Origin of the sequence: Halobacillus sp. A1-3, assembly GCF_050971765.1 — a bacterium.
GTDB lineage: Bacteria > Bacillota > Bacilli > Bacillales > Halobacillaceae > Halobacillus > Halobacillus mangrovi_B.
The window spans coordinates 115,344-295,934 of record NZ_JBPCEO010000005.1 but is presented as its reverse complement, the minus strand read 5'-3'; the positions used below and the strand labels follow the sequence as shown (position 1 = coordinate 295,934).

At 40.9% G+C, this 180,591-nt stretch carries 193 protein-coding genes, 1 tRNA gene, 1 other RNA gene, 1 pseudogene, 5 riboswitches and 1 other annotated feature (1 of these 202 cut by a window edge); of the genes and pseudogenes, 54 read left to right on the top strand and 142 right to left on the bottom strand.

All coding sequences use genetic code 11. The features are described from left to right. Nucleotides 1–322: 322 nt before the first annotated feature. The 3 genes from ACRYKC_RS11520 to leuS form a co-directional block, all read right to left on the bottom strand. A complete protein-coding gene (locus tag ACRYKC_RS11520) occupies nt 323–652 on the bottom strand; it encodes a rhodanese-like domain-containing protein (RefSeq protein ID WP_433806865.1) in 330 nt (109 codons plus the stop codon). A 19-nt stretch (nt 653–671) separates the two neighbouring features. Then, nucleotides 672–983 (bottom strand): rhodanese-like domain-containing protein, encoded by a 312-nt coding sequence (locus ACRYKC_RS11515; RefSeq protein ID WP_433806864.1) that lies wholly within the window; start codon nt 981–983, stop codon nt 672–674. A gap of 124 nt (nt 984–1,107) precedes the next feature. Then, complete coding sequence (leuS, locus tag ACRYKC_RS11510; protein WP_433806863.1) at nt 1,108–3,522, bottom strand: leucine--tRNA ligase; 2,415 nt, start codon at nt 3,520–3,522, stop codon at nt 1,108–1,110. 53 nt (nt 3,523–3,575) lie between these two features. After that, nucleotides 3,576–3,795, bottom strand: a binding site (T-box leader). Nucleotides 3,796–3,912: 117 nt separating this feature from the next. Here leuS and ACRYKC_RS11505 point away from each other — a divergent pair. Then, nucleotides 3,913–4,050, top strand: a complete 138-nt coding sequence (locus tag ACRYKC_RS11505; RefSeq protein WP_433806862.1) for a hypothetical protein — start codon at nt 3,913–3,915, stop codon at nt 4,048–4,050. 26 nt (nt 4,051–4,076) lie between these two features. Here the strand turns inward: ACRYKC_RS11505 and ACRYKC_RS11500 are convergent, their stop codons facing one another. After that, the gene (locus ACRYKC_RS11500; RefSeq protein ID WP_433806861.1) at nt 4,077–4,946 is read right to left on the bottom strand and encodes a WD40 repeat domain-containing protein; all 870 of its coding nucleotides are present in this window, start codon (nt 4,944–4,946) and stop codon (nt 4,077–4,079) included. A gap of 105 nt (nt 4,947–5,051) precedes the next feature. Between ACRYKC_RS11500 and mnmM the strand changes: the two genes are divergently transcribed. Continuing rightward, entirely contained in the window at nt 5,052–5,624 is a 573-nt protein-coding gene (gene mnmM / locus ACRYKC_RS11495; protein WP_433806860.1) for a tRNA 5-(aminomethyl)-2-thiouridylate-methyltransferase MnmM, read from the top strand. A gap of 8 nt (nt 5,625–5,632) precedes the next feature. On the opposite strand, the gene ACRYKC_RS11490 is transcribed toward mnmM, so the two are convergent. Continuing rightward, the gene (locus tag ACRYKC_RS11490) at nt 5,633–6,670 is read right to left on the bottom strand and encodes a tetraprenyl-beta-curcumene synthase family protein (RefSeq protein ID WP_433806876.1); all 1,038 of its coding nucleotides are present in this window, start codon (nt 6,668–6,670) and stop codon (nt 5,633–5,635) included. Between the two features lie 52 nt (nt 6,671–6,722). Further along, a complete protein-coding gene (locus tag ACRYKC_RS11485; protein ID WP_433806859.1) occupies nt 6,723–7,505 on the bottom strand; it encodes an alpha/beta hydrolase in 783 nt (260 codons plus the stop codon). 61 nt (nt 7,506–7,566) lie between these two features. On the opposite strand from ACRYKC_RS11485, the gene ACRYKC_RS11480 reads away from it, so the two are divergent. Then, a complete protein-coding gene (locus ACRYKC_RS11480; protein ID WP_433806858.1) occupies nt 7,567–8,079 on the top strand; it encodes a gamma carbonic anhydrase in 513 nt (170 codons plus the stop codon). 41 nt (nt 8,080–8,120) lie between these two features. On the opposite strand, the gene metK is transcribed toward ACRYKC_RS11480, so the two are convergent. Both metK and ACRYKC_RS11470 read right to left on the bottom strand, forming a co-directional pair. Beyond that, the gene (gene metK, locus ACRYKC_RS11475) at nt 8,121–9,317 is read right to left on the bottom strand and encodes a methionine adenosyltransferase (RefSeq protein ID WP_433806857.1); all 1,197 of its coding nucleotides are present in this window, start codon (nt 9,315–9,317) and stop codon (nt 8,121–8,123) included. Between the two features lie 213 nt (nt 9,318–9,530). Beyond that, nucleotides 9,531–9,644, bottom strand: a riboswitch (SAM riboswitch). Between the two features lie 54 nt (nt 9,645–9,698). Further along, nucleotides 9,699–10,085 (bottom strand): thiol-disulfide oxidoreductase DCC family protein, encoded by a 387-nt coding sequence (locus tag ACRYKC_RS11470; protein ID WP_433806856.1) that lies wholly within the window; start codon nt 10,083–10,085, stop codon nt 9,699–9,701. Nucleotides 10,086–10,249: 164 nt separating this feature from the next. Here ACRYKC_RS11470 and pckA point away from each other — a divergent pair, with 164 nt between their 5' ends. Then, entirely contained in the window at nt 10,250–11,842 is a 1,593-nt protein-coding gene (gene pckA, locus ACRYKC_RS11465) for a phosphoenolpyruvate carboxykinase (ATP) (protein ID WP_433806855.1), read from the top strand. Between the two features lie 83 nt (nt 11,843–11,925). Here the strand turns inward: pckA and ytkD are convergent, their stop codons facing one another. The 8 genes from ytkD to ACRYKC_RS11425 all read right to left on the bottom strand — a co-directional run bounded on the left by ytkD (nt 11,926) and on the right by ACRYKC_RS11425 (nt 20,736). Beyond that, nucleotides 11,926–12,396 (bottom strand): RNA deprotection pyrophosphohydrolase, encoded by a 471-nt coding sequence (ytkD, locus tag ACRYKC_RS11460; RefSeq protein WP_433806854.1) that lies wholly within the window; start codon nt 12,394–12,396, stop codon nt 11,926–11,928. 326 nt (nt 12,397–12,722) lie between these two features. Next, a complete protein-coding gene (locus tag ACRYKC_RS11455) occupies nt 12,723–13,034 on the bottom strand; it encodes a hydrolase (RefSeq protein ID WP_433806853.1) in 312 nt (103 codons plus the stop codon). 64 nt (nt 13,035–13,098) lie between these two features. Next, nucleotides 13,099–14,205, bottom strand: coding sequence for an o-succinylbenzoate synthase (menC, locus tag ACRYKC_RS11450; RefSeq protein WP_433806852.1), 1,107 nt, complete (start codon nt 14,203–14,205; stop codon nt 13,099–13,101). A 4-nt stretch (nt 14,206–14,209) separates the two neighbouring features. Further along, the gene (locus tag ACRYKC_RS11445; protein ID WP_433806851.1) at nt 14,210–15,679 is read right to left on the bottom strand and encodes an o-succinylbenzoate--CoA ligase; all 1,470 of its coding nucleotides are present in this window, start codon (nt 15,677–15,679) and stop codon (nt 14,210–14,212) included. Nucleotides 15,680–15,937: 258 nt separating this feature from the next. Then, a complete protein-coding gene (gene menB, locus ACRYKC_RS11440; protein ID WP_085029205.1) occupies nt 15,938–16,756 on the bottom strand; it encodes a 1,4-dihydroxy-2-naphthoyl-CoA synthase in 819 nt (272 codons plus the stop codon). A 58-nt stretch (nt 16,757–16,814) separates the two neighbouring features. Beyond that, the gene (gene menH / locus ACRYKC_RS11435; RefSeq protein ID WP_433806850.1) at nt 16,815–17,612 is read right to left on the bottom strand and encodes a 2-succinyl-6-hydroxy-2,4-cyclohexadiene-1-carboxylate synthase; all 798 of its coding nucleotides are present in this window, start codon (nt 17,610–17,612) and stop codon (nt 16,815–16,817) included. Next, complete coding sequence (gene menD / locus ACRYKC_RS11430) at nt 17,612–19,345, bottom strand: 2-succinyl-5-enolpyruvyl-6-hydroxy-3-cyclohexene-1-carboxylic-acid synthase (RefSeq protein ID WP_433806849.1); 1,734 nt, start codon at nt 19,343–19,345, stop codon at nt 17,612–17,614. Before menD ends, menH begins: the two co-directional genes overlap by 1 nt. Then, complete coding sequence (locus ACRYKC_RS11425) at nt 19,345–20,736, bottom strand: isochorismate synthase (RefSeq protein ID WP_433806848.1); 1,392 nt, start codon at nt 20,734–20,736, stop codon at nt 19,345–19,347. Before ACRYKC_RS11425 ends, menD begins: the two co-directional genes overlap by 1 nt. Nucleotides 20,737–20,968: 232 nt before the next feature. Between ACRYKC_RS11425 and ACRYKC_RS11420 the strand changes: the two genes are divergently transcribed. From ACRYKC_RS11420 to ACRYKC_RS11410, 3 genes are all read left to right on the top strand, one after another. Further along, complete coding sequence (locus ACRYKC_RS11420; protein ID WP_433806847.1) at nt 20,969–21,913, top strand: 1,4-dihydroxy-2-naphthoate polyprenyltransferase; 945 nt, start codon at nt 20,969–20,971, stop codon at nt 21,911–21,913. Between the two features lie 92 nt (nt 21,914–22,005). Beyond that, complete coding sequence (locus ACRYKC_RS11415; protein WP_433806846.1) at nt 22,006–22,401, top strand: hotdog fold thioesterase; 396 nt, start codon at nt 22,006–22,008, stop codon at nt 22,399–22,401. A 40-nt stretch (nt 22,402–22,441) separates the two neighbouring features. Beyond that, entirely contained in the window at nt 22,442–22,813 is a 372-nt protein-coding gene (locus ACRYKC_RS11410; RefSeq protein WP_433806845.1) for a TraR/DksA C4-type zinc finger protein, read from the top strand. A 69-nt stretch (nt 22,814–22,882) separates the two neighbouring features. On the opposite strand, the gene ACRYKC_RS11405 is transcribed toward ACRYKC_RS11410, so the two are convergent. From ACRYKC_RS11405 to ACRYKC_RS11395, 3 genes are all read right to left on the bottom strand, one after another. Further along, on the bottom strand, nt 22,883–23,479 hold the full coding sequence (locus ACRYKC_RS11405) for an ECF transporter S component (protein ID WP_433806875.1): 597 nt from the start codon (nt 23,477–23,479) through the stop codon (nt 22,883–22,885). Nucleotides 23,480–23,646: 167 nt separating this feature from the next. Then, nucleotides 23,647–23,794: riboswitch (FMN riboswitch) on the bottom strand. A 265-nt stretch (nt 23,795–24,059) separates the two neighbouring features. Continuing rightward, the gene (locus tag ACRYKC_RS11400; RefSeq protein WP_433806844.1) at nt 24,060–24,257 is read right to left on the bottom strand and encodes a hypothetical protein; all 198 of its coding nucleotides are present in this window, start codon (nt 24,255–24,257) and stop codon (nt 24,060–24,062) included. A 108-nt stretch (nt 24,258–24,365) separates the two neighbouring features. After that, a complete protein-coding gene (locus ACRYKC_RS11395) occupies nt 24,366–25,424 on the bottom strand; it encodes a M20/M25/M40 family metallo-hydrolase (RefSeq protein ID WP_433806843.1) in 1,059 nt (352 codons plus the stop codon). 131 nt (nt 25,425–25,555) lie between these two features. On the opposite strand from ACRYKC_RS11395, the gene ACRYKC_RS11390 reads away from it, so the two are divergent. Both ACRYKC_RS11390 and ACRYKC_RS11385 read left to right on the top strand, forming a co-directional pair. Further along, nucleotides 25,556–26,107 carry a thioredoxin family protein gene (locus ACRYKC_RS11390; protein ID WP_433806842.1) on the top strand — a complete coding sequence of 184 codons (552 nt, stop codon included), beginning with the start codon at nt 25,556–25,558 and terminating at the stop codon, nt 26,105–26,107. A gap of 83 nt (nt 26,108–26,190) precedes the next feature. Beyond that, entirely contained in the window at nt 26,191–27,189 is a 999-nt protein-coding gene (locus ACRYKC_RS11385; RefSeq protein WP_433806841.1) for a potassium channel family protein, read from the top strand. On the opposite strand, the gene ACRYKC_RS11380 is transcribed toward ACRYKC_RS11385, so the two are convergent. From ACRYKC_RS11380 to ACRYKC_RS11370, 3 genes are all read right to left on the bottom strand, one after another. Continuing rightward, complete coding sequence (locus tag ACRYKC_RS11380; RefSeq protein ID WP_085029194.1) at nt 27,172–27,588, bottom strand: YugN-like family protein; 417 nt, start codon at nt 27,586–27,588, stop codon at nt 27,172–27,174. The two genes, ACRYKC_RS11385 and ACRYKC_RS11380, sit on opposite strands and share 18 nt — an antisense overlap. A gap of 102 nt (nt 27,589–27,690) precedes the next feature. Continuing rightward, nucleotides 27,691–29,037: a glucose-6-phosphate isomerase gene (locus ACRYKC_RS11375; RefSeq protein ID WP_433806840.1), complete on the bottom strand. Its 1,347-nt coding sequence runs from the start codon at nt 29,035–29,037 to the stop codon at nt 27,691–27,693. Nucleotides 29,038–29,185: 148 nt separating this feature from the next. Then, the gene (locus tag ACRYKC_RS11370; protein WP_433806839.1) at nt 29,186–30,352 is read right to left on the bottom strand and encodes an iron-containing alcohol dehydrogenase; all 1,167 of its coding nucleotides are present in this window, start codon (nt 30,350–30,352) and stop codon (nt 29,186–29,188) included. 150 nt (nt 30,353–30,502) lie between these two features. Here ACRYKC_RS11370 and ACRYKC_RS11365 point away from each other — a divergent pair, with 150 nt between their 5' ends. Continuing rightward, nucleotides 30,503–30,739: a DUF378 domain-containing protein gene (locus ACRYKC_RS11365; protein WP_085029191.1), complete on the top strand. Its 237-nt coding sequence runs from the start codon at nt 30,503–30,505 to the stop codon at nt 30,737–30,739. A 49-nt stretch (nt 30,740–30,788) separates the two neighbouring features. Here the strand turns inward: ACRYKC_RS11365 and yugI are convergent, their stop codons facing one another. Continuing rightward, nucleotides 30,789–31,169 carry a S1 domain-containing post-transcriptional regulator GSP13 gene (gene yugI / locus ACRYKC_RS11360; RefSeq protein WP_433806838.1) on the bottom strand — a complete coding sequence of 127 codons (381 nt, stop codon included), beginning with the start codon at nt 31,167–31,169 and terminating at the stop codon, nt 30,789–30,791. A gap of 406 nt (nt 31,170–31,575) precedes the next feature. On the opposite strand from yugI, the gene ACRYKC_RS11355 reads away from it, so the two are divergent. Together ACRYKC_RS11355 and ACRYKC_RS11350 are read left to right on the top strand one after the other, a co-directional pair. Next, nucleotides 31,576–31,932, top strand: coding sequence for a helix-turn-helix domain-containing protein (locus ACRYKC_RS11355; protein WP_433806837.1), 357 nt, complete (start codon nt 31,576–31,578; stop codon nt 31,930–31,932). A gap of 195 nt (nt 31,933–32,127) precedes the next feature. After that, nucleotides 32,128–33,303 (top strand): MalY/PatB family protein, encoded by a 1,176-nt coding sequence (locus ACRYKC_RS11350; RefSeq protein ID WP_433806836.1) that lies wholly within the window; start codon nt 32,128–32,130, stop codon nt 33,301–33,303. 317 nt (nt 33,304–33,620) lie between these two features. Here the strand turns inward: ACRYKC_RS11350 and ACRYKC_RS11345 are convergent, their stop codons facing one another. Together ACRYKC_RS11345 and ACRYKC_RS11340 are read right to left on the bottom strand one after the other, a co-directional pair. Further along, nucleotides 33,621–34,193, bottom strand: a complete 573-nt coding sequence (locus ACRYKC_RS11345) for a superoxide dismutase family protein (protein WP_433806835.1) — start codon at nt 34,191–34,193, stop codon at nt 33,621–33,623. Between the two features lie 99 nt (nt 34,194–34,292). Next, a complete protein-coding gene (locus ACRYKC_RS11340; RefSeq protein WP_085029186.1) occupies nt 34,293–34,472 on the bottom strand; it encodes a hypothetical protein in 180 nt (59 codons plus the stop codon). Nucleotides 34,473–34,595: 123 nt separating this feature from the next. Here ACRYKC_RS11340 and kapB point away from each other — a divergent pair, with 123 nt between their 5' ends. Continuing rightward, nucleotides 34,596–34,982: a kinase-associated lipoprotein KapB gene (gene kapB / locus ACRYKC_RS11335; RefSeq protein ID WP_433806834.1), complete on the top strand. Its 387-nt coding sequence runs from the start codon at nt 34,596–34,598 to the stop codon at nt 34,980–34,982. A 38-nt stretch (nt 34,983–35,020) separates the two neighbouring features. On the opposite strand, the gene ACRYKC_RS11330 is transcribed toward kapB, so the two are convergent. Further along, complete coding sequence (locus tag ACRYKC_RS11330; protein WP_433806874.1) at nt 35,021–36,157, bottom strand: cation:proton antiporter; 1,137 nt, start codon at nt 36,155–36,157, stop codon at nt 35,021–35,023. Nucleotides 36,158–36,205: 48 nt separating this feature from the next. Next, a complete protein-coding gene (locus tag ACRYKC_RS11325; protein WP_433806833.1) occupies nt 36,206–36,694 on the bottom strand; it encodes a cation:proton antiporter regulatory subunit in 489 nt (162 codons plus the stop codon). 188 nt (nt 36,695–36,882) lie between these two features. Here ACRYKC_RS11325 and deoD point away from each other — a divergent pair, with 188 nt between their 5' ends. Beyond that, nucleotides 36,883–37,593, top strand: coding sequence for a purine-nucleoside phosphorylase (deoD, locus tag ACRYKC_RS11320; protein WP_433806832.1), 711 nt, complete (start codon nt 36,883–36,885; stop codon nt 37,591–37,593). Between the two features lie 36 nt (nt 37,594–37,629). On the opposite strand, the gene ACRYKC_RS11315 is transcribed toward deoD, so the two are convergent. Beyond that, complete coding sequence (locus ACRYKC_RS11315; protein ID WP_433806831.1) at nt 37,630–37,818, bottom strand: hypothetical protein; 189 nt, start codon at nt 37,816–37,818, stop codon at nt 37,630–37,632. Between the two features lie 117 nt (nt 37,819–37,935). Then, the gene (locus tag ACRYKC_RS11310) at nt 37,936–39,402 is read right to left on the bottom strand and encodes a leucyl aminopeptidase (RefSeq protein ID WP_433806830.1); all 1,467 of its coding nucleotides are present in this window, start codon (nt 39,400–39,402) and stop codon (nt 37,936–37,938) included. Between the two features lie 140 nt (nt 39,403–39,542). On the opposite strand from ACRYKC_RS11310, the gene ACRYKC_RS11305 reads away from it, so the two are divergent. Then, on the top strand, nt 39,543–40,025 hold the full coding sequence (locus tag ACRYKC_RS11305; protein WP_433806829.1) for a divergent PAP2 family protein: 483 nt from the start codon (nt 39,543–39,545) through the stop codon (nt 40,023–40,025). Between the two features lie 54 nt (nt 40,026–40,079). Here ACRYKC_RS11305 and ACRYKC_RS11300 read toward each other — a convergent pair whose 3' ends face one another. From ACRYKC_RS11300 to ACRYKC_RS11290, 3 genes are all read right to left on the bottom strand, one after another. Continuing rightward, nucleotides 40,080–40,766: a 3D domain-containing protein gene (locus tag ACRYKC_RS11300; RefSeq protein ID WP_433806873.1), complete on the bottom strand. Its 687-nt coding sequence runs from the start codon at nt 40,764–40,766 to the stop codon at nt 40,080–40,082. A gap of 87 nt (nt 40,767–40,853) precedes the next feature. After that, on the bottom strand, nt 40,854–41,171 hold the full coding sequence (locus ACRYKC_RS11295) for a YuiB family protein (protein WP_433806828.1): 318 nt from the start codon (nt 41,169–41,171) through the stop codon (nt 40,854–40,856). Between the two features lie 165 nt (nt 41,172–41,336). After that, on the bottom strand, nt 41,337–42,557 hold the full coding sequence (locus tag ACRYKC_RS11290; protein ID WP_433806827.1) for an NAD(P)/FAD-dependent oxidoreductase: 1,221 nt from the start codon (nt 42,555–42,557) through the stop codon (nt 41,337–41,339). A gap of 299 nt (nt 42,558–42,856) precedes the next feature. Between ACRYKC_RS11290 and ACRYKC_RS11285 the strand changes: the two genes are divergently transcribed. Then, complete coding sequence (locus ACRYKC_RS11285) at nt 42,857–43,843, top strand: NAD(P)/FAD-dependent oxidoreductase (RefSeq protein WP_433806826.1); 987 nt, start codon at nt 42,857–42,859, stop codon at nt 43,841–43,843. A gap of 46 nt (nt 43,844–43,889) precedes the next feature. Here ACRYKC_RS11285 and ACRYKC_RS11280 read toward each other — a convergent pair whose 3' ends face one another. The 4 genes from ACRYKC_RS11280 to ACRYKC_RS11265 all read right to left on the bottom strand — a co-directional run bounded on the left by ACRYKC_RS11280 (nt 43,890) and on the right by ACRYKC_RS11265 (nt 45,400). Next, nucleotides 43,890–44,153, bottom strand: coding sequence for a hypothetical protein (locus tag ACRYKC_RS11280; RefSeq protein WP_433806825.1), 264 nt, complete (start codon nt 44,151–44,153; stop codon nt 43,890–43,892). A 106-nt stretch (nt 44,154–44,259) separates the two neighbouring features. Next, entirely contained in the window at nt 44,260–44,622 is a 363-nt protein-coding gene (locus tag ACRYKC_RS11275) for a HesB/IscA family protein (RefSeq protein ID WP_433806824.1), read from the bottom strand. Nucleotides 44,623–44,755: 133 nt separating this feature from the next. Next, nucleotides 44,756–44,986, bottom strand: coding sequence for a YuzB family protein (locus ACRYKC_RS11270; protein WP_433806823.1), 231 nt, complete (start codon nt 44,984–44,986; stop codon nt 44,756–44,758). A 78-nt stretch (nt 44,987–45,064) separates the two neighbouring features. Continuing rightward, nucleotides 45,065–45,400, bottom strand: a complete 336-nt coding sequence (locus ACRYKC_RS11265) for a YuzD family protein (protein ID WP_433806822.1) — start codon at nt 45,398–45,400, stop codon at nt 45,065–45,067. Between the two features lie 161 nt (nt 45,401–45,561). Here ACRYKC_RS11265 and ACRYKC_RS11260 point away from each other — a divergent pair, with 161 nt between their 5' ends. Then, on the top strand, nt 45,562–45,783 hold the full coding sequence (locus ACRYKC_RS11260) for a NifU family protein (RefSeq protein WP_035511544.1): 222 nt from the start codon (nt 45,562–45,564) through the stop codon (nt 45,781–45,783). A 74-nt stretch (nt 45,784–45,857) separates the two neighbouring features. Here the strand turns inward: ACRYKC_RS11260 and ACRYKC_RS11255 are convergent, their stop codons facing one another. Further along, nucleotides 45,858–46,823 carry a 2-hydroxyacid dehydrogenase gene (locus tag ACRYKC_RS11255; protein ID WP_433806821.1) on the bottom strand — a complete coding sequence of 322 codons (966 nt, stop codon included), beginning with the start codon at nt 46,821–46,823 and terminating at the stop codon, nt 45,858–45,860. Between the two features lie 199 nt (nt 46,824–47,022). Between ACRYKC_RS11255 and ACRYKC_RS11250 the strand changes: the two genes are divergently transcribed. Together ACRYKC_RS11250 and ACRYKC_RS11245 are read left to right on the top strand one after the other, a co-directional pair. Beyond that, nucleotides 47,023–47,535 (top strand): phosphatidylglycerophosphatase A family protein, encoded by a 513-nt coding sequence (locus ACRYKC_RS11250; RefSeq protein ID WP_085029169.1) that lies wholly within the window; start codon nt 47,023–47,025, stop codon nt 47,533–47,535. Nucleotides 47,536–47,663: 128 nt separating this feature from the next. Beyond that, nucleotides 47,664–49,229, top strand: coding sequence for a hypothetical protein (locus tag ACRYKC_RS11245; protein ID WP_433806820.1), 1,566 nt, complete (start codon nt 47,664–47,666; stop codon nt 49,227–49,229). 41 nt (nt 49,230–49,270) lie between these two features. Here the strand turns inward: ACRYKC_RS11245 and ACRYKC_RS11240 are convergent, their stop codons facing one another. Both ACRYKC_RS11240 and ACRYKC_RS11235 read right to left on the bottom strand, forming a co-directional pair. Further along, a complete protein-coding gene (locus tag ACRYKC_RS11240) occupies nt 49,271–50,053 on the bottom strand; it encodes a TIGR01457 family HAD-type hydrolase (protein WP_433806819.1) in 783 nt (260 codons plus the stop codon). A gap of 64 nt (nt 50,054–50,117) precedes the next feature. After that, nucleotides 50,118–50,555 carry a DUF86 domain-containing protein gene (locus ACRYKC_RS11235; protein WP_433806818.1) on the bottom strand — a complete coding sequence of 146 codons (438 nt, stop codon included), beginning with the start codon at nt 50,553–50,555 and terminating at the stop codon, nt 50,118–50,120. Nucleotides 50,556–50,859: 304 nt separating this feature from the next. On the opposite strand from ACRYKC_RS11235, the gene ACRYKC_RS11230 reads away from it, so the two are divergent. Both ACRYKC_RS11230 and ACRYKC_RS11225 read left to right on the top strand, forming a co-directional pair. Next, entirely contained in the window at nt 50,860–51,126 is a 267-nt protein-coding gene (locus ACRYKC_RS11230) for a DUF3055 domain-containing protein (protein WP_085029165.1), read from the top strand. A 48-nt stretch (nt 51,127–51,174) separates the two neighbouring features. Then, complete coding sequence (locus ACRYKC_RS11225; protein ID WP_433806817.1) at nt 51,175–51,468, top strand: cytosolic protein; 294 nt, start codon at nt 51,175–51,177, stop codon at nt 51,466–51,468. A gap of 33 nt (nt 51,469–51,501) precedes the next feature. Here the strand turns inward: ACRYKC_RS11225 and ACRYKC_RS11220 are convergent, their stop codons facing one another. Then, nucleotides 51,502–51,777, bottom strand: coding sequence for a YutD family protein (locus ACRYKC_RS11220; protein ID WP_433806816.1), 276 nt, complete (start codon nt 51,775–51,777; stop codon nt 51,502–51,504). A 136-nt stretch (nt 51,778–51,913) separates the two neighbouring features. On the opposite strand from ACRYKC_RS11220, the gene ACRYKC_RS11215 reads away from it, so the two are divergent. Further along, a complete protein-coding gene (locus tag ACRYKC_RS11215) occupies nt 51,914–52,534 on the top strand; it encodes a YhcN/YlaJ family sporulation lipoprotein (RefSeq protein ID WP_433806815.1) in 621 nt (206 codons plus the stop codon). An 82-nt stretch (nt 52,535–52,616) separates the two neighbouring features. Then, nucleotides 52,617–53,552 carry a M23 family metallopeptidase gene (locus ACRYKC_RS11210; protein ID WP_433806814.1) on the top strand — a complete coding sequence of 312 codons (936 nt, stop codon included), beginning with the start codon at nt 52,617–52,619 and terminating at the stop codon, nt 53,550–53,552. Between the two features lie 38 nt (nt 53,553–53,590). Here the strand turns inward: ACRYKC_RS11210 and ACRYKC_RS11205 are convergent, their stop codons facing one another. The 7 genes from ACRYKC_RS11205 to ACRYKC_RS11175 form a co-directional block, all read right to left on the bottom strand. Then, nucleotides 53,591–53,695, bottom strand: coding sequence for a methionine/alanine import family NSS transporter small subunit (locus tag ACRYKC_RS11205; protein ID WP_433806813.1), 105 nt, complete (start codon nt 53,693–53,695; stop codon nt 53,591–53,593). Between the two features lies 1 nt (nt 53,696). Next, the gene (locus tag ACRYKC_RS11200) at nt 53,697–55,223 is read right to left on the bottom strand and encodes a sodium-dependent transporter (RefSeq protein WP_433806812.1); all 1,527 of its coding nucleotides are present in this window, start codon (nt 55,221–55,223) and stop codon (nt 53,697–53,699) included. A 225-nt stretch (nt 55,224–55,448) separates the two neighbouring features. Next, nucleotides 55,449–57,002, bottom strand: a complete 1,554-nt coding sequence (locus tag ACRYKC_RS11195) for a Na+/H+ antiporter NhaC family protein (protein ID WP_433806811.1) — start codon at nt 57,000–57,002, stop codon at nt 55,449–55,451. A 49-nt stretch (nt 57,003–57,051) separates the two neighbouring features. Further along, nucleotides 57,052–57,177, bottom strand: coding sequence for a hypothetical protein (locus tag ACRYKC_RS11190; RefSeq protein WP_433806810.1), 126 nt, complete (start codon nt 57,175–57,177; stop codon nt 57,052–57,054). Next, a riboswitch (Lysine riboswitch) is annotated at nt 57,140–57,325 on the bottom strand. It overlaps the preceding gene by 38 nt. A 54-nt stretch (nt 57,326–57,379) precedes the next feature. Next, nucleotides 57,380–58,150: a sporulation protein YunB gene (yunB, locus tag ACRYKC_RS11185; RefSeq protein ID WP_433806809.1), complete on the bottom strand. Its 771-nt coding sequence runs from the start codon at nt 58,148–58,150 to the stop codon at nt 57,380–57,382. Nucleotides 58,151–58,348: 198 nt separating this feature from the next. Beyond that, on the bottom strand, nt 58,349–59,740 hold the full coding sequence (locus ACRYKC_RS11180) for a bifunctional metallophosphatase/5'-nucleotidase (protein WP_433806808.1): 1,392 nt from the start codon (nt 59,738–59,740) through the stop codon (nt 58,349–58,351). 12 nt (nt 59,741–59,752) lie between these two features. Beyond that, entirely contained in the window at nt 59,753–60,568 is an 816-nt protein-coding gene (locus ACRYKC_RS11175) for a sulfite exporter TauE/SafE family protein (RefSeq protein WP_433806807.1), read from the bottom strand. A 186-nt stretch (nt 60,569–60,754) separates the two neighbouring features. Between ACRYKC_RS11175 and ACRYKC_RS11170 the strand changes: the two genes are divergently transcribed. Continuing rightward, nucleotides 60,755–61,978, top strand: coding sequence for a CHAD domain-containing protein (locus tag ACRYKC_RS11170; protein ID WP_433806806.1), 1,224 nt, complete (start codon nt 60,755–60,757; stop codon nt 61,976–61,978). Nucleotides 61,979–62,665: 687 nt separating this feature from the next. On the opposite strand, the gene sufB is transcribed toward ACRYKC_RS11170, so the two are convergent. The 10 genes from sufB to ACRYKC_RS11120 form a co-directional block, all read right to left on the bottom strand. Continuing rightward, nucleotides 62,666–64,063 carry a Fe-S cluster assembly protein SufB gene (gene sufB / locus ACRYKC_RS11165; protein ID WP_433806805.1) on the bottom strand — a complete coding sequence of 466 codons (1,398 nt, stop codon included), beginning with the start codon at nt 64,061–64,063 and terminating at the stop codon, nt 62,666–62,668. A 33-nt stretch (nt 64,064–64,096) separates the two neighbouring features. Beyond that, nucleotides 64,097–64,540, bottom strand: a complete 444-nt coding sequence (sufU, locus tag ACRYKC_RS11160) for a Fe-S cluster assembly sulfur transfer protein SufU (protein WP_433806804.1) — start codon at nt 64,538–64,540, stop codon at nt 64,097–64,099. Further along, on the bottom strand, nt 64,530–65,750 hold the full coding sequence (locus ACRYKC_RS11155) for a cysteine desulfurase (RefSeq protein WP_433806803.1): 1,221 nt from the start codon (nt 65,748–65,750) through the stop codon (nt 64,530–64,532). Before ACRYKC_RS11155 ends, sufU begins: the two co-directional genes overlap by 11 nt. Beyond that, nucleotides 65,750–67,057, bottom strand: a complete 1,308-nt coding sequence (gene sufD / locus ACRYKC_RS11150; protein WP_433806802.1) for a Fe-S cluster assembly protein SufD — start codon at nt 67,055–67,057, stop codon at nt 65,750–65,752. Before sufD ends, ACRYKC_RS11155 begins: the two co-directional genes overlap by 1 nt. Before the next feature lie 19 nt (nt 67,058–67,076). After that, the gene (gene sufC / locus ACRYKC_RS11145; protein WP_433806801.1) at nt 67,077–67,862 is read right to left on the bottom strand and encodes a Fe-S cluster assembly ATPase SufC; all 786 of its coding nucleotides are present in this window, start codon (nt 67,860–67,862) and stop codon (nt 67,077–67,079) included. 242 nt (nt 67,863–68,104) lie between these two features. Next, nucleotides 68,105–68,275 carry a YuzK family famiily protein gene (locus ACRYKC_RS11140; protein ID WP_157130779.1) on the bottom strand — a complete coding sequence of 57 codons (171 nt, stop codon included), beginning with the start codon at nt 68,273–68,275 and terminating at the stop codon, nt 68,105–68,107. 197 nt (nt 68,276–68,472) lie between these two features. After that, nucleotides 68,473–68,838 carry a carboxymuconolactone decarboxylase family protein gene (locus ACRYKC_RS11135; RefSeq protein ID WP_433806800.1) on the bottom strand — a complete coding sequence of 122 codons (366 nt, stop codon included), beginning with the start codon at nt 68,836–68,838 and terminating at the stop codon, nt 68,473–68,475. Between the two features lie 67 nt (nt 68,839–68,905). Beyond that, complete coding sequence (locus tag ACRYKC_RS11130; RefSeq protein WP_433806799.1) at nt 68,906–69,760, bottom strand: MetQ/NlpA family ABC transporter substrate-binding protein; 855 nt, start codon at nt 69,758–69,760, stop codon at nt 68,906–68,908. Nucleotides 69,761–69,787: 27 nt separating this feature from the next. Then, complete coding sequence (locus ACRYKC_RS11125; RefSeq protein WP_433806798.1) at nt 69,788–70,456, bottom strand: methionine ABC transporter permease; 669 nt, start codon at nt 70,454–70,456, stop codon at nt 69,788–69,790. After that, nucleotides 70,449–71,474 (bottom strand): methionine ABC transporter ATP-binding protein, encoded by a 1,026-nt coding sequence (locus ACRYKC_RS11120; protein ID WP_433806797.1) that lies wholly within the window; start codon nt 71,472–71,474, stop codon nt 70,449–70,451. The genes ACRYKC_RS11125 and ACRYKC_RS11120 overlap by 8 nt, the downstream gene beginning before the upstream one ends. Nucleotides 71,475–71,548: 74 nt before the next feature. After that, a riboswitch (SAM riboswitch) is annotated at nt 71,549–71,658 on the bottom strand. Nucleotides 71,659–71,832: 174 nt separating this feature from the next. Further along, nucleotides 71,833–71,940, bottom strand: a riboswitch (SAM riboswitch). 78 nt (nt 71,941–72,018) lie between these two features. Between ACRYKC_RS11120 and ACRYKC_RS11115 the strand changes: the two genes are divergently transcribed. After that, nucleotides 72,019–72,435 (top strand): TlpA family protein disulfide reductase, encoded by a 417-nt coding sequence (locus ACRYKC_RS11115; protein ID WP_433806796.1) that lies wholly within the window; start codon nt 72,019–72,021, stop codon nt 72,433–72,435. Here ACRYKC_RS11115 and ACRYKC_RS11110 read toward each other — a convergent pair. The 9 genes from ACRYKC_RS11110 to ACRYKC_RS11070 all read right to left on the bottom strand — a co-directional run bounded on the left by ACRYKC_RS11110 (nt 72,428) and on the right by ACRYKC_RS11070 (nt 81,224). Then, entirely contained in the window at nt 72,428–72,748 is a 321-nt protein-coding gene (locus ACRYKC_RS11110) for a hypothetical protein (RefSeq protein ID WP_433806795.1), read from the bottom strand. The genes ACRYKC_RS11115 and ACRYKC_RS11110 overlap by 8 nt on opposite strands. A 97-nt stretch (nt 72,749–72,845) precedes the next feature. Then, nucleotides 72,846–73,160: a thioredoxin family protein gene (locus ACRYKC_RS11105; protein ID WP_433806794.1), complete on the bottom strand. Its 315-nt coding sequence runs from the start codon at nt 73,158–73,160 to the stop codon at nt 72,846–72,848. Between the two features lie 10 nt (nt 73,161–73,170). Continuing rightward, complete coding sequence (locus tag ACRYKC_RS11100; protein ID WP_433806793.1) at nt 73,171–73,518, bottom strand: toprim domain-containing protein; 348 nt, start codon at nt 73,516–73,518, stop codon at nt 73,171–73,173. A gap of 134 nt (nt 73,519–73,652) precedes the next feature. Then, nucleotides 73,653–74,036, bottom strand: a complete 384-nt coding sequence (gcvH, locus tag ACRYKC_RS11095; RefSeq protein ID WP_433806792.1) for a glycine cleavage system protein GcvH — start codon at nt 74,034–74,036, stop codon at nt 73,653–73,655. 82 nt (nt 74,037–74,118) lie between these two features. Next, the gene (locus ACRYKC_RS11090) at nt 74,119–74,478 is read right to left on the bottom strand and encodes an arsenate reductase family protein (protein ID WP_433806791.1); all 360 of its coding nucleotides are present in this window, start codon (nt 74,476–74,478) and stop codon (nt 74,119–74,121) included. A 207-nt stretch (nt 74,479–74,685) separates the two neighbouring features. After that, a complete protein-coding gene (locus tag ACRYKC_RS11085; protein WP_433806790.1) occupies nt 74,686–76,467 on the bottom strand; it encodes an acyl-CoA dehydrogenase family protein in 1,782 nt (593 codons plus the stop codon). Nucleotides 76,468–76,482: 15 nt separating this feature from the next. Further along, a complete protein-coding gene (locus ACRYKC_RS11080; protein ID WP_433806789.1) occupies nt 76,483–77,658 on the bottom strand; it encodes an acetyl-CoA C-acetyltransferase in 1,176 nt (391 codons plus the stop codon). Nucleotides 77,659–77,679: 21 nt separating this feature from the next. Continuing rightward, nucleotides 77,680–80,079: a 3-hydroxyacyl-CoA dehydrogenase/enoyl-CoA hydratase family protein gene (locus ACRYKC_RS11075; protein WP_433806788.1), complete on the bottom strand. Its 2,400-nt coding sequence runs from the start codon at nt 80,077–80,079 to the stop codon at nt 77,680–77,682. 227 nt (nt 80,080–80,306) lie between these two features. Then, on the bottom strand, nt 80,307–81,224 hold the full coding sequence (locus tag ACRYKC_RS11070) for a proline dehydrogenase family protein (RefSeq protein WP_433806787.1): 918 nt from the start codon (nt 81,222–81,224) through the stop codon (nt 80,307–80,309). Nucleotides 81,225–81,463: 239 nt separating this feature from the next. Here ACRYKC_RS11070 and ACRYKC_RS11065 point away from each other — a divergent pair, with 239 nt between their 5' ends. Then, a complete protein-coding gene (locus tag ACRYKC_RS11065) occupies nt 81,464–81,727 on the top strand; it encodes a hypothetical protein (RefSeq protein ID WP_433806786.1) in 264 nt (87 codons plus the stop codon). A 13-nt stretch (nt 81,728–81,740) separates the two neighbouring features. Next, entirely contained in the window at nt 81,741–82,073 is a 333-nt protein-coding gene (locus ACRYKC_RS11060) for a spore coat protein (protein WP_433806785.1), read from the top strand. 181 nt (nt 82,074–82,254) lie between these two features. Here ACRYKC_RS11060 and copZ (ACRYKC_RS11055) read toward each other — a convergent pair whose 3' ends face one another. Then, entirely contained in the window at nt 82,255–82,461 is a 207-nt protein-coding gene (gene copZ / locus ACRYKC_RS11055; protein WP_433806784.1) for a copper chaperone CopZ, read from the bottom strand. Nucleotides 82,462–82,706: 245 nt separating this feature from the next. Between copZ (ACRYKC_RS11055) and ACRYKC_RS11050 the strand changes: the two genes are divergently transcribed. After that, nucleotides 82,707–83,084 carry a fluoride efflux transporter FluC gene (locus ACRYKC_RS11050; protein WP_433806783.1) on the top strand — a complete coding sequence of 126 codons (378 nt, stop codon included), beginning with the start codon at nt 82,707–82,709 and terminating at the stop codon, nt 83,082–83,084. Beyond that, entirely contained in the window at nt 83,081–83,431 is a 351-nt protein-coding gene (gene crcB, locus ACRYKC_RS11045) for a fluoride efflux transporter CrcB (protein ID WP_433806782.1), read from the top strand. Before ACRYKC_RS11050 ends, crcB begins: the two co-directional genes overlap by 4 nt. Nucleotides 83,432–83,457: 26 nt before the next feature. Here crcB and ACRYKC_RS11040 read toward each other — a convergent pair whose 3' ends face one another. From ACRYKC_RS11040 to ACRYKC_RS11005, 8 genes are all read right to left on the bottom strand, one after another. Further along, nucleotides 83,458–84,222, bottom strand: a complete 765-nt coding sequence (locus ACRYKC_RS11040; protein WP_433806781.1) for an STAS domain-containing protein — start codon at nt 84,220–84,222, stop codon at nt 83,458–83,460. Beyond that, on the bottom strand, nt 84,209–84,868 hold the full coding sequence (locus tag ACRYKC_RS11035) for a cobalamin B12-binding domain-containing protein (RefSeq protein ID WP_433806780.1): 660 nt from the start codon (nt 84,866–84,868) through the stop codon (nt 84,209–84,211). The genes ACRYKC_RS11040 and ACRYKC_RS11035 overlap by 14 nt, the downstream gene beginning before the upstream one ends. Before the next feature lie 13 nt (nt 84,869–84,881). Next, complete coding sequence (locus ACRYKC_RS11030; RefSeq protein WP_433806779.1) at nt 84,882–85,247, bottom strand: hypothetical protein; 366 nt, start codon at nt 85,245–85,247, stop codon at nt 84,882–84,884. Then, nucleotides 85,244–85,549, bottom strand: a complete 306-nt coding sequence (locus ACRYKC_RS11025) for an antibiotic biosynthesis monooxygenase family protein (protein ID WP_085029127.1) — start codon at nt 85,547–85,549, stop codon at nt 85,244–85,246. The genes ACRYKC_RS11030 and ACRYKC_RS11025 overlap by 4 nt, the downstream gene beginning before the upstream one ends. A gap of 296 nt (nt 85,550–85,845) precedes the next feature. Further along, nucleotides 85,846–86,652, bottom strand: coding sequence for a VLRF1 family aeRF1-type release factor (locus ACRYKC_RS11020; RefSeq protein WP_433806778.1), 807 nt, complete (start codon nt 86,650–86,652; stop codon nt 85,846–85,848). Nucleotides 86,653–87,185: 533 nt separating this feature from the next. Beyond that, the gene (locus ACRYKC_RS11015) at nt 87,186–88,094 is read right to left on the bottom strand and encodes a glycine betaine ABC transporter substrate-binding protein (RefSeq protein ID WP_433806777.1); all 909 of its coding nucleotides are present in this window, start codon (nt 88,092–88,094) and stop codon (nt 87,186–87,188) included. Nucleotides 88,095–88,289: 195 nt separating this feature from the next. After that, a complete protein-coding gene (locus ACRYKC_RS11010; protein ID WP_085029124.1) occupies nt 88,290–88,475 on the bottom strand; it encodes a YfhD family protein in 186 nt (61 codons plus the stop codon). 264 nt (nt 88,476–88,739) lie between these two features. Then, complete coding sequence (locus tag ACRYKC_RS11005) at nt 88,740–89,915, bottom strand: MFS transporter (protein WP_433806776.1); 1,176 nt, start codon at nt 89,913–89,915, stop codon at nt 88,740–88,742. A 142-nt stretch (nt 89,916–90,057) separates the two neighbouring features. Between ACRYKC_RS11005 and ACRYKC_RS11000 the strand changes: the two genes are divergently transcribed. Continuing rightward, nucleotides 90,058–90,816, top strand: coding sequence for a TrmB family transcriptional regulator (locus ACRYKC_RS11000; RefSeq protein ID WP_433806775.1), 759 nt, complete (start codon nt 90,058–90,060; stop codon nt 90,814–90,816). Between the two features lie 47 nt (nt 90,817–90,863). Here ACRYKC_RS11000 and ACRYKC_RS10995 read toward each other — a convergent pair whose 3' ends face one another. Next, entirely contained in the window at nt 90,864–91,103 is a 240-nt protein-coding gene (locus ACRYKC_RS10995) for a hypothetical protein (RefSeq protein ID WP_433806774.1), read from the bottom strand. A 109-nt stretch (nt 91,104–91,212) separates the two neighbouring features. Next, nucleotides 91,213–91,809 carry a serine/threonine protein kinase gene (locus ACRYKC_RS10990; RefSeq protein WP_433806773.1) on the bottom strand — a complete coding sequence of 199 codons (597 nt, stop codon included), beginning with the start codon at nt 91,807–91,809 and terminating at the stop codon, nt 91,213–91,215. 159 nt (nt 91,810–91,968) lie between these two features. Here ACRYKC_RS10990 and ACRYKC_RS10985 point away from each other — a divergent pair, with 159 nt between their 5' ends. Beyond that, nucleotides 91,969–92,358 carry a hypothetical protein gene (locus ACRYKC_RS10985; RefSeq protein ID WP_433806772.1) on the top strand — a complete coding sequence of 130 codons (390 nt, stop codon included), beginning with the start codon at nt 91,969–91,971 and terminating at the stop codon, nt 92,356–92,358. Nucleotides 92,359–92,435: 77 nt separating this feature from the next. Beyond that, nucleotides 92,436–92,819: a flavodoxin domain-containing protein gene (locus ACRYKC_RS10980; RefSeq protein ID WP_433806771.1), complete on the top strand. Its 384-nt coding sequence runs from the start codon at nt 92,436–92,438 to the stop codon at nt 92,817–92,819. Between the two features lie 43 nt (nt 92,820–92,862). Here the strand turns inward: ACRYKC_RS10980 and ACRYKC_RS10975 are convergent, their stop codons facing one another. Together ACRYKC_RS10975 and ACRYKC_RS10970 are read right to left on the bottom strand one after the other, a co-directional pair. Then, on the bottom strand, nt 92,863–93,120 hold the full coding sequence (locus ACRYKC_RS10975; protein WP_433806770.1) for an alpha/beta-type small acid-soluble spore protein: 258 nt from the start codon (nt 93,118–93,120) through the stop codon (nt 92,863–92,865). Then, nucleotides 93,104–93,355, bottom strand: a complete 252-nt coding sequence (locus ACRYKC_RS10970; RefSeq protein ID WP_433806769.1) for a YozQ family protein — start codon at nt 93,353–93,355, stop codon at nt 93,104–93,106. The genes ACRYKC_RS10975 and ACRYKC_RS10970 overlap by 17 nt, the downstream gene beginning before the upstream one ends. Before the next feature lie 121 nt (nt 93,356–93,476). Between ACRYKC_RS10970 and ACRYKC_RS10965 the strand changes: the two genes are divergently transcribed. Both ACRYKC_RS10965 and sspL read left to right on the top strand, forming a co-directional pair. Further along, a complete protein-coding gene (locus tag ACRYKC_RS10965; protein ID WP_433806768.1) occupies nt 93,477–93,674 on the top strand; it encodes a DUF3949 domain-containing protein in 198 nt (65 codons plus the stop codon). Between the two features lie 56 nt (nt 93,675–93,730). After that, nucleotides 93,731–93,868 carry a small, acid-soluble spore protein L gene (sspL, locus tag ACRYKC_RS10960; RefSeq protein WP_085029115.1) on the top strand — a complete coding sequence of 46 codons (138 nt, stop codon included), beginning with the start codon at nt 93,731–93,733 and terminating at the stop codon, nt 93,866–93,868. 19 nt (nt 93,869–93,887) lie between these two features. Here sspL and hpaB read toward each other — a convergent pair whose 3' ends face one another. The 6 genes from hpaB to ACRYKC_RS10930 form a co-directional block, all read right to left on the bottom strand. After that, nucleotides 93,888–95,309: a 4-hydroxyphenylacetate 3-monooxygenase, oxygenase component gene (gene hpaB, locus ACRYKC_RS10955; RefSeq protein WP_433806767.1), complete on the bottom strand. Its 1,422-nt coding sequence runs from the start codon at nt 95,307–95,309 to the stop codon at nt 93,888–93,890. A gap of 152 nt (nt 95,310–95,461) precedes the next feature. Continuing rightward, nucleotides 95,462–96,262: a TIGR00266 family protein gene (locus ACRYKC_RS10950; protein WP_085029113.1), complete on the bottom strand. Its 801-nt coding sequence runs from the start codon at nt 96,260–96,262 to the stop codon at nt 95,462–95,464. A gap of 219 nt (nt 96,263–96,481) precedes the next feature. Then, nucleotides 96,482–97,774, bottom strand: coding sequence for an isocitrate lyase (gene aceA, locus ACRYKC_RS10945; protein ID WP_433806766.1), 1,293 nt, complete (start codon nt 97,772–97,774; stop codon nt 96,482–96,484). 186 nt (nt 97,775–97,960) lie between these two features. Beyond that, nucleotides 97,961–98,080, bottom strand: a complete 120-nt coding sequence (locus ACRYKC_RS10940; protein ID WP_157130776.1) for a YhfH family protein — start codon at nt 98,078–98,080, stop codon at nt 97,961–97,963. Nucleotides 98,081–98,454: 374 nt separating this feature from the next. Further along, complete coding sequence (locus tag ACRYKC_RS10935) at nt 98,455–99,384, bottom strand: aldo/keto reductase (RefSeq protein WP_433806765.1); 930 nt, start codon at nt 99,382–99,384, stop codon at nt 98,455–98,457. A gap of 89 nt (nt 99,385–99,473) precedes the next feature. Then, complete coding sequence (locus ACRYKC_RS10930; protein ID WP_433806764.1) at nt 99,474–100,352, bottom strand: LysR family transcriptional regulator; 879 nt, start codon at nt 100,350–100,352, stop codon at nt 99,474–99,476. A gap of 119 nt (nt 100,353–100,471) precedes the next feature. On the opposite strand from ACRYKC_RS10930, the gene ACRYKC_RS10925 reads away from it, so the two are divergent. Beyond that, on the top strand, nt 100,472–101,008 hold the full coding sequence (locus tag ACRYKC_RS10925; protein ID WP_433806872.1) for a flavodoxin family protein: 537 nt from the start codon (nt 100,472–100,474) through the stop codon (nt 101,006–101,008). Nucleotides 101,009–101,100: 92 nt separating this feature from the next. Further along, nucleotides 101,101–101,514, top strand: a complete 414-nt coding sequence (locus ACRYKC_RS10920) for a VOC family protein (protein WP_433806763.1) — start codon at nt 101,101–101,103, stop codon at nt 101,512–101,514. Between the two features lie 40 nt (nt 101,515–101,554). On the opposite strand, the gene ACRYKC_RS10915 is transcribed toward ACRYKC_RS10920, so the two are convergent. From ACRYKC_RS10915 to ACRYKC_RS10905, 3 genes are all read right to left on the bottom strand, one after another. Beyond that, nucleotides 101,555–102,130, bottom strand: coding sequence for a histidine phosphatase family protein (locus ACRYKC_RS10915; RefSeq protein ID WP_433806762.1), 576 nt, complete (start codon nt 102,128–102,130; stop codon nt 101,555–101,557). 124 nt (nt 102,131–102,254) lie between these two features. After that, nucleotides 102,255–103,952 (bottom strand): dihydroxy-acid dehydratase, encoded by a 1,698-nt coding sequence (gene ilvD / locus ACRYKC_RS10910; RefSeq protein ID WP_433806761.1) that lies wholly within the window; start codon nt 103,950–103,952, stop codon nt 102,255–102,257. A gap of 194 nt (nt 103,953–104,146) precedes the next feature. Next, nucleotides 104,147–104,305 (bottom strand): DUF1540 domain-containing protein, encoded by a 159-nt coding sequence (locus ACRYKC_RS10905; RefSeq protein WP_085029103.1) that lies wholly within the window; start codon nt 104,303–104,305, stop codon nt 104,147–104,149. 256 nt (nt 104,306–104,561) lie between these two features. Between ACRYKC_RS10905 and murB the strand changes: the two genes are divergently transcribed. Beyond that, nucleotides 104,562–105,482: a UDP-N-acetylmuramate dehydrogenase gene (gene murB / locus ACRYKC_RS10900; RefSeq protein ID WP_433806760.1), complete on the top strand. Its 921-nt coding sequence runs from the start codon at nt 104,562–104,564 to the stop codon at nt 105,480–105,482. Between the two features lie 176 nt (nt 105,483–105,658). Here the strand turns inward: murB and ACRYKC_RS10895 are convergent, their stop codons facing one another. After that, nucleotides 105,659–106,276: a YpjP family protein gene (locus tag ACRYKC_RS10895; protein ID WP_433806759.1), complete on the bottom strand. Its 618-nt coding sequence runs from the start codon at nt 106,274–106,276 to the stop codon at nt 105,659–105,661. A gap of 91 nt (nt 106,277–106,367) precedes the next feature. Further along, nucleotides 106,368–106,715, bottom strand: a complete 348-nt coding sequence (locus ACRYKC_RS10890) for a VOC family protein (RefSeq protein ID WP_433806758.1) — start codon at nt 106,713–106,715, stop codon at nt 106,368–106,370. Between the two features lie 239 nt (nt 106,716–106,954). On the opposite strand from ACRYKC_RS10890, the gene ACRYKC_RS10885 reads away from it, so the two are divergent. The 3 genes from ACRYKC_RS10885 (at nt 106,955) to ACRYKC_RS10875 (ending at nt 109,147) form a co-directional block, all read left to right on the top strand. Beyond that, a complete protein-coding gene (locus ACRYKC_RS10885; RefSeq protein WP_433806757.1) occupies nt 106,955–107,590 on the top strand; it encodes a spore coat protein in 636 nt (211 codons plus the stop codon). 107 nt (nt 107,591–107,697) lie between these two features. Then, a complete protein-coding gene (locus ACRYKC_RS10880) occupies nt 107,698–108,327 on the top strand; it encodes a LysE family transporter (RefSeq protein WP_433806756.1) in 630 nt (209 codons plus the stop codon). Between the two features lie 64 nt (nt 108,328–108,391). Continuing rightward, nucleotides 108,392–109,147, top strand: a complete 756-nt coding sequence (locus tag ACRYKC_RS10875; protein ID WP_433806755.1) for a YqcI/YcgG family protein — start codon at nt 108,392–108,394, stop codon at nt 109,145–109,147. Between the two features lie 344 nt (nt 109,148–109,491). On the opposite strand, the gene ACRYKC_RS10870 is transcribed toward ACRYKC_RS10875, so the two are convergent. Next, entirely contained in the window at nt 109,492–110,811 is a 1,320-nt protein-coding gene (locus ACRYKC_RS10870) for an amino acid permease (RefSeq protein ID WP_433806871.1), read from the bottom strand. Between the two features lie 120 nt (nt 110,812–110,931). Here ACRYKC_RS10870 and ACRYKC_RS10865 point away from each other — a divergent pair, with 120 nt between their 5' ends. Beyond that, on the top strand, nt 110,932–111,888 hold the full coding sequence (locus ACRYKC_RS10865) for an arginine deiminase family protein (RefSeq protein ID WP_433806754.1): 957 nt from the start codon (nt 110,932–110,934) through the stop codon (nt 111,886–111,888). Between the two features lie 72 nt (nt 111,889–111,960). Here the strand turns inward: ACRYKC_RS10865 and ACRYKC_RS10860 are convergent, their stop codons facing one another. The 10 genes and pseudogenes from ACRYKC_RS10860 to ACRYKC_RS10815 form a co-directional block, all read right to left on the bottom strand. After that, complete coding sequence (locus ACRYKC_RS10860) at nt 111,961–113,172, bottom strand: aspartate kinase (RefSeq protein ID WP_433806753.1); 1,212 nt, start codon at nt 113,170–113,172, stop codon at nt 111,961–111,963. Nucleotides 113,173–113,204: 32 nt separating this feature from the next. After that, nucleotides 113,205–115,013, bottom strand: coding sequence for an IucA/IucC family protein (locus tag ACRYKC_RS10855; RefSeq protein WP_433806752.1), 1,809 nt, complete (start codon nt 115,011–115,013; stop codon nt 113,205–113,207). Nucleotides 115,014–115,054: 41 nt separating this feature from the next. Further along, the gene (locus ACRYKC_RS10850; RefSeq protein ID WP_433806751.1) at nt 115,055–116,398 is read right to left on the bottom strand and encodes a lysine N(6)-hydroxylase/L-ornithine N(5)-oxygenase family protein; all 1,344 of its coding nucleotides are present in this window, start codon (nt 116,396–116,398) and stop codon (nt 115,055–115,057) included. Further along, nucleotides 116,361–116,954 (bottom strand): GNAT family N-acetyltransferase, encoded by a 594-nt coding sequence (locus ACRYKC_RS10845; RefSeq protein ID WP_433806750.1) that lies wholly within the window; start codon nt 116,952–116,954, stop codon nt 116,361–116,363. The genes ACRYKC_RS10850 and ACRYKC_RS10845 overlap by 38 nt, the downstream gene beginning before the upstream one ends. Continuing rightward, nucleotides 116,947–118,716 carry an IucA/IucC family protein gene (locus ACRYKC_RS10840; RefSeq protein ID WP_433806749.1) on the bottom strand — a complete coding sequence of 590 codons (1,770 nt, stop codon included), beginning with the start codon at nt 118,714–118,716 and terminating at the stop codon, nt 116,947–116,949. The genes ACRYKC_RS10845 and ACRYKC_RS10840 overlap by 8 nt, the downstream gene beginning before the upstream one ends. 1 nt (nt 118,717) lies before the next feature. Continuing rightward, on the bottom strand, nt 118,718–120,238 hold the full coding sequence (locus ACRYKC_RS10835; protein ID WP_433806748.1) for a pyridoxal phosphate-dependent decarboxylase family protein: 1,521 nt from the start codon (nt 120,236–120,238) through the stop codon (nt 118,718–118,720). Further along, nucleotides 120,235–121,599 (bottom strand): annotated as a pseudogene (locus ACRYKC_RS10830) (diaminobutyrate--2-oxoglutarate transaminase); the annotation flags it as partial. The pseudogene ACRYKC_RS10830 and the gene ACRYKC_RS10835, both read right to left, overlap by 4 nt. Before the next feature lie 327 nt (nt 121,600–121,926). Further along, nucleotides 121,927–122,124: a copper chaperone CopZ gene (gene copZ, locus ACRYKC_RS10825; protein ID WP_433806747.1), complete on the bottom strand. Its 198-nt coding sequence runs from the start codon at nt 122,122–122,124 to the stop codon at nt 121,927–121,929. Between the two features lie 24 nt (nt 122,125–122,148). Continuing rightward, nucleotides 122,149–124,554 (bottom strand): heavy metal translocating P-type ATPase, encoded by a 2,406-nt coding sequence (locus tag ACRYKC_RS10820; RefSeq protein ID WP_433806746.1) that lies wholly within the window; start codon nt 124,552–124,554, stop codon nt 122,149–122,151. Between the two features lie 12 nt (nt 124,555–124,566). Continuing rightward, nucleotides 124,567–124,884 (bottom strand): metal-sensing transcriptional repressor, encoded by a 318-nt coding sequence (locus ACRYKC_RS10815; RefSeq protein WP_433806745.1) that lies wholly within the window; start codon nt 124,882–124,884, stop codon nt 124,567–124,569. 150 nt (nt 124,885–125,034) lie between these two features. Between ACRYKC_RS10815 and ACRYKC_RS10810 the strand changes: the two genes are divergently transcribed. Beyond that, on the top strand, nt 125,035–125,691 hold the full coding sequence (locus tag ACRYKC_RS10810) for a DUF4396 domain-containing protein (RefSeq protein ID WP_433806744.1): 657 nt from the start codon (nt 125,035–125,037) through the stop codon (nt 125,689–125,691). A gap of 1,000 nt (nt 125,692–126,691) precedes the next feature. Here ACRYKC_RS10810 and ACRYKC_RS10805 read toward each other — a convergent pair. The 6 genes from ACRYKC_RS10805 to nirB (ACRYKC_RS10780) all read right to left on the bottom strand — a co-directional run bounded on the left by ACRYKC_RS10805 (nt 126,692) and on the right by nirB (ACRYKC_RS10780) (nt 135,717). Beyond that, entirely contained in the window at nt 126,692–127,435 is a 744-nt protein-coding gene (locus tag ACRYKC_RS10805; protein ID WP_433806743.1) for a sirohydrochlorin chelatase, read from the bottom strand. 15 nt (nt 127,436–127,450) lie between these two features. Continuing rightward, entirely contained in the window at nt 127,451–128,233 is a 783-nt protein-coding gene (gene cobA / locus ACRYKC_RS10800; protein ID WP_433806742.1) for a uroporphyrinogen-III C-methyltransferase, read from the bottom strand. Nucleotides 128,234–128,287: 54 nt separating this feature from the next. After that, nucleotides 128,288–128,611, bottom strand: coding sequence for a nitrite reductase small subunit NirD (gene nirD / locus ACRYKC_RS10795; RefSeq protein WP_433806741.1), 324 nt, complete (start codon nt 128,609–128,611; stop codon nt 128,288–128,290). Between the two features lie 18 nt (nt 128,612–128,629). Continuing rightward, nucleotides 128,630–131,041: a nitrite reductase large subunit NirB gene (gene nirB, locus ACRYKC_RS10790; RefSeq protein ID WP_433806740.1), complete on the bottom strand. Its 2,412-nt coding sequence runs from the start codon at nt 131,039–131,041 to the stop codon at nt 128,630–128,632. A 132-nt stretch (nt 131,042–131,173) separates the two neighbouring features. Further along, nucleotides 131,174–133,309 (bottom strand): assimilatory nitrate reductase catalytic subunit NasC, encoded by a 2,136-nt coding sequence (gene nasC / locus ACRYKC_RS10785; protein WP_433806739.1) that lies wholly within the window; start codon nt 133,307–133,309, stop codon nt 131,174–131,176. 53 nt (nt 133,310–133,362) lie between these two features. Further along, the gene (nirB, locus tag ACRYKC_RS10780) at nt 133,363–135,717 is read right to left on the bottom strand and encodes a nitrite reductase large subunit NirB (protein ID WP_433806738.1); all 2,355 of its coding nucleotides are present in this window, start codon (nt 135,715–135,717) and stop codon (nt 133,363–133,365) included. A gap of 369 nt (nt 135,718–136,086) precedes the next feature. Here nirB (ACRYKC_RS10780) and ACRYKC_RS10775 point away from each other — a divergent pair, with 369 nt between their 5' ends. After that, nucleotides 136,087–137,553 carry a NarK family nitrate/nitrite MFS transporter gene (locus ACRYKC_RS10775; RefSeq protein ID WP_433806737.1) on the top strand — a complete coding sequence of 489 codons (1,467 nt, stop codon included), beginning with the start codon at nt 136,087–136,089 and terminating at the stop codon, nt 137,551–137,553. A gap of 263 nt (nt 137,554–137,816) precedes the next feature. On the opposite strand, the gene ssrA is transcribed toward ACRYKC_RS10775, so the two are convergent. Together ssrA and smpB are read right to left on the bottom strand one after the other, a co-directional pair. Then, nucleotides 137,817–138,179: a transfer-messenger RNA gene (gene ssrA, locus ACRYKC_RS10770) on the bottom strand. Between the two features lie 102 nt (nt 138,180–138,281). Further along, nucleotides 138,282–138,746, bottom strand: coding sequence for an SsrA-binding protein SmpB (gene smpB / locus ACRYKC_RS10765; RefSeq protein WP_433806736.1), 465 nt, complete (start codon nt 138,744–138,746; stop codon nt 138,282–138,284). Between the two features lie 156 nt (nt 138,747–138,902). On the opposite strand from smpB, the gene ACRYKC_RS10760 reads away from it, so the two are divergent. After that, nucleotides 138,903–139,772, top strand: a complete 870-nt coding sequence (locus ACRYKC_RS10760; protein WP_433806735.1) for a GNAT family N-acetyltransferase — start codon at nt 138,903–138,905, stop codon at nt 139,770–139,772. Nucleotides 139,773–139,885: 113 nt separating this feature from the next. Further along, a complete protein-coding gene (locus ACRYKC_RS10755; protein WP_433806734.1) occupies nt 139,886–140,305 on the top strand; it encodes a Thoeris anti-defense Tad2 family protein in 420 nt (139 codons plus the stop codon). A 32-nt stretch (nt 140,306–140,337) separates the two neighbouring features. Here the strand turns inward: ACRYKC_RS10755 and rnr are convergent, their stop codons facing one another. The 3 genes from rnr to secG form a co-directional block, all read right to left on the bottom strand. Beyond that, nucleotides 140,338–142,626, bottom strand: coding sequence for a ribonuclease R (rnr, locus tag ACRYKC_RS10750; protein WP_433806733.1), 2,289 nt, complete (start codon nt 142,624–142,626; stop codon nt 140,338–140,340). A gap of 40 nt (nt 142,627–142,666) precedes the next feature. Further along, on the bottom strand, nt 142,667–143,410 hold the full coding sequence (locus tag ACRYKC_RS10745; RefSeq protein WP_433806732.1) for an alpha/beta hydrolase: 744 nt from the start codon (nt 143,408–143,410) through the stop codon (nt 142,667–142,669). Between the two features lie 496 nt (nt 143,411–143,906). Further along, nucleotides 143,907–144,140, bottom strand: coding sequence for a preprotein translocase subunit SecG (secG, locus tag ACRYKC_RS10740; RefSeq protein ID WP_433806731.1), 234 nt, complete (start codon nt 144,138–144,140; stop codon nt 143,907–143,909). 170 nt (nt 144,141–144,310) lie between these two features. Between secG and ACRYKC_RS10735 the strand changes: the two genes are divergently transcribed. The 7 genes from ACRYKC_RS10735 (at nt 144,311) to ytzI (ending at nt 150,857) form a co-directional block, all read left to right on the top strand. Beyond that, nucleotides 144,311–144,802 carry a hypothetical protein gene (locus ACRYKC_RS10735; RefSeq protein ID WP_433806730.1) on the top strand — a complete coding sequence of 164 codons (492 nt, stop codon included), beginning with the start codon at nt 144,311–144,313 and terminating at the stop codon, nt 144,800–144,802. A gap of 175 nt (nt 144,803–144,977) precedes the next feature. After that, a complete protein-coding gene (locus tag ACRYKC_RS10730; RefSeq protein WP_433806729.1) occupies nt 144,978–145,727 on the top strand; it encodes a DeoR/GlpR family DNA-binding transcription regulator in 750 nt (249 codons plus the stop codon). Further along, nucleotides 145,724–146,659 (top strand): 1-phosphofructokinase, encoded by a 936-nt coding sequence (gene pfkB / locus ACRYKC_RS10725; RefSeq protein ID WP_433806728.1) that lies wholly within the window; start codon nt 145,724–145,726, stop codon nt 146,657–146,659. Before ACRYKC_RS10730 ends, pfkB begins: the two co-directional genes overlap by 4 nt. After that, nucleotides 146,656–148,560, top strand: a complete 1,905-nt coding sequence (locus ACRYKC_RS10720; protein WP_433806727.1) for a PTS fructose transporter subunit IIABC — start codon at nt 146,656–146,658, stop codon at nt 148,558–148,560. Before pfkB ends, ACRYKC_RS10720 begins: the two co-directional genes overlap by 4 nt. 54 nt (nt 148,561–148,614) lie before the next feature. After that, nucleotides 148,615–148,881 (top strand): phosphocarrier protein HPr, encoded by a 267-nt coding sequence (locus ACRYKC_RS10715; RefSeq protein ID WP_433806726.1) that lies wholly within the window; start codon nt 148,615–148,617, stop codon nt 148,879–148,881. Between the two features lie 4 nt (nt 148,882–148,885). Next, a complete protein-coding gene (gene ptsP / locus ACRYKC_RS10710; protein ID WP_433806725.1) occupies nt 148,886–150,598 on the top strand; it encodes a phosphoenolpyruvate--protein phosphotransferase in 1,713 nt (570 codons plus the stop codon). Between the two features lie 94 nt (nt 150,599–150,692). Beyond that, nucleotides 150,693–150,857, top strand: a complete 165-nt coding sequence (gene ytzI / locus ACRYKC_RS10705) for a YtzI protein (RefSeq protein WP_433806724.1) — start codon at nt 150,693–150,695, stop codon at nt 150,855–150,857. Nucleotides 150,858–151,113: 256 nt separating this feature from the next. Here the strand turns inward: ytzI and ACRYKC_RS10700 are convergent, their stop codons facing one another. The 13 genes from ACRYKC_RS10700 to ACRYKC_RS10640 form a co-directional block, all read right to left on the bottom strand. Next, on the bottom strand, nt 151,114–151,695 hold the full coding sequence (locus tag ACRYKC_RS10700) for a nitroreductase family protein (RefSeq protein WP_433806723.1): 582 nt from the start codon (nt 151,693–151,695) through the stop codon (nt 151,114–151,116). Between the two features lie 13 nt (nt 151,696–151,708). Continuing rightward, nucleotides 151,709–152,287 carry a YdcF family protein gene (locus tag ACRYKC_RS10695; RefSeq protein ID WP_433806722.1) on the bottom strand — a complete coding sequence of 193 codons (579 nt, stop codon included), beginning with the start codon at nt 152,285–152,287 and terminating at the stop codon, nt 151,709–151,711. Between the two features lie 92 nt (nt 152,288–152,379). After that, complete coding sequence (gene eno / locus ACRYKC_RS10690) at nt 152,380–153,666, bottom strand: phosphopyruvate hydratase (RefSeq protein WP_433806721.1); 1,287 nt, start codon at nt 153,664–153,666, stop codon at nt 152,380–152,382. Between the two features lie 14 nt (nt 153,667–153,680). After that, entirely contained in the window at nt 153,681–155,219 is a 1,539-nt protein-coding gene (gene gpmI, locus ACRYKC_RS10685; RefSeq protein WP_433806720.1) for a 2,3-bisphosphoglycerate-independent phosphoglycerate mutase, read from the bottom strand. Continuing rightward, a complete protein-coding gene (gene tpiA / locus ACRYKC_RS10680; RefSeq protein WP_433806719.1) occupies nt 155,212–155,973 on the bottom strand; it encodes a triose-phosphate isomerase in 762 nt (253 codons plus the stop codon). Before tpiA ends, gpmI begins: the two co-directional genes overlap by 8 nt. A 21-nt stretch (nt 155,974–155,994) precedes the next feature. After that, on the bottom strand, nt 155,995–157,176 hold the full coding sequence (locus tag ACRYKC_RS10675; RefSeq protein ID WP_433806718.1) for a phosphoglycerate kinase: 1,182 nt from the start codon (nt 157,174–157,176) through the stop codon (nt 155,995–155,997). A gap of 177 nt (nt 157,177–157,353) precedes the next feature. Then, nucleotides 157,354–158,361 (bottom strand): type I glyceraldehyde-3-phosphate dehydrogenase, encoded by a 1,008-nt coding sequence (gene gap / locus ACRYKC_RS10670; RefSeq protein WP_085029059.1) that lies wholly within the window; start codon nt 158,359–158,361, stop codon nt 157,354–157,356. A 36-nt stretch (nt 158,362–158,397) separates the two neighbouring features. Further along, a complete protein-coding gene (locus ACRYKC_RS10665; RefSeq protein WP_433806717.1) occupies nt 158,398–159,426 on the bottom strand; it encodes a sugar-binding transcriptional regulator in 1,029 nt (342 codons plus the stop codon). Nucleotides 159,427–159,576: 150 nt separating this feature from the next. After that, nucleotides 159,577–159,810 carry a glutaredoxin family protein gene (locus ACRYKC_RS10660; protein WP_433806716.1) on the bottom strand — a complete coding sequence of 78 codons (234 nt, stop codon included), beginning with the start codon at nt 159,808–159,810 and terminating at the stop codon, nt 159,577–159,579. Between the two features lie 83 nt (nt 159,811–159,893). Further along, nucleotides 159,894–160,118: a hypothetical protein gene (locus ACRYKC_RS10655; RefSeq protein WP_433806715.1), complete on the bottom strand. Its 225-nt coding sequence runs from the start codon at nt 160,116–160,118 to the stop codon at nt 159,894–159,896. Nucleotides 160,119–160,430: 312 nt separating this feature from the next. Then, nucleotides 160,431–161,093 carry a 3-oxoacid CoA-transferase subunit B gene (locus tag ACRYKC_RS10650; protein ID WP_433806714.1) on the bottom strand — a complete coding sequence of 221 codons (663 nt, stop codon included), beginning with the start codon at nt 161,091–161,093 and terminating at the stop codon, nt 160,431–160,433. Further along, on the bottom strand, nt 161,078–161,779 hold the full coding sequence (locus tag ACRYKC_RS10645; RefSeq protein WP_433806713.1) for a CoA transferase subunit A: 702 nt from the start codon (nt 161,777–161,779) through the stop codon (nt 161,078–161,080). The genes ACRYKC_RS10650 and ACRYKC_RS10645 overlap by 16 nt, the downstream gene beginning before the upstream one ends. A gap of 14 nt (nt 161,780–161,793) precedes the next feature. After that, nucleotides 161,794–163,161 (bottom strand): aspartate aminotransferase family protein, encoded by a 1,368-nt coding sequence (locus tag ACRYKC_RS10640; protein WP_433806712.1) that lies wholly within the window; start codon nt 163,159–163,161, stop codon nt 161,794–161,796. A 324-nt stretch (nt 163,162–163,485) separates the two neighbouring features. Here ACRYKC_RS10640 and ACRYKC_RS10635 point away from each other — a divergent pair, with 324 nt between their 5' ends. Beyond that, nucleotides 163,486–165,090 carry a PucR family transcriptional regulator gene (locus ACRYKC_RS10635; protein ID WP_433806711.1) on the top strand — a complete coding sequence of 535 codons (1,605 nt, stop codon included), beginning with the start codon at nt 163,486–163,488 and terminating at the stop codon, nt 165,088–165,090. 304 nt (nt 165,091–165,394) lie between these two features. Here ACRYKC_RS10635 and ACRYKC_RS10630 read toward each other — a convergent pair. Continuing rightward, a tRNA-Arg gene (locus ACRYKC_RS10630) sits at nt 165,395–165,470 on the bottom strand. 218 nt (nt 165,471–165,688) lie between these two features. Between ACRYKC_RS10630 and clpP the strand changes: the two genes are divergently transcribed. Next, nucleotides 165,689–166,303: an ATP-dependent Clp endopeptidase proteolytic subunit ClpP gene (gene clpP, locus ACRYKC_RS10625; RefSeq protein WP_433806870.1), complete on the top strand. Its 615-nt coding sequence runs from the start codon at nt 165,689–165,691 to the stop codon at nt 166,301–166,303. 103 nt (nt 166,304–166,406) lie between these two features. Here the strand turns inward: clpP and ACRYKC_RS10620 are convergent, their stop codons facing one another. From ACRYKC_RS10620 to ACRYKC_RS10545, 16 genes are all read right to left on the bottom strand, one after another. Beyond that, entirely contained in the window at nt 166,407–166,661 is a 255-nt protein-coding gene (locus ACRYKC_RS10620; RefSeq protein WP_433806710.1) for an HPr family phosphocarrier protein, read from the bottom strand. A gap of 136 nt (nt 166,662–166,797) precedes the next feature. Then, nucleotides 166,798–167,754 (bottom strand): DNA-binding protein WhiA, encoded by a 957-nt coding sequence (whiA, locus tag ACRYKC_RS10615; protein WP_433806709.1) that lies wholly within the window; start codon nt 167,752–167,754, stop codon nt 166,798–166,800. Nucleotides 167,755–167,786: 32 nt separating this feature from the next. Further along, nucleotides 167,787–168,746: a gluconeogenesis factor YvcK family protein gene (locus ACRYKC_RS10610; RefSeq protein WP_433806708.1), complete on the bottom strand. Its 960-nt coding sequence runs from the start codon at nt 168,744–168,746 to the stop codon at nt 167,787–167,789. 3 nt (nt 168,747–168,749) lie between these two features. Beyond that, complete coding sequence (gene rapZ, locus ACRYKC_RS10605; protein WP_433806707.1) at nt 168,750–169,634, bottom strand: RNase adapter RapZ; 885 nt, start codon at nt 169,632–169,634, stop codon at nt 168,750–168,752. A gap of 16 nt (nt 169,635–169,650) precedes the next feature. After that, nucleotides 169,651–170,118, bottom strand: coding sequence for an 8-oxo-dGTP diphosphatase (locus ACRYKC_RS10600; protein WP_433806706.1), 468 nt, complete (start codon nt 170,116–170,118; stop codon nt 169,651–169,653). A gap of 230 nt (nt 170,119–170,348) precedes the next feature. Then, nucleotides 170,349–171,302, bottom strand: coding sequence for a thioredoxin-disulfide reductase (gene trxB, locus ACRYKC_RS10595; RefSeq protein ID WP_433806705.1), 954 nt, complete (start codon nt 171,300–171,302; stop codon nt 170,349–170,351). A 491-nt stretch (nt 171,303–171,793) separates the two neighbouring features. Further along, nucleotides 171,794–172,816 (bottom strand): tetratricopeptide repeat protein, encoded by a 1,023-nt coding sequence (locus ACRYKC_RS10590; protein ID WP_433806704.1) that lies wholly within the window; start codon nt 172,814–172,816, stop codon nt 171,794–171,796. Nucleotides 172,817–172,905: 89 nt separating this feature from the next. After that, entirely contained in the window at nt 172,906–173,529 is a 624-nt protein-coding gene (hisIE, locus tag ACRYKC_RS10585; protein WP_433806703.1) for a bifunctional phosphoribosyl-AMP cyclohydrolase/phosphoribosyl-ATP diphosphatase HisIE, read from the bottom strand. Further along, nucleotides 173,526–174,284, bottom strand: coding sequence for an imidazole glycerol phosphate synthase subunit HisF (hisF, locus tag ACRYKC_RS10580; protein WP_433806702.1), 759 nt, complete (start codon nt 174,282–174,284; stop codon nt 173,526–173,528). The genes hisIE and hisF overlap by 4 nt, the downstream gene beginning before the upstream one ends. Continuing rightward, complete coding sequence (gene hisA, locus ACRYKC_RS10575; RefSeq protein WP_433806701.1) at nt 174,284–175,015, bottom strand: 1-(5-phosphoribosyl)-5-[(5-phosphoribosylamino)methylideneamino]imidazole-4-carboxamide isomerase; 732 nt, start codon at nt 175,013–175,015, stop codon at nt 174,284–174,286. Before hisA ends, hisF begins: the two co-directional genes overlap by 1 nt. Before the next feature lie 11 nt (nt 175,016–175,026). Then, nucleotides 175,027–175,656: an imidazole glycerol phosphate synthase subunit HisH gene (gene hisH / locus ACRYKC_RS10570; protein ID WP_433806700.1), complete on the bottom strand. Its 630-nt coding sequence runs from the start codon at nt 175,654–175,656 to the stop codon at nt 175,027–175,029. Further along, nucleotides 175,656–176,249, bottom strand: coding sequence for an imidazoleglycerol-phosphate dehydratase HisB (hisB, locus tag ACRYKC_RS10565; protein ID WP_433806699.1), 594 nt, complete (start codon nt 176,247–176,249; stop codon nt 175,656–175,658). Before hisB ends, hisH begins: the two co-directional genes overlap by 1 nt. Continuing rightward, on the bottom strand, nt 176,246–177,520 hold the full coding sequence (gene hisD / locus ACRYKC_RS10560) for a histidinol dehydrogenase (RefSeq protein WP_433806698.1): 1,275 nt from the start codon (nt 177,518–177,520) through the stop codon (nt 176,246–176,248). Before hisD ends, hisB begins: the two co-directional genes overlap by 4 nt. Continuing rightward, nucleotides 177,517–178,155, bottom strand: a complete 639-nt coding sequence (gene hisG, locus ACRYKC_RS10555) for an ATP phosphoribosyltransferase (protein WP_433806697.1) — start codon at nt 178,153–178,155, stop codon at nt 177,517–177,519. The genes hisD and hisG overlap by 4 nt, the downstream gene beginning before the upstream one ends. Further along, the gene (locus tag ACRYKC_RS10550; RefSeq protein ID WP_433806696.1) at nt 178,148–179,332 is read right to left on the bottom strand and encodes an ATP phosphoribosyltransferase regulatory subunit; all 1,185 of its coding nucleotides are present in this window, start codon (nt 179,330–179,332) and stop codon (nt 178,148–178,150) included. The genes hisG and ACRYKC_RS10550 overlap by 8 nt, the downstream gene beginning before the upstream one ends. 190 nt (nt 179,333–179,522) lie before the next feature. Then, nucleotides 179,523–180,591, bottom strand: partial view of an acyl-CoA dehydrogenase family protein gene (locus ACRYKC_RS10545; protein ID WP_433806695.1) — the 3' portion only. It continues 593 nt past the right edge of the window; only the last 1,069 of its 1,662 coding nucleotides appear in the window; its start codon lies beyond the right edge, outside the window; its stop codon occupies nt 179,523–179,525.

The following is a 180,591-nucleotide window of genomic DNA, read 5'->3' as shown; positions in this document are numbered from 1 at the left end:
TTAATTGACGTACTGGTTGGTTCGTTCAGTTTTCAAAGATCAATAACTGTCTGTTGCGACAGTAATCAAATTTTAGCATAAAGTGTAATAAGCTGTCAATACTGTTTGATAGATTTTGTTTAATAAAAGCTTATAGTGCTTTATGCATTTGTGCTCTCAAATGAGCAACGTTAACTATATTACACGGCTGAGAAGAGAATGTCAATAGATTAATAGAAAAAATCATAAACTAGATTACGTGCTTTATTTACCATCAACATTGTTACTTAATTAGATTAAAATAATAAGGAAAACTCTCTTCTTACCTACATTAAGAAGAGAGTCAGGATTGAACATAATAGATAGACCTTCGTCGGTGTTTGCGAATGATTTTCGCAGCTAGTTTTGCGCCTCTTTTGTCATCAGTCACTAATAAAACTTGTTTTGTACAGTCGAATCGATTTTTGAGAGCTCGAGGTAAATAGCTCAATGGAATATTTTCTGCTCCAGGGTAAGGACATTTATCGGCAGAAATGTAATCGCGTATATCAATTACACAAAATTCATCTAATGAACCAGAAGACTTGCGGAATGGCTTTAAGTTGGCTTTCCTATAAGCGTCATAAGCAAAGAACGGAAGAAAAATGGCAGTTATTATATAAAATAGAAGCATTCCTATTCAACTTCACTTGTTAAAAAACAAGTTCTCCATTCCATTTTAGCATGCCGCCTTCCATGTTCTTTACATCTTGAAACCCTTTTTCCTTCATGAACTCAGCTGCATTCATACTGCGACGACCCGAACGACAGATCATCACGTAGGATTGGTCTTTAGGTAGCTGATCAACTTCACTTGGAATCTGGCCTAAAGGAATATGTTTAGCTGTAGGAACCATCCCCTGGGCCACTTCTTCATCTTCACGTACATCAATGACAGTAAGTTTTTCATTCTTTTCAATCATATTCTCAACTTCTTGAGGTGAAATCTCTTGAATCTGACTCATAGGAAAATCCTCCTTTTATATCTTTTTGCAAACCAAATGTAATGAATAAGTATGGTAAAGTCAAGAATTTACTTCCTTTACTATAATATAGAAGGAGCCGCTCTAAAGCGACCCCTCATTTTCATTAATTGGCAACAATATTGACTAGCTTACCAGGCACTGCAATGACTTTACGCACTGTTTTTCCTTCAAGCCATTCTTGAACCTGTTCGTTCTCTAATGCTTCTTTCTCTAAGTCTTCTTTAGAAGCTTCTCTGTTGACCATGATCTTGGCACGCACTTTCCCCATCACTTGAACGACGATCTCAATTTCATCTTCTACCAATTTCGACTCATCGTAAGTTGGCCATGCCTGATAGCTGATGGTTCCGGAATGTCCAAGCTTCTCCCATATTTCTTCAGCCAGGTGTGGAGCTACAGGGGAAAGCAATTTAACAAAACCTTCTACATATTCTTTAGGAAGTTCATTAGCTTTATACCCTTCATTTATGAAGACCATCATTTGAGAAATCCCTGTATTGAAACGAAGCTCTTCAAAGTTCTCAGTGACTTTCTTTACTGTTTCATGATAAACCTTATCAAGGGTATCACCTTTACTGTTTTCCTTAATTGCATCAGAAAGATTTCCGTCTGCGACAAACAATCTCCACACACGGTCAAGGAATCGCCGAGCGCCGTCCAGTCCATTGGTCGACCATGCAACCGATGCATCTAGAGGTCCCATAAACATTTCATAAAGCCTCAATGTATCTGCTCCATGAGAGTACACGATGTCATCGGGATTTACAACATTTCCTTTTGATTTACTCATTTTCTCATTGTTTTCCCCAAGGATCATACCCTGGTTGAATAGCTTTTGGAAAGGTTCTTTCGTTGGTACTACACCAGCATCATAAAGAACTTTGTGCCAAAAACGGGCATATAGCAAGTGCAGAACTGCATGTTCGGCTCCACCAATGTAGACATCAACAGGCAGCCATTTCTTTAGTTTTTCATAATCAGCAAAAATTTCATCGTTATTTGCATCGATATAACGAAGGTAGTACCAGCAGCTTCCTGCCCATTGAGGCATCGTGTTCGTTTCTCTTCTTCCTTTCATGCCTGTTTCTGGATCAACAACATTTACCCATTCGCCGATATTCGCAAGCGGAGATTCTCCTGTGCCGGATGGTTTGATCTCTGTCGTTTTTGGAAGTTCAATTGGAAGATTCTCTTCAGCTACCGGGGTAACGGAACCATCTTCCCAGTGAATGACAGGGATTGGCTCTCCCCAATAGCGCTGACGGCTGAACAGCCAGTCACGCAGACGGTAGGTCGTTTTCTTTTCGCCTTTGTTTTTTTCTTCAAGCCAGTTGATCGCTTTTTCAATTGCTTCTTCTTTATCAAGGCCATTCAGAAAGTCTGAGTTAATGTGCTTTCCGTCTCCAGTGTAAGCTTCTTCCTGTACATTTCCGCCTTCCACAACAGGTATGATCGGAAGTTCGAATTTCTGCGCAAACTCGTAGTCTCTTTCATCGTGCGCTGGAACAGCCATAATCGCTCCACTTCCGTAACTCATCAATACATAGTCTGCCACCCAAATCGGAAGCTTCTCACCGTTGATTGGATTTACAGCATAGGCCCCTGTAAAAACCCCAGACTTATCTTTAGCAAGATCAGTACGCTCAAGGTCGCTCTTATTTTTTGCCTTATCTACGTATGCTTTAACATTCTCTTTTTGAGCGTCAGCAGTAATTTGATTTACAAGGGGATGTTCAGGAGCAAGCACTGCGTAAGTAGCGCCAAACAAAGTGTCTGGTCTTGTAGTAAATACATCAAAATTCTGGTTTGTTCCAGCAATCGTGAACGTTACTTCCGCTCCTTCTGATTTTCCGATCCAGTTGCGCTGCATATCCTTAATGCTTTCTGGCCAATCCAGTTCTTCCAAATCATCAAGCAGGCGATCCGCATAGGCGGTAATTTTCAGCATCCACTGTTTCATCGGACGGCGTTCAACCGGATGGCCCCCTCGTTCACTTTTTCCATCAATGACTTCTTCATTGGCTAGTACAGTACCTAGTGCAGGACACCAGTTCACAGCTACTTCATCGATGTAGGCAAGTCCCTTTTCATAAAGTTTCAGGAATATCCATTGCGTCCATTTATAGTAATTCGGATCTGTCGTATTCACTTCCCGGTCCCAATCGTAAGAGAAGCCCAGCTCTTGAATTTGGCGTCGGAACGTATTAATATTCTGTTCTGTGAATTCTTCCGGGTCATTTCCTGTATCAAGGGCATATTGCTCAGCAGGCAACCCGAAGGCATCCCATCCAATCGGGTGAAGCACTTCATACCCTTGCATTCTTTTCATTCGGGATAGGATATCTGTTGCCGTATATCCTTCTGGATGCCCCACGTGTAACCCTGCACCAGATGGATATGGGAACATATCAAGTGCATAGAATTTTTGTTTGTCAGAGTGGCTGTCTGTTTTAAATGTTTTATTGTCCAGCCAATAGTTCTGCCATTTCTTTTCGATCGACTTATGATCAAAAGCCATTTGTTTTCCTCCTCATTCATCTCTATAAAAAATATAAAAAGCCCCTCATCCCTATATGGGACGAGAGGCTTGATTCCCGCGGTACCACCCAAATTAACGTTTCATAAAACGTTCACTCGAGGTCAATAACGGCGACTGCACCGGCAAAAGCTACCATTTACGTTCACTTTTGCGACATCCAAGGCGAGTTCACAAAGATCAAGAGCAGCTTTCACCAACCGCTGCCTCTCTCATACATGAAACTTTGCTACTACTCCTTTTCCACGTCATTTCGTTTATATTCGTATCTTAATGAAACAGAAGTCCTTTGTCAAGCGGCTCATGCCCATGTTTACCTGAAGATAAAAAAAGGTAAACAGATAATGTAGGACGCATTTTTAAGGAGGCAGCATGAGAAAAATTATTCGTAAAGCCACCGAGTATGCAAAGAGAAACCCACAGCAGACAAAACGGTTCGCTAAGAAAGCTTTAGATACCGCAAAAGGCTATCGAAAGAAAAGTAAATCCAACACTAAACCTGGACCTTAACCTGCATGTCTTTTCATGCAGGTTTACTATTCGTTTAAGTCAAAGAGACGGACGGTTTTATCTGCAGATCCTATGACTAGCTGATTCCCATTCGGAGCGTAATCTACACTATAATTCCCTTTAGCAGGTAATTCATTATCAACGACAGATAAATCAGACAAGGACACGCGCTTCACTTGATAAGCCATAGTGATCGCCACTTCCAGTCCATTCGGAGCCACAGCTATTCCGTAATATCCCTGATCCCCAACGTTGAATTTTTCCAAAGCCTGATGAGTGACCATGTCCCATAAAATTAATACGCCATCATATCCAACTGAAACGGCATGACGATCTTCATCGAAGAACCGGAACCCCATCGTAGCTCCTTCATGAGCGTCCAACTGTTCCAGAATCTCACAGCTAGGAAGATCGAACCGTCGAATGGTAGGTCCTAATCCTCCAATGATGGCATGATTATGATCCCTCCCTGTTTCAAGGACGCCTGTATTTTTTTCATCACTTTTCACTTTTTTCACTTGCTCTCCATCCGGCAATTCCCATAGTGTGATCATGTTCGACTTCGTACTTGTAATCAAATACTCCTCGTCTTTTGTTACTCTCAAATGATGGACTCCTGACTTTAAGTCCTGTCTTTCTTGCACTGGACTGCTGCTTGAAACCTCATGAGTCAAAATCTTCCCATCTCCTGAAGCAGAAATCAGCTTCTTGCCTTTTTCAATCCAACTGACTCCATTTACAGTTTGTTTGTGTCCTTCAAAGACTTGAACTCTCTGTCCACTCTCCACTTCCCATAAAAACAGCTCACCACTGAATCCTGCTGAGGCGATGTATTGGCTATCGGGACTAAACAATACTTTATTAACGTGCGAAGTATGAGCGGTTAATGATCGCATAACTTTTCCCCCCCTAGGAACAAAATTTTAATAGCTTAGATTATAACCTACTCTTCGTGCTACAATAACGCTGGGTTTAAAAACAAATTGGAGGTCGTACATACTATGACTTTACAACGTACCTTAGCTTATTCTCACACACTAATGGAACAAACATTAAAGAAGGGCGATATTGCTGTAGATGGAACGTGTGGAAATGGTCATGACACCCTCTTCCTTGCTAAGCTTGTAGGAGAGGAAGGGCATGTTCACGGGTTCGATATTCAGCTGAAAGCCATTCAAAACACAAAAAATCGCTTGAAAGCAAACGCTATGGAAAATCGAGTCTCCCTCTATCATGAAACGCACAGTTATATTAACGAGAGCATTCCAAGCGATCACCAATCGAACATTAAGGCAGCCATTTTTAACTTAGGCTATCTTCCAGGCAGTGATAAGCAAGTTGTCACAACACCAACAGAAACCATTTCTTCTGTTAAAAAACTACTAACTTTGATGAAAAAAGGCGGCCTGGTGGTCCTTGTCGTCTACCATGGTCACCCGGGCGGTGACGAGGAAAGAGACGCTGTCATGAAGTTCGTGACTTCACTCGATCAGAATGCTTTCAATGTTCTCCAATATGGATTTATCAATCAAAAAAATAACCCGCCATTTTTACTAGCTATCGAAAAACAGTAGCCTGGGACCTACAATGGTCTTCCAGGCTTTAATTTATGGTACATTTTAGTATTGTAATAAAAAAATGTAGCTTTCTTCCCACTGACTTTTAGCAAATCTTTTACAAAACTTCGTGCATTTTTCAACTTCCCAACCTTCCTGTCGGCTAGATACATCCCTACGAGCCCTTCATGAATCATCTGATGAAAAGGTGCATTAGGAAGCTTTTGAATTTCCTCATGAGTCTGTTTCACAAAATATTTAAAGCGGTCTTTCATTTCACCATCATGATTGTAATAGGTACAGAAGTTAAGATCTCCTTCTTCTTCGTCTTCTTGTTGATCGATATAATAATCCAAAAGAATGTGAAGACCTTGCATAAACGGAAAGTAACTTCGCTCCACTTGTTCAGCAAGTCGTTCATCCATCGTGCCTCCCAACGTATAAGAGACTAGACAGAAAATCCCTAATGTTGAGCCTGTACAGGCAGAAAATTCATACCATTCTAAATGTGGCCATTCTGATTGGTAGTTTTCAAACCAGTTTTTCAATCTCGGAATTCTTTCTTCTTCAATGACGTGCTTATGTACCTGTAGATCATTATAAAGCGACCCCAATTTGACTGTATGATGCTGTACTAGACTGTAATAAGGTGTTTTTAAGACTTTTTGACAAGTTTGGACGAGCTCTCTTAAATAGCCTCCGTCATCTTTATCCTCTCTGTGATAATAGTAATCTTTGACTTCGTTGCCAGGTGAGAGAGCATCTGTCATGGATTGGTGCAGCATTCGGAAATCTTCAGGATCCATAGAAGTGCTTCGATCACAAAGGTTATCGAGATAATCACTGATGGTCTGGTAAGCAACAATAAAGCGAATCGCTGCTTCCCAGTTGTCTTTTGCCAGCACAGAGTATATGGATCCCCCTTCACAATGAAAAGTCTTCCCTTCGATACTCGCTAAAGCCTGGGTTCGAAGCTCCTCATTGGGGATAGCCTGAGCCTTTTCAATCCAATAATTTAATTCTTTATGTACAGCAGGGAAAATCCTCCGATACACTTTATACATTAGATGCACGGCGTTATGTGGCACATGAGCTGTCAAGTTGATCCCTCCTATATCAGGATTTATCCAGGTGAAGTGTTATGAAACTTTTTGTATAGTTATAGACTGTATTCCATTCGGGCTCATTAAAAATCTCATGATAAAGACCAGGCCATTGTTTATAGCATTTCTCTTTACATGACACTTTATTAAACCACTCTTTTGTCTTTTCAATATCAACCATCAAGTCTTTATCTGCCTGCATGACAAGAAGAGGGACATCTGGAAATCGGTCAATATTTTGAAACGATTGTTTAATCGCTTTTCTGAACTCTCTATACCAGCGAATTGATACTTTGGATAAGATCATGGAATCCTGTTTATCTCTGATGATAAGCTCCTGATTCCTCGTAACCATTTCCGGTTTCATAGGGGCTTTTACACTGAGAGTAGGCCATACCCGATTAATGATATGAGAAAAAGCTTCCAGCGTCTTTCCTGCTCCATTCTGAATACCGGCTGCAGGGGACGAAAGGATGACACCATCAACCATAGGATGAAAGGTTTGCATGGCACGTATGACTGCTATGGCTCCCATGCTGTGGCCTAATACGAAGATCGGTCTGGACTCATCTGCTTTAGTAATCCAATACCCAATCGTTTTTATATACTCATCAAATTTATAGATATGACCTTTTTTCCCTGTCGACTTTCCTTGCCCCGGGAGATCGCCATAAATGACACTGAATCCGTCTTTTTGAAAGTGAGCCGCAAGCTCATCGTAGCGCCCTGCATGTTCAAATGCCCCATGGACAATCACTATTGTAGCCAGGTTCTGTTCTGAAACCAATTTTATCATCCGTACACGACTCCTTACGATTTGCTATACTGTTTATACACATATTATAAGGGGGTTCTACATGATTTGCGAATATAAAGGAAAGCTGCCTCAAATTGATCCGAGTGCTTATATTGCAGAAGATGCCGTCATCACGGGGGATGTAAAAATCGGTGAACTTTCCAGCGTGTGGTTCAAAACCGTGATCAGAGGAGACGTTTCACCTGTACATATAGGAAAAAATGTAAATATCCAAGATTTAAGCATGCTTCATCAAAGCCCTAATCAGCCGCTAATTATTGAAGACGGAGTAACTGTCGGTCATCAAGTGACCTTACACTCTGCCCACATTAAAAAGAACGCATTGATCGGAATGGGCTCACTTATCCTTGACGGAGCAGAAATTGGTGAGCAAACTTTCATAGGAGCGGGAAGCTTAGTTCCACCCGGAAAAGTAATACCGCCAAATACGCTGGCATTTGGAAGGCCTGCAAAAGTTGTGCGTGAATTGAACGAAACGGATATTCAGGAACTTGACCGCATTCGTAAAACTTATGTTGAAAAAGGACAATATTATAAAAGCCTGCAAACCTAACTATTAAAAAAGCCTCTGAAAATGAATTCAGAGGCTTTGTTTTACTTCAAGCGGTTTATAAGTTCTTCTGCTTTATCAGTTTTTTCCCATGGAAATTCCACATCAGTCCGTCCGAAGTGACCGTAAGCAGCTGTTTGACGATAAATCGGACGACGAAGGTCCAACATTTTAATAATTCCAGCTGGACGTAGGTCAAACAAGTCTCTAACTGCTTCAACCAGCTTTTCTTCGCTTACCTTCCCTGTACCGAACGTATTTATAGAAATGGATACAGGCTGGGCAACACCGATAGCGTACGCCAGCTGAACCTCCACAGTATCTGCAAGACCTGCTGCTACGATGTTCTTAGCTACGTAACGCGCCGCATAAGCAGCGGAGCGGTCCACTTTTGTCGCATCTTTCCCACTGAAAGCGCCGCCCCCGTGTCGAGCATATCCACCATAAGTATCAACAATAATTTTTCTTCCTGTCAGACCTGCATCCCCTTGCGGCCCGCCGATTACGAAACGACCTGTAGGGTTAATGAAATATTTTGTATGATTATCAATTAAGTAAGAAGGCACAACAGGATCAATGACTTCAGCTTTAATGTCTTTTTTAATTTGATCAAGCGTAATTTCCTCAGCATGCTGAGTAGAAATAACAATAGTATCAACGCGAACCGGTTGATCATTTTCATCGTATTCAATCGTAACTTGAGTTTTCCCGTCTGGACGTAAGTACTCGAGTGTACCGTCGTTACGAACATCAGATAAGCGCTTGGAAAGTTTATGCGCAAGAGAGATCGGCAAAGGCATCAATTCTTTTGTTTCATTGTTTGCGAATCCGAACATAAGCCCCTGGTCACCTGCACCAATTGCCTCAATTTCATCCTCGCTCATTTGTCCCTCACGTGATTCATAGGCAACATCTACTCCACCGGCGATATCTGGGGACTGTTCGTCTATGGCAGTAAGAACTGCACACGTATCAGCATCAAAACCATACTTGGCTCTTGTATAGCCAATATCCTTGATCGTCTGGCGTACAATAGATGGAATATCTACATAGGTATTGGTACTGATTTCTCCAGACACTAGTACAAGTCCTGTAGTGACTGTCGTTTCACATGCGACCCTTGCATTTGGGTCGTTTTTTAAAATTTCGTCTAAGATCGCATCAGAAATCTGGTCACAAATTTTATCAGGGTGGCCCTCGGTAACAGATTCTGATGTGAATAACCGGCGATTGGCAGGCATTCTCTAAAACTCCTCCTTCTGAAAGTTCAATGAATTAGACGGAACTCTTTACCAGTATGTGTAGAAACCGTATGACAGTTTCTTTATTCGTTCATTTCATATCTTGTCCTCCGGAACTACGTACAAAGGAGGATCAAGTTCACTTATGGATCATTTCCTTATATAAAAGAAAAAACCCTTCCTGACTTAGAGGAAAGGGGCTGCTTCCTTTCGCTCTTATCGTCCAAGGAGTCATTGATCTCCTTGCTTCAGGTTAGCACCATGTCATTTGAATGACGGGTTGCCGGGCTTCAAAGGGCCTGTCCCTCCACCGACTCTGGATAAGAGAGTTTCCGTTCTTGGATATCGTATCGAAAACCATGTTTAATGTCAATTAAATACCTATGACTTAGGCAAAGAGCAAGAGCCATTCTTACACTTACCTTTGAAAAGTTTATAACGGCTTCTAGCCACGAATGCGTATAGTGGTTTTCCAATTATGCTGCTTCCAGGAATGGAAAAAAGGACTCCTGGAATAAACGTGAGCGGACATTTTCTCATAAGATAAGTAATAGCAAAGTACCCTCTCTTCTCATCTCCAGAGGGAAGCAGTACGTGTAACTCCTGTTTTATTGCTTTTTCCCTACTTTTGGGTAGAGAATTTACCTTCCCATATTGTTGAAGAGAGATCCACTCCATCGTATTAAACCAATCAAACCTTTTAAACAGACGCTTTGATTGATTACACAAGTAACAACCCCCATCGTAAAGCACAAGTGATTTGCTCATTAAATCACAACCTTTCTTCTTTTATTTTACCTGATAAAAGGGTAAAAAATAAATTGAAAGCATTTTCACAAAGAGTATGGATTATTAATATGAATGTGTTATACTAATGTTCAAATTAAGTACTTAGCTTATTGAAATCTTTTAAAAAAGGCGGGTAGACACATATGAGTGCCATTAATCAAATGTCAGAATTAAACCTCTTATTAGCCCAGGAGCATGTCCACCACCAATTATCGGTACCTCAATTAGTGGAGCACATCTTAGAGCGTCATGAAGGGGCGCTTACGGACAAAGGAGCCATCCAGGCGACCACTGGAGCTTATACAGGACGATCTCCTAAGGATAAATTTATAGTAAAAGATGATGTCTCCGCTAATAAAGTTGATTGGGGCAAGGTAAATCAGCCCATCGATGAAGACACCTTCACCACACTTTACCATAAAGTGCTCGATTACTTGAAAGATCGTGACGCCTTGTTTTCCTTTAAAGGGTTTGCTGGGGCTGATGAAAAGTTCAGGCTTCCGATCAGAGTTATTAACGAATTCGCTTGGCATAATCTGTTTGCCCGACAAATGTTCATCCGACCTTCCGAAGATGAAGTGGAAGAATTAGAGCCAGAATTCACCGTGGTATCCGCACCGACATTTAAAGCAGAACCTGATGTTGACGGAACAAATTCAGAAGCCTTTATCATGGTTTCGTTTAAACACCGTATCGTTTTAATCGGTGGAACAGAATACGCTGGCGAAATTAAGAAATCAATCTTCTCTGTTATGAACTTCATGCTTCCTCAAAAAAATGTATTGCCTATGCATTGTTCTGCTAATGTAGGAAAAGAGGGCGATGTCGCTTTATTCTTCGGTCTTTCAGGCACAGGTAAAACAACTTTGTCGGCTGATCCCAACCGGAGATTAATCGGTGATGATGAACATGCCTGGTCCAATTACGGTATCTTCAACATTGAGGGTGGCTGTTATGCGAAGTGCATAAGTTTGTCTGAGAAAAACGAACCACAGATATTTAATGCCATTCACTTTGGTTCAGTATTAGAAAACGTCGTTCTAAAACCAAATAGTCATGTTCCTGATTTTGAGGATACGAGTTTGACTGAAAATACAAGAGCAGCTTATCCGATCGATCATATAGATAATATCATCCGCCCAAGCATTGCAGGGCATCCAAACGCAATCATTTTCCTTACAGCCGATGCAACTGGTGTGCTTCCACCAATCAGTAAATTGACCAAAGAGCAGGCCATGTATCACTTCCTCAGTGGATATACCAGTAAGCTTGCCGGAACTGAAAGAGGGATTACAGAACCTCAAGCTACATTCTCAGCTTGTTTCGGTTCACCATTCCTGCCCCTTGCTCCTTCTACGTATGCAGAAATGCTTGGTGAAAAGATCGATCAGTTTGACGCAGATGTCTATTTAGTCAACACTGGGTGGACCGGAGGCCCTTATGGAGAAGGCTCCCGTATGAAGCTTTCTTATACCCGCTCTATGATTCAGGCAGCTTTAGAAGGAGAACTTGCCTCAGTAGAGACTTATAAAGACCCATTCTTTGGTTTGAGTATTCCAACTCACTGTCCAGGTGTTCCTGATGATGTACTTATTCCTAAGAGAACTTGGGATGACCCTGAACGTTACGATGAACAGGCCAAAGATTTAGCAAACAAGTTCCATGAGAACTTTAAAACATTTGTCTATGCAAGTGATAAAATCAAACAGGCTGGACCTGCCTATAATAGGCATTGATTATGTTTCCTCATCTCCTCATATAAAAAAAGCGCGCGTACGAAATAGTATCGTACGCGCGCTTTTTTGTTTTTTGTTACCAATTAGGACTCCATTTGTTCTATTCGTTTCATACATTGAGGAAGAACCTCATCCTTCATCATAAAACTGAACCGATCATTTTTCGCTAACTCCTTAGGAAGGTGCTGAAACAAAACAGGACCGTAGGTCTCAAAGTAATGTTCTTGCTCAGCCAATTCTGAAATAGTTGCAAAATAAACATTTTTGATCACATTACCGCCCTTACCCTCTACATAATACTGACCAATATAATGCAAGTCATCAACTTCAGCACCTGTCTCTTCCTTCACTTCGCGTATCGCTGCTTTTTCAGCTGTTTCCCCGTCTTCCACCTTGCCACCAGGAAATTCTATACCACGATCTTTATGTCTAGTGAGCAACCATTGGTGGTTATAGCGGCAAATGACCCATACATGTTTTGGAGCTTTCGAAAAAGGATGATCCTCAAAAGATAATTTTACCGGATTATGATAAAAATCATAAAATGTTTTCATGCTAGATCAACTGCCTTTAGTGCTTATATTGGAACTACTTCCCTGACAGGCTTACTTACCTGATCTTATGCCTGTTTAAATCGTACCATAAGCTAAGATAAATACAAACTGGTCTAAGAAGAATTCGAGTATATTTAGCATTATTATTCCTTTTGCTTACCTCTGGTAAACAATAGATTAATTACATAAATTTGAAACCATTTGAAGCAGGGGAAATCACTATCCCTCAAGAGGTGAAAGATGAAGCAAAAAGATTGAAGGGACTGAACGTCTGATTGAATCTTAAATTAAAAAGCCGCTTTCTACATTAGAAAACGGCTCTTTGTTTAATCTTCCAATATTCCCATTTCTGTAATATGTTTTTTCGTCATTTCATCACCAAGATCATAAATCTTCCTGAAGGCTATTCTCATTCCATTATCGTAGTCATCGTTATCTTCATCTTGATGATAAGGTTTAGCAGGAATATGTGCTCTATAAAAGGACCTATTGTCTGCAATTTCAATTTCATCAAAAACTTCTCTTAATGCCAGGATCTCATCTTCAGTTGCTTCGACGATAAAATCGTCATTATTCGCATCATGGTTGACGGATATTTCTCTTGTCCCGATATTGATGTAATACTTATTCTTTTCCACACTTGTCCCTCCTTGCTCTTATTTTGAGCAAATGAGGAAGGCTTATTACATTTTAGCTCAATCCTTATTCATTAACATGGGCTTGGTGCACATCTAAAGTTACTTCTTTTAAATAATTTTTGTCTACTTCAACACCAATTCCAGGTTGTTCAGGAACTTTAATCATCCCGTTCACCACTTCTATTTCTGGTTTGATGATATCTTTCTCAAAATACCTTGAAGAACCTGAAAGATCGCCAGGTATAGTGAAATTTGGAAGTGATGCTAAAGCCAAGTTATGAGCTTTTGAGATCCCTGATTCCACCATTCCCCCACACCAGACAGGGATATCTTTTTGAAGGCAAAAATCATGGATCTTTATTGCTTCTGAAAGGCCACCGACACGACTGATTTTAATATTAATTACTTTACAGCTCTCAAGTTCCACGGCTTGCTTCGCATCATGAAAACTCATAACAGACTCATCAAGGCAAATAGGTGTCTTCAACTGCTTTTGCAGCTTTTTATGCAAGAAAAAATCTCCGGCTTGAAAAGGCTGTTCAATCATCATTAATCCATACTGGTCAAGCTCTAAAAGGTGAGGGATGTTATTCTCTGAATACATGCCATTGGCATCAATCATTATAGGAAGGTCAGGATCAACCTTTTGAACTTTCTTGATCAGTTCTTCCTCTTGTCCCAAATTCACCTTAAGCTTGTACCGTTGATAACCGTTATCCTTCAAACCTCTCACATCTTCTTCAAGCGAATCGGATAAGCTGAGCACAGCTCCTGCTCTTACAGTTTCGCTTGTGCCTCCAATCAACTCCCGTAGACTTACGTTCTGTTTTTTGCTGAACAGGTCCCATATCGCCCCTTCCAGTCCGGCCTTCGCCATAGGATGACCCATTACGGACTGAAAACTTTTTGAGAGGTCACATGGATGTTCAAGTTCTCCAAACTGAATTTGAGGAATAATGAAATTAATGAGGATATCCCATGCTGTACTCGTCGTTTCATACGTGTAAAATGGTGCATTAAAAGCAGTAACCTCCCCGTACCCGCACCACCCCTCAGAATCATGAGCTTCTACGATAATGAGTGAACGATTGGTTATCGTGCCTTGATGGGTTCGAAAAGGAGCAGTGAGAGGCAGCTTAATATGTCTTAGCACTATTTTAGTTATGTCCATGCTTCTAACTCTCCCTTTCTAAGGCAGAAAATAGTTCTCTTCTTAGCAGTTTGTTCGAAGCGTTCCTGGGTAGTTGGGACAGGGTGAAAAAAGCTTTCGGAATTTTGTATTTTGCTAACCTTGCCTCACAAAATTCCGTTACGTCTTCTGAATAGATAGTTACATCTTCTTCAGGGACTAAAAATGCCGCCGGGACTTCACCCCAGGTTTCATCGCTCATTCCCGTGACCCCAGCTTCTTTTACTCCTGGAAAATCGCTTAAAACACTTTCTAACTCTGCGGGGTAAATATTTTCACCTCCTGAAATGATTACATCCTTCACTCGATCTACAACATAGAGAAATCCTTCATTGTCTTTGTATCCCAAATCTCCCGTCCTCAAAAATTCTTTATTCGACGGCGTATGGTTATAGTAGCCTTTAGATACCATAGGACCTTTAACTAGAATTTCTCCCACTTCAGTTGGTCCGTCGGCATCCACAATTACCTCAGCAGGCGTTAAAGCTTTCCCTGCTGACCCTAATTTTTGCATAGCCGCACTCGGGCTTAGGGTCGAAATTTGCGAAGAAGTTTCTGTCATCCCATACGTTTGAAACACAGGTAGCCTTTTAGATTGGGCTTTGCGTAGCAAAGGCTCAGGGACAGGCCCTCCTCCTAACAACACGCAGCGAAAGGTACTTGGGTAGTAATCTTCGTTAAAACCTTCCAGCAGTCGTTGAAGCATCAAAGTAACTACTGAGATGTGTGTAATACGATTGTTCCTGATTTCTCGATTAATGACTGACACATCGAATTTTTCGACCAGGCTCACTGTCATTCCGTAGATGACACTTTTCATCAGTACCGAGAACCCGCCAACGTGAAACATCGGCAAACACAGCAGCCATTTATCCTCTGATTGAACACCAAGGTTTAGCGCAGATGCAACAGCGCTAAACCAGTGATTGCCATACGTGTGCATCACAGCTTTCGGGTTGCCCGTGGTCCCTGAGGTGTACATCATTGTAAAAACCTGATCAAGATTGATTTCCTTTTTCAAATCGAATGTTTCAGCTTCTCTTTTTGGGATATCATTGACTTGAAACAAACGATCCTGGGGTATATACTGCGATTCTTTTCTCGCTTGTTCTGACTTTTCTATAAGTCCTTCACCTGCAAAAAACCATGATACATCCGCATCTGATAATTGAAAGGCGATTTCTGTGGCAGTTAATCGTGTATTCAAAAGGACAGCTGTGGCTCCGATATAACTGACGGCATGGATAAACACAGGGAAATCAATCTGATTGTGCATAAGAAGAGCCACATGGTCTCCCTCTTCAACTCCTAATGCAATCAGATTCTCTGCTAATTTTCTGCTCTCATCACGCAATTTTGAAAAACTCATAGAAAAACCATCAGGTTGTTCAATGGCAACACGTTCAGGGTTCAGTTCATTTTGTTTTTCTAACCAGTGAGGAATTGTTTCATTCAAAGGTGACCCTTCTTTCTTTAAATAGAGCTTAAATTAATAAATGAGTAGTAGTACAAACTTTATTCTTGCAGATAAACCCCCTTTTCTAGGAGGCACAATTTCGATATTGCATAGATGTTTTCCGTTACTTAGTACTGGTGTCCGCGGAAAGCGAATCCATACCCAACGCCCCTTATTCCATACATGAATTTCATATAATGTAGAGAGAATCAAATAAAGGGACACTCCTTCTTAAGGAATGCCCCTTTGCCGTTCTCATTAAGGAAAACGAGGAAACTTATCAAAGTCTGGTTTTCTCTTCTCCTTAAACGCGTCACGACCTTCTTTTGCTTCCTCAGTCGTGTAGTAAAGCAACGTAGCGTCGCCGCCCATTTGCTGCAACCCAGCCAGTCCATCTGTATCGGCATTGAAGGAAGCCTTCAAGAAGCGCAGGGCAGTTGGAGATTTTTCAAGCATCTCTTTACTCCACTGAACCGTTTCCGCTTCTAACTGATCAAGCGGAACAACCGTGTTTACTAATCCCATCTCTTCAGCTTCTTTTGCGCTGTATTGACGGCATAGGTACCAAATCTCGCGAGCTTTCTTATGACCAACGATACGGGCCAGCAATCCAGCTCCGTAACCTGCGTCGAAACTTCCGACTTTTGGACCTGTTTGTCCAAAAATAGCGTTGTCTGCAGCGATAGTCAAATCACATACAATATGTAAAACATGACCTCCGCCAATCGCATATCCAGAAACCATTGCAACCACTGGTTTTGGAATAACACGGATCAAACGTTGCAGATCAAGGACATTCAGACGTGGGATGTGGTCATCTCCAACGTAACCGCCATGACCTCTTACTTTCTGATCTCCTCCAGCGCAGAAGGCATCATCGCCTACACCAGCTAGAACAATAACACCGATCTTGGAGTCATCTCGTGCGTATGCAAAAGCATCAATCAGCTCATGAACCGTTTGAGGACGGAAAGCATTGCGGACTTCCGGCCTGTTAATGGAAATCTTAGCGATTCCTTCGTATGTTTCGTATAGAATATCTTCGTATTCGCGTTCGCGAACCCAATTAAAAGACATAGTAAATCCTCCTTGAACTTAAACTTATTTTTCATGTATGAACGCTTACATACAATTATTATTGTATCATGAAGTCTTCAACAATTTTAGCGAAAATTCTCGGCTCTTCGAGATGAACCGTATGTCCTGCGTTATCGATAGTAACCCATTTAGCATCAGGCAGTTCTTTTGTCATATGTTTATTAATTCGGTGGAATTTGTGATCTTCTGCCCCTGTAATCAGCAGGACGTCCGCTGATACTGTACCTAAACGGTCCCACCATGAAGGTTGTTTTCCTGTTCCCATACCTACCAAAGATTCTGAGAGGCCCTGGGGGTTTTGCTTCGTACGTTCTTCCCGAAGCTTAAGTTTGGCTTCAGCAGATAAATCGACCTGAGTTCTGAAAAGTGGGATGTTCTCCCACATTGTTATAAACGATTCGATCCCTTCTTCGACAACTTTTCTAGCAAGGCCTTCATCTTTAGCCTGCCTAGCCAGCTGGTCTTCGGATGATTGAAGTCCGGCAGATGCACTTTCCAGAATAAGTTTGTCCACGAGCTCAGGATACAAGATAGAGAAAGATAAAGCCGTTCTGCCTCCCATAGAGTACCCTAATAGATTCACTTTATCAACGTTCATCTGCTTTAATAAATCTTTAAGGTCACGACAAAATTGTTCCATTGTAAGAACCCCAATCGCTCCAGTCCTCGCATGTCCAGGAAGATCGATTCTCACGACGCGAAAAGATGTATGAAATTGCTCGATAATTTCTTCGAACGTAAGGGTACTCCCTGTAAATCCATGAAGCATTAATAGGACTGGACCTTCCCCTTCTTCTTCAATCCAGTACTTTCGGCCCCTGATTGTTTTATACATTATTCGTCACTCCCATGTAAGACGGCTTCCTCTACGCTTTCCCATTTCGCTTTATGAAATTCGACATGGTCCGTTCGACTAATGATGAGTTCAATGACATAAATTCCATGATGTTGCTGACTTTTCTCTAAAGCCATTTGATAATCCGACCAGGTCTCCACTCTTTTATGGATACCCCCGAACATATGGACAGAGTGTGAAAAGTCTATATCGACAGGAGTTCCGAATAATTCTTCAAAGTTGCTCGCTTCATTTGCTTGAGGAAGATAGGAGAATATCCCACCTCCATTATTGTTAATAACGACAACTGTTAAAGGAATATTATAACGGTTTGCCATCCACATCCCATTCAGATCATGGAAGAAGGAAACATCACCAAGCAACAATGTTGTTGGCCGTCCTGAGACCGCTGACCCTATAGCTGAAGAAACAACCCCATCGATGCCGTTCGCTCCTCTGTTTGTCAAAATGTTAATATCCTTTGGCGTTGACATGAAGAAGCTATCTACGTCCCGAATCGGCATACTGTTTCCAACAAATAGATTCGATCCGTTCTGAAGATTTTGGGAAAGATAGACGACCGCATGCCCTTCATTCAGCGTTGCTTCAGGCTCTTTCAGCATGAGTTCTTTAGCTGTGTGGTTCATTTTCTCCCATCTTCCCAGCCAGTCTGTTTCTGTACTTCCTTCTGACAATTCGGTCGTCAACTGTTCGCAAAACAGCTTAGGATCAGCCCAAATAAACCGGGGTTGAATTCCTGCTGGCTCTCGATAGCTTTTATAGGAATCTACAATTAGATGGTCAATAGCGTCCCATTTTTTCACCCATTTTGAATAAGCCTTTGACACAGGCATAGCTCCAAACCTCAGGATATAATCAGGTTCTAACTGGTCTCTTAAAGTAGGTGATTTCAACAAAGCATCATAATTTTCTATAATGTTTCTTTTGTCATGTTCTCCTGCTCTTAGGCCAGACAGTGGATCAGCTAGTATAGGAACACCTAACCGTGATGCGAGCATTGTTACCGGTTCAATAAGTTCACCTTCTGTATGTGGACCGACAACGATAACACCTTTTTCTTTTGAAGTTAATCTATCCTGCAACTCTGAGATCAACTTTTCGTTCAAAAGAGTTTTGCCCGCCGCAGCTTTAGGGATTGGCTGCAAATCCCCTCTCCATAGACCTTCTAAAGTGAAATCAGGGACGAGCGGTTCTCTAAAAGGCATGTTCAAATGGACAGGACCTTTATTCCCACCAATGCTTTCTTCTACCGCACGAGCAGCCTGCCTTCTTGCATACGTGTGAAGACCAGGTTCTGGCAGTGCCATATCTTGATACCAACATACATAATGACCAAACATATGAGTTTGGTCAATCGCTTGGGGTGCTCCTACGTCCCTCAATTCATGAGGACGGTCAGCGGTTAGAACGATTAAAGGAATGCGGCTGTAATAAGCTTCTACAATGGCTGGATAATAATTGGCTGCAGCAGTTCCTGATGTACATACAATAGCAACAGGTTTTTGCTGTTCTTTTGCCATCCCTAATGCAAAAAAAGCAGCAGACCTTTCATCTAAATGGATCCAATGTTTAATGCCGTGATGTTCAGCAAACGCCATCGCCAGAGGGGTCGATCTTGATCCTGGAGATACTACGACGTGGTCAACTCCTGAATAAGCGAGTTGATCCACGAAGTGAGTAACATATTTCGTTAGAGATTCAACATGTTCCATTAATATCCCCCTAAAACAGACAACATTGGCTTCAACTTGACGGCTGTCTCCTCATATTCTGCTTGTGGATCTGAATTTTCCACAACTCCGCATCCTGCAAATAACGAGGCACTGTCATTCTTGATTAACGCTGAACGGATGGCTACGGCAAATTCTCCATTATTGTGGTCATCAAACCAGCCGATCGGTCCTGCATACCATCCTCGATTTAAAGTTTCATGATGACGGATGTACTCGACTGATCTTTCCTGCGGCATTCCCCCAAGCGCAGGTGTTGGATGAAGCTTTTCAATTACATCCAAAATCGTGTATCCTTCGTCTAAAGTGGCCCGTACTGGAGTGTACAGATGCTGCAAATTTTTGAGGGGGTACAAGACTGGTTCCTCAGGGATATCAACGTTTGTGGAGCAGGCTTCTACCGCTTCTCTTATCATTTCGACGACAAATTGATGCTCCTGACGGTTCTTTGGATCATGTAAAAGGTCGCTACCCAGATGTTGATCTTCCGCTTCAGTTTCTCCCCTGGGGACGGTGCCAGCGAGACACGTAGATATTAGTTCACGCTTATCAACTTTTGCGAGTCGCTCTGGAGTAGCACCTACAAAATATTCCCCTTCACTTTCGAAGGCAAAAATATAACTATTGTCTTGTGATTCTGCCAAAGCCTTTAATACAGAAGCGATTTGTACAGGCTCGCTGAAGGCTATGCGCAGTTCACGGGCAAGGACCACTTTTTCCAGAAGCCCTTTTTTTATATCGTCCGTCGCCTCTTTTACGGATGCCTTCCAAAGTTCAGGTGCCACTTCTGAAATATTTATCCTCTCAGGTAAACGGAAATCATGCTCCGTGAAACTTAAAAGCTTTTCATGGTCAGCGGCAATCTGATTGACGACCTGCTGCTGATGATCCTCAGGAAAAATCATTACATTTGTGGTCAAAAATGACTTCCCATTTTTATTGGTAAGAAGATAGGCAGGGATTGTCATTTGACTATCCGGAAAAGCCTCCCAGGGTGAAGCATTTTTCTGTTTAGAATCAAAACTGAAGCCTCCTAAGGCAACAACCCCTGTCCCTTTTTCACCATACCGATTATAAATTACCGCGTGTTCACGGATTTCATTCCAAAGTGATTGCACTTCCTTGAAGCGACGCTCATTTGTCGCGAATAACTTACTCGCGGTTCCAACGCCCACCATGGTGAAATCCTCTTCTGCGCTTCGCCAAAACAAACGATGATGATCGACTACTTGTCCATGATTCATGAACTGATAAGCATCAATATAATCAATTTGATCGACTACGCTGATTAATTGCGGTTCTGTATAATGACGTGCTTTTGCAATAGCTTCGCCGATAATCTCCTCTATTTGAGATGTCTTTGTATGAAGCATACTTTTTCCTCCCATTCATTTAGGGACGTTCTAAATTTATTTGAATGATATTTGAATCATTATGAAGTCTCTAAACGTGCATCTCCCTCTATTTTATTCTCTTTTTTCTCTTGACTCAAGGAATCTCCATTACCTCTTGCATATTCTTACAATGATTGACACTATGGTCCTGTTTCCCTAAACTTAAATTGATATCATATAGAATAGTATAAATGCAAGGGAGAGAACATCTATGAGCTCTGTTCAAAATCAAAACATGAAAGCTTCCTTGAATGAACGTGAAGGATTTCAAGTGTGGTGGAGGCTTCTGCGTCCTCATACACTTACAGCTGCATTCGTACCTGTTTTCATTGGAACAATGTTGGCCGCAATTGAACAATCCATTAACTTCTGGTTATTTTTAGCTATGTTATTGGCTTCCATCCTCATTCAAGCTGCAACAAATATGTTTAACGAATACTACGATTATGTTCGTGGACTGGACACAGAAAACTCCGTAGGGATCGGTGGCACAATTGTACGTGATGGAATAAATCCACGTGTCGTCCTATCCCTCGCCATAAGCTTTTTTGCTATAGCAGGTTTATTAGGAGTCTATATTTGCTTATCCTCCAGCTGGTGGGTTGCTTTAGTCGGACTTATTTCGATGCTGTTCGGCTACCTTTATACAGGCGGGCCATATCCGATCGCTTATACTCCACTTGGGGAAGTAACAGCAGGATTTTTTATGGGGACAATCATCATTGGAATAAGTTATTTCATCCAGACCTTGAGTCTCACAGTTGAAGTCGTTCTTATTTCTATACCCGTCGCTATCTTTATAGGGGCCATTCTTTTGGCAAATAATATCCGTGATCGGGTTGGAGATGCAGAAAACGGAAGGAAAACACTGGCTATTCTATTTGGCCATAAAGGTGCTGTACGTTTTCTAATTATCTTATTCGCAGGTGCTTATGCTCTGACAATCGCATTTATTTTATTCGGCTTTTTACCATACTGGGCATTGATCAGCTTATTCAGTGTACGGAAAGCGGTGGATGCAATAAAAGGGTTTAAAGGAAAATCGGAACCTCTTGAAATGCTGCCTGCGATGAAGGCGACCGCTCAAACGAATACCGTGTATGGGCTGCTTTTAGGAATTTCATTATTACTACAACTTTATATTCCACTAGGATAAACAGACAGAAGGATGGTTTTAGACCATCCTTCTTTTAACTAGGTTTGATACTAGCTATTGTGGGAAATATTACTTTAAAGGACGGGGAAGACATGAAACAAATGATGAAAAATACTTTGATGGAAACACTAGGAATGGAAATCGAGACGGCCAAGCCTGACCGTGTACAAATTCGTATGCCAGTAGATCATCGAACACACCAGCCAATGGGCTTTTTACACGGTGGAGCAAGTGTAGCTCTAGCGGAAAGCGCTGCGAGTATCGGAGCGTTTTTAAATGTTGACAGTAATCAATACCAAATCTTCGGCATCGAAATCAATGCAAACCACATTAAAAGTATCCGCAACGGCGTTGTAACAGGGGTTGCCACACCTGTCCATATTGGCAAAAACACAATGGTTTGGGAAATCAGAATCGAAAACTCTTCCAATGAGTTAATCTCTACTTCCCGTTGTACCATCGGGGTCGTTCCATTGAAAAGAACATGACTTTTCTATACACACTGTTTCAAGAAAGGAGAATGAATCGATGTTAACAAAAGACCAAAAGGATACATTCAAAAAACGATTATTGGAAATGAAAGAAGAAGCTGAAAAGGATTTAGAAGAATATCGAAATGATCGAGCCAAAGAAGACTACCAAAATGATGAGACTGGTGAGATCAGCAGTGTGGCAGACCACCCTGGGAATTTGGGAACAGATCAATTTGAGAGAGAAAAAGAAATGACTTTTTACGAACAAGCTCGCGAAAAGCTTATGGATGTTAATGACGCTCTAAAACGCATGGAGGAAGGAAGATATGGGTTGAGTGAAAAGTCCGGCGAACCAATTCCTGTAGAGCGATTAGAAGCGATGCCTACTGCGCGCTATCGTGTCGATGAAATAGAAGACCAACAGTAAACTAAAGCAGTGAATTAGAAAAAAGGAGCTTTCCCAATGAAGGGAAGCTCCTTTTTGCTTTTCATATGATTATGCCGCTGAAGATGAGCGAATTTTCTTCTGTTCTAACCACGGCTTCATTTTTACAAATAAAGGTACAAATAAAGCCCCAATTACAATTCCTTTGATTACATTGAATGGAAGAATTCCAGCCAAAATGGTAGCCCATTTAACATTCGTACTCATCGTCTCCCACCCCATAAACCAGCTATAGGCAGGAAGAATCAAGAAGAAATTCAGAACGCTCATTCCAATAGCCATAATGACAGAACTTGTAACTAACCCTGATACTAAGGATTTGGTAGATTTATATTTATGGTAGATCATAGCTACCGGGACGACAAAGAGTGTCCCTGCTGCAAAGTTAGCGACTACTCCGACTGGGTCTGCGGCCCCTGTGTAAATAAGGTACAAGGTATTTTTCAATCCCTCTACAACCACTCCTGCCATAGGGGTGAATAGAATCGCAGCAATTAACGCAGGCACTTCACTGAAGTCCACTTTCAGGTATTGTGGAAGCATCGGCAATGGAAAATTCAAAAACATTAACACCATTGAAATACTCCCTAATAAAGCTAAGATAATTAATTTCAACAATTTTGATGACTGACCTGTTTGGGGGTTCATCATCAATCTCCTCCTTCACCTTTTTCATCGATTCACATCCCAGATGAAGGTGAGCATATTTCCTTTTTGCAACATAAATAACCTTAAAGCATACGATGGGGCTTTAAGGCTGAGATTAAATCGCGCACAGGAAACAGAAGGTAGCAAAAATATCTACCTGCTTCGCTCGACATCTTCTCCCATCCAGACTGTAACTGTCGGTCCCGGATTTTCACCAGGTCCACCGCTCGGTCGAAACCTCACGGGTCACGGACTAAGAGTGCGCAAACACTCATCACCGTCGGTCGGGAATTTCACCCTGCCCCGAAGATGGAATCGATATTGTATTGTATTTCTATTTTATATAGAGTGTGATGCTGCCGCAAGTTAAAAGTTTTCTACTAAATTTTATAGAGACCCTACAAGGAGCGAAGCGGCTGAAGAGGCTTGCCGGTTCCCCCGCAGGAAAGCGAGTCATTTCCCGCCAAAGTTATTCCGATATCGAATGTTTCATAATACTGCTCTCTCATTAAATTAATGATTACCCAGTATAACCAGCACCACCAATTAATAAGGCAAAATAAAAAGCACCCGTAGGCGCTTATATATCGTTTACCTTATTCAGAAGAATCTTCAACGTAGGTGAAATCGTACTTTCATCAACAAGACCATCCTCACTCATCTGGACAGCGTCTAAATGAGAAGTGAAATGGTCTTCATAAGGATGATAAGGAATTTGTCCGGTATTCAGCTTTCCTTTCAAGGATAGAATGCTTTGATGCATAAGTTCTCTGTCCATGATGCACCTCTTTCGAAAAAAGTATTTTCTACTATCCTATCCATCAAGGTGCAATTTTAGACCTCCTTCTTAATAGAAAACCTGAGGGTCATCCCCTCAAGTTTCCAGTTAATCATCCAACGGATTTAAGCTTTCTGTTCCTTTCATATTCGCAATCATTTCAACGAGAAGATCAATTTCTTGCTCGATGTCTTTTATACTCACCGTCTCTACAGGAGAGTGCATGTATCTTAGAGGTAAGGAAACCAAACTGACCGGTACACCTTTACCGGTTAGACGCATTTTATCTGCATCGGTACCTGTCATCCGGGGCGTCAATTCATACTGTACATCCATCGTCAGTGATTTCGCAGTATTTTCAAGCAGCTGATTAATTTTTCGGTTAATTGGTGCACCTTTTGCTAACACAGGACCACCTTCTAATCTTACGTCGCCATGCTTACGCTTATTAACTCCAGGGTAATCAGTTGCAAAAGTCACATCACAAGCTATCGCCATAGTCGGTTCAACTCCAGCTGCCGCGAAAAATGCGCCTCCCATATTCGTTTCTTCATTGACAGTGCTTGCGGCGTAAACGCCTACATTCAAATCTTTCTCAGCTAGTTTACGAAGTACTTCACCTACGATAAACTGACCTGTACGGTTATCGAGCCCTCTACCTGATATGTAGCGATCCATCATGACTTCTGGCTCACGTTTATAAACAGCAAGATCTCCAATTTGAACGAATTCTTCTATTTCTTGCTTAGACTTTGCCCCACAATCAATGAATAGCTCTTCTAAACCAAAATCTCCTTTTAAGCCTCCATGGTGCTGAGCATTGACGCCAATTACACCTGTCAAAGTTCTTCCATATCCGAGTACTGTCACTTTCATCCCAACAGCTGCTTTTGGATTGATCCCGCCCATCTTATCAAAGTGGAGAAATCCTTCGTCGTCGATTCGATTGACCACAAGGGCTATTTCGTCACAGTGACCTGCAAGCAATATTTTAAAGTCTGCTTCAGGATTGAGAACAGCAATAGCATTTCCGGCATGGTCCGTTCTGATTTCATCTGCAAAAGAATCCATTTCTTTAATCCATCGCTTCTGAATTTCCATTTCCATACTTGATGGTGAAGGTGTGTGTAACAATTCAAGTAAAAAGTTCAATCGTTCCTGGTTCATATGTGCCACTCCTCTTCTATCCTTCTTCTCTTTATCATAACAAAAAAGATTTAACTGTTTCTTAAAATCATGCATATTCTTTAAACGAATAGGGTACAAGGACATGTATGCCATGTGGAGGAGGATTTTTGATGAACTTAGACGAATGGTTCCAAAAAGGTTGGACAGCTCAGGAGTATGTTGATTCTATGAAGCAACATCAAGAAAACCTGGTTTATATATATGAACATTTCAAAGTTAACCCGGAAGACTACCCCTTGTTTGAACAACTGCAAAAGAAAAACATGCGTGCTATCATCCTCAGCGAGGACTGGTGCGGAGATGCTATGCTGAATATCCCCATCTTTTTGCGACTAGCTGAAGCTGGACATATACAGACAAGATTTTTGCTCAGAGATAAAAACTTAGAACTGATGGACCAATATTTAACCAACGGTACTTCTAGATCGATCCCTAAAATCATCTTTCTTCATCCCAACGGCGAAGAAATTGGAACTTGGGGGCCAAGAGCAGAAAAAGTCCAGCAATTCATAGACCATGCGATAATAAACCTGCCGGACCAAAACTCAGATGACTTTGAGGAAAAAAGAAATGATATGCTAAAGTTTGTAACAAAAGCGTATCGTGATAATCGAGACTTCTGGTCTTATGTCTACGAAGACATGAAAAGTACTTTACAATAACTTGCCCTTTAAAGGCAGGTTATTTTTTATGTTTGAATCTTGACCTATTAACCGATACTGATGTAAAAAAGGGGGCATTGAACATGCAGTATTGGATCCGCCTGTATTTCCAAATCCCGCTTTTCCTCAGGCTTTTCGGCACGGTCATGATAATGATGACCCTGTTTGGAGGCATTATCCATATATTAGAGCCCAAGAGCTTTCCATCGTTTTTCGATGGCATCTGGTGGGCTTTCGTAACCGGAGCTACCGTAGGATACGGAGATTATGTTCCTCTTAGTCCTGCTGGAAAGATTACCGCTATTCTGTTAATCCTTACCGGAGGAGGGCTGGTCACTTTTTATATGGCCACTCTGTCTGCATCTACAGTCAAACACGAGCAAGCCTTATCCAAAGGACAAGTGGATTTTCGAGGAACCGATCATCTTGTCATCATAGGCTGGAACGAACGGACACGTCAGTTGATTGATATGATCGGCAGCCAGGACTCTCCTGAGCGCATCGTTTTGATCGACAGGTCTATGAATCAATTTTATCAGCGATTATCCAACTTGCATTTTGTGAAAGGTGATGCAACGGAGGAATCGATTCTTGAAAAGGCAAATGTACGCCAGGCAAGAATGGCGGTCGTCACCGCTGATCCTTCTAAAAAAGAGGAACAGTCGGACCAATCCGTCATCCACCAAGTGGTCGCTCTTAAAGGCCATCACCCTGACTTATTCATCATTGCTGAAGTTCTGACGGACAGACAAAGAATTAACGCAGGCAGAGCTGGAGCCGATACAGTTATCAGGTCCAACGATTTTATGAGCAGCCTTTTTTACCATGAACTTTATCGTAATGATCCTATCCAGCCTTTTGAAATGCTTCTTGATTTATTGACAGCAAGGCAATTTCATGAAGAGAAAGTACCTGAGCAATTCGAAGGGGAACCTTTGATGAAAGCATTAGAATATTTTCTTAAAGAAAGCTGTCAAATTATCGGCATTAAGAAAGGAGAAGATGTCTCATTTGACTTGCATGCAGAAACCAAGTTAGAGAAGGGTGATTACCTGATTGTCTTTTCACCGCTTCGTCATTAAGGCTTGTTCCACTTGTGCAAGAACTTCTCTTCCTGTGCTGACGTGCTCCTCTGGAAAAGAGGCGTCTTTATCTACAGGCTCCTGGAACTGATCAAATATGGCACGGAAATTTCCTTCCTTTACGTTATCATCAAGGCCAGGGTTGTATTTATGAGACAACAAAAAAGGTTCTTTCATTTGAATAGTTGCATAATCACTCGGAGCATCCAAGGATCCTGAAGTAACTTGAAACGGAAGCCTTAAGAATTGATAACCCACTCGATCGTCAATCTTATAATCAAAATATCCATGTTCGTAATCCCAGTTATCAGAAAGTTTAAATCCTAAAGGTTTTAGTTCGCTTTCTACATCATTGAACGTATACACTTCATTTGTAATGGAAGAAGATAAAGGTATCACGGCCAAACACTCCTTTTTAGTCCTATCTTGCCCAATTAAAAACACCTCAGGTCATCCATTTTCTGGATGGCCTGAGGTGGATATTTTTGGTATTCTTTGTTATTATAGACGTTTTTCTAACTTTTCTTTTTCTTCTTCGAATCCTGGTTTTCCAAGAAGAGCGAACATGTTTTTCTTGTAAGCTTCTACACCAGGCTGGTCAAATGGGTTTACTCCAAGCAAATACCCACTGATTGCGCAAGCCTTCTCAAAGAAGTACACAAGATAACCGAAAGTGTAGGCATCACGCTTAGGCAAGTGAACAATCAAGTTCGGAACGTCTCCATCTGTATGAGCAAGCATCGTACCTTGGTAGGCTTTTTCGTTGACCTGGTCAACCGTTTTTCCAGCAAGATAGTTTAAACCATCAAGGTTTTGTTCGTCTTCTTCAATCGTAATATCAGATGCTGGTGTTTCAACGTGCAGCACAGTCTCAAACATATCTTTACGACCGTCCTGGATATACTGGCCGAGAGAGTGCAAATCAGTTGAGAAGTTGGCTGAAGAAGGGAAAATGCCTTTCTGGTCTTTTCCTTCACTTTCACCAAATAATTGCTTCCACCACTCTGCAAAGTATTGAAGAGACGGCTCATAGTTGACGAGCATTTCAATTGTTTTTCCTTTATTGTAAAGGACATTACGGACCGCTGCATACTGATAAGCAGGGTTATCTGAAAGCTGATCAGAGCTTAACTCTTTACGAGCAGCCTGAGCCCCTTTCATCATTTCATCGATATTAATTCCGCTTGCTGCGATCGGAAGCAAACCAACAGCAGTCAATACGGAATAACGTCCACCAACGTCATCTGGGACCACAAACGATTCGTACCCTTGCTCATTCGCTAGAGTTTTCAACGCACCTTTATGTTTATCTGTGGTTGCATAGATACGTTTACGTGCTTCTTCTACCCCATATTTATCCTCAAGGTATTTACGGAAGATACGAAAAGCGATTGCTGGTTCTGTCGTTGTTCCGCTCTTAGAAATAACATTGATGGATACGTCTTTGCCTTTAAGTACATCAAAAAGTTCATTCATGTAAGGAGCACTGATGCTGCTACCTACAAAGAAAACTTGCGGGGTTTTACGAGCATCACCGGAAAGCTCATTGTAGAAACTGTGGTTCAGCATTTCCAGCGCAGCACGTGCACCTAAGTAAGAACCTCCGATTCCAATCACAAGTAATACATCAGAATCTGACTTAATTTTTTCAGCAGACTGCTGAATACGGGAGAACTCTTCTTTATCATAGTCTTCCGGAAGATCGAGCCATCCTAAGAAATCGTTCCCTGCTCCCTTTTTCTCATGTAATGCTTCGTGTGCTAAGGAAACAGCACCTTCCATATAATCAAGTTCGTGTTCACCAAAAAATGGTAACGCCTTTTCATAATCAAAACGAACATGTGTCATGTGTGTTACCTCCATTATCATATTATTAACCAAGCCATTTTTAACTTTATCGAAACCTTAATCTTTAATCAAGCGAACATAAATTTGTAAACGGATACATTCTAAAAAAAAAAGAAGTTCAGGATAATTCCTGAACTTCTTCCTCCTATTATTTGGATAGTTCTAAAATTTTCTGAACGTCTTCTGCTTCCAATTTGTTGAAGTTACCAAATGGTCCGCGCTTCATGGCACGATCTACGATAACGTCAAATTTTTCATCCGTAATCTCATAATCACGAAGTTTTTCAGGAGCACCTAGAGAAGACCAGAAGGAACGGAGCGATTCAATACCTTCTTCTGCTACTTGCTGTTCAGACTTACCTTCTGCATTTACTCTAAATACGTTTGTAGCGAGCTGGGCAAAGCGTTCTGGCCTTACCTTAAAGTTGTGCTTCATCCAGTTCGGGAATAGAATAGCCAAACCGCCTGCGTGAGGAATGTCATACACTGCAGAGACTGCATGTTCAATATTGTGACTTGCCCAATCTCCACGGTACCCCATTTGCAACATTCCATTTAGAGCGATAGTACCAGCATAGAGAATGGTCTCTCTGTACTCATAAGACTCTAGATCTTCAAGCAGTTTCGGTGCTGTTTCAATAATAGTTCTCAGTACACCTTCAATCATTTCATCCTGAACCGGCGATTGCGTTGGTGTATGGAAATACTGCTCAAACAAGTGAGTCATCATATCAACAATTCCATAGATCGTCTGATTTCGCGGTACTGAAACTGTATTGGAAGGATCTAAAATTGAAAACTTTGGATTGGTAAAAGGAGGAGCTCCCCATCCATATTTTTCATTTGTTTCCCAATTCGTGATCACAGAACCTGCGTTCATTTCAGAGCCAGTTGCAGCGAGGGTCAACACTGTTCCGAATGGGAGCGCGTCCTTAGGAGTCGCTTGTCTTGTCACAAGGTCCCAAGCGTCACCATCGTATTTTGCTCCAGCGGCAATTGTTTTTGTGCAATCAATGACACTGCCGCCTCCTACAGCTAGCAAAAAGTCAATATTTTCATTCTTGCAAATCTCAACACCCTTATAAACAGTGGTGAGTTTTGGGTTTGGTTCAACTCCTGGAAGCTCATGGATTTGAACTTCCACTTTATTTAATTGATCCAAGACTTGATCATATACTCCATTTTTCTTAATACTGCCACCACCATAAACAAGCAGTACATTTTTAGTACCTACAGGCAATTGATCTGGTAGTTGGTTAACTTGATCTTTACCAAAGATGAGCTTTGTCGGATTGAAATAAGTGAATGTTTCCATGTTGAGATCTCCCTTCTTTGCTAAAAAGTCTCGAGTCATATTATCTCCGAATTTCTTCTATTACTCAAAAGTTATGCACTATGTATATTTCTTGCGGGCTAGTTCAAGCTATGACTGAATAATATTTTGGATTAGAAAGGAGTGCGTCACATGAGTTGGTTTCAACGTGTAGCCCTATTGTTAGTCATCATTGGTGCCATTAATTGGGGGTTAATCGGTTTGTTCCAATATGATCTCGTTGCCGGTCTATTCGGAGGCGGAGAACAAAGCGGAGCATTCGCACGGGTCATTTATACACTTGTTGGCATTAGTGGACTTATTGCCATTTCCCTTTACTTCTCTCCAGCTGCCGAATATAGTGACACCACTGCAGAATCTGCTGAATAGAACACAAAAAAAATGGACTAGTCTTGATGACTAGTCCATTACTTTTCATTTATTTGCGAAATTTTTCGCGATCGTCAGACTGTTTGATCCAGTCTTCTAGTTTATCTTTTAGTGTGTTGAACCCTGCTTGAGAATCTTCTTGCTGTTGCTTAGGTGCAGCTTGTTTGCGAGGGCGCTGCTTTGGTGCTTCTTGTGTCGCACGGATGGATAGAGAATATTTATTTTTCTCTTCATCGATATTTAGAATCTTAACCTGAACTTCATCACCTTCTGAAAGGTGTTCGTTAATATCTTTGACAAATCCGTGAGTCACTTCTGAAATGTGAACCAAACCTTGAACTTGATCATCAAGGGCTACGAAAGCACCATAAGGCTGAATTCCAGTGACTTTACCTTCTAATACTTGACCTTCTTGAAACTTCTCTGACATTCTATACAACTCCTGATATATATTATTCGCTTCTTTTCACGCAATTAATGATTTTACCACAGTTTGTACCGTTTAGCAAAATTAATTTCTTAAAGAACAATAGCAGAAGTGCCATGCTTAGTCATTCAGTGAACGCTCAACTAAATTTAGCACATCCTGCACCAACGATGAACGCCCCTTCTTCCTTAGGGCACAACAAGCCTATGGCATTTTTTATACTTGCACCCGTTGGGCTTGGTTTCCCGCGGTTCAGGATCTAGTCTCACACCCAAAATTTTTGCCCACAAAATAATTTACTAACCTTAATGAATTATTGTCCAGTGTTCACAAATTGTTGGTAAATTTGCTCATCCATAATTTGCTGGCATGATATAATAAAAGAAAAGCACTCGTAGGAGGAGTTCATATGACTGTTGGAGATAATATTAAGAAATATCGAGAGGCTCAAAACATCTCTAAAGAAGATTTAGCATTGAAGGCACGATTAGGAGTAACGACTCTAGAGAGCTATGAATCCAACGAACGACTGCCTGAGCTTGATACGATATTGAAGATATCCACTGTATTGGATATTCCCGCATCTGAGCTAATGGAGTTTGAAGATGAAAATGATACAAACATTGACTATGAATTAGAAAAATTGATCCAGGAGATTGGTGTGAAAAGATCAAAATTGATTTTGAAAAAAGCGCGCGACTTCTCTGAACAAGACGTTTTAAAAGCAATGAATCTACTATATGAATTAAATCAGCAAAAAAAATAAATTAATAGGTTTAAAACCTACAAAAGCTGGTTATATATAGTAACGTAAGACTTTCTCGTATTCCCCCTGTTTAAGCAGAGCGAACGTTCGCTTTGCTTTTTTTTTGGTTAAATTTCCTCAAACAACTTATTTTCATCGATCGTCCTCTTTCGGTTATGATAAATAAAAAGACTAGAGAATTTGGAGGAGATTGATTTGAACCGTTTCGAAGAAGTGATTACAAGAAAAGGGACAAGGTCTGTAAAGTGGGATATGGCAGAACAATTGTATCAAGATAAAGAGGTACTGCCCATGTGGGTTGCAGATATGGATTTCAAAACCCCAGAAGCTGTGATGGACGCGTTAAAAAAACGTGTGGACCACGGCATTTTCGGCTATACCATTCCCGACGATCTTGTAAAAGATCATCTTAGTGATTGGCTTAAAACAAGACATAGTTGGAATATTGATACCGATTGGATCAGTTATAGTCCAGGTGTCATTCCTTCCCTTCATATGATTATCCAATCTCTAACAGAAATCGGCGATCACATCCTTATCCAAACTCCTGTGTATCCGCCTTTTTATAGTGTGGTAAAAAGTCATGGGAGGCATGTGGTTAAAAACCCACTGATTCTTAACGGTGGTCAATACGAAATTGACTTTAATGATTTTGAACAGAAGATTAAAGAAAATCACGTGACCATGTTCATTCTTTGCAGCCCTCACAACCCTGTAGGAAGAGTTTGGACAAAAGATGAATTAGAAAAGATGAGCGAAATCTGTCTCAAACATAACGTTACAATCGTTTCCGATGAAATTCATGCGGACTTAGTTTTAGGATCTCATACACATATTCCTATTGCTTCTCTTTCAGAGGAAGCAAACCAAAATACGATCACTTGCTTTTCCCCAACGAAAACCTTTAACTTAGCTGGTTTGCAGGCATCTTACGTCGTCACGGCAAATGAAAAAATGAAAAAAGCGCTTGATAAACAATTCAACAATCAAGGAATGTTCATGTTAAACACTTTAGGAATTACAGCTATGGAAGCTGCATATAAACATGGAGCTGAATGGCTGGGTGAATTGAAAGAAATCCTTGAATCGCATCGGGACTATGTGGTGGAACGTTTTCACGAAGAGACGAGCACTATAAAGGTGATTCCGAATGAAGGCACCTATCTTTTATGGCTCGATTGCAGGGAGTTGAATCTTTCACAAAAAGAACTGAAATCCTTCATGCAAAAAAAAGCAAAAGTTGGCTTGAATGATGGAGCTTCGTTCGGAGATGAAGGTGAAGGCTTCATGAGAATGAACCTTGCCGCGCCGCGCTCCATTGTCGAAGATGGCGTAAACAGAATCATCCAAGCCGTTCAGGAACATGAATAGTCCTTTGCTTTTTCACATTGTCATGAGAAAAGGCTGCGATATAAGTAAAGCATAGGGTTAAAAAACGAACGTTAGAAACATATATGTACTATGCAGATCATTAGCGGAGTCAACATACGGATACTCCTACGGGAACAGACCCGCACTACCACGTTCTCTGCTTTTCGAGAAAGCTGAGGCCGTGCCCGTGGAAAGTGAAGGTTTTGACGGAGCGGTAATTGACCCCTTTCTTGCTATATAAAAATTCCGAACTGATTTCTGCGAAATCGTTCGGAATTTTTGTGATTATTCAGTTTTGTCTGAACAACTATTACTTGCTATTTTTCTTGTTTTTTATCAGGCTCAGTAGGGTCACTTGCTTCATCTTCATCAGCATCAAGCGTAATCTTTCCACACGCAATTCTATCTCCTGAATCACCTGCAGGCTGAGTCATTCCATCATCTTGTCCATTGGTAATCACAATGGATGTGCCTTCTTTTCTTAATAGGGACATTTGCCCTTCTTTGAGCTTTGCTTCCGAGAGCATTAGCTTAACATCCACCATTCCACTGGCATCAGCTTCAATGTTTTGCATATCCCCTGCATGTGCACCCTCTGTATTCATCAGACCATGATCTTTTGATTTAGGATTAAAATGATTACCTGCACTTTTAAATTCAGGAGCCTCACACTTCGGAAACTCGTGAATATGAACGGCATGTACACCAGGCTCTAATCCTTCAACCTTCAAAGCCACCTCTACACCCTCAGGTTTCTCTGTTAATGAAGCCGTACCGATCTTATCATTGGATTGATTATAAATGGATGTGTCCAAAGGAGATCGTTGATCACCAGTACACCCAGAAAGTAATGCGCTACTTATTAAGACGAAGCTTATCCATTTCCTCATCCTTACACCTCAACCATCTCTAGCGTTTATTGAGTTAGTCTCCCCAATATTACCGAATCTATAACAAAAAACCACGCTGGAATCTCCGGCGTGGTCTTGTCAATTTTCATTCTCGTGTTCTTCTAGTCGGTACGTATGGTTGGTTTTCTTCTCCTCTTTTTGAGATGCTTTTATTAAAACAATCATAGTAACGGCTGCAAGGATAATAAATAAAAGAAGCATAAGAACAGCGGGAATGTACTCGCTTTTGTCTTGAGGAAAATAAAGAAATTCCATCATAGGGGCATCACTTCCTTCCCTTGTGTCCCTATTATAGCAGAAAGCGCACCTTCACTTCACGTACTTCATGATTTCTTCACAATTCACTTCTTTGATACAATGTCCTATAGAGGAGGAATGCAAATGGCAGATTTGAGGATCGGCAGCATAGTGAAAGCCCACTATAAATCAGGGATCTATATAGGGGAACTCGTTGAAGATCGGAATCGCTTTTACTTAGTAAAAATTTTAGCTGTTGAAAAACACCCTATGCAAGGAGACCTTCATAATCCAGGGAAAACAGAAGGGGTATTCTTTCATCAAAGAAAAGCACTAAGTTATATGGAAAAAGCAAACATTCAAAAAGAAGCTGTTCATCCCTATGAAGGTTCCTCCATTCCTGACTATAAAGAATCACTGATCGAATCAATTGAACAGTTGAAAGCTAAGTTAACGAGAAGAGAAACCGAATTCAACCAGCAAGCGTATAAGCAGCTTGAGGACTTAGAACACCAGTACTTTCAAAAGTAGCAAAAAGAGAGGTGGCCCAAAGAGCCCCCTCTCTTCTTTTAATTTCCCGGCACTTTTAGGTTTTTCTTTTTCTTCACTGGTTTACCGTATACTTTATTTGTAATGGCTGAAGCTTGTTCAAAAAGAAACATTCCGATAAAGGCAGCAATCAAAATGTATATTCCACTGAATACCTTAATCACTCCTGTCGCCACACTTGCAATGACAACCGAGAATTCCCCCCGTGCACATAAGGATAATCCTGCACGAAGAGAAACACGTTTAGACAGACCATACATTGGGCCGCCTAGCACACCGAGTAAGACTTTAGCGATGACAGACCATATCAAAACTGCAGCCAGAAGCCCTACCATAGGAACTCCATCTCCAAGTTCAATCGTTGTTCCAAAGTAAATAAAAAATGTTGGCAGCATGAGATCCCTGACCGGAAAAACGGTCTGTTCGACTTTTTCAATTCGTCCAATCTCCGCTAACATCATCCCCGCAAGAAATGCCCCTAAAACTTCGGACAGTCCAAGGTATAAGGCTAGTCCACCATACGCAAGCGCAATCCCTACAAGTAAAGAGATTTTGAAGTCTTCATCATCAATACGGTCAAGAAATTTTTCGAATCTCTTGAATACGGTTTTTCCAAGCACAATGGCTAAAACGGTCAACCCTATGATTTTTCCGACGAGCAAAAGAAATGTAGATGAGGTGAAGCTCTCACCAGTACCCACCCCAAACAAAATCGCTACAACAATCGGGGCCACAAGGTCTTCGAAGATCAGAATGGCTAACATAAATTCTGTTTCTGTGTTCGCCATTCGGCCCCGGTCGTCCAAAAGCTTAGCCGTAATTGACGAACTTGTTGCGTATGCGAGTCCACCGATCAAGAAGCTTGAGAATAAGTCCAAATTAAACAATAAAGCAATTCCTGTTGTCACTCCTAGACTCAGAAAAACATCCAGAAGTCCTGAAGGCCATATTTTCTTCGCTATTCCACCTAACCGCTTTACATTAAACTCTAACCCAAGAAGGAAAAACAACAACACAATCCCAATTTCACTGGCAAAATGCAAGAGTTCGCTCTCATGAACGAAATCCGCGAGAATAATTCCCAGTAAGATATAAAGAATTACATTGGGCAATTTAATTTTTAAACTCAAAAAACCTAAGTAAAATATGAATAGCAAAATAAGCCCCGCGCCAAGCAGAGCTGGAAATTCAGAATGCAAGGGTCATCATTCCTCTCCTTTACACAAGTCGGATAAGGTATCTATTTGATCCTGCTTTCCAATGGTCATGATGACGTCTCCCGGCTGCAATTTGGTATCCGCTTCTGGAATCGCAATAGTTTCGTCTCCTTTCACGATCCCAATAATAGTAGCTCCAGTTTTGTTTCTTATTTCCGATTCTTCTATGGTTTTATAAGCCAAGCTGGACTTTGCTTCTAATTCCACCCAATCAATAACAATCTGGTTTTGGAAAATCTTCAGTTTGTCTGCATCAACTGGCTGGTAGGTAGCACCAAGAAGCTGAGCTCCTAATTCCCGTGTTTCATCTGAAGTTAAGTCCATCGCAAAGTCTGCTTCTTCACTATCTGCATCTTCAAAAAAATAAAGCTCCCTTTTTCCTGTGTGATGGACGATTAGAACTAGCATGCTATCTTCGCCTGTCTTCAAAGAAATTTTTTGTCCGATCCCAGGAAGTTGGGATATAGATATATTCACGACACATGCACTCCTTACTTTCATCTCTTTCCTATACTTAGTGATTATACCAGACATCTTTTCTAATCCCTATTTGCTTTAGAAAGAAAACCTTCTAATTCAGCCTCCCATGCTTTATACTGTTATTTGTTTTCTCCATAGTGGTGTGGTAATTTAAAATAGTTAAAGATATTGAGGAGGGAATACCTATGACAACACATATCGGAGCAAAACCTGGAGACATAGCTGACAAAATTCTTTTACCCGGCGATCCATTGCGCGCTAAATATATTGCTGAAAATTTCTTAGAAGATGTAACATGCTACAACGAAGTACGTGGCATGTATGGTTATACTGGTACTTACAAAGGTGAAAGAATTTCAGTGCAAGGAACAGGGATGGGCGTCCCTTCTATTTCCATCTATGTTAATGAACTAATGGAAAGCTATGACGTTCAAAAATTAATTCGTGTTGGTTCCTGTGGAGCGCTTCAAAGCGATGTTAAAGTCCGTGACGTTATCCTTGCTTCCACGTCAACGACAGATTCTCAAATGAATCGCATGGTGTTCGGCGGTATTGATTTTGCCCCTACAGCAGACTTCAACTTATTGAAGAACGCTTATGAAGCAGGTGAAAATAAAGGATTGAAGCTTCGCGTCGGAAATGTCTTCACTAGTGACAGCTTCTATCGGGATGAGGCCATGGACCTTTTCAACCTGCTTGCAAAATACAATGTATTAGCTGTAGAAATGGAGACAACTGCTCTTTATACGCTAGCAGCTAAATACAACCGTCAGGCCCTTTCAGTTCTTACCGTAAGCGACCACATTCTTACAGGTGAAGAAACAACAGCAGAAGAACGCCAAACGACGTTCAATGATATGATTGAGGTAGCGCTTGAGGCTGCAATTCAAGACTAAATCATGAAGACACCCCCTACACGTTAGCGGGGTGTTTTATTTTGCAAAAATGGTACTAACATCCTCCCTATCTACTGTAAGCAGCAAATCTCCCACTTTTATTATAAGTTCTCCGGAAGTGATCACCTCGAGCTTACCTATATATACCCAGTCTTTTGTAGAAACAACCACTTGCTGACCTTCATAATCTTCTATTTCAACTTTTCTTTTTCTTTGAAGGGACATTCTTCTCCCCTCCCCGAATCGAGTTCTCTGTATCTTATACAGACTAATCAGATTCGGGTGGGTGAGTACCTACTTTTATAAAATTACCCAGGCAATCGATCACCTGGGCAGCATAGGTTATGATAAAACATAGCCGGCTAATGTTTTGGACATCACACCTGTAGGGCCTTTAGGACCTAAATCGTGAGGACTTTCTGAAATAGAAGTACCAGCGATGTCTAAGTGCACCCACGGGGTTTCTTCTACAAAAGCTCCAACAAACGCTCCTCCCATAATGACATGTGCTTTTCGAGTTGGGGAGTTATTCAAATCTGCGATGTCACTCTTTCGTACTTGAGCTTTATAATCTTCATTGTATGGAAGCTGCCAAATCGGCTCTCCCATATCTTCTGAGATTTGCTGAAGATCATTGAATAGCTCTTGATGGTTCGTCATCGCTCCTGTCATCCAGGAACCTAACGCCGTTACAACTCCACCTGTAAGTGTAGCCACATCAAAAATCCGTCCCGCTTTTTGGCTTTTCGCATAGGTGACTCCATCCGCTAGTGCCAGCCTGCCTTCCGCATCCGTATTTAAAACTTCTATGGTTTTTCCACTCATAGAAGAAATGACATCATCAGGCTTAAAAGCGTCTCCAGCTATCATATTATCTGTAGAAGGAATCACAGCAAGGATATTCTTCTTTGGCTTCAAGAGGCCGATCGTATCCATAGCTCCAAGGACAGCAGCGGCACCACCCATATCCCCTTTCATCCCTGGCATTCCCGTCTTAGGCTTAATGGAATATCCCCCAGTGTCATACGTAATTCCTTTTCCTACAAAAGCGGTCACATCTTCCCAATTTTCCAAACCTTGATATTTCATTACAATCATTTTAGGAGGCTCAACTGAACCTTGATTGACTGCGAGTAACGCCCCCATGCCCAGCTTTTCCATATCCGCTTTTTCAAGGATTTCGATTTCAAATTCATGATCCTCCGCTAAAGTCTTAGCGAATTCAGCCAGTTCACTTGGTGTAAGGATATTTGCCGGCAAATGGACAAGATGTCGCGCCGTATTAACTCCCTGTGCTAAAGCATAGCCTTTTTCTAAAGCTTTCAAAAGAGGTTCTTCTTTACCTTCAGAGATCACATGAAGGTGTCGAATCATTTTTGGTTCTTGCCGTTTTGTTTTGAATGAAGGCAAATGGTAAGTCGAAGTATATAAAGCTTCACCTATAATTTCACCTAATTCTTCTATAGATAAATGAGAAGTAAAACTTGCAAAGTCTATGGTTATCTCTTCGTGTCCTTCTTTGGCAATGGATTGAAAGGCATGGCCTAATGCTTTTCTAAAAGAATGCTTTGTTAACTCTTTCTTCTCCCCTAGGCCAATAAAGTATTTCCTTTTATTCGGAGGAGGGGAAAGCACCTTAGATAAGGTTTTGTATCGATTAGAAATATCTCCGCTTTTTATGTACATATCTAAAGTTTCTTTCCGTGAAGAATCTACATCGGTAGAAACCTTCTGTTCTGCTTCCTCTTTGAAAAGACCTATGAGGAGGGTATTGTCATTTTCTGTTTCCTTGTTTTGAATACTGAACACATTTATCACCTCTATTTCCTAGTATACAAAAAATATTTCCTTAATACGAACTACTCAGAATTGTGATATAATGACAATCTAAAGTAACGTTTTATCATACGATTACATATTAAACCTCTCTGTCTGGAAAGGATGTCACCATGTTGCTTGATTTACTGCAAAACTTCCCCTTATGGGCTTCGATTGCCGCCATTTTTTTTGCACAAGTTGTTAAAGTTCCGATAAATTTTATCGCTTCAAGGAAATTTAATGCCACTCTCGCCTTCAGTACTGGGGGAATGCCGAGCAGTCACTCGGCAGCTGTAACCGCTCTTGCTACAGGGGTTGGGATTGAACGTGGTTTTGATTCCCCAATATTCGCTGTCGCTTGCGTATTTACGATCATTGTCATGTTCGATTCTACTGGTGTACGAAGACAAACAGGCGAACAAGCCATCATGCTTAATATCCTATTAAAAGATTTCAATCGTTTTGTTAGTGAAGCGAGAGATTGGGGTAATAAAGAGGAGTACCAAAAGAAAGAAGAATTAAAGGAATTGCTTGGACACCAGCCTATTGAAGTGTTTTTCGGAGGATTGACCGGAATATTACTCACTTTCTTGCTTCACACGCTCATCTATTAGTTATATAAAAACGACAAAACCCCACTCTAAATTATTAGAGCGGGGTTTTGTAAATCAGCCACTTTTCATTTGAGTACGAAAAACTTGTAACGCTTCATTCTCATTCAGCTGCACAAGCTCTTCCTCCGTCAATTCACCTGTCCCTTTTTTAATCACGTAAACTTCTAAAGTTCTCTTGCCCCATTGATCATACACATCTTGTACAGTAGGGAAATATAAATCCAACTTATTTCCTTTTATAGCCCCGCCTTTATCCGCGACGACACCATAACCATAGTCAGGGATAAACAGGACTGTTCCGATTGGAAAAACACTTAAATCTGCTGCAATCGTCGAATACAAATCACGCTTAACGTTCACTCCAGAAAACGTGATTCCATACTCTGGGTGCTCAGGCGTCTTACCCGTTGACTCTTCCCCGGCAGTATAACCTGTAGCTACAACCGTATGAGCAGGATATTGAGCGAGATCCATAGATTCAGCCAAACTTTGAGCTGCTTTTACAGTCGCACTCGAGACATATCTTTGCTGAGCCTGCTTCACATTTAATGATTTCTCACTGATATTCACTTCTTTTTCGTTAAGTGACGTACCTTCGAACGTATCCGAATTGAATTTAGCTGCGATCCAATCATCTAGGTCCGTAATCGATAAATTAGACACATTCGTTAAAGTACTGTAAAAAGCCAAAAGAAACAAGCTAATAAACAGTACTTTCTTTGTACGCTTTTTCATGAAAATCACCTCTAGGTGTAATCATGTCCAAGCTTGCTAATTTTATACAAAAAAGCTGAAAGGGAGGTCATTACCTCCCCTTCAGCTTCTTCATTAAAACATCTGGTATCCACTTTTCCTAAGAAACCTTATGACTACGCCTGCTACGATTGTGCCAGCAAAGCCACTGAGCAAAATAAATATATCGACGAACTTCAAATTAGCAATTTGCTCAAACACCATTGGAAATGAATCGGTCGGTGCTGAAAAATATCTCGTCCAAGAGAAGTCATCGACAATCAATAAAACTATGGCCGGGTACACAAAAGACATGATCCATGAAGACCTTAAAATCATATTTAAAAGAAAAGAAATTCCAAAAAATAAAACAAAGAACAATAACATGGAAACAACGAATTGAACAATATTCAAAAAGATCCCCCTAAACCCGCATCAACGTAAATTTCTCCAACGTTCATTTTATAATTGATTTAAGAAAAGCGCAAGCGTCTTGGGAGCCCCAGCTACTTGCCTATATGTTGCATCAAAAAAGCAAAGGCAGTATTAGTTGCCTTTGCTTTTCATACTCACTCTTTATTAAAAGAAGAAGTTCAATTTACCTTTTTTCATTAGTAGACCTGGTCCACCTAGTTTAAGAAGATATCGGTTATCAATAACCTTCTTCATAGCTGTTGCTGACCAGCCAAATAGCTTCTTATCGTCAAATACAACACCGATTGCGTCATTGTGTCCAAGAGAAGCCACGGTTCCTTTCAAATCTGGTTTAAACGGTTCTAAGTGACCATTTCCTTTAACCAACTTTGTAAGGTTTTCTGCCGTATGTTCTGCTTGCTGAATAGCGATTTGAGCTGTTGGGGGATATGGACGCTCTGTTTCTTCATTGATTAGAAGCGCACAGTCTCCAACGATGAATACATCCTCATAGCCTTTTGGACGAAGTTCATCACTCACTGGTGTACGACCGCGATTTGATTCAAAACCTGCCTCTTCAACGATAGAGTTACCGCGAACACCAGCTGCCCATACAACTGTGTTTGTAGGGATTTCTTCTCGCTGCTCGTCTTTTTCAAAAACAAGCTTGTCAGCTGTAACTTCTTTAATCATCGCGCCAATCTTGAATTCAACACCGCGTCCTTCGAGAGAATTCATTGCGTATTCAACTAGTTCAGGATCAAATCCTGGAAGTGCAGTGGGCGCTGCTTCCACGTTGATGATACGAACATTTTCACGAGGAACATCATATTCCTTACATAGTTCAGGAACACGGTTTGCAAGCTCTCCTACGAATTCAATACCAGTAAAACCTGCACCACCGACAACGATGTTCAAGCGTTCTTGTTTTTTATCCGCTTCGTTGTTGTACTTAGCGAAGTTATACTCGATATGCTGACGAATTAGACGAGCACTGTTAATGCTTCCAATTGTATAGGCATGTTCTTTCAACCCTGGAATACCAAAAGTAGCTGCTTCAAAACCAAGACCGATCACAAGATAGTCATAGGAAAGTTCACCGTTTTCTAACAGGACTTTCTTTTGATCAGGTTTAATAGCCGTTACTGAATCTTGGACAAAGTTGATCTTACTTGTGTTGACCACGTCTTTAATCTGAATACGCGTACGGTCATGATGAAGTGTACCTGCAGCGTTTTCGTGTAGCCACGTTGTCTGATAGTGGTAGCTATGCTTGTTCACTAACGTAACGTTCGCGTCATTTGCACCTAGACTTTTCTGCAGCTTGACAGCTGTCATTATTCCTCCGTAGCCTGCTCCGAGGATGACAATGTTAGGATTCTTCATGATTTAATCACTTCCATCTCGTATTTTTTAAAATCCGAATATTCTTTGTGACTCGTTTCACACAAATTTTCATAAAAAAAAGCCTGTCGACTAGTATAAAAAATTGTCACAAATACGTAAAAAGTTGTCTAGTCCCATCTTAGACCTTTTTCTTTTCATTTTCAACCCAAAATCTATTTATCAAAATAATATAAAAATTAACACTTATTGAAAGGGCTTACACCACCTCATTATTCCCATGCAAAAAAATTTTATGATAGAATGAACTTTAGTGACATTTTTCGAACAGGAGGAAAATTATGAGTGATAACATATATGATATAACGATCATAGGTGGAGGCCCTGTAGGTTTATTCACCGCTTTTTATGGCGGCATGCGTGAAGCAAGCGTAAAAATTATCGAGAGTCTGCCGCACCTTGGCGGACAGCTTACAGCCCTTTATCCAGAGAAATACATTTATGATGTTGCAGGTTTTCCAAAGGTGAGAGCTCAGGAGCTTGTAGATAATCTCGAAGAGCAAGCCATGACTTTTGACCCTACGATCGCTCTTGAACAAGAAGTTGTAAGTGTAGAGCGTTTGGAAGACGATGTACTTAAATTGACAACAGATAAGGAAGTACACTATACAAGAACAATCATCATCACGGCAGGAAACGGAGCTTTCCAGCCAAGAAAGCTCAAAATAGAAGGAACAGAAAAATACGAAGGAAAAAACCTTCATTATCATGTCAGTGATATGAACCAATTCCAAGATAAAAATGTCATGATATGTGGTGGCGGAGATTCCGCCGTCGATTGGTCATTAATGCTTGAACCAATCGCCAATCAAGTGACACTTGTCCACCGCCGGGATAAATTCCGTGCCCATGAACATAGCGTGGCTCAACTAAAAAATTCTAGCGTAAATATAATGACACCGTTTGCCCCTGAACAAATGTGCGGTGAAGACAAGATAGAACAAGTTGAATTGAAAGAAGTCAAAGGAGATCGTGTAGAAACGATCGATGTTGATGATGTCATCGTGAACTATGGTTTTATCTCCTCTTTAGGCCCTATTAAAGATTGGGAGCTCGAGATCGAGAAAAACAGTATAGTCGTTAACTCTAAAATGGAGACGAACATAAAAGGAATTTACGCAGCAGGAGACATCTGTACGTACCCTGGAAAAGTAAAACTGATTGCTTCTGGCTTTGGAGAAGGTCCTACGGCCGTTAATAACGCAAAAGCGTATATCGATCCAAGTGCGCGTGTGCAGCCTAAGCACTCCACAAGTATATTTTCGTAATAAAAAAGAAGGATGCTCCTCTGCGTCCTTCTTTTCTTATGTCTATTTATTTATCCGAGGGATCCCTCTCTTCAATTCTCATTGCTTCGTTGCTGCTTTTAGTCATTGCATACTCTTTAATGTGATTGGATACTTGAATCCCACCAACGATATATATAAAAGTAAGCAGGATATTCTGTACGTTCTGATCAACTATTCCTGTTTGGATGTATTGATACATCGTAGTTAAAAGCGTAATGAAATAACCAATGATAAGAGCACTGATTCGGTACTCATTCAACGAGAGACAGCTCTTCATAAACTCCTTCATCTTGTTCCCCCCAATAAAAAAGCCTCTGTTTTATTTTATGGGGAATTAGCCTGTCTCCTTCTTTTTAAACGTAAAAAAACCTTCCTGAGGGGAAGGTTTTTACCTTTTAACAATTCGGATCTGGAGTACCGGCATTTGTAGCCGTCTTGAAGGATGAACCACAGCCGCAAGATACGATGGCATTCGGATTATCAATTGTAAACCCGCCACCCATCATATTCTGTTTAAAGTCAATCGTTGTTCCTTCAACAATTGCAGCATCTTGTCTATTAATGACGAAAGGAATACCATTGGATTCCTCAACAATGTCTAATTCTTCATTAATTTCATCTTCGAAGCCCATCGCATAAGACAATCCGCTGCAGCCTCCACCTTTAACACCGAAACGAAGGCGTACGTTTTCATTATCTTCTTCCTTCATCATTTGTTTAATTTGGTGACGAGCTGCTTCTGTAATATTAAGAATCATCTTGAGCCTCTCCTTTCATCTCATTACTGTAAGTATACTAACCTGATGCAATTTTATCAAACAGAAGGACTGGAATATTAAAACATCAAAAAAGGCGCTTTGTTATAAGCGCCTTCGTTTATGCCACACCATTCTATAGGGTCTCTTCCAGGTGTTGGTATATATGATCAACTAATTCTTTTGGTGTGTCTCCAATGATTCTTTCTCCATCGACGAGTGCATATAAAGATTGCGAACAAAGACCACAGTTGCTTAGACAACCGTACTCTACTACATCGAGATCTGGATCTTTTTCCAGTTCCTCCATAGCCTCTTGAGCACCGTTAGCTAAGTTGTTGATGCAAAATTCAATTAACGGATTCATCCAATTCACCTCTATATCTCTGGATGAAACCCTATCCTCCCATATTTTATCACACGTTATTCAGGAAATATAGAGAATTCACGAATCTGGAGCAGCTTGTAAACCATTCGCTTCTAGTGCCTTATACACAGACTTTAACCTTGGGTTTCCTTCCCCTACAATCTGCCCTTCAACAACGACAAGGGGGTAAAACAATTCTTCTTCAAGAAGTCTGTCGATCAAATCTCCATCCGCATCTTCTTGATCCGAAGTATGGATATCGAAATATTGATATGAAATGGCGTTATCATCATATTTTCTAGCAATAGCTGCTTGCAGCCATTCATATGTCTCTTTAGAACCAGGCGCATTCACACAGCTTGCACATTTCACTTCGGCACCATATACTGTTACCTTAACTTTTTCTTTGTTCATTATACCCACTCCCCCACAGCCGAAATTCTTTTATTTTATTTTACAAAAGTTCTTAAAAAAGATAAAATGAAAATGGTTCTCAATCAATTTTATGGGAGACGACAATAGATTTTTTAGTGATTTCGTTTTATAATAAGGTTACAGAAAGGGGAAGATTGAACATGCATGAACAAGTTCAAGAAGTACTTAACAAACTTCGCCCATTTTTACTTCGCGACGGGGGAGACGTTGAACTCGTAGATGTAGAGGATGGTATCGTCCGTTTACGTTTGATGGGCGCTTGTGGAAATTGCCCAAGTTCTACGATTACTTTAAAAGCAGGGATTGAGCGTGCGTTAGCTCAGGAAGTACCTGGTATCTATGAAGTGGAGCAAGTATTTTAAGCGTCAATAGGCGCTCGACCTATAAGTTTAACTCTTGTGAAAGCCGCACACTATTTTTAGTGTGCGGCTTTGTTTTAATTAACAGAAGTCAAGGGCTCCTCCCCTTCAAAGTATTTCACTAAGTTATCTAGACAAAGGCGCATCATCTTGTGCCTCGTTTCAACGGTGGCTGATCCTATATGAGGTAAACAGACCACCTGATTAAGCTCAAGCAAAGGATGATTTTTTCCGATTGGTTCTTGTTCAAATACATCCAGTCCAGCCCCGGCAATTTCACCAGCTTCAAGGGCGGTGTATAAATCTTCTTCGTTCATAGTAGCTCCCCGAGAAGCATTGATAAAAATGGCTTCCTTTTTCATCTTATTAAAAGCATCTCTGTCAAAGATATGATGGGTTTCATCTGTCAAAGGAGCCATACAAACTACATAATCTGACTTCTTTAATAACTCTTCAAATTCTACAAATTCCGCCCCTAGTTCGTCTTCTGTTTCTTTTTTCCTTGAACGGTTATGATAAAGTATATCCATGTCAAAACCACTGGCCCGGCGGGCAACTGCTTCGCCGATCCGTCCCATTCCAAATATACCGATTGTTTTATGGTGGACATCTGTACCTGCTAAAAGCAGTGGAGACCATGGTCCCCAGCGATCATCTTTAATGTACTGGTTTGCTTCGATTATTCTTCTGGCAGCAGCCATCAAGAGCCCAAATGTTAAATCTGCGGTTGTGTCTGTTAAAACATCCGGAGTATTCGTAACTTTAATTTCAAATTTTGAGGCAGTGTCTACATCGATATTGTCATATCCTACAGCCATATTTGCGATGATCTTTAGACCATCAGTGTTCTTCAGCAAGCCCTCGTCCATTAGGTCAGTCAGCATCGTTAATAAACCGTCAGCTTTTTGGCTCTCCTCTTCAAGCTTTTCCTTTGAGACAGGCTCCTCTTCTTTTTCCCACATGCCGATGTTCAGATGATTGCGGTAAGGCTTAACAATCTCTTCAGGTAATAACCGAGTAATGTACACGTAAGGTTTATTCATCATACTCCTCCTCCGTTCTGTCATTCTTTCTCAGTTTATCACATACATGACCTTGTAAATCCTTAGGTATAATAAATGCTGAAGGAATCACGTACACCATTACATTCTGATATACTTATTGTAACCCTTCCGTTTTTCTCAGTAATAACAAGGGTATAGAGCATCAGAAACGATGTTAGGCAGGGAGGTTTTTGACAATATGGCAAAAGACAAAGTAACTGCACTGGAAACGACGGCAAGAGAATGGCTTCAGGAACGAGGCGTCACGATCGATGATATGGCTGATCTCGTTTACTATTTGCAATCCAAATACCATGATGATCTTTCGATGGACGAATGCCGTCACAACGTAAATCGCGTGTTGAAAAAACGCGAAATTCAAAATGCTATTATAACAGGCATCCAATTGGATAAACTGGCCGAAAAAAACCAACTGGAAGAACCGCTACTCTCTACAATCCAAACAGATGAAGGATTATATGGAGTGGATGAGATCATAGCGTTCTCCATTGTCAATGTCTATGGTTCGATCGGATTTACAAACTATGGATACATTGATAAACAAAAACCAGGGATTCTTCAAAAATTAAATGACAAATCTTCAGGTGAATGCCACACATTCTTAGATGATATTGTTGGGGCAATTGCAGCTGCGGCTTCCAGCCGGCTCGCCCATAGTATTGCTGGCGATACAGATCCAGAAGAGGATTAACCTTAAAAAATACCGTGCCTTTGGTACGGTATTTTTAAATTTTCTGAAACCTTATCATGCATTCGAGCGTATTTCATACAGAGGATTCATAACCTATCCCATGAATGGTAAGGAAAGGAAGGTAAACGATGAAGAAGATAAAATCGATTATGGTTTGGCTAGCCCCCACTATCATCATTATGATCGCCATTTCGGTTCTTTTTTTAGAGAATTATCAAGACGTCTCTGAACCCCCCGATAACAATTGGAGTCGTGGATTAAAAGTAGGCACGACTTCATTTGTACAAGAACCCTTTTTGCATCAAACAGAGGATGGAGAAAGGTCCATCACCTACTTGACAAACGATGGTGTTCAGCAAAATATCTACAATGAAAACTATGAACTGATATCGGATAAGAATTATAATATCCCTGTTGATAAATTCACATCCATTTTTGTGAATGATGATAAACTGATTTATTCCAATTATTATTCGATGTTCAATGGTGAAACGAATGAAAAGATCGAAGACATTACGGAATTTTATCCTTTAAAAGAAAAGCTGCTTTACAAAAAAGAAAATGCCCTTTATTTACTACATACAGATAATATGACATCAACACAGCTACTTGAGTTAGAAGATGAAAATGCTTCATTAATCGTTGATCAATCAGAGCAAGGAGTTCACATCATTTCCCAGTCGATCAATACAGATGGAAACCTCCTTACTTATTATCAATTAAATGAAAATAAAATTGAGGAGATCGGTTCAACCTCTTTTGACGTGAAAAGTTCAGAGGAAGTTAAGGATATTCAATTTACTACTCATAACGGCAACTACCTGCTGCTTATGTCTACGGTTCAAAAGCAGAGCTCTTCAGGTAAAATGACTAATTTTTATTATTTTGCCAACACGCCCATAGGAGAGAACCCGGACCTGAAACAAGTATCCTTTAAGGATCCACATGGAAATAGGGAGTTAAGAGAACTTTCCGATATTAAGATGAAAATCATAGATGATAAGCCAAATTTATTGTTTAAAGCATTTGGGCAAACAAAAACGACATTTAAAGACGCTCTACAATTCAATATCTACAAAGCTGAAGTGAGCAATGAATCGCCGCCAACTGTAACCCGATTAAGCAATACGCCTAATTCCTCTTCAGATCCTGTTTGGTTGAATGATACAACAGTCGTTTGGATTGATCACGGAGGAGAGGAAAACAACAGAATCTATCTTGCCTCCACTGACCAAACAGTTATCGATAGGACATCCGGTATGACCCAAAGTGCCTTTATCCAATCCTTAGGTAAAACGATCGGGATGTTATCCTATAGCTTCTTAGCGGCAGTCATCACTGTATTATGGTTCATTTGGCCGCTCTTGTTCATAGTTTTCATAACGATCGCAAATAATCGGGCCCTTGATCATGATCGTTCATGGATCTTCTATACTGGTGTACTGATTTATTTGGTCGCAGCACTTATATTTAAAGGAACCATTTTTACTGATGCAGTAATGGCTAATGCTCCTAGTTATTTGAGTTTTACAGGTAGCTCGTTTATATATTTAATCGGTTTCGCCTTGGCTTCTCTAATCATTCTCAGATATGGCGCAAAAGTTAGAGACTGGTCTACCCTGGTGCAATTAAGTTACTTTATCGGTATTCATATTGCTTTTGTCACTGTATTCTTTGGACCTTATTTAATGTAAAGAAACATGCAAACTTAGACCATTAAAAAAAGCCACCTGGTTCAGGTGGCTTTTTCCATCTCTTTGATGACTTCAAATAAATCGTTATATTTATACGTAGGCTGTTTCTCTATCCCTTCAATCTCTTTAAATGAGCTTACTCCTGTTTCCACCATCAGCGTATCCATCCCTGCCTGGATACCGGCAAGAATGTCCGTATTGTAATTGTCTCCCACCAATAAGGCTGATTGCTCGTCACATCCCATTAAATGAAGCGCTTGTTTCATAATGATAGCTTCCGGTTTGCCTATAAAGACCGGACTTACTCCTGTACTTACAGAGATTACTGAAGTGATAGCTCCGTTTCCCGGCATCATTCCTCTTTCTGTCGGGATGGCCACATCACTATTTGTACTTAAAAACTCCGCTCCATTTCTTACATTCAGACAAGCTTTGGCAAGTTTCTCGTAGGTGATTTCGTGATCAATGCCAATCACAACAAAGTCGGCATGTTCATCTACGATTCGATGGCCTTCGTGTGTAATCGCTTCTCTAAGGCCTTCTTCTCCTATCACATACACCCTGGCTTTTGTCCTTTGTTCTGAAATGAATGTAGCCGTTGCCAGACTGCTCGTGAATACCTCTTCTTCTTCAGCTCGAACGCCTAAATGATTTAATTTCTCTGCAATCTGTTTCGGTGTCTTTGAGGAATTATTCGTTAAGAACAGAAATGGGAGCTGTTTTCTTTTTAAACTCTCAACAAATTCAGCTGCCCCTTCTATTTTTTCCTTGCCTTTATACATCGTTCCATCGAGATCAATAAAATATCCTTTATATGATTTCATTCTTCCACCTTCTCTCTATGTAACAATCACAATGAAACGCGATCATATACAACGAAACCGAACATTATTCTTTTGAAAATGCAGAAACCGGCCCTAGTTCATTATTCAGATAATCACGAATTCGATCAGGAAATTTCTGTATCGATTCTTTCTCTTCATTCCATACCTTTGTAATGTGTTCATGATCTATTTCTGTGTATTGCTGGATAATCATTTTTCGTAACTGGATAAATGCTTTATACCCGTCCATTTCTTCTGCAGGTAGGACCTTTTCGTCCGTTAAAATATCGATAATATCCTCATAACTTCCAGGGTCGCGCATAATAAAGCCATCAATCATCATATTACCGACATCGATGATAGCTTCGATACTAACATGAGCGAGGCGCTCTAAAAGCAGCTGATCCGTAAAACTCCCATTATGCCAATGACTGTAAGACTCCTGAACTTGTTCCATATAGGTTAAAATTTCTTCGATTTTTTCACGGTTCACAAAGTACATAAGAAAACCTCCATAAATAACTTTCTCAACCAAATGTATAAATATGATAACACAATTTATAGCTCTACTTAAAAATACGGCTGTAGTAAAGTACTTGGGTCCACCGCTTCGTAGGGAAAATAAAAAAGTTACATACACACGAATAAAACATGAAAAAATACAGATAAGTGCTTACTATAGAAGAATTAACATAAATGGTACTAACATTTTGTAAAAAGGGCATAATAAGGCTGTTGCTGTAATGGCTACTTTTGAACGTGATGTTTTAACATTCCACAACACGAAGAATAGGAGATGATGGCAAATGGGAGAAAGGCCTCTTATTCAAGATGTAACTCAAGATACCAGTACGCGATTCGTTTCTTTTACAGCCGGAAGCCACCGGTTTGAATTAGCCTTGATGAAAGCAGACTACTTTAATGATCAGACCATGGTCATTAATCTGCATAAAAATCGCCAAGCGTTACTTGATCTTGAGAACATCATGAAAGATGGTCATCTGGAGCATATCTTCCAGCTCAGCGCGATGGAAGCGGAAGAACTCCGGAACTACTTACCAGACTTGCTCTGAGAATAATGAAACCTCCTTTGGCGAAACTACACCTAAGGAGGTTTTATTATGGGAAAAAAAGATAAAAAATTCTATTCAGACTTTGCCAATGTGGAAGCACAGCGAAATTATCTGACCCCGGAACAACTTCCTGAAGGCCCGTATGGCTCTCCAAGAAATAAGTACAAACCAGTTTCAAATGAAAAGAGCGCACCTTGGACAGACCAACAACGGTACTATAGTGCATTTAACTATGAGTATAAATCCTTACACCAGGACCTTCAGCGCCAAGAGGATGGATCTCACCCTATTCACGATGAAAAAGGAAAAGACCTCAAACCGTCTGAAGAACAGATGGAATAAAAGACCGACGTGCTTGGCTCAAGCGCGTCGGTTTTATTGATTGACCCTTTTTAATACGAAATAAGCACATCCAAAATTGCAATACTCATATAAATAATCTTCTAACGTACTTATTTTTGTATCAAACGTAGCTTTAGAATTTTGATCATCGTAAAAGCCCTTTAATCGTAGCTGACCATATCCCCAGTCTCCAACGATGAAGTCATATTTACTTAAAATATCACTGAAGCGCGCTTCTACATCTTCTTGTTGAAAGGCTTCTCTGTAATTCTCCACGAGTTCATATGACTTTCCTAATAATTCGACCACAAACAATCACCTCTTATTCTGTCATAAGTGTATCATATTTCGATTGCAGCACGGAAACTGAAACGTACTGTTTTGGTATGAATATATAAAAATCGTCCAACCTAAAAACAAACTTTAAAAAGTAGGAGAGATTGACATGAAGAAGAACTTACTGGTTGCACTGATTTTAGGCTTTATAGCTATCTTCTCCACAGGATGCATGGAGTCTCCACAGGATGAAGAAACAAAGCAGAAAGAGGATACATTAAATGGTAATGCGATGGATAGCTACAATGATGATGGAGTAGATGGACAAGTTGGATATGTCCGCTTCAAAAAAGACCAACTCGATCAAAGTAAAGAGAGAAACCGTGAGATTAAAGTGAACCGTGAGCAAGTTGCAGATATGGTATCAAGGATGATTCTGCGTTACGACGGCTTTGAAGATGTTGCTGCTCTTGTTACAGATAATGAAGTGCTAGTCGCTTATCAGAAACCTGAAGACTATTCTCGTAAACAAGCTGCAGATATGGTTCAAAAGACAGCTTATTCACTTGTTCCAAGCTTTTACCATGTGTACGTTTCCGATGATCCAGCCGCTTTTGGCGATATCCAAAGTGTCAGTACTTCCACAGTATACGACGAGCAATATGACGAGGTCATTGAAAGCATCGTTAAAAAAATGAAGAAAGCCCCACAAGGGAATGTTCCTCAAGATGATATGGATCAGCCTGATGTTGGTCCCAACATGGATGTTAAACCAAACACAGAAGAGTGATTTCATCTCCCTTTCATTACCAATCATAACAGCTCTCAAGTTGTTAAAGCTAAACGTATCAAATACTTCGTAGGTGAAATCAATGAGATATTTAGGATTACTATTCATGATCACCGCTGCGCTTTTCTCTTTTCCTGATGAAACAGTCTTTGCAGATGAAGAAAGTGAAACGCGGATGGCTCTTTATAAAAAGACCTCCGCTCTAACTGGAATTTCTTGGGAATATATCGCTGCTATCGATCAGTTTGAGAGGCAGGTCCATGATGATCCAAAAGAAGGACGTGTCACAGCTATCGAAATTGATCCTTTATTTTGGTCAGGCAGTGCAGGCGAAATGCCCGCAGACTATTTTCCTGAAGGATGGGGAGCAGACGGCAGTGGAGATGGTAAGGCCAAACTGAATAACGATGAAGACGTATTGTGGGCAATGGGAAATTACATTAAATCATACGGAACCACAAAAGATGATATAAAAATTGCCCTATGGAATTATTACAAGAGGGATCTTACTGTTCAAACCATAATGAACACCGCAAAAGTATTCGAAAAGTTTCAAACCGTATCTTTGACTAATCGTGATTTCCCCCTTCCCCTTCAGGCAAATTATAGTTACAGAAGTACCTGGGGAGACGCGAGAGGTTTTGGAGGTCGGCGTATCCATGAAGGTACAGATATATTTGCTAACTATGGAGTTCCCGTAAAGTCAACAACTTATGGTGTCATTGAAATGAAAGGTTGGAACACTTACGGAGGATGGCGCGTTGGTATTCGTGACATATTTAACATTTACCATTATTATGCGCACCTCCAAAGCTTTAGTGATGTAAAGGTAGGAGATGTTGTCCAACCGGGAGATGTCATAGGTTCCGTCGGCGCTTCCGGATATGGTCCACCAGGAACATCTGGAAAATTCCCGCCTCATTTACATTATGGAATGTATCAAGATAATGGAAAGAATGAATGGTCTTTTGACCCTTATCCTTATTTGAGAAAATGGGAACGTATGGTCAAAAAATAAATAAGCGTCGCACTTTATGTGCGACGCCTTTTTTTTATTTATGATTGTTTGGATTTCTTTACTGCGTTCATGATGCTCGCAACAAGTCCTCCCCAAATTACGACCATCCCAATGACCATCATTAAAATAGCACTTGCTGTCATATCATCCTACCTCCTTGTGAGTTTCATCAAGGGCTTTGGAATCCCATCGTTTCATTGTCATCAGGAAGCCTGCTACAATTGCGAATGCAGCTACAGCCCAACCGCCGAACAAGATGAAGGTATCTCCATACCCTGCGTAGTTTCCGGATTCTGTTTCAAACTGACCGAGTAAGTTTGTTTTAAATAGATCGAACATCATGTATCCAAGAACGATCGGGGTAATGACTCCAAGACAAATCTTCCACCAACCGCCTAGATGCAGATCGGAAATACCATTCGCATGTGTCTGGAAATCGCTAAGATTACGCACAAACCAGGCTATGACGATAACTTCAACTAAACCAACAAACGCTACTCCGAATTGGTTAATAAAGTAATCGGCATTGTCTAAGAAATACAGGCCGCCTTGGGTAGCAAATAGTAGTGAAATGATTGCAGCAAGGCCGCCACCTAGTCCTACTGCTTTTGTTCTTGACAATCCAAATTTTTCGCTGATCGCAGCTACGTAAGTTTCTGAAATAGAAATTAACGATGACAACCCTGCTAAAACTAGGGATAAGAAGAATAAGAACCCAAATAGCCCATTTAAAGCCGGGAACTCATTTATAATTTGTGGGAAAACCACAAATGCAAGACCGACTCCACCGCTAACGACTTCTTGTACAGGAACTCCGCTCTGAGATGCCATAAATCCTAAGGCACCAAATACTCCAATACCTGCAAGCAATTCAAAGCTTGAGTTACTAAAACCTGTAATAAAAGCGTTATTCGTAATATCCGATTTTTTTGGCAGATAACTGGAATACGTAATCATGATTGCAAAGGCAATCGATAGACTGAAGAAAATCTGTCCATATGCCGCTACCCATACACTACCAGAGGTAATAGTTTCAAAGTTAGGTGCGAAGAATGTTTGAAGACCTTCTGCTGCACCTGGCAATGTAATGGCTCGGATAACAATGATCAAGAATAGTACTACAAGCGTGGGAATGAAGATTTTGTTTGCTGCCTCAATCCCTTTCTTAACTCCTTTGAACAGAACTCCTAAAGTGATCAACCAAACAGCAATAAGCGGAATCAAGACACCAGGCACTAAGCTTCCTGTTTGCCCAGGATCTACGGATAAGTTCAAATAATCACTAAACAAGAAGCTTTCCGTGTCTTGTCCCCAAGATAGATTAAAAGCGAAAATACTGTAAGAAATTGCCCATGCAATAATGACGGCGTAATACGTTGATATAACAAATGATACCAGTACTGCCCACCAGCCAAGCCATTCTGTCTTCTTATTCATACGGAAGAATGATAGCGGTGCTGATCCCCGATATTTATGACCTATTGTGAATTCCATAACCAGTAATGGTATACCCGCTGTTAATAGAGCGAATAGGTACGGTATGAAGAATGCGCCTCCGCCATTCTCATAGGCTACTGAAGGGAAACGCCATATATTGCCTAGCCCGATTGCTGAGCCGACTGCTGCCAGGATAAACCCGGCCCTTGTCCCCCATTGTGCACGTTTTTCCATGTGTAAGACCTCCCTTTATTTTTCAGCCCTCAAATAAAAAGCATAAATTATGCTTTTGAGGGATGTTTCTAAATTTTTATTTTTTTCTGATTATTTCTGCTTAAATTATAACCATCCGATACAAGCTTGTCAAAATAATTTTAAAATATTTAGAATTTAACAAAAATAGAAAAAAAAGGATAAGCACAGGCTTTTGTGCTTATCCTTACGTTTTAATTCTATTGTTTATGCTTCATGAGATGGTGTAAAGGCATGAATCAAAATACCTATAGCTGCTACGATTACTAAAGTAATTAGTAATGGCAGCCAGACTCCACCAGTCAAGCCCAGCAAAATGTAGCCAATGGAAGCTGCACCTGCCGCTATTCCAGCATAAGGGAGCTGTGTCAGGACGTGGTCGATATGATTAGACCCCGCTCCTGTTGATGAAAGAATCGTAGTATCTGAAATCGGTGAACAATGATCACCAAATACTGAACCCGCAAGTACAGCAGATAGAGCTGGCAAGATTAGAGCTGGCTCTGTGACCGCCGCGATTTCTCCTGCAATTGGAAGCATAATTCCAAAAGTCCCCCATGACGTTCCCGTAGAGAGCGCCATAAATCCAGAGATAATAAAGATTAATAAAGGGAAAAAGGCTGTATCGATATTCGCTTGGCTGAATTGTTGAGCTAGAAATTCTCCTGTTTGCAATTGACCGATAATATCTCCGATCATCCACGCGAAAATAAGAATATAGATGGCTGGAAGCATTGCTTTGAGGCCTTCAAAAAATACGTGTGACATCGAAGACTTTGGTTTCGCCTGACCGATGTAAAGCGCTGCAGCCACAACAACAGCTGCTACTCCACCAATAAACAAGGAAACATTCACGTTAGTATTTGCAAAGATGGCTAAAAGGTCTACTGCTCCTTCAGTGTTATTGATTCCCGTCACAATCATTGAAGTAACTGTTCCGAGAACTAAGGCTACAATCGGAAAGATTAGATGAGAAATTTTACCATTGTTATGGTTTTTAAATTCATCATTTAAATCTCCCGGAACATCGCCTCTTTCTGGATTTGTCAGATGACCTGTCTTTATTGCTCGACTTTCATGAGTCCTCATAGGACCGATATCAAGTTTTAAGAATATGGTTAAAAACACGAGAAGTAAAGCAGCAAACACATAGAAGTTCGCTGGAATCATCCGCACGAATGCTTCTAAAGATTGATAGTTCGTGATTTCATTTGCAGCTAAGATGCTTCCGATTGTACCGATAATATAAGCACCCCAGCTTGAAATGGGCGATATGACGGTAACAGGAGCAGAAGTGGAGTCGATATAATAAGCAAGCTTCGCTCTTGAAATCTTATATCGATCCGTCACAGGCTTTGCAACCTGACCGACAGCAAGGGCATTGAAATAATCGTCAATAAAGATAATAATACCTAAAATGGCAGGAATAAGCTTCGCACCTTTTCTAGTACGAATTCTTTCAACGGCCCATTTTCCAAATGCTTGACTTCCTCCTGAGGCAGTCATAAACGCTGTCGTGATCCCTAGAAGAAATAGAAAAGTCAAAAGATATAAGTTCCCTGTGTTCAATGTCCCGTCACTGACAAAAATCGTCGCTAATAAAGACCATATTAAGGATAGTCCGGCACCAATATCCATTTGCGTAAGCATAAAAGCCCCGACAATAATCCCTATTCCTAGGGATAATATTACTTTTCTTGTAAATAATACAAGCAAAAGCATTAGTACTGCTGGAATTAAAGAATAGATCGTTCCTTCCATAAAGTTCCCCTCCGTAATTCTTTCGATGTAATACGGGATAAATGGAAGGCTACTGCGGAAAAAATTGAGGAATAAAAAAAGACAATGATAGAAAATAATCCATCATTGCCCAAGTGGCAATTCGATTATCCTCCATTTCGATCAGTAGCGCTCCATGCACCCAAAAAGCATGCATGACAGTGTCTCTCCTATTAAGAGATTACACCAGACTAAGATTGATTGACTCTCAACCACAGTCTTCGGCAATCACCCCTTTCTCCAATGATCTTGGCTTGTCATGGCTTCCATTGAATACTCTTGATGATCGCACCTCTACCTCACCGATCTGATAAGGTCACGCATATTAAATTCTAAGCCATTTTATCAGCTTACAAAGATTATTGCAAGGGATCCATTGGATAGGAAAATGATGGATCTCCACCTTCTCCCATTCCTCCATAGAAATTCGGAACTTCACCTAATATTGTCGCCGTATCAATTGGGATATCGGTTTCAACCGTCGTCGTCTCTGTAGAAAATGGAATAACAATTCTTACATTAACTTCAATGTGGATAGATAACTGAAAAAGAGCAGCATTAATTCCATACTCCGTTATTTCACTTTGGAAATTTGATTGTACATCTCCGATGACTCTTAACTGCACAGGCACTTTAGGCCCTAGGTTTGCTAATATGGTGTTGTTCGTCGCCTGACCTACTGGAATTTCAATCAGGGTAGCCGGTTGTTCTCCCAAATCTTCCTGAGTCATCTCAGGATCGATATCAGGTTCTAAAGACGTGTCTTCCATAGGCAGTTCATTCAGCTCCATCCGCTTCAAAAAGCTTTGAACTCGGTAAGTTGTATTCCTCAAAACCCGGTTAACTACGACCGAGTTCCATCCCATATAAACAATGTTTCCATCTGTATCTTTCTCCATTTTTACGAGGTCATTAAACTGTAAATCCTCTGCAATCTGCTTATTAACCGCCTCGTTGATTGCATCCCTTGCTAATTGTTGAGTTTTTGTCTCTGCGATTCCGATGAGAGCTGGGGTAATTCCTCTGTTTATAAACCATAGACTCAATGCAGTAAATATTAAGAAAAATAGTAAAGTCAGTACGATTTTTTTTCCAATTGAGGGTCCATGGATAGCGTTCTTTTTGGACATAAAACAACCCCTCCTGACCTAACTATATGCCAGCATTTAAGGGTTTAGGCATGAACTTATAAACTTGAAGAAACTTACGTAAAATTTACGTTTTTACTATTTCTAGTCTAATTAATCAATACTTACTTCAAAACTGGAGTACAAGCAGCGAGGGCCTCACAAATCTTTGTAATTTCCAGGCAAAAAAATCACCTCAGCTTACTGAGGTGATTTCAAAGCCTTCGTTAATATATCTCTTAGCAGCTCAGGCATATAATATTTCTTTTTTGGAGCATAAGCGATCTCGGGAAACAAACGTCCAAATGTGAAGGTGTCAGCTGTTGCTAACGTATAAATTCGATCGTGGTCAATCGGTTCTCCATTCAACGTGACATTCCGAACGTGCTTTTCTCCATCTTTACCTTCTGTAACTTGAATCTCAACTCCAGTAAAGATCATTTTTCCTATAACTTCGCCTCTGAACCCAAAACCCTTCAAACGTATTTCAGTCAACTTTTTCGTGTGTGCGACTCGGATCACTTCTAGAATCTCATCTCCCGAAAGTTCCACTTTGCAAGGGTTCATAGGGTGGGGACAAATTCGGTGTACATCTTCGAAAGTAATTTCGCCCTCGCCTAAATGATCTAAAAGAACCCCCGCATTTAACATAGCTAAGTCTGCCTGCGTCCAAGTTTGTAACTCTCTCGTCAGCCGTTGCATGAGGTCGGACTCTTGGAACCAGGCAATGTAGAGAGGTTGATTCAAATACGTTACTGGAGTTCTCAATTGTGAGACAGCTTGTTCTCTCATACCTTTGACTTCTCTCGTGACTTCTTCATTCTTTTTAAGGTTTTCTGTAGGCACCGCATATGCTTCTTTTCTTTCCAACTTACCACTCTCATGATTCCAAACGAGCATAACTTCACCTAAATGAGTTCCATGTTTTCCTGCTGCGGTCAATAAAGATTCATTGATATATTCGCCGTTTTGAAATAAGTGATGGGTATGTCCGCCAATAATCACATCAATTCCTTCATATTGGCGAGCAATCTCTTCATCATCATTAATGCCGAGATGGGACAAAAGGACAACAATATCCGCTTCCTCTCTTACCTTATCCAGAATGTGATCAAGCACTTCGAAAGGTGAGGTAACCTCCCAACCTATTTGCTCATAAAACGTCTTGAACGGGGCCGTTAAACCAATGACACCAATTTTCGTTCCCTGCTTTGATGTAATAACCTCATAAGGCTTTAGCCAAGAAGGCTGAGGCTGTTCTCCATATTGCAGATTAGCACAAACCACATCAAACTCAGCATGATCATACAGCGTATAAAGATCTTCACTGGATAAAGTGATCCCCTCATTATTGCCGAGGTTTGCCACGTGATAACCTGCTTGATTCATAAGCGTAACGTTTCCCTTACCCATCAAGCCTTCAGCAATAGGGTGAAAGCGGTCTACGTGATCTCCGTTATCTACTAACCAAAAACTTTCCCCTTTTCTGTTATGCTTTTCTTTTTGTTCATTGAAATAGCCCACGATTTGTGGCCAATTCTCAAAATGACTATGTAAATCACTTGTATAATATATAAAAAGTTTTTCCTTCATAATCAAGTCTCCTTATCCGATCCCTTGCCATATTAAGCGGATACCTATTAAGATCAGCAGGACTCTTAAAAACCACTCTACGGCTTGTCCATGAAGTCTACGATTGATCCACGCCCCTAAGCTGCCTCCTAAATAGGCTCCAGGAATAAAATAAAGTGTGTAAGCCCACTCCACATGCCCCATAATGACATGAGTCGCTGAGCTGGATATGCTAGCAAAAAAGATCATGAACATCGAGGTAGCTGTCGCTACATGAGGAGGAATTTGAAAGAGCAGAATCATCGCGGGCACCATCAGTGAACCACCGCCGATACCAAGTAAACCTGAAAGCATTCCTACCGCAAACGATAACAATAAACCAATAGATATCGGCATCTGGTAGGCATAGGTTTCCCCGTCAACAACTTTCTCTCTCATTAATCCCTTGTGGAAGAGCGGAGAATCTGAACTCTTTCTTGGGAGGAAGAAGAGTAATGACACAAGAATCATCACAACACCGAAAAATAGTGAAAAGCTATCTGTCTTAAAGTATTGATTCAACCATGAACCTAATATCCCCCCAGGTACACTTCCAATTAAAAAAATAATCCCCACTTTTTTATCTACTCGCTTATGCTTCATGTATGAAATTGCGGAGGACATACCTGTAAAAATCATGACGACTAATGATACACCGACAATGGATTGAGGAGTTACCCAATCAAAAGAATCGAAATGATCACCTAAAAATAATAAAGAAGGTACTAAAATTACACCGCCGCCTAACCCTGCGATGCTTCCAATTAATGCTGTTAATAATCCTATGGCAAACATCGTGATGATGATCATTTGAAACATCCTTTATCTCTTTATAGATAATATTATAGTATCACGTTTTGTATTCTTAAAACATCCGAGCCACTGTTAAGATTTTATGGCTTTAAAACTTTGTAAAGATCTCACGAATTCGGTTAGGAATCCGATAGACATGGGAAATTGAAAAAGAAAGTAATTCTCAAAAGGTTGTGTTATGTAATGAGTGAAACTTTTACAAGGCAAATAGATACAATGGGAAGACTGGTAATCCCGAAGGAAGTAAGAGAACAACTGGAATTGCTAGACGAAAGCCTTAAGCTTGAACCTTTAAGGAATAAAAAAGGAATAAAGCTTTCGATTACAAATGAGGAAGGGGAAGCAGTTAAGACGCTCGATAGCAATGGACGCCTGCTCATCCCAGCAGATTATCGAAAAGAATTGGGCTGGAATCAAGAGAAAAAAATTGATATTACCTTCGACCATGACTATGCGATTTTGCAAGACCAAATTCAGGTATGTGAAATCTGCCACTCATCAGATGCTCTAGTTTCCGTAAAAAAATCCTTAGTTTGTGAGGATTGTCTTGGAGAAGGAAATGAACAAGTGGTAGACCGCTGGAGGGAGCAGCTGAAAAAATTAGTCACCAAATACCTGAAGTACTGTGAACTTTCCCTCGAGCAACCTTATGATGAAGAAAACGTCCATCAAGCTCGTGTCAATGGACGTAAAGTCCGTGCCATCTTGGAGTTTATCCAGGTCACAAATCATCCATTACTGGACCGTTTAAATGCCGCTCATAAACGTTTAGGTAAAGTGAGACAGCGAGATGTGTTTATAGAGGAATTTGATGAACGTGCTAAGCAAGCGTCTAAGAAGCAGCATGAAGAAGTTTATCGCCAGCTCAGTGACCAGGTAGGAAAGAAAAGACTTAAACAACAGAAAAAGCTTAATAATAAGCTTCCTACTATTATTGATGAAACCTTTAAGGACACATGGGATTTTTTTAAAGAGAAGGAACTTCGATATTATGTCCTTCCTCTCCAAGTGGATGTAAGGATCCAGGAATTTGAAAATAGATTTACTAAGGCTGTAGAAAATTATTTAGAAGTAGTGTCAAAGCATCATTATGAAGATGAAGAAACGTTAGATGCTTTACATTCCGTCCGGATTATATCTAAGAAAATCAGATACATTAATAATACTCTGCACAAAATCTACGCATCTGATTATAAACAAGAAGCCAGATACTTTAAGTCTTTTCAAAAACAGTTAGGTGAGATTAATGATCTTAAGGATTGGCTCAAAATGTTTGATCAATATCGTGACGATATTGATAGTAAGAAAAAGCATAAAAAAGAGGTGTATGACTTGTTATCGGTTGAGCTATCCAACCTTATGGATGATCTCCACCTTGAAGAAAGCCTTCAATACACCAAACATTAGTTCACTGCTTGTCTAATAGATCCTATGCTGTAAAGCAAAAGTGAGCCCCTCCTTTAAAAGAAGGGGGCTACTTTTGTTTCAAAATTATATTAAAGGTTCAAGCAGTGTATTTTTTAACATCGATCCCATATATGACTACATAATGCCCCTCATTGCAACCAACCTCAATAATAGCCTCTTTATCTTGAAGACATGAATTCAAGATAAGGGCTTTGCTAAGATGGCGCTGTTCCCTTTACCTTGTAATTCTGGAGAGGTGGTCGGGGAAATGGCTTGCTTTCAGCGGGGATGACGGCAAGCCTCCCCATTTCCCCTCTCACCTTGCTATTTATTGGCGGAAAGGAAACGCATGGATATGGATTTCAAGATGCTTTAATATAAGTTTTATTTAGCCTCACTCTAAATAATTAGATGGGTTTGGGAGGTTAATGATAGGAGGGATGGCTGGAAAATCCCGTGGGAGAAGGACCTAGGCAAGACCCCACAGAGAGCGCGGAGCCTCGACAGTACCCCAAGGAAAAGCGAGTTATTTTCCAGCCATCCCTAACACTACAAATACAAACCCAAAATATCTCGAGTTCGAGTGTTACATAACCCAGCTATATAGTTGAATAGCCCTCTAATAACCATAACTTTTAAAAATAAAAAAATCCTTATCCCAAGGGTTGGGATAAGGATTTAATTTTCTTAACCGATAGAACCTTCCATTTCGAATTTGATCAGACGGTTCATTTCTACGGCATATTCCATTGGCAGCTCTTTTGTGAATGGCTCGATAAAGCCCATGACGATCATTTCAGTCGCCTCTTCTTCGGAGATGCCTCGACTCATTAGATAGAACAATTGCTCTTCAGAGACTTTAGAAACTTTCGCTTCGTGCTCTAGAGAAATGTTCTCATTCATGATTTCGTTATAAGGAATCGTATCTGAAGTAGACTCGTTATCCATAATCAACGTATCACACTCAACGTTAGAACGAGCACCTTCAGCTTTTCGTCCAAATTGGACAATACCACGATACGTTACTTTACCACCATGTTTTGAGATGGATTTAGAAACGATCGTTGAAGACGTATTTGGCGCCAAGTGGTGCATTTTAGCTCCTGCATCCTGGTGCTGGCCTTTACCGGCAAGTGCGATGGATAGAGTCATTCCTCGTGCTCCTTCACCTTTAAGAAGTACAGCAGGATACTTCATCGTAAGCTTGGATCCAAGGTTACCATCAACCCATTCCATCGTTGCGTTAGACTCAGCTACCGCACGTTTCGTAACCAGGTTATAAACGTTGTTTGCCCAGTTCTGGATCGTTGTATAACGGCAATATGCGTTATCTTTTACGAAGATTTCTACTACTGCACTGTGAAGAGAGCTTGAAGAGTACGTAGGTGCCGTACAACCCTCTACATAGTGTACAGAGGATCCTTCATCTGCAATGATTAGTGTACGCTCGAACTGTCCCATATTTTCAGAGTTAATACGGAAATAGGCTTGCAGTGGTGTTTCTACCTTCGTGTCTTTCGGCACATAAATGAAGGAGCCTCCGGACCATACTGCAGAGTTCAGCGCTGCGAATTTGTTATCAGATGGAGGAATAACTTTACCGAAATACTCTTTAAAGATGTCTTCATTCTCTTTTAGAGCTGAGTCTGTATCTTTAAATATAACACCTAATTCTTCAAGGTCTTTCTCCATATTGTGATAAACCACCTCGGATTCATACTGAGCGGAAACACCGGAAAGGTATTTTTGTTCCGCTTCTGGAATTCCAAGACGATCAAAGGTATTTTTGATTTCTTCTGGAACCTCGTCCCAAGAACGCTCAGAACGTTCAGAAGGCTTCACGTAATACGTAATATCATCAAAGTTTAATTCGGACAAATCACCGCCCCATTGAGGCATTGGCATCTTGTAAAACTGCTCTAGAGACTTAAGACGGAAGTCAAGCATCCACTTAGGTTCCTCTTTATAATTGGAGATCTGTTCAACGACTTCTTTTGTCAAACCTTTTTGGGTACGGAAGATCGAAACATCTTTCTCATGGAACCCATATTGGTACTCTCCGACTTCTGGCGCTTTTTTAGCCATGATTATATACCTCCTTTTGGTATTGAAACAGGCTTAATCCTGCTTCTCCTCATCGACACCTTTTTCCATCGCCTTCCACGCTAGCGTAGCGCATTTGATTCGTGCTGGGAATTTCGCAACTCCTTGAAGTGCTTCGATATCTCCAAGATCAATATCTTCTTCATCCACTTCTTTACCTTGCATCAAATCTGAGAAGATTTCGGACATTTTCAGTGCTTCATCTATTGGTTTTCCTTTGATAGCCTGAGTCATCATGGAGGCTGAAGATAAACTAATCGAACAGCCTTCACCATCGAATTTAGCATCTTTAACGATACCATCTTCCACTTGCAACTGAAGTTGGATTCGGTCTCCACAGGTTGGGTTGTTCATATCGACGGTCATATGATCGCCTTCAATCGACCCGCGATTTCTGGGATTCTTGTAATGATCCATGATGACTTGGCGATACAGCGTATCTAAGTTATTAAAAGACATCGCCAAAATACTCCTTTGTTGTTTGTAATCCTTCAACAAATCGGTCAATCTCTTCTTCTGTATTGTAAAGATAAAAACTGGCTCTCGCGGTTGCAGACACCTCTAGCCACCTCATGAGAGGCTGTGCACAGTGGTGTCCAGCCCTTACGGCAATTCCCTCTGCATCAAGCACTGTAGCTAAATCGTGAGGGTGAACGTCTGATAAGTTAAACGTCACTAATCCTGCCCGTTCTTTCGGACCATAGATCGTCATTCCATCTATTTTCTGCATTTGCTCTTGAGCGTAATCTGCCAGTTTCTGTTCGTGAGCTTTAATGTCATCCAGACCGATTTCCGTTAAGAAATCAATAGCTGCACCTAATCCGACAGCTCCAGCAATAATCGGGGTTCCGCCTTCAAACTTCCAAGGAAGCTCTTTCCAAGTAGAGTCGTACCAGTTTACAAAATCGATCATTTCTCCACCGAATTCTACTGGTTCCATATCTCTAAGAAGTGATTTCTTTCCGTAGAGTACGCCGATACCTGTAGGCCCGCACATTTTGTGACCAGAAAAAGCATAAAAATCTGCATCTATATCCTGAACATCGATTGTCATATGCGGTGCACTCTGAGCACCGTCAACAAGCATGACAGCCCCTTGCTGGTGTGCGAGTTGTGCAATCTCTTTCACTGGGTTAATTGTACCTAAAACGTTAGATACATGCATAATAGCCACTATTTTTGCGCGGTCAGTTATCGATTCCCTTGCATCCTCCAGATTAATCGTTCCATCCGGCTGTAATGGCATATATTTTAAAGTAGCACCTGTCTCTTTCGCTACTTGCTGCCAAGGAATGATATTACTATGGTGTTCCATTGGAGTGATGACGATTTCATCACCTTCTCCAAGGTTCGTTCGTCCATAGCTTGCAGCGACTGTATTGATAGCTGTAGTCGTGCCGCGTGTGAAAATGACTTCTTGAGTGCTTGAAGCGTTAATAAAACGTCTCACTTTTTCACGTGCGCCTTCATACTCATCCGTCGCTTTTGTACCCAGCGTATGAACTCCACGGTGAACGTTTGAATTGTAACCACGGTAATATTCATCCATCTTCTCAATTACCTGAATAGGCTTTTGAGAAGTTGCTGAGGAATCAAGATAGACGAGCGGATGACCGTTCACTTCCTGATGCAAAATCGGGAACTGATCACGTACCGCTTTTACGTCCATTAATATACTTTCCTTTCAATTACTTGTGTAAGCTGACGTTTTACAGCCTCCACAGGTAACTGTTTAACAACAGGCGCTAAGAATCCGTGAATAATCAAGCGCTCTGCTTCAAATTTAGAGATTCCTCGGCTCATTAGATAGTAAAGTTGAATCGGGTCTACACGTCCTACGGAAGCAGCGTGTCCTGCTGTTACGTCATCCTCATCAATAAGAAGAATCGGGTTAGCGTCACCGCGTGCGTCCTTACTTAGCATTAACACACGAGATTCTTGTTCAGCATTAGATTTAGATGCACCATGCTCGATTTTACCAATTCCGTTGAAAATGGCGGATGCTTTATCTTTCATGACACCATGCTGAAGGATATATCCGTCAGAGCCTTTACCGAAATGAGTGATATTCGCTGTAAAGTTTTGTTTCTGAGTCCCTCTTCCAATCGCAACTGTTTTAGCGTTGGAATGTGAATTATCACCGATCAGGTGAGTGATATTTTCAGAAACCGTGTTACCTTCATTCATTTGGCCAAGTGCCCATTCGATGACAGCGTCACGATAGGCAACACCACGACGATTCGTATAAACGGTTGTACCAGCTTCGAAGTTATCAACAGCTCCGAATGAAACTTTCGCTCCATCTTTCGCAATAACTTCTGTAATGATGTTAGCTGAAGTTTTCTCTTCTTTATTATGAGAGATGTAGTTTTCTACATACGTTACTGAGCTATTTTCTTCGGCCACAACAAGGATGTGGTTGATTAATGATGCCTTAGGGTCCTCTTGCCAGAAGATTGCCTGAATCGGGTCTTCAATCTGAACGTTTTTAGGAACGTATAGGAAAATACCACCGTTCATTAAAGCTGCATGAAGAGCAGTAAGGCGATGCTCGTCCATGTGTACGGCATCATTCATATAGTATTTTTCAACAAGATCACTGTGTTCACGGAGCGCCGTGCCAATATCTGTGAAGATCACACCTTGATCTTTCAGTTTTTGATCAATTGTACCGTAAGCAACGGTATGGTTCCGTTGAATGACAAGGTTTTGCTGTTCTTTTTCTTTATCTAAAAAGTCCTGAATTTCAACTGGTAAGGAGTCTAGAGAATCAATAGCTTCTCCTTCTACCTGATGATTGAACTCTGTGAAGTTCCATTTTTGGATATTCGTTTTATCCGGTTTAGGAAGCGGCAGAGATTCAGATTTTTCCAAGGCGTTAAGACGAAGGTTTGTCATCCATTCAGGCTCATGTTGACCTTGGGAAAATTGAGTAACATACTCTTTATCGTATGGTAGTGTGACTTCTACTGTCATGTTAACCCTCCTATCTTGATTACGCTTTTTGTCCTACCGTCTCGTCTTCAATTCCTAGTTCTTCTTTGATCCACTCATAGCCTTCTTCTTCAAGACGTTGAGCAAGTTCAGGTCCGCCAGATTTTACAACACGGCCTTGCATCATAACGTGTACATTGTCTGGTGTGATGTAATTAAGGAGACGCTGATAGTGTGTAATGATCAGGCAGCCGAATGCGTCGTTACGCATCTCGTTAATGCCTTTGGAAACGACTTTAAGCGCATCAATATCAAGACCGGAGTCGATTTCGTCAAGGATTGCGATAGCTGGTTGAATCATCATCAATTGAAGAATTTCGTTACGCTTCTTCTCACCACCGGAGAAGCCTTCGTTCAAGTAACGCTGCGCCATGTTTTTGTCCATGTCTAGCGTGTCCATCTTAGAATCCATATCTTTAATGAATTTCATTAATGAAATTTCATCGCCTTCTTCACGTTGAGCATTGATCGCTGAACGAAGGAAGTCGGAGTTGGTAACTCCACTGATTTCACTAGGGTATTGCATTGCAAGGAAAAGTCCGGCTTGTGCACGCTCGTCTACTTCCATTTCAAGAACGTTTTCGCCATCAAGCAAGATTTCGCCTTTTGTTACTTCATATTTAGGGTGACCCATGATTGCGGAAGCTAAAGTAGATTTACCTGTTCCGTTAGGTCCCATAACAGCGTGGAATTCACCGCCGTTGATTGTAAGATTAACACCTTTTAGGATTTCTTGACCTTCGATCTCTACGTGAAGATCTCTAATTTCTAAAGTTGATCCTGCCATAGTTAATACCTCCAGTATCTATTAATAGGAAATTTGCTGGTTGAATATGGATCAAAGAACCATTCTCAATTTATTCTCATTACAATCTTATATCATATAGAAACTGATATCAACTTTTTACTATAGATACAAAACCGTTCAAACCCCTACATTCTTCGAGCTTTTCCAACAAATTTATATACAAATTCTATGTCATTATAACATGAAAAAATCAGGTAACTAAAGGTTACCTGATTCTCTCTTTATTTATGCAATTGGCGTTCTACTTCTGCAAACATCTTTTGACTTTGTTCGAATTCGCGTTGACGTTTTTCTTCCACTTTTAATCGGGTATCTAACTTTCTGCTGTACTCGGCATAACTCATGTTATGCGCTTTGTGCATGGCTTTATCCATCTCAGCAGTATAATTCAAATTCAGATCGTCACTAATAACGAATCCACCCTTTCAGATTATTTACACAATTCAGATTATCATAAAACAAATACCCGGAACAAATTGTAAATAAACCTGGAAATAGGGATATTCAAATGAATTTCATCCATGTAAGCGTTTGATTCTTCGTCATATAGTTAATACCATCGATTTGCTTCTTTTTTCTAACTATTCAATTAATTCACGTTTGTCGTAAGATCTGCGTAAGCCTCTTGCACTAGAGTAACAGCCTGACTCAGCGCTGCGCCCCCACCGAAAGCTGCCGCTACACCACAAGCCTCTAACACTTCTTTTTCACTAGCTCCTTGATCTACACATCCCTTAGTGTGATAAATCATGCAGTATTCATCTTGAGCTACGATACTAATTCCTAATGCCATTAGTTGTTTTTGTTTCTTGGATAATTCTCCTTCCTTGAAACAGGCTTCGGAAAATTGACTAAACTGATGGGAGACTTCAGGCATGCGTTCTGAGAATATTCCCATTCCTTCCTTATAATCATGCAGATAAGCTTGAGTCCAATTCATTTCTTGTTCTGGCATCATCATAACCTCCAAAAAAAATAAGTGACTGCGGTTAGTATAAACCGCAATCACCTATTTTATCCGTTTATTTAGATGCCCCTTCAACAGGTACAACTGCTCCATCATATTCTTCTTTAATGAAGGTTTGAATTTCTTCAGAACGAAGAACCTCAACTAGCTTATTCAGAGCTTCAGAGTCTTTGTCTTTGCTTTGAGCTGCCACAACATTTACATAAGGAGAATCTGTGCCTTCAAGAATAATTGCATCTTCTTGAGGGGAAAGCCCTGCTTCAATAGCATAGTTTGTGTTAATTGCAGCAAGCACCTCTTCTTCACGTTTATAAACTTCAGGTAGGTTAGCAGCATCTACGCCTGTATCAAATTCAAGGTTCTTTGGATTTTCTACAATATCATCAACCGTAGCGTCTACTTTTTCAACACTCTCATCCAGCTTAATAAGTCCTTCTTTTTCTAATAAGGAAAGAACACGACCATGTGTTGAAACAGAACGGCTCATGACTAGTGTCGTGCCTTCTTCAATATCTTCAAGATTGTCATACTTTTGAGAATAGACACCAATTGGTTCAATATGAATACCGCCAAGGTTTGCAAAATCATAATCATTTTCTTCTTCTTGAAGCTCTAAATAAGGAATGGTTTGAAAGTAATTGGCATCTATACGTCCTTCAGCCAAATCTTTATTCGGCAGAATGTAGTCCTGATATTCTTCAATCTTCAAAGTAATTCCCTCTTCTTCAAGAATAGGTTTTGCTTGTTCCAATACTTCAGCATGAGGAACACTCGTTGCCCCTACTTTAATCTCAGAGCTTTCCTCTCCGCTGCCTCCTTCAGACCCTGATGCATTTTCTTCAGAAGATCCACATGCAGCAAGTACAAGTACAAATAATAAGGCCAGACCGGCTGTCCATAATTTTTTCATTTCAATAACTCTCCCTTTTTTTTATTTTTATCTTTTATCCAATTTACGGGTAATAAGATCCCCGATGAATTGGAAAATGAACACAATAATAATGATTAGAATGGTACAAATAAATACAACATCCCAGTTACTACGCTGAAATCCGTAGAAATAGGCAAAGTCACCTAAACCACCAGCCCCGATTGCTCCTGCAACAGCTGTGTAGCCGATCAGAGCGATCGCTGTCACTGTGATCCCAGATATTAAGGCTGGCATCGATTCTGGAAGCAGAACTTTAAAGATAATCGTCGAATATTTTGCCCCCATTGCTTTTGCCGCTTCCACTACCCCTTTGTTTACTTCTTTCAGGGCGATCTCCACTAGACGTGCATAGAATGGAGCTCCTCCGATTATAAGGGCAGGTAATGCAGCTTTTGGACCACGGATGGTTCCCATTAAAAAGTCAGTAAACGGGAATAATAGTAAAATTAATATAATGAAAGGAATCGCACGGAACACGTTAACAACCGATGCTGTAATCATATTTAATACCTTGTTCTGCCAAAGCCCTCCCGGCCCAGACAAAAAGAGCAGCAATCCAAGGAACAACCCGATAATGAACGTTCCTGCTACGGAAACTAAAGTCATATATAATGTTTCGTTTGTAGCCGTAATCATGTCTTCCATACTTACATTTGGAAACCACTGATTAAACATTCGGGTTCACCTCCACTTCTACTGACGTTTCTTCGATGTAATGGATCGCCCGGTTAATTTCTTCTTTAGCACCTTCAAATTGAACAAACATCGTTCCATAAGCACCTTTTTGCGTTTGAGTGATCTTACCATGCAAAATGTTCACATCTAGTACGAACTTTCTAGATAGATCACTAATCAGTGCTTGGTTCGCACTGTCTCCAACGAAGTGGAGTCTTACGATTTCCCCACTCTTGTAATTGTCTTTTATAAGCCCTAGTGAGTGTTCTTTTTCTGGATCTCCCATGACCTGATCGACGAATTTCTTCGTCACTTGCTGTTTAGGATGAAGGAATACATCCAGAACATCTCCCTGTTCGACGATTTTTCCTTCTTCCATAACCGCCACCTGGTGACAAATTTTGCGAATAACGTGCATTTCATGAGTGATTAGAACAATTGTCAGCCCCAATTTTTCGTTGATATCTACAAGCAGGTCTAAAATTGAATCTGTCGTCTCAGGGTCAAGGGCTGATGTTGCTTCGTCGCAAAGTAGCACTTTAGGATTGTTTGCTAAAGCCCGAGCAATACCTACCCTCTGTTTTTGTCCTCCACTAAGCTGAGAAGGATATGAATTTCCACGACCACTCAATCCGACCAAGTCTATTAATTCATTGACTCTTTTTTGCCTTTCTGCTTTTGGTGTACCGGCAATTTCCAGAGGAAAAGCGATATTGTCATGAACGGTTCTAGACCAAAGTAAGTTGAAGTGCTGAAAAATCATCCCTATCTCCTGACGGGCTACTCTCAACTTCCCTTTACTTAGGGAGGTCAATTCCTGTTCGTTGATGGTTACCTTACCGCCCGTAGGGTCTTCCAGACGATTCAATAGCCTTATAAACGTACTTTTTCCGGCACCGCTGTATCCGATCACACCGTAGATTTCGCCTTTCTTTATTGAAAGATCAAGGTTATCTACAGCAGTTACCTGTTTGTCTTTTGTTTGAAATACTTTGGATAAGCCTTTGATTGTAATCATGTTGTCCCTCCATAAAAAAACGCCTTTCTGATTCAGAGAACAGAAAGGCGTATGTATCCTAAGTCAAATCTGTTCTCTCATCTATCAGGGCTTACGCTCTGTAGGAATTGGCACCTTCTCGAACAAGATGTTCGTGGGTTGCCGGGCATCATCGGGCCAGTCCCTCCGCCACTCTGGATAAGAGATTTTGGTATATTAAATGATTATCACTTTAACTCGCTTAAGTAGCACAAGAGGAATTGTATCACCGCCAAAATTTTGTGTCAACAAAAAAAGCAGAAAATTAACTACTTTCATAAAAAAGAAACAGGCAATAAAAAAATCCCTTCCATTAAGAAGAGATTTACGTTACTACCTCTTCTCATCTATCAAAGCGATAATCGCTTTGCAGGAATTAGCACCGTGCTCATATGGAGCCGGTTGCTGGGCATCACAGGGCCAGTCCCTCCGCCACTCTGGATAAGTGAAGATGTCGATATGAAATTATTAAATATGTTAGCATTGTACTACCTACACGTCAACAAAAAAAGAGGAGAGTATAAAGTTGAAAAAAGCACCACTATTTGAGCTACCATACATTCATAATGAAGAAACTTACCAGCTAGATGAAGATATTGGAAAAGTAATTGTTCTCACGTTTTGGGTCTCCTGGTGTCCCGATTGCGGTTCAGACCTTCCAAAAAAAGAGCAGCTTTATAAAACGATGGATCATGAGAAGGTAAAAATGCTGACCATCAATGTAGCAGGTAGAGAAAGAGCAGAAGAAAAAGGCGTTCAGTATGCTGATGAATTTTTAACGCAGCCTACTTTAAAAGACAGAGGGAGGGAGATTTACGACCTATACGAGTGTGAAGGTGTACCCACTACGACGATTATTGATCAGCATGGAAACGTGTATGAACAATTCGGGGACAAAGCTTCCTTTTTAGAGATTGTAGAATCCATTGGTAAACTCATCTAGAAAGTAAAAGTAAAGACTCCATAAATAAGATGTTTCGATAAGCTCCCTTTACACTAATCATCGTTTCAGGTAGGGAGGTCAGTTTTTTGCTTCCTGTAAACAATTCTTCCATAACACTGGTAGACGATTGCAGAACCAGACTTCCTTGACCTTCTTGTGTTGCTTTTAACTGAACCCCTGAATGATCGATAAATAAACAAACTTGATGCTGACCAACTTGTACTTCAACGTTTAGTTTTCGTTCACGCCAAGTAGGTAACAGGTCATATCGATGATTGACGTTCTCTACCCATTCATAAATAAAATCGATCATAAAAACTCCTCCTTTTACTGTATTAAAATTCTTTAAAAGGAGGAGTCAACCCTTCTCCTGAAGCGAAGAATCGTTCGTCATTTCCCGGGTCATTCGATTATTCTTTTACATATTTTGAGACTTTCTCATACATGTTCGGAACAGAATGAAAAGCATAGACCTTTTCGACTAACCGCCCCTTTTCTGTAACGAGCAGACATGGGACACTTTCTATTCGATACTTCTCCATAAGATCGGGATGCAACGAGGCATTGAATTCCCAAAATATCTCTTTCCCAAATGTTGCTTCAATAGTTGTCAGCATTTGTCGAGCTAAATGGCATGTGCCGCAAAAAGGACTGTGAATGAAAGTGAGCGCTAACACATCGCCCTGTATCGCTGTTTCAATCGTTTTTTGTTCTAGTTCTTCCAAGTTGTTCCTCCTAAATCAAGTAGATCGGTTTTACACTGAAGTGTCTGTTCAAAAGTGCTCTTGCTAATTCTGGCTCTGGCGTAGCGGCAACCTCTCTAAACGCTTTATCAATATAAATGTGTTCTGCATGGGGAAGTTCTTCTGTCAATTGTTTTCTCAACTTATTTCCCGAGTCGTCTTCATCTACAAGAATGTAAACGGAACGATCATCTAGGTTGAAATCAAAAATCAGCTCTTCCATTCGTTCAACACCTAATGTGCCATGAGTGCAGATGATTTCAATATCCTCATCCAGTACCTTTTTGAGCTTTTTCTTATCAGTAATTCCCTCAACAATGACAATTCGCTCTCTATCCATTTCCTATCACCCACTATATGAAAACAGACCATGTCTAAGGGACATGGTCTGAACATGATTAATATGATACACGATCATGTCAGACAAGGAATCTTATGTAGCCCCTGTCTGTACAAAAAATTGTAAATTATCGATTAATCCTCATTAATCATTTCTTCGTATTGTTCTGGTGTCATCAATTCATCCATCTGAGAAGCATTGCTTGGTTCCACAACAACCATCCAAGCTTTGTCGTATGGAGATTCATTAACGAACTCAGGGCTGTCCTCTAGCTCCTCGTTAATTTCCACAACTTTACCACTTACTGGTGCATAAAGCTCAGATACAGTTTTAACAGACTCTACACTACCGAATGGTTCATCCGCTTCAAGCTCTTCGCCAACTTCCGGCAACTCAACAAAAACGATATCACCAAGTTCTGACTGAGCGAAATCTGTAATCCCGATGCGGACTTTTTCTCCCTCTTCTTTTACCCATTCGTGCTCTTCAGAATAACGTAGATCTTTTGGTAGACTCATTGCAATCCCTCCACAATAGAAATTAGTATTTAGCAACAATTATTAACATAAAAGCTGGATGCTTTTATTTCCAATGTTCTGCTCATGCTTTCCATGTTTTTTCGAATGTTTCCTCTTTAAACCCAACAGTAACATTCTCACCATCGGTAACGATCGGACGCTTAATCAGCATGCCGTCTGAAGCAAGCCATTCAACCATTTCATCCTCTGATGCTTCTTTTAGCTTTTCCTTCATATTCAATTCTCTATACTTTTTTCCGCTCGTATTAAAAAACTTTCGAGCGGGAAGCTCACTCTTTCCCATGAGTGATTTCAATTCTGCTTGAGAAGGAGGCTCGTTGACAATATGTACGGAGTTATAATCCACGCCTTCTTCCTCCAGCCACTTCTTTGCTTTTTTACATGTCCCGCAGTTCGGGTACCAATAGAAGGTTACAGTCAAGCTCTTACCCTCCTTTGTTGTTGTTGATTTTTATTTTACCATACTAAAGATGGATTTTTCATCGATTAATCGAGTTTGGAAGATGAATTGCTTATTTTTATAAAATCTTTCTTCATTAATCGGCTTCTATCCTAACAATCATTAAGAATAAAAGCCCCCACTTCGAAGAGTTTCGAAGTAGAGGCTTGGGAACATGAAGTTTGATTATTATACGGTATATTTTTCCGCTTCAATTAAACGAGCAGCGATTTCACGTTTTTTAGCAATTACGTTTATTGGGGTATGACGTGTCAACTTACGTAAAGCTCCAAGCATCATACGGAGAGAATCACCTGATTCAGCTGCAATCAACGTTTCCTTCGCATGCGCTTCAATACGGTTGAATGCTTCTTGAGTGTAGACTTGAGTATAAAGTAACTTCTGTTTATTCTTTTCTTCTCCGGATTTTTGAATCGCCTTATCCGTGCGGAGAATCGCAGACTCCATATTGTAGATTTCTCCTACCACATCTGCAATATTCACAAGAAGTTCCTGTTCATTTTCAAGTTTTTCCCCATATTTTTGTGCAGCTAAACCAGCAGCAAGCAATCCGATTTTCTTCGCGTTCTTAAGCAAGTATTTTTCCTGCTCCAAGGATTCGATCCCTGGTTCTTCAGGCATCATAGTCATAATCTCTTCCTGAAGGGCCTGTGCTTTTTGAAGCAAAGGCAGCTCGCCTTTCATCGCTTTTTTCAAGAGGGTTCCTGGTACAATCATGCGGTTAATTTCATTTGTTCCTTCAAAGATACGATTGATTCTGGAATCACGATAAATACGTTCTACTTCATATTCAGACATAAACCCGTACCCACCGTGAACTTGAACAGCTTCATCAGCTGCAAAATCAAGCAATTCTGTGCCAAACACTTTATTCAACGAACATTCGATTGCGTATTCAGCAATAACTTTAGCTACCGCAGCCCCATCTTTCAGCTCTTCTTCTGATAGTTTACCCATGCTTTGTTCAAACAGGCCGACTGTTCGGTAAACTGCGCTTTCATTCGCATAGGTATTGGCTGCAACAGATGCGATCTTTTCTTGAATCAGAGGGAAGTTTGCAATAGGTGTCTTAAATTGTTTTCGCTCTTTTGCGTATTTTACAGATAGTTCTACGGCGCGCTTAGCCCCTCCTACTCCGCCAATGGCCAGCTTATATCGACCTACGTTAAGAATGTTGAAGGCGATGACGTGGCCGCGTCCTATTTCTCCAAGAACATTTTCTACCGGGACTTCTGCATCTTCAAGGACAAGCGTTCGAGTTGAGGAACTCTTAATTCCCATTTTCTTTTCTTCAGGTCCAGTAGAAACGCCAGGATAATCACGTTCTACAATAAAAGCAGTGAACTTATCGCCATCGATCTTAGCATACACTACAAACACATCAGCAAAAGCAGAGTTTGTAATCCATTGTTTCTCCCCGTTCAAAACATAATGCGTGCCAGCTTCGTTTAGTTTCGCTGTCGTTTTCGCACCAAGAGCGTCTGAACCTGACCCTGGTTCTGTCAAAGCATAGGCAGCAATCTTTTCTCCAGTCGCTAAAAGCGGCAAGTACTTTTGCTTTTGATCTTCATTACCAAAAAATACTATAGGAAGGGATCCAATTCCTACATGAGCTCCGTGGGTAACAGAAAAGCCACCCGCTCTTGAAAATTTTTCAGTAATTAAGGAAGAACTGATTTTATCCAGCTGTAAGCCGCCATATTCTTCAGGAACGTCTGCTCCAAGCAGCCCTAACTCACCCGCTTTTTTCAGTAAGGTAACAGAATGCTCAAACTCATGATTCTCCAGGTTCTCAATCTTGGGGACGACTTCACCTAAAACAAAATCCTCAGCCGTCTTGGCAATCATTAAATGTTCATCTGTGAAATCTTCCGGTGTGATAATATCAGAGGCAGCCAAGTCCTCTACAATAAACCCTCCACCTTTAATCATTTCTTTTAATTCACTCATTTATTGTTCCTCCTCTTAAATTAGCTCGAAAACTCCAGCAGCTCCCATACCGCCGCCAATACACATCGTTACCACACCAAACTGCTCATTTCTTCGTTTCATTTCGTGAATCAAACTTAAAGTCAGCTTCGTACCCGTACATCCTAGAGGGTGGCCTAAAGCAATAGCTCCTCCATTTACATTCACTTTATCCGGGTTAAGACCAAGCTCTCTAATTACCCTTAGTGATTGTGAAGCAAATGCTTCATTCAGTTCAAAGAGCCCAATATCCGATAGGCTTAGTCCTGCAAGTTTCAAAGCCTTAGGTACCGCCTCAATCGGTCCGACTCCCATAATTTCAGGCTCCACTCCGGCTACAGCGAAAGATCTGAATTTTACTAAGGGAGTCAATCCTTCGGCTTCGGCTTTTTCTCTGTCCATAACGAGCACAGAGGCTGCTCCATCACTCATTTGAGAAGAGTTTCCTGCTGTTACGGAACCTTTCGTAGAAAAAGCTGGCTTTAATTTAGCTAATACTTCCGTTGTTGTACCCGCACGCACGCCTTCGTCCATGGAGAAAGTAAAAGTACTTTCTTTCACTTTATTGTCATCTCCCAAGGAGCGGTCTGTAACTTCCACAGAGACAATCTCATCCTCAAATTTTCCTTCTTTAATGGCGCGTGCAGCCCGTTCGTGACTTTGAACAGCAAAAGCATCCTGATCTTCTCTCGAAATTTCGAACCGCTTTGCCACCTCTTCTGCTGTATGACCCATAGACATGTAATACTCAGGAGCATGTTCAACCAGATTGATATTCGGCTTGATCACATGACCTCCCATAGGAATCAAACTCATGGATTCCGCTCCGCCTGCTATAGCGGCATTACTATGGCCAAGCATGATTTTCTCTGCCGCATAAGCAATGCTTTGAAGTCCAGAAGAACAATAGCGATTAATCGTAATGGCTGGGACTTTATGATGAAGACCTGCTAAACCGCATATGTTCCGCGCCATATTCATGCCCTGCTCTGCTTCTGGCATCGCACAGCCAATAATGACATCATCGATATTTCCTTCATAATTATTAGCGCGCTTTAATGTTTCTTTTATGGTTAATGCTGCAAGATCATCTGGACGAGTATGAGCAAGCGAACCCTTTTTGGCCCGCCCGACAGGTGTCCGAGCTCCTGCTACAATGACTGCTTCCTTCACGTTCCTTCCCCCTCCTAAATATTAATTACGCAGTGGCTTCCCTTTCATCAGCATGTGTTGCATCCGCATTTGAGATTTTGGCTCGCCGACAAGACTCAAGAAAGCTTCTCGTTCAAGGTCCAGCAAGTATTGTTCGTCAACAAGAGTACCTTCTTTTAAACGTCCTCCAGCTAAAACAAAAGCGAGTTTTTCTGCGATCTTTAAGTCATGTTCACTAGCATAACCGCTGAGTGCAAGTGACTTCGCCCCTAACATCATCGTTGCGTATCCCTGTTCTCCAACTACAGGAACCTTCGTACGTTTCGGAGCCTTGTATCCTGAGTTAGCAAGAGCCAGCACTTTTTCTTTCGCATCATGTAAAAGGTGATCTCCGTTTACGCTTATAGCATCTTTACTGTCTAAGAACCCATTTTCTCTTGCCTCTTCACCAGATGTAGAGACTTTAGCCATTGCAATTTTCTCAAATACACTGTTAGCTACTTTTTGAAGGTCAAAATCAACTCCATCAGGAATATTCCTTAAATGTTTGATGTAAAGTTCCTTATTTCCACCTCCACCAGGAATCAAGCCGACCCCTGTTTCTACAAGTCCCATGTAGGTTTCTTGAGAAGCCTGAATAACGTCAGCCGGCAAACAAACTTCTGCTCCGCCGCCTAATGTCATTCCAAATGGGGCTGCAACCACGGGTTTATCTGAATATTTAAGACGCATCATGGCATCCTGGAAGTTCTTTACGACCATTTCAATTTCAAAAAAGTTAAAATCCTGTGCTTCCACAAGGATCATTCCTAGATTCGCTCCAACACAGAAGTTCTTAGCCTGGTTTCCAATCACTAATCCACTAAAATGATCGTCTACGTGATCGATAGCGAAGTTCACCATCTGTATGATATCAAGTCCAATGGCATTACTTTGGGAATGAAACTCCAGACCTGCTACGCCGTCCCCAAGGTCCACTAAACTAGCTCCAGCGTTCTTTTTAATCACTTCTTTCTGTTCTTTCAGGCGTTTCAAATTAATGTTCTTAGGATTGAATGATTGTTCTTTGTACTCTCCATCGTGATAGAAGTAAACGTTTCCATTTTCCTGTTTATAGAAAGAGGTGAATCCTTGTTCGAGCATACGTTCAACCCAGGAAGGGACTTGGTCTCCTTCTTCTTTCATACGTTCAACAGACTTCTCGACGCCAATGGCATCCCACACTTCAAATGGTCCGAGTTCCCATCCAAAACCCCAGCGCATCGCTTCATCAAAGGAAGGTACGTCATCAGCTATTTCTCCGTATAGTTCAGCCGAATAGAGCAGAACAGGTTTGACGATTGACCATATAAGATCTCCTGCACGATCTCCTTTTGCGGAAATAAGTGCTTTGAGTTTTCGCTTAGATCCTTTTTCCTGCTTAGCCATTTCAGTTGCTTTGGTTTTTAATTTTCCTCTTTCTTCGTACTCCATCGTTTGAGGGTTTAACTGAAGAATCTCGCTTCCTTTTTCACCTTTTTTCTTAAGGAAAAATCCTTGACCGCTCTTTGACCCGAGCCAGCCTTTCTCAAGCATCTGTTTCATGAAATCGGGAACCTCAAAGGCTTTCTTTTCTTCACCTTCAACCTGGTCATATACGTTATTGGCCACATGAATAAACGTATCCAGTCCAACAACGTCCAGCGTACGGAAGGTAGCACTCTTCGGTCGTCCAATCATTGGGCCTGTGACAGAATCAACCTCACCCACGCTATAGCCTTTTTCAAGCATTTGCTGTACTGTGACTAGCAAACCATAGGTCCCAATACGATTCGCAATGAAGTTCGGTGTATCCTTCGCTTCTACCACGCCTTTGCCAAGTACATCCTCCCCGAATGTTCTCATAAATGTAAGCACTTCAGGGTCTGTGTCCTTCGTTGGAATGACTTCAAGCAGTTTTAAGTATCTAGGCGGGTTGAAAAAGTGCGTTCCTAAGAAATTCTTTCTTAAATCTTCACTGCATTCAGAAGACATGGATTCAATGGAAATTCCAGAAGTATTTGAACTTACAATGGATCCTTGTTTACGATGCTGGTCAACTTCTGCGAGTACTTTTTTCTTTACGTCAAGATTTTCAACGACTACTTCTATAACCCAGTCGACTTCAGCCAATTTCTCCATGTCATCACTCATATTGCCGACTTCAATTAAATCCAGGCTGGATTTGCTAGTTAATGGTGACGGTTTTTGTTTTTTTAATGCTTCTTTGTTTAAAGCAGCTATTCGATTTCTTACTTCTTTATCTTCGAAGGTTAAACCCTTCTTCTTTTCCTGATCGGTTAACTCACGCGGTACGATATCGAGCATCAGTGTTGGTATTCCGACATTTGCCAAGTGAGCGGCAATGCCAGCCCCCATTACGCCTGATCCAAGGACTGCAGCGCGCTTAATATTTCGATTCATTTATTGGTCCCCCTTACCTTGAATGAATACTCATTCATTTTACAGTCAAAAAAATAAAAACTGCTCAAACGGTTTCTACATTTAATATAAATTATTTTCAGATATTTCGCAATCCTTTTTACAGCATTATTTTGCAAAATGTTCCTCGTACCATCAAGAATGCCGTATTTCAGTTTACGATTATAGTATGTAGAGGTACCCTTTATGGAGAGATACCTCTTCAAATTTTATTTTCCAAACACACCTTTTAGAACAAAGGCAACGTTAGCTGGACGTTCGGCTAACCGTCTCATAAAATAGCCGTACCAGTCGTTTCCGTATGGAACATATACGCGCATATGGTAACCTTCTTTAACCAGTTCTTCTTGCCTGTCTACGCGAATACCATACAGCATTTGAAATTCAAACTGATCTTTAGGTATGTCATTTTCTTCAACCAATTGTTTGGTGTATTCGATCATAGCGTCATCATGAGTAGCGACGGCAGTATAATTTCCATTCAACAGATGCATTTTGATGATTTTTTTATAATTTTCATCAACATCTTTTTTGTCTGGAAAAGCTACCTTCGGCGACTCTTTGTAGGCACCTTTAACTAAACGCAGATTGGGATTGTATTTGTTTAGATCCTCAATATCTTCCACAGTGCGATATAGATAAGATTGCAGAACGGTTCCAATATGCTCGTAATCTTCCCGCAGTTTTTTAAAGATTTGGAGGGTCTTTTCACAACGGTCGTGATCCTCCATGTCAATCGTTACAAACACATTCTTTTCCTCCGCGACATCCAGGATACGGCGCATATTTTCCAAAGCCAGTTCTTCAGAAATATCGAGTCCCATAGAAGTCAACTTCAAGGACAGCTGTGAATCCAAGTCGTGTTCAGCTATGGCTTTGATCGCCTCGATACAGCCATCAGCCGCTTCACGGGCTTCTTCTTTACTATCAATAAATTCACCTAAATGGTCAATGGTTACTGACATTCCTTTAAGATTCAGCTCTTTAATCGTTTTCACGGCGTTTGGGATTGTTTCACCAGCTACGAATCGACCAGCTCCAAAACGCAACCCATACCTCTTAGCTAACTTAGTAAAAAATCGATTTTTAGAAAGAAATAAAAAGAAATTACGTAGAATTTTTTCCATACGAAAATCCCCCTAATCTATGTTAATGACATTTAATAACCTTTTATCTAATTCACTTTTTCTGTTTTGAGAAAATCGTGTTTTTGTAAACGCTAACACCACTATTTTACCATTTATCAAAAAAATTGGGTACGAAATCGCTAATTATTCGACACCATCTTGTATCTTTATCAGATTTTTATGATAGAAGACTATCCTTCGGGGATACTAATGGCGAAATAATGAAGGAGGTAAGAAATATGCAGCAACAGAATGAAATGTCCTCAGTCAATCAGGCTCAGCCTATGCCACAAGTTCCTAATATCGTAAGTACAAAAGATCAGTTATATATCTCTGACATGTTGTCTTGGAACTTGATCGCATGTAAAAAAGCCCACTTCTTTGCTCAGAACTGTCAAACACCTGAAATTCAAGCAGCGTTAGAAGAAGCAGGTCAAATGCATCAACGTCACTACAACAAAATCCTTAACCATTTGAACAGTCAGCAACAACAAACCAATTAAGGAGGTATCTCACATGAATCAACAAGCCAATAAAATTCAAAACCCTGAGACGAGCGTTCCAAAAACACCTCAAATGAATGAACGCGATTTTGTAAATGACCAACTGACAACCGAAAAATATATGACAGCCTCCTACAACATCGCACTTAACGAGGCTAGTAATCAAACGCTTTATCAAGATCTTGCAACGATTTTTAAAGAAACACAGGACTGTCAGAGAAATTTATATAACTTGATGTTTAAGAACGGCTGGTATGGTGTGGAGCAAGAACAACAGCAAAAAATCCAACAGACTTATCAGCAGTTTACTGGTTACAAGTCTCAATTGCCTTACACCATCCAATAAGATCTAAAGCGTGTTTGCTTTAGAGTCACGACATGTAAAACGACTGGAGGAAGGTGATTTTCCTCTCGAAGTACGGATTGCTTATGTCACGAGAGGGATCGGCGCTAGAGCCGTATGTCATTAGACCAATTATCCACTGGGACTAGCTAACAACAAAAACCCGGCAGGAAGCCGGGTTTTTTTATCCTACAGGCTCGTAACCTTGTGCCTCAATTGCCTCTTTCATTAGCGGTTTGGAAACGTAAGCTTTATCATAGGTGACATCCACTTTACCACTATCTAAATCAACTTCTACTCCGTGAACCCCTTCTAATTCAGTTAATGCATTTTTTACTGATTTTTCACAATGTTCGCAAGTCATCCCGTTAACTTCTAATGTTAATTGCATCAAAATCCAACCTTTCTTCATGATAGTTTTAAATAGATTTTCTATGGCCTTACTCGTTGTATTCCACAATTTTCACCTTTAATAACTTCTTCTTTCGGTTCATCTACGCCGTATGTGCTTACAATTATTATAACGAACAAGGTCATGCTTTCACCTTAGGACCTGGTATATTACTATAGAAGAACGAACGTTAGAGAAATAAAGTCATTATTTTTGTGTAAGCAGAGAAGGGTTTGGAAACTCAAATGAGAAAATCAATTTACTTAGGGATTGGACTTGGAGGAGGGATAGGTTCTTCTTTACGTTACGGCGTCTCTTCATTATTTAATTCCCCTTTAGGATTTCCATACGGAACTTTAGCCGTAAACTTAATCGGCTGCTTATTATTAACCTTGCTATATGAAGTATTTCTACATTCAACAGGGAAGGCGAAACAATTACATAAAGCGCTGGCCACAGGAATGATCGGGTCGTTCACCACGTTCTCTGCTTTTTCCGCTGAATCTATTCAGCTTTTTGACCAATCTACGATGATCGCTTGCTACTATATGATTGCAACCATTTTCGGCGGCCTAGGAATGACGATGTTCGGTCACTTTTTGGGAAGGAGATGGAGAATTTGAACATTCTATTCGTATTTTTCGGTGGAGCCATCGGCGCCCTGTTACGATTTGAAGTGAGTCAGCTGTGGAATGGTAAATCTTCTTTCCCTTTAGGAACTTTTTTCGCTAATATCTCTGGAGGAATACTGCTAGGATTGCTTATCAACTTTTATGAGAGTAGTGGATTTTCCGAATCTATTTGGCTTTTATTAGCTACAGGCTTCTGCGGAGGGTATACGACGTACTCGACGTTTAGTTTTGAGGTTTTTCAATTATTGAAACAAGGAAAATGGAAAGAAGCATTTCTATACTTGAGCACATCCGTTTTGACCACAATCTTTGCCATATGGGTAATTTTTCAATTATAAAACCTCTCCTGAAAAAAGGAGAGGTTTTATTTCGCACAATATTTCATAATAGCTTGCTGCAGAGAGTTCATATACTTAATATCAGCTAACATATTCATTTCACTTAATTGTTTTGCCTGTTCAGGGCGGATACCGATAAGAACAACCTCTGGACCCATATAAAAAACAGAAGTCATCAGGTTGTTAAACACTTGAATCCCATCTCTTTCTACGTGTCTTACTGCTGTAAAATCAAATAGAATCCGGTCGATTCCATCTCTTTGTGAAGATTGCAACAAATATTCTTCTATCGCATACATTTTTTCAGATGTGATGTCACCAAATAACGGGACTAGAGCAGTGTCCTCAGTCAAATCAATAAAAGGTGCGGATAACCGATTGTTTTGTGCTATGGCTTCTTCTAGCTTTTCTTTTTCATCTAGTAGCTCAAAGTTCGTATCGTTTAGACGTGCTCTCAATTGATTCATTGTTTTGGTGACCTTAGTAAGTCGACTATCCTTCATCATGAGCATCACTTCTGCATAGAGGTCGTTTTCCCAAGAAACATACATGTCGGCAGTAAGGGGGCCGTCCTCTTCATTGATAGGTTTAAGATGAATCTCTACTGAAACTTTTTGCACTTCAGGGTTCACCCAATTTTTAACCTTTGGTTTGCTGTATTCGTCAAATATATCCAAAAGATTCTCTTGAGGGCCAAATAAATCTTCAGCCTCTTTAGAACAGGACTGAATTTGATATTTTTTATTTATTTTATAATAAGGAAGCGGGAAGGTACGGTCAACTAGTTTCATTGATAAGGTCTTCCCTTCCTTCTTTGAACCATCGGTGGAGGTGGTTTAGATCTTTCACCACCATGACTTGATCTGATTCAAATTCATTAAGATCAAATTTCTTAGCCATACGACCACCAATCATAATGAGTGGCCTCCAAGGAAGCTTCTTAAATCGCTCAATCAATATCTTCAACGTAGGCAGCCGGTACGATAACGCAGCAGAAAGACCAATCACTTCCGGTCTATACTTTTCTATTTGAACTAAAGAGTGATCTAATGGCAGGTTGGGTCCTAAATACCTGACACGCCATCCATTATCTTTAAACGTGTCAGCGACCATCTTCAATCCGATATAGTGCTGCTCCTGTTCCACTCCGAACAAAATGGCTTTATACTTCTTCTGTTTATGTCCTTTAATATCTTCAGCTTCTGCTTCTAATTTAGACAAGACAAAATCGCATATAGCTGTGGCTAAATGTTCATCCGCGACTGAAATTTTATTTTTCTCCCACAGTTCACCGATATAGTACATCGCAGGTGTGATGATATCTTCGAATAAATATAATCGCGGGTGTTTCTCGAGTAAATCTTTTGTATATCGAAGTGCCTGCTCTTCATGTCCGTCTAGAAAATAAAGAGCGAGCTTTTCTTGGTATTCTTTCAAACTAATTCACCTCTTACTTTGAAAGGGTAGGTAAATGTCTTAAGGCCTCTTGAAGATAAAGGATCATTGCCGTGCGCTCTTCGTCATCGGCCAATGTTGTCTCTTCCAGGATCCGTACAAGACGTTCAAAGTTATCTACAATCAGATAAGTGCCTACTCCTCTTGATGTCAGGACATTGTTGAGCCAGTTGGTATAGTCTATAAAGAAATCACTGCTTTTCATTTCATAGGCAGCGTAAAGGTGGTCAAGGTGATGGTAATTGTCTTCTTCTGTTCTTTCTCTGCCATTTTGTCCGAACTTTTCCCATAAGTCTGGGTAATCAGCATAAATTTCTTCAACAATCTGATGAACGATACGATCTTGCTCGATCTTCTTCATTCAGCTACCACCTCGTACTTGGACACTTTAGGTACAATGCCTTGCAATTCTTGATCGGGATACTGCTTTTCTAATTCGTGAATCTTCTTAAACTGCTCACTTCTAGCCCAATTCAAGTAATCTTGTTTAGATGCCCATTCCAAGTGAACCGTTAGTTCTCCCGGCTTACGATCATTTTGCAGCAATTGGAAAGAAATGAATCCATCTGCCTGATCTACTAAACGAGAACGATTTCGGTAAATTTGAATTAATTCGTCTGCTTTATGATCAGGAACGACAACTGTCGAATCCACTACGTACATAAATTAAATCTCCAATCAAATAAATGTTTTCAATACAAACTATTTTATCATATAAATAATTTATCTGTATAATTATTGCTTTACTGATAAAATTTCCAGTACAAAAGCCCAAGCCCCTGACTTAGACATTCAATGAACAGTGAATCGCTAATGCCGATTGGACGTATGACAATAAGAGATTAGACACTGAGCTTGAAGTAGATTCACACCTTAGAAAATTATCCATACAAAATAAATATTGTAAAATCCTATATACAAAAAAAGACGCCGGCTTTATGCCAGCGCCTATTCCGTAATTATTGGACCACTTCGTCAATTACTTTCATCTCTTCGTGGTCAAGCAGGTTTTTATTCACCATTTCATCCGCTTCTTTGTTCATATTGTCCTGCAAGTCTTTCAGTTCTTCTTTATCTCCTACCATATAAATCTTTTCCCAACCATAACCTTTTGCAAGCTTATCAAGTTTAGGAGCTACACTTTTATACCAGCGATAACGGTTCGCTTCGAACCTTTCCTGAAATTGGTCCTGTTTAGAGTTCTTTGCTCCTCCAGAGCCCATAGATGGCTGAGCTCTATGCGGACCTTGATGCTGTCTCCAGTCATCTGTATTTAAATCAAGCTCAAACAGCTGAGTATCATTAAGACTACCTAACTGTGCATCGATCAATTTAATTTGATTTTTCTGGGTTAAAATTATTCCTGTTCTAGGAAACTTCTCCTGCATTTCTTTCAATTGATCAAGTACAGGAGTCTCCTCCCAATAGAACTCCGTCTTCACTGGCATTTGGAAGCGTTCCGCAAACCATACAGTATCATCTGCCGTAGCAAAAAGCACAACACTTTTGGCAAAATGCTGCTCATTCTCCTCTATGAAATGCTCCACTTTTTCTTTAACGGCCCAATAGTTTCGCTTTTCATCAGAATCTCCATCTTCTTGTAAATAAGACTCAAAGTTGTTCAAGCCATTCTTCAAGTGGATTTTCCATTCTCCACCTTGCTGATCTGGATCAGAAGGGTCGGTGTTTAAGTACATTGAGAATACCTTTTGTGGTTTTTGTAAATGAACCTGCTCTAGTTTTTTAATTTCTTTATATAAATCCATAAAACAACGACTCCTTTTTCTTGTGATTTACTTCTAATTAGTATGTTTCCTGAAAAAGGGACCTTTAAACTAGTTGATTTACGATTTATTGGATGGGAGTCGTTCGTGGATTCAATTTGCTCTCTTAATGATTACAGCTCTTGGTGATATGTTTGTTCCTCAGATTTAGTCAAGGTTTCTTCACCGTAACGCACTTTTTGATAAAGGGAGGTTTTTGCACTTCAAGACCAAACCTCTGAAACCACTGTTTGATTGATTCGTTACTATACCTACCGCAATTTCTTTGAGCTGCGAAGAACCTTTCGAATTGATTATACTTCTTTCTAATAGGACCTGTAGTTCGGTTGAATCCTGGGCTTTATCTGGATCATATTCCGGTGTCTCGCCATTCTCTAAAATCAGCTCTGAGGAATCCATGTCGAGCTTATTTTCCCTTTTTTTCTAAAGGCTCTATACTTGATAAGTCTAGTACTAGCCATTTCTCTGACATAAAACAACCTGTCCCCATTAGGGAACAGGTTGTTTTATCATACTTATTTTGTCCATTCATCAATAACGTCCTGATGCTCGTCGATCCAGTTTTGTGCACCTTCTTCAGGACTGTCTGCTTCGTTTAAAGAAGCCATCAAGCTTCCAAGCTGTTGGTCATCCATCATGAAGTTATCGAACCATTTCACAACTTCAGGCTGGTCTTCTTCAAGACCTTTACGCGCTGCATAAGAAATGTTTTCAGACTCTCCATAAACCTTCTTCGTATCTTCTAGGAATTTAAGATCCATCTCAGCAAAAGCCCAGTGAGGTTTCCAAAGTGTAACTACAATTGGTTCTTCACTTTCGATTGCATTTTTAAGCTCTGTTGTCATTGTAGGGCCAGAAGAAGCCGCAAGTTCGTAATCAAGACCGTACTCACTAATCGCATCTTCTGTAAGTGACATAAGGCTTGCACCTGCATCAATTCCGACGATTTGCTTCTCTGGAAAAGCGTCAGAACCCTTAAGATCTTCTATCGTATTAACGTCTTCCATATAAGTAGGTACTACAAGTCCGAGCTCCGTTCCTTTATACCATTCTTCACGCCAATCAATTTCATCTTTGTATTTCTCATAGAATGGTTTGTCTGTATTTGGCAACCAGATTTCCATACCTATATCTAAATCTCCAGCGGAAAGGGCTTCATAAAGAAATCCTTTTTCAACTTGTTTCAGTTCAACGTCGTAGCCCTTCTCTTCCAAAATTATCTTCCACATGTTTGATACGGCTACGTTTTCTGCCCAGTTGTTCATTCCGATACTAATCGTACCTTTTTCTTCTGTGTTTCCAGCATTATCTTCGCCTTCGCCGCCGTTTGCAGAGTCACCTTCTTCATTTCCGCCTCCACACGCAGCAAGAATCAGAAGCATCCCTAAAAACAAGGCGGGTAGCCATTTACGTAAATGTAACATTAGTTGTCCTCCTCTAGTTAAGATTATTCATGTCATTCGTCTTAAATACAGTTTTGTATTATAGCATAAAACAAATCAAGTTTAAACAATTTAAACTGTACAAAAAAATTATTAAGTTTAGGGTTGCTTATACCCTTTTTCTTCCACCTCAGGTCATCCAGAATATGGATGACCTGAGGTGATATTTAATGGAGTCTATTGTTTGCGTTGATTAGCACGCCGGTCAGCTGCTTTGCTTCTTTCCATCGCTTCTAAATCTTCGTGGTCCGCTAATTCTTTAGAGAACTCTACGTCAATGCCGTCAGTCTTTTGATTCTTTGGTGTCTGAGGTAACTTATTCTTCTTCTTGCCTTTTGCATGGCGATGTTCATCTCTGCCCATGAAAATTTCCTCCTTTACATTGATCACTTTTAGTCTTTCACTTTTACATGGAAATATTCTGTACAAAACAGATTGTTATGACATCGTTTTAATGAATAAATTCAGTAGTAAGTACTACCCCAATCCCAAAGTCCCGCTTTTTGTTACACCTTTAACAATTACTAATGATCTTTGGAGGTATAAAACAACTAAAAAACCCCCACCTCAGGTCTTCCATATATTCCATATAATGGATGACCCGAGGTAGGGGGTTGTATTAAGTGATTATGCTTGGTTAAGGTTTTCTTGCTGATTCGATACTGTTTGCCCGCGCGTGATAGAGAAAAACGCCGTTGCAAGGGCTATCATTATGAAAAAACCACCAACCGTTGCATTATGGATAACCGATGACTGCTCAATGACCATGGCACCGATTGTAGACCCCAATGCAATCCCTAAATGTAGAGCAGAATTATTTAAGCTTTGCTGGATATCAGCCGTTTCTGGTGCCGAAGTAATTAAATAATTTTGCTGAGCAGGTGTAATCGCCCAGCTTAACGCGCTCCATAACACCATCACAATTAAGAAGACAGGAAGAGAAAAGGTGACATAAGGAATAATAAAAATCGCTACAGCGAAAACACTAATGATTCCAAGAATGCTCTTTTCCGATCCTAGCTTATCTGACAAGAATCCGCCGAAGCCACCTCCGGAAACCGCAGCAACACCAAAGATAAAGTAAGCGATACTTACCCACGTGCCGTCTAACCCCATCGTTGTTTTTAAGAACGGCGTCAGATACGCATACAGCGTTAAATGACCAGTCAAAAACAGGAACGATGTAAGTTGAGCTGAAAATATCTTTTGATCTTTTAACGTTTGAACTTGTTTCTTAATTGATAACACTGGTTTTGGCTCAATCTCCTCCAGTAAAAAGAAAACAGCGACCATCGAAAGCAGTGTCAAAATTGAGATGAGTAGGAAAGGAGCTCTCCAGTCAAATGCATTTCCTATCGTAAGCCCTAAAGGTACTCCCAGGACCAAGGATCCACTGATCCCCATAAAGATGGTTCCGATTGCTCGGCCCCGATATTCAGCTTGAACAATCGCTGAAGCCATGGTTACTCCTAAAACGACTAGTAAGGATCCGCTGGCCGCTGTAAAGATTCTAGCCAGCATAAGAATAGAGTAATTCGGACTAAAGAAAGCTAGAAGATTTCCTAAGAAGAAAATAAACAATGTCCATAATGTAAGACGTTTCCGTTCAACTTTAGCGGTAAGGGTCAGTAAAACCGGTGAAGCAATAGCAAAAACGAGTGAAAAAATTGTGATGAGAAGACCTGCTTGCCCAAGGCTCACACCTAAGTCTTCTGCTACAAGGTCGAGTGTCCCGCCAATAATCAACTCGACTGTTCCAACCACAAATGCGACTAAAGCTAAAAGATAGACTTTTTTATTCATAAATCATTATCCCTTCCATTTGGGTTACCACTACAATGGTAACCATAATCAACAAGGAATACAAGAAGTTTTACATTAATTTTACGAAAGGAAAGATTCCATGTATTCTTGAACATAGAAATTACTGAGAAGAGGGATGATGGTGTTACAAAAATTTGGATTCACACAGTATGAAAGCCAAGTGTTTGAAGTCTTGACAGCGAGTACTTCTCCTCTTGATGCCACGACAATAGTTAAATATTCACAAGTTCCAAAATCAAAAGTATACGAAGTACTAAACCGCCTGGCTGATAAAGGATTAATTTTAAGTTCATTTACTGACCGAAAAAAGCTTTATACTGCTCTCCCTTTAGAAACAATCATTGAAAAATTGACAGACGAATTTCAGACGAATGTTGAGGAATTAAAAAGTAAGAAATACTCTTTAACGCCAGTAGATGACAGGGTCTGGACAATCAAGAACAATGAAGCTATATATTCTCTTTCAAAACAAACCCTGTCAAAAGCATCCCGCAGCATATATTTCTCAGGGTGGGCGGATGACTTACTTCCTTTACTGCCACTTTTAGAAGAGAAACAGGAAAAAGGACTTGAAGTAGAAGTGATGTCCATCGGCGAAATAGATTCCATTTTGGAGAATAGCCACACCCTATTGCCAGACGTGAGACATGAAGCCCTTGAGCGCTACCAGTTATTGATTATTGATGAGAAAGAGCTGGTTTTTGCTGGGGTTGAACGTGGGGAATGGCAAGGAATTCAAACACTCTCCAGTCCACTGGTCAAATTCTTTACAGAGTTCTTTTTCCATGATGTAGCTCTTGCTGAAATCACACATAAGTATGAGGATACTCTGATGAAAGACGAAAAAATTAAAAACATCTTAATGAAATTACGATATTAAAAAATCGCGTACCCAACATTGGTGATTGGGTACGCGATTTTGTCTTGCTAAACCTTTTCTACTATATAGGCTTGTTTTTCCCTGTAGTATTTTTCGCCGTCTTCAGAGGAATGTTCAAAAAAACCTGAGAAGCTATCAACAACTTTATACTCTCTTTCTGGATCAGTAAATAGCTGTGATTCGTTGTTGGATAATACAACAACATCTGTAGTAGAGACAAAGCTGTCCAACTCTTTTGCCTTGTAATTTTGCCCAACTTCCACTTCGCTTAAACGATATTGACTCATGATTACATTCCACCTTTCTACATATCCAGTTTCCCAGATATTTGGAAGGTAAAACGTTATAGATGTGTTGGCACCAAACGAAAACCTTGCTGATATAAACCAGCAAGGTTCAAATAGGTAATAAATGCTTCCTATATAGCTTTATAATAAACTCGATGACTATCTTAGGATACTTTTTAGGAAAATATCGCTTCTGATAGTAGGTATAATAAGCTTTTTTAAGATCTGGCCAGTGCGTACACTCTTTTTCTTGTGTAAATCGTACAACATCAATGATTTTCACTTCATTCTCAGGTGTAATCATCATATTTTTCAAGTGAATATCAGAAGGATTCAACCCCCTGCTCTTCGCAAATTCAAGAGCTTTATCAACCTGTTTTACCATCTCAGGAGTAATTTTGATCCCCTGTACTAAACAATCGTAAAACGTAATACCCTCAACGAACTCAAGGACAAGGAATCCATCTCCTTCCTTAATCAGCTGTGGAAAAAAATCATGATTTGATAACATACGATAAACATCGGCTTCCTTTTTAGCCAGACCTTTAAACCTGGGGTAAAAAACTTTAACAGCATGATTGGTACCTTCAATCCTAAAAACAACTGCACTTCTTCCTTGCCCGATCCATTCGAGCTGTTTCGGGCCATTTACCAACCGGTCCCCATTGAAGTCAACGTGTGTAACCCACTCTTTGATCGTCTCCATAGGTCTCTCCTCTTTTAACAACCATCTCTCTCTTTTGTAGAAAGTATATCAAATTATATGGTAAATAGGTAAAGATTTGATAAAATAAGTCTGTTCGTTGACAATGAAAATCATTATCAATTATAATGAAAGCACCTTCTTTGTAAAGGAGAAAGACTTATGAATGAAACCATTGTTGTACTTAAAAGTTTTCAATTCGATAAACCTACGTCATGTCTTTGTGAACCCCAGACATACCAAATAAATAAGAAAGATCGTTTATATATTTTAGGAGATGCTCACTTTAACGAGATTCACGGGTGGTATATACCCTTGCAAAGAAACCAGGATGTACGCTTCCATATGTTTTTAGACGATCTAGAAGAGCTTTATAAACAAAATGTTATCTGTCCTGAGGTGGATATAGAGTTAGCTGCAAATTATCATCAATACAAAATAGACCACGCCTTAGATAATAAGAATTATGGACTTTTTATAAAACATACCAACCTCCTGAAAGAGTGGTCTGAATTCATCCATTTGAAGAATACGCCTAAGGAGAAGGTATAGAAATGGCTAAAATTTTGATTTGCTTCGGAAGTATGTCTGGAAACACTGAGGATATAGCTGATATCCTTTAGTCGCATTTGGAAGAAAGGGGTCACACTATTTATATGGAAGAATTAGATGAGATCGATCCTTCTTATCTACTCGAATATGATGGTGCAATCATCGGTTCTTACACGTGGAACGATGGAGACCTCCCTTATGAAGTTGAAGATTTTTATGACGAATTAGAAGAGGAAGATCTAACCGGAATTCCTGTCTGTGTATTCGGTTCAGGTGATAAAGCTTATCCTAGATTTTGCGAAGCGGTAAATACATTTGAGGAAGCCCTCGTTAACCGTGGAGCGACTCTTATTCAGGATGGACTAAAGATAGAATTGAATCCTGATGGAGAAGATGACCTGGAGAGTTGTAAATTGTTCGCTGAAAATGTTTCTAATTACCTTACAAAAGTCAAGGTTTAATAAAAACAGCCGCTTACTTTCTTTTGAAAGAGCGGCTGTTGATTTACTTATTTTTCTGTTCTAATTCCTGCTGAGCTCGTTTAATTAGTTCTTTGACCATTTGACCGCCCATCTGTCCTCCGATAGTACCTGCCTCTTTAGTCGTTAATTGGCCATTATACCCTTTTTGCAAAGGAATGCCCATCTCCTTGGCTACTTCATACTTAGCGTCTTCAGGCGTTTTTGCTTTACTTAACTTTGCCTTTAATTCATCCATTCCTTGTCTGGCTTCGGGTACGAGAAGCTTATTTCGTCTTGCCATTTGTTTTCTCCCTATTTTCCTTCCTGCTTATCTCTTCTCCATCATTACTGATTAAATGTCCGTCTTGATCCACACGATCAATCGTCCCATCGATTGTACCTTCAGTTAACGTATCTGAAGCTTGTTCGTGTGTGGTGGCAAGTCCCTTGGACACTTGATCAGCTTTATTATAATCTTCGGGTTCATAGGTGCGTTCAGCAATTTCTTCTGACTTATCTTTGGATTTTCTACTCAAGTGAAACCCTCCTTACCATTTCTTTTAGCGTTTGCAAAAGTTAATAAAGCATACACTGAAACGTCAAGCACATCTTTAGAGTAGAAATTTTCTTGGAGAAGTACCGTTCTTAGGGAATATCGTGTTTTCATTTACCATTGCCCCCTTTCAACCCCTGTACTTAAAAAAGGTAAAAAAGAAAGAAAATACGTACAACCAACCTGAACAGGATTATTATGATTCGATGAAGATTCAAGAAGAGGTTCTTCATGATAAAAGTCAAGGAAACTTGATATTTCTCTTAGCTGTTTTATTTTTTAAGTTGCAGAAGAAAATCTGAAGAATCAGGATAAAACAATACAAACTCATCCAAACTATTTTTGGAGGTGTTTATATATGAGCAAGAAAAGCAACTCAAAAAAAGGAAAAGTACCACCGACCGTTAACCCACAGGGATTATCTGAAGATATAGCAGATCAGCAACCGGACTCGCAATTAGAGCAAAAAGCTAAAAAAAGTAATACAAAACGCTAAAAAGCTGACTCTTTTTAAGTCAGCTTTTTCTGTTCACTAAACCCTCAACGAGCTTATAGGAAAAGGTCCTGTCATAAATTTGATAAATCGTTTGCGAAATCCTTACAGGATCACCAAAGAAAAAGCGCTCATATAACGTCTGTCGTGACCCAAATGAGCTCATCGTCAAGTCCCAAGCCAGCCTGAAAAGATCCACTCGTTCTTTTCCTCTACATTCAGCCCCCCTCAAGTAGTGATCAATTTCTTTACCGATTTTAGAAGAAAAGTCTGATTCTTTAGGAATAGACATTAAACCGCTAGCTCCCAGCAACTGAATGATTTCAGTGAACCTGGGATACAGTTCCTGAAATTGATTGATGGCTACATATAAGGGTCTTCGTGCAGGAACCATCACACCAGAAGAATCTAATTCTGCTTCCGCTTCTGAATATAGAAGTAAAGCTTTCAACGTTTCTAGTCCTTTGACGATCTCGGACATTTTATTTTGAATATGCTGATACTCCCCAATATTGATCGTTTCAACAATTTGATCAGCAACTCCGAGTATAAACTCCGTTTTGACAACTTGCCTTGAGGCAATTTGATGAAGAGTGAATGGAACAAACTTTCCTTTTATATAAAAATCATTAGCCGCAATAATATTATCATGAAGAAACACTCGCTCCCAAGGTACAAGAACATCATCAAAGATGACAATCGTATCCATCTCTTCAAATTTAGAAGACAATGGAGAATGCTCGTTTACGAAGGACTCTCGGCAGATAAACTTCAACCCTGACGTATCGCTTGGGATCGAAAAGCCATAAGAATGGCTGTTATCTTTAGCTCCTGGGGCAGAAAAGACAAGAATTTCATCAGTAATTCCACCCTGGGTAGCCAGAAGTTTGGCCCCTTTGATTATTAGGCCTTCTTCCATCCGTTTTACTATTCTTGCATTTGTTACGTCCTCTTCTAAAAAAGCAAGCTTTGATCGATTGGATTGAGGGTTGACGAACGTATGCGTAAACGATAAATCTTTTTGACAAGCATATTCATAAAATCGAGACAGTCTTTCAGGAAAACAGTTCGGTTTTCCTTTCAAAATATCTATAGAGGCGGCAAATGAAGCTAATACCGTGTTCATATAATCAGGACTTCTCCCCATCAGTCCGCCCGAATGACATGCCCATTGCTGAATCATTTTCCGCCGTTTTTCTAAATCGATTTTCGTTTTAGGGATAAGATAGGACATTCCTATCCGATCCCCTGTCCTCTCTGAAAGAAATGTCATGCTTTCCTTCCGTTCAATCTGCATGTCGTAAAGCTCTGATTGGGTTTGTATCACACCTTTAAAGGCTGGATGAGTTGAAATTTCTCCTTCGACCTTTTTACCATCCAGCCATACTTCCGTCTGCATGGCATCGATTCTCCTCTTATACTCTTCACCTGTAATAACCGGCATGATATCACTCCTCATTTTTGTGCCTCACACAAAAACAGCTGATAACATACCATATTAAACTGCGCCCAAAGTGTGAGTAATTCGCCCAGAATTTGTTTCTCGTGGAAAGGAATAAAAAAACAGCAGCCTCAAAATGGCTGCTGTTTTTCAGATTAGCGTCGGTCGCCACCCAAAATGTCAAAGATACCACCGGCGATACTGCCTTCCCCTTTATCGTTTCCTCCTCGCTGCGGGGAAGCTGCAAATACACGACTGGCTAAGCGGCTGAATGGCAAGGATTGAACCCAAACCGTTCCTGGACCTCTTAAGGTTGCGAAAAATAATCCTTCTCCGCCAAACAGTGCTGTTTTTACTTTCCCTACGAACTCTATGTTATAATCCACATCCCCCGTCATCGCTACCAGGCAGCCGGTATCAACCCTCAACGTTTCCCCTGGTTCGAGGACACGCTTATGCATCGTTCCCCCAGCATGGATGAAGCTCATGCCATCGCCCTCTAATTTTTGCATGATGAACCCTTCTCCGCCAAAAAAACCTGTTCCTAACTTACGCTGAAGTTCAATACCGACAGAAACTCCTTTTGCTGCAGCAAGAAAAGCATCTTTTTGACAAATTAGCTTGCCATTTAGTTCGCTTAAGTCCATTGGAATGATTTTTCCTGGATAAGGAGAAGCAAAGGAGACGTGTTTTTTCCCTTGACCTTCGTTCGTGAACGTCGTCATGAAAAGACTCTCACCAGTAATGACACGTTTTCCGGCTCCAAGTAGTTTGCCCATGAGGCCACCGCCGCTATCTTCAGAACCGTCACCAAAAATGGTTTCCATCCGGATCTGATCGTCCATCATCATCAGACTTCCGGCTTCAGCAATCACCGTTTCATCTGGATCGAGCTCCACTTCAACAAACTGCATATCGTCTCCATACAACTTGTAATCAATTTCATGATTATTCATGTCTCCATCTCCTTTTATTAGGCTAATAGAACATACGAAATTACACCGAAAATGATTCAGTTATTTACAGTTCTTTCTCCTTATCCTCCTTTATTTATTGCTATCTTTATTCTAGTCGTTTAGAGACTTTATGACTAGAGTCCAGGTGAGTGTTTTTTTGTAAAAAAAAGAAGAATCGTGAAAGAACAACGTCGTTCTTTTACGATTCTTCTTAGAATTTTATGGGTTTGTTACCTTCTCTTGGGTGAACTGATCTGCTTCTGTTGATCCTTTTAATGCAGTTGTCGAGGATGTTCCTCCTGAAATGACTTGAGCCACTTCATCAAAATATCCAGTCCCTACCTCTCGTTGATGGCGCGTGGCAGAATAACCATAGGTTTCGCTAGCAAACTCTGCCTGTTGCAACTCAGAGTAAGCTTCCATTCCACGATCTTTATATTGTCTAGCTAATTCGAACATGCCATGGTTAAGGGCATGGAAACCAGCGAGTGTAACGAATTGGAACTTGTAGCCCATTTTTCCTAACTCACGCTGGAAATTAGCGATGGTTTCATCATCGAGTTTCTTTTTCCAATTAAACGATGGAGAACAGTTATAAGCAAGGAGTTTACCAGGGTATTTCTCATGAATGGCTTCTGCAAACCTTCTTGCTTCCTCAAGGTTTGGTTCAGAAGTTTCACACCATACCAGATCCGCATATGGAGCATAAGCAAGCCCGCGCGCAATCGCTTGATCCAAACCAGCTCTCGTTTTGTAAAATCCCTCTGCCGTTCGTTCCCCTGTGATAAAAGCTGCATCTGTGTCATCTACATCACTTGTGATCAGGTCGGCAGCATTTGCGTCCGTACGTGCAATGATGATGGTCGGAACGCCCATGACATCTGCAGCAAATCGTGCTGAAATCAAATTACGTACTGCTGTCTGTGTTGGTAAGAGCACCTTTCCACCGAGATGACCGCATTTTTTCTCGGAAGAAAGCTGATCTTCAAAGTGGACCGCCGAAGCACCTGCTTCAATCATGCCTTTCATCAATTCAAATACATTCAGCTGGCCCCCAAACCCAGCTTCGGCATCGGCCACAATCGGTGCGAACCAATCGATATCATTTTTACCTTCCATATGGTGAATTTGATCAGCTCGCTGCAAAGCCTGATTGATCCTTTTGACAACTTGAGGAACACTATTTGCCGGATAAAGGCTTTGGTCTGGATACATATGACCGGATAAGTTCGCATCAGCAGCTACTTGCCAGCCGCTGAGATAAATCGCTTTCAAACCTGCTTTCACTTGTTGCATCGCCTGGTTTCCTGTCAATGCCCCAAGAGCGTGCACATAGTTTTCATTGTTTAACAGCTTCCAAAGTTTTTCTGAACCTTTCTCAGCTAATGTATATTGAATATCCATCGAGCCACGAAGTCTTATGACATCCTCCGGTTCATAAGGACGGGTTACCCCTCTCCAACGTTCTTCGTTTTGCCACTCTCTCTGCAACTTTTCAACTCTTTCATTCATAAACATTATCCCCCTTAAGATTGACCATTATTGTTAGAAACACTGAATATTCACCAGAAAACCATTATGCACCACCGATTGATAAACGACTTTCTCGCACCCCTGATATTTATGATTAAAGAAACCTTTTGTTATATAAAAGTTAGCTATTAAATTTAACTGATATATAACAGATAAACCAAAAAATTATTCGTCTTTCTTAGAAAGACAGCGATCACATTCCATCATGTAAGTATAAGTATGACCTTTCACTTCAGAACCACACTGCGGGCATGTAACTGTTTGACGATTTTTCGTTTCTTTCATTTTAATTCCTCCTCTTTAATATAACAGTTTTAATTATCTCTATCTGTTATGGTACAGTTTACGTTGAGTGAAGCAGAAATGCAACCATTTTTTGAAATTTTTTCTTCAATTGGGCGATAAGGTTTGCTGGAATGCCGGTTTCATGGGGTTTTTGTCCGGCATAATTTTTAATTTGTAGTCAACTGACGGAGTTGGATTGTGGAAAATTTGGAGTGCTTGTGACAGTTTAGGTCTGACTTTGGATCATTTAAGCTAAAAGGAAGGTTGGCTTCCATCTAACAAGTTAAGCAGAGCTTCTTGTCTTTTTTCTAAAACCTTTTATTTTACCTCATCAAAATATTAAAGCCTACCAGTAGTGGCAGGCTTGATTTACTTTATGAAAATATACGGTCGATTTGTGAGATCTCATCATCTGACAGGTCCACGTCCAGGGTCTTCAAGTTGTCGACTACTTGACGATCACGCTTCGCACCTGGAATGACTGCATCAATAGACGGCTGGTTTAAATACCAGGCCAAAACAACATGGGGAACATCCACGCCTTTTTTCTGTGCAATTGGCCTCAACTGATCAACTTTGGCTAAATTTTTCATAAACGCTTCTCCTTGAAAGAGAGGGTTTTTTGCTCGGAAGTCATCAAATTTGGTGTTTTTATCATACTTACCAGCTAATAGACCAGAAGCGAACGGAAAGTATGGCACAAAAGAAATGTCGTTCTCGGCGGTGTAAGGAAGCATCTCCTTTTCAGCTTCACGTTTAAATAAATTGTACTCGCCTTGAATAACATCGACATATCCATCTTTGTTGGCCTCTTTTAATTGATCTAGAGAAAAATTTGAAACACCAATTGATCTGATCTTTCCTTCATCTTTTAATTCTTTCAAAGCCCCTACAGCTTCATCCTTTGGGGTCTCCTCATCCGGAAAATGAATATAATACAAGTCAATATAATAGGTTCTTAGACGCTGCAAGCTATCCTCAACCGATTTTTTTAAGAAGTTAGGAGAATTATTAAATACAACGTCTTCTCCTTTAAACTGATGTGCACCTTTCGTCGCAAGAATGATGTTTTCACGCTTGTACTCCTGCATCACTTCGCCTACTAATTCCTCTGATCTTTCAGGACCATAGATAAATGCTGTATCAAAAAAATTGATTCCGTTGTCGATAGCCGTGCGTACGACATCCTTGCCCGCTTCTTCATCTAAGTTAGGATAAATATTATGGCCTCCGACCGCATTAGTTCCAAGACCAATTGGGTTAACGTGCAAACCTGACTTGCCTAATTGTGTATTTTTATCCACTTTTTCATCTCCTCTTCATAATCACTTCCCTTTGATATTTACCACATCTATCCAATCAAAAAACAAAAGTGACCTCCTCAATGGGTAAGTCACTTATCTACCATCAGTTTGATAAATTCTTGCAGAGCTGGTGAGAGCCATTTCTTTTTATGATATACAAGCTGAATCATCATTCCGAAATCATCATAGTCAAAATCCAGTCTGGCCAATCGTCCGATTTCTAAGTCCTGCTTCACCGTCATTTCTGGAAGCATAGCGATTCCAAGGTCGTCCACCACACATTGTTTAATCGCTTCAAGACTCGTAAAGGATATAATTGAACGAGCTTGAATCCCTTTTTCTTTTATTAGATTTTCTAGTGCTTTACGATAGGAACAATCTTTTTCAGTTAAAATCAACGTTTCCTCTTGCAGCAGCTTTACATCCAGCTTTTCTTGATTAGCAAGATTATGATTTGGCGGAGCAACCATAACCATCTTCTCGCGCCGTAATGGTATGGACTTTAAATGAGGGTGGTTGATTTGTTCGTCAAGAACTACTGCTAAATCGTAGTGGCTTTCTAGTATCCCTTCCAGTAGATTCGGACACAAACCTGATTCAAGTTGAATTCTCATATCAGGATTCTTTTCTTTAAAGAGCTTCACAGTTCCGGTTATAAAATAGGCTGCAAGAGATTCAACCGTTCCAATCCTGAGTGTTCCTCTCATCCTACTTGTTTGGGAGAGTTTACCCTCGGCTTCTTCCATGAGGCTCAGAACTTGTTGGACATAATACAAAAGTTCTTCTCCGGATTGCGTTAGTCTCATTCTCTGACCAACTCGTTCAAACAATTTCACGTGATAATGTTCTTCTAGTTTCTTGATTTGGGTCGTAACGCTTGATTGAGCGTAGCCGAGTTCTTCCCCCGTACGTGTGTAACTGCCCCATCTAGCCACTTCTTTAAAGGTATAGAAATATGATAAGTCCATAGGCTCTCCTTCCATCAAAAGTTACGATACTCTATATCATTAATTATAGATATCTACAATGGCTAAGGCAATGCTATACTATTTACGAACTACAACGACCAAGGAGTGTAAAGATGAAAATCTTAACGATATTAGGCAGCTCTCGGAAAGATGGAAATACAGAACTATTAGTGCGCAAAGCTTTGGATAATGTAGATCATACAACCATTCGCCTAAGTGATTATCACATAAAACCGATTGTTGATCTTAGACATTCAGCAACAGGATTTTATCCAGTAAATGATGATTACGAGGAGTTGCTAGCCCAATTTCTGAGCCATGATCTTATCATTTTTGCCACACCAATTTACTGGTTCGGAATGTCTGGCCAAATGAAGATATTTATAGACCGCTGGTCACAATATTTGCGCGATGAACGTTTTAATTTCAAGGAAAAACTAGCTCATCAAAAAGCTTATGTCATGATGACAGGCGGAAGCGACCCTAAGTTCACCGGGTTACCTTTGATCCAGCAATTTGACCATATTTTTGATTTTGTCGACATGTCATTTGAAGACTATATTATTGGTCATGCTGTTAAGCCAGAAGAAATTCTAAAAGACCTATCAGCGTTAAAGAAAGCAGAAGAATGGAATGAACATTTCAAAAATTTATAAATGGACAAAATACACGAACAAATGTTCTTGTATTTAAATTGAAACTCGTTTACAATAGAAACAAATCTAAATTCTATTAAAGGAGTGTTCATATGAAACACCAGGCTACCCCTTACTTAACGTTTAACGGTAATGCTAAAGAAGCTCTAGAATATTATAAGGAAGTATTTGGCGGCGAAGTCATCGGCCTGCAAACATTCGGTGAATCAGATTTCGAAACTCCTCCACAAATGGATGATAAGGTTATGCATGCCAGCTATAAAAAAGATAGGCTCGTTTTTATGATTTCAGATTCATTCTCTGCCGACGCTTTTAAAGCTGGAAACAATATTTCGTTAGTCCTAGAATTAGAAAGTGCTGAGGAGATTCAAACTTATTATAAACGTTTAAAAGAAAAGGGTACTGTTTTAATGGAAATACAGGATACTTTTTGGGGCGCTACATATGCAAAGGTAAAAGATGAATACGGAATTATTTGGGATCTAAACTTTACAAAAGACAAATAAATAATGAATAAAAGCGGCTCCTGCCAGAGCCGCTCTCCCTTTATTTTTCTAAATGTAATGTACAATTGAACCGATCACAAACCCAATGACCTTCTCTAAGAACAACTTCTGTTACCGAAGTATTTTTCATATGTTCTTCTTTTATATTATCAGGGTCCAACTCTCTCAGCAGGTAACTAATCACCCCGCCATGACTTACTACGATAATATTTGTACCAGGAGCATTCTCTTCTGCCAAGTCTTCCATAAAAGAAAGACTTCTTTTTACAACACTCTCCGGCTTTTCCATGCCAAGTTCAAGACTTCTCCAATTTTCGCCCCACTTTTTAACTCTTTCTTCTTCCGTCGTACCTTCTATTTGACCTCCACCAGCTTCTCGCAAGCGGGGATCAAATTTAACGTGCAACCCCACTTTTCTACTGATAATACCTGCGGTCTGTTTTGCCCGTTGTAGAGGACTTGAATATAAGGCATCCCACTTTTCAGCTTCAAGCCTTTCAGCCAATTTTTCAGCATCTTTCCTGCCTTCAATGTCAAGAGGAATGTCTGAGCTGCCTTGCGCCCTTTTTTCTTTGTTCCATTGCGTGCTTCCATGGCGGATGAATGTTAGTTTCATCTTCTGTGCCCCCTTTTCAAAAGCTCTCCCTGTCTATTCTAGAATGGATAGATAAACTCCTTTGTTTTCGTTGCCCCTTTCTACAAGTAAAAGGGATCGCTCTAAGCAAGCGATCCCCGGTTCCTTAATCTAAATCCAAATCTGTTACAGCACCTTTTGCAGAAGAAGAAACTAAGCGGGCGTATTTTGCTAAAGTTCCCGTCTTATGTTTTAGGGCTGGACTCTCCCATGCTTGACGACGTCTTTCAAGTTCACTTTCTGAAACGTCAAAATTGATTTGCTGGGTATCACTATCTATCGTGATTGTATCTCCTTCTTGCAGCAACCCAACTGGTCCACCGACTGCGGCTTCAGGGGCTACGTGACCAATGACAAAGCCGTGGGAACCACCAGAGAATCGCCCATCTGTTAAGAGAGCAACTTTACCTCCGAGTCCTTTACCGACAATCATCGCTGTAACGGAGAGCATCTCAGGCATCCCTGGTCCTCCTTTAGGACCAACGTTACGGATGACTAAAACATCACCTTCTTTAATATCATTGTTTACAATCGCATCGGTCGCTTCTGCTTCACTATCATATACGCGCGCCGGTCCTTCAAAACGACTGATTTTTTGACCGGACATTTTTGCAACTGCTCCCTCAGGGGCTAAATTACCCTTAAGAACAACGAGTGGTCCATTTGGCTTGATAGGATCTTCAAGCGGTAGGATTACTTTTTGCCCTTCTTTAAGTGGAGTAGCTTCAGCAAGATTTTCTGCAACAGTTTTTCCAGTAACGGTCAAACAATCACCGTGCAGCAAGCCATGCTCATGAAGCAGCTTCATTACTGCTGGCACACCTCCACTTTCATAAAGGTCCTGCATGACATAACGACCACTTGGTTTCATATCAGCAATATGTGGAACATTCTGTCTTATTCTTTCAAAATCATCAAGACTCAAATCGACTCCTGCAGAGTGAGAAATGGCCAGCAGGTGAAGAAAAGCGTTTGTAGATCCACCAAGGGCCATAACAACAGTGATGGCATTTTCAAAAGCTTCTTTGGTCATGATATCACGTGGATAGATATCTTTTTCCAGCAAATTAACAACCATTTCACCAGCTTGCTTACACTCAGATTCCTTGTAATCATTAACAGCAGGGGTCGAAGATGAACCAGGAATGCTCATACCAAGGGCTTCCACGGCAGCGGCCATCGTGTTCGCTGTGTACATTCCCCCGCATGCACCTGCCCCAGGACAAGCACTGCACTCTACCTTATGAAGCTCTTCATCATTAATTTGACCTTCATGGTACTGCCCTACCGCTTCAAATGAGGAAACGATATCGATATCTTTCCCATTTAACTTCCCAGGCTGAATCGTTCCCCCGTACACATAAACAGACGGTATGTTCATGCGTCCGATCGCCATCATACAACCAGGAGTAGTTTTGTCACATCCTCCGATAGCAACGACCCCATCTAGGCGTTCAGCATTCGTAACTGTTTCAATCGAATCAGCAATAATTTCGCGGCTCGGAAGTGAATAGTGCATTCCTTCGTGTCCCATGGCAATTCCATCAGAAACGGTAATTGTGTTAAAGATCATTGGCGCGCCGCCATTCTCTTTTGCTCCACTCTTCGCTTCGCGTGCCAAACGATCGATATGTACGTTACATGGGGTTACCTCACTCCATGTACTTGCTACACCGATCATTGGCTTTTTAAAATCTTCGTCGGTAAACCCAACAGCTCTCAGCATTGAGCGGTTCGGGACTCGGTTGACACCTTCACTGATGACTTTACTTTTTATTCTTAAATCTTTTTTGTTTTTTTCCATCCCTTACACTCCTTCGTAGTATATTTCCTTGCATGTCGAATTTTTTAGAATTTTAATTAACTTATCATGATGATACTAACTTAGAGCCCACTTCGCAATAACTTTTCAGAAAATATCAAACTTTCCTAATAGTGAAGCGCTTTCATATGTATAAAAGACTTACTCCACGAATGAAGTAAGTCTTCTGGAAAATTTTATAGGTTAGACGGTTTAAATGTTTTACAATCTGTTTCCTCACTATTATGAGCTTGATCTCCTTTATGACTAACGACATAAATTCGATCTGCACCACAATTTTGACCATTTTCATTGTACACACAGTTCTTTACTTCACAAAGAACGTCTAGCGCCATCTTCACACACCTCCCTATGGACTTATAATCCTACATAAAAAAGGAAATATACACAGCATTAATTTCGTTCTCAATAACTACTCGAATGTATGATAAAATATAGAGCGTGATTATTAAATTCAGTTTGTAAACTTTTACCCTTGTTATCATAAACTAATGACAAATAGACAGGTGAAGATTGTTCATTTGCTTTGAAATGTTCAGCATTTGTTATAAACTTCATGATGGATTACAACTTTAAATAGGACTGGTGTTCATGGAAAACAAAAAGAAGATTTACAATAAATTGATGAATCTTGTTAAAGAGGAAAATGTAAAAGTGGATGAAGTGTTGAAGGATCACTTATACACAAAGTTAGGTGGAAAAGCAGATTTCTTCATCACTCCGACGACGTTTGAGGAGATTCAAAACGTTGTCAAACTTACTAACGAAGAAAATATTCCTTTTACATTGCTTGGAAACGGATCTAATCTAATAATTAAAGATGGCGGTATTCGAGGAATCGTCATTAACTTAAAACATTTAGATAAAATCTCCTCTCAGGGCGATACGGTTGTTGCTCAAAGCGGTGCACGAATCATTGATGCATCCCGCTATGCGCTTGAGCAACATTTATCTGGCCTCGAATTCGCATGCGGCATACCAGGGACCGTCGGTGGAGCTCTCTATATGAACGCGGGGGCTTACGGTGGAGAAATTAAGGATGTACTTGACTATGCTTATGTGGTCGATAAAGAGGGAAACCTTGTAAAACGTCTTGCCTCTGAGCTTGATCTAGACTATAGAACAAGTAACATTCCTGACAATGGAGATATCGTCGTTGAGGCAACCTTCAATTTAAAACCTGCCAGTTATGAAGAAATCAAATCGGTCATGGATGATCTTACATTTAAACGTGAATCGAAGCAGCCGCTTGAGTATCCATCCTGTGGCAGTGTATTTAAACGCCCTCCCGGTTACTTTGCAGGGAAGCTGATTCAGGACAGCCAGCTCCAGGGGACCAATATTGGGGGAGCCGAAGTTTCCAAAAAGCATGCAGGCTTCATCGTCAACAAAGATAATGCTACTACGAAGGACTATATTTCCTTGATCGAACATGTACAAAAGACAGTTAAGAAAAAGTTCGGTGTTGATTTGGAGAGAGAAGTACGTATCATCGGTGAGGACCAAGAATAAAAAAAATTGTTTAAAGTGGATTCAACGTTTGAATCCCTTTTTACTTTTAGAATCCTAATATTAATTAATACGACTGATGGCAAAAGAACTGGTATTTATAAGTGTTAGATACAACAAAAATAAAATTTATAAAGTAAGAAAAAGGCGAATCACTTTGAAGTGAATCGCCTTTCTTATTAAGACATCCATTTAGGTGGTGTATTTTTTTCCCAGTAAATTTCTCCGATAGAGTGGTGTTTAACAAAATCATCGTCATTTAAATGGTAATGAAAATTAAACCAGTAGCCTTCGCCAGGACGTTTATCTCTTCGGACGTGGAACTTAGCCAGTTCCTCTCCGGTCTTGTAATTGTAAAGATTGAAAATTTTCTCTCCGTACCCTGGAGTCAGTTCTTCCGTAATTTCGTAGTAGGGAAGTTCTTCTTCTCCCACCTCTTCTAGAATCATTTCAACAACTTCTTCAATTTTCGGTAATATATCGTTCGTCATATCTGTATCGACTTTTTTAACAATTCTTGGTCCCATCTTATTCAGTGTCTGCTCTTTAGCTTGCTCGGTAATCATATGGATGTAGTCCTCTTCTGAGTCCATTTCATAATTCGATTCAGGAATAGGAGCTGGTTCATCCTGTGGAATGATCTCCCCATTGGAGGCAGCATAACTGCCTTCGTGGTCCTCTGGAGCCATCTCATTGTTTTCCGCGGCATCGGTATGTACATAAGTAGGCGGGACATATAAACCTAATGTAAGAACGGATACGAGTACAACAAAAATCTTTCTTCCCCATAGCTTCATTTACAATGTCTCCCTTACTTTTTCTCTCTTTTAGAATTGTATCACGTAGATTTTTCCAGCACATGGGGAAAAATGAACATTTTCTAACTATTTATTCAATAGAGGATTGAATCGTCACGGGCATACGGTTAGGGGCTGTCATGGAGTAGATTCTTTCTCCGCGTTCCTCTACAGGGCCATAAAGCTCAACTCCGCTTGTCTTTATGCGGGCGGCAAACTCATCTGCATCATCCACAATAAGTTGAAGCATGGTCATTTCTGGCATGTCCTCATTTTTTGTCCAAAATTCAAGCCAGCTGTTCTCACTTTTGAAAACACCACCTGAATACTTATCTGTTTCTGTCCATGAATTGGCTAACCCGAGTTTCTTCTCAAAAAAGTCCACCATTTGTTCACTTTCTTCAGAAACAGTTACATGCCGATAACCCAACAATTTCAATGAAATTCCTCCTTCAATGTTCATAAAACCTTCAAAATTTTCACACTTCTCGTCCAAGTTTATCATTGTTCGACCTTCTTGTGTCGTGTTGTGCAGGAAAAAATCCAGATTCTCAATAAAAACACAATAAGAAATGTTTTTACGACAGAATTCCGCTTTATATGACAATTTATCCGTACATGAATAAACTCAAATAGGGAAAATTGAATTATGAATACATTATTCAGGAGGGAATACTTATGCAAAAACCGAACCAAAACCAAAATCAGCAAATGGGTGGGACTCAGATGCCCCCTAACATGATGCAGAATAAAAACCATGGTGGACATGAAATGTTTGACGCGCATGAGGTAATCGCGGGAATTATCAGCATGCTCGATCAATACCAAATGTATGAACAGCATATCCAGGACCCTGAACTAAAAGATATTGCTCAGCGTCACTCTACATTTGTGACTCAAATGTATAACACGATTGTCCAGAGCTTCCAGACTGGTCAAGATCCAGCCCAGCCGACTCAGCAGTATAAGATGGCTCAGAATAATGACGCGGTTTATGGACTTAAGCCAGGCCAGCCTAAAAAACCGAACCAGTCTGTAAACGATCTATCGGATCAAGGTTTATCCGCTTATATGCTTGGTCAAACGAAAAGTTTATCGACTCTTCTAGCGATGACGGCTTTAGAGATGACCAATCCAGTATTACGAAGAGTAATTGCCGATAGTGTTCCAAACTTTATTGAAATGAGTTATGAAACATTCCTTTACCAAAACAAGCATGGGTACTATCAAGTTCCTCAGCTTCAGCAACAAGATATGAACCAGATGCTTCAAAGCTATGCCACTGTACCTGTTCAAGGAAATAAGGCTCATTAAAAAAACAGCTGGAAATAAGGTCATTCTTATTTCCAGCTGTTTTTGTGGTTAATACTTACATTTAAGGTTTAGTATATATAGAATAGGTTTCAGTAAGGAGGTGCCTCATGAGTATTTTTCTCAGCTACATACTATTAGGCTTATCGTTATCTGCTCCAATCGGGCCGATCAATGCAGCCCAATTGGACAAGGGGATACGTTTCGGTTTTTGGCATGCCTGGCTTGTAGGTGTAGGAGGAATGATTGCAGATGGGATCTTTATGTTGCTCATATATTTTGGGATTGCACAATTCGTGGACGTTCCCATTATCAAGTTCTTGTTATGGTCGGCAGGTTTTTTTGTTCTCTGTTATACGGGATACGAGAGTATTCTAAAATCCGATTCTATGACAGGTAGCAAAAGTGGTTTCAGGTACGAATCAAGAAGCAAAGCTTTTCGGACAGGCTTTCTTATGGCTGCTTCCAATCCAATGAATATATTGTTTTGGCTAAGCATCTACGGCTCGATGATTGCTCAAACCACAGACCAATACGAAACCTCCCAGATTCTTCTCTACAGCAGTGGAATATTTCTAGGCATCACTTTATGGGACATTACAATGGCAAGTATTGCTACTGGAGCGCGAAAGTGGGTGAAGCCCAGGGCTCTTCGTATCATTTCTATATTGTCCGGTTTTGTATTAATTGGTTTTGGAGTTTACTTTGGTGTACAAGCACTACGCTTGTTAATTGGGTAGACAAACACCTAATTTCATCTCTCCTAATAAGATACTTTGTGTCATGTTTTAGGAGGGATGATTCATGTTTTTATGTTCAAAAAGTTGGATTGAGGAAAATAAAAAGGAGCTTAATCCATGGGAGCTCTCAGCCTATGAACATTTCAGCACTATGATGACTGATAAAAAGAACCCATATCCTTGTGTCCCTGGGATTCAAGGTTTTTCAAAAGATATGCTGCGTTTTGGGTTTGCTGGAGATCCAAGACAGGAAGCATCAGCGAAACATTTGTCGGTATTATTAAAAGAATACGGAAAAATATCAAGGGACACTGGTTCCTACGCCTCCTTGGTCGTATTCTTCGACTCCAGGTCAATCAGCACAGAAACCGATGTAGAAGATTATAGAGAGTTTTTCTGGAAAATATTAAACAATGTTCATAAATACGATGAAAAACCTTGGCCAGAGAATATTCCTCAATTCCCTGATCATCACGAATGGGAGTTTTGCTTTGATGAAGAACCCTATTTTTCTTTTTGTGCAACGCCCTCACACTCTATACGAAAGAGTAGGTTCTTTCCGTATTTCTTAATAGCATTTCAACCCAGGTGGGTGTTTGAAGAAATTAATTCTTCTACCAAAATAGGCAGCCGGCTGAAAAATGTAATTCGCAAACGGTTGGTGGAATACGATCAAACATCCCCTCACCCGGCCTTGAAGTGGTACGGACAAGAAGATAATTATGAGTGGAAGCAATACTTTTTAAGTGAAGATGAAACCTCCCCTTCTAAGTGCCCGTTTATGGCAATCAAAAACAAATTAAAGAGTCTGCGTTCTTGATCCATAAAACCCCCGCTATGTTAAGCACCACTGATAAAACTCAGATTAAATTTTCCATATAATAGCGGGAAGTGGAAGGCTCGATCTCGAAATTATTTGAATGTGAAGGTTTCCGTGAAAATAGATTGGATTTGGAATTTATGGAAATGACTCGCTTTCCACGGGCATCCGATGAGCCTTCTCGAGCTGCCTTCTCTCCGGGGGCTTACCTGATATGCTCATCCCACAGAAGTTTTGTCATTTCCCTTGATTCCTTCACTCAAATCTTCCTACAACTCGTATTACTCTCATAAGCAGAATAACAAAAGGAATGAGCTTTTTAACAAGAAACTTTGTTATCACAGCTACTCATTCCCAAATTTTTTTTGCTTAAAAAATGTTGCGATCGCGATCACGGCTATAAATCCCATACTCACAAAAAGTCCAGCTCTGCTTATTTGATCGAACAAAGTTCCACCCACTGCAATCAGGATTAGTAGGAAAGCCACACCTATCTTCACCGTATCTATCGCAGTATTTCCCATTAATTTTTTATAAGAAAAAAGGATGAATATCCAATTATACAACAGCATCAAACCCGCAGCTGTGGTCAAGTATTCGAATATCTTTTCAGGCAAAACTATTGCGACAAGGATAGATAAGATGACGACTCCAGCTGTTAGTCCAAAAGCAGAGGTGGGGATACTCCACCTTCCTTCTACGGCAAATATTCTAGGGGCGTCCCCCTCCTCTGCCAGGGTGACCAACATTGTTGTGACCGCATATAGCGAAGCGACCATGGTTGAGAAGCCTGCAATGATTAACATACTATTAAACAAATGAGGGACCCATGGAAGATCAAACTGTACTAATGCTGTAATCAATGGACTTTCGTCAGCATTTATCTCTTTAGAAGGGACGAGCTTAAGCACGAAGAATATAGAAATGAGGTAAAAAGAAGTTAAAACCAACAGCATGATCTTTCCTGACTTCGGTGCATCTTTTGGATTTTTTAGTTCCTGCGCCATAAGCCCCATCACTTCAATTCCTCCAAAAGCATAAAAAGCATACAGAAAAGCTACCCATAGCCCCACTGCTCCATTTGGGAAAAGGGTTTGGAAAGGAGCTCTCGGGAGTTCCGCTCTTTCCCCTCCAAACCATCCTAAGACTGCTGCTAAAGCAATGAGAATAAACATGAAGATAGCAGCCACTTTCATTAATCCAAAAACGCTTTCCATTTGTTCTACTTTCTTAACCCCCATCAGGATAATCAATAATCCCAACGCTGCAAAAATGGCTGCTAGGACCCATAGTGCCAATTGTGGGAACCAGAATTGTGCAAAAATCGCTAGTGCCGTCAGTTGACTTCCCATGATTAGCATTTCAGACGACCAGTACACCCATCCGTTACTAAAGCCCGCCCAATTCCCATACGCTTGTTTGGCATACGTGCGAAAAGAACCTTTTTCAGGATGATGAGCCGTGAGCTTTGCCAGACTCTCAAATACAATCCAAGTACCCAGACCGGCAAATAGATAAGCAAGAAGCACGGAAGACCCTGCTTTTTGTATAGCGATACTTGAGCCTAAAAAATAGCCCGTTCCGATAATACAGCCGACACCGATAAAAGACATCTGCCACCACGCAATTTTCGATTTCGGGCTCGGACACTTAGCCATGCCAATCCTCTCCTGCACTTTTTGCTTTAGTTTGAAGATAATGCACGATGAATATGTGCTTATATCGAATGATTTTCTCTTGTGAGGAGAAAGTAGGAAGAGTGAAGTGAAAGGAGCAGGTCTTCAATGGATGTACATTTGAACTGTTGGAATGAAACAGATGAATTAAAATGTGTAGTCGTATGTGGCCCTTCGGAGATCGAGGTACCCGACCAACAAACCGCGGATGATGTACAGTGGGAAAAACCAGTCAGCCAGAACAAAGCTAGAGAAAACCACCACATAATGGTTTCCGCAATGGAGCAAGAAGGCGTAAAGGTGATTGATTACTCCGACTATCTATCTACAAAAGATAAAATGCTCCACCTTCAGTTGATTAACCGGGTTTTTGTTCGTGACCTAGGGTGTGTATTTGGAAATGAACTTCTTCCAGGGGAAGCGGGTACATCAATGAGAAGACCCGAATATGTTATGTCCCATATCTTATTTAATAAATGGTTTGATTCCTCTTCCTTTCCTATCGAAGCAAATAATTCAGCTAACGCATTGGAATATGGGGACGTATTAATTCTGAATAAAGATGCTGTCTTCATAAACACAGGACTACGAACAAGCATGGAAAGCATCCAAAAGATGAAAGAGCAAATTTTTAAAGCAGGTTTCTCAGAAATCGGTGTCATTGATCTTCCTCGCCGCGGAGACACAATGCATTTAGATATGAACGGAAACGTTGTCGGTAAAAACTTGTTCTTAGCAAAAAGTTACATGCGTTTTTTCCCGGTGCAAGTGATCAATGACCGTAGAGAGCACTATGAAATGATGGAACAATTCTTAAATCGTCACGGATTTGAAGTCATATGGTCGCCTGACGTTAAGCCTGATGTAAGAGATACAGTTGCAAACATAAATTTTTTAAACCTGAATCCAGAAACTCTTCTCATCAGTTCAAAAGTGAACAAGAAGATTTTCTCTCATCATCCGGAATTAAAAAAGAAGAAGTTGATCGAAGTCGATGTAGCGGAACTTGAAAAAGGAGGCGGCGGTATCCGTTGTATGACACTGCCGTTTGAACGGCGATCATAAACGTTTAACAGAACTATTTTTATGAAAGAATAACCCCGTGGATACAGTTGAATATCCACGGGTTATCTATTTTCAGATAGATACTGACAAATTAGGTTTAGCTATAAATACATCATGGAGCAGTTGCGCAGTACGCGATAATTCGTTATCAGGTACAAAAACGCGCCATACTCTGGGTCTGTGGAAAATAATATCTGCTCCATTCCTTTTTGTTTTTAATACCTTGCTTAATCGATTATTAAAGTTAAATGCTAGGCTCTCATGGCTAAAAATTACGGATACAGCTGATCTATTCTCACAAGAAACTTTAGAAATCCATGGTCTCCTTTGTAACAGGGAGCAAGTTTGTTTCACATCCTTGCTTTGTATGATAAAGGAAAATGAATAAAGATCTTCTTTAAAAAGTGCTCTCCTTATCACGATTCCTGCATCCTCAATTACCTTTAGCGCAGCCGATGTTTCTTCAGGAATGTTTGTCTTTTCCTTAACTGTGATAGTAAGATGTGTTAAATCTTTTTCTACTGTAATTCCAGTTACATGAGTTTGCTCATGAAAATGATCAATCCTTGTCCCTTCCTGTTGATCAAAGCTTGAACGTACGAACAACGGAACATTATTTCTATGCGCATGAACAACGGCTCTTGGATGCACAACTCCTGCTCCCATCTCAGCAAGATCCTGCATCTGTTTGTAGGTAAGTTTAGGGATCATTTTAGCTTCTTTCACAATTCTGGGGTCAGCAGTAAAAACTCCATCGACATCAGTAAATATTTCACACCGATCAGCTTGAAGCTCTGCAGCTAAAGCAGCGGCTGTCGTGTCTGATCCTCCTCGACCTAACGTGCAGATTTCACCATTTTCAGATACGCCTTGAAATCCTGCTACAACAATAATTTTACCCTGATCTAGATGAGCTCTTATCTTTCGGGGGTCAATAGACAAAATAGCGGCATCCCCAAAGGTCTCCTCTGTGTAAATTCCAGCCTGCCACCCTGTTAGGGACAGTGCACCTGCTCCTTTACTTTGAAGAGCAAGGGCCACAAGAGAACTTGTCACTTGTTCTCCTGTTGATAAAAGCATATCCATTTCCCTGTGGTGAGGATGATGAGAGGAAACTTCTTTTGACATCTCCACTAAAGAATCCGTTGAACTCCCCATTGCAGAAACTACTACAACCACCTGGCTTCCTTTTCTTTTCTCTTCCAAAATACGTTTAGTCACTTCTTTGATCCTTTTGGTAGAGTTTAACGACGTCCCTCCATACTTCTGTACAACGATAGCCAATGATGATCACCCTTTTTTATAACGAATAAAATTTATACACTAGTTCTTTCTTTGAATTGTGATAGAGCGTTGGAGACTTTTCCAAATTCGGATGCATGGGGACGATCGTCTCCATCAGAATATCCATAATCCACCATTCGATTGCGGTTTAGACATAGTTTTGTTAATTTCGGTTGGAAGAAATCGAATAGCTCAAAACGCTCTTTCAAATGAGAGAAACGATCCTGATACTCATGAATAGCATCCGCTAATTGTGCCCAAAACTCTTTTTCAGAAAGAAGCTTGTGGTTCTCCATAAGATGACTTAAATAACGCAAGTGGCAGATAAACAATCCTGTAAAGATAAATTGGGTCAAACCTTCTGGCGGCTCGCTTCTCAAAACTGCTTTCAAATCAGAAGATAGTCCGTATAATTCCGGGAAATCTTGATCAGTAATATTTACATCATCAACGAAATCTTTAATTGCTAAGCGATGTGGTTTTGCATCCTTCAAAACAAGAATTGTGTTTTGCCCGTGCGGGGAAAATACTGTTCCATACTGATATAGATAGTGAAGCAAAGGATCCATGACCACCTTAAAGAACTGGCTCATCCAATCCTCAGTTTTTAATCCTGACGCTTCTATCAGACTCTTCACAAACGGCTTATCATTATGATCTTCGTGGAGCAAAGCAGCCAGTGTGATCGCCTGTTCCCCTTCTTCTAAATACGTGTATATGCTTTCTCTCCATATCGTACCGAGCATCTCCAGGTATTGATAAGGAGCATTTTCAACAGCTGTAAAATATTTTTGATCGACATTGATACTCGCATTTTCCCCTGGAAGAATAACTCGGCATTCATCTTTCAAGAACGAATCCTGCTCATGAATCCCTTTGATCAATTCTGTCACCTTAGGGGCAATCACTGTTCGTTCAGCTGGCAAACCTCGATAGACGAGTGTATTTAAAATACTCATTGGCAATTTGACATGATGCTTCAGATTTGAATTTTTGTTCACGAATGTTCGGATCGATTGCTGAGGTAGATAGTCATCCTCCCCATCACCTAAAGGAATAAGCTTACCGTGTGCAATTTCTTCCGGAAAGTTCTGAATCAATACATTGTTCCATTGCCATTCGTGTACAGGAAAGAAATAATACTCGCTAGGATCTTGCCCAGCTTTTTCCACTTCTTTCGCAAAGCGGAGTTTTTCATTCTCGTTTAATTCCTGATCAAGTAAATCCTTATAAGATAGTCCTGAAATAGCTTGGAAACTAGTCAGGCTTTGTTGGACAGCCATCCATGATAGTTTTAGCTTTTTTTGCTGCTCAGGAGCGTAAGCGACGTAATCATCATAACCAAAACCAATGCGACCTTTGTTGTATGTAATCCAAGGGTGGCCTTTCATATATCCTTCAAGGTCAGCATAATCCATGTTAAGAAGCTCATCAGAAGTGACTTTCTTTTCCATTAAGTGAGCATCTGCAATCAAGGTTGCGTTCATTTCCTTAATTAAGTGACCGGCCGTTTCTGGTGACATGCCAATGGTCTCTCTTAGATCTACTAACAATTCAACCGCACTCTCAGCTTCAATTTCCTTATCTCCATCAACTTTTTTAATCGTCCACCACTTGACATCGAAACTATCAAAAAGACGCACTTCAGCCTGATACTGATACTTTTTCTGTTGTGAGATCGGAAGCTCATATACGTGCACCAACGTTTCTTTCCCAATAACAGCGGGCTGTATCATATCTTCATACATGTATTCAGCCAGCATCTTAGCCATCAGTTTTTGATTTACCTTTTTCCAGTTAGATGCACAAAGTGTGGTTTGAATTTCGTCTTTAAATTGCATCCTACCCCTGCCTTTCTAATAACAATTGATTTTATTTGGATTTAAAATTGTGGTTGTTTCACAGGTTGATGGGACTCAAATGTTTGAAATACATTCTTTCGCTCAACCTTGTACACTTCTCTTTTAGCCAATTGGTTGATAATCACTGCATTCCGGTGAGCACCTAATCCTAAGTCAGGAGCACCTACCCCATGGGTATGGATTTCACCGTTTTGAATAAAAATCTCACCATCGCCTTGAAGAGCAGTATCTAGCCCATATCCTCTTTTTACATGGAAACGGCCGTAAGCATCCCATTTAACCCATTCCTTCATTTTGTTTAAAAAAGTTGGCACGGCAGGCTTATAACCTGTCCCAAAAATAACGATATCTGCTTCTGCTATTACCGGCTCATTTTTGATCCTGTGCACGCCTTTCAGTTTCCACATGTCATAGTTTTTTTCCAAATCAGTCATTTCTGTCATAGCCTGAAGATGAATCGGTGGTTGTTCATTCCCAATCGACCTTTCATATAAATGGTCATAAATGTCACTGATTGTTTCCGCACTGATTCCTTTATAGAGCAAGTCCTGTTCCTTAATCAGTTCATCTTTTTTTTGCTGAGAAAGTTTATAGAAAAAATCGGTATAATCAGGAGAGAAATATTCTAATCCGAGCTTTGAATACTCCATCGGGAAGAACCCTTTGGACCTCGTGTACCACTCTAATCGGCCACCAAATTCCTGCTGAAGCCGAGCAACATCTAGGAAAACCTCTGCTGCACTCTGACCAGACCCAATTACAACTACGGACTGATTACCGATATTATTTTTGTTAGCTAAATAATCAGAAGTGTGGAAGACTGTCGAGCCTAAATGTTGATGAAAAGGTTCAGGCACCGCTGGCACTGTCCCGATTCCAACCACTATGTTTCTTGAGAAGAATGACTTCATCGTTTGGGTTTCTTCATCCATAACGTTCAGCTGGTAAAGCTGTTCTCCTTCCTTCTCAAAAGGGATCACGTCTCGAACATTTTTCCCGAACTGGCAAGCTCCCAGCTGTTCACTAACCCAGCGGCAGTAATGGTTATACTCCTTACGTGGAATGTGAAACTTCTCATAGAAATAAAATTGATAGAGTCGGTTGTGCTCCTGTAAATAATTTAGGAAACTATAATGGTTTTTCACATCTGCCATGCTTACCAAATCAGCGAGAAAAGGAACCTGCAGTGTGGTACCCTCGATCAGCATGTTTGGATGCCAGTTGAACTCTTTCTCTTTTTCGAAGAATAAGGATGTTACATCTGGAACAGAATCAAGTAGTGCAGCCATTCCTAAATTAAACGGACCCAGCCCGATTCCGATTACGTCATAGATTTGACTGGACGGGGTAGCATATCGATTCATTTGACCACCTCTTTTCAAATTCTTCACGATCACAAAACATTAACAGTCCGGTTTTATCAGGTAATTGAATGGGCTTCACTGGTTTAAACCCACATTTCTTAAAGACGTGTATCATTTTTTCATTTCGTATGTCTGGCTCTGCTACGACTTTTTTCGTATTCAAGTTCTGAAATTGAAAGCGAACCATCTCTCGGAGTAAAGGCAGCGAATATCCTTTGCCGAGAAATGCACGTTCTCCAATCAATAGATGGACGCCTTGATCATAAGGAGAAGAGGAATAGGTTTTTTCAACAACATCCCCTCTTACCCAGTAAGCCTCCCAGTAGCTCATCACTTGCTGGTCAACTAATCCCATATAGAGAGTTTGATGTGAGTCAGCTAAGGCTTTTTTTAAGTGTTCTTTAAAAGATTCTAGCGGAATATTTAAATTCCAATACGGATGCACATGGTCTTCATTCATCCATTTATGAATTTTTCCGACGTCTTCAAAGGTCACTTTTCTAAAAGAAATCCTCTGATTTAATTTCTTGTCATAGCACTCAAAATCGTTATCCACGAACCGCTTCCTCCTTCAAAGCAAGGGGATTGGGAACAGGTGTATAAACGGATTGTGATTCCATAGGACCTACTAACTCATCCATGTCATAGAAACGCGTAAGCAAGTTTGCTTTACAAGGAAGCTCTTCTTCTTTTAATAACGTATTTGTTACCCGCATCTCTGGGTGAAGCTTGATTCTTTCTCTCAGAACATCCATAAGCTTGTCTTCTTGAATTAATTCGCTCGTCCCGAATCCATTGATTAAGCCAAACAGATGATTGAAAAAGAAGTAATATCTCAGCCTTTCTTCTGCTACCTCATCTTTGCAAACGGTGTCACTTTCTTTATTTAAGGCAGGTACCAATGACTTAAGCTGATCAGCCTTCGATTCGCAGAAATAGTATCCCTGATTATCCCGATAGTAATAATACTCCGGGTAACCGTTGTTCAATTGAATTATTGAATTTTGCTGATGAGCTTCAAGGGCAATGCCGTAATTGTAGAACAACCATAAGACCGGATCTAAAGTAGCTGTCAAATAACGGTTAAACCAATCTAAACTTACTTCTTCAAGAGACCTTCTTTCTCTCCCAGCAATACTTTGTATAATCGAATATAGCCTTGATTTTTCTCCATACGCGGAGGCTTGTACGAGTCCGGCCACAACACTCGCTTGCTGCGTATTTCCTGTATAAAATGGATTTTCACGCAGCACAACTTCAAAACCTGAAACCTCTTTATCTAGCGCAATGTTCATGTAAGCAGGATCCTTAATGAAACTAAAATTAGGATGGTCCTTCTTTAACTCTTCACCTAGCTGGGTGGCTAGTAGTTTGGAAACTTCCACCCCTCTCGCAAGCTCCTTCCGCTGATTTACTCGGAGAGAATTTGTAATTTTTACTGGTACAGAGAACTTGTACATATACTTCGATTGAGAACTGTATACCGTTCTGAACGAAGAAGTAGCCGTAAATGTTCGGCCTATCCGCCCAACGTCCTCTAGTTCTCCAGTGGTGAGCAGCTTTTGAACAGATTCTTGCTCAAGCAGCACCGGAACTTGAAGAGGGTGAACGGGAATAAGCACTCGTTCTTCTTGTTTCAGCTTCTGAAGCCAAGCCTGATCTACAAAGTCATTCATATCTTCAAAAATAATGTCTGATGCAGAGAATTCAATGCTTGAATCCTGGTCTACGATCGATGACTTGGCAGCGAAATAGTGCAGTTGGAATTCGCCCTTCTGTTCAGGGGAGTAGGTCTCATCTTCTTTATCCGTCAGCCCTTGCTTACTCTTAGGGGTGGGGTGAAGCAGGTGACCGAACAATAAAGATTGTTCTGCCTCGATAAAATGAAACTCTTCATTCGTTAAGTGCAGACGATCCTCTGTGCGCTTCTCAATATATGCTCTAATCTTTTTGCAACTCAAGATGACTCGTAACAGCAATTCATCTTCAGATAGAGACTTCTTATTTTCGACAAGCCATTCTTTAATGAGAAGGGTCGTCATTGTGACATAATCCAACGTGTGGAATACCTCGCTTTGACCAACCCGATAATAAAAGGGGAAAGAAAATAAATGCCTGCCGGTTAGGGATTCGTAATTAACAGGAACAAAAAAGGTCATTTGTTGTTTGTTCAAATTAATACGGATGAGCTGATCTGAGGCATCCCTTTTAAGCTGAGGATAGCGTTCCTCTTTTTCAAAACTTCCTGTTTCCCTTAAGTAGCAATTTAAAAAACTTTGCATTGTGGCTTGTTCAGAAATTTCCTTTGCATGATTCAATTCAATAACCTCCGTTCATAATGTACTTCCCCGTTTGCTCAATCTCTTCAATTACTTCCATCAAGTCTTCTCTTGTGGTACGAGGATTTAACAAGGTGAATTTCAAGTACGTAGAACCACAGACAGATGTTTTTGCAATGACAGCTTTCCCCTCTTGATACAAAACCTGCTGGATTTGGCGATTAAGTTCACATAGATTCTCACTAGATTCTGGCTGGTATTGAAAAACAACTGTATTTAGTTCAGGGTGCTGATTTGCAACTGAAAACTCAGGCTTTTCCTTCAAGTAGTGGACTGCAAACTCAGCGAGGTCCATTGTCGTATCAATCATGCTGCCTAACAAATCTGTACCTAATGTTTTTAAAGTTAATAGTACCTTTAAAGCATCAAATCTTCTTGTCGTTTGGACAGACTTATTAACAAGATTCAAGATGCCTTCTTGTTCGTCTTTTACAGGATTCAGATAATCCGCATGCAAGGAAAGCCATTGGAAATGCTTCCGATCCTTGATTAAGCATAATCCGCAGCTGATCGGCTGATAACACAATTTATGAAAATCTAATCCGACGGAATCCGCTTGCCGCATACCTTCGATCTTTAGATAATGAGAATGACTAAATAGAAGCGCTCCTCCGTAAGCCGCGTCAATGTGAAGCCAAAGATCTTTTCTCTGACAGATGTCAGCTAATTCACCTAGTGGGTCGATACTGCCGTAATCCGTTGTTCCGCAAGTAGCGACCACACAAAAAGGCACTAAGCTTTTCTGCTCTAAACGTTGGATGGCTTGTTCGAAACTCTTGATACACATCCGATGATTCTCATCCGTCGGGACTGAAATTACAGCTTGTTCACCTAAGCCAAGCTGGGAAGCTGATTTTTTCACTGTGAAATGGGCTTCCTCTGAGCAAATGATTCTCATTCTTCCAAGATCTTGCGGGAGTCCAGATTTTTTAACATTATGGTTCCAATAGGTTTGACAAAAAGCATCTCTTGCCATTAGTAGACCCATGTAGTTGGACTGTGTTCCTCCGCTAGTAAAAACCCCATCAGCTGTTTCAGGCATCCGGACATACTCCGCTAAACTTTTTATCAGTTCTTCCTCCACAAAAGTAGCTGAAGGGCTTTGATCCCATGAGTCCATAGATTGATTAAGAGCACCAATCATCAACTCCGCCACCACCCCCGTCAACAAAGGAGGACAGTGCAGGTGAGCGATACTTTTCTTGTGACTGACATGAAGGCTGTTCGATAAAACGGCCTCCCCAATTTCGTCAAGCACCTCTTGAAATGGTTTCGTTTCACCCGATAGTTTCATAATTGGGAGCAGCTCTTTTTTAATTTCACCTGTAGTGCTCCCCTTAAAAGGTTGATCCGCTCTTTCGAAAACAGTAAGAAGTTTCTCTTTCACAAGATCGACTTGCTCGTTAAAGGTCTGAATACCTTCTTCACCCGAGTGAAGGAAAAACGAATCGTAATATCCAGACTCTTTTGAAACTCTTTTATTTTCATAGGAAGTAATCATCGCTTTATCCCTTCTAAAGAAAACCTCACAGCTTCATCAAAAATCCTAATAACCTCATCCGCTTGTGCATTTGTAAGGATCAATGGTGGAAGAAGACGAATAACCGCACCATTTCTTCCTCCCACTTCCAAAATGAGACCGCGATTAAAACATTCACGCTGGATTTGGCTTGCAAGTGCTGGATAGGCAGGGGAGCTCCCACTTTTACTCTGAGAAAGCGATGGATCGACTATTTCTACGCCAATCATCAGTCCCCTTCCTCGTACATCACCGATCTCTTTAACGTTTTTCTGAAGTTGTTTTAACGATTGAAGAAGATGTGCTCCCATTTTTTCCGCATGTACATCTAATTGGTTTTCTTTCACATACTTCAAAGTAGCAGTTCCAGCTGCCATGGCCATCTGATTGCCACGGAAGGTACCAATATGAGCTCCTGGTTCCCACGTATCTAATGACTCGTCATACACCACTACTGAAAGAGGGAGACTGCCACCAATGGCTTTTGAAAGAACAAAAGCATCTGGAACGATACCTGCGTGTTCAAAGGAAAACATCTTTCCTGTACGCCCAATACCAGTTTGTACTTCATCAATGATTAGCGGAATTCCCCTTTCCTTCGTAATTCTTCTCATTTCTTTCAACCATTCTATCGGAGCAGGAATCGATCCGCCTTCTCCTTGTACCGTTTCAAAGATCATGGCTGCGGGTGGAAGAATGCCGCTTTCAGGATCATCAAGAAGATTCTCAATATACGTACTGCTTATTTGATGTCCTTCTTCTCCACCTTTTCCAAACGGGCAACGATACGTATAGGGATAAGGGAGAAAATGTGTATCTGGCATCAATCCCTGGACATTTTTTTTAGGATTTAAATTGCCGCTGATCGACATCGTTCCGTGAGTCGCCCCGTGATAGCCCCCCTGGAAAGTAAGGATGCTTTGCCTCCCAGTCGCTGTCTTTGCCAGCTTTATCGCTGCTTCAATCGCATCTCCTCCAGTCGGGCCGCAAAACTGTATTTTCGCTCTTTCACGGAACCCTTCTGGAAGGGAGGAGAAAAGTTCGTCTACAAACTGTTCTTTAACTGTAGTTGTTAGATCTAACGTATGTAACGGTAATCTGTCATGAATCACTTTTTCCATAGCCTCAATTACGATCGGATGATTATGCCCTAGCGCAAGTGTTCCTGCCCCTGCTAAGCAGTCAATATAGGTTCGGTCTTCCACATCCGTAATGTAAACTCCCGCTGCTTTCTTAATAGCCAAAGGGATTCGTCTGGGATAGGAACGTGCATTGGATTCGCGCTTTTCTTGCTGACTAAGTAATTGTTTATTTGAAATAGAGATTTGTGTATTCATAGGGCCAACTCCTTTTTTTGTTACTCGTTGTTCGCTTCAACGACATAGTAATTGATAATGATTATCAATGTCAACATTAATTGAAAACCATTATCAATTGTTCTCGTCCATATTGGTTCATTTGATCTATATGAAAAATTAGCTTTAACCTACATAACACCAGCGATTTTAGCCAACCAAAGAATATTTTTCCATCTAAAGATAATTTATAAAAATTAAGTCAAAAGACTCCTGTATATAAAATGAACAAAAGTCCAACACTCCGTGAGAGCCGCCAAAACAAAAAAAAGAGAGTGCATGGCGAACATGCACTCTCTCAATTTCTTACTATGATTAAACCACATCGTATCCTTGTTCTTCGATGGCTTCTTTCATTTTATCTTCATGGACTCCACTATGGGACACCTCTACGTTGCCGCTGTCAAGATGAACATCGACTTTTTCTACACCTTCCAGCTCTTCGAGAGCTCCTTTGACAGCTTTTTCACAATGTCCACATGTCATTCCTTCAACTTTTAGTGTAGTTTGCATTCTTCAATCAACCTTTCCTAGTTGTTATATTTTGGCTCGCTTCAAACGAAGAGAGTTGCTTACGACACTGACCGAACTGAAGGCCATGGCAGCACCTGCGACCCACGGGGCCAATAATCCGATGGCCGCAACTGGTATACCTGCCGTATTGTAAGCAAGGGCCCAGAACAAGTTTTGACGTATATTTTTCATCGTTTTCCGACTAAGCACGATCGATTTGCTTAAATGCATGAGGTCTCCGCCCATTAAGGTGATATCTGCGGTCTCAATGGCCACGTCAGTACCTGTTCCTATGGCAATGCCGATATCAGCTGTTGCGAGCGACGGCGCATCGTTGATTCCGTCGCCGACCATAGCCACTTTATGCCCCTGGCTTTGCAATTCTTTTACCTTTTCCGCTTTTTCTTCTGGTAAGACTTCGGAAAATACCCCGTCAATCCCTACTTGAGACGCGATTGCCCGAGCTGTGCGCTCATTGTCGCCAGTGACCATGTACACCTCAAGACCAAGTTTTTTCATTTCTTGAATCGCTTGTTTAGACGTTTCTTTCAAAGTATCTGCAACGGCTACGTAGCCCTTTATGAATCCATCTACAGCTATGAGCATCGCCGTCTTGCCTTCTTCTTCTAAATCAGAAAGAGTGGTATTATATTCTTCATAAGAAAGGTTCTCGCGTTCCATAAGTTTTCGTGTACCAATGTGAACACGTCTTCCTTCAACGTCTGCTTGAATGCCATAACCAGGTATCGCTTCAAAATTTGAAGCTTCTTGCGACTCGACACCTTTCTCTACTCCATAAGAAACAATAGCTTCAGCCAAAGGATGTTCTGAAGCCTTTTCGGCAGCGATGACATCCTTAAGGAGAGAGTTTTCATCATTTTCAAAAGCAACAAAATCCGTCACTTCCGGTTGACCCTTTGTAACTGTCCCCGTCTTATCAAGTAACACAGTAGTTAAACGATGGGTTCCTTCTAAATACTCTCCGCCTTTATACAGAATCCCCTGTTCTGCACCTTTTCCCGTTCCAACCATGATGGAAGTCGGTGTAGCGAGTCCAAGTGCACATGGACATGCAATAACCAGTACAGCAATGGCTGCCTCTAGTGCTTGCGGCAACTCGCCTGGAGATACAACGAAGTACCAGGTGATAAAGGTCAGAACGGCTATCCCAACAACTATCGGGACAAAAATTCCGGATATAACATCAGCTGTTCGCTGTATAGGAGCTTTAGAACCTTGAGCTTCTTCAACAATCTTTACGATACCAGAAAGAGCTGTATCTTTTCCTACTCGCTCAGCTTTCATTTGGATGGTTCCATTCTTGTTGATGGTGGCGCCAATGACCGGATCATTTTCATTTTTCTCAACAGGAATGGATTCACCTGTAATCATGGATTCATCAACGGAGGATGAACCCTTTATGACCTTACCATCTACAGGTATTTTCTCTCCAGGCTTCACCATTAATACATCGCCAACCTGAACTTGATCTACAGGAATTTTCTCTTCTGTTCCATCTCGAATGACTGTCGCTTCTTTTGCCTGAAGGCTTAGAAGCTTCGTAAGCGCTGCGGTCGTTCTCCCTTTGGCTAACGCTTCAAATAACTTTCCAACTAGAATAAGCGTAATCAATACCGCACTTGTTTCAAAATAAAGCTCAGGTTCAAGACCTGGATTTAACTGCCACCTGATTCCTTCTACGACACTATAAAAATAAGCAGCAGAAGTACCTAAAGCAACAAGTACATCCATATTTGCACTCTTGTTACTAAGTGCTCTGTAAGCACCCATGTAAAAAGGAGCTCCTATATAAAACTGAACAGGTGTTGCTAAAACAAATTGGAACCAAGGATTCATAAATAGATGTGGGACTGGAATCCCAATATCCCATGGGAGATGACCGATCATCGTATAGAGGAGTGGTAAAGATAAAATTGCAGAAATCCATAATTGCCGTTTTTTCCGATTAATTTCTTCTTCCTTATGATCTTTCTGCTCTTCTCTATCTTTTTTTACCACCGCTTCATATCCGAGTTTTTTCACTTTTGCAATGATGTCATCGACGGAAATTGTGCTAGGGTCATATTCAACAACTCCTGCCTCCGTTGCTAAATTTACTGTTGCCTGGTCAACTCCGCTTGCTTTGTTCAGCACCTTTTGTATACGAGAAGAACAGGCTGAACACGTCATGCCGTGAATATCGAGTTCAACCCGCTCTTTCTGCACCCCATATCCAAGTTTCTCAATACGGGCCGTAATATCTTCAGGCTCAACTTGATCAGGGTCATATTTTACAGTTGCATGTTCCATTGTCAAATTGACATTCGCTTCGACACCGTCCATTTTATTTAGAACTTTTTCAATTCTTGTCGAACATGCCGAGCAAGTCATGCCAGTTATTCCAATGTCTATGTTTCTCTGCTCACTCATGATTGAGCCTCCTCACTTGGAGAATTGTTGGATCACTTTCATCAGCTCATCAATGGCTTCTTCCCCTTCCCCCTTCTTAATCGCTCCTGCGACGCAATGGTGGGTGTGTCGTTCCAATAGCGAATACCCCACTTTATTCAAAGCTTTATTGATCGCTGAGATTTGCACAAGAATATCAACACAATAACGATCGTTTTCTACCATCTTTTGAATCCCTCTAACTTGACCTTCTATTCGTTTCAATCGATTCATGACCGCTTGCTTCTCATCATCTGTTCTAGGCTTTGCAGGCTTTTTGCCACTATCCTCTGGTAATGTATGTTCACACATATTTTTTCCTCCTGTTATTTTAATATACCCCGCATAGGTATTTTCAGTCAACAAATCAGCCTCTACATAATTGGTATATGTCTGAATGTTTTACTTAATACATTTAGGGGGTATCGGTTATAAGTATAAAAATATTCTGAGGTGATTTGGATGTTAGCTTTAATTTCTTGGATAGCATTAGGAATTGGAATGCTATCTTCTATCATCATCATAGTTGATGTGATCAGACATCCTCAAATGATGAAGGTTATGAATTTCGTTTGGCCGATCAATGGATGGTTTTTCGGCCCGATTGCTCTCTGGACCTATTTCAAATGGGGCCGTTTAAAAGCAAAAGCCAATGAAAAAGAAGACCGCCGCGGCCGACCGGCTAAAGTATTCGTATCTACAAGCCACTGCTCAGCTGGGTGTACCTTCGGTGACGCGGTCGGTGTTCCGATTGTTGCCCTTACAGGTCTAATGATAGCAGGTTCAGTGCTATTCGCCCACTATGTAGTTGAATTCATTTTAGCGTATATCTTCGGTATCATCTTTCAATTCTACGCCATATACCCCATGAATAAGGAACAAGGCGTAATCGGATCTTTTAAAGCAGCCATTAAAGCAGACTCTCTCTCTTTAATTGCATTTGAAGTCGGGATGTTTGGATGGATGGCCCTTGTCCATTTTGTGCTGTTCAGTGAACCGCCGAAGCCGAATGAAGCGACATACTGGTTTATGATGCAAATCGCTATGATCTTAGGCTTTATTACCAGTTATCCAGCTAACTGGGTTTTGGTTAGGAAAGGAATTAAGGAGGAGATGTAATCCTAGATCTTCTCTTTTCATAAAAGCTTGAGGAATTCTCACCCTCAAGCTTTTTTTATTTCAATTTTCCTTGTAAGGTTTCCTCACACAAAGGTTTTAAGCCTGTAAATCACATGGTAATCTTGTATTAATCAAAACATTCAGTTAATTGGGAGGTCTTAACTATCCGAAGAACAAAAAATGTTAATGTATTCTCATTTTTAGTCCTTGCGGTAAAGATGTGGGTAGCAAAATAAGGAATGTCTTTGGAAAAGCTATTTTGCCAGGTTAACCTAATAACACTCTCTTATTTGATAAGTAATTTATTCAATGTAAAACCACTTGTAAAGTATGCTTCCATCACCCCCTAGCAGCGGAAGCATACTTCTTTTTATTGATGCCCCTCAATCCATCTTCAAAAAATTCTTCCTATTCCTGAAGACTTGAATTCAAGTTATTATCGGGGCCGTTGCGTAATGAGAGTAAGGTTGGATGGGAAACAACTCGCTTTCCTGCGGGGGAACTTGCGAGCCTCCTCGTTCGCTACGCTCTCTGTGGGGTCTCGCCTAAGTCCTTCTCCCGCGGGAGGCTCGCCGTTTTCCATCCAACCTATCTATAGTGTAATGAACGGCCCATTTAACAGGAGTAAAGAGGCTCGGATTCTAGAATACAGATAGATTTTCGGTACCAATAATGTTTCCGTTACTCCTAACAGCCGTAAGGAGGTCCGGGAAACCGCGAGACTCCTGTGGGATGAACATGATAGGTGAGACCCCGGAGAACTTTAGCGCGAGGAGGCTTAGCACATGCCCATGGAAAGAGAGTGATTTCACTGACCTCCAAATTCTACTAAGGGAAACGGAAAGCTCACAGCACCTCGAAATCGAGTCTTCCACTATCCTGCCATTTAGTTGAACAAATCTTTTACTAAAATTATGAACCCCAGCGCTTAACCAAGCGCATTTGATAAATGAGAAAAACCGTCCCGCTATGGGACGGCTGCAAGATTCAATTACTACCCTTATAGCACAGAATTTTTTCTTGCTTCAATCACACGCTCTTTTAGCAAATGATAAAGATTAGGATGATCTCCTAAATAATCACTAACAATAAAGCTCTGTCCAGAAGACAAATTAAGCTCGTTAACAGTTTTATAAATCGAGGTCATTAAAACCCCTGTGAATAATAGATAAGGAAGAATGATAACATTTTTCTTTCCTTGCTTTGCTGCCCCCTTAACTTTTTGCTCAAAACGAGGGGAGGCAGCTGCCAGAAAACAAACCTCGACACTGTTCACATGAGTTCTTTTTTTCAGGAGCTTTGCAATCGTACAGATATCTTGCACTGCTTCCTTATCACTGCTTCCACGACCTACCAGCAGAATGTCCATATCGTTTGTAATTGCTTTTCGGTCTTCAATCCTTTCAATTAAAGCATCAATGATTTTTTCCTGAACCCCGAGCGGTTGCCCATAAGTAAACTTCACATCCGGGTGCCTCTTAACGACTTTATTTAATGTATGAGGAATATCTACTTTTGCATGAGCAGCAGTTAATAATAAGACTGGAACAACTGCAATAGAAGTTGCTCCTCGCTGCACACACTTATTAACACCTTCTTTAATATCAGATTTTGATAGTTCCAAAAAGCAATATTCTTGGATCGGAGTATCTACTAATTTCATAGCCTTCATTATAAAATGAATGGCTTCATCCGCTGCTTCCTTCATACGACTTCCATGGCCAACATAAAGTACTGCTTCCATTCTACCCCTCCCTCATCAAGCTTCTATAACAACCGTTTGGGGAACTGGATCGTTATATAATAAGCTTAGTTGATGGAGACGATCTCTAAAACGCACCACTTCTCCTACTACAATCATTGCAGGGTTATTAACTCTCGACTCTTTTACTACATCGACAATGTTATCAAGTGTTCCTGATACAACTCTCTGATGCTCGGTGGTCCCCTGTTGAATGATAGCGACAGGAGTCTCCTTGTTTTTGTCATTCAGAAGGAGTTGTTCGCGTATGTATGGAAGGTTGCTGATCCCCATGTAAATGGCCAGTGTATCCACACCTTTGGCTAAACTTTTCCAATCCACTTCATCATGCTTTCCTTTACAGCGATGTCCAGCGACTACAGCAAATGAACTTCCCATATCTCTATGAGTAATTGGAATTCCAGCATAAGCAGGCGCAGCAATTCCAGAAGTAATACCCGGAACAACCTCAAAGGAAATTCCATGCTTGGCTAATTCTTCTGCCTCTTCAGCTCCTCTTCCAAACACAAACGGATCGCCACCCTTCAGCCGTGTTACGATTTTCCCTTGTTTAGCGTATTTCACTAGCAGATGGTTAATCGTTTCCTGTTTTAAAACATGAAACTTTGGATGCTTCCCACAAAAGACTAGGTCTACATCAGATTTGGCTTCCTCCAGCAAATCTTTATTCACTAACCTGTCATATAAAATCACATCAGCCTTTTGAATACACTTCAGAGCTTTAACTGTAATCAATTCTGCATCTCCAGGTCCAGCTCCAACTAAGTACACCTTTGACATATCATTCCTCCTCAAATTTGTATCCATTTCACTAAGTAAGCTGACAATCTTCTACTACTCGGGCAATAGGACATATACTTCCTCGTTCTTTATAGCCACCTCAAACGTTTGAACACAACCCACATCTGGTTCCTGAACCTTCCCATCCTTGACGCTAATCTTCCAATCATGCATCGGGCAGAAAACATGCTCGCCGCTAACCAACCCTTCAGCTAAAACACCACCTTTGTGAGGACAGCGATTTTCTATCACATGAACCTTACCATTATCCAATTTGAATATAGCGAGCTCAAGATCGCCAACTACTGTGGTCTTCCCAATCTTTTCAGGCAAATCTTCTACTTTTGCAACAAAGACTTCATTTAGCATTGTTTCCATCGACACCACTCCTCTAGATTAGTGAGAACCTGAAGGTACTTTTACATTTTGATAGAGATTTTTTAGTATGTTCTGATCTTCCAACGCTTCCTTCCATGGATCCTTAAGAACAGATAAAGCTTCATTCATTCTATGGTTTAAATCGATGAACGTTTTCTTATCAGATAAGACCGATTTGATCTGATCAAGCCCGACTCTTTCCACCCATGCTGATGTTCGCTCTAAATAAGTAGCATCCTCCCTGTAATATTGTAAAAACGCCGCTGAAGTGTCTATAACTTCCTCCTCTGTTTTCACTTTACATAACAATTCTGCTTTCCTCATATGCGTGCCGCCATTCCCGCCAACATAGATTTCAAACTCCCCATCCAGCCCGACAACACCTATATCTTTGACCGACCCCTCTGCGCAGTTTCTAGGGCAGGCAGATACACTCATTTTTACTTTGTGAGGGGTATTTAGACCTTCGAATTTCTTTTCCAAGCGAACTCCCAGCCCGATAGAATCCTGAGTTCCAAATCGACAAAAGTCAGCTCCAACGCATGTTTTCACTGTTCGCAATCCTTTTGCATAAGCAGACCCGGAAGGCATGTCCAATTCAGACCAAATGTGTGGCAAGTCTTCTTTTTGTACCCCAAGCAGATCCAAACGTTGACCTCCCGTGACTTTGATTAATTTCACTTTATATTTATCTGCCACATCGGCTATCTTTCTTAAATCATTCGAATTGGTTACTCCTCCGTACATGCGAGGTACAACTGAATAAGTACCGTCCTTTTGGATGTTCGCGTGCAAACGTTCGTTTACAAAACGGGATTGTTTTTCATCTTGATATTCTTTAGGATTAAGCATGCCAAGGTAATAGTTCAAAGCAGGTTTACACTTGGAACATCCTTCTTCTGACTCCCAACCAAGAACATTCATAACTTCTTTTGTGTGAGTTAGTCCTTTTGCTTTAATTTCTTCGACTACTTCCTCTTTTGAAAGAGTCGTACAAGCACAAATTGACTCTTTATGGTTTTGATCAAATTCATCTCCCAGGGTATGTTCTAAGAGTTCCGATACTAAAGATTTACATCCTCCGCAAGATCTAGAGGCATTTGTACAGCCTTTAACTTGTTCTAGAGTTGAGAGTCCTTGACTGTTTATGGATTCAACAATGGTTTCTTTTGTCACTCCATTACATCCACATATAATCTCTTCATCTGGCATTTCCGCAACCAAATTCGTTCCTGCTGCGTCAGCATCGTCAGTATCTGTGTATTCTTCAATTGCAGCACCTTTATTGATAAGAGATAAGAGACGATTGCCATCCTTGGTATCACCAAATAGAACAGCTCCTGTAATTTTCCCATCATCAATAAGGACTTTCTTATAAATACCTTTCCAATCGTCAAACACTTTAATTGATTTCGTTCCCTCATCTTCATTGATTTTTCCGGTAGAAAATACATCCACTCCTGATACTTTCAATTGAGTTGATAAGACGGAGCCTTCGTAACCTTCTCCTTCTAACTCGCAAATCTTGAGTGCCATTTCTTTCCCTTGCTGATACAATGGCGCCACCAATCCATAGACCATCTCTCTATGCTCTGCACACTCCCCAACAGCAAAGATATTAGGAACCTGGGTTTCTAAATAATCATTGACAATGATTCCACGGTTGACAGGAATCCCACTTTCTTTGGCTAAGCTGATGTTGGGTCTAATGCCGACAGCCATTACAACCAAATCTGCTTCGATTTCTTCTCCATCTTTAAATTTGAGTCCTTCCACGCGTTCCTGGCCTGTAATTTCAGCTGACTGCTTCTTTAGTAGGAAATTCATCCCTTGATCTTCAAGCTCCCTTTGAAGCATTTTGCCTGCTGTTTTATCAAGTTGTCTTTCCATCAAATAATCAGCTATATGTACAACGTCTACCTTCATACCAAGGTTCAATAATCCACGAGCCGCTTCCAAGCCTAACAGCCCTCCGCCGATCACCACAGCTTTTTTATATTCCTTCGCACAATCCATCATGTTTTCACAATCTTTAATGTCCCGAAACGCTGTAACCCCATCTTTGTCTGCCCCAGGGAGCGGAAGCATAAATGGGACAGATCCTGTAGCTATGATTAACTTATCGAAATCAACTTGACGATCCTTATCTGTATAGATGCGTTGTCTATCTTTATCAATGACAGTTACGGTCTCTCCGGGATAGAGCAGGATATCGTTTTCTTCGTACCATTGCCAGTTGTTTAGTGTGATATCATCAATTTTTGTATCTCCCTGCAAAACTTTAGATAATTCAATTCGATTGTAATTTGGATAGGGTTCACTTCCGAACACAGTAATTTCAAATTTTTCTGGTGATAACTTAAGAACTTCCTCAACCGCCCTTATTCCTGCCATACCATTCCCAATAAGAACTAGTTTTTGCTTTGCCATGTAGCAGAACCTCCAGATAAATAGTGTTAATTTTTTGAATAATTTCAATTATTACTATTCATTGTATGGTCAGTTATTAAGTCATTCAATTCTTATGTCAGAAAACCTGACACATTATTTTAGAAAGCTTTTTTACATATAAGGACTTATCTTCACAGCAACCACTTTGAAGCCTGGCATACGGCAATCTGGATCCAATTTATCAGAGATGAGTTGATTGACATTCTGTTTACCACCCCAATGGAAAGGGACAAATACGGTCCCCTTACTAACTTTGTTGCTCCATTTGCTTCTGACAACCATTTGCCCTTGTGATGATTCAACCTTAACGAGCGTCATGTCTTTCACCCCATATCTTTCTCCTGTTGCAGGGTGAATCTCCATACATGATTCTATCTCCCTCGCTGCCAAAGACGAACTTCTCCTCGTCTGTTCTCCTGTTAGATAATGTGACATTACTCGCCCAGTGGTTAATATGAGCGGAAACATGTCACTTACTTCATCTTTATGAACTTGAGCTTTATTAGATATAATTTTCATTTTGGCTTTCCCATCTGCATGAGCAAATGAATGTTGGAACAATCTTTCCGTTCCCTCATGTTCTAAATCAGGACAAGGCCATAAAACGCCGTTTAGATTTCTTAATTTGTTATATGTGATCCCATAATAGTCTGCAATGCCTCCTTTACTTGCCAACCTTAACTCATTAAAGATCTCTTCCGCATTAGCAAAAGAGAAATATTCCTCTTTGCCAAGCACCTTCGCAATGTCACAAATGATTTGCCAATCATGCTTCACCTTTCCCGGGACAGGTCGACTTGCCTCCCTCAACGTCACCCGGCCTTCAATATTAGTCATTGTCCCCTGGTCCTCTAAATAAGAGGACGCAGGAAGTATTAAATCAGCCAATTCAGCTGACTCAGAAATAAATAGATCGACAGCTACAAAGAACTTAAGTTTCTTTATTGCCCTCTTTACAAAATTCGCATTAGGATTTGAAGCAACAGGATTAGAACACATTAGGAACATGGCAGTTATAGTTCCCTCGTTCATCTTTTCGAACATTTCATAGGCAGAGACTCCTTTACCAGGCAGGTCATTTTCATTGATCCCCCATACCTCTGCCACATACTTGCGGTCTTCTTTATTTTCAATCGAGCGATAACCTGGAAGTTGATCAGCCTTCTGACCATGTTCCCTTGCTCCTTGCCCATTTCCCTGACCAGTAACAGCTCCATATCCTGAATAAGGCTTTCCTATCTTTCCTGTAGCCAAAAGAATGTTTAAAAAACCACGCACCGCAGCCGTTCCGTCCGTTTGCTGCTCGATTCCTCTAGCCGTAAATATCATCCCTGACTCTTCTTGGCCAAAAGTTCTGGCAGCCTGATACAGATCTTCTTTTGAAATTCCAGTGTATTCTGTCACATCCTCTAAGCTAATAGCAGAAAGGTGGCGAGCAACATCATCAAATCCACTTACACGTTGTTTAATAAATTCTCTATCTATTAAATGATTCTCAATAATGATTTTAAGGAGGCCATTGGCGAGAGCGGCATCTGATCCTGGTTGAATTTTCAAATGCAAGTCGGCAATTTTAGTAGTGGGTGTTTCGCGTGGATCGATCGCAATAATATAAGCCCCATTTTCTTTCGCTTTTTCAAAGTAAGGCATGATAGTAGGCTGGCATTCTGCTATGTTTGTACCAGCTAAAATGATACAACGCGTATGAGGGATTTCCTTCAAAGAGTTCGCGAACCCCCGATCCATGCCGAACGTTTGATTTGCCGCAGTTGCGGCTGACGCCATACATAAGCGACCATTGTAATCTATGTGCTTCGTTCTTAAAGCTACACGAGCAAACTTCCCTAATAGGTAGGCCTCTTCATTGGTAAGCGAGGCACTGCCGTACACGGAAACAGCATTAAAACCGTCTGACTCTTGTATTCCATTGAATTTAGATCGGATACAATTTAACGCCTCTGCCCATGAAATAGGCTTGAACTCTCCATTCTCCTTCAACATTGGCTGCGTGATACGCTCTCTGTGCAGCGCGTGCTGGTGTGCATTCATTCCTTTAATACAGAGACGTCCTTGTGAGGTGGGATTGTCTTTGCCGACCGCTTTATAAGTTTTCCTGCCCACACCTTTCTGTTCTATTAATTGCATTTTGCATTGCATGCTGCAAAAGGGACACTGGGTATCATACGTGTTTTCTGCATCTAGCTTCTTCTGTTGATCACGAAAATACTTGAGCATTAACTGGGTCACATTATCTTCTCCTTTAAAGCGCAAAAGTTTTTATCAATGCATTTTAATTCACGTCACATCTTTACTAAGGACCTATTTTTTTGAGTTCTGTCTTTATCCATCCTTATCAGTAACTCAGTTCGAATTTCTTCATTGAATAATACTTCTCTTATATGGACAAGTCCGGCTCGTTCAATCCATTGCCAGGAACGCTCCATGTAACGGGCCGACTCACGATAATACTGAATGAAACTAAGCATAAATTCCTGCGCTTCCTCATTCGTTCCAACTACACACAGTAAACGACCTTGTCTAACCTCTTTGCCTACGCTACCTCCTACATAAATCTCCCACTTTTCCGCTACTCTTATTGCTCCAAGATCTTTGTGTGCAGCGTCTGCTCCGTCATGAAAGCAGCAAGAGACACCTACTGTTATCCTGAAAGGAGTTTTTAAAAGACCAGTTTTTTGTTCTAGACCTTTCACTAAATCTAAAAATTTGTAATCAACACAATTACACAAACCTACTCCGTCACTCGTTTGAATTGGCGCAACTTTATTGAATTCACGGGTATACAACGGCATATCTAAATCTGTCCATACATTATTTAGCTGATCCTTTCTTACTCCAGATAATTGGATGCGCTGATCACTGGCAACCACTATCTCAATGGATGGATACGTTTCAGCTACATATGTGATTTTCTTCAGTTGATCGATATCCGGTCTTCCTCCATGGATTTGTGGAACGATGGTGTAAGTACCGTTGCTCTGGAAAGTAGCATTCATTCGGTCATTTACATATAAAGTTTCTTCACTATTTTCAAACCATGGATGGATCATTTCTAAATAATAAAGTAAGGATGCACGACATTTGGTGCATCCTTTTTCAGTTGACCAATTCAGTTGAATCAATATTTCCTCAAGACTCCCCAAAGCTTTCAATTGTATTTTCTCTACCACTTCATCTTCAGTTAGCGAGGTACAGGAGCATAAAGAATCCATCTGGACTTCGTCATTAAAATCATCACTTTGAATATAGGTTAAGAGTTCAACTACTGAGGGCTTACATCCACCACAGGAAGCGGAAGCTTTTGTACAACTTTTCACTTCTTCAACTGTCTTCAAATTATTTTCTTGAACAGCTTTGATGATTACCTCTTTAGATACAGCATTACAAGCGCAGACTTGCTCTGTTACAGGTAAGTTTGCCACATGAGAATTTGCAGGATTTGCTGATTCCAACAAGGAAGCTTTGTCCTTATCAGCTATGACCTTCTCTTTCACAATCGTATCCACTAATTTTGAGCCTTCACGCGTATCTCCGAATAAGACAGCCCCCACAACTTTAGATCCTCGAAACACTACTTTTTTATAGACTCCTTCAATCTCGTTTTGATATTGGATGACTTGGGTTGTGTCATCTTGTGAAAATTGACCAACTGAAAATACATCAACGCCAGAAATCTTCAATTGTGTAGACAGGATAGACCCCTGATAAGGAAGGCTGGGAGGCTTACATAAATGTCTGGCCAGCACTTCTCCCTGTTCATATAGAGGCTTTACTAAACCATAAGTCATCCCTTCGTATTCGGCACACTCTCCGAGAGCGTAAATATCAGAACAATTGGTTTCAAGATAACCATCAACAATAATGCCGCGGTTTGTTTTTATGCCGCTCCTTTTTGCCAATTGAACATTTGGATTAATCCCTACGGCCATTACGACTAAGTCTGTCGTTATTTCGGTTCCATCTTTAAACCGGATTTTTTCTACACGTGCCTCTCCAACGATTTCCTCTGAATCTTTATTAAGGAGAAAGTTCATCCCTTGACTTTCTAATTCTTTTTGCAGCATCAGTGAGGCCGGTTCATCCAACTGTCTTTGCATTATGTATTGGGATCGATGAACCACATGCACTTCCATCCCTAGATTTAATAGTCCCCTGGCAGCTTCAAGCCCTAACACTCCTCCACCAATGACTACAGCTTTTTTATAAGAGTTTGCTGCTTCAGTCATGCGCCGACAATCTTCTATTGTACGGAAGGAAAACACTCCTTCTTTATCTGCTCCTTTTAGCGGTAGAATAAACGGGCAAGACCCAGTGGCGATAATTAGTTTGTCATAAGGTACTTTCCTCCCTTTATCTGTCTCTATTGTTTTCTTCTCCTTATCAATAAAGATGACGCTTTCGCCTGTAAAAAGATCAATGCCGTTCTCTTCGTACCAGTCAATTGGATTAAGCATAATCTCTTCATACGTAGTGTCTCCTTGTAAGATTGATGAGAGCATTATACGACTGTAATTCCCATAAGGTTCACTTCCAAAAATAGTGATATCAAAAGCTGCAGGATCTTCTTTCACTATGTTTTCTATACATCGGACACCTGCCATACCATTTCCGATTAGAACCAGTTTAAGATTTTCCATAAATTAAACCTCCATATAATCAAAAACAATATTTATAGCACAAGATGATTTCAGAATTTTTTAAATTTAATATAAAGATTAGCATGGCTATATTCATGTGTCATATGTTGTGTAAGAAAAACTAACAAGTTACTCTTACTTGAAGACTTCATTTTACTCTTAATTGTTAAACTTTCTCCATCTGTTCATAGTTTTTAGAGTGTTAAATAACCCCACTGTACGATAAAGAGGGCATTAGAAAAAAGAGCAATGAAACCTTTAAAATGATTTACGTACAGAATAATGGCAATGTTATAAAATCTTACATAACACGTGACAAAGTTTTAATGTTTGAAATAATCAAGCTATTACTATGATGGAGGCTTGGTTATGGGAGAAGAAAAAATGTACAAAGGTAATAAGAAGATTTTGTTTATGACGACGTTCGCATTCTTTTTGAGTTTCTTTGTATGGTTTAACATGGCACCATTCGTTTCAACAATCCGTGATTCGCTGCAACTGACAACAGAAGAAATCGGTATATTACTTTCGATTAATGTAGCCCTCACAATCCCAGCAAGGATTGTGATCGGTATGTTAGTTGATCGGTTTGGTCCAAAAAACGTATACACCATTTTATTATTAATCATCAGTATTCCTTGCTTTTGGTTCGCACTCGCAGATTCATTTTGGCAGCTGTTTATTGCGCGTGCCTTTCTTTCTGTTGTTGGAGCAGGATTTGTAATTGGAATTCGGATGGTATCGGAGTGGTTTCCTCCTCGCCAACTAGGACTTGCTGAAGGGGTATACGGGGGCTGGGGAAATTTTGGGTCAGCGGCAGCTGCGTTCACCCTCCCATCAATCGCACTTTTGATTGGAGGAGAGAACGGATGGCGTTACGCTATAGCTTTAACAGGTGTCTTATGTATTGTGTATGCCATTTTCTATTATAGATCTGTAGAAAATACACCTCCTGGAAAGCAATTCCTACGTCCAAAACGAAATGGTGCCATGGAAGTCACAAGTTACAGAAGCATGTTCGGGCTTATCCTTATGTCCATTCCTTTATATGCGGCTCTTGCGTTAATCACTTGGCAGTTAAGCCTTACATCCCTTATTCCAACAACAGCCGCTGGAATTATATACATCATTCTCGCACTTACTTATTTGTATAACGTCTACAAAATCTGGAGTGTTAACCGCAAGCATTTAAAGGCTGGTGTACCAAAAGAAGAGCAATATTCATTCAAACAAGTAGCGGTATTGGATTTCGCCTATGCCATTACGTTCGGGTCTGAATTAGCCGTAATTTCGATGCTACCGATGTTTTTCGAAGAGACCTTCAGTATGAGTATTGCCCAGGCAGGAATGGTCGCGAGTTCCTTTGCTTTCATGAACCTCGTTGCACGACCTGGAGGCGGATGGTTGAGTGATAAATTTGGCCGCAAGAAAACTCTCTTGATCCTTTTAGTTTGTTTATCTGGAGCCTATATTGGCATGGCTCAAATCGAGGCCAGCTGGCCAATATTTGCAGCTATTGCATTAACAATGACCTGTTCCTTCTTTGTACAAGCAGGGGAAGGAGCCGTATTTTCAATGGTTCCACTCGTAAAGAAAAGAGTAACCGGTCAGGTAGCAGGTATGGTTGGGGCTTATGGAAATGTCGGAGCAGTCTTATTTCTTGCAGTTCTCGGGTTTTTAAACCCTTCCCTCTTTTTCATGTTTATCGCAGGCTCGGCTTTTTTCTGTTTTCTCGCCTGCTGGTTCTTAGAGGAACCAGGTGCTTCTAAAGAAATGAGCAAAGAGAATAGTAAAGTTGAGAAATCTGGTAAATCTAAAGAGGAAGTTGCTATATAAAGTCGAGAATGTTGTCCTGTTAACTTAATTAATCCAATAACTTACTTATTTACCAAAAATTAAAAAAACTTACTTTGGATATTGCTTTCATAATATCTACAAGGATTAAAACAAAAAAGCTGAGCCACCCCTATAGGAGGCTCAGCTTCATATTTTTATCAGGAAGATCTCTTTTCCGTAAGAGCGGCGTGATCTAATCCCACCCAAGATAGACAAAGTATAACTTATTAAAAATGAACATAAAAAACCACCAATATATGTATTGGTGGAGACGGTGGGAGTCGAACCCACGTCCGGAGATATCGGCACTCGGGCTTCTACAAGCGTAGTCGGTATATTATATTTCGCTTTCTCTTCGACCTACCGACAGGCTTCCGAGAAGCTAGCCTGATTGTTCTCTTCGTTTTTCCTCAGGCGGTGGAAAAACGCGTAGCCCACTTCAGTTTGAGACCCTTCATCTAGCACATGGGCGATACCAGGAAGGATCAGCTATAGACTACTTACGCAGCTACAGCTAGGTTTTCGTTAGATTCGCCAGTTATATTTAGGCAAATGACGTTTTACGAGACGTCACCTCGACTCGCAACCCGAGCTCGACCTATCCCCGTCGAATCCGTAACGTCCCCGTTAGGATTAAAAGGTTAAAGAGTCAAGCTCTTTTACCTTGTCACGTTTAAGCGACAATTAATATTATAGCAGAAATATATTTTTTTTCAAGCCCCAGCATCCTAGCGCAGGCTGTCTTTGATAGCTCGGTCAATTTCACGTTTTTGCTGCTTACGCTTCAGGTCTTCACGCTTATCATATTTCTTCTTACCGCGGCCGACACCGAGCAACACTTTAGCTACGCCATTTTTGATGTACACTTTCAAAGGTACAAGCGAATACCCTTTTTGCTGGGTTTGACCAATCAATTGATTGATCTCTTTGCGGTGCAGTAGTAACTTGCGTGCACGAGTCGGATCATGATTGTAGATATTCCCTTGTTCATATGGTGAAATATGCATGTTATGCAGAAAAACTTCTCCATTATTCACACGTGCGAAGCTGTCCTTCAGATTAATTCGTCCATTACGGATCGATTTGATTTCAGTTCCTTGCAAAACAATACCAGCTTCGAATGTCTCTTCAATGGAAAAGTCATGCCTTGCTTTTTTGTTTTGTGCAATGGTTTTTCCATGTCCTCTTGGCATACGATTTCCTCCTCTGTTGCGTAACCTATATTGTATCAAAAGTACCCTTCGTTTCCAATCTATAGCTACTTTTAACCCCAATTATTATTCGTAGACTTATTACCAGGAAATGTGAGAATATAGGCTTGCAAACGTCTATCAAAGGAGATCGGTGACATGGAACAAGCGATAGCTGTAAGACCCCTTCGTTTAAATGATCGCTCTGCCCTTGAGGCTATGGATACAGGTATCGAGGATGATTACGTTATTCGGATATTCGATCGTTTAATCGAATCGGAAGATCATGAACTTTTTGGTCTTTTTCAAGATAAGCAAATGCTGGCTGTTGGAGGGTACAGCTTATTTGGCGGAAACAAGTTCGCCATGATTGGACGTTTACGTAGTGATCGTCGGAATTTGAAAAAGGGCTATGCTACTGAGCTTCTAAAACCTATCATAAGACAGCTGAAAAACCGACCTGAAGTATACTGGGTAGGTGCCAATACTCAAGTTGACAATATACCTGCCCGCCGAGTATTTGAGAAACTATATTTTCACCAAGGTCCTGTGCTCTATTATTTAACCTTGGACAAGCCTCAATTGCTAACAGGAAATACCCCGGGAAGTGTATGGGAGAAAAGTAATGATGTAACTGAGAAACGAGAATTACTTCTTTCTCTAAAGCAAAACAAACTCGGAGTATTTCCTTACGAATGTTACTATCCTCTGCCATATGATTCTGCTTTATTTATAGATGATTACCTTAATAAATCGACATTCTATAAAAACAAAGATGATACAAGGTTTGTCATTATTAAAAATGACATAAAAAAATATGAGTATTCTCACGTCAAATATTTTTGGAACGACCATTATGAACAACCAGGCTTTTTTGAAACGGTGCTTGATCACTGGAAACAGACCCCGTCTAATGTAGGCTGCTGGATTGACTTTTCCCATCAAGGGTTTAACAACATTCCAGATCTATCTCCGTATAAAGTGCAAGACCCGTGGATACTATATGAATTTTGGAAAGATAGACATTGATTTCGCTTACATTTTACTTTTTCTAATAATAGGAGAAAAAAGGATTGACACGGGCTTTATGAATTAATAAAATCCTCTCTGTAATACTTTATTGCAAGAAAGGAAAAGTGACTATGAACTTTTTGACAGCAGCTGAAAAGCTGAATAAAGGATTTGCTTTGAAACGTAAAGACTGGTCATTCGAAGGATATATTATAAAAGATGATAAAGGCCGCATTCGATACTTTGATCACAATGAGCCAGCAGTCTACCAGCCGACCATTAAAGATACACTGGCAGAAGACTGGATTGAAGTAGATAAAGATCGTTGGACAGTTGTCTCCGTCAGCCATGATCACGAATTGATGAAAGATAAGTTGTTCGTAACTTATCAAATATGTTCCGAACAAAATGGAGTTGTCGTAAACAACGCCCAAATTGATGAGGATGAGTTAAATAAGTGGTCTTGTTATGTTGATGTGGATATAAATCGCTCAGAAGTATTTTTGAACCAACAGGATGTAGCACAAGTGAAGAAGGCACTTAGTGCATAAAGAAACGCGCGGAATTGATCCGCGCGTTTTCTTTATTTTTTCTTCTTACGCCCTTTTTTAGGAACGCCTTTGTTTCGATAAAAAGGTTTATTTCCTTTTTGCTTGTTTTTCTTCTTCTCTTTTTTCTTCGGCGAGCGGTCCGTTTTTATTTGCTTGGGACGTTCAGGACGTTTTCGTTCTTTTCTAGGCTTCATGCCGTCAATTTCAAAATCGACAACTCTCTCATCTAGATTGACATTCGTCACTCGAATCGTCACTTCATCTCCGATTCGGAAGACATTCCCTGTTCGTTCTCCGATCATGGCAAACTGCTTCTCGTGAAAGTGGTAATAGTCGTCAGTAAGCGTACTGACGTGAACAAGCCCTTCCACTGTATTTGGCAGCTCAACGAACATACCAAAGCTTGTAATGGAGCTTATGACTCCTTCGAATTCTTCACCGATCTTATCCTGCATGAATTCGGCCTTCTTCAGGTCATCGGTCTCCCGTTCTGCATCTACTGCAGCACGTTCCATTTCTGAAGAATGACGCGCGATCTCCGGCATCTGATCCTTCCAGTGTTTACGCGTATTATAATCCAGCTTGTCTTCAACAAGATACGTACGGATAAGGCGGTGTACAATCAAGTCTGGATAGCGGCGGATCGGCGAAGTGAAGTGCGTATAAAAGTCCGTAGCAAGACCGAAGTGACCAAGGCTTTGAGGATCATACTTCGCCTGCTGCATGGAACGAAGCATCAGCTTCGAGATAATCATATCTTCCTGAGTATCTTTTACTTCCTCCAGCACTTTTTGTAAAGCCTGAGGGTGCACACTGTCTGCCGTACCCTTCACTACATAGCCCATGTTGGCAACAAACTCAAAGAAATTTTGCAGCTTTTCTTCATCTGGATCCTGGTGGATACGATGAATGAAAGGTACATCCATCCAATGAAAATGCTCTGCGACCGTTTCGTTGGCGGCGAGCATAAATTCTTCAATTAAACGTTCCGCTACAGAGCGTTCGCGAAGCTTAACATCGACCGCTTTTCCTTCTTCATCAACGACCACTCCAGCTTCTTTGAAGTCAAAATCGATCGCCCCACGTTTCATACGCTTATTACGCAACGTCTGAGCCAAGCCTGCCATTTCCTGAAACATCGGGACAAGCTCTTTATATTTTTCCATCAGCTCTTCGTCTTCATCCTCAAGAATACTGTTGACATCTTTATACGTCATTCGTTCATTCGTTTTAATGACACTTTGGAAAATCTCGTGTCCTACTACGTCACCGCTCTTGTTGATTTCCATTTCACAAGAAAGCGTCAAGCGGTCAACTTGAGGATTCAATGAACAGATACCGTTCGATAAGCGGTGGGGAATCATTGGAATGACCCGGTCCACTAAGTAAACACTTGTTGCACGCTCTCTGGCTTCTTTGTCTATTGGAGAATTTTCTTTCACGTAATAGGAAACATCAGCGATATGAACACCGAGTTTATAGTTGCCGTTCCCAAGTTTTTTCACTGTGACTGCATCATCGAGGTCTTTGGCATCAGCGCCATCGATGGTAACGATGGTCTCATCCCGAAGATCACGGCGATTCTTAATCTCATCTTCGCTGATTTGGTCTGGGGTATTTGCCGCTTGCTCAAGTACTTCATCAGGAAAATCCACTTTAATACCGTGTTTATAGATGATGGATATAATATCGATGCCAGGATCATTTTTGTGCCCTAGAATCTCCACAATTTCCCCTTCTGCACTCATGCGTTCTTCTGGGAATTTCGTTATGTTTACGATAACCTTATGGCCATCTACAGCCCCGTTCGTCTGACCTTTAGGGATGAAAATATCATTAGGTATGCGCTTATCATCCGCTATAACAAAACCAAAGTTTCTACTGGATTCGTAGGTACCAACGACCCTTGTCGTTGCACGTTCCAGAATACGAATGACTGTGCCTTCAGGACGGTGACCTTCTTCATCTCTTTTTTCGATTCGGACTAACACTTTGTCATTGTTCATGGCCGAATTCAGATCAGAATGATGTAAGTAAACGTCATCCTTTCCTTCTTCGTCCGGAATTAAAAACGCAAAGCCTTTGGCGTGCATTTGGATGCGTCCCCGAATCAAGTTCATTCTTTCTGGTAGTCCAAATCGGTTCTTCCTTGTGCGGACTAACTCTCCCTCTTCTTCTAATTCATTCAGAGTTTTCATGAGGATCTTAAACTCATCGGCATTATCGAGTTCCAAGGTTTCTTCTAATTCTTGTACGGATAATGGCTTTGATGCAGTTTCTTTAAAAAAGTTTAAAATTTTCTGTTTCAAATCTGTACTCATATGCCTTACCTCCTCTTAAATGAAGGACAAGACTCTAGGATCATGACCAGTCTAACGATTCAAGAAATTCAAGTATATCTTCATGAAGTTGTTCTTTTTCTTTGTCCATCGTAATGACATGTCCAGAGTTTTTGTACCATTTAATGTCTTTTTTGTCTGCTTCAACTTGTTCGTAAATATAGTTTGCGCTTTCGGTGTTAATCATTTCATCTTTTTCTGCTTGGACAACAAACGTAGGTGTATAGATTTGGTCGACATCGTCATGAACAGAAGTAATTAATTTACCTAGTTCTTTAAACATTCCCTCTGATTCACCAAGCATTTCCTCGACCTCTTGATCAATCGTTTCTTTATCTTTTCCTTCCAGCTGCTTATACTGCCGAGCTTTGTATTCGAATCCTTGTGTCAGTTGTTTTTCATTATCAAAAAACATTGGTGCACACATCGTAATTAGCCCTTTAATCGGTTCAGAATAAGCAAGCTTTAACCCTAACACTCCGCCTAGGGATAAACCTGCTACAGCAATCTTTTCATAGCCAAGCTCTCTAAGATGATTTAAAGCCTCTTTCACATCCGCCCACCATTCTTCAGGGCGTGCATCAATAAGTGCTTCTAACTCCTTGCCGTGACCACGATAAATCGGGGCATGTGTTGTGTAGCCGTGTTTTTGAAGAAAGCGTCCGAGCATCCTTACATCAGCAGAGTGACCAGTAAATCCATGTAGTAATAATACCGCACGTTCTCCTTCCTCAAACGTAAATGGCTGAGGTTGTTTAATCTTCATAACATTTCTCTCCTTACTTCATCTATTTCCTTATTTGAATATTTCATTCTCTTTTGCAACGTTTTCTATTTTACCAAAATCAAGCTCAAGTGGCATTTATTAAAAATATTACAGTGCTCTCCTACTACAAAGGCATTTTACAGCAGTAGTCTGTAACACTTGTTTTCGAGATGTTTGTAAGAGTATAGGGGCGTTGGAGAAGGATTCGCTTTCCTGCGGGAGAATTGGCAAGCTTTCTCGGGCTGTGCCCTGTGGGATGAACATGAGGTGAGACCCCCCGGAGACGAAGTCTACTCAGGCTCAGCACATGCCTAAGGAAAGTGAGTCGTTTGCCCATCCACCATTATTCACACAAAAGTCTTGAAGCTGATTTACAAATTATTAATGATTGAATATCCATTATGTTGGCTGCTCTTCAACTAAAGGTTAATTTAAAGCTTAAAAGAAAAACCGCGCTGTTTCATTAGCGCGGTTTCGGTTCGAAGCTCTATTGATTTTATCCAATAATATAACCTGTTAAGAATGCCAATACAAAGAAAAGGACGCCGGTAACAATCGTTGCTTTGTGCAGTACAGCATCTATACCACGAGCCTTTTGTTTACCAAATAATTGTTCAGCTCCTCCAGAAATCGCTCCTGAAAGACCGGCACTTTTACCAGACTGTAATAGGACCAATACGATTAAAGCTATTGTATCAATGGTTAATAATGTGATTGCAAGTGTTTCCATGATGTGCCAACACCTCCTAAAGACGTACAAATGACTAGATTAAATGTAGCATAAAAGAATACGTCCATCAAGATAATTCAAACAAAGTTACTCTTCTCTTTTTGACAATGATAATCATTTTCAATTAACATATAAGTACCATTTCAAAAAGAGTGGAGAGAAGAACGAATATGAATAAGAATCAAGGTTGGCTGACTCAACTGCAGTCTTTTGTCGATCAAATCATAAGTAATGTTTATCAATGGCCCGCCGAGAAGCGCACAACACTTAATATCATGAGATGTATTGAAGCAAACCAGCACTGCTTGAATAAAGAAGCTTTTCCTACTTACGGTTGTTATTACATTCAATTAGCTCAAATCATCGATCACTTCTTATCCCATGAAAACCAAAAGAAATTCACCCCAGAATTAAGCTGGTTCTGTAAACATTGGGAAACTTTTGAATGTGAGCAGAGTTTGACTTTGAACCATGTGATTATTGAAATAGATTCAGATAGCTTATCCTTTAAAAAGTTTGTCGTGCATAGGAAACAAAATGAGATTACACGTTATTGTCAATCTGCCCTCTACTGCTCTGAGCATATGTTTCATAGACACCCTAATTCAATTGAGACTTTTAACCTGACTAATGGTCAAAGGTACATTGAGTGGTCAAGTTAACAAAAGCTACTTTCATAACTGATTATAGCCATCCCTCATAAGGATGGCTTTTTTGTGAACGTTTATGGTTGATTTGTGATTGTTTATGAATGTTTTTGATCGTTTATGGTTGATTTATGTAAGGGCTTACCTTATTATAGTAAGTAAGATAAGAAAAAAAGGAGGTGTAAGCTCCTTGCTGACACCCGAGCGACATCAGATCATCTTAGAAACAATCAAAAAACACCACACTGTTAAATTGAAGGAATTAGTAGATCAGACTGGTGCATCAGAATCTACGATACGCAGAGACTTAGATCAATTGGAGAAAGAAGGACAAATTCGTCGTGTGCATGGAGGAGCTTCGTTAAGAAGCTCAACGAGTGATGAACCAACCTTAGGAGAAAAAACTACAAAACACCATGAAGAAAAGATCGCGATCGCCCGCTATGCAGGATCATTAATCCATGATGGGGATTGTATCTTCATCGATGCTGGATCAACGACATACGAAATGATACCTTTCTTGAAAGCTAATGATATTACGGTAGTTACGAACGGATTAAATCACCTGGATGCTTTGAATGAATACCAAATCAAAACATATGTATTGGGTGGGTACGTGAAACACCGTACTAGAGCCGTTGTCGGAGCAGGTGCACTTACTAATCTTCAACAATATCGTTTCGATCAATGCTTTATGGGGACGAACGGAATATCCCTGGATAGTGGTTATACGACCCCTGACACAGAAGAAGCCGCAGTCAAACAAACAACATTGTCCTTATCTAAGCAGCGTTATATTCTCGCTGATCATTCTAAGTTTGATGAAGTCGCTTTTTGTAAGTTCGGAAATCTCGATCAGGCAGACATTTTAACGGACTATCAAGGAAGCTTACTTAAACACTATAAAGAAAAAACAAATATAAAGGTTGTGACAGCATGATCTATACGTGTACATTGAATCCTTCGATTGATTACGTAATGACCGTAAGTGAATTCGAGGCCGGTGGTTTAAACCGCGCCCATCAAACCTTTTATTATCCTGGGGGTAAAGGAATTAATGTCTCACGGGTAATGTCAAGATTAGGCGTCGATACAGCCGCTCTAGGCTTTATCGGAGGTTTCACAGGAGAATTTGTAAAAAACTATTTATCAAAGGAACACGTAAGCCATCAGTTTGTTGATACAGGCCAGACTACTCGAGTAAATGTAAAGCTAAAAAGTTCCGATGAAACGGAAATTAACGGACCAGGGCCAAATTTAACTGAAAATCATCAGCAAAAGCTGCTTGAACAAGTCCGTTCACTCACTGAAGAAGATACGCTTGTACTCGCAGGCAGTGTTCCGTCCTCTCTTCCTACGGACTTTTATAATACAATTGCTGACATTTGCTACAAAAATGGAACGAAATTTGTTGCAGATACATCCGGGGATGCCCTGAAAAAATTGATTGGTCACCCTCTTTTCATGCTAAAGCCGAATCACCATGAACTTGGTGACCTTTTCTCAACAACCATTGATTCGGTCGATAAAGCCGCCCATTTTGCAGAAAAACTTCTAGATGAAGGCGTCAAGCATGTGGTCATCTCTATGGGAGGAGCAGGTGCCGTATATGTTGGAGAAAATAAACGTCTTGTAGCCAATGTGCCTAAAGGTACAGTAAAGAATTCTGTAGGGGCAGGTGACTCTCTTGTTTCAGGTTTTATCGCTGCGCTCCATAAAGGAGAGCCTGTAGAAGAAGCCTTTCGTTATGGAGTAGCTGCCGGCAGTGCGACAGCCTTTAATGATGACCTATGTAAAAGAGAAGACGTAGAAAGCTTATTAAGTGAGATTGTCATTTCTTCAATTAATAATGAGGAGGGAATAAATCAATGAGAATTACAGACTTATTAACAAAAGACACGATTTTGTTAAACATGACCGCTTCATCCAAACCTGAAGCGATCGATGAGTTGATCGGGAAGTTGGACCAGGCAGGTAAACTAAATAATCGTGATGAGTTTAAGCAAGCAATAGAAGCCCGCGAACAGCAAAGTACGACTGGTATAGGAGAAGGGATTGCGATTCCTCACGCTAAAACTGGTGCTGTTAAAGAACCCGCTATTGTATTTGGTCGTTCTCAAGAAGGTTTGGATTATGAATCTCTTGATGGACAACCAACGAACTTATTTTTTATGATTGCGGCTTCTGAGGGTGCGAACAACGCTCACTTAGAAACTTTGTCAGGCCTTTCTACCTTTCTTATGGACAATAACTTCCGTACTAAATTGGAAGAAGCGAAAACGGAAGATGACGTAATCGAAGCGATCAATGCTAAAGAAGCTGAGGAAAAAGGAGAAGAAGAAACAGACAACGCTTCAGAAAGTAAAATTTTAGCCGTTACGGCTTGCCCTACCGGCATCGCTCACACCTTTATGGCTGCCGATAAATTAAAAGCCACAGCAAAAGAGATGGGCGTCAATATCAAAGTACAAACAAACGGTTCTGGCGGAGTGAAAAACCGTCTAACAAAAGAAGATATTGCAGAAGCTGACGCAATCATCGTAGCCGCTGATACAAAGGTTGAAATGGAAGGCTTCCATGGCAAACCAGTTATAGAGGTCCCTGTAGCAAAAGCAATCCATGAACCAAAAGAATTGATTGAAAAAGCCGTAAATAAAGATGCACCAATCTATCAAGGTGGCGGCAGCAACCAATCATCTGAAGGATCTGAAGAAAAAGGACAACGTTCCGGTATTTATAAACACTTAATGAATGGTGTTTCTAACATGCTTCCATTCGTCGTTGGAGGCGGTATCCTCATAGCAATATCGTTCTTCTGGGGAATTAATTCTGCTAACCCTGACAGCGGAGAATATAACCGCTTTGCAGAGATGTTAAATACTATAGGTGGAGCCAATGCATTCTTCTTACTTGTTCCTGTCCTAGCTGGTTTCATCGCATCAAGCATTGCAGATCGTCCTGGTTTTGCTCCTGGTATGATCGGAGGTCTTATTGCAATTACGCAAACCTCAGCTGAAGGTGCTGGGAACGGATCAGGTTTCTTAGGCGGTTTGATTGCTGGTTTCTTAGCCGGTTATATTACGTTAGGTATTAAGAAAGCTCTTGAAGGACTTCCAGCCGTTTTAGATGGATTGAAGACGGTACTTTTCTATCCAGTACTAGCAATTTTCGCAACAGGGATGATCATGTTACTCATCAACCCTGCACTAACAAGTGTCTATACTTGGTTGTTTGATTTACTTGACAGCATGAGTGGAACAAACTTAGCTCTACTAGGACTCATAGTAGGCGGAATGATGGCTGTCGATATGGGCGGACCCGTCAACAAAGCAGCCTACACATTCGGAATCGCTGCTCTTGAAGCAAATAACTACACCTTTATTGCTGCAGCTATGGCCGGTGGTATGGTTCCGCCGCTAGCAATGGGACTTGCAACTACTTTCTTTAAAAATAAATTTACGAAACAAGAACGCGAAACAGGTAAAGCCGCTTATCCATTAGGTGCTTTCTTTATCACAGAGGGAGCAATTCCGTTTGCAGCAGCTGACCCTGCGCGTGTCATTCCATCCATGGTTGCAGGAAGCGCCCTTGCAGGTATGTTGACAATGCTATTTGGTATCGGACTGCGCGCACCTCACGGCGGGGTAATTGTGGCTCCTCTGGTAGAAGGTGGATTTATGCAGATCATACTTTATCTTGTCGCTATCGCAGCTGGCTCAATTCTTGGAGCAATTGTGGTAGGATTCTTGAAAAAAGACATTAAAAAGGCTTAAAATAATAAAGTTAGGGTAATCCAAAAAATATATACTTTTTTAGGAGGAATCATAATGGTAGAAAAAACATTTACAATTACATCCTCAGATGGTGTACACGCACGCCCGGCAACTGTACTTGTACAAAACGCAGGAAAGTATGAGTCAGAGATCAACCTACATTATAAAGAAAAGGCTGTTAACCTGAAGTCCATCATGGGTATCATGAGCCTCGGTATCCCATCTGGAGCGGAAGTTAAAATCACAGCTGAAGGAAGTGACGAGCAAGAAGCGATCGATCACTTAGCGACAACTATGAAGAACGAAAGCTTGGGGGAGTAATCGAATGACACAGCTTCAAGGTATTGCAGCTTCCAGCGGTATTGCCATTGCAAAGGTGTACCGTCTGGAAACTCCAGACCTCACATTCAGTAAAGACAAGATTGACCAGCCGGACCACGAGGTGAAACGCCTGCATGAGGCCCTTGAAACATCAAAGTCTGAATTGGAAAAAATCAAAGAGCACACGAAGAAATCATTAGGAGATGAGCATGCAGAAATCTTTTCTGCTCACCTGCTTGTGCTAAGTGACCCAGAACTTATTCAGCCGATCGAAGATAAAATTAAAGCTGAAAACGTTAATGCAGAAGCTGCTCTCCACGAAACAGCGAATATGTTCATTGATATGTTCAAAAACATGGATAATGAATATATGCGTGAACGTGCAGCAGACATTCAGGACGTTACAAAACGTGTTATGGCACACCTATTGAACGTTACGTTCCCTGACCCTGCCTTAATCAATGAAGAAGTGGTCATCGTTGCTGATGATTTGACTCCTTCTGATACAGCTCAATTGAACAAACAGTACGTCAAAGGGTTCACTACGGATATTGGCGGGCGCACCTCCCACTCTGCAATCATGGCCCGTTCTCTTGAGATTCCAGCTGTCGTTGGAACGAAGAATATTACTTCTCAAGCAGAGAAAGATGTCATGATTATCGTTGATGGGATTAATGGCGACGTTATTGTAGACCCTACTGATGAGCAAGTGGAAACATACAAACAGAAACAAGATGATTTTGAAAAGCAAAAACAAGAATGGGCTAAGCTTAAAGACGAACCTACTGTGACATCAGAGGGTGATCATGTTGAGCTTGTGGCAAACATTGGTACTCCTGATGATGTGGAAGGTGTACTGAACAACGGTGGTGAAGGTGTCGGTCTTTACCGTACAGAGTTCCTTTATATGGGTAAAAGTCAACTTCCTACAGAAGAAGAGCAATACGATGCTTACTCTTCTGTGTTGAAACAAATGGGAGACAACCCTGTAGTCGTTCGTACGCTGGACATCGGTGGAGATAAGGAACTTGATTATCTTGATCTTCCAGAAGAAATGAACCCATTCTTAGGATATCGTGCAATTCGTCTCTGCTTAGAACGTGATGATATCTTCCGTGTTCAGCTGCGCGCCCTTTTACGTGCAAGCGTACATGGTAATTTGAAGATCATGTTCCCAATGATTGCTACGCTTGAAGAGTTCCGCCAGGCGAAAGCGATTCTTGAAGATGAAAGAGAAAAACTGGCTAATGAAGGTCAAGAAGTTGCAGATGATATCGAAGTCGGAATGATGGTAGAAATCCCTGCTACTGCAGTCATCGCTCGTCAGTTTGCCAAAGAAGTGGACTTCTTCAGTATCGGGACCAATGACCTTATTCAATACACAATGGCTGCAGACCGTATGAATGAGCGAGTTTCATACTTGTATCAGCCATATAATCCAGCTATCCTTAACTTAATTAACAACGTTATTGAGGCTGCACATGCAGAAGGCAAATGGGCTGGAATGTGCGGAGAAATGGCTGGAGATGAAATCGCTATTCCAATTCTGCTTGGACTAGGCCTTGATGAATTCAGTATGAGTGCTACATCTATTCTTCCTGCACGTACGCAAATTAGAGACCTTTCTAAGAAAGAACTTGCTTCTTATAAAGAAGAAATCCTTTCTAAAGGTACAGCCGAAGAAGTTGTTCAATTCATTAAAGAAAAGACCCAATAATTGTAGTAATCCTAAAACTCTTGTGGCACAATAATACGTGTATAGAGAGTCCCTATTCTCTTGCAACGTTTTGCAAAGAAAGTGAAGTGTTCACATGACATTTACGATAATCTTGATTGTATGTATCGCCATTGTTTTAGGAATTGCTGCCATGTTCGGTTTTGCTGTTTCCAAGGGGTATGATTATAATCATACGGTAGATCCGCATCCGGACGAATTGGATAATAACGATATGCGAAACGACCATAATAAAAGCTGACGTCATCCTAATAGACGTCAGCTTTTTCTTTTGCTATAGTACAGTTTCATTTAAAAAGTAATAATTATTCTCAACCTAAATATAGGTTAGACCACTAGTTCACTTTAAGAGGCCAGGGAAGCGACGAAATTCCTGTGGAATAACAAGGTGACCCGTGAGGTGGTTAAGACCGAGGAGTATCAACGTACGTACACGGATAGCAAATCGTTTCCCTGACCTTTTTATTCTTCTCTATGGTGATTTCTGGACCAAAGCATTACTTAAAAGTATCGGCTCTCAATTCGTATTTTTCAACAAAAGGAACTCTTAACTTTGGTTTTGGTATTTGCCGTGGATACCCCATCTGCAACACAGCCACAAGCTTATGGCTGGTAGATTCAATGCCTAGAGCTTCTGCGAATAATGGATCATCAAGGTATGGACTCGTCATCCACAAAACTCCAATCCCTTTTTCCCACGAAAGCAATTGGACATTTTGAATGTAGGCACAAACAGCAGCGTAATCTTCTTCATATTTATGAGGATCCTCATCTTTTTTCATATAGACGAGTGCATGATGAGGAATTTTATTAAGGAACTTCCTAATCCCATCTTTCATTTTTTCAGCTTTATCACCATTGGAAAAAAAACCTTGGCGTTGGTAGCTCTCTAAAACGAGTTCAGCGTAGTCTTCTTTCCCCTTCTCTTGTAACATGATGATGTTCCATGGCTGTTTCATGCGATGGGTGGGCGCCCAAGAAGCTTTAGCAAAAACATCCTTCAGAATAGATTGACTGACTGTATTTTCTTTAAAATCGTGAATCGATCGACGCTGTACAATGGCTTCTTCCAAATACAAACGCCCACCTCCTTTAAAACAACCTGGTCAGCTGGTACCCCATTAAATAGGCCCATTCTCGCAAAAAGAATGGAAGCTTTGTTTCTAAAGTTTCGTAAGCAGAATACTTTGTGGGTACTCCTGTAACATCCATCCCTTTACTTTGAGCTACACCTACGGCTCTTTTCAGATGAAACTGATCACTTACTAGAAGGTATGAATCAATACCTTGTCCTTTTGCTACTTCTTGTGCATTGACCAAATTATCTTCTGTAACAAGAGATTTGTCCTCAATTAAAATGTCTTCTTTCGGAACTCCCTGATCCAAGGCGTACGTTTTTCCTACCTCAGCCTCCGATGAAGCCGCGTTCTTGCTCACCCCGCCTGTGAACACAAGATAGTCCACTTTGCCTTGCTTATATAGCTCTATGCCTTGCTTAAGACGTCCTTTGAATACTGGACTTGGCTTTCCGTTCCACTGAGCGGCTCCAAGAACAATGGCTGCATCAGCTTTAGGGATATCGTCTTGTTCCCCATAAGTCCATAAACTATAGCCTGTATAGAGGCCATAGGCTAGTGCAATAATTAGTACAAACCGTAGTATTCGTTTCATGTTTCTGTTTCTCCTACTCCTTGTTGTCTATACACCATTTTACCATAGAAAAAAGCCTCTCTGAACATTCAGAGAGGCTTGTAACATAAATTTTATTTATTCAAGTTGTAGAAAGCTTTTTCGCCTGCGTATTCTGCAGTTCCAAACAGCTCGTCTTCAATACGAAGAAGCTGGTTGTACTTCGCAACACGGTCCGTACGGGACGGAGCACCGGTCTTGATTTGACCAGAGTTTGTTGCAACAGCGATATCAGCGATTGTAGCATCTTCTGTTTCACCTGAACGGTGGGAAATAACAGCTGTGTAACCAGCGCGTTTCGCCATTTCAATTGCCTGGAATGTTTCTGTAAGTGTACCGATTTGGTTCACTTTAATTAGGATAGAGTTCCCTACGCCTTGCTCGATCGCACGACCGAGTTTTTCAGTGTTTGTTACAAACAAGTCGTCTCCTACTAGTTGAACACGGTCACCGATACGGTCTGTAAGAAGTTTTGTACCTTCCCAGTCGTTTTCATCAAGACCATCTTCTATAGAGATGATTGGATATTTGTTAACAAGCTCTTCGTACCAGTCAACCATTTCTTCAGAAGAACGTACAACGCCTTCACCTTTAAGGTTATACTTGCCGTCTTCGTAGATTTCAGAGGAAGCTACGTCCATTGCAAGTTTAACCTCTTCGTCCGGCTTGTAACCAGCTTCTTCAATCGCTTCAATAATTGTAGATAGAGCTTCTTCGTTAGATTGTAGGTTTGGTGCGAATCCACCTTCATCACCAACACCCGTGTTGTAACCTTTATTCTTAAGCACTTTTTTAAGAGAGTGGAAGATTTCCGCACCCATACGAAGTGCTTCTTTAAATGTTGGAGCACCAACAGGCATAATCATGAATTCTTGGATGTCCACGTTATTATCTGCGTGCTCTCCTCCATTTAGAATGTTCATCATTGGAGTTGGAAGAGTGGATGCAGTGAATCCTCCCAGGTATTTGTAAAGAGGAAGACCTACAACGTCAGCTGCTGCGTGCGCACAAGCCATGGAAACACCAAGGATTGCGTTAGCACCTAGATTGCCTTTGTTTTCTGTGCCATCAAGGTCCATCATGAGTTGATCGATGATTACTTGTTGTGTAACATCCATTCCGAGTAGTTTCGGAGCGATTTTTTCATTAACGTTTTCTACAGCTTTTTCTACGCCTTTTCCGAGGTAGCGGTTTTTGTCACCGTCACGTAGTTCAACAGCTTCGTATTCACCAGTAGAAGCACCACTTGGTACAAGTGCAGTACCGAATGCTCCAGATTCAGTATAAATTTCAACTTCGACAGTTGGGTTACCACGAGAGTCTAGGACTTCACGTGCATAAACGTCTGTAATATATGGCATTTAATATCTCTCCCTTATTTTTTGATTAATGTTTTCCCAGTCATTTCTTCTGGCTGTTCTACACTGAGAAGTTCAAGCAGAGTTGGAGTTAGGTCTCCAAGGATTCCTCCATCACGCAACTCTACGCCTTCTTTTGTAACAATCACAGGGACTGGATTCGTCGTATGAGCAGTCATAGCGTCTCCGTCTGGTGTCGTCACCTCATCAGAGTTCCCGTGGTCTGCTGTAATGATGGCGTGACCGCCTTTTTCATGGATCTTATCAACGATCTTGCCTAAGCACTCATCTACAGCCTCAATCGCCTTGATGGTAGGCTCAAGCATTCCTGAGTGCCCAACCATATCAGGGTTTGCGAAGTTCAGAATGATCGCATTGTGTTTGTCTGCATCCAATTCACCAAGTAAAGCGTCCGTGACTTCATAAGCACTCATTTCAGGCTTAAGATCGTAAGTGGCAACCTTCGGTGAATCGATCAAAATGCGCTCTTCTCCATCGAATTCTTCTTCACGCCCGCCACTCATAAAGAATGTGACGTGAGGATATTTTTCAGTTTCTGCGATACGCAGCTGTTTCATACCGTTATTAGCAAGAACCTCGCCTACTGTATTTTTTAAGTCGTTCGGCGGGAAAGCCACTTTGCTGTTTACCGCATCACTGTATTGAGTCATACCAACAAAGTGAATGTTCTTAGGAGCTTGATCTCCACGATCAAAGTCTTCAAAATCATCATTTGCAAACGTTCGGGAAATTTGAATCGCTCGGTCAGGTCGGAAGTTGAAGAATACGATAGAGTCTTCATCTTCTACCTTACCGATTGGTTGATTATTATCATCTGTCAATACGACAGGCTCAACGAATTCATCATAAACTTCATTTTTGTAAGAATCATCAATCGCTTGAATCGGATCTTTATAAGTCGTGCCTTTTCCATAGGCAATTGCGTCATAAGCTTTTTTCACACGATCCCAGCGGTTGTCACGGTCCATGGCATAGTAACGCCCAGCGATGGTAGCCAGCTGACCGACACCGATTTCTTCAATCTTATCTTGAGTTTGCTTGATATAAGTTTTCGCAGACTGCTGACCTACATCACGTCCGTCTAGGAAAGCATGAACATACACTTTATCCAGGCCTTCTTTTTTCGCAAGCTCAAGGGTGGCAAACATATGATTGATGTGGCTGTGGATACCACCATCAGAGAGAAGACCAAATACATGCAGCGCTTTACCTTTTTGCTTCGCATGACGAACAGCGTTCAATAGCACTTCGTTTTCGAAGAAGTCACCTTCTCTTACTGACAAATTGATACGAGTCAAACTTTGATAAACGACTCGTCCTGCACCGATGTTCAAGTGACCCACTTCTGAGTTCCCCATTTGACCTTCCGGAAGACCGACAGCTTCCCCGCAAGCCGTTAGCTGAGAGTGAGGAAACTGGTTCCAATAGCGATCAAAGTTAGGGGTGTTTGCTTGCTTAACGGCATTGCCATACTCGTCATCCCGAATGCCATAGCCATCAAGAATAATCAAAGCGGCTAAGTTTTGCTTACTCATGCTTACCTGCCTCCACTAGTTTTAGGAAAGAGTCAGCTTCTAAGCTCGCTCCACCTACAAGGGCACCGTCAATATCGGACTGGGAAAGAAGCTCATCAACGTTCGCTGGTTTTACACTTCCGCCATACTGAATACGTACAGCATCTGCTGCATCAGCATTCACAAAGTTACTTACCACTTCACGGATGTGCGTACATACTTCATTCGCTTGCTCTGCTGTAGCTGTACGCCCTGTACCAATTGCCCAGATAGGTTCATAAGCGATGATCGTTTGAGCACATTGCTCATTTGTTAGACCTTCAAGTGCTTTTTTCACTTGAGATTCTACATGGTCCATCGTCTGATCAGCCTCACGCTGCTCAAGAGATTCACCTACACAGATAATCGGAGTCAAGCCATGTTTGAAAGCAGCATGAACTTTCTTGTTGACGTCTTCATCTGTTTCTTTGAAAATTTCACGACGCTCGGAGTGGCCAAGAACAACATACTTAACGCCTAGCTCTTTTAGCATAATCGGGCTCACTTCACCAGTAAATGCGCCGCTTTCTTCAAAATGCATGTTTTGCGCACCGATTTCAAGGCTTGTACCTTCCGTTTCTTCAACCAGCTTTTGAAGAAATGGGAACGGAGCACATACAACAGATTCCACTTGATCTGCAGATGGAACTTCATTTTTAGCTGTTTGAATAAAATCTTCAGCTTCACGGTGTGTTTTATTCATTTTCCAGTTTCCTGCAATTACTTGTTTACGCATGTCAACTTCACCTCTCCTTAATTATTTATCGTTGAGTAGAGCGACACCTGGAAGTTCTTTTCCTTCCATGAACTCTAAGGATGCGCCGCCTCCTGTTGAAACGTGATCCATGTCATCGGCAAAACCGAACTTCTCAACTGCTGCTGCGGAGTCCCCGCCGCCAATCACGCTATAACCTTCGGTTTGAGCCAGTGCATTTGCGACAGCTTTTGTACCGTTGGCAAAGGTTTCGAGTTCAAATACGCCCATCGGTCCATTCCATATGACAAGTTTGGAATCTTTGATGATTTCCGCGTATTTCTCTCTCGATTTTGGCCCGATATCCAAAGCTTCCCAATCAGCAGGGATACTGTCAATCGCTACTTCTTTGGTATTAGCTGAATCAGAGAAATCATCTGCAACAATGACATCATCAGGCATATGGAATTTCACGCCTTTTTCTTCAGCCTTTTTCATATATTCATTCGCCAAATCAATCTTATCTTCCTCTAGTAAAGATTTACCGATTTCATGACCTTGCGCTTTTACAAAGGTGTAGGCAAGCCCTCCACCTATAATTAAGTGATCTACTTTATCGATGAGGTTGTCGATTACACCGATTTTGTCTTTTACTTTTGCTCCACCGATAATCGCCGTGAATGGGCGCTCTGGGTTAGAAAGAGCTTTACTGAGCACGTTAATTTCTTTTTCCATAAGGAAACCAGCTACAGCCGGCAAGTGTTCAGCTACTCCCGCTGTTGAAGCGTGAGCACGGTGAGCTGCACCGAAAGCGTCATTGACATAAAGATCTGCCATATCCGCAAATGCTTTTGCCAATTCAGCGTCATTCTTTTCTTCACCTGGGTGGAAGCGTACGTTTTCAATTAACAATACATCTCCATCTTCCATTTCAGATAAAGCCTTGTTCACTTCGTCTCCATAAACTTCATCTGTTTTCGTAACGGTCTGTCCAAGCAAGTCGCTCAAACGCTTGGCTACAGGATCCAAACGAAGCTCTTCAACGACTTCACCTTTTGGACGTCCAAGGTGACTGGCAAGAATAACTTTTGCGCCATTTCCGATCAAGTGCTTGATTGTCGGAAGTGCTGCCTTGATTCTCGTGTCATCTGTTACTTCTTCTCCACTCATTGGAACGTTAAAGTCTACACGGCAAAAAACAGTTTGTCCTTTAACTTCAACATCACGAATTGTTTTCTTATTCATGAAAAGACAACCTCCTTGGTTTGTGGTCAGGTTCATCGCCTGCCCATATGTACGTTTCCACTGATTCTGTCAGTGAAAACGCCCAGAAGCAGGAACCATGAAAACATGGATAAAGGAGGAGGACATGAGACCCCCTCCTTTATCAATTTAGCTCGATTGTTACCGAACTTTTATTTATTATAGTCCTTGGTTTTTAAGATAAACAGCAAGGTCTACACAACGGTTGGAGTAACCGAACTCGTTGTCATACCAAGAAACAACTTTAACCATGTTGTTTTCAAGAGTAAGAGTAGATAGACCGTCGATGATAGAAGAGTGCGTGTTTCCATTGTAGTCTGAAGAAACAAGCGGCTCATCACTGTAACCAAGGATTCCTTTAAGATTACCTTCAGCTTCTGCCTTAAGCGCTTCGTTTACTTCTTCTGCAGTAACATCTTTTTCAAGCTCTGCAACGAAGTCTACGATAGATACGTTCTGAGTTGGTACACGCATAGCCATTCCGCTAAGCTTGCCATCAAGCTGTGGAAGTACCTTCGCAACCGCTTGTGCAGCACCAGTTGTTGTAGGAATGATGTTTTGAGCAGCTGCACGAGCACGACGATAATCTTTGTGTGGAAGATCAAGAATTTGCTGATCGTTCGTGTATGAGTGAACAGTTGTCATCATACCGCGTTTAAGACCGAATTTGTCATCAAGTACTTTAGCATATGGTGCCAAGCAGTTCGTCGTACAAGAAGCGTTAGAAATTACGTGATGAGAATCTTTGTCGTATTGATCTTCGTTTACACCCATTACGACTGTAAGATCTTCTTGCTTCGCTGGTGCAGAGATGATTACTTTCTTCGCACCTGCATCCAAGTGTTTCTTCGCGTCGTCACGTTGTGTGAAACGACCTGTTGATTCGATAACGATATCAACACCTAGATCTCCCCAACCAAGTTGAGCCGGATCTTTTTCAGAAAGTACTTTGATTTCTTTGCCACCTACGATTAGGTTGTCACCGTTCGTTGTCACTTCTTCAGAAAGAGTGCCATGAACAGTATCGTATTGAAGCAAGTGTGCTAGCATGTTCGCATCAGTCAAGTCGTTTACCGCAACTACCTCAACATCGTTATTTTTCAAAGAAGCGCGGAAAACGTTACGTCCAATACGTCCAAAACCGTTAATACCAATTCTTACAGTCATGTAAAATTCCTCCTTAGGATTAAATACAAAATTTATTTAAAGGGAATATCCCTTTATTAACTCATTTGCTGCACCTTCATCCGTAATCAGAACATTGCTTTGTCCTGGCTGGAAATAAGATGCGATTGCTTGTGCTTTAGAACGACCTCCAGCTACTGCAATGACATCCTTCGCATGCTTCAAATCCTCTAATTGCAACCCAACGGTACGGACTTTATGAACGATTTCACCTTTGGTGTTAAAATAATAGCCAAACGCTTCACCTACAGCTTCGTTCCGTTTGATTACTTCCATTTGTTCAGGGGATGTCTTCCTTCGTTCTGCCATTGTGTTAGCATCACCGACACCGTGAATAACAATCTCAGCATTACGAATAATGTTAAGCACTTCTTTAATCGAAGGTTCCTCGATAATCGTATGGTAGGATTCTTCACTCAGTGGATCGGGTACATACAACATACGATAATCTCCGCGTGCTTTTTTTGCCATTTCCGCACAAATCGTATTGGCTTGATTTTCGACCCTTTCGCCTAGTCCGCCTCGAGCGGGTACGAAGAGACATTTACCGGCAGTGTTAAACGGGGTCATCACCTCAGCCACAGCAGCCATAGTTGTACCGCCTGTAATGGCAATGGCCTGATCTGGCAGGATTCGTTCTTTTAAGTACTGGACACAAGCTTTGCCCATGTCTTGTTTTACCCATTCGAGCTCATCACTATCACCCGGAACAACAACCACATGGTCTAGGTTTAATTTATCCTTTAATTGTTGTTCTAAAACCTTGATCCCTTTAACATCTTTGATAAATTCAGCTAGCTGCTCAAGGATGTTTTGCCCTTCATATGTGAGATGCATACCACGTGAAGTAATTTCAACGATACCTTGACGATTCAGGAAGTCTACCTCACTCCGTACCGTTCGTTCAGCTAACTCGACACTTTCTGCCAGAGCACGACGGCCGACGGGCTGCATGATTTGGATATGATACAACAGTTGATAACGCCGCTGCATAACATCCAAGACTTCAGGGAACAATTTCTTTTGTAGGTCAATTAAAGCTCTCATGGAAAAGCTCCTTTATTGTCATTCCACTAACTGGGATAAATTATGTCCCGGCCAGTCATATTCTGTCCCGCTTGGAGCAAAAAAATATCCTTTTCACATTTTTATCTTAACAGTGGGGATAAGCCTGTGCAAGCGTAATCCATCTGTTTTTTAATGTAAACGCTTTTTTATACTAAAGTAGTCGATTCTTCGATATTCTATTTCTTCTCCATTAACGATAAGTACAGGGATTTCAAACATATACTTCTCCAGAAGTTCTTCATCGGTTTCTATATCTATTTCCTCACGCTCAATGGTAAAATCCAACTCTAACAGATCAATTAAAGATTCTACCTCTTCACAAAGAGGACAGCGGTCCTTTTTGTACACAATTATTTTATTCATAGCTCCCCCTCCTAGTCTTCCCTCATTTTAGCAGATGATCGGTAGGAATGGATGCACTAAATAAAACAACAGAGAGCACGCTTTTAAGATGCGTGCCCCCTGTTATCGTAGAAACCATTATCAATTTTCAGTTCCCGTTTCTGTAAGAATTCCGTCAACTCTTCGCCTGCATAATCTTTCGGAGTCCGCTTCAATAATTCATAATTGAAGGACAACTTCTGCTGATGCTGCATATCAAACACATGAATCCGTCTGCCTTCCGTAACCTGTTCAGTAGACAACATTTTGTAACGGATTAAGTTTGTCATAAATACCCCTTTTCTTTACCAAAACGAAAAGCACCTAATTAGCTTATTTCATTATATCATAAGAAGTCGAATCAGGAAACTATATTAGAATACCATCAACCATTATTATCTGTACATGCTTTGTAAATTTTATGTATCATTAAATTTTAAATAACATAAATGTAACCGCTAATATATTATATTAATATAGTAAAATAGGGAGATTGATCGACATTTTACAACAAAAAAAGCCATGCTTCTTATATAGAAGCATGACTTTTTAACAATAGTAGACGTTTATGTTCTGAACGTTGATTACATTGTTAAGCTTTATCAACTGACGATGACTAAATCATCAGCTATTTGCAGCTCCGCCTCGGTATGATCCAAGACATCCTTCACTGTATAAGGAGGCATGACTTCTTTCAACACCAAGCCACTATCTGTCACTACGATAACAGCCATATCCGTAATGATCATGTTGACGCAACCTTTAGCAGTCAAAGGAAGATTACATTTTTTCAATATTTTTAAATCTCCCTTTTTACTGACATGGCTCATTACAACAATCACTTTTTTAGCCTTTTGGGCAAGCTCCATGGCCCCTCCTATCCCTGGAACACGCTTCCCCGGAACAATCCAGTTGGCAAGGTCGCCACTTTCACTGACCTCAAGTCCTCCAAGGATCGTAATGTCTAGACATCCTGAGCGTATGATGCCGAATGCGGTTGCACTGTCAAAATAAGAGGAGCCTGGAACAACTGTGACAGGAAAACCTCCCGCATTGCATAACATCGCATTCTCTTCTCCTGTATCTGGTGCTTTGCCCATCCCCAATACACCATTTTCCGCTTGGAACATGACTTGATTTTCCAGCGGAATATGATTGGCTACGAGCGATGGTATGCCGATACCAAGATTTACAATCATCCCGTGTTCTATTTCCTGTGCAGCTCTTTTAGCAATTCGATTACGTACATTTACTCCCATGCCCATTTCCAATTCACCCCTTCGGTTTGAATGACCATATCAACGAAAACACCCGGAGTTACAATACATTCGGGGTCAAGCTCTCCAGCAGGAACGATCTCTTCCACTTCTGCAATGGTATAGGTGCCGGCCATCGCTACGAGCGGAGAGGTATTACGAGCGCTAGTGTCATAGATCAAGTTACCGAACGTGTCCGCTTTTTTCGCATAAACGATCGCCACATCCGCTTTCAATGGTGTTTCTAACAAGCACTCCTTCCCTCCTACAACTATCTTCTGTTTTCCTTCCTCCACCATGCTGCCAACTCCTACATCGACGAGAATTCCTTCAAGACCTACACCACCAGCTCTGATGCGTTCGGCAAGTGTGCCTTGTGGTGAGAATTCCACATCCAGTTTTCCATCCGTCATCAGTTGCCCAGCGACAGGATTTGATCCGATATGTGAAGCGATCAGTTTTTTAGCTCTTCCTTCACTTACGATTTTTCCAATGCCGATATGAGGAAATCCAGCATCATTTCCAATAAGCGTCAGGTCTTTGACCCCTTTTTCCAGAATGGCATTAATGATGGTAGGTGGATTTCCTATCCCTCCGAAACCTCCATACATAATCGAGCTTCCATCCTTAAAATGGGAAATCACCTGTTCGACAGTAGCCACTTTATTAATACGCCTTCGTTTCGTTTTTTCCATGTGTCATTACACTCCTATCCGATGTAATCTACAACCCCTTGCACTCTCAATTCTCTTTGAATTTCATGTATTGTATTTTCAAAAATATCTACCAGTAAGTCTATCTCCTGCTTCGTGATGTTCAGAGGCGGAGCAATGATGACGGCATCTCCATCTCCACCTTCAACACCAGCTGAAGCTGGATAGATTAGAAGCCCCTTGTCACGAGCTTTTTCCACAAGTTTACTCGAAAGTGAAAGATCCTTTGAGAAAGGATGCTTCGTGAATGTGTTCGATACAAATTCGATTCCGACCATCAATCCTTTTCCACGAATATCACCAATGATCGGATGCTTCACACTTACACCTTTCAATCGTTCCATTAAATAATCGCCACAGACTTTAGATTTATAAACAAGATTGTTTTTCTCTATATAATTAATCACTGCCAGAGCAATTGCTGCAGATTGAGGATTGGCACTATATGTGTGTCCACTCATAACAGAAGCTGACCCTGCCAAAATTGGTTTCATCACTTTTTTACTGGCAAACGCGGCAGCAATCGGAGTGTAGCCAGCACTCATCCCTTTACCTAGTGCAATGATGTCAGGCTTTACTCCCCAATGATCCATTGCGAACATTTTGCCCGTCCTGCCTATCCCTGTCATCACTTCATCAGCAATGAACAGAATATCGTGATAATCACAGATTTCTTTGACACGCTGATTGTAACCATCAGGTGGAACTATTACGCCTCCAGCCGCACCGACAATCGGTTCTGCTATGAACGCTGCGATGTTTTCTGCCCCTTCTCGCCGGATCGTGGTATCCAATTCATTTGCACACATCAGCTGACAACTTGGATATTTTTGATTGAATGGACAGCGGTAACAATTCGGCGAAGAAATGGTAGGGAAGCTCTCCAACAATGGTACGAACCTTTCTCTTCTACCTATATGGCCCGACATTGATAGAGCTCCCATCGTAATGCCATGATAGCTAGACCACCTGGAAATGATCTTATTTTTTCTATAGTTTCCTTTCTCTTGCCAATGTTGAATTGCCATTTTCAATGCTGTTTCTGTAGCTTCTGAACCACTGTTTGTAAAAAAAGAAAAATACTGGTCGTCTTCACCGAAAGCTAACTGGTTCAATTTTTCTGCAAGCTTCTCCGCTGGTTCTGTCGTAAACTGAGAGCGATATACAAACGAAATCTTTTTCGCCTGTTCATAGATAACATCAATGATTTCAGGAACTGCATGACCGATACTAGCTGTAACAGCACCTGAAGATCCGTCCAAGTATTGTTTTCCTTGTTGATCATAAATGAATACACCATGTCCATGCATGGCAGTCGGATAAAAATCCCCCATTACCGGTTTGATCAGATAGGATTGATTCATGCTTGCCCTCCTTTACAGATTTTCTAGAGGTTGGAGTGGCTTAATACTCCCCTGATTTTTTAGAATTGTCTGTTAGTTCCATGTTATTTAATATGATTACTAATTTCTATTGGCCGATTCTAATCAATTATTCCATTTATTTTTATACAAATTGTATAAATGGATGATACTTTCCTATCAGTAATTACCTTTATAAATCTTTTATTTACTGAATTAGAGTGGAATTCAGCTAAAATGTTGTTCATAAAAAATTGTACAACTTGATCATCATGGGTAGAGGAGTTTAAAGGGTATGCAGAGAATGTACAAGGGAGGTGGGATATTATGACGATCAGCGTAAATGAAGCATTGAATCTACCAGCCATGGCAGACACCCAGATAGTTGCAGGACAAAACGGTGTCCATAATTTGATCAAGTGGGTGACCATCGTGGAGGTCATCGAAGATATAAATCGGCTTCAAGAAGGTGAGTTTCTGATAACTACTGGTTATGGTGTGGACGAAAATAATCAACATTTTCAAAAACTTATAGCCTCTAATAAGTTATCAGCAATTGCCATATCGACTGGTTTTTATTTGAAAGATATCCCTCAAAAATTCATAGATATCGCCGATGCACACGGCATGCCTCTGATTGAGATACCAAGCGAAATCAACTTCTCTACTATTACAAAAGGAATACTTGAGCAAATCGTCAACAGGCAAATGGAAATGATAACTTCATCTTTGAATATCCATAAGCAATTGACTGGGTTGGTTTTAAAACAAGAAGGCGAGAATAAAATATCAGATACCTTATCAACATTGATTGAAGCAACAGTATTTGTAATGAATGAATATGATGAAATTACCTATTCACCTCAAGGGTATGAAAGTGTAGATATTAAAAAAGAACGACTGTTGAAGCATACTCATTATTCTAAAAGGACCAATCGCCCTCAACAGGAAGATATCGAGGGTTACAAGGTGCTATTCCAACCTATTATTGCAAGCGAAACCTATTATGGGTGTATCATCGCTGTAAAGGAACTGGAAAAGTGGTCAGAAATTGACTTGAATGCTATTGAGCATGCAGCTACTGTCTATGCCATCGAGTTTTTACAGAAAGAAGCAGTAGAACATTCGCAAATCAGATTACGCGAGGAATTTTTAGAAGAAATCATCAACCAAAGCTTCAAAAGCTCAGCGATTGCATTAGAACGGGGAGAAAAGTTAGGCTATGACCTATCATTAGATCAAGCGGTCCTCCACATCAAACTGACAGATTATAGTGATAGTGAGCACCTCAGTAAAACCGTCCATGCTGTCCAGAGCCATATCATCAATCTTTTTCAAAAGCAGAACAGGCAGATTATAGTGAGGAATAGACTCGATAATATCATCATTCTTTTGGAAGTAAAGACAGGAATGGATAGAAAAGCCAAAGAAGATGTACTATCTGCAGCTGCTACCCTTTTGGAAACTTGGAAACAAAAACACCCGCACCGTAGGATGTTAATCGGCGCAGGGAAGATGTATAACCATATTAATGACTTAAGCCAGAGTGCTATGGAAGCAAAATATGCCGTCGACCTTTCGCATCTATTACTTGATAGTAAAGAAATCATCCACTTTGACGACCTTGGAACCTTTCATTTTTTGTTGCAAATGAAAGAGGTCGGGGTCAACTTGCACCAGTTTTATGATGAACAAATAGGAGATTTACTGAAAGCAAGCGAGAAAGGGATCGACCTACTTCATACATTGGAAACTTATTTCAAACATAACTTGAACATGCAAACAACAGCCCAGAATCTTTTCGTCCACCGCCACACATTAAAATACCGACTGAATAAAATTGAGGAGAAAAGCGGACTCAACTTACGTTCAGCAGATGATCGGCTTAAGATACAATTAGGCATCGCAGCTTATAAGATCGACCAGTATTGACTTGTGGTATTCGTTATGGGAATAGAGAATGAGGAGCGTAAATCCTTTGCTCATCTATCCTCAACTCCTAATATTCTCGCCTGGACTCGCTTTTAACACATTCTTTTTAAAGATAACTTCGAAAAACAATACACTTACGTCAAATTTTGCTCACAAAAAAACCTCTCGATATTTTAACTAATACGTCAAGATATCGAGAGGCCTCATAAACGGTGGTAGGTTTTACACGGACAACCGTACTAACAACGGGGACGCTTTAACTATTTCGTGTCTCTACGGTCAACCAACGTTTATTTACTTTTAGCGCGCCTGAGAGGATTCGAACCCCCGACAGACGTAGAACCGGAATCTACCGCTCTATCCAACTGAGCTACAGGCGCAAGAAACGACATGCAAATAATATTATAGTAATTTCACGTTAAAAACGCAATAGTTTTTGTTGATCTTCTCATTTCTATTCCATAAAATTCTTATTACATACGTTTATACAAATAGTTTTAGGGAATGATGGTAGAAGAAAACTTGCAGAAATAGGTTAATCGTTTTGTTTGACCTTTTCTGACCTTAATTGTATGATGAATATATTCCATCATAATTAATTGATGATAAGGAGGAAACCACAATGAATTTAGTCCCTACAGTTATTGAACAAACAAACCGCGGAGAACGTGCATACGACATATACTCCCGCTTACTTAAAGACCGGATTATTATGCTCGGAAGTCCGATCGATGACAATATCGCTAACTCTGTTGTCGCTCAGCTTCTATTCTTGGCTGCAGATGACCCGGATAAAGACATTTCCTTGTACATCAACTCTCCAGGTGGTTCAATCACAGCTGGTATGGCAATCTTCGATACAATGCAGTTCATTAAACCGAATGTATCAACAATTTGCACAGGAATGGCTGCATCAATGGGTGCTTTCCTGCTTAATGCTGGTGAACCTGGTAAACGTTATGCACTACCAAACAGTGAAGTGATGATTCACCAACCACTTGGCGGTACTCAAGGTCAAGCTTCTGACATTGAAATCCACGCAAAACGAATCATTAAGATGCGTGAGAAACTAAACAAAATCCTTGCAGAACGTACAGGTCAACCTTTAGAAATCATTGAGCGCGATACGGACCGTGACAACTTCATGTCTGCACATGAAGCTGTAGAATACGGGTTGATTGACAAAGTTATGGATAAAAAAACTGATGAATAATAAGTTCGTAAAAATCCGCTGTGTTTTCACAGCGGATTTTCTTATATTATGGGAACGTTCCCGTAAAGTTTACGTTCATATTTTCACAAATAACGATAAAAATTTACGACTCTTTTACAAAATCAGACAGTTCTTCTAAAGCTGTCTCTTCATCCGAGCCATCAGCAATCAATGTAATTTCCTCACCTGTACCAACAGCCAGGCTCATCAACCCCATAATACTTTTAGCGTTAACTCTTTTTTCATCTTTTTCAATAAAAATATCTGAACTGAAGCGGTTGGCTTGTTGTACGAACTGTGCGGCAGGTCTTGCTTGTAATCCAGTTTCAAGTTCTACTGTAATGGACCGTTCGATCACCTATCATTCTCCTCTCTGTTTCCCCAACATAATCTTTGGAAAGCGCATTCATAGCATACGGAATAAAAACGCTTCCGTCTTATAGAAAGCGTTAATAATTGTAATCCATTATAGCATGAATAGCTAATGAAAAACATTAATTTCTTGAGTTTTCTGTAACTTCTCCACGTCGAACTTTTTCAGCAAACTCATCTATTTTTCGAAGACGATGGTTAATGCCCGATTTACTAATAGGGGATCCAGAGACATATTCTCCAAGTTCTTTTAGAGACACTTCCTGATATTGCAGCCTCAGTGTCGCAATTTCCTGAAGCTTATCCGGCAGTGCTTCAAGACCGACTGTTCTTTCGATAAACTTGATGTTTTCAACTTGTCTAAAAGCAGCACCGATCGTCTTATTTAAATTCGCCGTTTCACAATTGACTAAGCGGTTAACTGAGTTACGCATATCCCTCACTATCCGGACGTCTTCGAATTTAAAAAGAGCTTGATGAGCCCCGATATTACTGATCAGTTCGGTAATTTTATCCGCTTCTTTCAAATAAGTAATAAATCCTTTCTTACGACTCAACGTCCGGGCATGAAGACCGAATTGATTCATAAGCTTACACAACGCCTCGTTGTGTTCCTCATCAGAAGAATAGATCTCCAGGTGGTATGAAGATGTCTCAGGATTGTTTACGGAACCTCCGGCTAGGAAAGCCCCTCTCAAGTAAGCTCGTTTACAGCATGTATCCTGAAGGAATTTCTCTGGAATATCCGGGTTAATGGAGAGAGGGCCATTCAGTATTTCCAGATCATTTAATACTTTATCCGCCTTCTCTTTCATTCTAACAATATAGACGTTATTCTTCTTCAACCTCATCTTTTTACGAACGAGGAGCTCAACAGGATACGGATATAATTTTTTAATTAACGTATAGATTCTTCTTGCAATGGCTGCATTTTCTGTTTGTACATCAAGTACATATTCTCGATTGGATAAAGAAAACGTGCCATTCATCCTTACTAGTGCAGCAAGCTCTGACTCCAAGCAGCACGTTTCAGCTTCTACGTTTGTCAGCTCTTTTTTAATCTCCGATGCAAATGACATAGATGTCCACCCCCTCTGGCCAATTGTTCCTTTTATAGCATAGAGTGTAATAATTTTGTTAATTTATCGGTATCGTGACGCAACATAGACTGGCTATGATCTATGATGTCTTCTTCTATTACTTTTATCCCCATTGACTTGATCCTCTCGATATCATAAACAACAGGCTCTGCTTTTTCACGGGCATACGCTTTTTTGAGGCCTTGATCGATAGGCTTATTATGAACGACAATCGAATTAATGACTTCTTTACCGACGTGATCGAATAATGCCTGTAAATGATCACCGGCTGTGTACCCGGATGTTTCTCCTTTTTGCGTCATGACATTACATACGTAAGTTACATGTGCTTTTGTTTCCCTGAGAGCCTGGCCGATTTCAGGAATAATGATGTTCGGCATGATGCTTGTGTATAAACTCCCTGGGGCAATTACAATCAAATCGGCAGACTTGATGGCGTTCACAGCTTCCGGCAGCGGCTGGACAGGGGTTGGACTGACAAATACTCGCTTGATGCGTTTGTTTTGCTTTGGAATACTCGATTCTCCTGTTACGACAGTACCGTCTTCCATTTCCGCATGCAAGTTCATCGAATGATTTGCGATCGGATAAATGTTTCCCCTCACATTCAATACTCGAGAAATTTCCTTAATTCCCTTATAAAAGTCCCCTGTCATCGATGCCATAGCAGCCAGTAACAGGTTGCCCATGGAGTGTCCGGACAAGCTCGGGCCATTGTTACTGACAAAACGGTGCTGAAAAAGTTCAAGCAGCATCGGTTCAGCATCCGACAAGGCAGCTACTACATTGCGGATATCACCAGGGGCTGGAATCGCCATTTCTGTGCGCAGTCTTCCTGAACTGCCTCCATCATCAGCTACGGTAACGATAGCAGACAGATCAATTGGCAAATTTTTTAGTCCTCTGAGGAGAACAGGCATACCTGTCCCTCCTCCAACGACGACTACACGAGGTTCCTCTTTATTTGCCATGGATCACAAACCCTTTCTTTTATCTATATCTCTGTGAGTCACATGTGTAACAAAATCTCCGCCGAAATACTCGCACAAGTATTCTGCTAAAGCTACCGACCTGTGTTGTCCGCCAGTGCACCCGATCGCAATCACCAGCTGACTCTTGCCTTCCTTCTTATATTGTGGAAGCATAAACTGAAGCAAATCTTTCAACTTCTCTAAAAACTTCTGCGTATCTGACCATTTGAAAACGTAAGAGGATACTTCCGTATTCAATCCTGTCAACGGTCGCATGTGTTCCACATAATGAGGATTCGGCAAGAAACGGACATCGAACATTAAATCAGCATCGATCGGTACTCCATATTTAAACCCAAAGGAAACCATCTGTACAGAAAATACTTGCTGCTCCTGCTGACGATACCTTTCAATAATTCTTTCGCGAAGCTCTTTCGGTTTAAGACTGGTCGTATCAATGATTGTTTGAGAGCGCCCTCTCAGCTCATCAAGCAGTCTGCGCTCCTTACGAATTCCTTCTAATGGTAATCCTTCTTTCGCAAGCGGGTGTGAGCGTCGAGTTTCTTTGTAACGGGAGACAAGCGACTGATCCTCCGCATCCAAGAACAAGATGTGTTCCTGAATCCAGTCTTCTTTTCCAAGACGATCTAAGGAATCAAAAAGCGATACAAAAAACTCTCTTCCTCTTAAGTCCATCACCAAGGCGACATTTTGAATGTTGTTCGTAGAATCCTTCATCAATTCCAGGAATTTCGGTAATAGAGCAGGCGGGAGATTGTCCACACAAAAAAAACCGAGGTCTTCAAAGCTTTGAACGGCTACGGTCTTTCCTGCTCCTGACATACCAGTAATAATTACTAATTGAGTATTGTTCGCATCTTCTCGCATCCTCGATCGCTCCTCATTAGTCAGGTCGTGACGGATCTATATCTTGATCAATCAGTTTGAAATCCGTCGTATATACAAATGTTCCGTAAACTTGCTCATCACTGTTTAGAATGTGCCTGAAAATATGCCGATCGCCCTCTGCCATCGGCTTTGTCAGTACTTCCTCAACAGGAACCCATTCCAATTCTCCTTCTTCACTAACTTCTAGTAAGTCACCGGAATAGGATGTGCTGTAAAACGTGAACATCATCCATTCCTGCTTTGTTTGCTGACCTTCGCGCATGACAAAGGTGAAAGATCCTCTCAACTCTGGGTTTTCGATGAAAAGTCCTGTTTCTTCTTGAAATTCTCGGATAGCAGAATCTTTAATATTTTCTCCTGCCTCCATTTTACCGCCAGGAGCTACGTACCAGCCCCTTCTTGGTTTCTTTAACAATAATACATGATCATTTACTCTTAATATACAATTCGATACACGTTGCAAGGCTGTCACCTCATTTTCTATCTAGAGGGCATCTTTACCCATTATACAATGAATATACGGAACCCTACAATATTATGATTGACTGCATTCAAAAAGCACAAAAAAAGACACAGGTGATAAGCACCTGTGCTAATAGAGATCTATCTATTAAAAGGGGGTCAATTAATCATTTTCATTTTAACTAATTATTGTTTCACGCGTGTTACAGCAGAGTTAAAATGTAATGACTTTTAGTTATTGACCGTTTTTAATTCCTCAAGAAGATTCTCAATATAGTGCTGTGCAGATTGAGCAGCGATACTGCCGTCTCCAGTGGCCGTTACGATTTGACGCAACTCTTTTTCACGGATGTCACCAGCCGCAAAAATGCCAGGTACTTTCGTTTCCATTTTTTCATCTGTTTCAATATACCCTTGTTCATTGGTAATTCCAAGGCTTTCAAATGGCTTACTTAGTGGAATCATGCCGATATAGATGAACGTACCATCCGTACCGAACTCATATTCTTCATCTGTTCTTTTGTTGTACAACGTAACACCGCCGACTTTTCCGTCTTTGTCATTGATGCTTTTCACAACAGTGTCCCAGATAAAGTCAATTTTTTCATTATCAAAAGCACGGTCTTGCAAAATTTTCTGGGCGCGCAATTCATCACGACGGTGGACGATGGTGACTTTGCTTGCAAAACGTGTCAAATAGACACCTTCTTCAACTGCAGAGTCTCCGCCTCCGACAACGACGAGTTCTTTATCACGGAAAAAGGCACCGTCGCAGACAGCGCAGTAAGAAACTCCGCGTCCACCAAGTTCTTTTTCACCTGGTACCCCAAGCTCTTTATACTGTGCACCTGTCGTAACGATGACTGTACGAGCCTTATATTCTTTGTTTCCAGCCTTTACGATTTTATACTCTTTTCCATCTACGACTTCTTTAATATCACCATAAGCATATTCTGCCCCAAATTTTTTAGCATGTTCGAACATTTTATTTGAAAGGTCCGGTCCAAGGATACTTTCATATCCTGGATAGTTTTCTACATCTTCTGTGTTTGCCATTTGCCCTCCCGGAACACCACGTTCGATCATTAACGTATCCAGATTGGCACGGGACGTATAAACAGCTGCTGTCATACCAGCAGGACCGGCACCTGCGATAATTACGTCATAAATACGTTCTTCAGTCATCCAATATCACTCCTTACAACTACCTTTATCTAAGTTGTTATTTTCATGTACATATCATAGTAAATCATACGAAAACCGTCCATTAATGTGCTTAAATGAAATGCGGAAGCGCCTTGGGAAGCCTCGACAAGCATAAGACAAACAACGCAATGGGCTGACCTTTGCCCATGGAGTTGATTGACTTATGACCTCGAGAGGCTAGGCGCTACAGCTGGACAATTGAAAAGTGGAGGCGTCCCGGGAGACACGACTAGCATAAGACGAGGACCGGAGTGAGGCGCTTTTTCCTCACGCAGGGCATCGACTTATGTCTCGAGTGTCTCCCGGGACGCCGGAACTAGACAATGAAATGCGGAAGCGCCTTGGGAAGCCTTGACAAGCATAAGACAAGCAGTTTCATGGGCTGCTCTTTGCCCATGAAACTGCTTGTCTTATAATCTCCAATAGGTGAGGAGTTGTTGTGTTACAAAAGCAAATGAATTGCCCGTTGATTACAGCTCCATCCAAGGACCGCCTTCCCTACTCAAAGAAGGAAACTGCTGGCAGCCCTTCTCCCACAGGTTTAAAGCTTTCGATGGATTCCCTGTATGGTAAGCGGCAATACTATACCATTTATAATAGACTCTCCTTCGAACAACTTGTTTATCCCTTAGTACGCTGAAACGATCGACAGCTTCTTGATACAGTCCAGCTCTTGCCAGCGTTTCGGCTACAGCTAATTTCTGTTGTTCATGCATAGGGAATACGTTCTTCAAAAGTTCAATATGGTCTTGAGCTTTCTCTTTTAACCCTTGCTTCAAAAGGAAGATTGCTAAATTTACGTGGCTATGAATATTGCCTGGATGCTTTTCCAGCCAGTCTTCTTCGATATCCATCGCTTCCTGCTGTTCACCATTCATAAATAGGGCATACGCATATTTATGCTTTGCCAGTTTGAATTCAGGAAACAATTGCATCATTTCATCGAGGACAGTGATTGCGTGACCCCACTCTTCGTGCTCCAGATGGTAAAAGGCGGTCTCTTGATAGACTAAGAGTTCATCTTCGTCATCAAATGCCCACTCATCTTCGTCATCATCTTCACTTTCCTCAAGCGAGTTAAGCATCTCCAATAATTGATTGGCCGCTTCCTCAAACTCGCCATCTTCTTGCTGCTCAAGATACGTTTCTACATATTTTTTTGCATCGTTTAATAAGCCCAGGTGCGCATAATTGTTAGCCATCAAGTAGTAGCAGTCCACGTATTCTTTACCGAATTTAGCTAATACTTCAGTTAACAATTGATTTGCGGCATGATAAGAACCAACTTCGGTGTACACAACAGAAAGCTGGCAAGGATACAAGGGCTCATCTGGAGCAGTTTCTATTGCTTTTTTCAGCCATTTGACAGCAGCGTTAAAACGACGTTTTTGGAAGGCTTGTATACCGTGGGAAAAGTAGAATTTTCCGGACGGTATAAATGGAATGATGTTTGTGTTATCTTCCGCTACTGTACTGTTTAGTGATGTCGTCATGACTGTCCCCCTATTTCCGTAACAGATCTCACTAATAATGGAGTATAACATAGATAAGGCTTTAGAAATAGGAGAAACATGTCAAATTTTTATGAATGTCGTCGTTCGAGAACGGATAATACGTTATCTAACGGGACATTTCGGTCCGTTAAGAGCATTAACAAATGGAAGAGTAAGTCCGCTGATTCTAAAGCCATTTCCTCTGGGTCATCATTTTTTGCTGCAATAATGACTTCGCCTGCTTCCTCTCCGATTTTTTTCGCTATCCGATCCACACCTTCCTGAAACAATTGAGCAGTGTAGGAACCTTCCGGAAGTTCAGTCTTTCGCTGGGCAAGTACTTCCTGAAGCTGATCGATAATTTGATAACGGTTCTCTTTTGGTTCCGTCTCTTCTTCCATGAGGGATTCAGAGAAACAGCTGTAATCTCCCTTATGACAGGCTGGACCTGCAGGAATAACTTCTACGAGGAGAGCATCCTGGTCACAATCATATCGAAGGTCTGTAACCTTTTGAGTATTTCCAGAGGTCTCGCCTTTATGCCACAATTCCTGGCGAGAACGGCTGAAGAAGACAGTCTCCTTCTTTTCCATCGTTTTTTTCAAAGACTCCTCATTCATATAAGCAAGCGTAAGCACGGCCTTCGAGCGTGCGTCCTGGACAATCGCTGGAACGAGCCCTTTTTCATCAAACTTTATCTCCTCAATATTCATCGTACGACGACTCCTTTCTCACTAAGATACGCTTTCACATTCTCTACCGATGTTTCTTTATAGTGAAAAATAGAAGCAGCCAAAGCAGCGTCTGCATCTACTTCTGTGAACACCTCATAGAAGTGTTCACTCGTCCCTGCTCCGCCTGATGCGATTACGGGCACTTGAACAACTTCTTGCACTGCTTTTAACAAAGGGAGATCAAATCCTGTTTTCTCTCCATCTTGATTCATAGAAGTTAATAAAATTTCCCCTGCCCCTAAACGCACGGCTTCCTGAGCCCAGTCCTTTACTTTCCAATCTGTTGCGGTCCGGCCGCCATGTGTATAAACGATCCAAGTGTCTTTTTCTTCATCATACCGAGCATCAATGGCTACAACGATGCATTGACTGCCAAAGTAGTCGGCCCCTTCTGTAACGAGTTCTGGTCTTTTGACAGCAGCTGAATTCAGTGAAACTTTATCAGCTCCGTTCCTTAACGTTTCTTTGATATCTTCTAATGTGCGGATACCGCCTCCAACTGTAAAGGGGATGGCGAGTTCTGAAGCAACAGCACGAACGACATCAACCATTGTCTTTTTTCCTTCATGAGTAGCTGAAATGTCAAGGAACACTAGTTCATCTGCACCCTGCTCATCATATACTTTAGCAAGTTCAACGGGATCTCCTGCGTCTCTTATATCTACGAATTGGATCCCTTTGACCACACGGCCCTCTTTCACATCCAGACAAGGAATAATACGTTTCGACAACATCAGCTTCCCTCCACTTCTAAGGCTTCAGACAACGTGAAGCGTTTCGAATATAATGCTTTTCCAACAATCGAACCAATGACGTGCTGGTCTTTATATTCTTTCAGCTTGTAAAGATCTTCTAGACCCTGAATTCCTCCTGAAGCGATAACATTAACACCTGTAACTTCCCCTAGTCTGACTATTTCTTTTACATTCGGGCCTGATAACATGCCGTCCTTAGCTATATCCGTATAAATGAAGGTTTTGGCGCCTGCCTCTGCCAATTCCCGTCCAAGATCGATCGCCTGGATCTCTGACTTCTCAAGCCACCCCGCTGTAGATACGTACCCGTCCCGGGCATCGAGGCCAATTGCAATTTGGTCGCCGTATTGACGAAGCAGCTGTTTGGTCAGTTCGACATCTTTTACAGCCAAAGATCCGATAATGACTCGGTCCACCCCCTGGTCCAAATAGAAGCGTACATCCTCTTCAGAACGGATGCCTCCCCCGATTTGAACTTTGCAATCAAGTTCCTTGGTTACACGAAGAACATGTTCGGCATTTTGCTTTGAACCTGCTTTGGCTCCGTCAAGGTCCACCATATGAATCCAGGAAGCACCGGTTTCAACAAACTCTTTGGCCACCTCAAATGGATTTTCTCCATAAACGGTCTCCTTATTAAAATCCCCTTGTTCTAAACGGACACACTTACCATCCCTCATATCGATGGCTGGATATATTGTAAAACTCATCGTAAAACTCCTCACTGTTTGACCATTACTTTACAAAAGTTTTCTAATAGCTGCATTCCTGGTTTTCCGCTTTTTTCTGGGTGGAACTGACTGGCTACTACATGATCCCTTCCAATGATGGCAGGAACCTCCATATGGTAATCGGCCGTTGCATAAAGAATCGACTCGTCCTCTGTTTGAACCACAAATGAGTGGACAAAGTACACGTAGTCATTACCTACGTCCGTCATTAAAGGTTGATTCGGCTGATGAATATCTAGCTTATTCCATCCCATATGAGGCACTTTGTAGTTTCTGCCTTGATCATCTACGCCAGGAAACTTGACGATCTTACCTGGGAACAATCCCAGGCCTTCTGTTTCCCCGCCTTCTTCACTCGCTTCAAATAGCAACTGCATGCCCAAGCAAATGCCGTAGATCGGGACCCCTGATGCTGCTTTCTCTTTGATAAAAGGGATAAAGCCATGTTCATCCAAAGCTTTCATTGCATCAGGAAAAGCACCGACTCCAGGTAGAATATAACCATCGCAGCCTTCAATCTTCTCAGGTCGGTCTCCCATCATATAAGGTACGTCTAATCGCTCTAATGCCTTTGACACGCTGAATAAATTGCCCATCCCGTAATCAATGATACCAATCATTACAAACTCCCTTTCGTACTCGGTACTCCTTTAACACGCGGATCAATCTGAGTCGCCTCATCCAAAGCCCGGGCGAGCGCTTTGAACATAGCCTCTATGATGTGATGGGTGTTGTTACCGTGATGCAGCACAATATGTAAATTCATGCGCGCTTCTACGGCAAGCTTCCAGAAAAATTCGTGCACATTCTCCGTATCAAAAGTACCTACACGATCTTTTGGCAGCTCTGCTCTCCATTCCAAATGTGGCCGGTCACTCAAATCAACAGCCACAGTCACGAGCGTCTCGTCCATTGGCAGTGTCATCGAACCATAACGCTTCATACCATATTTATCTCCTACAGCTTGACGGAGAGCCTGTCCGAGGCAAATGCCGATATCTTCCGTCAAGTGATGGTCATCCACTTCAACATCACCATAGCCTCTTATATTTAGATCAAACAATCCATGCTTTGAAAAAAGCTCTAACATATGAGCAAGAAAAGGAGTCTGGACATCGAGATCAGAGCTTCCCTGTCCATCAATCGCAAGCTCTAATTCAATGTCCGTTTCTCTTGTTTTTCGTTTGATTTCTGCCGTTCGTTCCTTCATCATTTCCATCGCTCCTTGCGCATTTCGACTGCGCGTGCGTGAGCCTCCAGCCCTTCTAACCGCGCAAATCGAGCAATTTTATCTACATTCTTCTGTAAGGTTTGTGCACTATATGAGATTACGCTGGATTTTTTCACAAAATCATCTACGTTTAAAGGACTGGAAAAACGAGCGGTTCCATTGGTAGGTAGCACATGGTTTGGTCCAGCAAAATAATCCCCTACAGGTTCACTGCTGTATGGCCCGAGAAAAATTGCACCCGCATGCTTAATTTTTCCTAATTCCTGAAAGGGATCCGCTGTGATGACTTCCAAGTGTTCAGGAGCGATCTCATTAACGGTCTCTATGGCTTCCTCCCACGTATCGCAAACAATAATCATTCCATAGTCTTCGACACTTTTTCTTGCAATATCTTCACGAGGCAGGCTTTTTAGTTGATCCTTCACTTCTGTCTGCACGTTCTCTGCAAGTGTTTGGCTCGTCGTGACAAGAACGCTGGAGGAACGGGCATCATGCTCGGCCTGAGACAAAAGATCAGCGGCTACCTCATGAGCTTTTGCCGTATCATCCGCAAGCACAGCAATTTCGCTTGGTCCCGCAATCATATCAATATCTACATCGCCAAAAACTTCACGTTTTGCTAAAGCAACGAAGACATTTCCTGGGCCTGTGATCTTATCCACAGAGGGAACGGTTTCTGTTCCATATGCTAAAGCAGCAATCGCTTGAGCTCCGCCTACTTTGTACATGTCTTCTACACCTAAAATATGAGCCGCTAAGAGGACGCCATCCGGTACTTTTCCATCTTTTGCTGGTGGGGTTACCATAACAATACGCTCGACTCCAGCAACCTGAGCAGGGATAACGTTCATAAATACGGAAGAAGGGTAGGCAGCCGTACCACCTGGAACGTAAACCCCTGCCGCATCGAGGGGCGTGATCTTTTGTCCCAGAATCGTCCCATCCTCAGAGGTATCAAACCATGACTGAGAAGATTGCTTTTCGTGGAACGAACGAATATTAGCAGCGGCTTCCTCTAAAATCTCTACGAATTCCCCATCCACAGAAGCATAAGCATCTTCCATCTCTTCTTTCGTCACTATATAGTTTTCCAAATGAACAGAGTCAAATTTCTCTGTATAAGAGAGGACGGCTTTGTCACCATTTGCTTTTACATCATTGAGGATGGATTGCACAGTAGTACGCTGTTCTTCTGTACCTTGATCGACACGCCGCCGTAAAGAGACTCTGTCTCTTTTTGTGACAATCTTCATGCTTTCCCCTCCTCCATAACTTGGCTCAATTTCGTTACCATCTGGTCAATTTCCTCACTTTTCAATCGATAACTAACCGGATTGACGATTAAACGTGAAGTAATATCTTCGATTTTTTCATACTCTACAAGTCCATTTTCTTTCAAGGTTCTTCCCGTTGATACGATGTCTACGATTCGATCGGCCAGTCCGATCAGCGGAGCCAGTTCGATCGAACCATTTAACGGAATGATCTCGATTTGCTCTCCCTGCTCACGGAAATAATCAGACGCAACTTTCGGATACTTGGTGGCAATCTTCGGCGCAATCCGGCTGAGAGGCTGATCAGGAAGCCCTGCGACTGCTACGTAACAAGGGCTGATTTTCAAGTCCAAGACTTCATACACATCACGGTCCTGCTCGAGCAGTACGTCCTTTCCTGCAATGCCAATATCCGCTGCTCCATACTCTACGTAAGTCACAACATCCATTGGCTTCGCCATCATGACCCTTATGTTCTGCTCAGGAAACTCCAATATGAGCTTTCGTGACTTTTCCAAGTCTGCACCAAGTTCATAACCTGCCTGCTTCATAAGCTCAGCTGCTTCTTCATAAATTCGGCCTTTCGGCATTGCTATGGTGAGACGCTTACTCATTGAGCTCACCTCCAGCTTTTGTATAATCAAAGGTTTGATTCAAGTCTCTTTGGAAAGCGATAACATCAGGGATCTGATCGATATGCTGCAGAAGCACGGCGTGACCCTGTCTCCGTAATTCTCTGGCTTTTGTCATCCCTTTTGCAAAAGAATCATCATCCACTATAATTCCGATACGGTCGTCCTCATCTTCAAGTTCGTTCAACGCTTCTACAAGTCTTTCCAAATGAACAGCGAAGCCTGTTGCTGATGCATTTAACTGGAAAGAAGGAAGTAAAGTATCATACCGTCCGCCGTTACAGAGCAGGGCTCCCAGATGAGGGGCATAGCCTTCAAATAAAATGCCTGTGTAATAGTCCATGTGACTGATCAAATTCAAATCGAAATGGATATAATTTTCGACACCATATTGCTTTAAGAAGCGATGCAGCTGTTTTAGCTCGTTTACCGCCTGCATGCAAGACTGATTTCTGGCAAGTGATCGGCTTGCTTCGAAAATTTCCTCACCGCCTCTCAGCGACAGAAGCTGAAGAAGGGCTTGTTTTTTATCCTTATTAACTGAGAGAGACTTCACTGCCTCCCGATAGCCGACGTAATTTTTGCGATATAGATAATGCAATAGGGTTTCAATCGTTTCTTCATCCTCCCCCAAAACATCACTAAAGAAAGCTTTCACATAACCGATATGACCTACGGTAATGACGAAATCATCCAGCCCCGTTTGCTGCAAAGACTCTACGAGAAGAGCGATAATTTCTGCATCTGCATACGCGGAGTGATCACCGATTAATTCTGTTCCTACTTGTTCAAACTGAGCAGGCTTTCCTCCTTCTGTCTGTTGAGCCCGGAAGACTGGGCCGTCGTAGGCAAGCCTCAAAGGGTACTCCGATTCTTTTAATTGTGATGCAGCTACACGTGCAATCGGAGCTGTCATATCTGGTCTGAGTACAAGCGTGTGCCCCTGCTGATCGAGAAGCTTGAACAATTGCTGGTCTAAGGTTGCACTCACTCTTCCTACTGTTTCGTGGTACTCCATGAGCGGAGTGTCCATGAATGAATAGCCATAGGAAAGGATGGCTTCGGAAAGTTGCTTTCTTGCTTTTGCTTTTTGCCTATAAAAAAAGGGAAGCGTATCTCGCATTCCCAGAGGTTTTTCAAACATTAACCGTTTTACCAATGGAATTCATTCCTTTCGACAAATCCTTTAGCTTGCTAATATGCTAACATGATAAAGATGGAGCGTCAATCTACAAATTTCCATCGTTTTCCCCTCTTTTAATCATATCAGAAAAGTCAGACGAATACGGGTTCAAGGCATAAAAAAGCCGCCTCTGCCTTATCATTCGACAGAGACGGAAAGTGATGCGTCAACTCAGCACTTTATGATCATGTAAAATGGAGTCACTATACTGGAGGCTTTTAGGTTGGTCTGAAAACTCTTCACCAGCGTAAGCCTGGTGAACATACAGCTCAGCTACTTTCCGGTGACGTCCTCCTTTACCTCCAGCTTCCAAAGCAACGACCGATTCATATAAAATTGCCATTCGTTGAGCCATCCTTTTACTATAGAACGTCTGGAGGTCCTTACCTTTTTGCAGAATTCTGTTCATCCATTCTCTCAAGTCACTCATTTCCTTTGTAACCATACTCACTTCATTCATTAAACCTTCTATGAATGAAAGTCTTCGAGTCATTTCCTGAAAGAAAAGTTCATGCGCCTTGTATCTATGCACTAGACGGAGCACTTCCAATCCTAAAATATTGGCTGTGCCTTCCCAAACGGTTAATACTTGAGCATCGCGTAATAACCTTGGAGTGACAAAATCTTCAATGTACCCATTCCCACCGTGCATTTCCAGCGATTCGTGCGCAAAGTGGACCGCTTGCTCTGCCGTTTCTTTTTTCATAATGGCTATTCTCAGTCGATTCATAGCTTTTGTAGTTTCATCTTCTAGAGAGGGATTGCTGGCGGCTTTGTCAAAGGATTGGATCATATCAAAAACCGTACGCAATTCAACTTCCTGTTTAACAGACATACGAACTAAAGTATCTTTAATCATTGGATAGTTGATTAGCTCGTGGTCAAACGCTCTCCTTTTACTGGCATAATCGTGAGCCTCCGTGTAAGCGCGTCTCATAATACCGATGGAGGCAACAGCATTACAGACACGCGATAAGTTAAGGGCTTCCATCATGTAGTAAAACCCTTGATCAGCTTCTCCCATAAGATAGGCCTCTGCTCCGTTGAATTCGACTTCCGCTGAAGGAACGGCTCGTACCCCTAATTTATCTTTCAATCTCCGAATTTGAATGCCGTTCAACGAATCATCATCATTTCTCCATGGAACGAGAAATAAACTGAGTCCTTTTGTGCCTTTTGGAGAACCCTCTATTCTCGCAAGCACCATGGCCACACCACAAGTTCCTGCGTTACTT

Coding starts and splice junctions, on each gene's coding strand:
- ACRYKC_RS11275 (WP_433806824.1), bottom strand. CDS start 44,622: ATGATTCTTAATATTACAGAAGCAGCTCGTCACCAAATTAAACAAATG.
- rnr (WP_433806733.1), bottom strand. CDS start 142,626: ATGAGTACAGATTTGAAACAGAAAATTTTAAACTTTTTTAAAGAAACT.
- ACRYKC_RS11255 (WP_433806821.1), bottom strand. CDS start 46,823: ATGAATAAACCTTACGTGTACATTACTCGGTTATTACCTGAAGAGATT.
- ACRYKC_RS10855 (WP_433806752.1), bottom strand. CDS start 115,013: ATGCAATTTAAAGACGAAATTCAAACCACACTTTGTGCATCTAACTGG.
- ACRYKC_RS11205 (WP_433806813.1), bottom strand. CDS start 53,695: ATGACAGCAAGTGCTATTTTAATGATGGTCATTGGGATGGTCGTAATT.
- smpB (WP_433806736.1), bottom strand. CDS start 138,746: ATGCCAAGAGGACATGGAAAAACCATTGCACAAAACAAAAAAGCAAGG.
- ACRYKC_RS11515 (WP_433806864.1), bottom strand. CDS start 983: ATGAGTCAGATTCAAGAGATTTCACCTCAAGAAGTTGAGAATATGATT.
- ACRYKC_RS10735 (WP_433806730.1), top strand. CDS start 144,311: ATGAATAAGAATCAAGGTTGGCTGACTCAACTGCAGTCTTTTGTCGAT.
- metK (WP_433806857.1), bottom strand. CDS start 9,317: ATGCCTGCCAATCGCCGGTTATTCACATCAGAATCTGTTACCGAGGGC.
- hisB (WP_433806699.1), bottom strand. CDS start 176,249: ATGATGAAGGAACGAACGGCAGAAATCAAACGAAAAACAAGAGAAACG.
- nirB (WP_433806738.1), bottom strand. CDS start 135,717: ATGGAAAATCTTAAACTGGTTCTAATCGGAAATGGTATGGCAGGTGTC.
- ACRYKC_RS11260 (WP_035511544.1), top strand. CDS start 45,562: ATGCATGAACAAGTTCAAGAAGTACTTAACAAACTTCGCCCATTTTTA.
- ACRYKC_RS11505 (WP_433806862.1), top strand. CDS start 3,913: ATGAGAAAAATTATTCGTAAAGCCACCGAGTATGCAAAGAGAAACCCA.
- ACRYKC_RS11070 (WP_433806787.1), bottom strand. CDS start 81,224: ATGGAAAAAATTCTACGTAATTTCTTTTTATTTCTTTCTAAAAATCGA.
- ACRYKC_RS11015 (WP_433806777.1), bottom strand. CDS start 88,094: ATGTTACATTTACGTAAATGGCTACCCGCCTTGTTTTTAGGGATGCTT.
- ACRYKC_RS10995 (WP_433806774.1), bottom strand. CDS start 91,103: ATGAGTCAATATCGTTTAAGCGAAGTGGAAGTTGGGCAAAATTACAAG.
- ACRYKC_RS11265 (WP_433806822.1), bottom strand. CDS start 45,400: ATGAACAAAGAAAAAGTTAAGGTAACAGTATATGGTGCCGAAGTGAAA.
- sufU (WP_433806804.1), bottom strand. CDS start 64,540: ATGTCTTTTAATAACTTAGATACGCTGTATCGCCAAGTCATCATGGAT.
- ptsP (WP_433806725.1), top strand. CDS start 148,886: ATGACACAGCTTCAAGGTATTGCAGCTTCCAGCGGTATTGCCATTGCA.
- gap (WP_085029059.1), bottom strand. CDS start 158,361: ATGACTGTAAGAATTGGTATTAACGGTTTTGGACGTATTGGACGTAAC.
- ACRYKC_RS10745 (WP_433806732.1), bottom strand. CDS start 143,410: ATGAAGATTAAACAACCTCAGCCATTTACGTTTGAGGAAGGAGAACGT.
- ACRYKC_RS11415 (WP_433806846.1), top strand. CDS start 22,006: ATGAAACAAATGATGAAAAATACTTTGATGGAAACACTAGGAATGGAA.
- ACRYKC_RS10975 (WP_433806770.1), bottom strand. CDS start 93,120: ATGGCAAGACGAAATAAGCTTCTCGTACCCGAAGCCAGACAAGGAATG.
- ACRYKC_RS10675 (WP_433806718.1), bottom strand. CDS start 157,176: ATGAATAAGAAAACAATTCGTGATGTTGAAGTTAAAGGACAAACTGTT.
- ACRYKC_RS11025 (WP_085029127.1), bottom strand. CDS start 85,549: ATGTACGTAGTGGATTCGACAGTTGTCGTTCCTGATCATAAAGCAGAC.
- gcvH (WP_433806792.1), bottom strand. CDS start 74,036: ATGAGTCTACCAAAAGATCTACGTTATTCTGAAGAGCACGAATGGGTA.
- ACRYKC_RS11250 (WP_085029169.1), top strand. CDS start 47,023: ATGGCAAAAGACAAAGTAACTGCACTGGAAACGACGGCAAGAGAATGG.
- ACRYKC_RS11270 (WP_433806823.1), bottom strand. CDS start 44,986: ATGAATCCGTTAATTGAATTTTGCATCAACAACTTAGCTAACGGTGCT.
- ACRYKC_RS10645 (WP_433806713.1), bottom strand. CDS start 161,779: ATGGAAAAAACGAAACGAAGGCGTATTAATAAAGTGGCTACTGTCGAA.
- mnmM (WP_433806860.1), top strand. CDS start 5,052: ATGACTTTACAACGTACCTTAGCTTATTCTCACACACTAATGGAACAA.
- ACRYKC_RS10635 (WP_433806711.1), top strand. CDS start 163,486: ATGACGATCAGCGTAAATGAAGCATTGAATCTACCAGCCATGGCAGAC.
- menB (WP_085029205.1), bottom strand. CDS start 16,756: ATGTCTTTTAATTGGGTTCGCGAACGCGAATACGAAGATATTCTATAC.
- ACRYKC_RS11290 (WP_433806827.1), bottom strand. CDS start 42,557: ATGAAGAATCCTAACATTGTCATCCTCGGAGCAGGCTACGGAGGAATA.
- ACRYKC_RS11190 (WP_433806810.1), bottom strand. CDS start 57,177: ATGCATGCTTTTTGGGTGCATGGAGCGCTACTGATCGAAATGGAGGAT.
- ACRYKC_RS11385 (WP_433806841.1), top strand. CDS start 26,191: ATGCAGTATTGGATCCGCCTGTATTTCCAAATCCCGCTTTTCCTCAGG.
- ACRYKC_RS11420 (WP_433806847.1), top strand. CDS start 20,969: ATGAGCTCTGTTCAAAATCAAAACATGAAAGCTTCCTTGAATGAACGT.
- menC (WP_433806852.1), bottom strand. CDS start 14,205: ATGGACATAACTAAAATAGTGCTAAGACATATTAAGCTGCCTCTCACT.
- ACRYKC_RS11175 (WP_433806807.1), bottom strand. CDS start 60,568: ATGATCATCATCACGATGTTTGCCATAGGATTATTAACAGCATTAATT.
- pfkB (WP_433806728.1), top strand. CDS start 145,724: ATGATCTATACGTGTACATTGAATCCTTCGATTGATTACGTAATGACC.
- ACRYKC_RS11285 (WP_433806826.1), top strand. CDS start 42,857: ATGAGTGATAACATATATGATATAACGATCATAGGTGGAGGCCCTGTA.
- hisIE (WP_433806703.1), bottom strand. CDS start 173,529: ATGAATATTGAGGAGATAAAGTTTGATGAAAAAGGGCTCGTTCCAGCG.
- sufD (WP_433806802.1), bottom strand. CDS start 67,057: ATGACAGTAGAAGTCACACTACCATACGATAAAGAGTATGTTACTCAA.
- ACRYKC_RS10930 (WP_433806764.1), bottom strand. CDS start 100,352: ATGGACTTATCATATTTCTATACCTTTAAAGAAGTGGCTAGATGGGGC.
- ACRYKC_RS10850 (WP_433806751.1), bottom strand. CDS start 116,398: ATGAATCGATATGCTACCCCGTCCAGTCAAATCTATGACGTAATCGGA.
- ACRYKC_RS11120 (WP_433806797.1), bottom strand. CDS start 71,474: ATGATTACAATCAAAGGCTTATCCAAAGTATTTCAAACAAAAGACAAA.
- ACRYKC_RS10755 (WP_433806734.1), top strand. CDS start 139,886: ATGAACTTTTTGACAGCAGCTGAAAAGCTGAATAAAGGATTTGCTTTG.
- ACRYKC_RS11480 (WP_433806858.1), top strand. CDS start 7,567: ATGATTTGCGAATATAAAGGAAAGCTGCCTCAAATTGATCCGAGTGCT.
- ACRYKC_RS11040 (WP_433806781.1), bottom strand. CDS start 84,222: ATGAAACTAGTTGACCGTACCTTCCCGCTTCCTTATTATAAAATAAAT.
- ACRYKC_RS11200 (WP_433806812.1), bottom strand. CDS start 55,223: ATGGAAAAACGTGCACAATGGGGGACAAGGGCCGGGTTTATCCTGGCA.
- ACRYKC_RS10950 (WP_085029113.1), bottom strand. CDS start 96,262: ATGAATAATCATGAAATTGATTACAAGTTGTATGGAGACGATATGCAG.
- kapB (WP_433806834.1), top strand. CDS start 34,596: ATGGCAGATTTGAGGATCGGCAGCATAGTGAAAGCCCACTATAAATCA.
- ACRYKC_RS11405 (WP_433806875.1), bottom strand. CDS start 23,479: ATGAACCCCCAAACAGGTCAGTCATCAAAATTGTTGAAATTAATTATC.
- trxB (WP_433806705.1), bottom strand. CDS start 171,302: ATGACTGAAGAACGTATTTATGACGTAATTATCGCAGGTGCCGGTCCT.
- ACRYKC_RS10665 (WP_433806717.1), bottom strand. CDS start 159,426: ATGAGAGCTTTAATTGACCTACAAAAGAAATTGTTCCCTGAAGTCTTG.
- ACRYKC_RS10610 (WP_433806708.1), bottom strand. CDS start 168,746: ATGGCAAATAAAGAGGAACCTCGTGTAGTCGTCGTTGGAGGAGGGACA.
- ACRYKC_RS11390 (WP_433806842.1), top strand. CDS start 25,556: ATGAACTTAGACGAATGGTTCCAAAAAGGTTGGACAGCTCAGGAGTAT.
- yunB (WP_433806809.1), bottom strand. CDS start 58,150: ATGTCCAAAAAGAACGCTATCCATGGACCCTCAATTGGAAAAAAAATC.
- ACRYKC_RS11500 (WP_433806861.1), bottom strand. CDS start 4,946: ATGCGATCATTAACCGCTCATACTTCGCACGTTAATAAAGTATTGTTT.
- deoD (WP_433806832.1), top strand. CDS start 36,883: ATGACAACACATATCGGAGCAAAACCTGGAGACATAGCTGACAAAATT.
- murB (WP_433806760.1), top strand. CDS start 104,562: ATGGAAAACAAAAAGAAGATTTACAATAAATTGATGAATCTTGTTAAA.
- ACRYKC_RS11470 (WP_433806856.1), bottom strand. CDS start 10,085: ATGAGCAAATCACTTGTGCTTTACGATGGGGGTTGTTACTTGTGTAAT.
- ACRYKC_RS11245 (WP_433806820.1), top strand. CDS start 47,664: ATGAAGAAGATAAAATCGATTATGGTTTGGCTAGCCCCCACTATCATC.
- ACRYKC_RS10885 (WP_433806757.1), top strand. CDS start 106,955: ATGCAAAAACCGAACCAAAACCAAAATCAGCAAATGGGTGGGACTCAG.
- hisG (WP_433806697.1), bottom strand. CDS start 178,155: ATGAGTAAGCGTCTCACCATAGCAATGCCGAAAGGCCGAATTTATGAA.
- ilvD (WP_433806761.1), bottom strand. CDS start 103,952: ATGGAAAAAAACAAAAAAGATTTAAGAATAAAAAGTAAAGTCATCAGT.
- ACRYKC_RS11050 (WP_433806783.1), top strand. CDS start 82,707: ATGAGAAAATCAATTTACTTAGGGATTGGACTTGGAGGAGGGATAGGT.
- ACRYKC_RS11180 (WP_433806808.1), bottom strand. CDS start 59,740: ATGAAGGAAAAACTTTTTATATATTATACAAGTGATTTACATAGTCAT.
- ACRYKC_RS11030 (WP_433806779.1), bottom strand. CDS start 85,247: ATGAAGAAGATCGAGCAAGATCGTATCGTTCATCAGATTGTTGAAGAA.
- ACRYKC_RS11345 (WP_433806835.1), bottom strand. CDS start 34,193: ATGAGGAAATGGATAAGCTTCGTCTTAATAAGTAGCGCATTACTTTCT.
- rapZ (WP_433806707.1), bottom strand. CDS start 169,634: ATGCGAGAAGATGCGAACAATACTCAATTAGTAATTATTACTGGTATG.
- pckA (WP_433806855.1), top strand. CDS start 10,250: ATGAGTGCCATTAATCAAATGTCAGAATTAAACCTCTTATTAGCCCAG.
- ACRYKC_RS11235 (WP_433806818.1), bottom strand. CDS start 50,555: ATGTACTTTGTGAACCGTGAAAAAATCGAAGAAATTTTAACCTATATG.
- ACRYKC_RS11520 (WP_433806865.1), bottom strand. CDS start 652: ATGCTTCTATTTTATATAATAACTGCCATTTTTCTTCCGTTCTTTGCT.
- secG (WP_433806731.1), bottom strand. CDS start 144,140: ATGGAAACACTTGCAATCACATTATTAACCATTGATACAATAGCTTTA.
- cobA (WP_433806742.1), bottom strand. CDS start 128,233: ATGTCAAAGGTGTACTTAGTTGGAGCTGGACCTGGAGATGCAGAATTG.
- ytzI (WP_433806724.1), top strand. CDS start 150,693: ATGACATTTACGATAATCTTGATTGTATGTATCGCCATTGTTTTAGGA.
- leuS (WP_433806863.1), bottom strand. CDS start 3,522: ATGGCTTTTGATCATAAGTCGATCGAAAAGAAATGGCAGAACTATTGG.
- ACRYKC_RS10820 (WP_433806746.1), bottom strand. CDS start 124,554: ATGAGTGAGCAGAGAAACATAGACATTGGAATAACTGGCATGACTTGC.
- ACRYKC_RS11170 (WP_433806806.1), top strand. CDS start 60,755: ATGAGTGAAACTTTTACAAGGCAAATAGATACAATGGGAAGACTGGTA.
- ACRYKC_RS11135 (WP_433806800.1), bottom strand. CDS start 68,838: ATGCCAGAACAAGAAATGAATTGGACTCAAGCTTATCTGCATGATTAT.
- hpaB (WP_433806767.1), bottom strand. CDS start 95,309: ATGCCGGTTATTACAGGTGAAGAGTATAAGAGGAGAATCGATGCCATG.
- ACRYKC_RS11010 (WP_085029124.1), bottom strand. CDS start 88,475: ATGGGCAGAGATGAACATCGCCATGCAAAAGGCAAGAAGAAGAATAAG.
- ACRYKC_RS11305 (WP_433806829.1), top strand. CDS start 39,543: ATGTTGCTTGATTTACTGCAAAACTTCCCCTTATGGGCTTCGATTGCC.
- ACRYKC_RS11400 (WP_433806844.1), bottom strand. CDS start 24,257: ATGGACAGAGAACTTATGCATCAAAGCATTCTATCCTTGAAAGGAAAG.
- ACRYKC_RS10810 (WP_433806744.1), top strand. CDS start 125,035: ATGTTAGCTTTAATTTCTTGGATAGCATTAGGAATTGGAATGCTATCT.
- hisH (WP_433806700.1), bottom strand. CDS start 175,656: ATGATTGGTATCATTGATTACGGGATGGGCAATTTATTCAGCGTGTCA.
- ACRYKC_RS10720 (WP_433806727.1), top strand. CDS start 146,656: ATGAGAATTACAGACTTATTAACAAAAGACACGATTTTGTTAAACATG.
- hisF (WP_433806702.1), bottom strand. CDS start 174,284: ATGTTGTCGAAACGTATTATTCCTTGTCTGGATGTGAAAGAGGGCCGT.
- tpiA (WP_433806719.1), bottom strand. CDS start 155,973: ATGCGTAAACAAGTAATTGCAGGAAACTGGAAAATGAATAAAACACAC.
- ACRYKC_RS11485 (WP_433806859.1), bottom strand. CDS start 7,505: ATGATAAAATTGGTTTCAGAACAGAACCTGGCTACAATAGTGATTGTC.
- ACRYKC_RS11370 (WP_433806839.1), bottom strand. CDS start 30,352: ATGGAAACATTCACTTATTTCAATCCGACAAAGCTCATCTTTGGTAAA.
- ACRYKC_RS11075 (WP_433806788.1), bottom strand. CDS start 80,079: ATGAATCGAAATATTAAGCGCGCTGCAGTCCTTGGATCAGGCGTAATG.
- ACRYKC_RS10760 (WP_433806735.1), top strand. CDS start 138,903: ATGGAACAAGCGATAGCTGTAAGACCCCTTCGTTTAAATGATCGCTCT.
- menD (WP_433806849.1), bottom strand. CDS start 19,345: ATGGAACATGTTGAATCTCTAACGAAATATGTTACTCACTTCGTGGAT.
- aceA (WP_433806766.1), bottom strand. CDS start 97,774: ATGAATGAAAGAGTTGAAAAGTTGCAGAGAGAGTGGCAAAACGAAGAA.
- menH (WP_433806850.1), bottom strand. CDS start 17,612: ATGTATAAAACAATCAGGGGCCGAAAGTACTGGATTGAAGAAGAAGGG.
- ACRYKC_RS10650 (WP_433806714.1), bottom strand. CDS start 161,093: ATGGGCATGGGAGTAAATGTACGTAATCGAATTGCTAAAAGAGCTGCA.
- sspL (WP_085029115.1), top strand. CDS start 93,731: ATGAGCAAGAAAAGCAACTCAAAAAAAGGAAAAGTACCACCGACCGTT.
- copZ (WP_433806784.1), bottom strand. CDS start 82,461: ATGCAATTAACATTAGAAGTTAACGGGATGACTTGCGAACATTGTGAA.
- ACRYKC_RS10865 (WP_433806754.1), top strand. CDS start 110,932: ATGGATGTACATTTGAACTGTTGGAATGAAACAGATGAATTAAAATGT.
- ACRYKC_RS11060 (WP_433806785.1), top strand. CDS start 81,741: ATGAATCAACAAGCCAATAAAATTCAAAACCCTGAGACGAGCGTTCCA.
- sufB (WP_433806805.1), bottom strand. CDS start 64,063: ATGGCTAAAAAAGCGCCAGAAGTCGGAGAGTACCAATATGGGTTCCAT.
- ACRYKC_RS10715 (WP_433806726.1), top strand. CDS start 148,615: ATGGTAGAAAAAACATTTACAATTACATCCTCAGATGGTGTACACGCA.
- ACRYKC_RS10835 (WP_433806748.1), bottom strand. CDS start 120,238: ATGATTACTTCCTATGAAAATAAAAGAGTTTCAAAAGAGTCTGGATAT.
- ACRYKC_RS11130 (WP_433806799.1), bottom strand. CDS start 69,760: ATGAAAAAATTATGGACAGCCGGTCTGGCCTTATTATTTGTACTTGTA.
- ACRYKC_RS10915 (WP_433806762.1), bottom strand. CDS start 102,130: ATGAAACTAACATTCATCCGCCATGGAAGCACGCAATGGAACAAAGAA.
- ACRYKC_RS10660 (WP_433806716.1), bottom strand. CDS start 159,810: ATGAATAAAATAATTGTGTACAAAAAGGACCGCTGTCCTCTTTGTGAA.
- gpmI (WP_433806720.1), bottom strand. CDS start 155,219: ATGAGTAAGCAAAACTTAGCCGCTTTGATTATTCTTGATGGCTATGGC.
- ACRYKC_RS11395 (WP_433806843.1), bottom strand. CDS start 25,424: ATGAACCAGGAACGATTGAACTTTTTACTTGAATTGTTACACACACCT.
- ACRYKC_RS10695 (WP_433806722.1), bottom strand. CDS start 152,287: ATGAAACGAATACTACGGTTTGTACTAATTATTGCACTAGCCTATGGC.
- hisA (WP_433806701.1), bottom strand. CDS start 175,015: ATGAGTTTTACAATATATCCAGCCATCGATATGAGGGATGGTAAGTGT.
- ACRYKC_RS10905 (WP_085029103.1), bottom strand. CDS start 104,305: ATGGCGCTAGACGTTCTTTGTGAAGTAAAGAACTGTGTGTACAATGAA.
- ACRYKC_RS11110 (WP_433806795.1), bottom strand. CDS start 72,748: ATGATCGATTTTATTTATGAATGGGTAGAGAACGTCAATCATCGATAT.
- ACRYKC_RS10985 (WP_433806772.1), top strand. CDS start 91,969: ATGAATGAAACCATTGTTGTACTTAAAAGTTTTCAATTCGATAAACCT.
- hisD (WP_433806698.1), bottom strand. CDS start 177,520: ATGAAGATTGTCACAAAAAGAGACAGAGTCTCTTTACGGCGGCGTGTC.
- ACRYKC_RS11365 (WP_085029191.1), top strand. CDS start 30,503: ATGAGTTGGTTTCAACGTGTAGCCCTATTGTTAGTCATCATTGGTGCC.
- sufC (WP_433806801.1), bottom strand. CDS start 67,862: ATGGCAGGATCAACTTTAGAAATTAGAGATCTTCACGTAGAGATCGAA.
- ACRYKC_RS11020 (WP_433806778.1), bottom strand. CDS start 86,652: ATGGATTTATATAAAGAAATTAAAAAACTAGAGCAGGTTCATTTACAA.
- ACRYKC_RS11225 (WP_433806817.1), top strand. CDS start 51,175: ATGGGAAAAAAAGATAAAAAATTCTATTCAGACTTTGCCAATGTGGAA.
- ACRYKC_RS11340 (WP_085029186.1), bottom strand. CDS start 34,472: ATGATGGAATTTCTTTATTTTCCTCAAGACAAAAGCGAGTACATTCCC.
- eno (WP_433806721.1), bottom strand. CDS start 153,666: ATGCCATATATTACAGACGTTTATGCACGTGAAGTCCTAGACTCTCGT.
- copZ (WP_433806747.1), bottom strand. CDS start 122,124: ATGCAAACTACACTAAAAGTTGAAGGAATGACATGTGGACATTGTGAA.
- ACRYKC_RS10880 (WP_433806756.1), top strand. CDS start 107,698: ATGAGTATTTTTCTCAGCTACATACTATTAGGCTTATCGTTATCTGCT.
- whiA (WP_433806709.1), bottom strand. CDS start 167,754: ATGTCATTTGCATCGGAGATTAAAAAAGAGCTGACAAACGTAGAAGCT.
- ACRYKC_RS10815 (WP_433806745.1), bottom strand. CDS start 124,884: ATGTGTGAACATACATTACCAGAGGATAGTGGCAAAAAGCCTGCAAAG.
- ACRYKC_RS11085 (WP_433806790.1), bottom strand. CDS start 76,467: ATGAGTGAATTAAAAGAAATGATTAAAGGTGGAGGGTTTATTGTAGAG.
- ACRYKC_RS11230 (WP_085029165.1), top strand. CDS start 50,860: ATGGGAGAAAGGCCTCTTATTCAAGATGTAACTCAAGATACCAGTACG.
- ACRYKC_RS11280 (WP_433806825.1), bottom strand. CDS start 44,153: ATGAAGGAGTTTATGAAGAGCTGTCTCTCGTTGAATGAGTACCGAATC.
- ACRYKC_RS10895 (WP_433806759.1), bottom strand. CDS start 106,276: ATGAAGCTATGGGGAAGAAAGATTTTTGTTGTACTCGTATCCGTTCTT.
- yugI (WP_433806838.1), bottom strand. CDS start 31,169: ATGTCAGAGAAGTTTCAAGAAGGTCAAGTATTAGAAGGTAAAGTCACT.
- nirB (WP_433806740.1), bottom strand. CDS start 131,041: ATGGCAAAGCAAAAACTAGTTCTTATTGGGAATGGTATGGCAGGAATA.
- ACRYKC_RS11425 (WP_433806848.1), bottom strand. CDS start 20,736: ATGCTTCATACAAAGACATCTCAAATAGAGGAGATTATCGGCGAAGCT.
- ACRYKC_RS11100 (WP_433806793.1), bottom strand. CDS start 73,518: ATGGATAGAGAGCGAATTGTCATTGTTGAGGGAATTACTGATAAGAAA.
- ACRYKC_RS11355 (WP_433806837.1), top strand. CDS start 31,576: ATGACTGTTGGAGATAATATTAAGAAATATCGAGAGGCTCAAAACATC.
- ACRYKC_RS10920 (WP_433806763.1), top strand. CDS start 101,101: ATGAAACACCAGGCTACCCCTTACTTAACGTTTAACGGTAATGCTAAA.
- ytkD (WP_433806854.1), bottom strand. CDS start 12,396: ATGAAAACATTTTATGATTTTTATCATAATCCGGTAAAATTATCTTTT.
- ACRYKC_RS11410 (WP_433806845.1), top strand. CDS start 22,442: ATGTTAACAAAAGACCAAAAGGATACATTCAAAAAACGATTATTGGAA.
- ACRYKC_RS11155 (WP_433806803.1), bottom strand. CDS start 65,750: ATGGACGTAAAAGCGGTACGTGATCAGTTCCCGATTTTGCATCAGGAA.
- ACRYKC_RS11375 (WP_433806840.1), bottom strand. CDS start 29,037: ATGACACATGTTCGTTTTGATTATGAAAAGGCGTTACCATTTTTTGGT.
- ACRYKC_RS11005 (WP_433806776.1), bottom strand. CDS start 89,915: ATGAATAAAAAAGTCTATCTTTTAGCTTTAGTCGCATTTGTGGTTGGA.
- ACRYKC_RS10990 (WP_433806773.1), bottom strand. CDS start 91,809: ATGGAGACGATCAAAGAGTGGGTTACACACGTTGACTTCAATGGGGAC.
- ACRYKC_RS10655 (WP_433806715.1), bottom strand. CDS start 160,118: ATGACAAACTTAATCCGTTACAAAATGTTGTCTACTGAACAGGTTACG.
- ACRYKC_RS11215 (WP_433806815.1), top strand. CDS start 51,914: ATGAAGAAGAACTTACTGGTTGCACTGATTTTAGGCTTTATAGCTATC.
- ACRYKC_RS10775 (WP_433806737.1), top strand. CDS start 136,087: ATGGGAGAAGAAAAAATGTACAAAGGTAATAAGAAGATTTTGTTTATG.
- nirD (WP_433806741.1), bottom strand. CDS start 128,611: ATGGAAACAATGCTAAATGAAGTCTTTGTTGCAAAAGTAGAAGATTTG.
- ACRYKC_RS10805 (WP_433806743.1), bottom strand. CDS start 127,435: ATGGAAGCAGTACTTTATGTTGGCCATGGAAGTCGTATGAAGGAAGCA.
- ACRYKC_RS10875 (WP_433806755.1), top strand. CDS start 108,392: ATGTTTTTATGTTCAAAAAGTTGGATTGAGGAAAATAAAAAGGAGCTT.
- ACRYKC_RS11490 (WP_433806876.1), bottom strand. CDS start 6,670: ATGTATAAAGTGTATCGGAGGATTTTCCCTGCTGTACATAAAGAATTA.
- ACRYKC_RS11065 (WP_433806786.1), top strand. CDS start 81,464: ATGCAGCAACAGAATGAAATGTCCTCAGTCAATCAGGCTCAGCCTATG.
- ACRYKC_RS11125 (WP_433806798.1), bottom strand. CDS start 70,456: ATGTTTAATCAGTGGTTTCCAAATGTAAGTATGGAAGACATGATTACG.
- ACRYKC_RS11210 (WP_433806814.1), top strand. CDS start 52,617: ATGAGATATTTAGGATTACTATTCATGATCACCGCTGCGCTTTTCTCT.
- ACRYKC_RS11195 (WP_433806811.1), bottom strand. CDS start 57,002: ATGGAAGGAACGATCTATTCTTTAATTCCAGCAGTACTAATGCTTTTG.
- ACRYKC_RS10590 (WP_433806704.1), bottom strand. CDS start 172,816: ATGACGACATCACTAAACAGTACAGTAGCGGAAGATAACACAAACATC.
- ACRYKC_RS11315 (WP_433806831.1), bottom strand. CDS start 37,818: ATGTCCCTTCAAAGAAAAAGAAAAGTTGAAATAGAAGATTATGAAGGT.
- ACRYKC_RS10940 (WP_157130776.1), bottom strand. CDS start 98,080: ATGAAAGAAACGAAAAATCGTCAAACAGTTACATGCCCGCAGTGTGGT.
- ACRYKC_RS10640 (WP_433806712.1), bottom strand. CDS start 163,161: ATGAATCAATCCTATCTGATCAAACCGGTAATGGGGGATTTTTATCCG.
- ACRYKC_RS11240 (WP_433806819.1), bottom strand. CDS start 50,053: ATGAAATCATATAAAGGATATTTTATTGATCTCGATGGAACGATGTAT.